This window comes from Streptomyces griseus subsp. griseus (assembly GCF_003610995.1).
GTDB lineage: Bacteria > Actinomycetota > Actinomycetes > Streptomycetales > Streptomycetaceae > Streptomyces.
This window is the reverse complement of sequence record NZ_CP032543.1, coordinates 4,075,275-4,301,889: the sequence shown is the minus strand read 5'-3', so window position 1 is coordinate 4,301,889 and position 226,615 is coordinate 4,075,275. Positions and strand designations below refer to the sequence as shown.

Annotated in this window: 212 protein-coding genes, 1 tRNA gene, 11 pseudogenes and 1 riboswitch (2 of these 225 only partly in view); of the genes and pseudogenes, 102 read left to right on the top strand and 122 right to left on the bottom strand. The window is 72.1% G+C overall.

All coding sequences use genetic code 11. The features are described 5' to 3' along the window. On the top strand, positions 1–717 hold the final stretch of the coding sequence (locus tag D6270_RS19355) for a serine/threonine-protein kinase (protein ID WP_109164298.1). 1,425 nt of this gene lie to the left of the window's left edge; 717 of the gene's 2,142 nt are visible here — the last part of the coding sequence; the start codon falls outside the window, past its left edge; the stop codon is at positions 715–717. 89 nt (positions 718–806) lie between these two features. Here D6270_RS19355 and D6270_RS19350 read toward each other — a convergent pair whose 3' ends face one another. Continuing rightward, the gene (locus D6270_RS19350) at positions 807–1,292 is read right to left on the bottom strand and encodes a hypothetical protein (RefSeq protein WP_109164299.1); all 486 of its coding nucleotides are present in this window, start codon (positions 1,290–1,292) and stop codon (positions 807–809) included. Between the two features lie 87 nt (positions 1,293–1,379). On the opposite strand from D6270_RS19350, the gene D6270_RS33235 reads away from it, so the two are divergent. Together D6270_RS33235 and pip are read left to right on the top strand one after the other, a co-directional pair. Further along, positions 1,380–1,586, top strand: a complete 207-nt coding sequence (locus D6270_RS33235) for a hypothetical protein (RefSeq protein WP_225976903.1) — start codon at positions 1,380–1,382, stop codon at positions 1,584–1,586. A gap of 261 nt (positions 1,587–1,847) precedes the next feature. Further along, complete coding sequence (pip, locus tag D6270_RS19340; RefSeq protein WP_109164301.1) at positions 1,848–2,819, top strand: prolyl aminopeptidase; 972 nt, start codon at positions 1,848–1,850, stop codon at positions 2,817–2,819. A 166-nt stretch (positions 2,820–2,985) separates the two neighbouring features. Here the strand turns inward: pip and D6270_RS19335 are convergent, their stop codons facing one another. Together D6270_RS19335 and D6270_RS32585 are read right to left on the bottom strand one after the other, a co-directional pair. Then, positions 2,986–3,975 (bottom strand): aldo/keto reductase, encoded by a 990-nt coding sequence (locus tag D6270_RS19335; RefSeq protein WP_109164302.1) that lies wholly within the window; start codon positions 3,973–3,975, stop codon positions 2,986–2,988. Between the two features lie 83 nt (positions 3,976–4,058). Further along, entirely contained in the window at positions 4,059–4,217 is a 159-nt protein-coding gene (locus D6270_RS32585; protein ID WP_158650540.1) for a hypothetical protein, read from the bottom strand. 92 nt (positions 4,218–4,309) lie between these two features. Here D6270_RS32585 and D6270_RS34035 point away from each other — a divergent pair. After that, a pseudogene (locus tag D6270_RS34035) lies at positions 4,310–4,387 on the top strand (hypothetical protein); the annotation flags it as partial. A gap of 459 nt (positions 4,388–4,846) precedes the next feature. Here D6270_RS34035 and D6270_RS19330 read toward each other — a convergent pair. Beyond that, complete coding sequence (locus D6270_RS19330; protein ID WP_109164303.1) at positions 4,847–6,181, bottom strand: MFS transporter; 1,335 nt, start codon at positions 6,179–6,181, stop codon at positions 4,847–4,849. A gap of 172 nt (positions 6,182–6,353) precedes the next feature. Continuing rightward, positions 6,354–6,794: a MarR family winged helix-turn-helix transcriptional regulator gene (locus tag D6270_RS19325; protein ID WP_093694094.1), complete on the bottom strand. Its 441-nt coding sequence runs from the start codon at positions 6,792–6,794 to the stop codon at positions 6,354–6,356. A gap of 134 nt (positions 6,795–6,928) precedes the next feature. On the opposite strand from D6270_RS19325, the gene D6270_RS19320 reads away from it, so the two are divergent. Further along, positions 6,929–7,168 (top strand): ribbon-helix-helix protein, CopG family, encoded by a 240-nt coding sequence (locus tag D6270_RS19320; RefSeq protein WP_109164304.1) that lies wholly within the window; start codon positions 6,929–6,931, stop codon positions 7,166–7,168. Here the strand turns inward: D6270_RS19320 and D6270_RS19315 are convergent. Further along, complete coding sequence (locus tag D6270_RS19315; RefSeq protein WP_109164305.1) at positions 7,161–8,615, bottom strand: NCS2 family permease; 1,455 nt, start codon at positions 8,613–8,615, stop codon at positions 7,161–7,163. The genes D6270_RS19320 and D6270_RS19315 overlap by 8 nt on opposite strands. Positions 8,616–8,848: 233 nt before the next feature. Between D6270_RS19315 and D6270_RS19310 the strand changes: the two genes are divergently transcribed. Both D6270_RS19310 and D6270_RS19305 read left to right on the top strand, forming a co-directional pair. After that, complete coding sequence (locus D6270_RS19310) at positions 8,849–9,175, top strand: DUF2530 domain-containing protein (protein ID WP_109164306.1); 327 nt, start codon at positions 8,849–8,851, stop codon at positions 9,173–9,175. Between the two features lie 224 nt (positions 9,176–9,399). After that, entirely contained in the window at positions 9,400–11,868 is a 2,469-nt protein-coding gene (locus tag D6270_RS19305; protein WP_109164307.1) for an HAD-IC family P-type ATPase, read from the top strand. Between the two features lie 95 nt (positions 11,869–11,963). Here D6270_RS19305 and D6270_RS19300 read toward each other — a convergent pair whose 3' ends face one another. From D6270_RS19300 to D6270_RS19290, 3 genes are all read right to left on the bottom strand, one after another. Continuing rightward, positions 11,964–12,764 carry a calcium-binding protein gene (locus D6270_RS19300; protein WP_109164308.1) on the bottom strand — a complete coding sequence of 267 codons (801 nt, stop codon included), beginning with the start codon at positions 12,762–12,764 and terminating at the stop codon, positions 11,964–11,966. A gap of 120 nt (positions 12,765–12,884) precedes the next feature. Further along, positions 12,885–16,097 carry a sacsin N-terminal ATP-binding-like domain-containing protein gene (locus tag D6270_RS19295; protein ID WP_109164309.1) on the bottom strand — a complete coding sequence of 1,071 codons (3,213 nt, stop codon included), beginning with the start codon at positions 16,095–16,097 and terminating at the stop codon, positions 12,885–12,887. A 673-nt stretch (positions 16,098–16,770) separates the two neighbouring features. Further along, the gene (locus tag D6270_RS19290; protein WP_204117087.1) at positions 16,771–17,700 is read right to left on the bottom strand and encodes a DUF3027 domain-containing protein; all 930 of its coding nucleotides are present in this window, start codon (positions 17,698–17,700) and stop codon (positions 16,771–16,773) included. 429 nt (positions 17,701–18,129) lie between these two features. Between D6270_RS19290 and D6270_RS19280 the strand changes: the two genes are divergently transcribed. From D6270_RS19280 to D6270_RS19265, 4 genes are all read left to right on the top strand, one after another. Further along, on the top strand, positions 18,130–19,575 hold the full coding sequence (locus D6270_RS19280; RefSeq protein ID WP_109164311.1) for an MFS transporter: 1,446 nt from the start codon (positions 18,130–18,132) through the stop codon (positions 19,573–19,575). Positions 19,576–19,602: 27 nt separating this feature from the next. Then, a complete protein-coding gene (locus D6270_RS19275) occupies positions 19,603–20,082 on the top strand; it encodes a DUF2771 domain-containing protein (protein WP_109164312.1) in 480 nt (159 codons plus the stop codon). Positions 20,083–20,170: 88 nt separating this feature from the next. Then, entirely contained in the window at positions 20,171–20,866 is a 696-nt protein-coding gene (locus tag D6270_RS19270) for a futalosine hydrolase (protein ID WP_109164313.1), read from the top strand. Then, complete coding sequence (locus tag D6270_RS19265; protein WP_109164314.1) at positions 20,856–21,722, top strand: 1,4-dihydroxy-6-naphtoate synthase; 867 nt, start codon at positions 20,856–20,858, stop codon at positions 21,720–21,722. The genes D6270_RS19270 and D6270_RS19265 overlap by 11 nt, the downstream gene beginning before the upstream one ends. Before the next feature lie 10 nt (positions 21,723–21,732). Here the strand turns inward: D6270_RS19265 and D6270_RS33835 are convergent, their stop codons facing one another. After that, positions 21,733–22,116: a cold-shock protein gene (locus D6270_RS33835; RefSeq protein ID WP_006126557.1), complete on the bottom strand. Its 384-nt coding sequence runs from the start codon at positions 22,114–22,116 to the stop codon at positions 21,733–21,735. A 180-nt stretch (positions 22,117–22,296) separates the two neighbouring features. Here D6270_RS33835 and D6270_RS19255 point away from each other — a divergent pair, with 180 nt between their 5' ends. After that, the gene (locus D6270_RS19255; RefSeq protein WP_109164315.1) at positions 22,297–22,536 is read left to right on the top strand and encodes a hypothetical protein; all 240 of its coding nucleotides are present in this window, start codon (positions 22,297–22,299) and stop codon (positions 22,534–22,536) included. A 59-nt stretch (positions 22,537–22,595) separates the two neighbouring features. After that, entirely contained in the window at positions 22,596–22,901 is a 306-nt protein-coding gene (locus tag D6270_RS19250) for a hypothetical protein (protein WP_109164316.1), read from the top strand. A gap of 10 nt (positions 22,902–22,911) precedes the next feature. Here D6270_RS19250 and D6270_RS19245 read toward each other — a convergent pair whose 3' ends face one another. After that, positions 22,912–23,574 (bottom strand): HAD family hydrolase, encoded by a 663-nt coding sequence (locus D6270_RS19245; protein ID WP_109167365.1) that lies wholly within the window; start codon positions 23,572–23,574, stop codon positions 22,912–22,914. A gap of 154 nt (positions 23,575–23,728) precedes the next feature. On the opposite strand from D6270_RS19245, the gene D6270_RS19240 reads away from it, so the two are divergent. Genes D6270_RS19240 through D6270_RS19225 form a run of 4 tightly spaced genes read left to right on the top strand, consistent with a single transcriptional unit; the run spans position 23,729 to position 27,775 of the window. Next, positions 23,729–24,781, top strand: coding sequence for a FecCD family ABC transporter permease (locus tag D6270_RS19240; protein ID WP_109164317.1), 1,053 nt, complete (start codon positions 23,729–23,731; stop codon positions 24,779–24,781). 52 nt (positions 24,782–24,833) lie between these two features. After that, positions 24,834–25,904, top strand: a complete 1,071-nt coding sequence (locus D6270_RS19235) for a FecCD family ABC transporter permease (protein ID WP_109167366.1) — start codon at positions 24,834–24,836, stop codon at positions 25,902–25,904. Further along, a complete protein-coding gene (locus D6270_RS19230; RefSeq protein WP_109164318.1) occupies positions 25,901–26,776 on the top strand; it encodes an ABC transporter ATP-binding protein in 876 nt (291 codons plus the stop codon). The genes D6270_RS19235 and D6270_RS19230 overlap by 4 nt, the downstream gene beginning before the upstream one ends. 3 nt (positions 26,777–26,779) lie before the next feature. Then, positions 26,780–27,775, top strand: coding sequence for an ABC transporter substrate-binding protein (locus tag D6270_RS19225; protein WP_109164319.1), 996 nt, complete (start codon positions 26,780–26,782; stop codon positions 27,773–27,775). Positions 27,776–27,794: 19 nt separating this feature from the next. On the opposite strand, the gene D6270_RS19220 is transcribed toward D6270_RS19225, so the two are convergent. Next, positions 27,795–29,078, bottom strand: coding sequence for a hypothetical protein (locus D6270_RS19220; RefSeq protein WP_109164320.1), 1,284 nt, complete (start codon positions 29,076–29,078; stop codon positions 27,795–27,797). Positions 29,079–29,142: 64 nt separating this feature from the next. Between D6270_RS19220 and D6270_RS19215 the strand changes: the two genes are divergently transcribed. Both D6270_RS19215 and D6270_RS19210 read left to right on the top strand, forming a co-directional pair. After that, complete coding sequence (locus tag D6270_RS19215) at positions 29,143–31,599, top strand: helicase-associated domain-containing protein (RefSeq protein WP_109164321.1); 2,457 nt, start codon at positions 29,143–29,145, stop codon at positions 31,597–31,599. Between the two features lie 199 nt (positions 31,600–31,798). Beyond that, positions 31,799–32,560, top strand: coding sequence for a YqjF family protein (locus D6270_RS19210; protein ID WP_109164322.1), 762 nt, complete (start codon positions 31,799–31,801; stop codon positions 32,558–32,560). A 72-nt stretch (positions 32,561–32,632) separates the two neighbouring features. On the opposite strand, the gene D6270_RS19205 is transcribed toward D6270_RS19210, so the two are convergent. From D6270_RS19205 to D6270_RS19180, 6 genes are all read right to left on the bottom strand, one after another. Next, positions 32,633–34,804 (bottom strand): helix-turn-helix domain-containing protein, encoded by a 2,172-nt coding sequence (locus tag D6270_RS19205; RefSeq protein ID WP_225976902.1) that lies wholly within the window; start codon positions 34,802–34,804, stop codon positions 32,633–32,635. A 624-nt stretch (positions 34,805–35,428) separates the two neighbouring features. Continuing rightward, positions 35,429–36,172 carry an ABC transporter substrate-binding protein gene (locus tag D6270_RS19200; protein ID WP_225976901.1) on the bottom strand — a complete coding sequence of 248 codons (744 nt, stop codon included), beginning with the start codon at positions 36,170–36,172 and terminating at the stop codon, positions 35,429–35,431. A 97-nt stretch (positions 36,173–36,269) separates the two neighbouring features. Further along, positions 36,270–37,496 (bottom strand): metalloprotease, encoded by a 1,227-nt coding sequence (locus D6270_RS19195; protein WP_109164324.1) that lies wholly within the window; start codon positions 37,494–37,496, stop codon positions 36,270–36,272. A gap of 72 nt (positions 37,497–37,568) precedes the next feature. Beyond that, positions 37,569–38,345 (bottom strand): hypothetical protein, encoded by a 777-nt coding sequence (locus D6270_RS19190; protein ID WP_109164325.1) that lies wholly within the window; start codon positions 38,343–38,345, stop codon positions 37,569–37,571. An 8-nt stretch (positions 38,346–38,353) separates the two neighbouring features. Next, on the bottom strand, positions 38,354–38,950 hold the full coding sequence (locus D6270_RS19185; protein WP_109164326.1) for a papain-like cysteine protease family protein: 597 nt from the start codon (positions 38,948–38,950) through the stop codon (positions 38,354–38,356). A 780-nt stretch (positions 38,951–39,730) separates the two neighbouring features. Beyond that, a complete protein-coding gene (locus tag D6270_RS19180; RefSeq protein ID WP_109164327.1) occupies positions 39,731–40,714 on the bottom strand; it encodes a collagenase in 984 nt (327 codons plus the stop codon). A gap of 477 nt (positions 40,715–41,191) precedes the next feature. Between D6270_RS19180 and D6270_RS19175 the strand changes: the two genes are divergently transcribed. Continuing rightward, positions 41,192–42,637: an aminopeptidase P family protein gene (locus D6270_RS19175; protein WP_109164328.1), complete on the top strand. Its 1,446-nt coding sequence runs from the start codon at positions 41,192–41,194 to the stop codon at positions 42,635–42,637. Between the two features lie 120 nt (positions 42,638–42,757). On the opposite strand, the gene D6270_RS19170 is transcribed toward D6270_RS19175, so the two are convergent. After that, positions 42,758–43,741, bottom strand: a complete 984-nt coding sequence (locus D6270_RS19170; protein WP_109164329.1) for a TrmB family transcriptional regulator — start codon at positions 43,739–43,741, stop codon at positions 42,758–42,760. A gap of 393 nt (positions 43,742–44,134) precedes the next feature. Between D6270_RS19170 and D6270_RS19165 the strand changes: the two genes are divergently transcribed. Both D6270_RS19165 and D6270_RS19160 read left to right on the top strand, forming a co-directional pair. Then, positions 44,135–44,452 carry a hypothetical protein gene (locus D6270_RS19165; protein ID WP_109164330.1) on the top strand — a complete coding sequence of 106 codons (318 nt, stop codon included), beginning with the start codon at positions 44,135–44,137 and terminating at the stop codon, positions 44,450–44,452. A gap of 365 nt (positions 44,453–44,817) precedes the next feature. Beyond that, entirely contained in the window at positions 44,818–46,461 is a 1,644-nt protein-coding gene (locus tag D6270_RS19160) for a DNA repair helicase XPB (RefSeq protein ID WP_109164331.1), read from the top strand. A gap of 40 nt (positions 46,462–46,501) precedes the next feature. Here the strand turns inward: D6270_RS19160 and D6270_RS19155 are convergent, their stop codons facing one another. Then, complete coding sequence (locus D6270_RS19155) at positions 46,502–46,690, bottom strand: hypothetical protein (protein ID WP_109164332.1); 189 nt, start codon at positions 46,688–46,690, stop codon at positions 46,502–46,504. A gap of 397 nt (positions 46,691–47,087) precedes the next feature. Here D6270_RS19155 and D6270_RS19150 point away from each other — a divergent pair. Next, a pseudogene (locus D6270_RS19150) lies at positions 47,088–49,168 on the top strand (HelD family protein). Between the two features lie 49 nt (positions 49,169–49,217). Here the strand turns inward: D6270_RS19150 and D6270_RS19145 are convergent. After that, positions 49,218–49,907 (bottom strand): copper homeostasis protein CutC, encoded by a 690-nt coding sequence (locus D6270_RS19145; RefSeq protein ID WP_109164334.1) that lies wholly within the window; start codon positions 49,905–49,907, stop codon positions 49,218–49,220. A 328-nt stretch (positions 49,908–50,235) separates the two neighbouring features. Here D6270_RS19145 and D6270_RS19140 point away from each other — a divergent pair. After that, a pseudogene (locus D6270_RS19140) lies at positions 50,236–52,445 on the top strand (heavy metal translocating P-type ATPase). Between the two features lie 110 nt (positions 52,446–52,555). Here the strand turns inward: D6270_RS19140 and D6270_RS19135 are convergent. From D6270_RS19135 to D6270_RS19120, 4 genes are all read right to left on the bottom strand, one after another. Further along, a complete protein-coding gene (locus D6270_RS19135; RefSeq protein ID WP_109164335.1) occupies positions 52,556–53,431 on the bottom strand; it encodes a 5-oxoprolinase subunit C family protein in 876 nt (291 codons plus the stop codon). After that, positions 53,428–54,201, bottom strand: a complete 774-nt coding sequence (locus D6270_RS19130; RefSeq protein ID WP_109164336.1) for a 5-oxoprolinase subunit B family protein — start codon at positions 54,199–54,201, stop codon at positions 53,428–53,430. The genes D6270_RS19135 and D6270_RS19130 overlap by 4 nt, the downstream gene beginning before the upstream one ends. Beyond that, the gene (locus D6270_RS19125; protein WP_109167368.1) at positions 54,198–54,947 is read right to left on the bottom strand and encodes a LamB/YcsF family protein; all 750 of its coding nucleotides are present in this window, start codon (positions 54,945–54,947) and stop codon (positions 54,198–54,200) included. Before D6270_RS19125 ends, D6270_RS19130 begins: the two co-directional genes overlap by 4 nt. A gap of 77 nt (positions 54,948–55,024) precedes the next feature. Continuing rightward, positions 55,025–55,750: a maleylpyruvate isomerase family mycothiol-dependent enzyme gene (locus tag D6270_RS19120; protein WP_109164337.1), complete on the bottom strand. Its 726-nt coding sequence runs from the start codon at positions 55,748–55,750 to the stop codon at positions 55,025–55,027. 130 nt (positions 55,751–55,880) lie between these two features. On the opposite strand from D6270_RS19120, the gene D6270_RS19115 reads away from it, so the two are divergent. The 3 genes and pseudogenes from D6270_RS19115 to D6270_RS19105 all read left to right on the top strand — a co-directional run bounded on the left by D6270_RS19115 (position 55,881) and on the right by D6270_RS19105 (position 59,159). Next, positions 55,881–56,570, top strand: coding sequence for an HD domain-containing protein (locus D6270_RS19115; protein ID WP_109164338.1), 690 nt, complete (start codon positions 55,881–55,883; stop codon positions 56,568–56,570). A gap of 199 nt (positions 56,571–56,769) precedes the next feature. Next, a pseudogene (locus tag D6270_RS19110) lies at positions 56,770–57,764 on the top strand (PQQ-binding-like beta-propeller repeat protein). 93 nt (positions 57,765–57,857) lie between these two features. Next, positions 57,858–59,159 carry a Cmx/CmrA family chloramphenicol efflux MFS transporter gene (locus D6270_RS19105; RefSeq protein WP_204117202.1) on the top strand — a complete coding sequence of 434 codons (1,302 nt, stop codon included), beginning with the start codon at positions 57,858–57,860 and terminating at the stop codon, positions 59,157–59,159. 16 nt (positions 59,160–59,175) lie between these two features. On the opposite strand, the gene D6270_RS19100 is transcribed toward D6270_RS19105, so the two are convergent. Both D6270_RS19100 and D6270_RS19095 read right to left on the bottom strand, forming a co-directional pair. Then, on the bottom strand, positions 59,176–59,445 hold the full coding sequence (locus D6270_RS19100) for a DUF4031 domain-containing protein (RefSeq protein ID WP_093694058.1): 270 nt from the start codon (positions 59,443–59,445) through the stop codon (positions 59,176–59,178). Continuing rightward, positions 59,442–59,810, bottom strand: coding sequence for a DUF8819 family protein (locus tag D6270_RS19095; RefSeq protein WP_109164340.1), 369 nt, complete (start codon positions 59,808–59,810; stop codon positions 59,442–59,444). Before D6270_RS19095 ends, D6270_RS19100 begins: the two co-directional genes overlap by 4 nt. A gap of 104 nt (positions 59,811–59,914) precedes the next feature. On the opposite strand from D6270_RS19095, the gene D6270_RS19090 reads away from it, so the two are divergent. The 4 genes and pseudogenes from D6270_RS19090 to D6270_RS19075 form a co-directional block, all read left to right on the top strand. After that, on the top strand, positions 59,915–60,832 hold the full coding sequence (locus D6270_RS19090; RefSeq protein WP_109164341.1) for a MurR/RpiR family transcriptional regulator: 918 nt from the start codon (positions 59,915–59,917) through the stop codon (positions 60,830–60,832). Between the two features lie 58 nt (positions 60,833–60,890). After that, positions 60,891–61,850: an N-acetylmuramic acid 6-phosphate etherase gene (murQ, locus tag D6270_RS19085; protein ID WP_109164342.1), complete on the top strand. Its 960-nt coding sequence runs from the start codon at positions 60,891–60,893 to the stop codon at positions 61,848–61,850. A gap of 47 nt (positions 61,851–61,897) precedes the next feature. Continuing rightward, the gene (locus D6270_RS19080) at positions 61,898–63,460 is read left to right on the top strand and encodes a PTS transporter subunit EIIC (RefSeq protein WP_109164343.1); all 1,563 of its coding nucleotides are present in this window, start codon (positions 61,898–61,900) and stop codon (positions 63,458–63,460) included. Between the two features lie 196 nt (positions 63,461–63,656). Further along, positions 63,657–63,818: pseudogene (locus D6270_RS19075) on the top strand (oxidoreductase); the annotation flags it as partial. An 8-nt stretch (positions 63,819–63,826) separates the two neighbouring features. Here the strand turns inward: D6270_RS19075 and D6270_RS19070 are convergent. Further along, positions 63,827–65,467 carry a DHA2 family efflux MFS transporter permease subunit gene (locus tag D6270_RS19070; RefSeq protein ID WP_109167369.1) on the bottom strand — a complete coding sequence of 547 codons (1,641 nt, stop codon included), beginning with the start codon at positions 65,465–65,467 and terminating at the stop codon, positions 63,827–63,829. A gap of 111 nt (positions 65,468–65,578) precedes the next feature. Here D6270_RS19070 and D6270_RS19065 point away from each other — a divergent pair, with 111 nt between their 5' ends. Further along, complete coding sequence (locus D6270_RS19065) at positions 65,579–66,115, top strand: MarR family winged helix-turn-helix transcriptional regulator (protein ID WP_225977068.1); 537 nt, start codon at positions 65,579–65,581, stop codon at positions 66,113–66,115. 28 nt (positions 66,116–66,143) lie between these two features. On the opposite strand, the pseudogene D6270_RS19060 reads toward D6270_RS19065, so the two are convergent. Further along, positions 66,144–66,344 (bottom strand): annotated as a pseudogene (locus D6270_RS19060) (Uma2 family endonuclease); the annotation flags it as partial. Positions 66,345–66,521: 177 nt separating this feature from the next. Between D6270_RS19060 and D6270_RS19055 the strand changes: the two are divergent. Together D6270_RS19055 and D6270_RS19050 are read left to right on the top strand one after the other, a co-directional pair. Beyond that, positions 66,522–68,423 (top strand): PP2C family protein-serine/threonine phosphatase, encoded by a 1,902-nt coding sequence (locus tag D6270_RS19055; RefSeq protein WP_109164344.1) that lies wholly within the window; start codon positions 66,522–66,524, stop codon positions 68,421–68,423. 97 nt (positions 68,424–68,520) lie between these two features. Next, positions 68,521–68,928 carry a response regulator gene (locus D6270_RS19050; protein ID WP_109164345.1) on the top strand — a complete coding sequence of 136 codons (408 nt, stop codon included), beginning with the start codon at positions 68,521–68,523 and terminating at the stop codon, positions 68,926–68,928. A 28-nt stretch (positions 68,929–68,956) separates the two neighbouring features. On the opposite strand, the gene D6270_RS19045 is transcribed toward D6270_RS19050, so the two are convergent. Both D6270_RS19045 and D6270_RS19040 read right to left on the bottom strand, forming a co-directional pair. Beyond that, entirely contained in the window at positions 68,957–71,365 is a 2,409-nt protein-coding gene (locus D6270_RS19045) for an ATP-binding protein (RefSeq protein WP_109164346.1), read from the bottom strand. A gap of 59 nt (positions 71,366–71,424) precedes the next feature. Then, positions 71,425–71,877: an SRPBCC family protein gene (locus tag D6270_RS19040; protein ID WP_109164347.1), complete on the bottom strand. Its 453-nt coding sequence runs from the start codon at positions 71,875–71,877 to the stop codon at positions 71,425–71,427. Positions 71,878–72,091: 214 nt separating this feature from the next. Here D6270_RS19040 and D6270_RS19035 point away from each other — a divergent pair, with 214 nt between their 5' ends. Both D6270_RS19035 and D6270_RS19030 read left to right on the top strand, forming a co-directional pair. After that, entirely contained in the window at positions 72,092–72,262 is a 171-nt protein-coding gene (locus D6270_RS19035; RefSeq protein WP_109164348.1) for a DUF5670 family protein, read from the top strand. 117 nt (positions 72,263–72,379) lie between these two features. Then, positions 72,380–72,733: a PRC-barrel domain-containing protein gene (locus D6270_RS19030; RefSeq protein WP_109164349.1), complete on the top strand. Its 354-nt coding sequence runs from the start codon at positions 72,380–72,382 to the stop codon at positions 72,731–72,733. 113 nt (positions 72,734–72,846) lie between these two features. On the opposite strand, the gene D6270_RS19025 is transcribed toward D6270_RS19030, so the two are convergent. Both D6270_RS19025 and D6270_RS19020 read right to left on the bottom strand, forming a co-directional pair. Next, the gene (locus D6270_RS19025; RefSeq protein WP_109164350.1) at positions 72,847–73,086 is read right to left on the bottom strand and encodes a hypothetical protein; all 240 of its coding nucleotides are present in this window, start codon (positions 73,084–73,086) and stop codon (positions 72,847–72,849) included. Next, a complete protein-coding gene (locus D6270_RS19020) occupies positions 73,076–73,327 on the bottom strand; it encodes a hypothetical protein (RefSeq protein WP_109164351.1) in 252 nt (83 codons plus the stop codon). Before D6270_RS19020 ends, D6270_RS19025 begins: the two co-directional genes overlap by 11 nt. Before the next feature lie 223 nt (positions 73,328–73,550). On the opposite strand from D6270_RS19020, the gene D6270_RS19015 reads away from it, so the two are divergent. Further along, on the top strand, positions 73,551–74,594 hold the full coding sequence (locus D6270_RS19015) for a LacI family DNA-binding transcriptional regulator (protein WP_109164352.1): 1,044 nt from the start codon (positions 73,551–73,553) through the stop codon (positions 74,592–74,594). A 170-nt stretch (positions 74,595–74,764) separates the two neighbouring features. On the opposite strand, the gene D6270_RS19010 is transcribed toward D6270_RS19015, so the two are convergent. Then, positions 74,765–77,593: a glycosyl hydrolase gene (locus tag D6270_RS19010; protein WP_109164353.1), complete on the bottom strand. Its 2,829-nt coding sequence runs from the start codon at positions 77,591–77,593 to the stop codon at positions 74,765–74,767. A 237-nt stretch (positions 77,594–77,830) separates the two neighbouring features. Here D6270_RS19010 and D6270_RS19005 point away from each other — a divergent pair, with 237 nt between their 5' ends. The 4 genes from D6270_RS19005 (at position 77,831) to D6270_RS18990 (ending at position 82,665) form a co-directional block, all read left to right on the top strand. After that, positions 77,831–79,141 carry an ABC transporter substrate-binding protein gene (locus tag D6270_RS19005; protein WP_109164354.1) on the top strand — a complete coding sequence of 437 codons (1,311 nt, stop codon included), beginning with the start codon at positions 77,831–77,833 and terminating at the stop codon, positions 79,139–79,141. A gap of 141 nt (positions 79,142–79,282) precedes the next feature. Then, positions 79,283–80,263, top strand: a complete 981-nt coding sequence (locus tag D6270_RS19000) for a carbohydrate ABC transporter permease (protein ID WP_109164355.1) — start codon at positions 79,283–79,285, stop codon at positions 80,261–80,263. After that, on the top strand, positions 80,260–81,171 hold the full coding sequence (locus D6270_RS18995; protein WP_109164356.1) for a carbohydrate ABC transporter permease: 912 nt from the start codon (positions 80,260–80,262) through the stop codon (positions 81,169–81,171). Before D6270_RS19000 ends, D6270_RS18995 begins: the two co-directional genes overlap by 4 nt. A gap of 66 nt (positions 81,172–81,237) precedes the next feature. Continuing rightward, positions 81,238–82,665 (top strand): GH1 family beta-glucosidase, encoded by a 1,428-nt coding sequence (locus tag D6270_RS18990; protein WP_109164357.1) that lies wholly within the window; start codon positions 81,238–81,240, stop codon positions 82,663–82,665. A 203-nt stretch (positions 82,666–82,868) separates the two neighbouring features. Here the strand turns inward: D6270_RS18990 and D6270_RS18985 are convergent, their stop codons facing one another. Next, positions 82,869–83,834 (bottom strand): NAD(P)-dependent alcohol dehydrogenase, encoded by a 966-nt coding sequence (locus D6270_RS18985; protein WP_109164358.1) that lies wholly within the window; start codon positions 83,832–83,834, stop codon positions 82,869–82,871. A 100-nt stretch (positions 83,835–83,934) separates the two neighbouring features. On the opposite strand from D6270_RS18985, the gene D6270_RS18980 reads away from it, so the two are divergent. Beyond that, the gene (locus D6270_RS18980) at positions 83,935–84,594 is read left to right on the top strand and encodes a TetR/AcrR family transcriptional regulator (protein WP_109164359.1); all 660 of its coding nucleotides are present in this window, start codon (positions 83,935–83,937) and stop codon (positions 84,592–84,594) included. 388 nt (positions 84,595–84,982) lie between these two features. On the opposite strand, the gene D6270_RS18970 is transcribed toward D6270_RS18980, so the two are convergent. From D6270_RS18970 to thrC, 12 genes are all read right to left on the bottom strand, one after another. Beyond that, a complete protein-coding gene (locus D6270_RS18970; RefSeq protein ID WP_204117090.1) occupies positions 84,983–86,227 on the bottom strand; it encodes a mannosyltransferase family protein in 1,245 nt (414 codons plus the stop codon). A 716-nt stretch (positions 86,228–86,943) separates the two neighbouring features. Further along, positions 86,944–87,444: a SigE family RNA polymerase sigma factor gene (locus D6270_RS18965; RefSeq protein ID WP_109164361.1), complete on the bottom strand. Its 501-nt coding sequence runs from the start codon at positions 87,442–87,444 to the stop codon at positions 86,944–86,946. Positions 87,445–87,675: 231 nt separating this feature from the next. Further along, positions 87,676–89,565: an ABC transporter ATP-binding protein gene (locus D6270_RS18960; RefSeq protein WP_391040087.1), complete on the bottom strand. Its 1,890-nt coding sequence runs from the start codon at positions 89,563–89,565 to the stop codon at positions 87,676–87,678. Further along, a complete protein-coding gene (locus D6270_RS18955; protein WP_109164363.1) occupies positions 89,519–89,989 on the bottom strand; it encodes a lasso peptide biosynthesis B2 protein in 471 nt (156 codons plus the stop codon). The genes D6270_RS18960 and D6270_RS18955 overlap by 47 nt, the downstream gene beginning before the upstream one ends. Continuing rightward, entirely contained in the window at positions 89,986–90,237 is a 252-nt protein-coding gene (locus tag D6270_RS18950) for a lasso peptide biosynthesis PqqD family chaperone (RefSeq protein ID WP_109164364.1), read from the bottom strand. The genes D6270_RS18955 and D6270_RS18950 overlap by 4 nt, the downstream gene beginning before the upstream one ends. A gap of 2 nt (positions 90,238–90,239) precedes the next feature. Continuing rightward, complete coding sequence (locus tag D6270_RS18945) at positions 90,240–92,189, bottom strand: asparagine synthase-related protein (protein WP_109164365.1); 1,950 nt, start codon at positions 92,187–92,189, stop codon at positions 90,240–90,242. A gap of 50 nt (positions 92,190–92,239) precedes the next feature. Further along, positions 92,240–92,362, bottom strand: coding sequence for a keywimysin-related RiPP (locus tag D6270_RS18940; RefSeq protein ID WP_018511015.1), 123 nt, complete (start codon positions 92,360–92,362; stop codon positions 92,240–92,242). Between the two features lie 530 nt (positions 92,363–92,892). Beyond that, positions 92,893–93,420 (bottom strand): hypothetical protein, encoded by a 528-nt coding sequence (locus D6270_RS18935; protein WP_109164366.1) that lies wholly within the window; start codon positions 93,418–93,420, stop codon positions 92,893–92,895. A gap of 197 nt (positions 93,421–93,617) precedes the next feature. Next, positions 93,618–95,240: a chaperonin GroEL gene (groL, locus tag D6270_RS18930; RefSeq protein WP_093694016.1), complete on the bottom strand. Its 1,623-nt coding sequence runs from the start codon at positions 95,238–95,240 to the stop codon at positions 93,618–93,620. Positions 95,241–95,542: 302 nt separating this feature from the next. Further along, positions 95,543–95,749 carry a cold-shock protein gene (locus D6270_RS18925; protein WP_003967346.1) on the bottom strand — a complete coding sequence of 69 codons (207 nt, stop codon included), beginning with the start codon at positions 95,747–95,749 and terminating at the stop codon, positions 95,543–95,545. 419 nt (positions 95,750–96,168) lie between these two features. Further along, positions 96,169–96,447: a MoaD/ThiS family protein gene (locus D6270_RS18920; RefSeq protein ID WP_018511018.1), complete on the bottom strand. Its 279-nt coding sequence runs from the start codon at positions 96,445–96,447 to the stop codon at positions 96,169–96,171. A 41-nt stretch (positions 96,448–96,488) separates the two neighbouring features. Continuing rightward, entirely contained in the window at positions 96,489–97,784 is a 1,296-nt protein-coding gene (gene thrC, locus D6270_RS18915) for a threonine synthase (RefSeq protein ID WP_109164367.1), read from the bottom strand. Positions 97,785–97,802: 18 nt separating this feature from the next. After that, positions 97,803–97,930, bottom strand: a riboswitch (SAM riboswitch). Positions 97,931–98,094: 164 nt separating this feature from the next. On the opposite strand from thrC, the gene D6270_RS18910 reads away from it, so the two are divergent. Together D6270_RS18910 and D6270_RS18905 are read left to right on the top strand one after the other, a co-directional pair. After that, complete coding sequence (locus tag D6270_RS18910) at positions 98,095–99,045, top strand: glucosyl-3-phosphoglycerate synthase (RefSeq protein ID WP_109164368.1); 951 nt, start codon at positions 98,095–98,097, stop codon at positions 99,043–99,045. A 90-nt stretch (positions 99,046–99,135) separates the two neighbouring features. Next, a complete protein-coding gene (locus tag D6270_RS18905) occupies positions 99,136–100,527 on the top strand; it encodes an alpha,alpha-trehalose-phosphate synthase (UDP-forming) (RefSeq protein ID WP_109164369.1) in 1,392 nt (463 codons plus the stop codon). 7 nt (positions 100,528–100,534) lie between these two features. On the opposite strand, the gene otsB is transcribed toward D6270_RS18905, so the two are convergent. The 3 genes from otsB to D6270_RS18890 all read right to left on the bottom strand — a co-directional run bounded on the left by otsB (position 100,535) and on the right by D6270_RS18890 (position 103,150). Next, entirely contained in the window at positions 100,535–101,392 is an 858-nt protein-coding gene (gene otsB / locus D6270_RS18900; RefSeq protein ID WP_109164370.1) for a trehalose-phosphatase, read from the bottom strand. 196 nt (positions 101,393–101,588) lie between these two features. Beyond that, positions 101,589–101,849 carry a DUF3263 domain-containing protein gene (locus D6270_RS18895; protein WP_109164371.1) on the bottom strand — a complete coding sequence of 87 codons (261 nt, stop codon included), beginning with the start codon at positions 101,847–101,849 and terminating at the stop codon, positions 101,589–101,591. Positions 101,850–101,872: 23 nt separating this feature from the next. Beyond that, entirely contained in the window at positions 101,873–103,150 is a 1,278-nt protein-coding gene (locus D6270_RS18890) for an ABC transporter substrate-binding protein (protein WP_109164372.1), read from the bottom strand. Positions 103,151–103,545: 395 nt separating this feature from the next. Here D6270_RS18890 and D6270_RS18885 point away from each other — a divergent pair, with 395 nt between their 5' ends. From D6270_RS18885 to D6270_RS18875, 3 genes and pseudogenes are all read left to right on the top strand, one after another. Beyond that, positions 103,546–104,478, top strand: a complete 933-nt coding sequence (locus D6270_RS18885) for an ROK family protein (RefSeq protein ID WP_109164373.1) — start codon at positions 103,546–103,548, stop codon at positions 104,476–104,478. Further along, positions 104,478–105,634, top strand: a pseudogene (gene nagA, locus D6270_RS18880) (N-acetylglucosamine-6-phosphate deacetylase). Before D6270_RS18885 ends, nagA begins: the two are co-directional and overlap by 1 nt. A gap of 146 nt (positions 105,635–105,780) precedes the next feature. After that, positions 105,781–106,707 (top strand): 1-phosphofructokinase family hexose kinase, encoded by a 927-nt coding sequence (locus tag D6270_RS18875; RefSeq protein ID WP_109164375.1) that lies wholly within the window; start codon positions 105,781–105,783, stop codon positions 106,705–106,707. 73 nt (positions 106,708–106,780) lie between these two features. Here D6270_RS18875 and D6270_RS18870 read toward each other — a convergent pair whose 3' ends face one another. Continuing rightward, entirely contained in the window at positions 106,781–107,779 is a 999-nt protein-coding gene (locus tag D6270_RS18870; RefSeq protein WP_109164376.1) for a CBM35 domain-containing protein, read from the bottom strand. Positions 107,780–107,922: 143 nt separating this feature from the next. Beyond that, on the bottom strand, positions 107,923–109,578 hold the full coding sequence (gene cdgB / locus D6270_RS18865; protein WP_109164377.1) for a diguanylate cyclase CdgB: 1,656 nt from the start codon (positions 109,576–109,578) through the stop codon (positions 107,923–107,925). 415 nt (positions 109,579–109,993) lie between these two features. Between cdgB and D6270_RS18860 the strand changes: the two genes are divergently transcribed. Continuing rightward, positions 109,994–110,500 (top strand): flavin reductase family protein, encoded by a 507-nt coding sequence (locus tag D6270_RS18860; RefSeq protein WP_109164378.1) that lies wholly within the window; start codon positions 109,994–109,996, stop codon positions 110,498–110,500. Between the two features lie 19 nt (positions 110,501–110,519). Here D6270_RS18860 and arfB read toward each other — a convergent pair whose 3' ends face one another. Then, positions 110,520–110,954, bottom strand: coding sequence for an alternative ribosome rescue aminoacyl-tRNA hydrolase ArfB (gene arfB / locus D6270_RS18855; protein WP_109164379.1), 435 nt, complete (start codon positions 110,952–110,954; stop codon positions 110,520–110,522). A 193-nt stretch (positions 110,955–111,147) separates the two neighbouring features. Between arfB and D6270_RS18850 the strand changes: the two genes are divergently transcribed. Next, positions 111,148–111,723, top strand: a complete 576-nt coding sequence (locus tag D6270_RS18850; protein WP_109164380.1) for a TerD family protein — start codon at positions 111,148–111,150, stop codon at positions 111,721–111,723. Between the two features lie 326 nt (positions 111,724–112,049). Next, on the top strand, positions 112,050–113,672 hold the full coding sequence (locus D6270_RS18845) for a M4 family metallopeptidase (protein WP_109164381.1): 1,623 nt from the start codon (positions 112,050–112,052) through the stop codon (positions 113,670–113,672). Positions 113,673–113,701: 29 nt separating this feature from the next. On the opposite strand, the gene D6270_RS18840 is transcribed toward D6270_RS18845, so the two are convergent. The 4 genes from D6270_RS18840 to D6270_RS18825 form a co-directional block, all read right to left on the bottom strand. Then, positions 113,702–115,108 (bottom strand): M1 family metallopeptidase, encoded by a 1,407-nt coding sequence (locus tag D6270_RS18840; RefSeq protein ID WP_109164382.1) that lies wholly within the window; start codon positions 115,106–115,108, stop codon positions 113,702–113,704. A 91-nt stretch (positions 115,109–115,199) separates the two neighbouring features. Further along, entirely contained in the window at positions 115,200–116,495 is a 1,296-nt protein-coding gene (locus D6270_RS18835) for a YncE family protein (RefSeq protein WP_382773518.1), read from the bottom strand. Then, a complete protein-coding gene (locus D6270_RS18830; protein WP_109164383.1) occupies positions 116,492–117,088 on the bottom strand; it encodes an ankyrin repeat domain-containing protein in 597 nt (198 codons plus the stop codon). Before D6270_RS18830 ends, D6270_RS18835 begins: the two co-directional genes overlap by 4 nt. A 36-nt stretch (positions 117,089–117,124) precedes the next feature. After that, a complete protein-coding gene (locus D6270_RS18825; RefSeq protein WP_109164384.1) occupies positions 117,125–117,682 on the bottom strand; it encodes a GlcG/HbpS family heme-binding protein in 558 nt (185 codons plus the stop codon). Positions 117,683–117,932: 250 nt separating this feature from the next. On the opposite strand from D6270_RS18825, the gene D6270_RS18820 reads away from it, so the two are divergent. Then, positions 117,933–119,225, top strand: coding sequence for a sensor histidine kinase (locus tag D6270_RS18820; RefSeq protein ID WP_109164385.1), 1,293 nt, complete (start codon positions 117,933–117,935; stop codon positions 119,223–119,225). Beyond that, a complete protein-coding gene (locus D6270_RS18815; RefSeq protein ID WP_109164386.1) occupies positions 119,222–119,872 on the top strand; it encodes a response regulator in 651 nt (216 codons plus the stop codon). Before D6270_RS18820 ends, D6270_RS18815 begins: the two co-directional genes overlap by 4 nt. Positions 119,873–119,896: 24 nt before the next feature. Here D6270_RS18815 and D6270_RS32580 read toward each other — a convergent pair whose 3' ends face one another. Then, positions 119,897–120,037: a hypothetical protein gene (locus D6270_RS32580; protein WP_158650539.1), complete on the bottom strand. Its 141-nt coding sequence runs from the start codon at positions 120,035–120,037 to the stop codon at positions 119,897–119,899. A gap of 55 nt (positions 120,038–120,092) precedes the next feature. On the opposite strand from D6270_RS32580, the gene D6270_RS18810 reads away from it, so the two are divergent. Next, entirely contained in the window at positions 120,093–120,590 is a 498-nt protein-coding gene (locus tag D6270_RS18810; RefSeq protein WP_109164387.1) for a hypothetical protein, read from the top strand. Positions 120,591–120,605: 15 nt separating this feature from the next. Here the strand turns inward: D6270_RS18810 and D6270_RS18805 are convergent, their stop codons facing one another. Then, the gene (locus D6270_RS18805; RefSeq protein WP_225976899.1) at positions 120,606–121,316 is read right to left on the bottom strand and encodes a pentapeptide repeat-containing protein; all 711 of its coding nucleotides are present in this window, start codon (positions 121,314–121,316) and stop codon (positions 120,606–120,608) included. A gap of 117 nt (positions 121,317–121,433) precedes the next feature. Here D6270_RS18805 and D6270_RS18800 point away from each other — a divergent pair, with 117 nt between their 5' ends. Together D6270_RS18800 and D6270_RS34030 are read left to right on the top strand one after the other, a co-directional pair. Then, positions 121,434–122,651: an NAD(P)-binding protein gene (locus D6270_RS18800; protein ID WP_109164388.1), complete on the top strand. Its 1,218-nt coding sequence runs from the start codon at positions 121,434–121,436 to the stop codon at positions 122,649–122,651. A 188-nt stretch (positions 122,652–122,839) separates the two neighbouring features. After that, positions 122,840–122,964: pseudogene (locus tag D6270_RS34030) on the top strand (zinc-binding dehydrogenase); the annotation flags it as partial. A gap of 97 nt (positions 122,965–123,061) precedes the next feature. On the opposite strand, the gene D6270_RS18790 reads toward D6270_RS34030, so the two are convergent. After that, complete coding sequence (locus D6270_RS18790) at positions 123,062–124,012, bottom strand: aminoglycoside phosphotransferase family protein (RefSeq protein WP_109164389.1); 951 nt, start codon at positions 124,010–124,012, stop codon at positions 123,062–123,064. A 144-nt stretch (positions 124,013–124,156) separates the two neighbouring features. Between D6270_RS18790 and D6270_RS18785 the strand changes: the two genes are divergently transcribed. Both D6270_RS18785 and D6270_RS18780 read left to right on the top strand, forming a co-directional pair. Then, complete coding sequence (locus D6270_RS18785) at positions 124,157–124,789, top strand: rhomboid-like protein (protein WP_151414750.1); 633 nt, start codon at positions 124,157–124,159, stop codon at positions 124,787–124,789. Positions 124,790–124,865: 76 nt separating this feature from the next. Next, positions 124,866–126,266, top strand: a complete 1,401-nt coding sequence (locus tag D6270_RS18780; RefSeq protein ID WP_109164391.1) for an NAD(P)/FAD-dependent oxidoreductase — start codon at positions 124,866–124,868, stop codon at positions 126,264–126,266. Between the two features lie 201 nt (positions 126,267–126,467). Here the strand turns inward: D6270_RS18780 and D6270_RS18770 are convergent, their stop codons facing one another. Then, positions 126,468–126,914, bottom strand: coding sequence for a MarR family winged helix-turn-helix transcriptional regulator (locus tag D6270_RS18770; RefSeq protein WP_109164392.1), 447 nt, complete (start codon positions 126,912–126,914; stop codon positions 126,468–126,470). Between the two features lie 142 nt (positions 126,915–127,056). Here D6270_RS18770 and D6270_RS18765 point away from each other — a divergent pair, with 142 nt between their 5' ends. Continuing rightward, entirely contained in the window at positions 127,057–128,568 is a 1,512-nt protein-coding gene (locus tag D6270_RS18765; protein ID WP_391040099.1) for an MFS transporter, read from the top strand. A 115-nt stretch (positions 128,569–128,683) separates the two neighbouring features. On the opposite strand, the gene D6270_RS18760 is transcribed toward D6270_RS18765, so the two are convergent. After that, positions 128,684–128,757: transfer RNA gene (locus D6270_RS18760), tRNA-Thr, on the bottom strand. A gap of 177 nt (positions 128,758–128,934) precedes the next feature. On the opposite strand from D6270_RS18760, the gene D6270_RS18755 reads away from it, so the two are divergent. From D6270_RS18755 to D6270_RS18745, 3 genes are all read left to right on the top strand, one after another. Next, positions 128,935–130,071, top strand: coding sequence for an ABC transporter ATP-binding protein (locus D6270_RS18755; RefSeq protein ID WP_109164393.1), 1,137 nt, complete (start codon positions 128,935–128,937; stop codon positions 130,069–130,071). Between the two features lie 228 nt (positions 130,072–130,299). Further along, positions 130,300–130,713 (top strand): hypothetical protein, encoded by a 414-nt coding sequence (locus D6270_RS18750; RefSeq protein WP_109164394.1) that lies wholly within the window; start codon positions 130,300–130,302, stop codon positions 130,711–130,713. Positions 130,714–130,911: 198 nt separating this feature from the next. Then, positions 130,912–131,631, top strand: coding sequence for a nucleotidyltransferase family protein (locus tag D6270_RS18745; RefSeq protein ID WP_109164395.1), 720 nt, complete (start codon positions 130,912–130,914; stop codon positions 131,629–131,631). A 66-nt stretch (positions 131,632–131,697) separates the two neighbouring features. Here the strand turns inward: D6270_RS18745 and D6270_RS18740 are convergent, their stop codons facing one another. From D6270_RS18740 to D6270_RS18690, 11 genes are all read right to left on the bottom strand, one after another. After that, a complete protein-coding gene (locus D6270_RS18740; RefSeq protein ID WP_225976898.1) occupies positions 131,698–133,332 on the bottom strand; it encodes a DoxX family protein in 1,635 nt (544 codons plus the stop codon). Positions 133,333–133,517: 185 nt separating this feature from the next. Next, positions 133,518–134,474, bottom strand: a complete 957-nt coding sequence (gene rlmB, locus D6270_RS18735; RefSeq protein ID WP_093692710.1) for a 23S rRNA (guanosine(2251)-2'-O)-methyltransferase RlmB — start codon at positions 134,472–134,474, stop codon at positions 133,518–133,520. Between the two features lie 108 nt (positions 134,475–134,582). Next, entirely contained in the window at positions 134,583–135,983 is a 1,401-nt protein-coding gene (cysS, locus tag D6270_RS18730) for a cysteine--tRNA ligase (RefSeq protein ID WP_109164397.1), read from the bottom strand. A gap of 188 nt (positions 135,984–136,171) precedes the next feature. Beyond that, entirely contained in the window at positions 136,172–136,576 is a 405-nt protein-coding gene (locus tag D6270_RS18725) for a PPOX class F420-dependent oxidoreductase (RefSeq protein ID WP_109164398.1), read from the bottom strand. A 119-nt stretch (positions 136,577–136,695) separates the two neighbouring features. Beyond that, complete coding sequence (locus tag D6270_RS18720; RefSeq protein ID WP_109167375.1) at positions 136,696–138,003, bottom strand: MFS transporter; 1,308 nt, start codon at positions 138,001–138,003, stop codon at positions 136,696–136,698. A 53-nt stretch (positions 138,004–138,056) separates the two neighbouring features. Next, positions 138,057–139,778 (bottom strand): ABC transporter permease subunit, encoded by a 1,722-nt coding sequence (locus tag D6270_RS18715; protein ID WP_109167376.1) that lies wholly within the window; start codon positions 139,776–139,778, stop codon positions 138,057–138,059. 64 nt (positions 139,779–139,842) lie between these two features. Then, positions 139,843–141,375, bottom strand: a complete 1,533-nt coding sequence (locus D6270_RS18710) for an ABC transporter substrate-binding protein (RefSeq protein ID WP_109164399.1) — start codon at positions 141,373–141,375, stop codon at positions 139,843–139,845. Positions 141,376–141,406: 31 nt separating this feature from the next. After that, positions 141,407–142,039 (bottom strand): GNAT family N-acetyltransferase, encoded by a 633-nt coding sequence (locus D6270_RS18705; protein ID WP_391040152.1) that lies wholly within the window; start codon positions 142,037–142,039, stop codon positions 141,407–141,409. Between the two features lie 93 nt (positions 142,040–142,132). Continuing rightward, the gene (gene ispF, locus D6270_RS18700) at positions 142,133–142,648 is read right to left on the bottom strand and encodes a 2-C-methyl-D-erythritol 2,4-cyclodiphosphate synthase (RefSeq protein ID WP_109164400.1); all 516 of its coding nucleotides are present in this window, start codon (positions 142,646–142,648) and stop codon (positions 142,133–142,135) included. Then, on the bottom strand, positions 142,638–143,405 hold the full coding sequence (gene ispD, locus D6270_RS18695) for a 2-C-methyl-D-erythritol 4-phosphate cytidylyltransferase (RefSeq protein ID WP_109164401.1): 768 nt from the start codon (positions 143,403–143,405) through the stop codon (positions 142,638–142,640). The genes ispF and ispD overlap by 11 nt, the downstream gene beginning before the upstream one ends. Positions 143,406–143,770: 365 nt before the next feature. Beyond that, entirely contained in the window at positions 143,771–144,253 is a 483-nt protein-coding gene (locus tag D6270_RS18690) for a CarD family transcriptional regulator (RefSeq protein WP_006380568.1), read from the bottom strand. A gap of 715 nt (positions 144,254–144,968) precedes the next feature. On the opposite strand from D6270_RS18690, the gene D6270_RS18680 reads away from it, so the two are divergent. Further along, entirely contained in the window at positions 144,969–145,649 is a 681-nt protein-coding gene (locus D6270_RS18680) for a DUF461 domain-containing protein (RefSeq protein WP_109164402.1), read from the top strand. Between the two features lie 79 nt (positions 145,650–145,728). On the opposite strand, the gene D6270_RS18675 is transcribed toward D6270_RS18680, so the two are convergent. Then, positions 145,729–146,409, bottom strand: a complete 681-nt coding sequence (locus tag D6270_RS18675; RefSeq protein ID WP_003968183.1) for a two-component system response regulator PhoP — start codon at positions 146,407–146,409, stop codon at positions 145,729–145,731. Next, positions 146,406–147,686, bottom strand: a complete 1,281-nt coding sequence (locus D6270_RS18670; RefSeq protein WP_109164403.1) for a two-component system sensor histidine kinase PhoR — start codon at positions 147,684–147,686, stop codon at positions 146,406–146,408. The genes D6270_RS18675 and D6270_RS18670 overlap by 4 nt, the downstream gene beginning before the upstream one ends. A 197-nt stretch (positions 147,687–147,883) precedes the next feature. Here D6270_RS18670 and phoU point away from each other — a divergent pair, with 197 nt between their 5' ends. Further along, positions 147,884–148,567 carry a phosphate signaling complex protein PhoU gene (gene phoU / locus D6270_RS18665; RefSeq protein WP_109164404.1) on the top strand — a complete coding sequence of 228 codons (684 nt, stop codon included), beginning with the start codon at positions 147,884–147,886 and terminating at the stop codon, positions 148,565–148,567. Between the two features lie 246 nt (positions 148,568–148,813). Beyond that, entirely contained in the window at positions 148,814–148,963 is a 150-nt protein-coding gene (locus D6270_RS33215) for a hypothetical protein (protein WP_204117091.1), read from the top strand. A 155-nt stretch (positions 148,964–149,118) separates the two neighbouring features. Here the strand turns inward: D6270_RS33215 and D6270_RS18660 are convergent, their stop codons facing one another. Further along, on the bottom strand, positions 149,119–150,444 hold the full coding sequence (locus D6270_RS18660) for an MDR family MFS transporter (RefSeq protein ID WP_109164405.1): 1,326 nt from the start codon (positions 150,442–150,444) through the stop codon (positions 149,119–149,121). A gap of 206 nt (positions 150,445–150,650) precedes the next feature. On the opposite strand from D6270_RS18660, the gene D6270_RS18655 reads away from it, so the two are divergent. Then, positions 150,651–151,412, top strand: coding sequence for a phosphoglyceromutase (locus tag D6270_RS18655; RefSeq protein WP_018511069.1), 762 nt, complete (start codon positions 150,651–150,653; stop codon positions 151,410–151,412). Between the two features lie 351 nt (positions 151,413–151,763). Here D6270_RS18655 and D6270_RS18645 read toward each other — a convergent pair whose 3' ends face one another. After that, on the bottom strand, positions 151,764–152,195 hold the full coding sequence (locus tag D6270_RS18645; RefSeq protein ID WP_109164406.1) for a hypothetical protein: 432 nt from the start codon (positions 152,193–152,195) through the stop codon (positions 151,764–151,766). 453 nt (positions 152,196–152,648) lie between these two features. On the opposite strand from D6270_RS18645, the gene D6270_RS18635 reads away from it, so the two are divergent. The 3 genes from D6270_RS18635 to D6270_RS18620 all read left to right on the top strand — a co-directional run bounded on the left by D6270_RS18635 (position 152,649) and on the right by D6270_RS18620 (position 154,767). Then, positions 152,649–152,897 carry a hypothetical protein gene (locus D6270_RS18635; RefSeq protein WP_109164408.1) on the top strand — a complete coding sequence of 83 codons (249 nt, stop codon included), beginning with the start codon at positions 152,649–152,651 and terminating at the stop codon, positions 152,895–152,897. Then, complete coding sequence (locus D6270_RS18630) at positions 152,894–153,136, top strand: hypothetical protein (protein WP_109164409.1); 243 nt, start codon at positions 152,894–152,896, stop codon at positions 153,134–153,136. Before D6270_RS18635 ends, D6270_RS18630 begins: the two co-directional genes overlap by 4 nt. 620 nt (positions 153,137–153,756) lie before the next feature. After that, entirely contained in the window at positions 153,757–154,767 is a 1,011-nt protein-coding gene (locus D6270_RS18620; protein WP_109164410.1) for a phosphotransferase family protein, read from the top strand. Here D6270_RS18620 and D6270_RS18615 read toward each other — a convergent pair. Continuing rightward, on the bottom strand, positions 154,745–155,257 hold the full coding sequence (locus D6270_RS18615; RefSeq protein ID WP_109164411.1) for a type III secretion system chaperone family protein: 513 nt from the start codon (positions 155,255–155,257) through the stop codon (positions 154,745–154,747). The two genes, D6270_RS18620 and D6270_RS18615, sit on opposite strands and share 23 nt — an antisense overlap. Positions 155,258–155,330: 73 nt before the next feature. After that, positions 155,331–156,683 (bottom strand): D-inositol-3-phosphate glycosyltransferase, encoded by a 1,353-nt coding sequence (gene mshA, locus D6270_RS18610; protein ID WP_109164412.1) that lies wholly within the window; start codon positions 156,681–156,683, stop codon positions 155,331–155,333. A gap of 199 nt (positions 156,684–156,882) precedes the next feature. On the opposite strand from mshA, the gene D6270_RS18605 reads away from it, so the two are divergent. The 3 genes from D6270_RS18605 (at position 156,883) to D6270_RS18595 (ending at position 160,683) form a co-directional block, all read left to right on the top strand. Beyond that, on the top strand, positions 156,883–157,668 hold the full coding sequence (locus D6270_RS18605) for a class I SAM-dependent methyltransferase (protein ID WP_109164413.1): 786 nt from the start codon (positions 156,883–156,885) through the stop codon (positions 157,666–157,668). A 263-nt stretch (positions 157,669–157,931) separates the two neighbouring features. Further along, on the top strand, positions 157,932–159,032 hold the full coding sequence (locus tag D6270_RS18600; RefSeq protein WP_109164414.1) for a C40 family peptidase: 1,101 nt from the start codon (positions 157,932–157,934) through the stop codon (positions 159,030–159,032). A 265-nt stretch (positions 159,033–159,297) separates the two neighbouring features. After that, entirely contained in the window at positions 159,298–160,683 is a 1,386-nt protein-coding gene (locus tag D6270_RS18595; protein WP_109164415.1) for a PP2C family protein-serine/threonine phosphatase, read from the top strand. Here D6270_RS18595 and D6270_RS18590 read toward each other — a convergent pair. The 3 genes from D6270_RS18590 to D6270_RS18580 form a co-directional block, all read right to left on the bottom strand. Continuing rightward, entirely contained in the window at positions 160,656–160,997 is a 342-nt protein-coding gene (locus D6270_RS18590) for a DUF2516 family protein (protein ID WP_030566729.1), read from the bottom strand. The two genes, D6270_RS18595 and D6270_RS18590, sit on opposite strands and share 28 nt — an antisense overlap. Positions 160,998–161,127: 130 nt before the next feature. Continuing rightward, positions 161,128–161,820: a hypothetical protein gene (locus tag D6270_RS18585; protein ID WP_109164416.1), complete on the bottom strand. Its 693-nt coding sequence runs from the start codon at positions 161,818–161,820 to the stop codon at positions 161,128–161,130. Positions 161,821–161,863: 43 nt separating this feature from the next. Next, positions 161,864–162,370 carry a helix-turn-helix domain-containing protein gene (locus D6270_RS18580; protein ID WP_109164417.1) on the bottom strand — a complete coding sequence of 169 codons (507 nt, stop codon included), beginning with the start codon at positions 162,368–162,370 and terminating at the stop codon, positions 161,864–161,866. 375 nt (positions 162,371–162,745) lie between these two features. Between D6270_RS18580 and D6270_RS18570 the strand changes: the two genes are divergently transcribed. Then, the gene (locus tag D6270_RS18570; protein WP_109164418.1) at positions 162,746–163,600 is read left to right on the top strand and encodes an alpha/beta fold hydrolase; all 855 of its coding nucleotides are present in this window, start codon (positions 162,746–162,748) and stop codon (positions 163,598–163,600) included. Between the two features lie 136 nt (positions 163,601–163,736). On the opposite strand, the gene D6270_RS18565 is transcribed toward D6270_RS18570, so the two are convergent. Next, on the bottom strand, positions 163,737–164,087 hold the full coding sequence (locus D6270_RS18565) for a winged helix-turn-helix transcriptional regulator (protein WP_109167378.1): 351 nt from the start codon (positions 164,085–164,087) through the stop codon (positions 163,737–163,739). A 50-nt stretch (positions 164,088–164,137) separates the two neighbouring features. Here D6270_RS18565 and D6270_RS18560 point away from each other — a divergent pair, with 50 nt between their 5' ends. Together D6270_RS18560 and D6270_RS18555 are read left to right on the top strand one after the other, a co-directional pair. After that, positions 164,138–165,061, top strand: a complete 924-nt coding sequence (locus D6270_RS18560) for an NAD(P)-dependent oxidoreductase (protein WP_109164419.1) — start codon at positions 164,138–164,140, stop codon at positions 165,059–165,061. A gap of 94 nt (positions 165,062–165,155) precedes the next feature. After that, a pseudogene (locus D6270_RS18555) lies at positions 165,156–165,366 on the top strand (LLM class F420-dependent oxidoreductase); the annotation flags it as partial. 4 nt (positions 165,367–165,370) lie between these two features. On the opposite strand, the gene D6270_RS18550 reads toward D6270_RS18555, so the two are convergent. Continuing rightward, positions 165,371–166,558: a helix-turn-helix transcriptional regulator gene (locus tag D6270_RS18550; protein WP_161029460.1), complete on the bottom strand. Its 1,188-nt coding sequence runs from the start codon at positions 166,556–166,558 to the stop codon at positions 165,371–165,373. 95 nt (positions 166,559–166,653) lie between these two features. Here D6270_RS18550 and D6270_RS18545 point away from each other — a divergent pair, with 95 nt between their 5' ends. Further along, positions 166,654–167,232 carry a DinB family protein gene (locus tag D6270_RS18545; protein WP_109164421.1) on the top strand — a complete coding sequence of 193 codons (579 nt, stop codon included), beginning with the start codon at positions 166,654–166,656 and terminating at the stop codon, positions 167,230–167,232. Then, complete coding sequence (locus D6270_RS18540; protein ID WP_264081514.1) at positions 167,229–168,377, top strand: winged helix DNA-binding domain-containing protein; 1,149 nt, start codon at positions 167,229–167,231, stop codon at positions 168,375–168,377. Before D6270_RS18545 ends, D6270_RS18540 begins: the two co-directional genes overlap by 4 nt. 79 nt (positions 168,378–168,456) lie before the next feature. On the opposite strand, the gene D6270_RS18535 is transcribed toward D6270_RS18540, so the two are convergent. Together D6270_RS18535 and D6270_RS18530 are read right to left on the bottom strand one after the other, a co-directional pair. Further along, complete coding sequence (locus D6270_RS18535) at positions 168,457–169,404, bottom strand: MarR family winged helix-turn-helix transcriptional regulator (protein WP_109164423.1); 948 nt, start codon at positions 169,402–169,404, stop codon at positions 168,457–168,459. A 166-nt stretch (positions 169,405–169,570) separates the two neighbouring features. Next, positions 169,571–170,038, bottom strand: coding sequence for a winged helix DNA-binding protein (locus tag D6270_RS18530; RefSeq protein ID WP_109164424.1), 468 nt, complete (start codon positions 170,036–170,038; stop codon positions 169,571–169,573). Positions 170,039–170,160: 122 nt separating this feature from the next. On the opposite strand from D6270_RS18530, the gene D6270_RS18525 reads away from it, so the two are divergent. After that, positions 170,161–170,526 carry a hypothetical protein gene (locus D6270_RS18525; protein WP_225976897.1) on the top strand — a complete coding sequence of 122 codons (366 nt, stop codon included), beginning with the start codon at positions 170,161–170,163 and terminating at the stop codon, positions 170,524–170,526. Positions 170,527–170,565: 39 nt separating this feature from the next. On the opposite strand, the gene D6270_RS18520 is transcribed toward D6270_RS18525, so the two are convergent. The 4 genes from D6270_RS18520 to D6270_RS18505 all read right to left on the bottom strand — a co-directional run bounded on the left by D6270_RS18520 (position 170,566) and on the right by D6270_RS18505 (position 174,260). After that, positions 170,566–171,279 (bottom strand): TetR/AcrR family transcriptional regulator, encoded by a 714-nt coding sequence (locus D6270_RS18520; RefSeq protein WP_109164425.1) that lies wholly within the window; start codon positions 171,277–171,279, stop codon positions 170,566–170,568. A 101-nt stretch (positions 171,280–171,380) separates the two neighbouring features. After that, positions 171,381–172,631 carry a GNAT family N-acetyltransferase gene (locus D6270_RS18515; RefSeq protein WP_109164426.1) on the bottom strand — a complete coding sequence of 417 codons (1,251 nt, stop codon included), beginning with the start codon at positions 172,629–172,631 and terminating at the stop codon, positions 171,381–171,383. 24 nt (positions 172,632–172,655) lie between these two features. Beyond that, positions 172,656–173,630 (bottom strand): asparaginase, encoded by a 975-nt coding sequence (locus D6270_RS18510; RefSeq protein WP_109164427.1) that lies wholly within the window; start codon positions 173,628–173,630, stop codon positions 172,656–172,658. Positions 173,631–173,747: 117 nt separating this feature from the next. Beyond that, positions 173,748–174,260 carry an RsiG family protein gene (locus D6270_RS18505; protein ID WP_151414704.1) on the bottom strand — a complete coding sequence of 171 codons (513 nt, stop codon included), beginning with the start codon at positions 174,258–174,260 and terminating at the stop codon, positions 173,748–173,750. A 223-nt stretch (positions 174,261–174,483) separates the two neighbouring features. Between D6270_RS18505 and dtd the strand changes: the two genes are divergently transcribed. Next, positions 174,484–174,933, top strand: a complete 450-nt coding sequence (gene dtd / locus D6270_RS18500) for a D-aminoacyl-tRNA deacylase (RefSeq protein WP_109164428.1) — start codon at positions 174,484–174,486, stop codon at positions 174,931–174,933. 50 nt (positions 174,934–174,983) lie between these two features. Here the strand turns inward: dtd and D6270_RS18495 are convergent, their stop codons facing one another. From D6270_RS18495 to D6270_RS18475, 4 genes are all read right to left on the bottom strand, one after another. Continuing rightward, positions 174,984–175,949, bottom strand: a complete 966-nt coding sequence (locus D6270_RS18495; protein ID WP_109164429.1) for a CAF17-like 4Fe-4S cluster assembly/insertion protein YgfZ — start codon at positions 175,947–175,949, stop codon at positions 174,984–174,986. Between the two features lie 10 nt (positions 175,950–175,959). Further along, a complete protein-coding gene (locus tag D6270_RS18490; RefSeq protein WP_109164430.1) occupies positions 175,960–176,412 on the bottom strand; it encodes a Fur family transcriptional regulator in 453 nt (150 codons plus the stop codon). A 57-nt stretch (positions 176,413–176,469) separates the two neighbouring features. Continuing rightward, positions 176,470–177,042, bottom strand: a complete 573-nt coding sequence (locus tag D6270_RS18485) for a heme-binding beta-barrel domain-containing protein (protein ID WP_093691058.1) — start codon at positions 177,040–177,042, stop codon at positions 176,470–176,472. A gap of 289 nt (positions 177,043–177,331) precedes the next feature. Next, positions 177,332–177,583, bottom strand: coding sequence for a hypothetical protein (locus D6270_RS18475; protein WP_318780026.1), 252 nt, complete (start codon positions 177,581–177,583; stop codon positions 177,332–177,334). Positions 177,584–177,655: 72 nt separating this feature from the next. Between D6270_RS18475 and D6270_RS18470 the strand changes: the two genes are divergently transcribed. After that, on the top strand, positions 177,656–178,018 hold the full coding sequence (locus D6270_RS18470) for a DsrE family protein (RefSeq protein ID WP_109164432.1): 363 nt from the start codon (positions 177,656–177,658) through the stop codon (positions 178,016–178,018). A 24-nt stretch (positions 178,019–178,042) separates the two neighbouring features. Here the strand turns inward: D6270_RS18470 and D6270_RS18465 are convergent, their stop codons facing one another. The 8 genes from D6270_RS18465 to D6270_RS18435 form a co-directional block, all read right to left on the bottom strand. Next, positions 178,043–178,300, bottom strand: a complete 258-nt coding sequence (locus D6270_RS18465) for a DUF3099 domain-containing protein (RefSeq protein ID WP_109164433.1) — start codon at positions 178,298–178,300, stop codon at positions 178,043–178,045. 137 nt (positions 178,301–178,437) lie between these two features. Continuing rightward, a complete protein-coding gene (locus tag D6270_RS18460) occupies positions 178,438–178,725 on the bottom strand; it encodes a DUF1416 domain-containing protein (RefSeq protein ID WP_003968135.1) in 288 nt (95 codons plus the stop codon). 41 nt (positions 178,726–178,766) lie between these two features. Beyond that, on the bottom strand, positions 178,767–179,606 hold the full coding sequence (locus D6270_RS18455) for a sulfurtransferase (protein ID WP_109164434.1): 840 nt from the start codon (positions 179,604–179,606) through the stop codon (positions 178,767–178,769). A 170-nt stretch (positions 179,607–179,776) separates the two neighbouring features. Further along, entirely contained in the window at positions 179,777–179,857 is an 81-nt protein-coding gene (locus D6270_RS34025) for a putative leader peptide (RefSeq protein WP_350240574.1), read from the bottom strand. Positions 179,858–180,067: 210 nt separating this feature from the next. Further along, positions 180,068–180,757, bottom strand: coding sequence for an LmeA family phospholipid-binding protein (locus D6270_RS18450; RefSeq protein WP_109164435.1), 690 nt, complete (start codon positions 180,755–180,757; stop codon positions 180,068–180,070). Positions 180,758–180,891: 134 nt separating this feature from the next. Further along, the gene (locus D6270_RS18445) at positions 180,892–182,310 is read right to left on the bottom strand and encodes a hypothetical protein (RefSeq protein ID WP_109164436.1); all 1,419 of its coding nucleotides are present in this window, start codon (positions 182,308–182,310) and stop codon (positions 180,892–180,894) included. A 10-nt stretch (positions 182,311–182,320) separates the two neighbouring features. Beyond that, positions 182,321–182,575 (bottom strand): MoaD/ThiS family protein, encoded by a 255-nt coding sequence (locus tag D6270_RS18440; protein WP_109164437.1) that lies wholly within the window; start codon positions 182,573–182,575, stop codon positions 182,321–182,323. Positions 182,576–182,621: 46 nt separating this feature from the next. Beyond that, positions 182,622–183,542: an alpha/beta hydrolase gene (locus D6270_RS18435; RefSeq protein ID WP_225976894.1), complete on the bottom strand. Its 921-nt coding sequence runs from the start codon at positions 183,540–183,542 to the stop codon at positions 182,622–182,624. Positions 183,543–183,818: 276 nt separating this feature from the next. Between D6270_RS18435 and D6270_RS18430 the strand changes: the two genes are divergently transcribed. The 5 genes from D6270_RS18430 to D6270_RS18410 all read left to right on the top strand — a co-directional run bounded on the left by D6270_RS18430 (position 183,819) and on the right by D6270_RS18410 (position 189,107). After that, positions 183,819–184,625 carry a response regulator transcription factor gene (locus D6270_RS18430; RefSeq protein WP_109164438.1) on the top strand — a complete coding sequence of 269 codons (807 nt, stop codon included), beginning with the start codon at positions 183,819–183,821 and terminating at the stop codon, positions 184,623–184,625. A 24-nt stretch (positions 184,626–184,649) separates the two neighbouring features. Continuing rightward, positions 184,650–185,684: a LacI family DNA-binding transcriptional regulator gene (locus D6270_RS18425; protein WP_109164439.1), complete on the top strand. Its 1,035-nt coding sequence runs from the start codon at positions 184,650–184,652 to the stop codon at positions 185,682–185,684. A gap of 107 nt (positions 185,685–185,791) precedes the next feature. Then, complete coding sequence (locus D6270_RS18420; protein WP_109164440.1) at positions 185,792–186,865, top strand: S1C family serine protease; 1,074 nt, start codon at positions 185,792–185,794, stop codon at positions 186,863–186,865. Between the two features lie 56 nt (positions 186,866–186,921). After that, positions 186,922–187,659 carry a response regulator transcription factor gene (locus tag D6270_RS18415; protein ID WP_109164441.1) on the top strand — a complete coding sequence of 246 codons (738 nt, stop codon included), beginning with the start codon at positions 186,922–186,924 and terminating at the stop codon, positions 187,657–187,659. After that, the gene (locus D6270_RS18410; protein ID WP_109164442.1) at positions 187,656–189,107 is read left to right on the top strand and encodes a HAMP domain-containing sensor histidine kinase; all 1,452 of its coding nucleotides are present in this window, start codon (positions 187,656–187,658) and stop codon (positions 189,105–189,107) included. Before D6270_RS18415 ends, D6270_RS18410 begins: the two co-directional genes overlap by 4 nt. A 171-nt stretch (positions 189,108–189,278) precedes the next feature. Here the strand turns inward: D6270_RS18410 and D6270_RS18400 are convergent, their stop codons facing one another. From D6270_RS18400 to D6270_RS18390, 3 genes are all read right to left on the bottom strand, one after another. Next, complete coding sequence (locus tag D6270_RS18400; RefSeq protein ID WP_225976893.1) at positions 189,279–189,608, bottom strand: hypothetical protein; 330 nt, start codon at positions 189,606–189,608, stop codon at positions 189,279–189,281. Positions 189,609–189,701: 93 nt separating this feature from the next. Next, entirely contained in the window at positions 189,702–190,625 is a 924-nt protein-coding gene (locus D6270_RS18395) for a phosphatidylinositol-specific phospholipase C (RefSeq protein WP_109164443.1), read from the bottom strand. 107 nt (positions 190,626–190,732) lie between these two features. After that, a complete protein-coding gene (locus D6270_RS18390) occupies positions 190,733–191,863 on the bottom strand; it encodes an alkene reductase (RefSeq protein ID WP_109164444.1) in 1,131 nt (376 codons plus the stop codon). Between the two features lie 121 nt (positions 191,864–191,984). Here D6270_RS18390 and D6270_RS18385 point away from each other — a divergent pair, with 121 nt between their 5' ends. Next, a complete protein-coding gene (locus tag D6270_RS18385) occupies positions 191,985–192,362 on the top strand; it encodes a MerR family transcriptional regulator (protein ID WP_109164445.1) in 378 nt (125 codons plus the stop codon). A 57-nt stretch (positions 192,363–192,419) separates the two neighbouring features. On the opposite strand, the pseudogene D6270_RS18380 reads toward D6270_RS18385, so the two are convergent. From D6270_RS18380 to D6270_RS32575, 5 genes and pseudogenes are all read right to left on the bottom strand, one after another. After that, a pseudogene (locus D6270_RS18380) lies at positions 192,420–192,712 on the bottom strand (anti-sigma factor). Positions 192,713–192,954: 242 nt separating this feature from the next. After that, positions 192,955–193,425, bottom strand: coding sequence for a nuclear transport factor 2 family protein (locus tag D6270_RS18375; protein ID WP_109164446.1), 471 nt, complete (start codon positions 193,423–193,425; stop codon positions 192,955–192,957). Positions 193,426–193,472: 47 nt separating this feature from the next. Then, entirely contained in the window at positions 193,473–193,790 is a 318-nt protein-coding gene (locus D6270_RS18370) for a hypothetical protein (RefSeq protein WP_109164447.1), read from the bottom strand. Positions 193,791–194,823: 1,033 nt separating this feature from the next. Next, positions 194,824–196,647 carry a bifunctional metallophosphatase/5'-nucleotidase gene (locus D6270_RS18360; RefSeq protein ID WP_109164448.1) on the bottom strand — a complete coding sequence of 608 codons (1,824 nt, stop codon included), beginning with the start codon at positions 196,645–196,647 and terminating at the stop codon, positions 194,824–194,826. Positions 196,648–197,218: 571 nt separating this feature from the next. After that, the gene (locus D6270_RS32575) at positions 197,219–197,371 is read right to left on the bottom strand and encodes a hypothetical protein (RefSeq protein WP_158650538.1); all 153 of its coding nucleotides are present in this window, start codon (positions 197,369–197,371) and stop codon (positions 197,219–197,221) included. Positions 197,372–197,470: 99 nt separating this feature from the next. Here D6270_RS32575 and mshD point away from each other — a divergent pair, with 99 nt between their 5' ends. The 3 genes and pseudogenes from mshD to D6270_RS33205 all read left to right on the top strand — a co-directional run. After that, on the top strand, positions 197,471–198,394 hold the full coding sequence (gene mshD, locus D6270_RS18355; protein ID WP_109164449.1) for a mycothiol synthase: 924 nt from the start codon (positions 197,471–197,473) through the stop codon (positions 198,392–198,394). Between the two features lie 490 nt (positions 198,395–198,884). Continuing rightward, the gene (locus D6270_RS18350; protein WP_109164450.1) at positions 198,885–199,208 is read left to right on the top strand and encodes a MerR family transcriptional regulator; all 324 of its coding nucleotides are present in this window, start codon (positions 198,885–198,887) and stop codon (positions 199,206–199,208) included. A 54-nt stretch (positions 199,209–199,262) separates the two neighbouring features. Further along, positions 199,263–199,418 (top strand): annotated as a pseudogene (locus D6270_RS33205) (GntR family transcriptional regulator); the annotation flags it as partial. A gap of 129 nt (positions 199,419–199,547) precedes the next feature. Here D6270_RS33205 and D6270_RS32570 read toward each other — a convergent pair. Then, positions 199,548–199,724 carry a hypothetical protein gene (locus D6270_RS32570; RefSeq protein WP_158650537.1) on the bottom strand — a complete coding sequence of 59 codons (177 nt, stop codon included), beginning with the start codon at positions 199,722–199,724 and terminating at the stop codon, positions 199,548–199,550. 404 nt (positions 199,725–200,128) lie between these two features. Between D6270_RS32570 and D6270_RS18340 the strand changes: the two genes are divergently transcribed. The 7 genes from D6270_RS18340 to pstB all read left to right on the top strand — a co-directional run bounded on the left by D6270_RS18340 (position 200,129) and on the right by pstB (position 208,509). Beyond that, complete coding sequence (locus tag D6270_RS18340) at positions 200,129–202,381, top strand: RNA degradosome polyphosphate kinase (protein WP_109164451.1); 2,253 nt, start codon at positions 200,129–200,131, stop codon at positions 202,379–202,381. A 306-nt stretch (positions 202,382–202,687) separates the two neighbouring features. After that, entirely contained in the window at positions 202,688–203,659 is a 972-nt protein-coding gene (locus tag D6270_RS33675; protein ID WP_109164453.1) for a CHAD domain-containing protein, read from the top strand. Beyond that, positions 203,656–204,117, top strand: a complete 462-nt coding sequence (locus D6270_RS18330) for an NUDIX hydrolase (RefSeq protein ID WP_109164454.1) — start codon at positions 203,656–203,658, stop codon at positions 204,115–204,117. Before D6270_RS33675 ends, D6270_RS18330 begins: the two co-directional genes overlap by 4 nt. A gap of 206 nt (positions 204,118–204,323) precedes the next feature. Further along, entirely contained in the window at positions 204,324–205,463 is a 1,140-nt protein-coding gene (gene pstS / locus D6270_RS18325) for a phosphate ABC transporter substrate-binding protein PstS (protein ID WP_109164455.1), read from the top strand. Between the two features lie 148 nt (positions 205,464–205,611). Beyond that, complete coding sequence (gene pstC / locus D6270_RS18320) at positions 205,612–206,613, top strand: phosphate ABC transporter permease subunit PstC (protein ID WP_109164456.1); 1,002 nt, start codon at positions 205,612–205,614, stop codon at positions 206,611–206,613. Then, positions 206,610–207,692 carry a phosphate ABC transporter permease PstA gene (gene pstA, locus D6270_RS18315; RefSeq protein WP_109164457.1) on the top strand — a complete coding sequence of 361 codons (1,083 nt, stop codon included), beginning with the start codon at positions 206,610–206,612 and terminating at the stop codon, positions 207,690–207,692. The genes pstC and pstA overlap by 4 nt, the downstream gene beginning before the upstream one ends. 40 nt (positions 207,693–207,732) lie before the next feature. Then, on the top strand, positions 207,733–208,509 hold the full coding sequence (pstB, locus tag D6270_RS18310; RefSeq protein WP_006125735.1) for a phosphate ABC transporter ATP-binding protein PstB: 777 nt from the start codon (positions 207,733–207,735) through the stop codon (positions 208,507–208,509). A gap of 183 nt (positions 208,510–208,692) precedes the next feature. Here the strand turns inward: pstB and D6270_RS18305 are convergent, their stop codons facing one another. Next, on the bottom strand, positions 208,693–209,691 hold the full coding sequence (locus D6270_RS18305; RefSeq protein WP_109164458.1) for an inorganic phosphate transporter: 999 nt from the start codon (positions 209,689–209,691) through the stop codon (positions 208,693–208,695). Positions 209,692–209,696: 5 nt separating this feature from the next. Next, positions 209,697–210,317: a DUF47 domain-containing protein gene (locus tag D6270_RS18300; protein ID WP_030815607.1), complete on the bottom strand. Its 621-nt coding sequence runs from the start codon at positions 210,315–210,317 to the stop codon at positions 209,697–209,699. Between the two features lie 311 nt (positions 210,318–210,628). On the opposite strand from D6270_RS18300, the gene D6270_RS18295 reads away from it, so the two are divergent. Beyond that, positions 210,629–211,054 (top strand): metal-sensitive transcriptional regulator, encoded by a 426-nt coding sequence (locus D6270_RS18295; RefSeq protein ID WP_202417948.1) that lies wholly within the window; start codon positions 210,629–210,631, stop codon positions 211,052–211,054. Between the two features lie 34 nt (positions 211,055–211,088). Here the strand turns inward: D6270_RS18295 and D6270_RS18290 are convergent, their stop codons facing one another. Further along, complete coding sequence (locus D6270_RS18290) at positions 211,089–211,490, bottom strand: hypothetical protein (RefSeq protein WP_162600261.1); 402 nt, start codon at positions 211,488–211,490, stop codon at positions 211,089–211,091. 183 nt (positions 211,491–211,673) lie between these two features. After that, positions 211,674–212,543, bottom strand: a complete 870-nt coding sequence (locus tag D6270_RS18285) for an SCO4651 family lipoprotein (RefSeq protein WP_109164460.1) — start codon at positions 212,541–212,543, stop codon at positions 211,674–211,676. Between the two features lie 165 nt (positions 212,544–212,708). Between D6270_RS18285 and D6270_RS18280 the strand changes: the two genes are divergently transcribed. Beyond that, positions 212,709–212,915, top strand: coding sequence for a hypothetical protein (locus D6270_RS18280; protein WP_109164461.1), 207 nt, complete (start codon positions 212,709–212,711; stop codon positions 212,913–212,915). A gap of 115 nt (positions 212,916–213,030) precedes the next feature. Here D6270_RS18280 and D6270_RS18275 read toward each other — a convergent pair whose 3' ends face one another. The 7 genes from D6270_RS18275 to D6270_RS18240 form a co-directional block, all read right to left on the bottom strand. Continuing rightward, on the bottom strand, positions 213,031–213,762 hold the full coding sequence (locus tag D6270_RS18275; RefSeq protein WP_109164462.1) for a phosphatase PAP2 family protein: 732 nt from the start codon (positions 213,760–213,762) through the stop codon (positions 213,031–213,033). A gap of 303 nt (positions 213,763–214,065) precedes the next feature. Then, positions 214,066–215,037 (bottom strand): C40 family peptidase, encoded by a 972-nt coding sequence (locus D6270_RS18270; RefSeq protein WP_109167381.1) that lies wholly within the window; start codon positions 215,035–215,037, stop codon positions 214,066–214,068. Between the two features lie 187 nt (positions 215,038–215,224). Then, positions 215,225–215,800 carry a hypothetical protein gene (locus D6270_RS18265; RefSeq protein WP_109164463.1) on the bottom strand — a complete coding sequence of 192 codons (576 nt, stop codon included), beginning with the start codon at positions 215,798–215,800 and terminating at the stop codon, positions 215,225–215,227. Positions 215,801–215,811: 11 nt separating this feature from the next. Further along, entirely contained in the window at positions 215,812–218,094 is a 2,283-nt protein-coding gene (locus tag D6270_RS33200; RefSeq protein WP_204117093.1) for an alpha/beta hydrolase, read from the bottom strand. Between the two features lie 232 nt (positions 218,095–218,326). Beyond that, positions 218,327–218,800 carry a hypothetical protein gene (locus D6270_RS18250; protein ID WP_318780025.1) on the bottom strand — a complete coding sequence of 158 codons (474 nt, stop codon included), beginning with the start codon at positions 218,798–218,800 and terminating at the stop codon, positions 218,327–218,329. Between the two features lie 86 nt (positions 218,801–218,886). Further along, positions 218,887–220,695 carry an alpha/beta hydrolase gene (locus tag D6270_RS18245; protein WP_109167383.1) on the bottom strand — a complete coding sequence of 603 codons (1,809 nt, stop codon included), beginning with the start codon at positions 220,693–220,695 and terminating at the stop codon, positions 218,887–218,889. A 23-nt stretch (positions 220,696–220,718) separates the two neighbouring features. Continuing rightward, a complete protein-coding gene (locus D6270_RS18240) occupies positions 220,719–221,150 on the bottom strand; it encodes a hypothetical protein (protein ID WP_204117094.1) in 432 nt (143 codons plus the stop codon). Between the two features lie 523 nt (positions 221,151–221,673). Here D6270_RS18240 and D6270_RS18235 point away from each other — a divergent pair. From D6270_RS18235 to D6270_RS18215, 5 genes are all read left to right on the top strand, one after another. Further along, complete coding sequence (locus D6270_RS18235) at positions 221,674–221,982, top strand: DUF8827 family protein (protein WP_015610155.1); 309 nt, start codon at positions 221,674–221,676, stop codon at positions 221,980–221,982. A 181-nt stretch (positions 221,983–222,163) separates the two neighbouring features. After that, positions 222,164–223,039 (top strand): DUF8175 domain-containg protein, encoded by an 876-nt coding sequence (locus D6270_RS18230; protein ID WP_109164466.1) that lies wholly within the window; start codon positions 222,164–222,166, stop codon positions 223,037–223,039. Further along, entirely contained in the window at positions 223,029–224,387 is a 1,359-nt protein-coding gene (locus tag D6270_RS18225; RefSeq protein ID WP_204117095.1) for a hypothetical protein, read from the top strand. The genes D6270_RS18230 and D6270_RS18225 overlap by 11 nt, the downstream gene beginning before the upstream one ends. Next, a complete protein-coding gene (locus D6270_RS18220) occupies positions 224,384–225,934 on the top strand; it encodes an SCO6880 family protein (RefSeq protein ID WP_109164467.1) in 1,551 nt (516 codons plus the stop codon). Before D6270_RS18225 ends, D6270_RS18220 begins: the two co-directional genes overlap by 4 nt. A gap of 70 nt (positions 225,935–226,004) precedes the next feature. Continuing rightward, positions 226,005–226,615, top strand: the 5' end (the start) of a protein-coding gene (locus D6270_RS18215) for an ATP-binding protein (RefSeq protein WP_109164468.1). It continues 808 nt past the right edge of the window; 611 of the gene's 1,419 nt are visible here — the first part of the coding sequence; its start codon is at positions 226,005–226,007; its stop codon lies off the right edge, out of view.

The following is a 226,615-nucleotide window of genomic DNA, read 5'->3' as shown; positions in this document are numbered from 1 at the left end:
AGGAAGACGGACACGTACACGGGTTACGACATAGACCTGGCCTACGCGATCGCCGGGCACATGGGGTACAGCCGGAACGAGGTCGCCTTCACCACGGTCCCGACCGACTACCGGAGCACCGCGCTCAAGACGAAGGGCGTGGACCTCGTCATCGCCTCGTACAGCATCACGCCCGAACGCAAGAGCGCGTCACCCGGCGGGTACAGCGTCGACTTCGCGGGCCCGTACTACGAGGCGAGCCGGGGCTTCCTGGTCCGCGAGAAGTCCAGCAAGTACACGATCAACGACTCCAGCGACCTGCGCCGGCTCAAGGTCGAGGTGTGCACGGCGCGGGACTCGACGTACGAGACGGAGCTGCCCAAGCGGGGCTTCACGATGACGGAGTCCCAGCCCAACACCTACCAGGACTGCCTGGACCAGCTGTTGGACGTGACGTCGGACGTCTACGCGGTGGCCTCGGACGACATCATCCTGGCGGGCTACGAGAAGGCGAACCCGGGCAAGGTGCGGCGGCTGGAGAACATCCAGGGCGCGGAGGGGTACGGCGTGGCGATGCGCCCCGGGTCGCCGGGCCTGAAGACCGAGGTGTGCTCGGCACTGCGGAAGATCCTGGCCGGAAAGGTCTGGGAGGACCTGTACGCGAAGAACCTGTCGACCCTCCTGGGCAACAAGACCCCCCCGGGCCGCCCGGACCTGACGGAGTGCGAGGGGTACTGACAGCTTTCGGGCGGTACGGACCCGGGCCGGGGCCACTGCTCCGGCCCGGCCTGCCGGTCACCGTCCGGGACACCACTCCCGCCTCGGGCTCACCGCTCCGGAAACCGCTCCCCGCACCGGCTGCAGAAGACCGGCACGGGATCCTCGGACAACCGCCCGCACCCCGAACAGACCCGGTCCAGCATGCAGGGCCCTTCGCCCCCGTCGTACGCCACACCGGGGCCCTTGACGGCAAGCCCGGGCCGACGACGGTGAACGGTGAGATACGTGAGCCCGCCCGGGCCCGCGACAAGGGCGCGCCGCGAGGTGCGAGGCAGCCAGAGGACGGTGGATGCGCCCAACTCCATCACCCCACCCGCCATGCGCACGAGCCCTCCCCCCTCCAGCACCACCAGGAGCACATCCAGCACGTCCTCCTGATGCTCCCCGACCTCGGCCCCGGCCGGCAGCCGCACCACGTTGCCGTCCAAATCCCGCCCCTCCTCGGCAAGCCGCCACAGAGCGCCGCGCTGGTCGGGGGCGGCGGAGGCGAGGAGGTCGTCCAGTACGGCGAGGACCCGGGGAGTCGCGTTCACGGCGGCAAGGGTACGCCTCGTGGATCAGGCGATGGGCCAGTGATCGCTGATCAGATAGGCGACGGCGTCGCGTCCGAACCACCGGCCGTGGACGCCGAGAGGGGCGCCGCGCAGTCGGTCTTCGCCGTCCATGCCTCGGACAGCCGGTCCAGCGGATCGTTGGTGAAGCACTGGGTGTCGGTGGACTTCTGCTCGTCCTGGTCGGTGTGCTCGTCGTGCAGCAGGGTCCTGTCCGCCTCCTGGTCCAGCGTGGCGCTGAACTCCTGGCGTGTGGGCCGGGGGAAGACGTCGTAGAGCGTGTTGGCGAGCAGGGCCCCACGCTGTCCACCGACACGGTACGGCAGGTCGTTGCCCCCTACGCTCCCTCAGGTCAAAAGCTCACGCTCCTCGATCTGGCCGCCGCGGAAATCCCACTGGTCACCGAGGCGGCAGGGGCGGTCAGCTGTCACCCGCTCCACCTCGCGGGGGTGGAGCGCCGGGGCGCCTCAGCCTCAACCCGTGCCGCGACGCCCCGTAAGGTGTCCCGTTCACGAGCCAGGATGGGGAGGCGCCGAGGTGGACCGGAAGCAGTCCGACGAGTTGTACCCGCCGATCGACCCGTACGACAGCGGGATGCTGGACGTCGGCGACGGCAACCTCGTGTACTGGGAGGTGTGCGGCAACCCGGAGGGCAAGCCGGCTCTCGTGGTGCACGGCGGGCCCGGTTCCGGATGCACCCCTCGTGCCCGCAGGTACTTCGACCCGGACCGCTACCGCGTCGTCCTCTTCGACCAGCGGGGCTGCGGCCGCTCCACGCCCCATGCGAGCGACCCGGCCACCGACCTGCGGCACAACACCACGCACCACCTGATCGCCGACATGGAACGCCTTCGGGAACACCTCGGCATCACCGGCTGGCTGCTGTACGGGGGCTCCTGGGGCTCCACGCTGATCCTGGCGTACGCGCAGACCCACCCGGAGCGCGTCACCGAGGCCGTCATCGCGTCGGTCACCACGACCCGCCGCAGTGAGATCGACTGGCTCTACCGGGGCGCCGGCCAGATCTTCCCCGAGGCCTGGCACACCTTCCGCGAGGCCGTCCCCGAAGCCGCGGGCCCGACCGACGTGGTCGCCGCCTACGCCCGCCGTATGGAGAGTCCCGACCCTGCCGTACGGGAACGGGCCACGGCCGCCTGGTGCGCCTGGGAGGACGCGGTCCTCTCCCTGGAGACGAACCCGGGCCCGGCCCCGTTCAGCGGCCGCCCGGACCGCGCTCAGCAGGCCCTCGTCCGGATCTGCAGCCACTACTTCTCCCACGGCGCCTGGCTCAAGGAGAACCAGCTCATCGACGACGCCGACCGCCTGACCGGCATCCCCGCCGCCCTGGTCCACGGCCGCTTCGACCTGGGCGGCCCCCTGATCACCGCCTGGGAACTCGACCGCGCCTGGCCGGAGGCCGAGCTGACGGTCATCGAGGACGCGGGCCACCTGGGCGGGCCCGCGACCCGGCGGGCGGTGCTGGCGGCGCTGGACCGGTTCGCGCGGTAGCGCCGCCAGCACCGCCCGCCGGGTCTGGCGGCGCTGGACCGGTTCGCTGGGTAGCGGAACGTCTCGTGCCTGGCAGGCCGGGCCTGGTCCGGCACGGCGGCCCGCAAACACCCGCAGCCGCCACCCCGTCCCAGGGCGGCGGCCGCGAGGTTCGCTTGGGGTCAGGTCACCAGGCGAAGGCCTCCGGTGACGGGCCCGGGCCCGGGAAGATCTCGTCCAGGCCGGTGAGGACCGCCTCCGGGAGGTCCAACTCCAGGGCTCGCAGGGCGCTGTCCAGTTGGCCGGCGGTGCGCGGGCCCACGATCGGGCCCGTGATGCCGGGGCGGGTCAGGAGCCAGGCCAGGGCTGCTTCGCCGGGCTCCAGGCCGTGCTTCTCCAGCAGGTCCTCGTACGCCTGGACCTGGGCGCGGACCGTGCTGTTGGCCAGGGCGTCGGCCGAGCGGCCCGAGGCGCGGCGGCCCTCCGTGGCCGCCTTCTTGATGACGCCGCCCAGCAGGCCGCCGTGGAGCGGGGACCAGGGGATGACGCCGAGGCCGTACTCCTGCGCGGCCGGGATGACCTCCATCTCGGCGCGCCGCTCGGCCAGGTTGTAGATGCACTGCTCGCTGACCAGGCCGAGCGAACCGCGCCTGGCCGCCTGCTCGTTGGCCTGGGCGATCTTGTAGCCGGGGAAGTTCGAGGAACCCGCGTACAAGATCTTGCCCTGCTGGACCAGGACGTCGATCGCCTGCCAGATCTCGTCGAACGGGGTGTTCCGGTCGACGTGGTGGAACTGGTAGAGGTCGATGTGGTCCGTCTGGAGCCGCTTGAGAGAGGCGTCGACGGCCCGCCGGATGTTCACGGCGGAGAGCTTGTCGTGGTTGGGCCAGGCGTCGCCGTCGGGCGCCATGTTCCCGTACATCTTGGTGGCCAGGACCACCTTGTCGCGCCTGCCGCCGCCCTGGGCGAACCAGGTGCCGAGGATCTCCTCGGTGCGCCCCTTGTTCTCGCCCCAGCCGTAGACGTTGGCGGTGTCGAAGAAGTTCAGGCCCGCGCCGAGCGCGGCGTCCATGATCGCGTGGCTGTCCGACTCGTTGGTCTGCGGGCCGAAGTTCATCGTCCCGAGCACGAGTCGGCTGACCTTGAGTCCGGTGCGTCCGAGCTGTGTGTACTTCATGACGCCCCAGCCAACTCCTTCGAGTCCACTCCAGGCAAGCATGCGTCGACCGAGTGTCCGACGCCTGGGACGGACCCCTGCCGTCAGCGGCCGCCCTCCGGCGTGACCACCAGCGTCCGCAGCAGCCGGTTCAGCTCCTCGCACTCGGCGCCCGTATCCGCCCCCTGCACATCGGCGCCCGCGCACTCGCCGCCGCGGGCGTCGCTGCTCGTCCTCCAGCCGCAGGCCGGACCGGACGGCATCGGCGTCCTCGCCGAGCTTCTGTGGGCCGTATGCATGGCCACGGGCATCGTGCGCCTGCCTGGGCATCATCGGGGCGCTGCTCGCGTACGTCGTGTGGTGCAACGGCACAGCGCGGCCGCCGGCCCTCGCCGCCTCGTTCCTGTCGTTCGCCTCGCCCCTGTGCGCCACGGTCCCGGGCTGCCTCTTCGTGGGGCAGACCCTGGGGCCGCTCCAGCTCCTGGGCGCGGCAGGGGTGTCGGTGCGGTGGTGCCGGCTCAGCGCGGCGAGGGGGCGACGCCAGGTACGCCGCCGCGCGCCCCGCCCGCTCAGCTGCCGAAAGCGGCCGCCACGGCGACGACGAGGAACATGAGCACGAGCACGGCCGCCATGATGCGGTTTCTGGTCTTCGGGTCCACCCTTCGAGCCTAACCGCACCGCCCGCCGGCTCCGCGCCCAGGCCCGTACCACCTCCAGGGCCCGGACCGGTGTGACGACAGGGCCGGGTCCGGGCTCGGCATCGACAGGACCGGCACCTCCCCGGACCTCGTCCTGAAGACCGATTCCTTTCCCCGCGGCTGACCTCGTGATGCGCACGGAACCGCCCCCTCCCGGTCCGGGAGGGGGCGGTTCCGTGTCTCCTGGGTGTGTCCTACGCCGCCGTCGCCAGCTGCTCGCGCTGTACGAAGCGGACGTGCGGGTGGCCAGGGCGGAGGTCGACCTTCAGGCGGAGGCCGCCTATGCGGGCGAGGGCGAAGCCGACGCCCAGGGCGGCGATCAGCGAGATCGCGCCGCCGGCCGCGAAGCCGATACGCGCGCCGTACGTGTCGCTGATCCAGCCGACGATCGGGGCGCCCACCGGCGTACCCCCGGCGAAGACCATCATGTACAGGCTCATCACCCGGCCCCGCATCTCGGGGTCGGCGGCCATCTGCACGCTGGTGTTCGCGGTGATGTTCGTCGTGAGGCCGAGCATGCCGATCGGGACCAGGAGGATCGAGAACAGCCAGACGTTCGGGGAGAGCGAAGCCGCGATCTCCAGCAGCCCGAACGCCGTTCCCGCCGCCACCAGCATCCGCAGCCGCGTGGAGCGGCGGCGGGCCGAGAGCAGCGCGCCGGCCAGCGAACCGGCGGCCATCAGGATGTTGAAGAACGAGTACATCCCGGCGCCGCCGTCGAAGACCCCGTCCGCGAAGGCGGTGAGCCAGATCGGGAAGTTGAAACCGAACGTGCCGACGAAGCCGACCAGCACGATCGGCCAGATCAGCTCGGGGCGGCCACGGACGTACCGCAGTCCTTCGCGCAGCTGGCCCTTGGCGCGGGGCACCCGGACCGAGGCGTGCAGTTCGCTCGTCCGCATCATCAGCAGGCCGATGAGCGGGGCCAGGAAGGAGAGGCCGTTGAGCAGGAACGCCCAGCCGCTGCCGACCGTGGTGATCAGGACACCCGCCACCGCGGGGCCGATGAGGCGGGCGGACTGGAAGTTCGCCGAGTTCAGGCTGACCGCGTTGCGGAGCTGCGCGGGGCCGACCATCTCGGAGACGAACGACTGGCGGGCCGGGTTGTCGACGACGGTCACCATGCCGAGGAGGAAGGCGACCAGATAGACGTGCCAGACCTCGACGACGCCGGAGAGGGTCAGGACGGCCAGCGCGATACCGCACAGGCCGAGCATGGCCTGGCTGACGAGCAGGATCTGCCGCTTCGGGAGGCGGTCGGCGATGACACCGCCGTACAGGCCGAAGAGCAGCATGGGAAGGAACTGGAGGGCCGTGGTGATACCTACGGCGGTCGCGGAACCCGTCAGGCTCAGGACGAGCCAGTCCTGCGTGATGCGGGACATCCAGGTACCGGTGTTGGAGATCACGGCGCCCGTGGCGAACAGGCGGTAGTTACGGATCTTCAGCGACGAGAAGGTCCCGCCGGTCTTGCTCTCGTGGGTGGCGGTCGGTGCGGGGGCGGAGTCTGCTCCGGATCCCGTACTCAAAAGGGTTCATCTCCTCATACGTCTACGGCGTGCGGTCCGACGAGGACGTGACGGCGGGCGCTCCGGCGGTGATCGTCCGGGCCGGCGGTGTGCCGGGCCCGGTTGATCGTCTTCCCCGTGCCGGTGGTCCCATCCGGTACGGGTCAGGCGTGGCGCCGGTGCGCCCGCGGGGTCACAGGTGGGCGAGCTTCTCCAGAACGGGCGCGGCGGCCCGCAGCGTCTCCCACTCGTCCTCGTCCAGGCCCTCGGCGAGCTGGGCCAGCCAGGCGTTCCGCTTGGTGCGGCTCTCCGCGAGCATGGCCTCGGCCTGCTCGGTCTGGCTGACCATCTTCTGCCGACGGTCATCGGGGTGCGGTTCCAGCCTGACGAGTCCCTTCGCTTCCAGCAGCGCGACGATGCGGGTCATCGACGGGGGCTGCACGTGCTCCTTGCGGGCCAGCTCGCCGGGGGTGGCCGAGCCGCAGCGGGCAAGGGTGCCGAGCACCGACATCTCGGTGGGGCTCAGCGATTCGTCGACGCGTTGGTGCTTGAGGCGTCGGCCCAGCAGCATCACGGCTGAGCGGAGGGAGCTCACGGCGGCGGCACTGGCACCGTCGTGGATCAGGTCAGGCATGTTTGTTAGCGTAACTCATTACCCAAACTAAATACCACCCGGTGGTACGCGCGCGAAACACCGATCACCCGAACGAGTGAGACGGAAGCGGAAAGTGACGCGAAAAGCGCCCCCGGGCCGCGACCCTGCTCGGTATGGGATCGACAGTGCTCAGCCTGCGGATAGACGGTGAGCTGCTCGACCGGCTCCGGCAGCATGCCGCCAAACGCGGAATGAGCGTCCAGGACTACGTGGTCCGGACGCTCATTCGCGACGACTTCGACGAACGCTTCAAGGCGGCCGTCGACGAGACGGAGAAGTTCTACGGCCCGCCGGCCGCCCCGAGGGACGCCGACGAGGAGAGACCCGGCGCCCGCGTCAAGCCGGTCACGTGAGGCCGAGCGCCGGCATCGCGTAGTAGAAGACGAAGACCGCCGACACCACGTACATCGCGATCGGGACCTCCCGGCCCCGGCCCGCCGCCAGCCGCAGCACGGAGAAGGCGATGAAGCCGATGCCGATGCCGTTGGTGATCGAGTACGTGAACGGCATCATCACCATCGCCAGGAACGCCGGGATCGCGAGTGTGTAGTCGCTCCAGTCGATGTCCCGTACGGACCCCGCGATGATCAGGAAGCCGACCGCCAGCAGGGCGGGAGTGGCCGCCTGCGACGGGACCATGGTCGCCAGCGGTGTGAGGAACAGCGCCACCGAGAAGAGCAGACCGGTCACCACGCTCGCCAGTCCGGTGCGGGCGCCCTCTCCGACGCCCGCCGTGGACTCCACGAAGCACGTGGTGGCGGAGGACGAGGTCGCACCGCCCGTGGCGACCGCGATGCCGTCCACGAACAGCACCTTGTTGATGCCGGGGAAGGTGCCGTTCTCGTCCATCAGCTTGGCCTCGTCGCCGACGCCCAGGATGGTGCCCATCGCGTCGAAGAAGCAGGACAGCAGCACGGTGAAGACGAAGAGGATGCCGGTCAGCAGACCGACCTTCCCGAAGCCCCCGAAGAGGCTGACCTCGCCCAGCAGGCCGAAGTCGGGCGCGGAGACCGGGTTGCCCGGCCACGCGGGCGTCGTCAGGCCCCAGGCGCCCTCGGGCAGACCGGCCACCGCGTCGATGACCAGGGCGACGACCGTCATGGCGATGATCGAGATCAGGATCGCGCCGGGCACCTTGCGCACGATCAGCGCCAGCGTGAGCAGCGCGCCGAGCACGAAGACCAGGACCGGCCAGCCGGTGAGGTGGCCGTCGCCGCCGAGCTGGAGCGGGACGGTGGTGAGGGCGGCGTCCGGGATGCGCGAGACGAAGCCGGAGTCGACGAGTCCGATCAGCAGGATGAAGAGGCCGATGCCGATCGCGATGCCCTTGCGGAGCGAGCGCGGTACGGCGTTCATCACGCGCTCCCGCAGCCCGGTCGCGACCAGCAGCATGACCACGACGCCCGCGAGGACGACCATGCCCATCGCGTCCGGCCAGCTCATCCGGGGGGCGAGCTGGAGGGCGACCACGGTGTTGACGCCGAGCCCGGCCGCGAGCGCGATCGGCACGTTGCCGATGACGCCCATCAGGAGCGTGGAGAAGGCGGCGGAGAGCACGGTGGCGGTGACCAGCTGACCGTTGTCCAGCTGGTGGCCGTACATGTCCTTCGCACTGCCCAGGATGATCGGGTTGAGCACGATGATGTACGCCATCGCGAAGAACGTGGCGAACCCGCCGCGGAGTTCGCGCCCGACGGTCGACCCCCGCTCGGAGATCTTGAAGAACCGGTCCACGCCGCCGGTGGGCTGCGGTGCCGAGGGCTGCGGGGAGTCGACCGGAGCGGTGGCCGAGGGGGGCATGGGTGACCTCAGTCGTACGTAGGGGAGCGAGACGGGGCGCTCCCCGGAGCGGGAGCAGAAAGGGCGAAAGGTGATCGAAATTGGATGTTCAGACGAACAATTCGAGCCAGCCCAAAGCAGATTCAGTATGAATACATAAGGCGAAGATCGCTATCTCCGCGCGTAGACCCGCGTGGCGCCTTGCGTCCACCGGCCACCGCACCTCCGATCGGGTGGCCCCATACACTGACCACATGGAGAAGTGGACACCGAAGCACGAGGCGCCCGAGCCCCTGGAGGGCCCCATCGTCTCCACCGTCGTCGGCGGCACGATCCTCTGGTTCGTCCTCTTCCTCGCCCAGCTCCCCTTCTACGGCTGGTTCGCCGACCACGGGCACACCTGGTGGGTGTGGACACCGCTGGCCGGCGCCGGGCTCGGCCTGATCGGCATCTGGTACGTCCGCGGGCGCGACGCCGCCCTCAAGCGCCACGCGGCCCAGGCACAGGCCAAGGACGCCGCGGGGGCCGAGGCGGCGGACGGGGCACTGGGCACGAGCACCCGGACCGACCGGACCGCCTGAGGCGGCCGGTGAGCCATCGGTAACCCTCCCTCAGGAGAACCGAGCCCTCCCGCGAGACCGAGCCCCCTCACGTACCAGAACGGCCCCTCCCGCACGAGAACAGTCCCGCCCGTACGGGAATCTCGCCGCTCCCGTACGACCACGGGACCGACTTGGTCCTCCCCTGGTCGGATCTTCGACCCCCCGGCGGGTGATTCGCGCCGCACGCCCGTACCGTCTAGTCCATGACGCAGCGGGCACTCGATTCCTCCGGGGAGCAGACCCCCGGACCCTCCCGGCCGGCCATGATCGACGCGGGGGCCGAACTCGACCCCGTGCACCCCATGGACCTGCCACCTTCGGCTCAGGACGCCACCGGCCTCACCACCGCCGAGGTGGCCGAGCGGGTGGCGCGGGGCGAGGTCAACGACGTACCCGTGCGGTCCTCGCGCTCGGTCACCGAGATCGTCCGGGCCAACGTGTTCACCCGGTTCAACCTGATCATCGGTGTGCTCTGGGTGATCATGCTGTTCGTCGCGCCGATCCAGGACAGCCTCTTCGGCTTCGTGATCGTCGCCAACACCGGCATCGGCATCATCCAGGAGTGGCGGGCCAAGAAGACCCTGGACAGCCTCGCGGTGATCGGCGAGGCGAAGCCGACCGTGCGCCGCGACGGGAAGGCCGCCGAGATCTCCACCCACGAGATCGTCCTCGGGGACGTGGTGGAGCTGGGTCCGGGCGACAAGGTGGTCGTGGACGGCACGGTCGCCGAGGCCGACAGCCTGGAGGTCGACGAATCACTGCTGACCGGTGAGGCCGACCCGGTCCTCAAGCGGCCCGGCGACCCGGTGATGTCCGGCAGCTTCGTCGTCGCGGGCGGCGGGGCGTTCACCGCGACCAAGGTGGGGCGTGAGGCGTACGCCGCCCAGCTGGCCGAGGAGGCGTCCCGCTTCACGCTCGTCCACTCGGAGCTGCGCAGCGGCATCAGCACGATCCTGAAGTACGTCACCTGGATGATGGTCCCGACGGCGATCGGGCTGATCATCAGCCAGCTCGTCGTCAAGGACAACAACTTCAAGGACTCGGTCGCGCGGACCGTCGGCGGCATCGTCCCGATGATCCCCGAGGGCCTGGTCCTGCTGACCTCCGTCGCCTTCGCCATCGGCGTCGTACGCCTGGGCCGCAAGCAGTGCCTGGTCCAGGAGCTGCCCGCCATCGAGGGGCTCGCCCGGGTCGACGTGGTCTGCCTGGACAAGACCGGCACCCTCACCGAGGGCGGCATGGACATCACGGAGGTCCGGCCGCTGGGCGGGGGCGACGAGACGTACGTCCACCAGGTGCTGCGCTCCCTCGGCGCCTCCGACCCGCGCCCCAACGCCAGTCTCCAGGCCATCATCGACGCCTACCCGGCGGGGGACACAGCCGCCTGGACCGTCACCGACGCCATGCCGTTCTCCTCCGCCCGCAAGTACAGCGGCGCGGCGTTCACCGAGACCGACGGGACCGCCTCCGCCTGGCTGCTGGGCGCCCCCGACGTCCTGCTGGCCGACGGCGACGAGACCCTCACCGAGATCGAGCACCTCAACGAGCAGGGCCTGCGGGTGCTGCTGCTGGCCCGCGTACGGGGCGAACTCGACGCGCCCGGTGCGGCCGACGGGGCCGTACCCACCGCGCTCGTCGTCCTGGAGCAGCGGCTGCGGCCGGACGCGGCGGAGACGCTGTCCTACTTCGCGCAGCAGAACGTGGCCACCAAGGTCATCTCCGGCGACAACGCCGTCTCGGTCGGCGCGGTCGCCGGGAAGCTGGGCCTCGCGGGCGCCGAGAACACCCTGGACGCCCGGCGGATGCCGACCGACCCGGACGAGATGGCCACGGCCATGGAGCAGAACGCGGTCTTCGGCCGGGTCACCCCGCAGCAGAAGCGGGACATGGTGGCGGCCCTCCAGTCGCGCGGCCACACGGTCGCGATGACGGGCGACGGCGTCAACGACGTCCTGGCCCTCAAGGACGCCGACATCGGGGTCTCGATGGGCTCGGGTTCCGAGGCGACGCGGGCGGTGGCGCAGATCGTGCTGCTGAACAACAGCTTCGCGACGCTGCCGTCGGTGGTCGCCGAGGGCCGCCGGGTGATCGGCAACATCACCCGGGTCGCCACCCTCTTCCTCACCAAGACGGTCTACTCGGTGCTGCTGGCGGTCCTGGTGGTCTGCACCCAGGTGGAGTATCCGTTCCTGCCGAGGCACCTGACGCTGCTGTCCACGCTGACCATCGGCGTACCGGCGTTCTTCCTGGCCCTGGCGCCGAACAAGGAGCGCGCCCAGCCCCACTTCGTACGACGCGTCATGCGGTACGCGATCCCCTCGGGCGTCATCGCGGCGGCGGCCACCTTCATCACCTACCTGGTGGCCCGCCACCACTACACCGGCCCCGGCGCCCTGGAGGCCGAGACCAGCGCGGCGACGCTGACGCTGTTCCTCACCTCGATGTGGGTGCTGGCGATCATCGCCCGCCCGTACACCTGGTGGCGCATCGGCCTGGTGGCGGCGATGGGGCTCGCCTTCCTGATCGTGCTCGTGGTGCCGTGGCTCCAGGACTTCTTCGCCCTGAAGCTGGTGGGCACGACGATGCCGTGGACGGCGGTCGGCATCGCGGTGGCGGCGGCCGCCCTGCTGGAGTTCAGCTGGCGGCTGGTGGGCCGGCGCTTCGGCGCGTAGGCGGGCGGCGCGGATCAGGCGTACGGGCCGCGCGGACATACGGGAAGCCCCCGGGAGGACGAACCTCCCGGGGGCTTCTCCGCGATCCCTGCCGACTACTTCACGTCGACGTAGTCACCGGCGGCCGAGACGGCCGGGGTGGTCGACGTACCGGCGAAGCTGTAGCGCCAGTAACCGTCCACGGACGCCTTCACCGTGGTCTTCAGGGTGCCGGTGGAGCTGGTCTTGACGGTCTTGACCGTCGTGTAGCTCTTGGCACCCTTCTTCTTGAACTGGAGCTTCACCGGCTGGGCCGCGTAACCCGCGTACTTCTTGGTCTCCCAGTCGGCGCGCGTCAGCTTGCCGGTCACCGTGAGGGTCCTGCCCTTCCTCACCGGCTCCGGAGCGGCGTTCACCGTCAGCTTGGAGAAGCGCTGGAGCCGGACCGAGGCAGCCGTCTCGTTCACGCTCTCGTCGCCCGGGTCGCCGGTGGCGGCGACCGCGCCCCCGGCCGCCTGCCAGGTCCCGGCCAGGCTGTTGCGGCCGAGGGCGGAGCGGGGGTCGATCGTGATCGTGGCCGTGCAGGTCGACGTGGCCGGATCGCCGGGTGCCACGGTGCACGCACCGCGCGCCTGGTCCTGCCCGAGCACGGCGTCGACCTCGTCGATGTGGCCGTGCCACAGGAACACGTACGCGTCCGCGATCCCGGACGGGGAGGAGGCGGTGATCGAGACGGCGACCTTCTGCCGGGACGTGGTGCCCACCACGATGGGCTTGCCTGCGTTGACGACGACCTTCCCGATGACGGGCCGTTCCTCGGCCGGGCGCGGGGCCTGGGCGGCCTGTGACGCCGGTACGGCGAGGGCGGACAGACTCAGCGCGCCCGTGACGGCGACCGCGGCGACGTGAACACGCATGGGCTCTCCCGGAGCATCCGCCTCCGGCCCGGTGGCCCGAAGTGTGTCGGCTCACCGGAACAGACGGGCGAGCCCCGGGAATGGTTGCGCTGTCGCCCCTCCCGGCCGGACCCGGCCTCCTCAGTCGAACCAGCGGTCCCGGGCCAGTTCCTCCGTGCGGGACGGGTCCTCCAACAGGGCCGCGACCTCGAAGCGTCGGGGCCACTGGCCCGCCGCCCAGGCCAGGCCCGCCGCGACGCCCTCCAGGGTGGACGCGTGGACGACCCCGTCGCGGGTGCGGCGCCAGTCGAGTTCGACGCCGCCCGCGCGGAGTTCGGGGTGCTCGACGTACGTGTCCGGGGTGGCGGGGCCGAGCAGGACGCGGACGGACTCCGGCACGCGGTGCTCCTCGCCCTCGCTGGTGACGCCCGCCTCGATGGTCTCGCCGAGCCGCCGCACCTGGAGGAGGTCGGCCAACTCGGCTGCCCGGGAGGGGGATACCGGGAGCAGTGGCAGCCCCTCCGTCAGCGGCAGCACGTCCGGGGCGTCCGCGATCACGGCGTCCGCCGCGTCGACCACGGTCACCTCCCCGTCCACCACCGCCCGCAGCTCGTCCGGCAACGTCACCTGGTCCGGGTCGAGTTCGGCGAGGGCCGTGTAGAGCGCGTGCAGCTGTACGGAGGTGACGGACCGGTCCTCGTCGGCCAGGCGCCCCAACAGCTCGGCCGCACCGCCCGGTTCGTCGAGGAGCGCCGCAACGGAGGTACGCACCCCGAGGGCCCGCAGCACCTGGGCGTCGTCGAAGCCGGTGGCGTCCACCGCGTCGTACAGCCCGGCCAGGACCGGGTCACCGCCCGCCGCGCGGAGCCCGGCGGGGCGGCGCCCGTCCAGTACGGGGTGGTCGCGCAGCCACCACGCGGTGTACGGGCGCACGGACTGCGTCGTCCCGTCCGGCAGCAGCACCCGCACCGGCTGCGTGAGCGCGTCGCGCAGGGGCGGCTGGGCCAGCAGGGCGAGCGCCTGCGGCCAGGCGTCGTCGTCCACCAGATCCAGGTCCCGTACGGCGACGATCTCGGTCGCGACCGGTGGCACCGGGGTCTTGGCCAGCTGGTCGAGAAGGTCCTCGCACCACACGTCGACGGCATCCAGCAGCCCGGCGTCGTCCGGCTCGGCGAAGTCGCTGTCGCGGGGCTCCAGTTCGTCCGGGTCGAGGACGACATCGGTGGCCCGGACGAGGGCGAAGGTCGCCAGGACCCCGCAGGCGGTCAGCGGACCCTCACCCCAGCGTTCGGCCACCTCCTCCTCGACGAGAGCCAGCTCACCCTCACGCATGATCTGCGCGAACGGGGATCCGGGGAGGACGAGTTCACCTGCGGGGGCCGGTTCGCCGTCCTCGTCGGGAAGGGCGAGCGCACCGAGCCAGGGCTCGTCGCCGGGGGCGAGTTCGGCGTCGCGTACGAGGGTGAGGACCGTCTCCGCCAGCTCGTCGCCGTCGAGTGCGTCCTCGTCCCAGATCTCCCCCGCGTCCAGCGATCCGGCGACCGCCGCCCGCACTTGAGGTGTCGTCAGAACCGCTCGCGGTGTGGCGGGCAGAGCGCCGAGCTTCTCCAGGAGGGGGTGGGCGGCGTCCGGGTGGGCGACCTTGAGGCCGAGCCGGGAGAGGCGGCCCAGGACGGGGCCGGTGAGGGCGTCCGGGAGGGGCAGCAGCACCTGGCGGGGGCCGATGGTGGTGCGCGGCGGACGGCCCGCCCGCTCGTCCTCCGGGTCGCCCGCGAGCGGGACGGGGAGGCCGGTGAGGCGGTCGGGGTCGATGCCCGCGAGGCTGTCGTAGAGCCGGTGCCACCAGGCGGGGTCACGCTCCAGGCCGGCCAGGCGGTCGATGGCCTCGGTCAGCGGGACACGGGCGACGCCGAGGGTACGGAGCTCGGGGCGGCGCTCCAGCCCTGCGGGCAGCAGGGAGGGCAGCACCTCGGCGAGGACCCGTACGGTCTCGGCCCCGACGCCTTCGACCACCTCGGCCTCGACGGGGCGCAGGGCGGTGGTGTCCGTGGCCGTCGCGGCGGTGTCCTCCGTACGGTCCCAGTCCTCCCAGCGGTCCTCGGCCTCGGCGGTGTCCCGGGGCGCGGCCGGCTCCAGGAACGCGACCCGGGGCAGCCGGGCCAGGATCGCGCCGCGCAGGGCCCCGTCCAGGCCGCCCTTGCCGAGCGGCCCGGGCACCAGGTCGATCGTGCCGGTCGACACCGGCTGCCAGGCGCCCAGCAGCTCCGCGTAGGCGTCCGCCGCCCGCTCCACCAGGAAGTCCGTGAGCGGCCCGGGAGCGGGGTGCCTGCGGGCGGTGTCCAGCGGGAGGGAGGCGATGAGGAGGGCAGGGATGCCGAGGGGCTCGTCGGTGGGGGTCGGGGCGTGGACGACCGGGGCCGTGCGGGGGCGGAGCGGGGCGCCGGACTCGTCGACCGGGGCCGCCCAGGTGACCGACCAGTGGGGGCGCAGCCGCTCCTCGACCGGGCGGTCGGCGAGGAGGGCCGGCTCGACCGGGCCGTGGTGGGAGACGGTGCGCCAGCGGTTCAGGCCGTTCACGGAGTCGTCGATGTGCGTGTACGGGCCGTGGGCCGAGCGGCTCAGGGTCCGTACGCCGTCCGGGGTCTCGATGACGACCTCGGCCAGGCCCGGCAGGGTCAGCAGCAGCGCGTCGTCCACGGCGGCCAGCAGCCGGGCGGCCAGGTCCTCGGCGGTGCCGTCGCGCAGGGGCAGGACGACGACGGTGTCGTACCCGTCGGGTGCGGAGCCCTCGGCGGGCAGCGGGAGGCGCAGGAGGGGTACGTGGCCGTCGCGGCGGCGCAGCTCGTCACCGAGGCCGGGAGAGCCGACGGCCGCGTTCCGGGCCAGTTCGCGGGCCTCGGCCAGGGACCAGCGGACGCCGCCGTGGCGGCCGAGCACGGCGGGCTCGTCGCTCACCGCGAGGACGGCGGCGAACCCGACGCCGAACCGGCCCACGGCGGACTCGTGGCCCTCGCGCTTGGCGGAGGCCCGCAGGGTGGACAGGGACTCCACGCCGGTGGCGTCCAGGGGGGCGCCGGTGTTGGCGGCGGCCAGGACACAGCGGCCGTCCGGGTCGCCGGGGGCGGCGGGGTGCAGGGTGAGGCGGAGCCGGCCGGGGACGTGCGCGCGGGCGGCGGCGTCGGCGGCGTTCTGGGCCAGCTCCACGACGAGGCGGTCGCGGTAGCCGCCGAGAGCGAGGTCCTCCTCGGCGTTGGCGTCCTCCCGGAAGCGGGCGGGGCCCGCACCCCAGGCGTCGAGCACGCCGCGCCGCAGCCGTGCCGTCCCGAACGGATCGGCCCCCTCGGTCGCATTCATGCTCACGCTGTCGACTCCGTCCGCCGTGGGTGGGGCTGGGCCTGTCCCTGCCGCCCAGTGTGCGCCCGAAGGTACCGTGCACCCGGCCCCGGCCCCCAACCCGTGGGCCCGCGCTCGCAGCCCGTCCGGCGTGTGCGGCCGTATCCCGGGCCCACCCCAGCCCGTCCGGCGCTCGCAGCCGGAACCCAAACCCACCCCAGCCCGTCCGGCGCTCGCAGCCGGAACCCAAACCCACCCCAGCCCGTCCGGCGTTTGAGGACGGAACCCTTGGCTGGGTGGGCGGCACAAGAACAGGGCCCCGGAGCCCAGCACCCCAGCAGAGGCGCCCGACGCCCCGTCGACGGTTCCGTCCTCAAACGCCGGACGGGCTGGAATGCTCACCGCCCGACGGACCGGAAGGGTCACCGCCCACAGGCCGGAATGCCCACCACCCCACGGACCGGAACGGTCACCACCCCACGGACAGGAACGGTCACCGCCCCACAGGCCGGAATGCCCACCACCCCACGGAACGTAAGGATCACTGCCCCACAGGCCGGAATGCCCACCGCCCCACGGACCGGAACGGTCACCACCCCACGGACCGCAAGGATCACCGCCCACAGGCCTGAAAGGTCCCCGCCCCGCCGAAATCGAGCCCGTCCGGCGCTTGAGGGCACAGCGCGTGGCCGTCCTACGAGTGCCCCAGGTCCTCCGACGCGCCGTCCGCCTCGGGTGGGATTGAGCCCTCGCCGCGCTCGGGGCGCAGCACGTACTCGTCCACCCGCATCGTGTCCAGCGCATGATCCGCCGGCCGCACCGGCTTCGGCATCACCGCCGCCTCCGAGTGCCCCCCACACCCGTACGCCAGCGACACCACATGCCCGTCCGCCGGGCCGAACTCGTTCGCGCACACCCCGAAGGCCTGCTTCAGGGAGCCCGCCATCGGAATCAGGAACGCGCAGCTCACACACGTCGCCGGTGCCGCCTGCGCCATCGGGGTCTTCGGGCCGAACGCCTCGTCCCAGCGGTCCGCCGCCTCGTACAGCCCGTACCGCGACAGCACCCGCGCCCGCCGCGTACCCAGCTCCTCGGCCACCGCCGCGATGGAGCCCCGGCTGGTGGCGGCCACCGGCCGGTCCGTCAGCTCCGCGTCCTCCGCGTCGACGAGCTCGGCCAGCTCCTCGGAGACGACCGAGTTCGGCGGCGGCTCGTCCTCGCCGGTCCAGCCCGGCTCCAGGCGCAGGTCCTCCGCCTCGGTCGGCAGCAGGTCGCCCGGGCCCATGTCACCGGGGCGCAGCCGCTCGCTCCACGGCACCCACTCCGGCGCCAGGAGCGCGTCGGACCCCGGCAGCAGCACCGTCTCGTCCAGGGTGACGTTCTTCGCACGGGAGGCCCGCGCGACGGTCACCGCCCAACGCCAGCCCCGGTAGCCGGGCTCCTTGGACTCGAAATAGTGCGTGACGACACGGTCCCCCTCGGAGACCACACCGGCATGCTCACCGACCACGCCGGGCGCGGCGGCTTCCTCCGCCGCGGCGCGCGCGAGGTCGACCGCCTCGGCGCACAGGCGGTCGGGAACGGGGGTACGGGCCGTACGGCTTCGCGTCGTCGCAGCACTCACAGGTCTTCGCTTCTCTCCATACGCCAGTCTCACGAGCGCGCCAGCTGCTGCACGATTGCCGTTTTCGGCCAGACAGTTGCGGGCGGAGCGGACCTGGGGGCCGCGTCGACGTCCACACCCGTTGTGCCTGCCTCGGGCGCGCCTTCTGCCACCCATTCTGCGGGATCGCGGAGAGGCGCGCGGCCAAGAACAACCGCCGGTGGCGCGTTACGCACGCTACCCTCTCCGCCGCTCCGCGCCCACCTGCACGTCCCAAACGTGCCGTATCCGTCTCTCCGACATCCGGCCACCGCCGCCCTGGAGGGCTTGCGCGACCCGCCCCGCGGCGCACGCGCTCCGAGCCCGCCGCCACTGGTCCGACAGGACGTCACGTGCGAGTCCGTAGCCGATCACCGTTCATACCGGCCAGGGTTGGGGCACTATGACGGGGTGACTTCCGCCAGGTCGCACGACGGTCCCGGCCCGCTCCGCAGGGCGGGGCGGGCGACAGGTCGTGCCCTGCGGACCCCGTTCACCGGCGCGGCGCGCGGCATCCGCAAGGCGACGCACGCCCATGGAGCCGGTGAATCCGGCCTCGGCAAACTCATCGAGCTGCACGCGGTGAACGGCGCCGGTGACGTCATGATCACCGTCGCCCTCGCCTCCACCGTCTTCTTCTCCGTGCCGACCGACGAGGCGCGCGGGCGCGTCGCGCTCTACCTCGCCATCACCATGGCCCCCTTCACGCTCCTCGCGCCGGTGATCGGCCCGCTGCTGGACCGGCTGCCGCACGGCCGCCGGGCCGCGATGGCGGGCGCGATGCTGGCCCGCGCGCTGCTGGCGATCACCATGTCGGGCGCGGTCGCCACCGGCGGCCTGGAGCTGTATCCGGCGGCGCTGGGGGTGCTGGTCTCCTCGAAGGCGTACGGGGTGGTGCGCAGCGCGGTCGTGCCACGGCTGCTGCCACCGAAGTTCTCCCTGGTCAAAGCCAACTCACGGGTCACCCTGGCAGGGCTCCTCGCCACGGGGGTGGCGGCCCCGATCGGGGCCGGCCTCCAGACCGTCGGCTCCGCCTGGCCGCTCTACGGCGCCTGCGCGATCTTCATCGTGGGCACCTTCCTCGCCTTCACGATGCCGCCCAAGGTCGACTCCGCCAAGGGTGAGCGCCGGGCCCGCCTGATCGACCCGCAGGACCACGCGCACCTCCCGCACCGCCCCGAGCCCGTACCGCGCTCCGCCGACCCGAAGCCGCAGCGCGGCAGGAAGGGCAACGGGGAGAAACCGGCCAAGGAGCGTCCGCCCGGTCTGCGGTCCGTCGGCGGGTCGGTGCTCCACGGCCTCCAGGCCAACGCCGCGCACCGGGCCCTCTCCGGGTTCCTCATCTTCTTCCTGGCGTTCCTGCTGCGCGAGCACCCGATGGCCGGCCAGAGCGCGGCCGTCTCGCTCGCCATCGTCGGCGTGTCGGCCGGGGTCGGGAACGCCTGCGGTACGGCGGTGGGCGCGTGGCTCCGGGCGCGCGGGCCCGAGGTGATCATCGCGACGGTGCTGGGGCTGGCCCTGGGCACGGCGGTCCTCGCCGCGGTCTTCTTCTCCACCGCGGCGGTCGCGGCGCTCGGCGCGGTCGCCGGGTTCACCCAGGCCCTCTCCAAGCTGTCGCTGGACGCGATGATCCAGCGGGACGTCCCCGAGGAGGTCCGTACCTCCGCCTTCGCCCGGTCCGAGACCCTGCTCCAGATGGCGTGGGTGGTCGGCGGCGGCATCGGGATCGCGCTGCCGCTCAACGCGGTGCTCGGCATGTCGGTCGCCGCGGGCATCCTCGCCCTCGGCGCGGCCACGTCCGTACGGGGTCTCCTGGGGTCCGCGCGGCGCGGCTCGCCGCACCCCCGCGTGGCGTGAGCGGACGCGACCGATAGCCTTCGGCCCATGACCGTTGCGTTCTTCTCCGGTAAGGGCCGTCGAATCGGCGTCGCTCTTGGTGCCGTGTCCGCGGGACTCCTTGTCCTGTCCGCCTGCGACAAGCCGACGCCGCTCGCCACCGTGACGGTCGGCACGACCTCGGTGAACACCGAGGCGGCCTGCTACAACGACGGTGAGGCGATCAAGGAGTCGCTGATCCAGGGCTGCCTCAACAAGAAGGCCGACAAGACCATCGAGGTCGCCATGGACGACAAGGTCCGCTTCGGCGTCGACCCCGAGATCGCCGACCACGGCTGGACGCTCTTCATCAACGGCCAGCAGGCCGAGCAGGAGCCGTTCAAGAAGACCTACCGGACGATCCCCGGCAGCGCCTTCTTCGCCAGCCAGACGGGCGAGCCCGCCAGCAAGACGAACATCTCCATCGTCGAGACGAACGGCAAGAAGCTCACCGGCATCTGGCAGTTCGAGCTCAAGAAGACGTCCTGACCGAGATCGAGTGGACGTCCTGACCGAGCTCAGGAAGACGTTCCGGCCGTCGTCCCCCCGTCCCTCCTGAGGCCCTGAGGCTCCCCCTGTGCGTGTGCTCGTCGTGACCGCTGTCCCGGTGGAACGGGACGCGGTCACGCGTGCGTTCGGGGGTACGGAGGAGACCCTCACCCTGCCGGGGGCCGAGCTGCACCGCAGAGGCGCGTTCGACGTCCTGGCGGGCGGGGCCGGCCCGGCGGCGGCAGCGGCGGCGGCGGCGTTCGCGCTGGCGTCCGCCCAGCACCCCTACGGGCTGGTCGTCTCCGCCGGGATCGGCGGCGGGTTCGCCCCCGCGGCCCCCCTCGGCTCCCTCGTCGTGGCGAGCGACATCGTGGCGGCCGACCTGGGCGCCGAGACCCCGGACGGCTTCCTGCCCGTCACCGCGCTCGGCTTCGGCCGGGACCGCTTCACCCCGCCGCCCGCGCTCGTACGGGAGGTGGCGTCGGCCGCCGGAGGCGCCCCCGGCCCCGTCCTCACCGTCTCCACCGTGACCGGCACCGCCGCCCGCACCGCCGCCCTGCTCGCCGCGCACCCGGGTGCGCTGGCCGAGGCGATGGAGGGGTTCGGGGTGGCGGAGGCCGCCGAACGGGCCGGGGTGCCCGCACTGGAGGTGCGGGCGGTCTCGAACACCGTCGGCCCCCGCGACCGCGCGTCCTGGCGCATCGGCGACGCGCTGGCCGCGCTCACCGCGGCGTTCGGGAAGAGCGCACCCGTACTGGAAGGTTGGAACCGGCATGACCACTGACGCACACCCGGGCCCGATCGAGATCGCCTTCTCGCCCTGCCCCAACGACACGTTCGTCTTCGACGCCTGGGCCCACGGCCGGGTCCCCGGCGCGCCCGCGCTGGATGTGACCTTCGCGGACATCGACCTCACCAACGGCATGGCCGAGCGCGGCGAGCTGGACGTGCTGAAGGTGTCCTACGCGGTGCTGCCCTGGGTGCTGGAGGAGTACGCGCTCCTGCCGTGCGGCGGGGCGCTGGGCCGGGGCTGCGGCCCGCTGGTCCTCACCAAGGAGCTGGGCATCGACCTGACGGGGCGGACCGTCGCCGTCCCGAGCGAGCGCTCCACGGCGTACCTGCTGTTCCGGCTCTGGGCGGCGGAGATGGTCCCGGGCGGGGTCGGCGAGGTCGTCGTCATGCCGTTCGACGAGATCATGCCGGCGGTCCGGGACGGCAAGGTCGACGCGGGCCTCGTCATCCACGAGGCCCGTTTCACCTACCACACGTTCGGGTTGCACAACCTGGCCGACATGGGACGCCACTGGGAGGACACCACCGGCCTGCCGATCCCCCTCGGCGCGATCATCGCCAGGCGCTCCCTCGGCGAGGAGACCCTGCGCCGCCTGGCCGACTCCATCCGCAGCTCGGTCCGGATGGCCTGGGACCACCCCGAGGTCTCGCGGCCCTACGTCCAGGAGCACGCCCAGGAGATGGACCCGGCCGTCGCCGACCAGCACATCGGCCTGTACGTCAACGAGTTCACCGCCGACCTCGGCGAGGACGGCTACGCGGCCGTCCGCGGGCTGCTCACCCGCGCCGCGGCCGAGGGACTCGTACCGCCCCTCGGCCCCGACGCGCTGGCGTTCCCGGCACGCTGAGGTCCGGCGGCTACACGTCCAGCTGGTCCGCGACCGCGCGCAGCAGGCCCGCGATCTTGGCGCCCGCGGCCTTGTCCGGGTAGCGGCCGCGCTCCAGCTGGGGCGTGATGTTCTCCAGAACCGTCGTCAGGTCCTGCACGATCGACGCCAGCTCGTCCGGCTTGCGGCGCTGGGCGGCCGCGACGGACGGGGTCGGGTCGAGGACCACCACGGACAGGGCCTGGTCACCGCGCTGGCCCGCGACCACGCCGAACTCCACACGCTGGCCGGGCTTGAGTGCGTCGACCCCGGCAGGGAGTACCGACGAGTGCACGAAGACGTCGCCGCCGTCGTCGCGGGAGAGAAAGCCGAAGCCCTTCTCGCTGTTGAACCACTTCACCTTGCCGGTGGGCACGTCTGTCCCCGTCCTCGTACTCGTCAATGTGCGGAAAGAGCCGTGCGCGACAACGGGCAACGGCTCCGGATAGCAGTACAGCGGGTCACCGTGACCCGCCTGGACCAAGGCTAATGGCCCTGCGGCCGGTGACAAGACGTCGCCGGAGTGTTCCTCCGGGCAGGGAACTACCCTGGTGGCGTGACCACTACTCCTTCAGGCGCCGGCGACCGGCTCGTATCGATCGGCGCCATCGTCTTTTTCGTCGGCGCGTTGGCCACTCTGGTCACGGTCGCCCCGCTCTTCCTCGGTACGGAGCCGTTCCCCCCGATCGCGTACGGGGTCTGCATGTTCATGGGCGTCGGCTTCCTGATCGCCGGGGCGGGCGTCGTGCGCTCGGTATGGCTGAGCTCCCCCAAGCGGGCGGCGAGCCGGGGTTAGGGACTTTGGATCTTTCGTCCGGATCACGCCGGTCGTCCGGGGTGGTTAGGCTCGGTCGCGTGAAGCACGCAGGGCACGCCCTCAAGGTCCATCCCGCAGCCTGTGACGTTCCGGGCCGGGCCACAGCACACGTCGACGACCTCCTCGTACAGATCGCCCACGGCAGCAGTGACGCGCTCGGTCAGCTCTACGACCTGCTCGCCCCACTCCTGCTGGAGCTGCTGCGGTCCCGGCTGCCGGAGGGCGCCGATGCCCGCTCGGCCCTCGTCGGGGGGTTCAGCGAGGTGTGGCGGCAGGCACCCTCGTACGAGCCGGGGCCGCACGGCCTCGACTGGGTGATCGACCGGGTGACCGACGGGCGGTAGGCCCAAGTTCTCAGGCCGCCGCGCGGCTCGCCTCGAACGCCCGCAGCCAGGCCGGGAACTCCGTCAGGTCCGCCAGCACCACGTCCGCGCCCGCCGCCCGCAGCTCCTGCTCGCCGCACGGGCCCGTCGTCACGGCGACCGACAGCGCCCCGGCCGCCCGCGCCCCGCGGACGTCCCCGACGTGGTCGCCCACGTAGACCTGCGCCCCGTGCTCCCGCAGCGCCTCGCCCTTGGCCTCGGCCCAGAGCCAGCCGATCACCGAGTCCGGCTCCATCCCGAGGTGCGCCAGGTGCAGCTTGGCGTTCGGCTCGTACTTCGCCGTCACCACGATCGCCCGGCCGCCGAGCGCCCGTACCCCGGCGATCGCCTCCCGCGCCCCGGGGAGTGCCGTGCTCGGCGCTATCGCGTGGTCGGGGTAGAGCGCCCGGTAGCGGTCGCCCGCGGCGGCCACCTTATCGGCCGGGAACCAGTGCGCCAGCTCCTCCTCCAGCGGCGGGCCGATCCGGCTCACCACCAGGGCGTCGTCGATGGGGACGCCCGTCTCCGCGGAGAGGGCCCGGTAGGTGGCGGCGATACCGGCCCGGGAGTCGACGAGGGTCATGTCGAGGTCGAAGCCGACCGTGAGGGGGGCTGTGGGCGGGACCGTGTGGGGGCTCGAAGCCGTGGAAGCCATGGGGACCATTGTGCCGACGGGGCCGGCGGACCGGCCCACCCCCGTCCTCGGCCGAATCCCCGCCACCTAGACTGAGCCAGAACTTAGCCAAGCCTTAGTAATCCTCGCGAAGCCGTCCCCGAGTCCGTCCCGCCGTCCCTCCCGATTGGTTCAGATGTCAGCGCCCGCGCCAGCACCGGCACCGGCCGTCGCGCCTCCGACACCCCGCGCACCCCGCCTCTCCCGGCGCGCGACCGCCACGGCCGCCGCCGTCGTCGCGCTGGCGCTGGCCGTCCTGCTGAGCCTGGCGGTCGGGGCGCGCTCCATCCCGCCGGGCGAGGTGTTCGACGCCCTGCTGCACGGCGGGGACTCGGACGCCGCCGAGGTGATCCGCACGATGCGGGTGCCGCGCACGCTGATCGGCCTGATGGTGGGCGCCGCGCTGGCCCTGGCGGGCACGGTGCTCCAGGGGATCACCCGTAACCCCATCGCCGACCCCGGCATCCTCGGCATCAGCCAGGGGGCGTCGGTCGCGGTGGTGCTGGCCATCGCGTTCGCGGGGGTGCACACGCTGACCGGGTACGTCTGGTTCGCCTTCGCGGGCGCCGCCGTCGCCTCGGTCGCCGTGTACGCCATCGCCTCCAGCGGGCGCGGTGGCGCGACCCCGGTGAAGCTCGCGCTCGGCGGGGCGGCGATCAACGCGCTGCTGGTGTCGGTGACGATGGGGGTCCTCACGACGAAGGCGTCCGCGCTGGACGAGTTCCGCTTCTGGCAGGTCGGGTCGATCGCCGGGCGGGAGGCGGACGTCGTGCAGCAGGTGTGGCCGTTCCTGCTGCTGGGCGCGGTGCTGGTGCTCTCGGTGGCCCGCGGCCTGGACGCGCTCGCGCTCGGCGAGGACGTGGCCAAGGGGCTCGGGCAGAACGTCGCGGCGGTCCGCATCGTCGGCGGGATCGGGGCGACCGTGCTGACCGGGGTCGGGGTGGCCGCCGCCGGGCCGATCGCGTTCATCGGGCTCGCCGTCCCGCACATCGCCCGCGCGGTCGTCGGCAACGACCACCGCTGGGTGCTGCCGATGGCGGCGCTGATCGGGCCGGTGATGCTGCTCGTCTCGGATGTCGTCGGCCGGATCGTGTTCCCGCCGAGCGAGGTCCCGGCGGGTGTGATGACGGCGCTGATCGGGGTGCCGTTCCTGGTCACCCTCGTACGCCGGAAGGCGGTGCCCGCATGAGCTCCACCCTCGTCGGCCGCCGGAAGGCGGTGCCCGCGTGAGCAAGTCGTCCGTGGCTGACCCGGCTGTACGGGTCCGGCCCGCCGGGTACTCCGTCGTGAAGGCCGGGCCGCGTGGCCGGTTCCTGCTGCACCGGCGGGCGTCCGTCGTCGCCGCCGCCCTCGCCGTACTCCTGGCCGCCGTCTGCGTCGCGTACCTCTGTGCCGGCGAGAGCTTCGTCGCGCCCGGCGAGGTCGTGAAGGTGGTCCTCGGGCAGCCGTCCTCCGCCGAGCTGGTCGTCGGCACGCTCCGGCTGCCCCGCATGGCCGTCGGGGTGCTGGTGGGCCTGGCCTTCGGGATCGCGGGCGCACTGATCCAGACCGTCGCCCGCAACCCGCTCGCCAGCCCCGACATCATCGGCATCAGCCAGGGGGCCAGCGCGCTCACGGTCGGCGCGATGACCTTCGGCATCACCTCGTACACGTTCCTGCCCTACCTCTCCGTCATCGGCGGCGTCGCCGCCGCCGCGCTCGTGTACGTCTTCGCGTGGCGCGGCGGTCTGCACGCCACCCGCTTCGTCCTCATCGGCATCGGCTTCGCGATCGCGCTGCGCTCGGTGACCACGCTCTTCCTGACCAAGGGCGACTACCTGGTCGCGCAGCAGGCGCAGATCTGGATGACCGGCTCACTGAACGGGCGCGGCTGGCCGGAGGCCGCCCCGCTCGCCTGGACGCTCGTCGTCCTGCTGCCGGCCGTCGCGTGGGCGGCCCGCGCGCAGCGGACCGTCACGATGGACGACGACACCGCGACCGCGCTGGGCGTGCGCCTGGGGCGCGTACGGCTCGGACTCGTCGCCCTCGGGGTGGTCCTGGCCTCCGTGGCGACGGGCACGGCGGGCCCGGTGGACTTCGTGGCGCTGCTCGCGCCGCAGATCGCCCGCCGGATGACCCGTACCGCACAGATCCCGCTGGTCTCCTCGGCCCTGCTGGGCGCGGTGATCGTCGTCCTCGGCGACCTGCTCGCCCGCAGGCTGTTCTCGCCCACCGAACTGCCGGTGGGCGTCCTCACGGCGGCGGTCGGCGCCCCGTACCTGATCTGGCTGATCATCCGCGGTCACCGCGGCCGCAGTGGAGGCACCGCATGAGCCCGACGACCGACTCCCCGCAGCAGGGTTCCCGGCTGGCCGCCCGCGCCCTGACCCTCGCGTACGAGGACCGCACCGTCGTCCACGGACTGGACCTCGCCGTGCCCGACGGCCAGGTCACCGTCATCGTCGGCCCGAACGCCTGCGGCAAGTCCACCACCCTGCGCGCCCTCGGCCGGCTGCTGAAGCCGCGCGGCGGGGCGGTTTTGCTGGACGGTACGGAGCTGGCCCGGATACCGACCAAGCGCATCGCCCAGTCCATCGGGCTGCTCCCGCAGACGCCGGTGGCCCCCGAGGCGATCAGCGTCTCCGACCTCGTCGCCCGGGGCCGCCAGCCGCACCAGAGCTGGTGGCAGCAGTGGTCGGACGCGGACGAGCGGGCGGTGACCGAGGCCATGGCCCGTACGGATGTGACGGCGTTGGCCGACCGGTCGGTGGACGAGCTGTCGGGCGGGCAGCGCCAGCGGGTGTGGATCGCGATGGCGCTCGCGCAGGAGACGGACCTGCTGCTCCTCGACGAGCCGACCACGTACCTGGACATCGCCCACCAGGTGGAAGTCCTGGACCTGGTACGCCAGTTGGCGGCGCCTGCCGCCGACGGCGCCCGCGGCCGTACCGTCGTCACCGTGCTGCACGACCTCAACCAGGCGGCCCGGTACGCCGATCACCTGGTCGCCATGAAGGCGGGCCGGATCGTCGCCGAGGGCCGGCCGGGGGACGTCGTCACCGCCGGGCTCGTCCGCGAGGTCTTCGGCCTGGAGGCGGTGATCGTCCCGGACCCGGTGACGGGTTCGCCGCTCGTCGTCCCGGGAGCCCCCTGGAGCCCGGACCCCGCTCCCGCCGCCGTCCCGACTCCCGGAAAGGCCCTCTGAGCCATGACCGCCAAGACCCCCAGCCACCGCTCCCGTACGCTCGCCGCCGCGTCCCTGACCGTGGCCGCCGCCCTGGCCCTGTCCGCCTGCGGCTTCTCGACGGAGTCCGGTTCGGCGTCCGGCTCCGACTCCGAGGGGTCCGCCGGGGCGCCTCGTACGGTGAGGACGGCGATGGGCGACGTGAAGGTACCGGCCGCCCCGCAGCGGGTCGTCGTCCTGGACACCGCCGAACTCGACTCGGTCCTCACCCTCGGCGTGAAGCCGGTCGGCGCGACCCACGCGGACGTGGACTCCGGCTTCCTCAACTACCTGCCGAAGGACCAGGTCGCGGGCGTCACGGACGTCGGCCGGATGATGACCCCGAACCTGGAGGCCATCGCCGGTCTGAAGCCCGACCTCATCCTCACCAGCAAGATCCGGCACGGCGACAAGTACGCCGAGCTCTCCAAGATCGCGCCGACCGTGATGACGGAGAACACCGGCCACCCCTGGAAGGAGAACTTCCAGGTCCACGCGGAGGCCCTGGGCAAGAAGGCCGAGGCGAAGATGGTCACCGACGACTACGCGCGCCACGTGGCCGACGTGACGAAGGCGCTCGGCGGCAGGGAGAAGGCCGGGGCGACCGAGGTCAGCATGGTCCGGTTCGTCGAGGGCGCGGACATCCGCATCTACGGCAGGAAGAACTACATCGCCACGATCCTCGCCGACGTCGGCCTCGGCCGGCCGGCCATCACGGACAAGGCCAAGGACGGCTTCTCGTACGACGTCAGCCCGGAGAAGATCGACCTCGCGGACGCGGACGCGGTCTTCCACTCGACGTACGGCGACCCGAAGAAGTCCAAGGAGACCCAGACCACCGGCAGCGGCCTGTGGAAGAACATGGACGCGGTGAAGAACGGCAAGGTCTTCGCGGTCGACGACCAGCTGTGGATCCAGGGCATCGGCTACACGGCGGCCGACAAGATCCTGAGCGAGCTGCAGACCAGCCTGGCGAAGTAGCCGCCGCTCTCTCCGGGCCTCACCCTCGCCTCCGCGCCCGCCACACCAGGTAGAGCGCGGAGGCGACGGCCGCGATACGGACGACCACGGGCCAGGCGCCGACCAGGACGTCACGGAGCGCCCCGTCCGCGACGGGCTCGCCCCACCGCCCGTCCACCCGCCCCCACACCCAGACGAGCGCCCCGGCGACGACGACGCCCGGCAGCCCGAGGGCCGCCCACTTGGCCTCCGTACGGGAGAGGGTCCGCGAGCCGTACGCGATGAGCCAGCCGCCCGCGAGCGGGATCCAGGAGCCGGTGACCACCCCGGCGACGAGCAGCACGGCGGCCAGGAGCAGCAGGGGGTGGGCGAAGCCGCCACGCCGGACGGGGGCGGCGGCGACCACGGGTTCGGCCACGACGACGGGCTTGCGGCGCCGGGGGCGGGGGATGCGGAGGGCGCGGCGGCGGGGTTCTCCGCCGGTGCCGGGTTCGGCGTCCTCCGTACCCTCCTCCTCCGCGCTCTCCTCTTTCGCCTCTGCGGCACCGGGCTTCTGCGGGCGTCTGCCGAGGAGTTCCGGCGCCTCGATACCGCCGAAGAACCCGGGGATGGCGGTTCCCGCGTCGAAGGGCCCGGGCTCCAGCCGCCACCACTCATCGTCGCCGGTGCTCTGCTGGTCGGGGCCGAGGATGTGGGGGGCGGAGGGGCGGGGCCAGGGGGTGGCGTCGGCTGGGGGGGCTTCGTCGGGGCCGGTGGACTTGGTGAGGTCGGAGTGGGTTCGGGGGTGGTCGCCGGGACGTCGGTCTCCAGGACCGGGCCCGGTACGGGAGTCGGGGCCGTCGTCCTTAGGGGAGTCGGCCCCCGCACGCGCGTCGGACCCACGACGGCCCCCGGCGCCCCACCGCGACGCGCCCCGCCAGGAACCGGCTTTCGGGGCGGGGGCAGGGCCGGGACCGGGGGCGGGGCGGGAGGCCGATCCCGGCCCGTCCGGCGTCTCCGGCTCCTTCGGGCCCTTGCGGAGGAACCCGCTCCGGGGCCGGGGAACAGCCGCACCGCCTCCCGTCCGCTCCGACGGCAGCGACACCGACCCGTCTCCCGACTCCGCCGCCGCGCTGACCAGTTCGTCCGGGCTACCGAGCCTGCCGATGATCCGCCGCACGGCCGCCGGGGAGTCCGCGCCCTCGCTCACGCGGCGGCGGTCGATCTCACCGCGCAGGGTCGAGACGAGCCGCATCCGGGCGCCGGAGGACAGCTGTTGCTGCTGGGCCAGGTCGCCGACCCGGCTCAGGTAGTCGTAGACGAGCTGGTCGCTCTCGATCCCCACGCGGTTGCATCCCCTCTTGCGGCCCTGCCCCGACGGTAGCGTTTCAGCGGCTAACGTGGGACGGATGGGGACGACCACACCACCGCGCACGCTCGCCGAAGCCCTGCGCGCCCGGGGCGACGAATCGCTGGCCGGGCTGCTGCGTGCCCGCCCCGACCTCCTCAACCCGGTGCCGAACGACATCACACAGCTCGCCACCAGGGCCGGGACCCGGGCCTCGGTGGTGCGCGCACTGGAGCATCTGGACCGGTTCGCGCTGCAGACCGCCGAGGCGCTGGCGGTGGCCCCGGACCCGGCCCCGTACGACACGCTGCTCTCGCTCCTCACCGGCGACGGGCTGGACGACGGCGAGCAGCGCGACGACGTGGGGACGGCGGTCACGGCCGCGTTACCGGGCGCGTTGGCGACGCTGCGCGAACAGGCCCTGGTCTGGGGCGAGGACGAGCGGCTGCGGCTGGTGCGTACGGCCCGCGAGCTGCTCGCCCCGTCCCCGCAGCACCCCTCCCCCACCGGGCTGGGGCCCACGGTCGCGGAGGCGACGGCGGGGATGTCGCCGGGCCGGCTCCAGGAGATCCTGGCGGCGACGGGCCTGCCCGCGACGCACGACCCGGTCTCGGCGGTGGCGGCGCTGTCCGCCCTGTTCACCGACCGGACGCGGATGGCGGAGCTCCTGGACACGGCCCCGGTGGAGGCGCTGTCGGTGCTGGACCGGCTGGTGTGGGGCCCGCCGTACGGGGAGGTCACCCCGAACCCCACCCCGCCCGTGAAGTGGTTGCGCGACCGGGGGCTGCTGCTGCCGGTGTCGACGCGGACGGTGGTGCTGCCCCGCGAGGCGGCCCTGCATCTACGGGCCGGGCGGGCGCACCGGGTACCGGAACCGGTCCCCCCGGTCGTAGCGGCGGCGGCCGAACGCGATCCACAGGCTGTGGACAGGGCGGCGGCCGGCCAGGCGTTCACGGCGCTGTCCACGGTCGAGGAGCTGCTGAAGCTCTGGAACGGCGGCGGCCCGGCGATCCTGCGCGCGGGCGGGCTGAGCGTGCGGGAGCTGAAACGGGTGGCGGCCGCGCTGGAGGTGGCCGAGCCGATCGCCGCGTTCTGGGTCGAACTCGCCTACGCGGCCGGACTGCTGGCCACGGACGGCGAGAGCGACGAGCGGTACGCGCCGACGCCCGCGTACGACGAGTGGCTGGACCTGTCCGCCCAGGACCGCTGGACCCACCTCGCCACCGCCTGGCTCCCGGCCACCCGGGTCCCGGGCCTGGTCGGCGGCCAGGACGCGAAGGGCCGGGCGCTCTCCGCACTCGGCCCCGAGCTGGACCGTTCGGCGGCCCCCGACGTACGCCGCCGGGTCCTCGCCCTCTTCGCCCAACTGCCGCCGGGCACCGCGCCCGACCCGGAGACGCTGCTGCAACGGCTGCGCTGGGAGCGCCCGTTGCGCAGTCCGACACCCTCCGCGGAGGGGACGGACCTCCGCTCCCGCCTGGCGCTCTGGACGCTGAACGAGTCGGAGCTGCTGGGGATCACGGGCCGGGGCGCGCTCTCCGCCCAGGCCCGCGCCCTCCTGGACGAGGGAGAGGAGGCGGCGGCCGCCCTCCTGGCCCCTCTCCTCCCCGAACCCCTGGACCACGTCCTGCTCCAGGCGGACCTGACGGCGGTCGCGCCGGGCCCCCTGGACCGCCCCCTCGCGGAGACCCTCTCGGTCCTGGCCGACGTCGAGTCGAAGGGCGGGGCGACGGTCTACCGCTTCACGCCCGGCTCGGTGCGCCGCGCGCTGGACGCCGGGCAGGCGGCAGCCGACCTGCACGCGTTCCTGGCCGCGCACAGCCGGACGCCGGTGCCGCAGCCGCTGACCTACCTGATCGACGACGTGGCCCGCCGCCACGGCCACCTGCGGATCGGGGCGGCCTCCGCGTACGTACGCTGCGACGACGAGGCGGTCCTCAACGAGATCCTGGCCGACCGCCGCTCCACCGGCCTGCGCCTGCGCCGCCTGGCCCCCACGGTCCTGGCGTCCCAGGCCGACCCCGGCTCCCTCCTCGAAGCACTGCGCGAGATGGGCTACGCCCCCGCCGCCGAATCCGCCGAGGGCGACGTCCTGATCACCCGAGCCGGCGCCCGCCGCACCCCGCCCCGCACCCCGCCCGCTCCCGTCCCGGAAGGCCCCCCGACCCCGGACGACACCCTCCTGGGCGCGGCGGTCCGAGCCATCCGCGCGGGCGACACGGCCGCCACGGTGGTCCGCAAGGAATCCCCCGAGGGCGCTACGGGGGCGCACGCCTCCGGTTCCCTCCCCCGCACCACTTCGGCGGAGACCCTGGCCACGGTCCAGGCGGCCGCGATGACGGGCACCGCGGTCTGGATCGGCTACGTCAACGCGGACGGCGCGGCCAGCCAACGCGTGATCGCCCCGGTCCGTGTGGAGGGCGGCTTCGTCACGGCGTACGACCACACGGCCGACGAGGTCCGCACCTTCGCCCTGCACCGGATCACGGGGGTGGCGGAGCTGGCGGAGGAGGGGTAGGGGCGCCCTGTCTCGCCGAGGAGCGTGTCGAGGACCGAGCAGGACGAAGCGTTCCGGGCAACCGGGCGGGACCGGGTGGCGCCCGCCGTTGCACCGGTTTCGCCGGTTCCGGCCGCGGGCGGTCTCCGATGGCGCGGTCCGCGATGCTGCCGTCCCCGATGCCACGGTCCGCGACGCCAGGGTCTGCGATGCTGCGGGCATGTCCAGCGCCCGCCCCGCCCCTGAGACCGTGACGCCGCACCCGCCCGCCGGACCGATGCCGCCACTGCTCACGCAGTCGTGGCTGGATCTGGCGTTCCTGCACTGGGCGGCCGACCCGGCGGATGTGGCTCCGTTGCTGCCGGCGGGGACGGTACCGGACACCTTCGACGGGACGACGACGTACGTAGGGCTGGTGGCGTTCCGGATGTACCGGGTGGGGTGGCTCGGGCTGCCGGGTATCCCCTACCTGGGGACCTTCCCGGAGACCAACGTCCGGCTGTACTCCGTGGACGAGCACGGGCGGCGCGGTGTCGTCTTCCGGTCCCTCGACGCCTCGCGGCTGGTCCCCGTCCTCGTGGCGCGGGCCGCGTTCCGGTTGCCGTACGTGTGGTCGCGGATGGACATCGCGCGTTCCGGCGACACCCTGACGTACACGAGCACCCGGCGGTGGCCCGGACCGCGCGGTGCGCGGAGCCGGATCGTGCTGCGGGCGGGGGATCCGATCGGCGAACCCACGCCCTTGGAGCACTTCCTGACCGCCCGTTGGGCCCTGCACAGCTCCTTCTTCGGGCGGACCGCCCACCTGCCCAACGCCCATCCCCGCTGGCTCCTGCACCGGGCGGAGCTGCTGGAGTACGACGAGGACCTGGTGGCCGCCGCCGGGCTGCCGGCGCCGGTCGGGGAGCCGGTGAGCGTGCTGTACTCGCCGGGTGTTCCCGTGCGGTTCGGGCCGCAGCGCAGGCCCCGTACCGTCGGCTGAGCGCCGGGTCCGGATCGAGGGGCGCCGCGTCCTCACCGACAGCCTGCCCGGAAGGCGCACGATGCCACCGCTTCAGGAATCCGCGCGGCTCGTGGGCAGATGCCGGCGGGAGACCGCGTGGGTCTTGCGCATGATGCGGTACACGTGCTGCTCGACCGTGCGCGGCGACAGGTGCAGCGCGACGGCGATCTCACGGTTGGTCAGCCCTCCCGCGGCGAGGACCGCCACCTCCTGCTCACGCGGTGAGAGCGCGTCCCCGTACGCCGGCCGCCCGCGCCCCCGGGCATCCGCCGCCTCGCCCGCGAGCGCCCGGGAATGGCCCGAAGGCGCCAGTTCGCGCAGGGTGCCGCGGGCCCGCAGCGCGTCCCACGAGGCCCCGAGGGACTCAAAGACCCGGAGCGCCTCCTCCAGGTCCCGCAGCGGCCCCTCGGCCGGGCCTCCGGCTTCGGCGTCGGGAGGCCGAGCCACCAGGCCGCACCGGCCGGCCGACTCCAGGTCGAGTGCCCGGCGGTACGGGGCGCCCGTCCGCTCGTGCACGAGGGCGGCCCGCCCGAACAGCCCGCGGGCCTCCGGACGCTCCCCCGCGTGCTCCGCCAGCAGGGCCCGGCAGCGCAGCAGGGCCGCCCCCGCCGTGCGGCTGTGGTGGGCGCGCAGTCCTGAGGCGAACTCGGCGACCGCCGATCGCGCGGTGTCCTCCCCGCCCGCGAGCAGCCAGGCCTCCACCGCCCACGGCGCCGCGTGCCCCGCCCACACCCACACGCCCTTCGCGCGCAGCCGGTGCCAGATCCGGTCGGCCGTAGCGACCGCCTCGGCGGTGTTCTGCCGTGCCACGGCCATGCGGATACGGATGCCGGCCGCCGACACCTCGTAGGGGAACTGGGAGAACACCCGCGGCATATCGTCGAGGCCGGGCTGGAGAGTGACGCAGTCCTCCCACGCCCCCTGGGCGAGGCCGAGGTGCAGCAGGACGAGCCGGGCGTCCACCCGGGTGCCCACCCCCGACAACAGCCCCCGGCTCTCCCGGCCGAGCCCGGACCACTCACCCCGCTCCAGCCGGAGCAGCAGCTCCGTCCCCCGGTCGCACTGGGTGATGAAGGGGGCCGCGGCGGCGGCCCAGGGGGTCGCGCTGCGGCGGAGCAGCACCGCCGCCTGCCGGAGGTCGCCGTTGAAGACGGCACAGCAGGCCGCGTTGCTCAGTGCGCGGGTGAGGTACTCGTTGCGCCGGGAGTCCGGCCCGCCGTCCGGATCGGGCAGCCTGCCGGGCCGTCCGGGAACGCGCCGGCGCTCGCCGCACGCCACCGCGATCGTCCCGCGTACGGCGCGGGCCGCGAGCAGGTCCGTGGGATCCCCGGAGGCCTCGGCCGTGGCACGGGCCCGCTCCCACCAGTGCAGGTTGGCATCCAGTCCGTAGACGGCGGACAACGGGTTCGCGAGCGCGGCCAGGGCCCGTACGCGCAGGTCGGGCCGGGAACGCAGCTCGGACACGGCGCGCTCGGTCTCGGCCTTTCCCTCGCTCCGGCAGAGCTGGCTGTTGAGGACCAGCCCGCGCTCCAGCCGGATCTCCCCGCGGACCTCGTCGGCGAGCTGGGAGAGGACGAGGATCTGCCCCAGAACGTCGACGGTGCCGGCCGAGGGGAGGGTGAGGAGGGCGTTGCGGGTCAGGCCGAGGGCGAGCCGCCCGGCCGCACGGGCGGGCAGGTCGGGGCGGCCGAGCAGGGAGCGGAGCAGGCTCACCGCCGCGCCGGGGTCGGCCAGGGCGTTCGGATCGTCGGCCGCGCGCTCGGCTGCCCTGAGCCAGGCGCCCTCCCGGCCCCCGAGGCGCTCGTGGTGCGCGACCGCCACCCAGGACACCTCGCCGCCCCGGGTCAGGACACCGGCGGCCCGCCGGTGCAGGGAGCAACGGATCGGGCCGGGGAGAGCGGCGAGGACGGCGGAGGCGGCGAGCGGGATCGTGAAGCCGTAGCGGTCGGGCGCCCGCTCCTCCAGGAGTCCGGAGCGCAGCGCCTGGACCAGTCCCGCTCCTGCCGCCGACCGACCGAGCCCGGCCACCCGTCGCAGATCCCGTTCGCGGGAGCCGCCGCCGAGCACGGCGGCGGCCCGCACCAGGGCGGTGGCGTCCTCCCCCAGGGTGGCCATCCGTGCGGCGATGTGCTGGCTGAGCCGGACCGGTGGTTCCACCTCCTCGTCCTGGAGGGCCGCTGCCGCGTCCGTGGTCTCCGCCAGGACGTCCAGCAGGTCCCGCACGGTCTGCGGGTTCCCCCGGCCAGCAGATGGAGCCGGTCCGCGAGCCGCTCGGAGCTGCGCTCGGGACCGAGGACCTCCAGCGCCAGTGCCCTCGTCCGGTCCCGCTCCCACGGCCCGAGGCGTTCGCGCCGGATGCGCAGAGCGGGCGGGAGCTCCGGATCCATTCCCAGCGGGCATGCGGGGTGCGGGAGTTCGGCGGGCCGGTAGCTGACCACCGTCACGAACCCCGGCCTGGCCTCCCGCAGCCAGGCGCGCAGCCACGGGACCGTCCCGTCCGGTGCGCGATGGACGTCCTCGACGACGAGGAGAGCGGGAGCCTCGACAGCCGTGAGGTCCGGTGGGGCGGTGCTGGCGGCGACCGGCGTGTGGTGGAGGGTGCGGGCGCCCCAGTCGGCCGCGGCCCGGGCCCACCGCGCCGCCAGCGTGGTCTTGCCGGTCCCGGCCCCGCCCTCCAGCAGCACCAGCGCGGGGCGGCACTCGGCGCCCGCCAGGGACGACCGCAGGAACGCCGCACCCGGGAGTGGCTGGAAGAGGCCGCTTCCGTCGTCGCCCGCCACAGCGCCTCCCGAAGGAAGGGCCGGCTCCGCGGCCGACCGGAAATTCGTGCTCATACCGTATGTTTCGTCAGCTGTGCTGTACACCCTCGCGCACCGGGCGTCCCTGTGGTGTGCGGGCCGTCGAGTGGTGGACCCGGGTCGTGATGCGGCCGCGGTCGACCAGCACCGCGACCGCCTGCCGTACCTCCCGCTCGGCCAGGGGTGAGCCGGAGCGCAGGTCGAAGACCACCGTGCGGATCTCGGCAGCCGCCGCCTCCGTCATCCGCCCGGACTCCCCGCCGGGCTCGTAGGTGGAGGTCCGGTCCGAGGGCAACTGCCGGTAAGCCACCTCGACACCGCCGCGCCGCCATGCCCCGAAGGTCACCGTGCAGCCGCGCACCGAGACGCTGTCCAGGCCGGCGAAGAGCGTCGCCGGGCCGACGTCGGTGGCGATACCGAGCATCCGCTCGAAGGAGAACCGCACGTCCTGGGCGGTCAGAGGGCGCCCGTTGGCGAACGTCAGCCCTGCGCGCAGGGTGCACGCGTACGCGGTGAGGAACGCGTCGGGGAAGCGGCAGCTCTCGGCCGCGTCGGGCACCGGTGCGGCCGAGCCCGGCCGGAGGGTCAGCGGCGACTGGTAGAGGTTGCTGTAGAGGGCCCAGGAACCGGTGTCGTGGGAACCGGCCGGGTCCAGGCTGCCGACGACGTCGGTGGTGCCTACGGAGATCGGCCGTTCCCGGTCGCCGTCCTCGGACAGCAGGAGCCGGGCTCCCGCTCCGGCGGCCGGAACGGCGGTGCACAGCAGGGGTATCCAGATCCGCAGGGATCTCATGGTCGTGGTCCTTCGACGCCGTGGCGGACTGGGGAGGACGGGAGGAGCGGCGCCCGTCGGCGGCCGGAGGCCCGCACAGCCTCCGGCCGCCGCCCGGTCAGTAGACGATCGTGTTGCGGTTGATGATCGTCTTGGCGGCCCCCGTGGTGGAGAGCCCGGCCAGCGGGCGGTGCTGGGTGAAGAACTGCTTGAAGTCGGCGCTGACGTAGGTGTTCATGAGCTTGAGGGTGCGGTTCCAGTTGCCGCCGTCGGGTCCGTTCGGCCCCCACAGTTCGAGCAGTGCGGCGGCCACCCGGCCCTCGACCCAGTCGCCTTTGCCCCAGCCGCCCACGACCCGCTGGTCGAGCAGGTCGTAGGAGTCGCCGGTGCTGAACGTGTAGCGGGAGTCGCCGAGGGCGTACGCCGCGACGGCGTTGGCGAAGCCCTCCGTCCAGCCGCAGGCGGCCGAGGCGCCTCTGTCCAGGCTGTGGCCGTTGCAGTCGCGGACGGGGGGCCACTGCTTGTCGTGGAGCTGCCACTGGAACCAGTGGCCGGCCTCGTGGAGGATCAGGTGCTTCGAGTCCGGGTCATCGGCCTTGAGCACGACCCAGTCGGTGCCGTCGCTGGTGTCGCCCGGGAAGGAGGGGTGGTCCCAGTAGCCGCCGCTGGAGCCGTCCTGCCGCCAGGCGACCGTCAGCTGATCGCAGGCGGAGGTCTGGTGGGCGGTCCAGCAGAGGGAGCCGGTGCCGCGCTTGCCGTACAGCTGGTTCAGGGTGTCGGTGATCTTCCAGGCCTGCTGCATCGCCTTCGGAACCTTGACCGTGCCGAGGTCGGTGGTGGCCGCCGGGGTGTTCCGGGTGGCCGTGGTGAAGGTGTACTGCGTGGTGTTCTTCCAGTTCGGGTCGCCCTGCTTCGCCGTGCCCGCCCCGACGACCCGCCACAGGGTGCCGGCGCTGGAGAAGAACCGGACGTGGACGTCGCGCGGTGCGGCCGTGCCGGTGTGACAGGCGGAGAAGCGGCCGTCGGTGGCACCGGTGAGGCCGCTGCTCAGCCGTTCCACCTGGCCCGAAGCGGTACGGCGGCCCCACAGCTCCCAGTTGGAGTTCCGCGCCCGCTCGGTGACCAGGGGCTTGCGGGTACCCGCCTCGGCGTCGTTGTGGTCGAAGGCGAGGGTGCCGTTGAGACAGGTGGTGGACGCGGCGGCGGCCGTCCCGGCCGTGAGCGGCGTGGCGAGGGCTATTCCGGCGCCTACGGCCAGAGCGGCCGCCAGGACGCGGCGTCTGGTGGTCGGGGCGGCGGTGGGTCCGGCGGCCGGGGCGGACGGAGCATGCGATCGGGTGGGCATGACGACTCCTGGAATCGAGGGGGGCTCCTCGGGGCCGACAGGCCCGGGGAGAGGTGTGCGGGTGAGGGGAGTTCAGCGGTGCCGGTCGGCGCGGCCGCGCCGGTGGCGCAGGGCCGCGAAGCCGCCCGCCGCGACGACGGCGGCGACCCCGACGAGGAACCACGGCCGGTCGCCGGAACCGTGGGACCGGCCGGCCGCGTCGGGAGGAACCGCTGGTCCGGCCGAGGCGGCGCGTTCGCGCAGTGCCTTGGTGTAGCTCGCGATCGTCACGGTCCTCGGGGGCCCGGACCGGCCGCGACCCTCGGTCAGGGGGCGCAGGGCCCGGTCGCCGAGTGCGTACCACTCACGTCCGCGCGGCCCCTGGTCCTCGAAGAGGACCTCGTCCCCCTCCAGCCTCCGGGCCAGGCCGGCCTCGGTGGCGTCCTGGGCTGCCGCCACCGCGGCCCATCGCGGTGCTCCTCCGCCGGCCGGGGCCACCCGGGCGACCTGGAGGGTGACCACGCGTCCGTCGTCTGCGTGTGCGGTGACGGCCACATAGCCCGGCACCGCGAGCGGGAGACGTCCGCCGCGTCCGGCGAAGGCGGGGTCGAGGTGGTGGACCACGGTGCCCCGGTCGTCGACGCGCAGCGCGGCGGACTGCCCGGCGGGGATACCGAGGTTGCTGCGGGCCAGGTTGACCGCGCCGGGTGCACGGGCCGCGGCCACCGCCACCCGTACCTCCTGCTCCGGCAGTCTCTCGACCACCGGCCGCGGGGAATCGGCCACCGCGACGGTCTGCGCGGTCGGGGACCACAGCGCCGCGGCGGACAGGACGGTGACGGCCACCCGTCGGCCGGTGTGCCCGGACACGGCCTGCCTCAGCCGCTCTTGCGGATGTCGTAGATGGTGTCGGTCCACCTGAACTGCGAGGTGGGCGTCCGCACACCCAGGTCGTTCCAGGCCACGGTGGTCCGGCGCTGGGAGTCGGGCCCGGGGTCGGCGTAGCTGACCGTGGGGTTGGCGGTGCTGTAGGAGTCGTCGTAGCCGTAGACGACCACCGTGTGCTGGCTGTTCACGCTGGGGCCGTTGGTCCAGGTGACCCCCATGACGAAGGGGCTGTCGGCGTCGATCTCCCGCTTCACGGTGGAGAACGGCAGGTGGGACTGGGTCCACTTGGCCGAATAACCCGTCGCGTTGTAGCCCTTGACGATGTTCGGCCAGGCCAGGCCCTCGTCGGGGCACGACCGGTTCGCCGGGATGTTGCGGGCCACATGGCAGAACCGGTCCTGGTCGATCTGCGAGCCGTGGTACTTCTGGATGCTGACGGCGGTCGCGGCCCAGCACCAGTAACCGCCCTTCTGCACCTCCTGGGTGTACGAGAGGACGGCGGCCGCCGAGCTCTGCGCTCCGGCCAGGGTGCCGGCTATGGCGAGTGCCGCCGCGGCGGCGGTGCGGGCGATACGTGGGGACAACATGGGGGGTTGGCCTTCCTTCGTGCCGTCTCCGGGCAGCCGCGACCCACGAAGGGCGAGCTGGGAGCGCCGGAGAGCGGCGGGGGACATGCGGGGCGGGCGTCGCGGAGGGGCGGATCGGAGAAGTCCGTCGCGTGCGTGCGGGTCCACGGGACCAGCGCCCGGGGCCGCGGCGAAGAGGCAGTGCACCGGTCGTGCCGGGGTCTCCGTCGATCGGTGGGGTCTTTATACATGGACGTTGGGTAAACACGGCGACACCGAGTTGCCACCGGCACTTTTACGCCTGGCCGACGCTCGGGCCGGAATCCCTCCGCCCGCCCGGACGGTCACCGGAGGACGCGCGGGCGCGGGAAGGCCATCGGCACGCCGGTGCCGTGGGGCGGGGCCGAAGCCGGGAGGGGGAAACACCGGTACGGGACCGGGCCACGGAGGGCCAAGTCCTTCCGGGCAGTGCGTCGTCGGCCGCGGGCAGGCCGCTGCCCGTGGCCGACGACGCCATCGGCACGGGTCACGCGGGCCACGCGGTCGGCCGTGCCGGTGAGGCACGTGGACCGGCCGCCGCCCGGGGCATGCCCGTGCGGTGCCGGCCGGGGCGACGAAAGGGACACCCTTGGCTGTATCGAGCCTCCGTCGCGGACCCGGCCGACGTCTTGGAACCTATTCCTGTCGGGCGGCGGCGCATATACGGGGTGGCGGAATCGCTGATACGCAATCAATGCGACCCCCGGAAGGTGCCCCTGGCCCGTGGGGCACCTTCCCCCCGGAGGGTGCCCCACATCCGGATCAGGTGAGCAGCCACCTGCGGAAGTCGGCGTCGTAGCGGGTGCCGATGTTCTGCTTGATGTAGGTGCGGGCGGCCTGCCAGGAGCCGGCACGGTAGTAGCCGAGGATCTTGGCGACGTCGGCGGGCCGGTTCTCCATCAGGTAGTAGACGGCCAGGTACCCCCAGGCGTAGACACGGTCCTGGTCGTGCTGCTGCGTGGTGTCGAACAGGGTGCTGAGGTTGTACGTCTGCCGGGAGGCCTCACCGGCCGCCCAGGTGTTGTGCCGGCGGAGGTAGCCGTAGGAGACGTACTCGGCCAGGCCCTCGATCCACCACAGGGTGGGGGTGGAGATGTTGGCGTTCCAGTCGCCGTACATGTTGAACCGGCCGTCGAGGTAGTGCGTGTACTCGTGGTTGAGGTTCTTCACGGTGAACGCGGACGCGGTCTCGTCGCGGTAGGCGATGAAGCGGGCCTGGTTGCCCGGCGCGGAGGGGTTGCCCTCCAGGTACACGCCGCCGTTGTTCGTACTGACCCCGTAGAGGCTGCCCGCCAGTCTCCGGTACTCGGAGCTGGAGTTGAACACCACGACTTCGAGGCTGGTGTTGTTGTCTCCGCTGACCGGTTGGCTGTTGCTCTTCACGACGTTGTGGAAGTAGGCAGCCTGGCCGGCGAGGCTGGTACAGACAGAGCTGAGCTGGCCGCTCGTCATCTGCTGGGCACGGACGCGCAGCGTGCTGCTGCAACTGTGGTCGACGGGCAGGGTGGAGTTCACCGCCCGGGTCGCCACCTTGGCCGGGGCGCTGGAGCGCACGGCGGTCGGAGCGTCGGACGGCGCCGTGACGGCGGGGCCGTGCGGGGCCGGGGCCGCCGCGGCGCGGGGGACCGCGGTGCTCTGCGGGGTGCTCGCTGACGTCGGGGCCACGGCGAGGGTCGTCACCGCGCAGGTGGCCAGAACGGAGACGGCGAGCGGTATGAGGCGGCTGCGGGCCGGAACGTGGGGCATGACTCTCCCTGGGTGCGTGCCGTCGGCCGGACGGGCCGGGGCTGCCGGGACCTGGAACCGCTGTGCCTTGCCGCACGCCGGTCCGCAGGGGCATCGGAATGGAACGGAGACTTTCGGCCGGACGGCGCCTGGCCGTCGACTGGTGGAACTGTGGCGGCCCCGTCGGGAGGCGACAAGGCAGGAAAGGCGGATTCCGGATACGCAAGAAAACGGGCGTCCACGGCGGTGCCCGTGACGGCGCACCCCTCGGGGCGTGGGCCGTTACAGCTGTCCGACATCGCACCACCGAGCCTTGTGCGTCTGTATGAAGTGGACGCGGACAGCCGGTGCGAGACTGCCGCGCATCCCCTCCCCCGCCCTCCGCCCACGGCCGGTCCGACCGACTCCGGCCGTGGGCGGAGGAGTTCGCGGGGCCGGGAGGGGGGATCGCGCGCCGACCGGGCGCGGCAGGGACCACGAGACGCCAGGAGGCGCACGATGGATCGACGGGACGGATCACCCGGCACCGGGGACCGGACGACGGGGAGACCGGCCGCACCGGAGGCACTCTTCGGGCATGGCTGGGCCGTGACCGACCTCGCCCCGCGACCCGTCCCCGGCGCGGCCTGGGCGGCGAAGCGGCGTGCCGCGGTCTCCGCGAGATTTCCCGGGGAGCGCGTCGTCGTCCCCTCGGGCGGGCTGAAGGTCCGCAGCAACGACTTCGACTATGCGTTCCGGCCGCACTCCGCCTTCATCCACCTCACCGCCGAGCAGGGCACCGGGGCGGTGCCCGACAGCGTCCTGGTCTTCGAGCCGACCGGCGGCGGCCACGAGGTCACGCTCTTCGTCCGGCCGCGCTCTCCGCGCGATCCCGGCGCCGGCAGTACCGAGTTGCACCGGGACCCCCGCCACGGCGAGTTCTGGGTGGGCCGCAGGCGGACCCTGGCGGAGACCGCCGACTCCCTCGGAATCGGCACGGACCACCGCGACCGCGTGGAGGCCGCCCTCACCACCCGCGTCCCGACCCGGGTGGTGCGCGGTCAGGACCCGCTGGTCGACTCCCTGGTGCCGCCGTCCGCCGCGGCCGACGGGGAACTGCTGGCCTTCCTGTCGGAGCTGCGGCTGGTGAAGGACGCGTGGGAGATCGAGCAGATGGACTCGGCCGTGCGTCACACGGTCGCCGGGTTCCACGACGTGGCCGGTGAACTGTCGCACGCGATGCGCGCCCGGCGCGGTGAGCGCTGGATCGAGGGCACCTTCAACCGGCGCGCCCGGCTCGAAGGCCACGGCCTGGGGTTCGAGACCATCGCGGCGGCCGGGGCACACGCGTGTGCGCTGCACTGGACCCGCAACGACGGCCCGGTCAGGGACGGAGACCTGCTCCTGCTGGACGCGGGTGTCGAGGCCGACTCGTTCTACACCGGGGACGTGACCCGGACCCTGCCGGTCGGCGGGCGGTTCTCCGACGTCCAGCGCCGCGTCTACGACCTGGTGTTCGCCGCCCAGTCGGCGGGCATCGCCGCGCTGCGCCCAGGTGCGCCGTACGGTGCCTTCCACGACGCGGCCACCCGGGTCATCGCCGAGGGGCTCGACGCCTGGGGGCTGCGGCCCGGCGGCCGGCACCTGCCCCACGGTCCCGCGCTGTACCGCCGCTACACCGTGTGCGGCACGGGCCACATGCTCGGTCTGGACTGCCACGACTGCGCCGCCGCCCGTGACGAGACGTATGCCGACGGCACCCTGGAGGCCGGGCACGTCCTCACCGTCGAGCCCGGCCTCTACTTCCAGCCCGACGACCTGACCGTGCCCGAGGAACTGCGCGGCATCGGCGTGCGGATCGAGGACGACTTCGTCGTCACCGCCGACGGCGCCCGGTGTCTCTCCTCCGGGCTGCCGCGGGATGCGGACGGGATAGAGGCGTGGATAAGCGCGACACGGGGATAGCTATGACGCCCGGACCCGGGTCCCTGGTCCCGGGTCCGGGTGGCCGGGTGGCCGGATGGCCGGGCACCGTGTCCCGCCGACCGGCGCCCGACCGGCTCTGAGCCGGCTCCCTGCGTCGGCTCAGAGCCACCCCTCGGACTTGGCGTGCACGCCGAGCTGGAACCGGGACGACACCCCGGCGAGCGACATCAGCCGTTCGACGGCCCGCGCCAGCGTCCGCTTGCTGATGTCCAGGTTCCGTGCGGCGGCCTCGTCCGCGACCCCCGCCGCCAGCAAGGCGAGCAGCCGCCGCTCCAGGGGGCGCAGCACCGTGGTGCTCGCGCCCTCCCTCGCGGCGAGCGGCCGCGCCGACTGCCAGGCGGACTCGAACAGGGCCGACAGGGCGGGCAGCAGACTGCACGGGTGGACCAGCAGGGCTCCGTGATGGGTGTCGGCGTGCACGGAGCTGAGCGAGACCAGCGCGAAGCGGTCGTCCACCAGCATCATCTTCGCCGGTACCGAGGGCGCCATCCGGGCCTCCTCACCGGCGGCCGTGCACGGCACGATGTTTCCCTGGAAGTAGTCCGGCGTCTCGACCGAACTCTGCGCGTAGAGCACCCGGTAGGACACACCGCGGCCCAGGTTGGCGATCTCGACGGGGTTGGCGATGGTCGCCGCGCCATAGGGGGCCGTGTCGAAGCTGCGTACCTGGCTCACCGCACTGCGCTCCAGCTCGACCACCTTGCGTTGCAGGGAGGCCTGTTCGAGGACCTCGACGGTGGGCGCTCCCGGGGGCAGGCTGTGGGCCCGCCGATAGGACTCGTAGGCCGCGACGACCGCGGTCATCCCCGCGTTCAGGTCCGCCTTGCGCCGGGAGGCCAGGAGTTGGAGTCCGGCGGTCGGGTCCAACGGAACGACCGGATCGCCTTCCTGGCCCAGGGGGGCGAGCAGGGCGACCGACGCCAGCTCCGACAGCGCGGCGGTCAGCGTCTCTTCGGACTCGCCCACCCGGGCGGCCAGCTGGGCCGGGGTCAGCGGGCCCGTTTCGAGCAGGCGGCTGTAGAGCGCGGCGGCCTGCGCCGAGAGGCCGAGCGAACCGAGGTGGGAATGCGTCACGTCGGGCATCCTTGTCTCTCCCTGGCCGCACCACCGGACCCACAGCCGTCGCCAGGGCGTCGCATTCATGCCTGCGGCACTTCTCTGCCACAGATGAAAGTGCGGCGAGTGTATAAAGGAACCACCGGATGAAGGAAGATCCAGGTTGCTGCGTCTTCGCCTCCCGGGCCGTGTGCGACACGTACACACGAGCCCTTTCGCTCACCGGAGGGAAACCCCTGACGGGACGGCTGAATGCTGATCGGGCATTCCACCGCTTCCTGCTCCCGGTCCGCCCTCCCCACGCCGAGTGACGGGCCGGGGGCGGAACATCCGCAAAGAATCCCGCGCCCTCGACCGACGGGACGTCCTGAATTCTGACGCGTGCGATCGCGGAGCGGCTCCGACCGAGGGGAAGGCGTCATGACCAAGCCCTATTTCCAGGTGAGCGTCCCCACCACACACCGCGAGCAGCCCGGCAGGCATGGCCTGCACATCTTCACGGGACCGGCCTCGACCAGCGAGGAAGCCGTACGCTGCGCCCGCGAGGCGTGTGAGGCGGCGCTCGCCGCCGAGCGGACGGCCCCCGACGGCGCGCTGCCGGCCGTCGCTCGTTGGAGGGTCCGCGGTGTGTGCCGGGAATGGGCTATGGACTGGGAAGCGGCGACGGCCGCGTTCTGGGAGAACGAGGGCAGCCTGGAGTATCCGTTCCCCGTCGTCCGCACACGTTCGGAAGCCTGACCGTACACGGGCGGTGGATCCGGCGGCCCACCGGGCCGGAGCAGAATGGCCCGTGCGGATATCGGCAGCGCCGCAGAGGAGACGATGAGGGAAATCCTGGCCGTGACCGGTCTGCGGCCAGGAGAGAAAGTACGGGCGGACGATCAAAAACAAAAGCAGGGTGCCCGGAATACCCCTACGCAATCAATTCGGTCCGCCACCGGGCTCATAGCCGGGCGCCCCCGTGCGGTTCGAGCCACAGCGGCGCGGGCCCGAGGCCGGGGCCGCCCCGGGCTCCGCACACACTCACCCGTCCCGCCCCCGATGCGGCACACTGGACGTTTGGCCGCATCCGTGGCCACACCCCGCAGAAAGGGCCGAAGCGCGTGACCGGACCCCTCATCGTCCAGAGCGACAAGACGCTGCTCCTCGAAGTCGACCACGAGCTGGCGGACGCCTGCCGTCGGGTCATCGCACCCTTCGCGGAGCTGGAGCGTGCGCCCGAGCACATCCACACGTACCGGGTCACCCCGCTCGGGCTGTGGAACGCCCGTGCCGCCGGGCACGACGCCGAGCAGGTCGTCGATGCCCTGGTGGAGTTCTCCCGCTACCCCGTGCCGCACGCGCTCCTGGTCGACATCGCCGAGACGATGGCGCGGTACGGGCGGCTCACCCTCTCCAAGCACCCGGTGCACGGGCTGGTGCTCACCAGTACCGACCGGCCGGTGCTGGAGGAGATCCTGCGGTCGAAGAAGGTGCAGCCGCTCGTCGGCGCCCGGATCGATCCGGACACCGTGGCCGTGCACCCCTCCGAGCGCGGGCAGATCAAGCAGACCCTGCTGAAGCTGGGGTGGCCCGCCGAGGACCTTGCCGGGTACGTCGACGGCGAGGCCCATCCGATCGAGCTGGCCGAGGACGGCTGGGCGCTGCGGCCGTATCAGCGCCAGGCCGTCGAAGGGTTCTGGCACGGTGGGTCCGGTGTGGTCGTGCTGCCCTGTGGGGCCGGGAAGACCCTCGTCGGGGCCGGTGCCATGGCCGAGGCCAAGGCCACCACCCTCATCCTCGTCACCAACACCGTCTCCGCCCGCCAGTGGAAGCACGAGCTGGTGAAGCGGACGTCCCTCACCGAGGACGAGATCGGTGAGTACAGCGGGACGAAGAAGGAGATCCGGCCGGTCACCATCGCCACCTACCAGGTGCTGACCACCCGGCGTAAGGGCATCTACCCGCACCTGGAGCTCTTCGACTCCCGGGACTGGGGGCTCGTCGTCTACGACGAGGTCCACCTGCTGCCCGCCCCCGTCTTCAAGTTCACCGCCGACCTCCAGGCCCGGCGGCGGCTCGGGCTGACCGCGACCCTCGTACGGGAGGACGGGCGCGAGTCCGACGTCTTCTCGCTCATCGGGCCCAAGCGGTTCGACGCCCCCTGGAAGGAGATCGAGGCCCAGGGCTACATCGCGCCCGCCGACTGCGTCGAGGTGCGGGTCAACCTCACCGACTCCGAGCGGCTCGCCTACGCCACCGCCGAGGCGGAGGAGAAGTACCGCTTCTGCGCCACCACCGCCACCAAGCGGAAGGTGACCGAGGCGCTCGTACGCAAGCACCAGGGCGAGCAGACCCTCGTCATCGGGCAGTACATCGACCAGCTGGATGAGCTGGGAGAACATCTGGACGCCCCCGTCATCAAGGGCGAGACCAGCAACGCCCAGCGCGAGAAGCTCTTCGGGGCGTTCCGGAACGGGGAGATCAGCGTCCTCGTCGTCTCCAAGGTCGCCAACTTCTCCATCGACCTGCCGGAGGCGACCGTCGCCATCCAGGTCTCCGGGACCTTCGGGTCGCGCCAGGAGGAGGCCCAGCGGCTGGGGCGCGTCCTGCGGCCGAAGGCCGACGGGCACGAGGCGCGGTTCTACTCGGTCGTCGCCCGCGACACCATCGACCAGGACTTCGCGGCGCACCGCCAGCGGTTCCTGGCGGAGCAGGGGTACGCGTACCGGATCGTCGACGCGGACGAGCTGCTCGCGGGCAACTGAGACGGGAGAGCGGGAGTGCGGCAGGAATGCGACGGCAGCCTCAGCGGGCCCGCCGCACCCCCGCCTCCTCCGCGAACTCCCCCAGGACGACGACCCCGAAGGCCGCCGTCACGAACACCTTGACGGCGCGCACCGCGTCGCCGACGCGATGGGGTCGGTGGTGACCGGTGACCGCGGTCGCGCCGTGCGCGGGGCCGGTCCTGCGGGGGTTCAGGGTTACTGTGCTCATGTATCCATGGTGCTGCCGTCACCCGTTCGGCCGCGTCGGTCCGCAGAGGGAACCTGCGCACCGGGCACGTAGGTCTGCGGTACCGCTCGAGCCGCACGCATCCCCTACGGGTATCCCTCGCCTCTCCTCCGCCGGGCGGGGCCGTTAATCCGCTTCGCCGCCGCCCGGCGCTGTGGCTACAATCGCCGGTCTGCCCGCCTCCCGCGCCGTATCGACGGCCCCGGGAGCGCCGCCGACCGGACGGAAACCGGCCGACACACGCGAACGAACCTTCCGAGCGGACCGTCCTGCTCCGGCCCCCGCCGGAACCGATGGCGGTCCGCCGGGTTGCGTCGAAGAGCCGTCCCCAGCCGTCGAGAGGTCGTCGACGAGCCGTTGAAGAGCCGGAGGCAACACCGTGCCCGCGCACGTAGCGACAAGCGATTCCACCACCGAACCCGCCGATCCCCTGGCGCACGAACGCGCTCATCTCGCCGCGTCCCGCGCCGCCCTGCGGGCGATGCGCGAGGACGTCCAGGCCCTCGACATCCGGGATGTCACCGCCAACTGGGTCAACGCCGCCGTGCTCCAGTCCCAGATCGACGACCGCATCAAGGCGCTCGCCGACCTCTCCCACACCCCCCTGTTCTTCGGCCGCCTCGACTATCTCCACGCCGTCGGCGGCGACCTGGCCGAGGGGGCGGAGGGCGAGCGGTTCTACATCGGGCGCCGGCACGTCCACGACGCCGCCGGGGACCCGATGGTCATCGACTGGCGGGCCCCGGTCTCCCAGCCGTACTACCAGGCGTCCCCGAAGAACCCCAGGACGTCGGGCTCCGCCGCCGCTTCGGGTACACCGCCGGTGAGCTCACCGCGTACGAGGACGAGCACCTCACCGACCCCGCCGAGATCGCGCACACCAGCCGCCTCCTCCAGGCGGAGATCGAACGTCCCCGCGTCGGCCCGATGCGCGACATCGTCGCCACCATCCAGCCCGAGCAGGACGAGATCGTGCGCAGCGGCCTCGGCGGCACCGTCTGCGTCCAGGGCGGCCCCGGCACCGGGAAGACCGCCGTCGGCCTGCACCGGGTGGCCTTCCTGCTCTACGCGCACCGGGAGCGGCTCGCCCGCACCGGCACCCTCGTCATCGGGCCGAACCGGTCCTTCCTCCACTACATCGAACAGGTCCTGCCCGCCCTCGGTGAGCTGGAGGTCAAGCAGGCCACCGTCGACGACCTGGTGACGGCGGACGTGGAGGTGCGCGGCACGGACGACGCGGCCGCCGCCGTCATCAAGGGCGACGCCCGCATGGCCGAGGTGCTGCGCCGGGCCGTCCGCTCGCACGTCACCACCCCCACCGAGCCGGTCGTCGTGGTGCGCGGGTCGCGGCGCTGGCGGGTGCCCGCGTACGAGATCGAGGAGATGGTCGACGAGCTGCTCGCCCGGGACATGCGGTACGGCTCCGCCCACGAGGCCCTGCCGCAGCGGATCGCGCACGCCGTCCTCGTACGGATGGAGGAGGCCGGCGAGGCCCCCGACGACCGGGTGCAGAACACCGTGGCCCGCAGCCCCGCGGTCAAGGCGGCCGTGAAGGCGATCTGGCCCGCCGTGGACCCGGCGAAGCTGGTGCTGCGGCTGCTGTCCGACCCGGAGTTCCTGGCCGTCCACGCGGAGGGGCTGCTCGGCGAGGACGAGCAGAAGCTGATCCTTTGGGCGAAGCCCGCCCGGAGCGTGAAGTCGGCCAAGTGGTCGGCGGCGGACGCGGTGCTCATCGACGAGGCCCGCGACCTGGTGGCCCGTACGCACTCGCTCGGCCATGTCGTGCTCGACGAGGCGCAGGACCTCTCCCCCATGCAGTACCGGGCGGTGGGGCGGCGGTGTTCGACCGGCTCCGCGACCGTGCTGGGAGACCTCGCGCAGGGGACGACGCCGTGGTCCACGGAGAGTTGGGGCGAGGCGCTGTTCCACCTGGGCAAGGCGGACGCGGTGGTGGAGGAGCTGACGGCGGGCTTCCGGGTGCCGCGCGAGGTGATCGCCTACGCCTCCCGGCTGCTGCCCGCGATCTCGCCGGGTCTCGCGGCGGTGGAGTCGGTGCGGGAGTCGCCGGGGTCCTTGGTCGTACGGGAGGTGGGCGGGGCGGACGCGCTGGATGCCGCCGCCGTCTCCGCCTGCGAGGAGTCGCTGCGCCACGAGGGGTCCATCGGGCTGATCGCCGCCGACGCCCGGATTCCGGCGCTGGGTGCGGCCCTGGGGGCGGCGGGGCACGCGTATCTCTCGCCCGGGGAGGAGACCACCGCCGAGTCCCGGCTGACGCTGGTGCCCGCGTCGCTGGCGAAGGGCCTGGAGTACGACTACGTGGTGCTGGACGAGCCCGCGGCCGTGGTGGACGGCGAGCCGGACGAGCGGACCGGGCTGCGGCGGCTGTACGTCGCGCTGACCCGTGCGGTGTCGGGGCTGACGGTGGTCCACGCGGCGGCGTTGCCGGAGGCGCTGGGGTAGGGCCCGGGGAGGGGCGGGGCCGGAGCGGCCCCGCCCCTTGCCTCCTGGCTCAGGCGTCGAGGGCCTCGCGCCACTCCCGTACCGCCGCCGCGTCCACCGGCGCCGACCAGCCGGAAGGACGGGCCGCACCGCCGATGTGGAAGGCGTCGATGCCCGCCGCCCGGAGCCGCGGCAGGTGGTGGAGCTGGAGCCCGCCGCCCACCAGGATCTGCGCCTCGTACCCCGGCTCCCCGGCACGGTCGGCCTCCGCGAGGAGCGTCGGGATGCCCGCGTCGACCCCGTCCGGCGAACCGGCGGTGAGGTACGTGTCCAGGCCGGGCAGGTCCGCGAGCTGCTTGCGCAGGGCGTCTCGGTCGGTGGCCCGGTCGATCGCGCGGTGGAACGTCCACCGGGCGCCGTCCAGCTGGGCGACGACCCGCTCCACCGCGACGAGGTCGGCGTGGCCGTCCTCGTCCAGGAAGCCGAGGACGTACTCATCGGCGCCCTCCGCCCGCAGCTCGCGGGCCCTGCGGACGAGCGCCTCGACGTCACCGGCGGCGAATCCGTCCGCCAGCCTGAGCATGACGCGCAGCGGGATGTCCACGGCGGACCGGATCGCCGCGAAGGTCTGCCGTGACGGCGTCAGGCCGTCCGCGGCCATGTCGGTGACCAGTTCGAGGCGGTCTGCACCACCTGCCTGGGCGGCGACCGCGTCCTCCGCGTCGAGAGCGATCACCTCCAGGACTGCACGGTTGCTCATGGGTCCCCATTCCTCCGATACGCGGCTATAGGTCTAGTCCAATGGCCAGCCTACGGGGCGGCCGTGCGGCCGCGCAGCCCTCCATCTGAACGCATGATCGCGGAGATGCGCACCCCGGCCCCGCAGGCCCCTCCCGGCGCGCCTTGCGCTTCATAGGGGTGGGGGGTATACATAGGGAGAGGGCAAGATACCCCCTAGGGGTATTAGGGAGAGCCCCTGAGACCGCCCCGAGGAGGCCGCCATGCCCACGCAATCCGCCACCACCGGCACCGGCAGTGAGACCGCATCCGGCACCGCCGCCCGCACCGCCGAACTCACCATCGGCGGCATGACCTGCGCCTCCTGCGCGGCCCGCATCGAGAAGAAGCTGAACCGGATGGACGGTGTGGAGGCGACCGTCAACTACGCCACCGAGAAGGCGAAGGTGACGTACCGGGGCGAGGACGTCTCCGTACAAGATCTGATCTCCACCGTCGAGGCCACCGGCTACACCGCACAGGAACCACCGCCGCCCGAGGCGAGCAGGAGCCGGACGGAGGCGGAGGCCGAGGAACCCGACGACGGGCTCACCGCCCTCCGCCAGCGCCTCGTCACCTCGCTCGTCCTCGCCGTCCCGGTGATCGCGATGGCGATGATCCCGGCCCTCCAGTTCGACAACTGGCAGTGGCTCTCCCTGACGCTGGCCGCCCCCGTCGTCGTCTACGCCGGCTGGCCCTTCCACCGCGCCGCCTGGACCAACCTCCGGCACGGCGCGGCGACGATGGACACGCTGATCTCGGTCGGCACGTCGGCCGCGTTCCTGTGGTCGGTGTGGGCGCTGTTCTTCGGTACGGCGGGGATGACCGGGATGACGCACCCGTTCGAGCTGACCATCGCGCGCAGCGACGGCGCCGGGAACATCTACCTCGAAGCCGCCGCCGGGGTGACCGCCTTCATCCTCGCCGGGCGCTGGTTCGAGGCCCGCTCCAAGCGGAAGGCCGGGGCGGCGCTCCGGGCGCTGATGGAGCTGGGCGCGAAAGAGGTCACCGTCCTGCGCGACGGCCGCGAGGTGACCGTGCCGGCCGCCGAACTCCAGGTCGGGGACCGCTTCGTGGTCCGGCCCGGGGAGAAGATCGCCACCGACGGCAGGGTCGTCGAGGGCAGCTCGGCCGTGGACGCCTCGATGCTCACCGGCGAGTCCGTACCCGTGGAGGTCGCCGCCGGTGACTCCGTGACCGGCGCCACGATCAACGCCGGCGGCCGCCTCGTCGTCGAGGCCACCCGGATCGGCTCCGACACCCAACTCGCCCGCATGGCCCGCCTGGTGGAGGACGCCCAGAACGGCAAGGCCGCCGCCCAGCGCCTCGCCGACCGCATCTCCGCCGTCTTCGTCCCCATCGTCATCGCACTGGCCCTGGGAACGCTGGGCTTCTGGCTGGCCAGCGGCGCCGGGCTGACGGCTGCCTTCACGGCGGCCGTGGCGGTCCTGATCATCGCCTGCCCCTGCGCCCTCGGCCTCGCCACCCCCACCGCCCTCATGGTCGGCACCGGACGCGGCGCCCAGCTCGGCATCCTCATCAAGGGCCCCGAAGTCCTCGAAACCACCCGCCGCGTCGACACCGTCGTCCTCGACAAGACCGGCACCGTCACCACCGGCAAGATGACCCTCCTCACCGCCCACACCGCCGAAGGCACAAACGAGAACGACGTCCTGCGACTGGCGGGCGCGGTGGAGCACTCCTCCGAACACCCCATCGCGCAGGCCGTGGCGGCAGGCGCCGTCGACCGACTCGACGGGGCCACCCTCCCCACCCCGAGGACTTCACCAACATCCCCGGACTCGGCGTCCAGGGCGTCGTCGAGGGACACGCCGTCCTGGTCGGCCGGGAGCAGCTGCTGACCGAGTGGGAGATCCGCCTCCCGGACGCGCTGGCCCGCGCCAAGGGCGAGGCCGAACGCGCCGGGCGCACGGCCGTCACGGTCGCGTGGGACGGGGAGGCGCGGGCGGTCCTGGAGGTCGCGGACGCGGTGAAGGGCACCAGCGCCGAGGCCGTCCGGCGGCTGCGCGCCCTCGGCCTCACCCCGATCCTCCTCACCGGCGACAACCGGGCCGTGGCGGAGGCGGTGGCAGCCGAGGTCGGCATCGACAAGGTCTACGCCGAGGTCATGCCCGAGGACAAGGTCGACGTGGTCAAGCGGCTCCAGGCGGAGGGCCGGAGCGTCGCGATGGTCGGCGACGGGGTCAACGACGCCGCCGCCCTCGCCCAGGCCGATCTGGGTCTGGCCATGGGTACGGGGACGGATGCCGCGATCGAGGCCGGTGACCTCACCCTCGTGCGGGGAGACCTGCGGGCCGCCGCCGACGCCATCCGGCTCGCGCGCCGCACGCTCTCCACGATCCGGACGAATCTGTTCTGGGCCTTCGCCTACAACGTGGCCGCCCTTCCCCTGGCCGCCGCAGGGCTCCTCAGCCCGATGATCGCCGGGGCCGCGATGGCGTTCTCGTCGGTGTTCGTGGTGGGCAACTCGCAGCGGCTGCGGGGCTTCAAGGGGGCGTGAGGGGACGTGGGGGGCTCGTGATTCACGCCTGTACGGGGCCCGTACAGGGGCACGTGCCGGGGGGGCTCCTTCCGCTCCCCCACAGGACGGCTCACGCTCCTACGGGGTCCTCACGCCCGTACGACGAACCGCACCCGCGTCCCCGGAACCGCCTGCGCCGCCCCGGCGAGGGCGGTTTCCGGTACGACGCCGACGACCGGGTAACCGCCGGTCGTCGGGTGGTCGTTGAGGAAGACGACGGGCCTTCCGTCCGGGGGCACCTGGATCGCACCGAGCACCATGCCCTCGCTGGGCAGTTCGCCGTCGCGGGCCCGCTCCAGGGCAGGCCCTTCGGTGCGGAGGCCGATGCGGTTGCTGTGCGGGGAGACCCGGTAGGCGGCGGCGGTGAGCGTACGCAGCGCGGTGGCCGTGAACCAGGTGTGGCGGGGGCCGAGGTGGAGGGGGAGCACCAGCTCGGCGGGGGCGCCGGGCCAGGGAACGGGTCCTTCGCCGGCCGGTGGCTCCCCGGCCGGTCGGCCCAGCGGCAACGTGTCGCCCTCCGCCAGCGGGGCCGGACCCAGACCCGAGAGGAGGTCGGCGGAGCGGCTGCCCAGCACCGGCTCCACCTCCAGGCCGCCCGCGAACGCCAGATAGCCGCGCACCCCGGTCACCGCGGGGCCCACGTCCAGCACCGCGCCCGCCGGTATCCGCACGGGCGCGCCCCAGGCCACGGGCCGTCCGTCGACGCTCACCCGGCACCCCGCACCGCCGACGACGGCCGCCACGGGCCGGTCGGGGCGGACGGCGCACCCGGTGACGGTGGTCTCCAGGAGGGCGGCGCCCGGCGGGTTGCCCACGAGCCGGTTGGCCAGCCGGGCGGCGGCCGCGTCGAGGGCCCCGGCCCGCCCCACGCCGAGATGCGCCCAGCCGGGCCGGCCGGCGTCCTGGACGGTGGTGAGGGCGCCGGGCCGGACGATGTGGAGGAGCCCGCTCCGTACGGCGGTCATCGGAGCGGTTCCGTACGGGAAACGGGTACGGGCTCCGAGGCCACGAACCGCACCCGCGTCCCCGGCCCGAGCAGCGCCGCCGGTTCCCGGCCCGGGTCCCACAGGGCCGCCGGGTCCACCATCCGCCCGATGAGCTGCCAGCCGCCGGGCGAAGGGCGCGGGTAGACCCCGGTGTACGGCCCGGCGAGGGCCAGCGCCCCGGCCGGAACCCTCGTACGCGGGGTGGTGCGCCGGGGCACATGCAGCCGCTCGGGCAGCCCGGTCAGATACCCGAACCCGGGCGCGAACCCGCAGAAGGCCACCCGGAACGCGGTACGCGAGTGGAGCCCGGGCACCTCGTCGACGCCGACGCCCCAGAGCGCGGCGACCTCCGCCAGATCGGGTCCGTCGTAGACGACGGGGATCTCGACCGCCTCGCGCACCTCGTGGCGCGGGGGCGGCAGGACCCAGGTGACGAGATCGCGCGCAAGCCGGTCCCGGGCGGCGGACGCGCTCTCCCGTGCCTTTTCGCGGTTGCGGACGCCGTCGCGTGTCCTTTCGTGATGGCCGTCCCCGTGGAGTGCCTTCTCGTGGGGGCCGATCCCGTCGAGGAGGACGGTCCGGGCGCCGGGAACGATCTCGCGTACGCCGGGGAGTGCGCCCCGCTCGCGGCGGCGGAGAAGCTCGGCGTGGAAGGCCTCGGCGTGGTCGCCGTCGGCCAGTTCGACGAGAAGGGCGTGCGCCCCGGCAGGCAGCACGCGTACCTCCGTACGGTCGCCCCCCGGGCTCATGTGAACGCCTCCACCCGCACGCCCGCGTCCTCCAGCGCCACCCGCACCCGTCGGGCGAGGGCGGCGGCGCCGGGGGTGTCGCCGTGGACGCAGAGCGAGCGCGCCTCGACGGGTATCCGGCTGCCGTCCGCCGCGGTGACGGCCCGGTCCAGCGCCATGCCGACACCGCGACGTACGACCTCGTCGGCGTCGTGCACCACCGCACCCGGTTCGCCGCGTGGGACCAGCGTCCCCCGCGCGGTGTACGCCCGGTCGGCGAAGGCCTCCTCAACGGCGGGCAGCCCGGCGGCGGAGGCCTGGGCGAGCAGGTGGGAGCCGGGCAGCCCGAGGACGGTGAGGCCGCCGCCTGCGAGCCGGACGCCCGCGACGACGGCGGCGGCCTGCTCCTCGTCGTGGACGGTGCGGTTGTAGAGGGCGCCGTGCGGTTTGACGTACGAGACGGTGGAGCCGGCCGCTTCGGCGAACACCCGCAGGGCGCCTATCTGGTACGCGATCTCGGCGGCCAGCTCGTCGGACGGCACGTCCATCGACCGTCGCCCGAACCCGGCCAGATCCCGGTAGGAGACCTGCGCCCCGATCCGTACCCCGTTCACCGCCGCCGCATCACAGACCCGCCGCATCACGGAGGCATCACCCGCGTGGAAGCCGCACGCCACATTGGCGCTGGTGACACAGGCGAGGAGCGCTTCGTCGTCGGTCAGGGTCCAGCGGCCGAAGCCCTCACCGAGATCCGCGTTCAGGTCCATCTTCACGAGCGCACGCTAGTGACCCGGCTCCGGGGCGACAAGGGCCGGTCCGAGGGGCGGAACCTTCCGCCCGGCTCTCAGTCCGCCAGCTTCGGCGGCCGGCCGAAGAGGTGCAGGTCACCCTCGTGCACGCCGTGCAGCTCGTACCGTGTGCCCACCAGCGGCCGGTTCGCGTACAGCCGGATCAGGGTGGGCCCGTCGCCGCGGTACCGGCCGGCGGGCCGCCCTTCGGGCGAGGGGACGCCGAGCGGGCGCGGCGCCCTCCAAGCGGACAGATCCACCCCCTCGCCCTCGACTTCCGCCACAACCTGCGGCATCTCCTTCCGGTACGCCACGCCTTCCAGCAGCCCCAGGGCGTACGCCAGTCCGCGCCCGGCGTACGCCCCGTCCAGCCCCCACGCCTCGCGTACGTCCCCCGCGTGCACCCACTCGCCGAGCGCGACCCCGTCCAGCATCCCGCCCGCAGCGGCGATCACCGGACCGGCCTCGGTCATCCCGCGCTCCAGCTCGTCGAGGAGGGCGGCCAGGGGCAGCCCGGCCCGCTCCTCGATGTCCCGCTCGTTGGACTCGGGCGAGAACACCCCCTGTTCCAGCCGGTCCTCGACCACCCGGGTCAGGGCGGCGGCGCAGTGCGCGAGGACATGGCGGACGGTCCAGCCGGGGCACGCGGTGCGTAGGGCGTACGCGGGCTCGGGGGTGGCGCGCAGGAGGGGGAGGAAGGCGTCGCGCTCGGTGCGGAGGAGGAGGCCGGGGAGTTCGGGATCGCGTACGGGGGCGGCGGGGGTGGAGGCCGTGGTCGTCATGGACCCCAGCCAACCGCAGGGAGGTTGGTGGCCGGGGCGGGATGCCGGAATCCGTACGGGGCCATGCCTCGCATCCTTACGGGCCACGCCTCTCATCCGTGCGGGACGACCCAGCCTCTAGGGTCGTCCCATGACGGACAGCCCGCGCCCCCGCGACCCCCGTGCCCTGCCCGACCGCTGGCGGGACACGCTGCTCGCCGCCCGTTCCGGGGCGCCCGGCCCCGACGCAGGCCCTGATCCGCTGCCGTACGCCGAGAACCTCCTGGCCCGCTGGGACGAGCCGCAGCGGCGGTACCACACCACCGCCCATCTGACAGCGGTCCTGGACCGGATCGACACGCTCGCCGGGTACGCCGCCGATGCGCACGCGGTGCGGCTGGCCGCCTGGTTCCACGACGCGGTGTACCGGCCCGACCGTACGGAGAACGAGGAGCGCAGCGCCGCCCTCGCCGAACGGGCGCTGCCCGAGGCGGGGGTGGGGGAGGCGGTGACGGCGGAGGTCGCGCGGCTGGTCCGGCTCACCGTGACGCACGACCCGGCCGAGGGCGACCGCAACGGCGAGGTGCTGTGCGACGCGGACCTGGCGGTGCTGGCGGGGAGCCCGCAGGAGTACGCGGACTACGCGGCGCAGGTGCGGGAGGAGTACGGGTTCGTCCCCGACGAGGCGTTCCGGGCGGGGCGGGCGGCGGTGCTGCGGCAACTCCTCGCGCTGCCGAGGCTGTTCCGCACGCCGCACGGGGCCGCCGAGTGGGAGGCGCGGGCCCGGCGCAACCTGGCGACGGAGCTGGAGCTGCTGGGGCCGTCGTCCGATCCGCGCTGACCGGGTGCTGGGGCCGTCGTCCGATCCACGGTGGCCGGCAGATGGCGAGTGCCCTCCGTCCGCGGTGACCGGCACATGTTCCGGTTCCTTCACGGAGTTGTTCCGGTCAGGCCCTGGCCCGGTCGGTGACGCCTCACGAACGCTACCGTCTGGCATCGCGGTTGCACATACTCTGACGACTCCACGGGGGGACGGCTCCATGTCCAAGGGACTGGCGGGATACGGCACGACGGCCGGCAGATCTTCACGGCGGCGAATACTGCGACTGGCCGGGGGCGGTATCGCGATGGCGGCGCTCGGGGCAGGACTGACCGGCTGCGAGGACGAGCCGGCGACCGGCGGCGCGGGCAGCACGCCACCGCCGCGTACCACCTCCCCCGAGCCCGACGACGAGGCCCCCGAGGACGGCGAAGCCCCCGCGCCCCGGTGGACGAGGTCTACCTCGGCAAGGAGTACCGGCAGCCGAGGCCGGTCGCGGTGGACGGGACGCAGGGGTACGTCATCGCCGAGATCCTGGAGGCCGACGGCTCGTCCCGCACGAATGTGATCGCGGCGCTGAACAGCAGCACGGGCAAGCTCGCCTGGAAGGAACAGCGCGACCTCGGCACCGAGCAGCACGGGGTCCACGCCGCCGTGCAGGGCCGCCACCTCGTCTACACCGACGTCAAGAAGAACCTCACGGTGCGCGACACCGCCACCGGCAGGCAGGTGTGGACGCAGAAGACGAGTTACGGCCCCTTCGTCGTCCACCAGGATCTGGTGATCGTCCCGCAGGGGCAGGAGCTCCAGGCCTTCGCACTGTCCGACGGGTCCGAGAAGTGGTCCGTGGAGGCCGAGCGGTTCACCACCTTCCGGGAGCCGACCGTCCTGGACGACGTGCTGTACATCGCGGACAGCGGCCGGACGCTGTGGGCCCTCGACCCGCGTACGGGGAAGAAGGCCTGGCAGTCCACGGCGCTGAAGGACTCGGGCGCGCAGGTGCCCCGGCAGTTCGTGAGGGTCGGCCCCACCCTGTACGGGGCCACCGACCTCGACGAGCAGGGCGGCATCCACGCCTTCGACGCGAAGGACGGCACCCTGCGCTGGACGTTCAACGACAGGTCCGGCGACTACCACTCCTGGCTGGTGGCCACCGACGGCAAGCACGTGTTCGCCCTGCACGGTAAGAAGCTGCACGCCCTGCCCGCCGCGTGACCACTGTCCACGTGACGGGAGCCGGGAATGCGGACGCGTTCCCCGGTGTTGGGACGAGTCATGCCCGACTCCGCCTCCCGCCGCCGCACACCCATGCCGCTGGCCGTATACATCCTCGGCCTCTCGGTCTTCGCCCTCGGCACCAGTGAGTTCATGCTGTCGGGCCTGCTGCCGCCGATCGCCGACGACATGAACGTCTCGATCCCGCAGGCCGGCCTCCTCATATCCGCCTTCGCGATCGGCATGGTGGTCGGCGCCCCGCTGCTCGCCGTGGCCACGCTGCGGCTGCCCCGCCGGACGACCCTGATCGCGCTGATCTCGGTCTTCGGCCTCGGGCAGGTGGCGGGCGCGCTGGCACCGACGTACGAGGTGCTCTTCGCCTCCCGGGTGGTGAGCGCGCTCGCCTGTGCGGGGTTCTGGGCGGTCGGGGCGGCGGTGGCCATCGCGATGGTGCCGGTGAACCAGCGGGCGCGGGCGATGGCCGTGATGATCGGCGGCCTGTCCATCGCCAACGTGCTCGGCGTGCCGATGGGCGCCTTCCTCGGCGAGCACCTCGGCTGGCGGTCGGCGTTCTGGGCGGTCGGCGTGGCCTCGGCGGTGGCGCTGGCCGGGGTCGTCACCCGCATCCCGCGCATCCCGCTGCCGGAGAGGAAGCCGGAGCTGCGGCAGGAGCTGGCGATCTACCGGGACCGGCAGGTCTGGCTGGCGATCGTGATCACCGCGCTCGCGGCGGGCGGCGTGTTCTGCGCGTTCAGCTATCTGGCGCCGCTGCTGACGGATGTGGCGGGCCTGGACTCCGGTTGGGTGCCGTGGATCCTGGGCCTGTTCGGGGTCGGCGCACTGATCGGTACGACCATCGGCGGCCGGGTCGCGGACGCGCACCTCTTCGGGGTGCTGCTCACCGGAATCACGGCGTCCACGGTGTTCCTGGCGGCGCTGGCGCTGTTCGCCTCCAGCCAGGTCGCGGTGGTCGCGCTGGCGTTCCTGCTGGGCCTGTCGGCGTTCTTCACGGCCCCCGCGCTCAACGCCCGGATGTTCAACGTGGCGGGCGCGGCCCCGACGCTGGCCGGTGCCACGACGACGGCCGCGTTCAACCTGGGCAACACGAGCGGCCCGTGGCTCGGCGGCACGGTGATCGACGCGGACTTCGGCTTCGCGGCGACGGCGTGGGCGGGCGCGGGGATGACGGTCCTGGCCCTGGCGGCGGTGGCGGTGGCGCTGCGGCTCCAGCGCGGCGGAGACGGCGTCTCGCGCTCGCGGCTGATCGCGAAGAGCGCGGCCGGGGCGGGGCAGGCAGGCCGCCCGGGACCCACGGGGCGTACGGCACCGGCCACCGGGACGGCCACCGAGTGCGCGGCGGGCGCACAGGGCGGCCCTTCCCCCACCCAGCCCTGAGCGCCGGCGGCGCCTCCTACGCCGACGCCCGCCCCTTCGGCCGCCGGAGCCCGGCAGCCGTGAGGCGGCGCACCAGCTCCTTCGAGCCGATCTCCCGCGCCCCCGCCCGCACGGCGTCCGCGTAATACGCCTCCGGTACGTCGTAGTGGTCGCGCTCGAAGGCGCGCGGCGGGCAGCCGATCGCGGCCGCGAAGGTGTGCAGCTCCTCGAACGACACATCGCTGACCAGGTGCGACCAGAGGCGGCCGTGTCCGGGCCAGGTGGGCGGGTCTATATAGAGGGTCACCGCCGCAGCACCTCGCCCAGCGCCCCCACCGGCGCCACGGCCACCGCCGCCTTGACGCACACCCAGTGCGGGTCGGGCCCCAGCTCCGGCTCCACGTCCAGCGCGTGCGGTTCGTCCTCGGGGCAGGCGGGGCAGAGCGGCCACCGCCCGTACTTCTCCAGCAGGGCGTCCTGCACGTCCTGGGCGATCAGCCCGGCGACGAACTCCGCACCCTCGGGCCACTGCTCCACCCACCACCGGCGGTGCGTGACGGCGTCCTCGACGAGCGAGACGACATCGGCCTCGGCGACGTCACCCGCGACCAGATCGGCCATGACCAGCGCGCGGGCGGTGTGCAGTGCCTGCTCCAGGGGGTTCAGCTCCATGCTCCTATTGTGCGCCGGGCGCGCAACCGGCTATGACCCACGACGGACGAAGGGGGAGACCACAGGGGGTTGACGGACTCCGGGCCTGAAAATATCTTTCAGATGTGACACGAGACGTGAAGGAAATTTTCAGCGGCGACTCCCCGCCCGCCCCCGCGGCCCTCGCCGCGAAGGTGCGGACGCTCGCACCCTCCATGACCCGCTCCATGCAGCTGGTCGCCGAAGCCGTCGCGGGCGACCCGGCCGGATGTGCCGCCCTCACCGTCACCGGTCTCGCCGAGCTCACCGGCACCAGTGAGGCGACCGTCGTCCGCACCGCCCGCCTCCTCGGCTACCCCGGCTACCGGGACCTGCGCCTCGCGCTGGCCGGACTCGCCGCGCACCAGGAGTCGGGGCGCTCGCCCGCCGTCACGGCGGACATCGCGGTGGACGACCCGATCGCCGATGTGGTCGCCAAACTCGCCTTCGACGAGCAGCAGACCCTCGCGGACACCGCCGCCGGGCTGGACACCGTACAGCTGGGTGCCGCCGTGGCCGCCGCGTCGACCGCCCGCCGCATCGACATCTACGGTGTGGGCGCCTCCTCCCTGGTCGGCCAGGACCTGGCGCAGAAGCTGCTCCGGATCGGGCTGATAGCCCACGCGCACACCGACCCGCACCTCGCGGTGACCAACGCGGTGCAGTTGCGCGCCGGCGACATGGCGATAGCGATCACGCACTCGGGGTCGACCGGTGACGTCATCGAGCCGCTGCGGGTGGCGTTCGACCGGGGGGCGACGACGGTCGCGATCACCGGGCGGCCCGACGGGCCCGTGTCGCAGTACGCGGACCATGTGCTGACCACGTCCACCGCCCGCGAGAGCGAGCTGCGGCCCGCCGCCATGTCCAGCCGGACGAGCCAGCTCCTGGTCGTGGACTGCCTGTTCATAGGCGTGGCCCAGCGGACGTACGAGACCGCCGCGCCCGCCCTCGCCGCCTCCTACGAGGCGTTGGCCCACCGCCACACCCCGCGCACCCGCTGACACCGCGCACGACCCGTACGCGTACGACAACAAGCACGAGAAAGCAGAGCCGCCCTCCATGACCTCCACCGCCGACACCACCGGCACCACCGACAGCTATGGCGAGCTCCGTGCCCAGCTGGCCACGCTCACCACCGAGGCGTTCCGTCCCGAGCTCGCCGAGATCGACCGGATGCCCACGGCGGAGATCGCGCGGATCATGAACGGCGAGGACGCCACCGTCCCCACCGCCGTCGCCGAGCGGCTGCCGCAGATCGCCGCCGCGATCGACGCCGCCGCCGAGCGCATGGCCCGGGGCGGCCGGCTGATCTACGCGGGCGCGGGCACCGCGGGCCGCCTCGGGGTGCTGGACGCCAGCGAGTGCCCGCCCACCTTCAACACCGACCCGGCCGAGGTCGTCGGCCTGATCGCGGGCGGCCCGTCCGCGATGGTGAAGGCCGTCGAGGGGGCCGAGGACAGCAGGGAGCTGGCCGCCGCCGACCTGGACGCGCTGAAGCTGACGGCGGACGACACGGTGGTCGGGATCTCCGCCTCCGGCCGTACGCCGTACGCGATCGGCGCGGTGGAGCACGCCCGCGCGCAGGGCGCCCTGACCATCGGCCTCTCCTGCAACGCGGGCTCCGCGCTGGCCGCAGCGGCGGAACACGGCCTGGAGATCGTCACCGGACCGGAGCTGCTCACCGGCTCCACCCGGCTGAAGGCGGGCACGGCACAGAAGCTCGTCCTCAACATGATCTCGACGATCACGATGATCCGGCTCGGCAAGACGTACGGGAACCTCATGGTCGACGTCCGCGCCTCCAACGAGAAGCTGCGGGCCCGCTCCCGGCACATCGTCTCCCTCGCCACCGGGGCGTCCGACGCCGAGATCGAGGCCGCGCTCGCCGCCACCGACGGCGAGGTCAAGAACGCGATCCTCGCCCTCCTCGGCGGGGTCGACGGCCCCACCGCCGCCCGGCTCCTGACCGAGTCGGGCGGCCACCTGCGCGCCGCCCTCGCGGCCGTACGCACCACCTGACCCACCCCTGGGCCCCCCACGCCCCGCACAGCAAGGCACCGAGCACCATGGCCACAGAAGACAAGAACCGCGCCACCGCCGCCGCGATCCTCCCCCTCGTCGGCGGGGCCGCGAACGTCAGCTCCATCGCCCACTGCATGACCCGGCTCCGCCTCGGTCTGCACGACCGCTCCCTCGTCGACGACGAGGCGCTGAAGGCCCTGCCCGCCGTGATGGGCGTGGTCGAGGACGAGACGTACCAGATCGTGCTGGGCCCGGGCACGGTCGCCCGGGTCACGCCGGAGTTCGAGCAGCTGGTGGCGGAGGGCCGCGAGGCCGCGCCGGCACCGGGTGAGCCCGCCCCGGCCGTCTCCGCCGATGAACTGGCGGCGCAGGGCGCGGCGATCAAGGCAGAGCAGAAGGCGAAGAACGCCACGCCCTTCAAGCTGTTCCTGCGCCGCATCGCCAACATCTTCGTGCCGCTGATCCCGGCTCTCATCGGCTGCGGCATCATCGCGGGCCTCAACGGCCTGCTGGTCAACCTGGGGTGGCTGCCGGCCGTGACGCCCGCGCTGGCGGCGATGGCGTCCGGTTTCATGGCGCTGATCGCGGTGTTCGTGGGCTACAACACGGCGAAGGAGTTCGGCGGTACGCCGATCCTGGGCGGCGCGGTCGCGGCGATCATCGTCTTCCCGGGCGTCGCGAACATCGACGCGTTCGGCCAGACGCTCGCACCGGGCCAGGGCGGTGTGCTCGGGGCGCTGGGCGCGGCGGTGCTCGCGGTGTACGTGGAGAAGTGGTGCCGCCGCTGGGTGCCGGAGGCGCTGGACGTCCTGGTCACCCCGACGCTGACGGTGCTGATCTCCGGCCTGGTGACGATCTTCGGCCTGATGTTCGTGGCGGGCGAGGTGTCCTCGGCGATCGGCACGTTCGCGGACTGGCTGCTCTCCAACGGCGGCGCGGGCGCGGGCTTCGTCCTCGGCGGCCTGTTCCTGCCCCTGGTGATGCTGGGCCTGCACCAGGCGCTGATCCCGATCCACACCACCCTCATCGAACAGCAGGGCTACACGGTCCTGCTCCCGATCCTCGCGATGGCGGGCGCGGGCCAGGTGGGCGCGGCGATGGCCGTCTACTTCCGCCTCCCCCGCAACGAGTCGATCCGCCGCACCATCAAGTCCGCGCTCCCGGCGGGCCTGCTGGGCGTCGGCGAACCTCTGATCTACGGCGTCTCGCTGCCGCTGGGCCGCCCGTTCATCACGGCGTGCGTGGGCGGCGCGTTCGGCGGCGGCGTCGTGGGCCTGTTCAACCAGCTCGGCGACACGGTCGGCTCCACCGCCATCGGCCCGTCCGGGTGGGCCCTGTTCCCACTCCTGGACGGCAACCACGGCCTGGGCACGACGATCGCGATCTACGGGGCAGGCCTGCTGGCCGGCTACGTCGCGGGCTTCCTGGCCACGTACTTCTTCGGCTTCAGCAAGGACCTGCTGACGGAGTTCAACGTCTCCCAGGACCCGGCCCCGTCCACGGTCGCGGCAACGGGCGGCCCGCACCCGGCCCCGGGTGCGCCCGGCGCCACGGACCCCGGTTCCCCGGACCCCGGTTCTCCGGAGAGGGCACCGGCGGGGGTGTGACGTACGGCGGGCGGGGGCGGGCGCAAGGCGCGGCCCCGGGCGCGGTACCCGGGGAACTTCCGGTCGCGGCGCCCCGGGAACCAAGCCTCAGGTCCCGCCCCCGTCTCCCGCCCGATCCGCCGCCCCGCACCCGCGGAGGTGCTCGTCAGTGCCACGCCGGGGGGCGTCTCCGTGGAGTTGCTGCACTCCGTCGGGGCTCACGGACCTCGGCTGGCCGCCCTCCTCCCAGCTGGACACCGGGGGCATCAGCACCGCACGCGGCCAGGAGCACTTCGCGTTCCTGTTCATGGGGATCGCGGGTGGGGTGGGGTCGCACACCTTCAACATCAAGGTGGTGACGCGGCCGGACGTCCCCTAGGTCCTGCGTCAGTGCGACGCCGGTTCCGCTTCCCGCGCGGGGCCCGAGGCATCCCCGTCCGCCACCGGAGCGGACGGGATGAGGAGTGACGCGATCAGCCCCAGCAGGACGAACCCGGCTGCGAGGTAACCGCCGAGGACGACCCCGTCCGTCATCGCCGCCCGGGCCGCGTCGGCGACCGAAGCCGTCTGCGGGTTCGCCGCCAGCGGGCCGATCGCGGCGCCCGCGCTGTCGGTGACCGCCGCGGTGAGCCGGTCCGCCTCGCCCGCGGGCAGGCCGCCGCCGGTGAGGCGGTCGTTCAGCCGGGTGCTGAGCGTCGTGAAGAACACCGTGGTCAGGGCGGCGATGCCGAGGGCGGAGCCGAGTTGGCGGAAGGCGCTCTGGACCCCGGACGCCTGCCCGGAGCTGGCTTCGGGGACGTCGTTGAGGACGACGTTGGTCACCTGCGCGGTCGCGAAGCCGACGCCGATCCCGTACAGGAAGAGCACCAGGGAGACGGACCACCAGGAGCTGTCCGGGGTGGCGACCAGCCCGATCCCGGCGAGCCCGACGACCTCCAGTGCGAGCCCGACGCGGAGCTGCCCGAGCGGGGCGACCTTGGCCGCCATCCCGAAACTGGCACCGCTGGCGACGAAGGACCCGACGGCCACGGGGACCAGGGCCAGACCGGCCTGGAGGGCGCTGTAGCCGAGGGTGAACTGGAGCCAGAGCGGCAGGATCGCGACGACGCCGAACTCGCCGATGCCGATGATCAGCGTGGCGATGTTGCCGCTCCGGAACGAGGCGATGGAGAAGAGGCTCACGTCCATCAGCACCCGGTCGGGGTCACCGGCACGGCCGAGGACGATCTGCCGCCGAACGAACGCGGAGAGGGTGACGGCCGAGAGGACGAGGGCCACCAGTACGGGCGAGGGGCCGCCGGACCAGCTGAGGCCGAGGACCTCCAGCGGGTGCACGGTGGTGATCCAGCCGTACGTTCGCCCCTCGACCAGCCCGAAGGCCAGCAGCCCGAGACCGGCGACGGACAGCAGCGCTCCAGGGATGTCGATACGGCCCCGGGTCCGCGGCGAGGGCGCCAGGTACAGCAGCACCCCGGCCCCGACCAGCACGGAGAGCGGCACGTTGATGCCGAAGGCCCAGCGCCAGGAGACGTGCTCGGCGAGCCAGCCGCCCAGCAGCGGGCCGAGCGCGGCGGCGGCACCGATGGTGGAGCCCCACACGGCGAACGCCTGGCCGCGCGCCTTGCCGGTGAACGTCGCCTTCAGCAGGGAGAGCGAGGTCGGCAGCAGCATCGCCGCTCCGGCGCCCTGGAGGAACCGGGCCAGGATCAGCAGCCCGCTGTCGGGCGCGAGACCGGCCAGCACGCTGGTCGCCCCGAAGACGACGGTACCGGCGAGGAAGATCCGGCGGGCGCCGAAGATGTCGGCCAGCCGGCCGGTGAGCAGGAGCAGCGCCGCGAAGACGATGGCGTACGACTCCTGGATCCACTGCGCCTGGGCGGAGGTGGCGTCCAGGTCCTCGATGACCGAGGGAACGATCACGTTCACGATCGTGGTGTCCACCACGATCAGTGCCACCCCCAACGCGATCGCGATCAGGCCGAGCCACCGGCGGGTGGCGGATGGTTCACGCACCGCAAGTCCTTCCATCATGGAATAGTTCCATGAGGAAAGTAAGCCGGGAGCGATAGGTTGTCAAAGGCCGCGGGTGTGGTGCGGACCGTGGCAGTCACGGGGGCGGATCCCGGAGGAAGGGTGGCGTTGGCGTTGGCCGTGGAGGAATCGGCACACCGTGGTGTGGCGGCGCAGCGGGAGCGGCTGATCGAAGGGCTCCGGGCCTACGGCGGCCAGTTCACCGAGCTGAGCCGCCTCTTCGCCGACTGGCTGGGCCTGCACTCCACGGACGCGGCCGCCCTGCTGGAGGTCGCCGCGGCGGAGGAGCGGGGCACTCCGCTCTCCCCGGCCCGCCTCAGCGAACGCATCCTGCTCTCCCCGAGCGCGACGACGGCCCTGCTCAACCGCCTCGAACAGGCGGGACACATCATCCGCAGCCGCGAGCACACCGACCGCCGGGTCATCACCCTGCGCACGAGCGCATACGTCCAGGAGCGCGCCGACGAGTTCTTCCGCCCCCTGGGCGTCCGCCTGGACGCCGTCATGGCGGGCCATCCGCCCGAGCTGCTGACCGGCTTCGAGACACTGCTCGCCGAGCTGAGCACGAGCATGGACGCCTACATCGCCGAGCGGAGCGAGGGGGGCCGGGAGGGCGACCTCCACGGGGGCCCGTCGACGGGTTGACCTGCGGAAGGGGGCGGGCCCCGTACGCCTACGGGGCGACGGCTCCCGGGAACTCCCCCGTCGGGAGCGACACGTCGAAGGGTGCCGGGAGGACCAGCGGCTTGCCGGACGGCGCCGCGTCCGTGTGCTTGAACGTGCCGTCGTCGTTCGGCTCCGTGAACAGCGTGGACATCGGGCCGCGGGTGTCGAGGCGGTCGATCAGCAGGTACATCGGAACGCCCGCGCGGGAGAGCTGGATCGGAGGCTGGGCGGCCGTACGCCGCTTCTCCAGCGTCCTACGGACGAGTGGCCGTGCGCAGGACAGCTCGCCCGCCCGTGACTTCTCCCACGGCATGAAGTCCGGCCCGCCGGTCATACTGGCCGAGGACCGAGGACGAGACCTCGGCCGGAACCGGAGGGCGGGGACATGGTCGACGACACCTGGTCCAGTGCCCTGCACCGGCTCTGGCAGGCCGCCTCACGGGCCGAGGATGTCGCGGCGCTCGCGGACGACGTCTACGCGCCCCTCCTCGCCACCCCGGGCGTCCACCTCGTGGCGGGCACGCGGTGGGACGAGAAGCAGGTCCTGCGGTACATGCGCGCCCTGAGCGCCGGGAGCGACGCCCCGGTGATCGTCGCGACCACGCGGTCGATGCCGGGGGCGGCCGTACGGGAGCCGGGCGGCGAACCCGTGGTGACCCGGTTCGCCGTGGACGGGCTCGACGACTCGGTGTGGCCGGAGGCGGAGTTCCTGCGGCAGGTGCCGGGGGCGTCCGTCGTGGCCCGCACGTTCCGGCTGGACCAGCGAGGCTGGGCGGCGCTCGCCCTCGCCGTGGACGACTCGGCGGACCCGGCGGTCGTCGAGAGCCGTCTGACGCAGGCCGTGGACGTCATCGTCGCCTGCCACACGGGCATCCTCCAGCGCGGCCGTGAAGCCCGTCGGGCCTCGGACGACGCGTTGCTCGCCGAGGCCTCGCTCCAGATGGACTCGTCCCTGGACGTGGAGGACACCCTGCGGCGGGTGGCCCGGATCGCCGTTCCGGCCGTCGCCGACGGGGCTCTCGTCCACCTGCTGCGCAGCGAGGGGCCGGAGTTCGTCGCCGCCACGCATGTCGCCGTCCAGCAGCAGCGCGCGCTGGAGGAGGCCGGCCGCCACGACCCGTGGCTGGCGGCGCTGCTCGCGCGCCGGAGCGAGGACGAGGACACGCTGTTCCTGAGCGGGGCCGCCCTCGACGGCTCGCCCTTCGCGGACGCGGGCGGGGCGGGTACCGACGCGAGTCCGGCCGGCGGCAGGGTTGCGGCCGGTCCAGCCGCCTCCGACGCGAGACCCGCCGGAGCGCCACCCCCCGGCTCCGGGTCCGCGGCCGGGGGCAGCCGCCACCCCACCGTCGTCACCATCAGCACCCTCCGTGCCCGGGGCCGCGTCGTCGGCAGTATCACCTTCGTCTACCAGCGGCCCGAGGCCCGGCTGCCGGACAGCGCCTTCCTCAGCAGCCTCGCCACCCGGGCCGCGCTCGCCATCGACAACGCCCTCCTCTACGAGCTCCGCCGGCACGCCGTCCTCTCGCTCCAGGAGCACCTGCTCCCCTCGCAGCTCCCGGTCACCGAGCAGTGGGACCTGTCGGCGAGCTACGCGGTGGGCGACCCGATGCTGGACGTGGGCGGCGACTTCTACGACGCCGTACCCCGGCCCGACGGGTCCATCGCCCTGCTCATCGGCGACGTCTGCGGACGCGGCGCGGAGGCGGCGGCCCTCACCGGGCTGGCCCGCCACACCCTGCGCACCCTGCTGGAGGAGGGCACCGACCCGGGCACCGCCCTCAGCCGGCTCAACCGGGCCCTGCGCCAGGAGCGGGCGAGCCGCTTCCTCACCGCGGTCGTCGCCACGCTGACGCCCCAGGCCGACGGCACGGCCCTGCTCAGCACGTGCAGCGCGGGGCACCCCCCGCCCCTGGTGCTCCGCAGCGACGGCACGGTCTCCGAAGTGCTCTCCGGCGGGCTCCTCCTCGGCGTCCTGGACCACGTCTCGTACGACAGTCACGAGGAGCGGCTCGGCCCCGACGACACCCTGGTGCTGTTCACCGACGGACTCACCGAGTCGCGGGAGGCCGGCGGCACGTTCTTCGAGAGCGTCCTGCCCGCGCGGCTCGCCGCCCTGCGTGGCTGCGACGCCGCGCACATCGCGGAGAGCCTGGCCCGGCAGGCCGAGCTGTTCCGCGACTCCGGGCAGGACGACATCGCCCTGCTCGTGGCCCGCTGGACCGGCATCACGCCGGACTCCGGCCGGCTCCCCCACCACCTCCAGCTCGAACGGGCGGCCCTGCGATGACCATCCGAACCATCAGGTTCACGGCCGCCACCCCGGCCGCCACCCGAACCGTCCGGTTCACGACCGCCACCCCGACCTGCGAAGAGACGAGGCCCCGATGAAGAACGACGGCCTGATCCTGGTCGTGGAGGACTCGGAGGAGGACACCGAGGCCATCCAGCGCGCCCTGTCCCGCTCCCACCCCTCTCTCCAGGTGGAGTTCGCCCCGCGCAGCGACGCCGTCGTGCCGCGCCTCCTGGACCCCGCCGCCGCCACGCCCGACCTGGTGCTGCTGGACCTCAACATGCCGGGCACGAACGGGCTGACGCTCCTGTCCGACCTGCGCGCGCGCCCGGAGTGCGCGTCCCTGACCGTGGTGGTCTTCACCTCGTCGACCTCCTCGGCGGAGGAGGACGCGTGCTACGCGGCGGGCGCGGACAGCTACATCTACAAGCCCGTCAACTTCGAGCTGTTCCAGACGGTCCTGCGGGGCGCCGTCGACTTCTGGATGGCGCAGAAGGCGTAGGCGGCACAGCGGAAGGCCCGGTCCGGGCCTACGGGATGTCCGAGGCGCCCAGCGTGAACCACACCGCCGTCCCCGGCCCGCCACCGCCCGGCCCCCGGTCGCCGTCCGGCGCGGCGACGGGGCTCTCCAGCCAGAGCCGGCCCCCGTGGCGCTCCACGATCCGCTTGACCACGGCGAGGCCGACGCCCGAGCCGCCGCCCCGCTCGTCGCGGCGGTGCAGGCGGCGGAAGAGCTGGAGGACGTCCTCGTGCCGGTCCGGCGGGATGCCGATGCCGTTGTCCCGTACGACGACGGCCGTCACCTCCCGCCCGTCCTCCCCGCCCGGCTCCGCCACCAGAACCGCCTCCACCCAGACCCGCCGCTCGCCGCTCCCCTCGTCCGCCGCGTACTTGGCCGCGTTGACGAACAGGTTCTCCAGCACCTCGCGCAACCGCTCCCGGTCCGCGCGCACCCGGGGCAGAGGGGCCGGCCGGACCACCGTGACGCCCTGCTCCGCCAGCCGGCCCCCGGCGACGAGCAGCGCGTCGTCCACCACCTCGTCCAGCGACAACTCCGCACGCTCCAGGCCCACTTGGCCCAGACGTGAGAAGTGCAGCAGGGAGTCCAGCAGCCCGTCCATGCGCTCCGCGAGGCGGCGCACCGTGGTCAGGCGGCGCAGCGAGGTGGCGTCCAGTGCGGCACCGGCGTCCTCGACGATGAAGGCCGCCGCGTTCGAGATACCCCGCAACGGCTCCTTCAGGTCGTGGGCCGCCGCGTGCGCGAAGGAGTCCAAGTCCTCGTTGGTCCGGGCGAGTTCGGTGTTCTGCGCCGCCAGCTCCGCCATCCGCCGGTTCAGCAGGCCCGACATCTCCCGCCACAGCTCCCCGGCCACGACCCGCTGCGCCGGACTCCACGGCGCGCTCCGCCCGCGTACGATCGCCCGGTAGACGGCTGCGGAACCGCGCGGGGTCAGCCGCTCACCCCCCGGCCCCGTCCGCACCGGCCGCGCCGGGTCGGCCGCCCACTCCCGGGGCGCGGGCAGCTCACGGCGCCACCACGCCAGCAGGTCGCCGTCCCGGTTGAAGGGGAGGAAGAGCAGGCCCGCGGGCACCCCCTGCGCCTCCGCGTCGGCCGGTTCGAGGCCCAGCACCTCCGGCACCCGGTCGCTGCTCCACACCTGGCCCACGGGGACCTCACCCGTCGGCCCGGTGCCCGCCAGCCGCTCCAGCAGCCCGGGCAGCCCGGCGGGGAGCGGACCCCCCGTCGCCACCACCTCCGCACCCCGGACCAGCACCGCCCCGTCCGCGTCGAGGAGCTCGGCCACCCCCGAGCCGGGGCGCATCAACGCGTCCGGTGCCTGGGAGCTGAGCCGGGCCAGCAACGTGGCGAGCGCCCGCCGGTACCCGGAGAGTTCGTCGGCCTGCTCGCGCTCGGCGACCGCCGCCAGTTGCAGGGACAGCGCGATCCCGAAGAACTCGCAGGCCGCCCGAACTTCGGGCGTCAGCCGCCGCGGCTCGTCACCGTGGCAGGCGATCAGCCCCCACAGCTCACCGTCGTGCAGCAGCGAGACGGACATGGACGAGGCCACGCCGATGTTGCGCAGGTACTCCAGGTGGTAGCCGGAGACCGTACGGAGTATCGACCCCGACAGGTCCAGCGGTTCGCCGGTCCCCTCCCGCCGCTCCGGCAGCAGCCCCACCGTCGCGTCGTCCACGTCCCCGATGACCCGGATCCAGGTGCGGGCGTAGAGGCGGCGGGCCTGCGGCGGGATGTCGCTGGCCGGGAACCACAGCCCCAGCCACGGCTCCCGCCCCTCGTCACGCACCTCCGCGATGACCTGGCCGGGGCCGTCGGGGCCGTCGAACCGGTACGCCACCACCCGGTCGTACCCGGTGAGCGCCTGGACCTCCCGTACGGCGGCCGCACAGCACTCGGTGACGCCGGTGGCGCCCTGGAGCCGGTGCAGGGCGCGGCGCACCCGGGGGTAGAAGTTCTGGAAGACGAACGGCCCGTCCGCGCCGCGCGGTTCGAACTCCAGCACCAGCAGCTCGGCGACCCGGTGGACCGTAACGTCGAAGGGCCGCACCCGCCCGTCGCCCGGCTCCAGCGAGAGGGACAGCACCCCGGAGGCGGCGGGCCCGTCCGGCGCCCCCTCCCCGGGCTCCACGGCCTCCGTGCTCTCCCGGGCCAGCGCCCACTGCTCGTCCCCGATGAGCTCCGTGACCGGCCGCCCCACCAGCTCCCCGGCCGCCCGGCCCAGGACCTCGCCCGTGTTCCGGCTCACCGTGTCCACCACGGCGTCGTGCCGCCGGACGGCGACCAGGGCCCCGTACGACTGGACGCCGCCGAGCAGGTGGATCGGCTCCCTCACGCACTGGGAGAGGTCGAACTCCTGGCTCACCCCGGCCTCGGCAGCCACCGCTTTCGGGGAGAGCCACCCCCGTACCTCGTCGGACACTGCCCTGTCTCCGTCCCGCCGCTCGTCGCCCTGCTCGCGCCTTCCTACCACTCAGCGCCTCAGCTCCCGCAGTGGGCGAGCACCGCGCGCGGCATGGTCCGGGTGATCTCGTCGCCGAGCCGCTCGAACTCCCGGCGCAGGAAGGGGTCGGCGAGCCGGGCGATGCCCTTGAAGCGGATGTGCGCGTGGTAGGTGATCCTGGTCGCGCCCTCGCCCTCGGCCCGGAACGTGAGGTCGTCGGTGGAGGCGGCCGTCTTGTTGGTGCCGACGAAGACCAGCCGGTCCGGCTCCTTCACATCCAGCCGGTACGTGAGCTCCGTGCGCCGCCCCCGGAACTCGGAGACGTTGTGCCACCTGGCCCCCTGGACGACCGGGGCACCGGCCGGACCGTCCGTCCGGTCGCACTCGCGCGTCCCCGGGTCCCACTCCTTCGCCCGGGAGAAATCGGCGAGGTACTCCACGACCCGGTCCAGCGGACACGCGACGGTGAACGAACGCCTGACGTCGACCACGATGACTCCTCAAACGGCCGGAAACATGACCCCAAGGGCTCCAAGGGGCCAAAACATGACGAACCTCGCCTGCCCGCTCCCCTCCTCTTCCACACCCTCCCACCAGGCATTTCCAGCGCACGATCCGCGTGTGAAGAAAAAATAAGACCGGTGGGCGCCGGTGGCGTGTAAGGAAAGCATTGCCGGGAACCCGAATTTCCGGAGGTTGATAAACATGGTTCCCCTGCTACTCGTTCTTCTGCTCATCCTGCTCCTCTTCGGCGCCGGATTCATACTCAAAGCCCTCTGGTGGATCGCCGTGATCGTCCTGGTCATCTGGGTCGTGGGCTTCTTCGCCCGGCCCGCCGCAGGCGGTGGCCGGCGAGGCCGCTGGTACCGCTGGTAGCGGTACCGGCCAGTGGCACCTGTGTCACCAGCGGCAACGGGACACACGAATAACCGGCGAAGCCATCCGTCAATTCATCGACGACGAGCTGAATCGACCTTCGCGAAAGGGGCCACAATGAGCGACTCCCTGTGGGGCTATCAGCCATCCAGCGGTCACACCGCCGGCGCCGATCTCTCCGGGTATTCGGTGGAGGCGACCGACGGAGGCATCGGAAAGGTCGACAAGCACTCCGACGAGGCCGGATCCGCCTATCTGCTCGTCGACACCGGGAGCTGGATCTTCGGCAAGGACGTCCTGCTCCCGGCGGGCACGGTCCGGCACATCGACACGGAGGGCCGCAAGGTCCACGTCGACCTCACCAAGGAACAGGTGAAGGACTCGCCCGAGTTCGACCGTCACCAGCAGACGGAGGATCCGGGCTACCACGCCCAAGTCTCCGCCTATTACATGACGTTCCGCATCATGTGATCCGGATTCGCGTACGCGCAGACCCTGTCGGCGCGCGTACGCCCCTGAACGGCGGCGGGCCCGACCCCGAGGAGGGGCCGGCCCCGCCGCCTCACGTGTGCGCCCACCGCACGTCAACGCGGCAGCTGGCCCTCCCGGTTGATCTCCGTCACCCGGGCCCGCAGCACCACGCCCGGCGGGGCCGGCCGCAGGGCATCGGCCGGGCAGGACCACTCCGGCCCGCCACCCGGCGGCCGCAACCGCACGTCCTCCCCGGCCCGGCCCACCACCCGGCCGACGCGCCCGTCCCGGCCGTCCACCGCGAACGACCCCGGCCCGGGCGTACAACGCTCGTCCAGCCCCTCACCCGCCATGACCGCTCCTCTTCTCCGCGCTCTCCGCCAGCACCTCGCACAGCCGCAGCGCGGTCTCGATGTTGCAGCGGCCCAGGTCGACCAGGGGCGTCGGCTCGTTGCCCGCGCACGAGACGGGGTCGACCCGCAGCGAAGGCAGCGTCACACCCAGCCCGGCGAGCCCTTTCTTCAGCTGTGCCACCGTGTCCTCCGCCGCCCGCACCCGGTCCGCCGCCGCCCTGCGCCGCTCCGTCGCTTCCATGCTGCACACCTTCCGCTCCCAGCAGGCGCAATGCCTGCCCAGCGTGTCCAACGCGCGGGGAGCCCGGAGGAGGCGCCCAACGGCGAACCGGAGTCCGTCCCACCGCTTGGAAGCGCTCTCATCCCTCCGTCCGCACCGGCGCTAGGCTGTAGCCGAACCGGCGACGGCACAGGCCAGCACCACCCCCGCGTGCCGCCGCCCCCGTCGACGAGGAGCGACCGCCTTGCCCGAGCAGTCCCCCGGGTCCCGGCCCACCCTGGAAGCCGTCGCGGCGCGTGCGGGGGTCTCCCGGGCCACCGCCTCGCGGGTCGTCAACGGGGGCGACGGAGTCCGCAAACCGCTGGTCGACAAGGTGCTCAAGGCGGTCGACGAGCTCGGCTACATCCCCAACCACGCGGCCCGGACGCTGGTCACCCGGCGGACCGGCGCGGTGGCCGTCGTCATCGCCGAGCCGGAGATACGGATCTTCTCGGACCCCTTCTTCTCCCAGCAGATCCGGGGCATCAGCAAGGAGCTGACCGCCCACGACACCCAGCTCGTCCTGCTGCTGGTGGAGGGGCCCGGCGACTTCGACCGGATCGCGCGCTACCTCTCCGGCGGACATGTGGACGGCGCGCTCGCCTTCTCCCTCCACACCGACGACCCGCTGCCCGCGATCACCCGGCGGGCGGGGATCCCGACGGTGTACGGGGGCCGCCCCAACTGGACCGCCGACCCGGGTGACCAGGCCGCTCCGTATGTGGACGCCGACAACCGGGGCGGGGCACGGGTCGCCGTGCAGTATCTGCGGGACCTGGGGCGGCAGCGGATCGCGCACATCGGCGGACCGCCCGACCAGACCTCCGCGATGGACCGCCTCGACGGCTACCGGGACGTCCTCATCGACGTGGAGCCGACGCTCGTCGCCGAGGCCGGGTTCACCGTGGAGAGCGGGGCGCGGGCGATGGCCGAGCTGCTGGAGCGGCGGCCCGACCTGGACGCGGTCTTCGTCGCCAACGACCTGATGGCCTCGGGCGCGTTGCGGGTGCTGCGGGAGCGCGGGATCGCGGTGCCGGAGCAGGTGGCGATCGTCGGGTTCGACGACATGGCCGGCGTGGCCGAGGAGACCGACCCGCCGCTGACCACCGTGAACCAGGACATCGAGGGCCAGGGCCGGCTGATGACCCGGCTGCTGCTGCGCGGCCTGGACCGCGACCGTACGGGGAACGGCCCGGCGCCCGACTCGGTGATCACCCCGACGACGCTGGTACGCCGCGCCTCCGCGTGACCCCCCGGCGCGCGAGTACGGCGGGCTGCCGGACGCATGAGTACGGCGGGCCTCCGCCCTGAGGAGCCGGAGACCCGCCGCACCGATCGTGCCCGTACAACGGCCGCTTACACGTACGGGATGTTCACCAGCACGTCCGCGCGTGCCGGGTCATGCGTCCTGCTGTCCCGCTACTGGTACGGAATCCGCAGCACCGCCGCGTCCGTGCCCGTCTGCACCTGGGACGTGCCGTTGCCGAGCGCGTTCCAGATCTCCAGGCGGACCGTGCCGTTCTTCAGCTCGCCCAGGCTGCCGGTGGTCGCCTGTGCGCCGACCGCCTGCGTGTACTCCTCCCACCCGTTGACCGGGTCGGTGGCGAAGTAGCGGAAGGTCTCGGTGCGGTCGAAGGTGCCGTCGCCGGTCAGGTCGTAGCTGACCCTGACCTGCGGGGCGAGCCCGACCTTGGTACCCGCGTCGACCCGGAGGCGGAACGCGGTGGCAGCACCGGAGGAGACCTTGCCGTTCACCTTCTTGATCTCGTAGACGGTCGGGCGGTACGGGGTGCCGTCCCGGTTCACGCCGTCGGCCGAGGCGATGGTGTCCGCGCCCGCCGGGTCGGTGGTGGCGGTGGTGAGGACGCCGCCGGTCTTCAGGCGGAAGGTGTTGCCGGTGGACGGGGTGCCCGGGTCCGGGTCGGGGTCGGGGGTGCTGCCGCCGGGGCCCGTGCTGACGGCCTGCGAACGGGCCGGTACGGAGAGGGTCTTGCCGTCGGAGAAGGTCACCGTACGGGCGGTCGAGCCGTGGTTGTGAGCGGTGTAGGTGCGGGTGCCGTTCTTGGAGAAGACGGCGGAGGTCGGGATGTCACCGGTGATCGTCATGTCCGGTGCGCCCACCGCGTTCAGGGTGTTGACCCAGTGGTAGGTGTGCGCCTTGGACTCGCCCTCCTCCGGGGTGTAGTTCCCGTTCGCCCCGTCCCACTTGGACTTCGCCGCGGCCGGGTCGGCGAGCGCCTCGAACTCCCAGAGGAGGTCGCGCCACTCCTGGGCCGGGCCGCCGTTCTCGCGGACCATCTCGGCGAGGTTGCGCTTGATGGCCGCCTTCTCACGGGCCAGGTGGAGCGAACCACCGGTCACCGGGAGGACGTTGATGCCGTGGATCTCCTCCGGGTTGGCGGTCCACCAGGTGGCGTAGGCGCCGCCGCTGCCCCAGACCATGCCGACGGTGTCGTGCCGGAAGGAGGAGGGGAAGACCTGCTCGTTGGCGTCGAACCAGTACTGGGTGATCGCCTCGGACTCGGTCGTCAGCAGGTAACTGCCGAGGTCACGCAGGGAGTTGTCGCCCATGGCCGAGCCCCAGAGCACCAGCCCGGCGCTGAGGTTGATGGACTCCGACGAGGACTCCTGGTTGTTGCCCGCCGCGAAGCCCTGGTGGCCGGAGGCCCAGCTGTGGCCCGCGTAGATGTCGAAGCCGCGCAGGAAGGGGTACGCCGAGTCGGTGCGGCTCGGGTTGGCGGTGTCGCGGATCAGGTGCTTGACCATCGTGCCCCAGGCCGAGTCGGCCGCCCAGGCCTGGTCGTACTGGGCGACGATCGCCGCCGCGTACACGTAGTAGCTGTAGTGGAAGTGGTGGTCGTTGAGCTCGGTGTCGCTGCCGTACGAGGCCGGGTACCCGGTGAGGGTCTTCCAGTCCTTGTCGTAGCTGAACTCACTGGCCCCGCCCGCCGTGAACCACTCCTGCATCCGGCCCTTCATCAGGCCGAGGAGCTTGTCACGGACGGCGGTCTGGCCGATCTGGTCGGCGATGGGCACCAGCTGGGCGAGCTTGCCGAGCGCCTTGCCGGTCCAGTAGGTGTCCCGGGCCCCGGAGAACGGGTCGGAGGCGTTGGCGACCTCGTTGAGGTAGCCGGTCAGCCGGGTCTTGTCGACACCGCTGGAGACGGGCAGCGCGGGCACCACGCCCTGGCTCTTCTGGCTGGTGGTGAAGGAGGCGGACTCGCGCACCTTCATCGTGCCGCGCGGTGAGACGTACGTGTACGGGGTCAGCGCGTCGCTCGTGTGCAGCCACTGGTGGCGGTAGAGCGCCTGGAGCGTGCCGCGCTCGGTGCCCTCGCGCGCCTCGGTGGTCAGCGTGTAGGTCGCCCGCACGTTGCCGCCGGTGGTCTGCCAGGCGACCTTGGAGCCGGTGACGAAGCTGTAGGCGTACTTGCGGTAGGTCGCGAGCGCGTCCGTGGACGGCAGCACGGCGAGCGAGAAGTAGTCCTTGGAGCCGAGCCCGGCGGTGATCGTGGTGCCGGAGATGTTCCAGTTGGAGCCGGTCGGGGCGAAGAGGGCGTAGTGGTGCCCGGCGACCGTGATGCCGACGACGTTGCCCTGGTTGGCGAAGACCGTGGGCGTGGAGGCGGTCGTGATCCGGGCGTCGCCGCCGGACCCCTTGGCGTACACGAACGGCATGCCGTGGCCGATGGTGGCCCGGAAGGTGCGGGAGCCGTCCGCCCAGTACGGGGTGACCGTCCAGTCGGACCAGGCGTCGGCCTTGGTGTCGGGCGAGTTCAGGCCGGTCAGGCCGACGGTGAGGTCGGCCTTGTGGGCGTACTCGTACTGCCGTCCGTCGCCGACGATCGCGGGCGTGGTCGGGTAGCCGACCTCCAGGCCGGAGGCCTTGGCCTGGTACGTCAGCGGGTGCCCGTACATGGGGGTGGAGTACGGGTTGTCGCCGTAGCGCTGGAAGGCGAGCGAGGACCACCAGTCGTTGGTCGGGACCGGGTTGTTCCGGGCGGCGGCGGTGACCTTGGGGGTGACGGGCGCGCCGGTGTTGGTGGTCGGACCCTGGGTGCCGGCGGGGCGGGAGTCGGTGTAGCTGCCGGCCCCGGCGGGGATGGTGGCGGCGGCCGCCGGGGAAGCGGCCGGGCCCAGGGTGACGGCGGCCAGGGCCACGGCGAGGAGCGTGGCCGCAGCGGGTCTGACCCCGGTGCGGGAGGCGAGTCTGGAGAGGGAGGCTTGCACGAGCAGCACCTCGATCATGGGGGGGGGCGAAGAGCGCCTTCGAGAGCGCTCTCAAGTGCCAAGGAACGTAAAACTCCTGAAACGTCAGTGTCAAGAGATCGCACGTGCACGGCAGTTGAGCGGCGCCCTGCTGTAACACCAACCTGTTATGCGTTCGAGTCTTGACGGGGCGGGGGCGGTGGGGGACGCTCCAGACGCAGGTTTGAGAGCGCTCTCAAAGCGCTCGGTTCATCCCGAAGCCAAGGGAGGCTTCCCATGCCCATCGCCCGAGCCGCCAAGAGAGCCACCGTCCGCCTCGGCGCGGTCGTCCTCGCCGGGGCGCTCCTCGCCGCCTGTGGATCCGGATCCGGCGACTCGTCGGACACCTCCGACAGCGCGGGCGGGAAGGTCACGCTCAACGTCGACCTGTTCGGCTCGTTCGGCTTCAAGGAGGCCGGGCTCTACGACGAGTACCAGAAGCTCCACCCGAACGTGAAGATCAAGCAGAGCGACACCCAGGACGAGGCGGACTACTGGAAGTCACTCCAGACCCGCCTGGCGGGCGGCGGCGGCCTCGCGGACGTGCAGGGCGTGGAGGTGGGCCGCATCGCGTCGGTCACCCAGCAGCAGTCCGACAAGTTCCAGGACCTGAAGGAGTTCGGGGCCGACAAGCTCAAGGGCGAGTTCGCCGAGGCCAAGTGGTCGGCGGCGACCACGAAGGACGGCAAGGTCCTCGGCCTCGGCACCGACGTGGGCCCCGAGGCGATGTGCTACCGCACCGACCTCTTCAAGCAGGCCGGCCTCCCCACCGACCGCGAGGAGCTCGCGAAGAAGTGGTCCACGTGGGACGGCTACCTGGAGCTCGGCAAGGAGTACAAGAAGAAGGCCCCCGCCAAGAGCGCCTGGCTGGACAGCGTCGGCTCGCTCTACGGGATCATGATCGGCCAGGAGGAGGAGCGGTACTACGACGCCTCCGGTGAGCTGATCTACGAGAAGAACCCGGCGGTGAAGACGGCCTGGGACACCTCCGTGAAGGCGGCCGAGGCGGACCTGAGCGCCAAGCTCGACCAGTGGTCCCCGCAGTGGAACCAGGCGTTCGCCGCCGGCTCCTTCGCCACGATCCCCTGCCCGGCCTGGATGCTCGGCTACATCAAGGGCCAGGCCGGTGACGGCGGCCAGGGCAAGTGGGACATCGCCAAGCTGCCCGGCGGGGCCGGCAACTGGGGCGGTTCCTACCTCTCCATCCCGCGTGCGGCCAAGCACAAGAAGGAGGCGTACGAGCTGATCGAGTGGCTGACCGCCCCCGAGCAGCAGGCGAAGGTCTTCCAGAAGCAGGGCAACTTCCCCTCCTCGACCGGCGCGATCGAGAAGATCGCCGACGCCAAGGACGACTACTTCTCGGGCGCCCCGATCGGCCAGATCTTCGGTGACGCGGCCAAGGAGTCGCCGGTGCAGGTGCTGGGTGTCCACGACCAGAACGTGATGCAGCAGCTGACGAACGCGCTGAGCGAGGTGGAGCGCAAGGGCGTCTCCTCGGAGAAGGCGTGGGAGACGGCGAAGAAGGGCGTGGCGAACGTGATCGGCTGAGACCGACGCGCTGCGCCTCCCTCTCCTCCTCCCCTGCTCGCCCGGGGCCGGCCCACCGGTGTGCACCACGGTGGCCCGGCCCCACCCCCGTCCCCCTCCACGTGACGCGTATCTCCGCTCCCGATCCCGAAGGGCCGCACCGTGTCCCTCACCGCCACCGCGAAGGCCGGGCCGAGCCGCCCGGCCGGAACCGGACCCGGGCCCGACGACGGTCGGGCAGCCGCTCTCCGGCGTACCTGGCGCAAGGCGTCCCCGTACGCCTACATAGCCCCCTTCTTCACCCTCTTCCTCGCCTTCGGTCTCTTCCCGCTCCTCTACACGGCGTTCGTCTCGCTCTACCGGGTCGAACTCCAGACGAGCGGCGAGATGGAGTGGCGGGGCATCGCCAACTACACGGCGCTCTTCACCGACGAGTACTTCTGGATCTCGCTGCGCAACACGTTCACGATCGGCGTGCTGTCGACGGTTCCGCAGCTGGCGATGGCGCTGGGCCTGGCGCACCTGCTCAACTACAAGCTGCGCGGCCGGACTTTCATCCGGACGGCGATCCTGCTGCCGTACGCGACATCGGTCGCCGCCGCCACGCTGGTCTTCGCGCAGCTCTTCGGCCGGGACTTCGGCCTGATCAACTACGCGATCGGGCTGGTCGGTTTCGACCCGGTGGACTGGCAGACGGGCACGGTCGCCTCGCAGATCGCGGTGTCGACGATCGTGATCTGGCGGTGGACGGGGTACAACGCGCTGATCTACCTGGCGGGCATGCAGTCGATCCCGCACGAGCTGTACGAGGCGGCGGAGATGGACGGGGCCTCCCGCTGGCGGCAGTTCATCCACGTCACGCTGCCCGGGCTGCGCCCCACGATCATCTTCACGGTCATCATCTCGACCATCGGGGCGACCCAGCTCTTCGGTGAGCCACTGCTGTTCGAGGGTTCGATTTCGGGTGGCATCTCGCACCAGTACCAGACCCTCGGCCTGTACATGTACGAGCAGGGCTGGGGCTTCTTCCACCTGGGCCGGGCCGCGGCCATCGCCTGGGTGATGTTCGTCCTGATCGTGGTGCTCGTCGGGGTCAACGCCCTGATCGCGCGCCGCCGTGCACGCAAGGAGGCCGGCCGATGACCGCGCTCGTCGCACCGCCGACGGCCCCGGAGACGGGCCGCCCGCCGCAGGACCCGCCGGGAAAGCGGGTACGCAAGGGAGGCGCGGGCCGGACGATGAAGGGCGGCTGGCTCTCGTACCTCATCCTCGGCTTCGCCCTCCTCATCTCGGCGTTCCCCTTCTATTGGACGATCGTCGCGGCCAGCCGGTCCAACGCGGACATGGCGCAGGTGCCGCCGAGTCTGCTGCCGGGCTCGAACCTGATCAAGAACTTCGACGCGGTGCTCGAAGAGGCGGACATCGGCAAGGCGCTGCTGAACTCGCTGATCGTGTCGTCCTCGATCACGCTCGGCACGGTCCTGTGCTGCACACTCGCCGGATTCGCCTTCGCCAAGCTGAAGTTCAGGGGCCGGGGCGCGCTGCTGACGCTGACGATCGGGACGATGATGATCCCGCCGCAGCTGGGCGTGATCCCGCTCTTCATGCTGATCGCCGAACTCCAGTGGGTGAACCAGCTCCAGGCGGTGATCCTGCCCGGCCTGGTGTCGGCCTTCGGCGTCTTCTTCATGCGCCAGTACCTGGTGCAGTCGCTGCCGGACGAACTGATCGAGGCGGCCCGGGTGGACGGCGCCTCCACGGCCCGGATCTTCTGGTCGATCGTGATCCCGATCGCACGGCCGGGGATGGCGGTGCTCGGGATGCTGACGTTCATGACGGCGTGGAACGACTTCTTCTGGCCGATCATCGCGCTGTCCTCGCAGGAGCCGACCGTGCAGGTCGCGCTGCGGCAGCTGGGCGGCGGCTATGTCAACGACCAGTCGGTGATCATGGCCGGCACGCTGCTGGGCACGCTGCCGGTGCTGCTGGTCTTCGGCCTGCTGGGCCGGCAGATCGTGGGCGGCATCATGCAGGGCGCGGTGAAGGGCTGACCCCGCGCCTCCGCCTCCTCGCCCATCCCCTCCTCACCCTCCCCTCACCTCTGGAGTGTCCGTCTCATGACCGCTGTCGATGCCCGCCCGGCGACCTCCACGGGCGCCCGCCCCGAGACCGGAAAGGTGCTCCGCTTCCCGGCCGGATTCCGGTGGGGGACGGCCACCGCCGCGTACCAGATCGAGGGTGGGGCCACGGAGGACGGCCGTACGCCCTCCATCTGGGACACGTTCAGCCGTACCCCCGGCAAGGTGCGCAACGGCGACACCGGTGACATCGCCGCCGACCATCTGCACCGGATGCCGGAGGACGTGAAGCTGATGCGGGAGCTCGGCGTCACGGACTACCGGTTCTCCGTCTCCTGGCCCAGGGTCCAGCCGACGGGCCGGGGCCCGGCGGTGGAGCGCGGCCTGGACTTCTACCGCCGCCTGGTGGACGAGCTGCTGGGGGCCGGGATCAGACCGGTCGCCACGCTCTACCACTGGGACCTTCCGCAGGAGTTGGAGGACGCGGGCGGCTGGCCGGAGCGGGACACGGCACACCGGTTCGCGGAGTACGCGGGCCTGGTGGCCGGGGCGCTGGGTGACCGGGTGTCCACATGGACGACGCTCAACGAGCCCTGGTGCGGGGCGTTCCTCGGGTACGGGAACGGGGTCCACGCCCCCGGCCGCACCAGCGACCTCGCCGCGCTGCGCGCCGCGCACCACTTCAACCTGGCCCACGGCGGCGCGACCCGGGTCCTGCGCGACCGCCTCCCGTCCACGGCCGAGGTCTCCCTCACTCTCAACCTGCACGCCCTGCGCCCCCTGAGCGACACCGACGCGGACCGGGACGCGGTGCGCAGGATCGACGCGGTGGCGAACCGGATCTTCCTGGACCCGGTCTTCCACGGGCGGCTGCCGCAGGACCTGGTGGCGGACACGGCGGCGGTGACGGACTGGTCGTTCGTGAAGGACGGCGACCTGGAGGTGACGTCGACCCCCATCGACTCCCTGGGGATCAACTACTACTCCCCCAGCGTGGTTTCGGCGGGCAGCTCCGACTCCCCCTCCCCTTGGGCGGGCGCCGAGCAGCATGTGGCGTTCACCCCCGCGGAGGGCCCGCGCACGGCGATGGACTGGCCGGTGGACGCCGACGGCCTCTACGAACTCCTGACCCGCCTCCGCGACGAACTCCCGGACCTCCCGCTGCTGGTGACCGAGAACGGAGCGGCGTACGACGACTACGCGGACCCGGAGGGCCAGGTGCACGACCCGGAGAGGGTGGCGTACCTGGACGCGCACCTGAGTGCCGTACACCGGGCGATCGAGGACGGGGTGGACGTACGCGGCTACTTCCTGTGGTCGCTGCTGGACAACTTCGAGTGGGCGTACGGCTACAGCAAGCGCTTCGGCATCGTCCACGTGGACTTCGCCTCGCAGCGGCGGACGGTGAAGGACAGCGCGCGGTGGTACGCGGGGGTTGTGGCGCGGGGCGGGCTGGAGCGGGGGTGAGGGGGGCGGTCCCTTGTCCGTGATGGTGGCCCCGGGGGGGGAATCCCCGGGGCCACCGTCGTCCCCGGTCACCCCGGCCCGTGTCGGGGCGTCGCGGTCAAGGCCCCTGGGCTCCGCCGCCCCTCCGGACGACCGGTCGGAACCCACCAGGAAGGCAGGACCGGGAACAACCCGAGGGGCCATGCCCCGGAGAGCACGGCGCCTCACACCACCCGGATCACATGCTTCCCCCGCACCCCGCCCGCCTCCAGGGCGCGGTGGGCGGCGGCGATGCCCGACAGCGGGTGGACCGTGTCGACGACGGGGCGCAGGTCGCCGCGTTCGACGTACGCGGCCAGCTCGGCGAACAGGTCGTGCTTGGGGTTGCCACTGAAGAAGCGGACCCGTCGACCGCCGTGGACGGCCGACGCCAGGATGTAGCCGATGCCCTTGGCCGGGTGGTCGATGTCGAACGCGATGGAGACCAGGCGGCCGCGTGGTGCCAACAGGCCTTGCAGGCTGCGGTGTTCGGTGCCGACCGTGTCCATGATGACGTCGTACGGGCCCAGCTCCGACAGCGCCGTCGCGCGGCGGTCGATCGCCTCGTCCGCACCCAACTCCCTGACGAAGTCGAGGTTTCCCGCCCCCGCGAGGCCGGTGACGTGGGCGCCCAGCGCCTTGCCGAGCTGAACGGCGACGCTGCCGACACCGCCGGACGCCCCGCGGACGAGGAGGCGTTCGCCCGCCCGGAGCCGGGCCTTGTCGCGCAGGGCGGTGAGGGACGTGGTGCCCCCGGCGGAGAGCGAGACGGCCTCGGTCAGGGTGACGTTCTCGGGGGCGTACGCGATCCGGCGCGGGCGGACGGACACGTACTCGGCCGCGCTGCCGAAGCCGTTCCGCCCGCGCGGCAGGATGCCCCACACACGGTCGCCCTCGCGCAGGCCGGTGACGGAGGCGTCCACCTCGGCGACCTCGCCCGCGAAGTCGATCCCGGTCCGCTGGGGGAAGCGCCGCCCGGTGACGAGCCGGACCTTGCCGGCGCGGCCGTGCAGCTCGCCGCCGTTGACACTCGTCGCGTGAACCCGGACCAGCACCTCGCCGGGTTTCCGCACGGGCACCGGGACCCGGCCCTCGTAGAGGACCTCGGGCGGTCCGTAGCTGTCGTAGAGCGCCGCGCGCATGTCGTTCATCGTGGGCCGTCCTGTGCCTGTTCCCTCGGGTACTCCCGCTCCCGGCCCAGGCTAGACAGCTAACCGGAGAAACCCCTCCACTTACCCTAAAGTGAGAGACATGCCTGCTCAGCCCTCTCACAACCCGCCTCACACCGGCCCGGACACCCTGCGCGCCGACGCCCGGGAGAACCGGGACCGCATCCTGCGGGCGGCCCGGGAGGCGTACGCGCTGCACGGGATCGACGTACCGATCAGCGCGATCGCCCGGCGGGCCGGCGTCGGCGTAGCGACGCTCTACCGCCGCTTCCCCACCCGCACCTCACTGATCACCGAGGCGTTCGCCGAGCAGCTCGCGGAGTGCGCGGGCGTACTCGACGACGCCCTGGAGGACCCTGACCCCTGGCGCGCGTTCTGCTCGGTGTTCACCGAGGTGTCCGCGATGCAGGCCGCCGACCGGGGCTTCACCCACGCGTTCCTGGCCCGCTTCCCGGACGAGCCGAGTTACGCCGGGGAGCGCGACCGGGCGGAGGAGGGGCTGGCCCTGCTGGTCCGGCGGGCGAAGGAGGCGGGGGCGCTGCGCCCGGACTTCGACGTCTCGGACGTGGTGCTGGCCCTGCTGGCGAACAGTGGGGTGGTCAACGGCGCGCAGGCGAAGTCCGCGGAGGCGTCCCGTCGGCTGGTGGGCTACCTGTTGGAATCGTTCCGGGCCAGGCCCGACATCGAACAGCTCCCGCCGCCCGCGAGGCTGGAGCTGGACCGGTTGGGCGGAGCGCGGTGAGCACGGGGCCGCCACATGACGCATCGCACCCGCGTCAGAGCGGCCCAGCACCTCGCCCCAGGCGGCCGGCAGGGTGTGGAAGGCGTAGCCGGAGAGGATCGTCGCCTCCGCCGCCTCGGGTGGATACAGCCGCCGGAGCGGCCGGTCGTTCCACCGGGTCAGCCGGTCCGCCGGCTTGCGTGGGACGAGCCCGGCGATCCACCGGTACGGCAGGGTCCGCGATCCGGCGAGTCCAGCGCGGACGCGATGATCTACGTCGACACCTTCAGACTCCGGGGCTGAGCCGAGCGGGCGCCGTGGCCCGGCAGGTCGACTCCCCCACCGGTGGCCTGCCCGGACGATGAGGCGGACCGGCCGGCCGCAGCGGCAGGCGGCTGCGGCGAGGCCGTCACCCCGCCCACCGCCCCGTGAGGAACGCCAGGGCCGCCAGCGCGCCCAGCGGGGCCGCCACGGACAGGTACACCGTCCTGAACCAGGGGCGGCGCAGGCTCAGGGCCGCCAGGCCGATCCACAGCGGCCACCACAGCAGCGTGGCCCGAGGAATGGACGTGTACCAGTACGACGTTCCCAGCGCCCACAGGCTCAGCGCGACGTACACGGCCTCCGGCAGGCGACGGTGCCGTACCAGCAGCGCGACCAGGGCCAGGCCCACCACCATCGCCACCAACTCCGCCTGGAACATGGCCGCGTACCCGGTGGCGTGCACGCCGTCGAACGCCGCGCTCCACGTGTTCGTCCACGCCTCCCACGGGGTGTGGAAGTCCCGGTACCAGCCTCGCTCCTGTGCGTGCTTCCACGCCATCCAGTCGCCCGTGCGGGTGTGCAGATACCAGCTGTACGCCAGCGGCGGCAGCGCGGGCAGTGCCAGCCAGGGCGCCCCGCGCCGGCCCTTCCCCGACCGGGCCGAGAGCACGAACAGCACCGCTACCGCCGCCGCCAGGAACAGACCGCTGACCCGTACCGTCGTCGCCAGCGCCGTCAGCGCGGCCGCCGTCGCCCAGTGGTGGCGCTGGGCCGCCAGCCAGGCCGGGAGCGCGAACGCCAGGAACAGCGCCTCCGTGTAGCCGGCCGCCAGGAAGACCGCGCAGGGGGAGAGCAGGAAGAACAAGGTCGTACGCAGGCCGTCGGCGTCCTCGGGGACGTAGGAGCGGGCCAGGCGGGACAGGGCCAGTACGGCTACCGCCCCCGCGATCAGTGAGATCAGCAGGCCTGCCGCCGTCCAGTTCGGGACGATCGTGTGCACGGCCCGCAGGAGCAGGGGGAAGCCGGGGAAGAACGCCTCCCTGTTGTCCCAACCCTCCACCCATGGGCCCGTGTCGGCCGGGAAGTAGCCGTCGCGCGCTATGTGGAGGTAGTGGTTCGCGTCCCACTGCTGGAACGGCGCGAGGACCGGGCCTGCCGCCCGTGTCTCCGCGCCCCGGGGGAACAGCCACCGCGCGCCGTGCGCCGTGATCCACAGGGATACGCGGGTGAGGAGGTAGAGCCGGAGCACCCTGCGGTCGGCCGGGGTCAGCCAGGCGAGCGCCCGGTCGAACCCTGCCCCGGCTGCCCGGCGCTCGTGCGTCTGCGGCCGGGGCTCGGAGCTTCCGGGGTGGGGCGGGGTGGGCCGCAACCCGGTGGACAATATGGACACTCAGGCACCTTTCGGGCACGTCGAGGCGTGCCGGATCGCCCGGTGGAGCCGCCGGGGCACGGGGAGGGAGGAGAGCGGAGGAGGAGGGCGAGCCGGTCGGGAGCGGGGGCAGCCGCAGGCTCGCCGTGAGCCATGGGCCGTCGGGTCAGCCGTCAGCCATCAGACGTCCGGCCGTCAGCCGTCAGCCGTCAGCCGCTAGCCGCTAGCCGCTAGCCGCTAGCCGCTAGCCGCTACAGCGTTGACCGTTACGGCGCCGACGTCGCCCCCGTCGTCGATGTCGATCTCGATGCCGATGGAGGCGACGACCCCTCCGCCGTCGGCATGCCCCCGGAGGGGACGACCTCGTCGCCGAACCCGGCACCGTGTTACTGGGCGTCGGCGGCTCCGTAGGGGTCCCGACCGGCGGTGGCGGAGCCGGGGACGGGTAGCTCGGCGACGGGCTCGTCGCCGGAGGGGCCGGCGTCGGGGTGGTCGGGAGCAGGCCGATCGCCGCCGCACCGATGCCCCCGATGACCAGGCACACCCCGACCGCGACCGCGGCCATCCGGCGCCGCTGGGCCCGCATGCCGCGTTCGGTGATACCGGCCGCCGGGTCCGCCACAGAGCGGCTCTGGCCGAAGTCCCCGGCCTGCCGGAACAGGGAACGCAGCGGATCCTGTGGACCCGAGGAGCCCCGGCGCCCCTGCGATCGCTCCGGCCCCCAGGGGTCCCGTGGTTCAGACATCAGGAGCCTCCTCCATGTGGGGGTCCTGCAGACGGTGGGCGAGCGCCGCCCGTCCGCGAACCAGATGCGTCTTGATCGTGCTGGCGGAAAGCCCGGTCTCCCCGGCGATCTGCTCCACCGTGAGGTCGCACAGGTAGTGCAGGGTCAGGGTCCGCCGCTGCTGTGCGGGCAGCTCCCGGAGCGCGTCGACCAGCACCACGTGGTCCGGGTCCGGCGGCGCCACGTGCTCCGCCGCACCGCTCCCCCGGCCCCACGCGTCCGCCGAACGCCGCCGGAACCGCCACCGGCTCACCGCCAGACGCCACGCGGCCGTACGGATCCACGCCTCGGGCTGCCCGTCACGCTCCAGCCGGCCGCGCCGGACCCACGCCTTGACGAAGGCCTCCTGCACGACGTCCTGCGCCTCCTGGAGGTCCCCCGTCATCACGTACAGCTGGCCTGTGAGACGCGCGACCGCCTGGGCGTAGAACTCTTCGAACTCCTCGACGGTCAAAAGTCGCTCCCGGATCTTTCGCTTCACCGGGTATACGCCTGCCGCAGGGCATCCGGTCTACAGCCCCGGCGAGCCTTCGGAGTGATCGTCGTCACGGAACCCGGAAGGTCGGGGACGCGTCAGCCCGGGTCCGCGGCAGCCCGCACCCCCGGCGCTCAGCCCTCCCCCACCCGCCTCTGAGGGCCTACCGATGATGTCTGCCGGGAAGGGCCGACCGCACCGGCTGCCCCCTCACCGCACCTCCGCCGCCAGCTGTGTCGTCGCCAGTTCGCGGTAGAGGTCGTCCGACGCGATCAGCTCCTCGTGCGTGCCCGCCGTGCGGACGCGGCCCTCCTCCAGGACCACGATGCGGTCGGCGTGGCGGACCGTGGAGAGGCGGTGCGCGATGACCAACACCGTGGTGCGCTCGGCCAGTTCCAGGATCACATCGCGCAGTGCCTGCTCGTTCACCGCGTCCAGTTGCGAGGTCACCTCGTCCAGCAACAGCAGCCGGGGGCGGCGCAGCAGGGCGCGGGCGATGGCGATGCGCTGGCGTTCGCCGCCGGAGAGGGTGACGCCCCGGTGGCCGACCGCCGTGTCCAGGCCATCGGGCAGCCGGGCGACCAACGCGTCCAGGCGGGTCCGGGCCACCGCCTCCGCCAGCCGGGCCTCCGGCGCGTCCGGGGCCGCGAAGAGCAGGTTCTCCCTCAGCGTCCCGGCCAGGACCGGGGCGTCCTGTTCCACGTACGCGAGCGAGGCCCGCAGCTCCGCCAGTGGCCACTCCCTGATGTCCCGGCCGTTCAGCGCGATGGCTCCCGCACCGTGGTCGTAGAACCGCTCCAGCAGGCTGAACACCGTCGACTTGCCCGCCCCCGACGGGCCCACCAGCGCCACCATCCCGCCCGCCGGGACCTCGAACGTGACGCCCTTGTGGGCGGGGGCGCGCTCGCCCCCGTACCCGAAGGTCACGTCCTGGAAGGAGACCCGCAGGGGGCCGCCGTCCTCCTTCAATCCGTGGAATTCCTGCGCCGGTTCGCCCGGCAGCGACTCCACCTCGTCGATCCTCCGCACGGCCGCGAGGCCGCTCTGCAGGCCCGTCCAGCCCTCGACCAGGCCGCCGATCGGGCCCATCAGGTAGAAGAGGTAGAGCAGGAACGCGATCAGTGACGAGATGTCGAGGGAGCCCGACGCCACCCTCGCTCCGCCTACTCCCAGCACGGCCAGGAAGGCCAGTTGGATCGACATCATCATCGTGACGTCGGAGACCGACGACCACTTCGCCACCGACACGCCCCGGTCGTGCGCGCGCCGCGCCGCCTCCGCCACGGCCGCCGTCTCGCGCTCCTCGGCTCCGCTCGCCTTGACCGTACGGAACGCCTGGAGGACCCGGTCCAGCGCCGCGCCCATCGCCCCGACCGACTCCTGTGCCCGGAGCTGCGCGCGCTGAATGCGCGGCATGAGCAGAGCGGTCACGGCTCCGATCCCGACGATCACCACCAGCGTCACGCCCAGCAGTGTGACGTCCATGTACGCCATGAACGCGACCGTCCCCAGCAGCATCAGCACGCTGTTGAACGACTCGACCAGGCCGCTGGAGAGGACTGTTCGGAGGAGGGTGGTGTCGCTGGTGACGCGGGACTGGAGGTCCCCGGGGGTGAGGCGGTCCACCGCCGGGACCTTCAACCGCATGATCCTGCCCACCAGTTGGTGGCGGGCGCGGAGAACGACGCCCTCTCCCGTACGGGCCATGAGGTAACGCCCGTACGCGGAGAGGCAGGCGCCCGCGAGGACCAGTGCGGTGAGCGCGATGAGCGGGGTCACCGGCGAGCGGTCGGCGGCGAACGCGTCGACCGCGTACTTCGCCATCAACGGCATCGCCAGCCCGGCCGCCGAGCCGGTGAGCGAGAGCAGGCCCGCCCGGAGAAGTACGCCGCGGTGGGGGCGGACCCGGGTGAGGAGGAGGCGGAGGGGGGCGGGGCCGGCCGCCTCCGCGCCGGGGGGCGCCGCGCTCCCGTCAAGCACCCCGGGTCCGTCAGGCGTACCGGCCTCCCCAGGTCCATGAGGCGCATGAGGCCCCTCAGGCCCCTCAGGCCCCTCAGGCAGGCTTTCCGCCCCCGTCGTCGTCCCCGCCACCGCGCTCACCCGGAACCCCCTCGCGTACCGTCACCACCATCAAAGGACGCAGATCGGCCGACTCCGCCTGCTCGCCGACCGTACGTCCCCCCGCCTGAACCCAAGCATGCGGCGAGAACGGCGGTGCCGTCCGGACCCCCGCGCACCAGTCCGGCCAGCTCCCCGACATCCGGCACGCCAGCGCGATGGCCACCGAGCGGGGCAGACAGCCGTAACGGCCCGCGCAGCGGCGGCTGGTGGCGGTGACCGCCTCGTACATCTCCAGCGTCTCGTCGTACGTCGCCGGGGTCGCTCCCCTGCTGCACCGGGTCAGTACCCGGCGCAGGCGGCCCGGCCTGAAGCGGGCCAGCACGAACGCGGCGGCGATCGCGGCGCGCAGCCGCAGACCGCCCGGGCCCGCGCCCCGGCGGGGCATCGTCATCTCGGTGGTCATGGGCGCAGGATCTTCGCTTCGACGAGCTGGCGGGTCAGCTCGGCCACATCCGACTCCGCCTCGGCGCGCTCCACGTCGAACGCGGCGACGATGCGTTCGACGGCCGCTTCAGGGGCCTCCCCGGCCGCCAGGGCCTCGACCACGATCACGCTGGTGTCGTTCAACTGCCAGTAGCTGCCGCTCTTCTCGTCCAGCAGGACGCCGCCGTACTCCGTCGTCGTGACGGCTATGCCTTTTCTGAGCTTCACAGTCATGCCTCACCGGTCGTGGTCGTGGGGGTCAACTCGGATGTTTTCCAGGCGTTTTCGGCCGTGCGGAGCCAGGTCTCACCGGCCACCGTGGAGCTGATGGAGTGCTCCACCAGGACGGGTGAGAAGGGTTCGGCCGCCAGTCGGAGGAGGTGGCGGGCGTCCACCAGGCCGTGTTCGGCGAGGCGGGAGCCGGTCCACAAGTCGGTCAGTTCCGGAGCGTGTTCGCGCAGGCCCTGGTGTTCGTCGGAGGACATGTGGTCCTTCGTCGTACGGGCCAGCAGCGCATCCGGCACCACCCCGCGCATCGCCTCGACCAGCAGGGGCTTGTAGCGCCAGGGGCTGATCCGCTCCTCCAGGCGTACGGCGAGGGTCGCTTCCAGGACCCGGTCGTCGTAGAAGGGCGCGGCGACCGGCAGCCCGATCGTCATGCCGATGTCCTCCATCGCCTGGAAGTGCCGCGCCCCCATCCGTACCGCGTCGATGTCCACATGCCGCCCCCGCCACGGGTCGATCGGCTCGGCCTGCTCGGCGGCCGCCCGGAACTCCGCGGTGATCAGGGCGTTCGCGTGGTCCGTGAACCACGGGCGCAGGGACTGCCGTACGCCCCAGGAGAGCAGCGGGGTCCGGGTGACCGGCTGCGGTCCGGTGGTGACCGCGCCCGCGAGCCAGCGGGGGAACGTGGAGCGGTTCAGCAGGGCCTTCAGGGTGGGGAGGAGGGGCCAGCCGAGCTGGTGGCGCAGGCCGCTGAGGTGGTTCCAGGCGGTGAGGGGGTTGCCGCGGAAGAGGTCCTGGTAGGCGTGGGGCAGGCCGAGGAAGAGTTCGTCGCCGCCGTAGCCGGTGAGGTGGTAGCGGGAGCCGGTGGCGTGGGCGCGGCCGAGGAGCAGTTGCGCGCGGGCCCGGCCGGGGGCCACCGGGAGCGGTTCGTCGTTGAGCTCGGCGGAGGTGGCGGCCAGGTCGGCGTAGAAGTACGGGGCCTGGTCGGCGGGGATGATGTGGTGGGCCAGGGTGGGGGTGGCTGGGCCCGGGTGTCCACCGTCCCCCACGCCCCGCGTTCCGGCCGCCTCCACCGCCCTCCGTGCCCAGGTCTCGTCCTCGCTGTAGCGGTCCCGGGCCGCCACGGTCAGGAGGGACAGCTCCGCCGGGGCGGTCGCGCGGGCGGCGAAGGTGAGGGTCGTCGAGTCCAGGCCGCCGGAGAGCTCGCAGCTGATCCGGTCCAGGCCGCCGACATGGGCCCGTACGGAGGCGGCGACGGCGTCCCCGAGCCCTCGGGCCCCTTCCGCCAGGGGGAGTTCCGGCGGCGGGGGCTCCCACCAGCGGTACTCGCGAGGGCCGGGGGCGGCTGCCGTGCCCGGTGCTGCGACGGGCAGGGCCAGTCCGTACCCGGCCCCGGTCTCGTGCACACCCCGCCACAGCACGCGCCGGCTCAGGGGGTGCGGCAAGAAGTCCAGCAGGCGGAGGGCGAGTGCGCCGTCGTCCAGGGGCGCGCCGGTCAGGCGGGCGAGGACGGCCGGGCGGTCGCAGGCGAGGGTCCCGGCCTCGGCGTGCCGGGCGTGGTAGATCCGGCGCAGCCCGGAGGCCGTACCGCGGATCCAGGTCTCGTCGGAGAGCCGGGCGACCACATGGTGCAGGCCGGGGAGCCGGGCGAGTCGGCGCTCCAGGCCGGTCCGGTCGCGGGCGCCCTCCAGGAGGCCGGCGAGCACGGCCTCGGGGACGCGGTCCGGGCCGATAAGCACGAGGGCGTCGTCGCCCCGGCGGAGGTGGCTGACCTTGCGGGCCAGGGGGCGGGCGACGACCCAGGGGCGGCCCGAGGGGTGGGCGACGGTCAGGACGTCGCCGTCCATCCCTCGGGCCGCCCCGGTCGCGTCCGGTGCGGGAAGCTGCCCGGCCACCGCGTGGCCCGCCACGCTGTCCGGCAGGACGACGAAGTAGTCACGCAGCAGGCCGGGCATCTTCACCTTTCGGAAGTTCTCACACCGTGCAGAGGGAACCGGTCGGCGGTTCAGATGATGCGCCGGACCCAGTACTCCTTGTACGAGCCGTAGAAGTAACCGGCGGTCTTCTTCGAGAAGTCGCCCTGCTTGAACAGCGACGGCTTCACGTAGGCCTTCTTCTGCTGCTTCATGACACCTTCCTCTCTGTGCGGTTGACGACCGTTATGCCCATATGGCAAACGCGTAACTGGAGTTATTCATGCGACTGGTGTTCACCAGGTGAACACCAGGGCCATCATGTCCCGCTGCCCGACCGGTACGCGTGATTCCGACTCACTACGCGAAGTTGGCCGGATAGCGCGAGCGGCGGGGGTGGGAGGCGGTGGCACCGGCCGCGCCGCCGGGCACCGACCGGTCGGCATGTGCAGTCGCACACCGGAGGGCCGGCGCGGGCAAGTGGACTGGACCAATTTCTGCACGGAGGCGTCCGCCCTGGCGGTGAGCTGCTGGGAGATCGGGCCGTCCACGGCGGAGCGGAGGAACCACCGGCGCCGCGCACCCGGTGGCGCCCGCAGCCGCTTTACCCCACCGGAGACCGGCGCGCCACCGACACCACCGAAACCGACCGAACGTGTGTTGTCGTACGGCACGGGGGCCTGCAAGTAGCCATTCGGCCATGCCCGACCGCTCGTTCGGCTCCGTCAGAGGTTCTGGGCGTCCTTCAGGACCCCTCCGCGCCCCGTCGCCCCGCTTCGCGCAGCCGGTAACCGCCCCAGGCCGCCGTCCCCGCGCCCAGCAGCAGCGGGACCATCCCGTAGCCGACGATCGTCGACGAGTGGGCGAACCACCGCCCGCCCTCGGTCAGTTGGGTCGCGGTGATCGTCTCGGGGTCGTTCCGGCCGTCGTGGTCCGCGAAGCTGATCCGGGTGCGCCCGATCCGCGCCGGGGCGGGCATCCCGTCCACATGGACGCGCAGGGTCGCATCGGCGACCCGTTTGCGCTCGGCCGCGTTGGCGCGCTGCTGGGCCTCGCTCTCGCCGTAGCAGTGCCAGACGGTTCCCCCCTTGACCTGCTTGTCGGCGCAGTCGATCAGGCCGAAGGTCTCCACCCGCATCCCGACGAGCCCGGCGAGGCCGGTGCCGGTCACCACGCCGAACAGTCCCAGCAGGAACAGCACCGCCCCGCCCACGACGAGCGCGCCCCCCTTGAGCCGCCCTCCACCCGCTCTCCCCGCAGCACGCACACGCATACCGTTCCGCCCCCGTATCCGCGGGACCCGCATCCATGTGCCGCGTCCCGCATCCGCGGGACCCGCATCCGAACGCGGCGTCCCGTCCCCGCAGTGTCCCAAGGAACCCGGACACGCCACAGGGGCGGCACCCCCCGTGAAGGAGGTACCGCCCCTGTGGGACGTGCGTGGAGCTTCGACCGGTCGTGGGGACCCGATCAGAAGTCCATGTCACCGCCCGGCATGCCACCCGGAGCGGCCGCGCCGGCCTTCTCGGGCTTGTCGGCGATGACGGCCTCGGTGGTGAGGAAGAGCGCGGCGATGGAGGCGGCGTTCTGCAGAGCGGAGCGCGTGACCTTCGCCGGGTCGATGATGCCCTCGGCGATCATGTCCACGTACTCGCCGGACGCGGCGTTGAGGCCGTGACCGATCGGCAGGTTGCGGACCTTCTCGACGACGACGCCACCCTCGAGACCACCGTTGACGGCGATCTGCTTGAGCGGGGCCTCCAGCGCGAGCTTCACGGCGTTGGCGCCGGTCGCCTCGTCACCCGTGAGGTCCAGCTTGTCGAAGACGGCCGAGGCCTGGAGCAGAGCCACGCCACCACCGGCGACGATGCCCTCCTCGACGGCGGCCTTGGCGTTGCGCACCGCGTCCTCGATGCGGTGCTTGCGCTCCTTGAGCTCCACCTCGGTGGCGGCGCCGGCCTTGATGACGGCCACGCCGCCGGCCAGCTTCGCGAGGCGCTCCTGGAGCTTCTCGCGGTCGTAGTCCGAGTCGGAGTTCTCGATCTCGGCGCGGATCTGCTTGACGCGACCCTGCACCTGCTCGCTGTCACCGGCACCGTCGACGATCGTGGTCTCGTCCTTGGTGATGACGACCTTGCGGGCACGGCCGAGCAGGTCCAGGCCGGCGTTCTCCAGCTTGAGACCGACCTCCTCGGAGATCACGGTGCCACCGGTGAGGATGGCGATGTCCGCGAGCATGGCCTTGCGGCGGTCGCCGAAGCCCGGGGCCTTGACGGCGACGGACTTGAACGTGCCCTTGATCTTGTTGACGACCAGGGTGGAGAGCGCCTCGCCCTCGACGTCCTCGGCGATGATCAGCAGCGGCTTGCCCGACTGCATGACCTTCTCCAGCAGCGGGATCAGGTCCTTGACGCTGGCGATCTTCGAGTTGACGATCAGGATGTACGGGTCGTCGAGGGACGCCTCCATACGCTCCATGTCGGTCGCGAAGTAGGCCGAGATGTAGCCCTTGTCGAAGCGCATACCCTCGGTGAGCTCAAGCTCCAGACCGAAGGTCTGGGACTCCTCGACGGTGATGACGCCTTCCTTGCCGACCTTGTCCATCGCCTCGGCGATCTTGGCACCGATCTCGGTGTCGGCGGCGGAGATGGAGGCGGTCGAAGCGATCTGCTCCTTGGTCTCCACGTCCTTGGCCTGCTCCAGCAGAGCGGCGGAGACGGCCTCGACGGCCTTCTCGATGCCCCGCTTGAGGGCCATCGGGTTGGCGCCTGCGGCGACGTTGCGCAGACCCTCGCGGACGAGAGCCTGGGCGAGAACGGTGGCGGTGGTCGTACCGTCGCCGGCGACGTCGTCCGTCTTCTTGGCGACCTCCTTGACCAGCTCCGCACCGATCTTCTCGTACGGGTCCTCGAGCTCGATCTCCTTGGCGATGGAAACACCATCGTTGGTGATCGTGGGCGCGCCCCACTTCTTCTCGAGGACGACGTTACGGCCCTTGGGGCCGAGGGTGACCTTGACGGCGTCGGCGAGCTGGTTCATCCCGCGCTCGAGACCGCGCCGTGCCTCCTCGTCGAACGCGATGATCTTGGCCATGTGAAGTGGTCCTCCCGGACAGGGGTGGATTCTCCGGACCGAGAGGCGCCCGCGACGGACGGCCTGCGTGCGTGGTGGTTCCTTGCCCCACCGCGCCTGCGGGCCTCACCGGCCCGGTCCAAGTTTCTGTCACTCTCACCTGGAGAGTGCTAATGCCAATGATTAGCACTCGACCCCCGAGAGTGCAAGCGCCTCAGGCCAGGGCCCGCCATCCGGTCCCGGCACGCGCGTAGGGCCCGATCCCCTGATCCGGGGTCGGGCCCTACGTGCGTGAGTAGTGGTGCCGGACGGCCGCGCCGGACTCAGCCGACAGCGAGCTTGACCATGTCGGCCTGGGGCCCCTTCTGGCCCTGCGAGATCTCGAATTCAACTCGCTGACCCTCTTCGAGGGTGCGGTACCCGTCCATCTGGATCGCGCTGTAGTGGACGAAAACATCCGCACCACCGTCGACCGCGATGAAGCCGTACCCCTTCTCCGCGTTGAACCACTTGACGGTGCCCTGAGCCATGCCTAACTCCCCTATAACTGGCCCTTGCACGGGACCGCACTTCGCGGCCCCGGGTCGGAACTCACCCTCCGACAGGAGAGGGTGCGCGGCGCCGCAGCGCGTCGACCGCGGCCGAATGTATCCGCCCAACTGCCCTCTGCAACAGGTCAATCGGACGAGAATTCTGGGCACGGGCGAACGCCCGAATATGCGGGATTGCTGAGATTTACGGGCAAGTCGGGCCAGGCAAAGGCCACTTATGCCTCAAGGGGTTCACGTACTTTGGCTGCTTCTTATCGGGGCCGGGCGCATTCTCATATGCGGGCGGCACACGCGGCGAGGGGGCCTTCCCCAACTCTACCGCGCTCAACCATGCAGAATTGCCCCCTCCGCTCTGTGTCGCGGAGGGGGCAACTGCTGTTCAGCTGAGAGTCGTCGGATCAGCAGCCGCCGGCCACGGCCGGGATGATCGAGATGCCGGCGCCGTCGGGCGTGGCGGCGTCGAGGCCGCCCTCGAAGCGCACGTCGTCGTCGTTGACGTACACGTTCACGAAGCGGCGCAGCTTGCCCTGGTCGTCCAGGACGCGGGCGGCGATGCCCGGGTGGTCCTTCTCCAGGGAGTCGATGACCTCGGAGAGCTTCGCGCCCTCCGCCGTGACCTCGGCCTGGCCGCCCGTGTACGTGCGGAGGATGGTGGGGATGCGGACCTTGACGCTCATGGTGGGTGCCCTTCTTGCTTCGGTCTCGGTGCGGTGGGTCGTCAGGCGGAGGCGAGGCCCGCGGCGCGGAACGCGTCCAGGCTCGGCTTGATGGTGGCCGTGGCCTGCGAGGTCGCGGAGACCGCGTCGAGGGTCTTGAGCCCGTCACCGGTGTTCAGGACGACGGTGGTGAGCGCCGGGTCGATCACACCGGCCTCGATCAGCTTCTTGGTCACGCCGAGCGTCACACCGCCCGCCGTCTCGCCGAAGATGCCCTCGGTGCGCGCCAGCAGCTTGATCGCGTCGACGACCTGCTCGTCGTTCACGTCCTCCACCGCGCCGCCTGTACGACGGGCGATGTCGAGGACGTACGGGCCGTCCGCCGGGTTGCCGATGGCCAGGGACTTGGCGATGGTGTTCGGCTTCTGGGGCCGTACGACGTCGTGCCCGGCCTTGAAGGCGGCGGAGACCGGGGAGCAGCCCTCGGCCTGGGCACCGAAGATCTTGTACGGCCTGTCCTCGACCAGGCCGAGCTTGATCAGCTCCTGGAACCCCTTGTCGATCTTCGTCAGCTGGGAGCCGGACGCGATCGGGATGACGATCTGGTCCGGCAGCTTCCAGCCGAGCTGCTCGCAGATCTCGTACGCCAGGGTCTTGGAGCCCTCGCCGTAGTACGGGCGCAGGTTGACGTTGACGAAGCCCCAGCCCTCGCCGAGCGGGTCGCCGATGAGCTCGGAGCAGAAGCGGTTGACGTCGTCGTAGTTGCCCTCGATGCCGACCAGCTCACCGCCGTACACCGCGGCCATGACGACCTTGCCCTGCTCCAGGTCGTGCGGGATGAAGACGCACGAGCGCAGTCCGGCGCGGGCGGCGGCGGCGCCGACGGCACCGGCCAGGTTGCCCGTGGAGGAGCAGGAGAGGGTGGTGAAGCCGAAGGCGCGGGCGGCCTCGACGGCGATCGCGACGACGCGGTCCTTGAAGGAGTGCGTCGGGTTGCCGGAGTCGTCCTTGACGTACAGCCCGCCGGTGACGCCCAGCTCACGGGCGAGGTTGTCGGCCTTGACCAGCTTGGTGAAACCGGGGTTGATATTGGGCTTCTCCGCGACATCGGCGGGGACCGGCAGCAGCGGGGCGTAGCGCCAGATGTTGTTCGGGCCGGCCTCGATGCGCTTCTTCAGCTCCTCGGCGGAACCGGTCGGCAGGTCGTACGCCACTTCCAGTGGCCCGAAACAGGACGCACAGGCGAAAAGGGGGCCGAGCTCGAAACGCTCGCCGCACTCGCGGCAGGAAAGCGCCGCGGCGGGACCGAGGTCCACGGAAGCGGTGGTGGCATTACCTGCAATGGTCTGAACAGCCATGATGGCGGAGGCCCTTTCTCCTCATCTTCCTCGCGGCGCATTTCGCCACAAGACGGAATTGGCACCTTCCCCACCGTGACCTCGCGGTCGGTAGGAGGGTTGCCGGGACTTCAACGGGCCGTTCCCTCAGTCCCTCTGGATGAGCTCTGTGGCACTGGATCTTCGATCCAGGCGTTTGTGTGCGGACGGACCCCGACATGCGACGGTCATCCGCGTTGTTCAAGACTGTAACCGAAGGACCGGACTGTTGAGATAGTCGTCCGAACGGCGAGATGGATCACATACCGCTCACACGCAAGGAGTGCCGACCGTGCTCGAAGAGGTGGAACGCTGGCTGACCAGGCGTTCCTGGTCGTCCGCCGACCGCCCGCTGAACCGGCTCACCGACGCCCGGGCCGCCGACCCGCACCGTACGTCGGTGAGCGTGGTGCTGCCCGCGCTGAACGAGGAGGCCACGGTCGGCGCGATCGTGGGGACCATCCGGCGGGAGCTGATGGAGAGGGTCCGGCTGGTCGACGAGCTGGTGGTGATCGACTCCGGTTCCACCGACGCCACCGCGGCCGTCGCGCGGGCGGCGGGCGCCCGGGTGGTGCACCGGGACGCGATCCTGCCCCGGATCCCGGCGCTGCCCGGCAAGGGCGAGGTGCTCTGGCGGTCGCTCCTGGTGACCAGCGGTGAGATCGTCTGCTTCGTCGACGCGGACCTGAGGGACTTCTCGGCGGACTTCGTCTCGGGGACGGTCGGGCCGCTGCTCACCGATCCCACCGTGCAGTTCGTCAAGGCGATGTACGACCGTCCTCTCGGCGACAGCGCAGGTCAGGGAGGCCGCGTCACCGAACTGGTGGCACGTCCCCTGCTCAATCTGCACTGGCCGCAGCTGGCGGGTTTCGTGCAGCCGCTGGGCGGGGAGTACGCGGTGCGGCGCTCGCTGCTGGAGCGGCTGCCGTTCCCGGTCGGTTACGGAGTGGAGCTGGGGCTGCTCGTGGACGCGCTGCACACCGTGGGGCTGGACACGCTGGGCCAGGTGGATGTCGGGGTGCGGCGCCACCGCCACCAGGACGGGCAGGCGCTGGGCCGGATGGCGGCGGCGATCTACCGCACGGCGCAGCTGCGGCTCTCCCGGGGGCATCTGGTGCGCCCGGCGCTGACGCAGTTCGAGCGGGGCGCGGAGGGGTTCGTGCCGCGCACGCATGCGGTGGACACGGAGGAGCGGCCGCCGATGCGGGAGATCGCGGAGTACGCGGAGCGGTGGGCGGCGTGAGGCGTGCGGGGCGCCGGCGGCCCTGAGGTGCGCGCGGGCGTGAGGCTCTGAGGCGTTTGGCGGCTTCCCTTACGGGCTAGGTTCCGCTACATGGTCACCGAGCACGCACCCTCCTCCACCACCCAGGTCCTCGTCGCGTCCAACCGCGGCCCGATCACGTACACGCTCGGCGAGGACGGGACTCTCGACGCCAAGCGCGGCGGCGGCGGGCTCGTCTCCGGGCTGAGCGCCGTCGACGACAAGCTCTGGGTCTGCGCGGCCCTCGGCGACGGCGACCGCGAGGCGGTACGGCGCGGAGTCGGTGAGCCGGGCGTACGGATGCTCGACATCGACGCCGAGGTCCACGCCGACGCGTACAACGGCATCGCCAACTCGGTGCTGTGGTTCGTCCACCACCTGCTGTACCAGACGCCCGTGGAGCCGGTCTTCGACGTGGAGTTCCGGCGTCAGTGGGCCGCGTACGAGACGTACAACCGGGCCTTCGCCCAGGCGCTGGCCGAGGAGGCGGAGCCGGGGGCCTCGGTCCTGGTGCAGGACTACCACCTGGCCCTGGTCCCCGGGATGCTCCGCGAGCTGCGCCCGGACCTGAGGATCGGCCACTTCTCGCACACCCCGTGGGCGCCGGTGGACTACTTCCGGCTGCTGCCCGACGACATCGGTGAGCAGCTGCTGCGCGGCATCCTGGGCGCGGACCGGGCCGCGTTCCTGACCCGGCGGTGGGCGGACGCGTTCATCGGCTGCTGTACGGAGATCCTCGGCGGGACGGGCCGGACCAGGATCGGGGTGCACGGGCTGGGGGCGGACGCGGACTTCCTGCGGCGGCGGTCGCGGGAGGCGGACGTCGACGAGCGCATGGAGGCGCTGCGGGAGCAGGTGGGCGAGGACCGGAGGACCATCGTGCGGGTGGACCGTACGGAACTGTCCAAGAACATCGTGCGCGGCCTGCACGCCTACCGGACCCTGCTGGAGACCCACCCCGAGTGGCGCGAGCGCGTGGTCCACGTCGCCTTCGCCTACCCCTCCCGCCAGGACCTCTCGGTCTACCGGGACTACACGGCGGCGGTGCAGACCCTGGCCGCGGAGATCAACGGGGCCTACGGCACGGAGAGTTGGACGCCCGTCGTCCTCCACGTGAAGGACGACTTCGCCCGCTCGCTCGCCGCGTACCGGCTGGCGGATGTGGCCCTGGTCAACCCGATCCGGGACGGTATGAACCTGGTCGCCAAGGAGGTCCCCGTCGTCTCCGACCACGGCTGCGCGCTGGTGCTGTCACGGGAGGCCGGGGCGTACGAGGAGCTGGGCGAGGACGCGATCGTGGTGAACCCGTACGACGTGGTGGGCACGGCGGAGGCGCTGCACGAGGCCCTGTCGATGAGCGCCGAGGAGCGGACCGGGCGCACGAAGCGGCTGGCGGAGGCGGCGACTGCGCTCCCGCCGCAGCAGTGGTTCCTGGACCAGCTGGAGGCGCTGCGGCAGGAGTGAGGAGCGCCTACAGCTGATCGGCCAGGGCCGCGAGGAAGTCCACCACGGCGGCCGGGCCGGGCACCAGCAGATCGGCTCGTTCGGCCAGTTCGGGCACCTCGGCGCTGCCGCTGCACACCAGCAGGCCGGGGATGCCGTCCGGGCCGTCGCCGCGCAGCTTCTCCACCGCGGCGAAGGCGGCGAGGTCCCCGAGGTCGTCGCCCGCGTACAGGACGGACTCGGCGTCGACCTCGGCGACGTGGGTGGCCAGGGCGACGCCCTTGTCCATGCCCGGCGGGCGCAACTCCAGGACCTGGCGGCCCGGTTCCAGGATCAGCCCGTGGAGCGCGGCCAGTTCGCCGAGGGGGCCGCGCAGGGTCTCGAAGGCCGCCTGCGGGTCCTCGGCGCGGCGGGTGTGAACGGCGACGGCCTGCCCCTTCTCCTCGATCCAGGTGCCGTGCCAGGAGTCGAACTCGTGCAGTACGCCGGGGAGTTCGGCCCGCGCGGCGGCGACGCCGGGGTGCGGGGCGGGGGCGTTCACGGTGCCGGTGGCAGCGTCCCAGCGCTCCGCGCCGTAGTGGCCGAGGACCACGAGGTGGTCGAGGCCGGGGACGCCCGCGAAGCCGCCGTACCGGACGGCGACGTCTGCGGGGCGGCCGGTGATCACGGCGATGGAGGCGACCTTCGGCGCGAGTGCGGCGAGCGCCTCGACGGCGCCGGGGTGGGCGCGGGCGCGCTCGGGGTCCGGGACGATGTCGGCGAGCGTGCCGTCGAAGTCGAGGGCGATGACCGCGCGCTCGGGCCGGGCGAGGATGGCGTCCAGGCCCTCGCGGCCGGCCGGGGTGGTCGGGGTCGGGATCGGCGGCTGTGCGGAGTGGCTGCCCATGGGTCGAGCGTAGCCGGGTGCGGCCGAGCACGGGACCTGGCCCACCCGGGGCTCCGCCCCGCACCCCGCTCCTCAAGCGCCGGAGGGGCTGGAACTGCGGGCCTCGGCCGGTCACGCACGGCCGCAGAGGGCACCCGGTCTCAGCCCCTCCGGCGATGGAGGAGCGGGGGTCCGGGCGCGGCGCCCCCGGGAAGGCTCAGCGGCGGTCCCGCCGCTGAGCCCGCAGCCGGCGCAAGCGGTTCACCGTCACCGGATCCTCCCGCAGCGCCCGCTCATCCTCGATCAGCGCGTTGAGAAGCTGGAAGTAGCGGACCGGAGAGATGCCCAGCTCCTCCCGGATCGCCCGCTCCTTCGCCCCCGGCCCCGCCCATGACCTCCGCTCCAGCGCGAGCAGCGCACGGTCACGGTCGGACAGCCCCGGAGGGGAAGGCGCGGGCTCGGCGTCGGAAGCGGTCATACAACCAACCTAACCGCGCCCGCCTACTCCGCGCTCTCCGCCTTCGTCGCCTCGGCCGCTATCGCCCCGAGCACCCGCTCCGGGCTCCCGCCGGGCGCGACCGCCTCGCCGATGTTCGTCTTGATCGCCTCGCTCACCGTCGCCCAGGACGTCTTGCCGAAGGGAGGCAGCTGGGAGTTGGGCAGCGCCGCCAGGAACTCGCGCAGCTTCGCGTGCTTGGCGTCGGTCTCCATCTCGGCGGACGCGCTGCCGGTCACCGGCAGCAGGTCGTACTCGTCGGCGAAGGCGAGCACGTTCTCGTCGGAGTAGGCGTAGTCGAAGAACTTGCCGATCGCCTGGCGGTTGCCGTTCTGCTTGAAGCCCATCATCCAGTCGGCGACGCCCATGGAGCCCTTGGTCGGCCCCTCGGCGCCCGGCAGCGGCACCATGCCGACCTTGACGCCCTTGGCCTCGGCCTCCTCCATCAGCGTGGGGTGGCCGTTGAGCATGCCGACCTCGCCCTTGGTGAACGCCTCGAAGGCCTTCGCGCGGTCCAGCTCGCCCGGGGCGACGGGACCGGTGAGGCCCTTGCCGACGAGGTTGTCCCGCAGCCAGCTGAACGTGGCGACGTTCTGGGCCGAGTCGATGTCGTAGAGGCCGACGTCGTCGACGTAGCCGCCGCTGTTGCTGAGCAGCCACATCAGGGTCTCGGCCTGGGCCTCCTCCTGGCCGAGCGGCAGGGCGAAGGGGTACTTGACGCCCTTGGCCTTGAGCGCGGCGGCCCCGCTCTGGATGTCGTCCCAGGTCTTGGGGGCCTTCAGACCCGCCTGGTCGAAGAGCTTCTCGTTGTAGAAGAGCAGCCGGGTGCTGGCGACGAACGGGAGCCCGTAGAGCGTGCCGTCGACCTTGCCCGCGTCCGTGAGGGAGGGCAGGAAGTTGGCCTGGGTACGGATGGAGACCATCTGGTCGACGCTGTAGAGCTTGTCGGCCTTGGCGAAGTCGGCGTAGGCGCCGATCTGGGCGATGTCGGGGGCCTTGCCCTCCTTGACCATCTCGGCGACCTTGCGGTCGACGTCCTTCCAGGAGAGGACGTTGACATCGATCTTGATGCCGGGGTTCTGCTTCTCGAAGCCCGCCGCCACACCGCTCCAGTACTTCTCGGAGCTGTTGGCCGAACTGGTGCCGTAGTCGGCGGCGACGAGCTTGAGGGTGACGTCGCCCGTGCCGCTGTCACCGCCGCACCCCGACAACGTTGCCGTCATACCCAGCGCGGCCACCACCGCGGTCAGAACCGTAAAGCGCCGCTGCACAGCCTCGCCCATCCTCGTTGATCCTCTGGCTCACGGGCGGTGGCGCGACGTCGCCGTACGGACCTCTCGTCGATCGGCCACGGCGCCGCCACCCGTCCTGCCACCGTCCGGATGAACTGCGATTTTCCCCCACGGTGGAGGGGAGGTCTACACCACCGGCGTATCGCTTCGGCAACGTATGCGGACCCCGGCGGCCACAACTGGCCTACGCGCTCTGGCAGTCGGGGCCCCGAACGCGTATCTTGGTCCAGACCATTGATCGGGCATACCGCTGACCCAGGTGCCCATTTCATGGCTTTCCGGCAGGAAACCGTCACCCTTCACTCGTTCATCATTTTGTATGGGTGCGCAACAAACCACGCTAGTGGACTAGACCTTTTAGGGGTCGGCGGGCGAAACTGTCTCCCGTGAGACATGTCATCGCCCTCGATGTGGGCGGCACCGGAATGAAGGCCGCGCTGGTCGGGACCGACGGCACGCTGCTCCATGAGGCGCGGCGGGCCACCGGCCGGAAGCGCGGCGCCGACGCGGTCGTCGAGACGATCCTCGCGTTCGCCGCGGACCTGCGCGCCTACGGCGAGGAGCACTTCGGCGAGGCCGCCGTCGCGGCGGGCGTCGCCGTGCCCGGCATCGTCGACGCCGAGAAGGGGATCGCGGTCTACGCCGCCAACCTCGGCTGGCGCGACGTACCGCTGCGCGCCCTGCTCGGCGAACGCCTCGGCGGTATCCCGGTCGCCCTGGGCCACGACGTACGCACCGGCGGGCTCGCCGAGGGCCGCATCGGGGCGGGACGGGACGCCGACCGGTTCCTGTTCGTGCCGCTGGGCACCGGGATCGCCGGGGCCATCGGGATCGCGGGCGAGATCGAGGCGGGCGCGCACGGGTACGCGGGCGAGATCGGCCACATCGTGGTCCGCCCCGACGGTCCCGACTGCGGCTGCGGCCAGCGCGGCTGCCTGGAGACGCTCGCCTCCGCCGCCGCGGTGAGCCGGGCCTGGGCCGCCGCCTCCGGGGACCCCGAGGCGGATGCCGCCGACTGCGCCAAGGCCGTCGAGTCGGGCGACCCGGCGGCCGTCGCGGTCTGGCGGGACGCGGTCGACGCGCTGGCCGCCGGGCTCGTCACCGCGCTCACCCTGCTGGACCCGCGCACGCTCATCATCGGTGGCGGTCTCGCCGAGGCCGGGGAAACCTTGTTCACACCACTGCGTGCGGCCGTCGAGGAACGCGTCACGTTCCAGAAGCTGCCCCACATCGTCCCGGCGGCCCTCGGGGACACCGCCGGATGCCTGGGCGCGGGGCTGCTCGCCTGGGATCTACTCTCCACGGAGGTTTCCGCCTGATGGCCGGACGCGCAGCAGACAGCACGGTCCTCGCGGGCGCCCGGGTGGTCCTGCCCACCGGGACCGTGGAGGACGGCCGGGTAGCCGTCGAGTCCGCCCGGATCTCGGACTCCGCCCCGAGGACGCCCGGGTCATCGACCTGCCCGGCCACTGGGTGGTCCCCGGCTTCGTGGACATGCACAACCACGGCGGCGGCGGGGCCTCCTTCACCTCCGGCACCGTGGACGAGGTCCTCCACGGCATCCGTACGCACCGCGAGCACGGCACCACCACCCTGGTCGCCTCCACGGTCACCGGCGAGATGGACTTCCTCGCCCGCCGCGCCGGCATCCTCTCCGAGCTGGTCGAACAGGGCGACCTGGCCGGGATCCACTTCGAGGGCCCGTTCATCTCGCCGTGCCGCAAGGGCGCCCACAGCGAGCAGCTGCTGCGCTACCCGGACCCGGCCGAGGTCCGCAAGCTGGTCGACGCCGCGCGCGGTGCCGCCCGGATGGTGACCCTGGCCACCGAGCTGCCCGGCGGACTCGACTCCGTACGGCTGCTCGCCGGCCTCGGGGTCATCGCCGCGATCGGCCACACCGACGCGACGTACGAGCAGACCGTCGAGGCGATCGACGCGGGCGCCACCGTCGCCACGCACCTGTTCAACGCGATGCCCCCGCTGGCCCACCGCGAGCCCGGTCCGATCGCCGCCCTCCTGGAGGACGACCGGATCACCGTCGAGCTGATCAACGACGGTACCCATCTGCACCCGGCGACCCTGGAGCTGGCCTACCGCCACAAGGGCGCCGGCCGGGTCGCGCTGATCACCGACGCGATGGACGCGGCCGGCTTCGGCGACGGCCAGTACCAGCTCGGCCCGCTCGCCGTCTCGGTCACCGACGGGGTGGCGCGGCTGGTGGAGGGCGGCTCCATCGCGGGCTCCACGCTCACCCTGGACACCGCGTTCCGCCGGGCGGTCACCATCGACCGGATCGCGGTGGAGGACGTCGTACGGTCCATCTCGGCCAACCCCGCCCGCCTCCTGGGCGTCGACGACCGGGTCGGGTCGCTGGAGCCGGGCAAGGACGCGGACCTGGTGGTCCTCGACGAGGACTTCGTGCTGGCGGGCGTGATGCGCAAGGGCGAGTGGATCATCGAGCCGAAGACGGCCTGAGGGCCCGCGCCCCCGCACGTAACGAAGAGATGGCGGTCGGACCCGAGGGCTGGGCCCGGCCGCCCTCCCTTTGGCATGATCAACAGGCCCGGACCCACGGGCCGCGGATCGGCGGACCGACAGAGCGAGGGAGGTGGCCGGACCAGGTGATCCTGACCGTCACCCTGAACACCGCACTCGACGTGACGTACACCGTCGACGCGCTCGTCCCGCACACCGGCCACCGGGTCGCCGAGGTCACCGAACGCCCCGGTGGCAAGGGGCTCAACGTGGCCCGGGTGCTGGGCGCGCTGGGCCACGAGAGCGTGGTCACCGGCTTCGTCGGCGGGGCCACCGGGGGCGTTCTGCGCGACCTGCTCGCCCCGCTCCCGCCGCGGGACGCCCTCGTCCCCATCGCCGGGAACACCCGCCGCACGCTCGCGATCAGCGACCGCTCCACCGGCGACACGACCCAGCTCAACGAGGTCGGGCCGCAGGTGAGCGCCGCCGAGTGGGCCGCGTTCCTGCGGACGTACCAGGAGCTCGTCGCGGTCGCCGACGCGGTGGCCCTCTGCGGTTCGCTGCCGCCCGGCATCCACGTCGGCGCCTACGCGGAGCTGGTCCGGATCGCCCGTGCCGCCGCCGTACCCGTGCTCCTGGACACCAGTGGCGAACCCCTGCGCCGGGGCATCGCCGCCCGCCCCGACCTGGTCAAGCCGAACGCGGACGAGCTGGCCCAGCTCACCGGTTCCCGCGAGCCCCTGCGCGCCGCCCGCGACGCCCGCCGCCGCGGCGCCCACGCGGTGATCGCCTCCCTGGGCCCCGAGGGCATCCTCGCCGCCACCCCGGAGGGCACCTGGCGGGCCGCCCCGCCCGCCCCGGTCCGCGGCAACCCGACCGGAGCGGGCGACTCCGCCGTGGCCGGCCTGCTCTCCGCCGTGGCCGAGGGGCTGGACTGGCCCGCGCGGCTGGCACGGGCGGTGGCCCTGTCGACGGCCACGGTGCTGGCCCCGGCGGCCGGGGAGTTCGACGCGGCGGCGTACGCGGAGCTGCTGCCTCGGGTGAGGGTGGAGCGGGCGGGCGAAGCGGCCTGATCAGCAGGGCGGGACAGCGGAAACGGCCCGCCGAAGGATCGGCGGGCCGTCATGGAGTTCCGAGGCCGACGGCTCAGCTCTGGGTGACTTCCAGCCAGTCCAGCAGCACGTCGCACTGGTTGCCGTCCTCGCACGAGATCTTGATCTCGTTCTCGCCCTTCTTGAGGTCGACCGGCGCCCAGGTGGTCTGCCAGTTCTTCTCCCAGGCCTGGTCGGAGGAGTTGATGAAGTTCTTCAGGCCGATCGGCTGGCTGTTCTTCTTGCCATTGACCGTCAGCGTGGCGTCGGCGTCCTTGGCCGGGACGGCGTAGCGCACGGAGAGGCGGTAGGACCCCTCGCTCTTCATCTCCGCCCGCCAGGTCACGGAGGAGCCGACCTCGTTGAACCCGGTGACGTACGTTCCGTTCACCCCCTGGGCCCCTTCGACGGAGCTGTCCACCGTGGCGGGCCCGCCCAGCGTCAGCGTCGCCGCGTCCTGCTTCGGGAGTTCGACCGGCTTCGGGCTGTCCTCGGGCTTCTTCTCCGGCTTGCCGGACTCCTCCGCCTTGTCGGCGGGGCCCTCCGAGGACACGGCCTCGTTGTTCTTCTCGTCCTTGTCGCCGTCGCTACCGGAGAGCAGCGCGGCGCCGATGCCGATGAGGACGACCGCGACCACGGCGACCGCCGCGATCAGCAGCGCCTTGGTGTTCGGGCCGCCCCGGCCGCCGGAGCCGCCGCCGCCCGGCACGGAGCCGTGCTGTGCGGTGGTCGCGCCGCCCGGGTAGGTCTCGGGGGCCGCGTACTGCGGGTTCGGCGCGTTGTACTGCTGCTGGGTCTGCTGGCCGTAAGCCTGCTGGGGCGGGTAGCCGTAACCCTGCTGCGGCGGCACCTGGTGCTGCCCGTACTGGCGCTCACCGACCGTCCGCACCTGGTTGTACGAGGTCCTGGGCACGCCCGGCTGCGCGGCCGGACCCGGGTAGCCGTAGCCGCCCTGACCGGGCGGCTGGGCGCCTGCCGCTTGTCCGTCCGCGTACAGATAGCCGAACGGATCGTCGTCCTCGGGCTTGCTCGCGCCGTTGTTTCCGGCCGTCATCCCTGGGTCACTCCTCACCATGTCGCCAGCCGTCGCCGACCGGCCGAGCCTACCTCGAACGGAGCACAGTCCGAATTGCGATCACCGGCCGGACGGAGCCGGCGGAACGGGTACGGGGTAGGGGAGGGAAGCGCTCATGAACGTCAGCCGGCCCGGCGGTGAACCTTCGAGCGGGACCGCTTCTCGACGTACATCCGCTGGTCGGCGGAGCGCAGGACCTCTTCCACGCTCATCCCGCACTCGGCCCAGCCAATGCCGAAACTCGCCCCGACCCGCACGGCGCGACCGTCGACCCTTATGGGCGGAATGATGGCATTTCGCAGACGTACGGCCAGGTCAGCGGCGTCCGCCGCCCCGAGGCCGTCCGCGAGAACGACGAATTCGTCACCTCCGAGCCGCGCGACCGTGTCGCCATCCCGGACACAGGTGGACAGCCGCCGCGCGACCTCTATGAGAACCGCGTCACCCGTGTGGTGGCCGAAGCGGTCGTTGATGGACTTGAAGCCGTCGAGGTCGCAGAAGAGGACCGCGAGCCCCTTGGTCCCGTCGTCGTGCTCCGCGTCGGGGGCGAGCGTATGCACATGGTGGTCGTAGAGCCCGCCGCCGGGCGCCGCCTCCCCCTCGTACCCGTCGGCCTGGTAACCGTGGGTGAGGGAGGACTCGACGTCCCCGTACGCCGCGTCCAGCGCCTCGATCGCGGTGGTGGCCGGGGAGTTCGGCCGCTCGCAGATCCGGGCGCTGAGGCGGGACTTCAGCTCGGCGCTGTTGGGGAGCCCGGTCAGCGCGTCGTGCGAGGCGCGGTGGGCCAGGTTCAGCTCGTGGCGCTTGCGCTCCTCTATGTCCTCGACGTGGGTGAGGAGGAAGCGCGGCCCGTCCGCCGTGTCGGCGACGACCGAGTTGCGCAGGGAGACCCAGAGGTACGTCCCGTCCCGCCGCCCGAGCCGCAGCTCGGCCCGGCCGCCCTCGGCGGAGGTGCGCAGCAGGGTGCCGATGTCCTCGGGGTGGACCAGGTCGGCGAAGGAGTAGCGGCGCAGTACGGAGGCGGGGCGGCCGAGCAGCCGGCACAGCGCGTCGTTGGTGCGCAGCAGCCGGCCGTGCTGGTCGCCGCCCATCTCGGCGATGGCCATGCCGCTGGGCGCGTACTCGAAGGCCTGGCGGAAGGACTCCTCGCTGGCCCGCAGCGCCTGCTGTTCCCGTTCGAGCCTGACCAGGGCGCGCTGCATGTTTGCTCGAAGACGAGCGTTACTGATCGCAATGGCGGCCTGGGAGGCGTACATCTGGAGCGCTTCGCGCCCCCATGCGCCGGGGCGGCGCCCGTTGCGCGGCCGGTCGACGGATATGACCCCCAGGAGGTCCCGTCCGCCCCCTGAGGCGTACATCGGCGCGTAGAGCCGGTCCAGCGGGTGCCACTCGTCCTCGAACCGGGGCTCGGGACCCTCGGTGTGCCACTGGGGTACGTCGTCGTCGAGAAGGACCCAGCCCTCGGTGTGCGGGATGAAGCGCAGCTGGTCCCAGGACTCGCCCATGGAGAGCCGGCGCTCCCAGGAGGTGCGGGAGCCGACGCGGCCGGTGATCAGGGCCTCGGCGGCGGCGTTGCCCGCGAAGGCGGCGATGACGAGGTCGCCGTCCGGCCGGACCAGGTTGACGCAGCCCAGCTCGTAGCCGAGACCGGTGACGATGCCGTCCGCCACGGTCTGCAGCGTGTCCGCCAGACTCCGCGCCGTGTTGAGATCAGCGACGGCCTGGTGCAGCTGCCGCATGGTCGCAAGGCGGACGTAGGGCTCCGACTCGGCCTCCATTGCTCGCACTCCCCGAGACCTCGACAGCAACTCCAGGTTTCATATCGACGTACTTGTTGCAGTGTCACGGCCACTGAATCACAGTGAGCTGTGCACCCGGTACACAGGGTCAGCAGAAAATGGACTCTGTGACTCAAGTCACAACAGATGGTTCAGGAGTTGGGGTGACTCTTCGGATGTTCCGTCGTTTCCCTGACGCAAATCCGGCCGTGGACATTCGGCCATGCTCCGGGGTCCGGACACCTGGGGGCGCGTTCCCGGCCCCGGGCGGCGCACGGCCCGTCGGGCTCAGGTCCTAGGACCGGCCTCGTCCCCTTGCCCGATGCCGCCGCCGGTGCGCGCGGTTAGCGTTTCCTGTGTGCTGCAGACGACTCCCGCCACCCCGCGCCCCGAACCCATCCCCCATGCTGAGGGGGTGAGCAACGACGCGTTCCGCGCAGCACTCGCGCGGCTGGCCGCCGGAGTGGTGCTGGTCACCGCCGAGGAACCGCCCCTCGACGAGGAGGGCCGCGGCGAGGGCGTCGGGATGACGGCGACCGCCTTCATGTCCGTCTCCCTGGATCCGCCCCTGGTGATGGTGAGCCTGCGCAACGGCTCCCGGATGGACGACCTGCTGGACGAGCAGCCCCTGTGGGCCGTCTCCGTCCTGGCGGCGAGCCAGCGGCACATCGCGGGGCGGTTCGCCATGAAGGGCCGGATCAGCGACCGGCTGCTCTTCCAGGACCTGGCGTACACCCGGGGCGAGGTGAGCCACGCGCCGCTGATCGGCGGGGCGCTGGCCACGCTGGAGTGCCGTACGGAGCAGCGCGTGGTGGCCGGTGACCACACCCTGGTGATCGGCCGGGTGCTGACGGCGGAGCTGCCGAGCCCGGAGGGCGACCCGCTGACGTACTTCAAGGGGCGCTACCGGCAGCTGGGGTGAGGGGGCGGGAACCCCGCGATCACCAGTCCCGGCCGGAGCGGCCGCGCTTGGTGTCGCCGCGCTGCTTCTTCTCGCGCAGCCGGCGCTCGTTGATCCCGCGCGGGACCTTGCGCTTGATCCGCGGCTTGGGCGGCGGCGCCGTGGCCTCGGCCAGGAGCGCGGCGAGCCGGACGGCGGCCGTCTCACGGTTGCGCCACTGGGAGCGGTGCTCGGAGGCCCGTACGGAGACGACCCCGCCCACCAGCCTGCCCGCCAGCCGCTCCAGCGCCCGCGCCTTCCACACCTCGGGGAGCGCGTCGGTCGCCGCGAGGTCGAAGCGCAGCTCCACCTGGGAGTCGCTGGTGTTGACGTGCTGGCCGCCGGGCCCGGAGGAGCGCGAGAAACGCCACATGAGCTCGGCCTCCGGGAGGGAGACCGAGCCGCGGATGACATAGGGCCCGGGCATGACACCCATGTTCCCCGCTCCCCGCCCGGTCCGTCACCTTCTTTTGCGCCGGGACCCCGTTTCCGGCGCCTCTTCAGGAGGAAGTTCGGCAAAGAAAGTAAAGAGAGAAGGAACCTCATGGTCTGCTGACTGCGTTATGACGGGTGACGGTAGCTTTCGTGATGGCACGAACGCCCGCGCACGATGAGGAAAGGGACTTCCCATGGCTGTAAGCCTGTCCAAGGGCGGCAACGTCTCGCTCACCAAGGAGGCCCCGGGCCTGACCGCCGTCACGGTCGGCCTCGGCTGGGACGTTCGCACCACCACCGGCACCGACTTCGACCTCGACGCCTCGGCGATCGCGGTCGACGCGGCCGGCAAGGTCGTCTCCGACGGCCACTTCGTCTTCTTCAACAACAAGTCGACGCCGGACCAGACCATCGTGCACACCGGTGACAACGTCACGGGTGAGGGCGAGGGCGACGACGAGCAGATCAACGTCAACCTGGCGGGCCTGCCGGCCGAGGTCGACAAGATCGTCTTCCCGGTCTCGATCTACGACGCCGAGACCCGCAGCCAGAACTTCGGCCAGGTCCGCAACGCGTTCATCCGCATCCTCAACCAGGCCGGCGGCGCCGAGATCGCCCGCTACGACCTGAGCGAGGACGCCGCCACCGAGACCGCCATGGTCTTCGGCGAGCTCTACCGCAACGGTGCCGAGTGGAAGTTCCGCGCGGTCGGCCAGGGTTACGCCTCCGGCCTCAGCGGCATCGCCCGCGACTTCGGCGTCAACCTCTGACCCGAGCCGCACCCTCCTCTTCACCGGGAGCCCCCGGCCGCCTGTGCGGCCGGGGGCTCCCGCGCGTGCGGCCGGGGGTTCGCCGTGTGCGCGCGGCCCACGAGTCCGGCGTACCCGTGACGTGACGTCAACTCGTCTGTACGGCACCGTGTATGGCACAGCGAAATCACGCCAGCCCACCGAATACCGGACACCTGGGCACCCCAGTCGGACAAGAACTGGTCAAAAAGTTGTGAGGTAATTGTCGGCACACCGTCAATTTCGCTCATTCGGTGGCACGCTCTCCGCTCGTAGTCCCCCCACAGGACGACCAACGGAGAACACACATGAACCTCCACACCACCCCCCACAACTCCCGCACCGCGCGGACCACTCGCACCACCCGTCGGCTCGCAGCACTCGCGGCGGTCGCCGCGATGGTGGTCGCCGGAGTGCAGACCGGTTCCGCGGTCGCCACCCCCGGCGAGAGCGACGGCCCCTCGGCCGCGCCCTCCACGGCCGCCGCGCTCGGCGTCAACTCCTCGGCCCAGCGCGCCAAGGCCATCACGTCGGCGCAGAGCGGGACCGCCTCGGCGGCGAAGGCCCTCAAGCTCGGCGGCAGCGAGAAGCTGATCGTCCGCGACGTCATCACCGACGCCAAGGGCACCGTCCACACCCGCTACGAGCGCACCTACGACGGCCTGCCCGTCCTCGGCGGCGACCTCGTCACCCACACCGCCGCCGACGGCACGCTCAAGAGCGTCGACAAGGCGACGGACGCGAAGATAGCCGTGGCCTCGACCACGCCGAAGCTGAAGAGCGTGGCGGCCGACGCCCGCAAGGTGATCTGGGCGGGCGGCGAAGGGAACCCCGTCCTCGCCTTCGAGACCGTCAGGACCGGTGTGCAGAAGGACGGCACGCCCAGCCGCGTCCACACCATCACCGACGCCACGACCGGCAAGAAGCTGCACAGCTACGAGGCGATCGAGACCGGCACCGGCAACAGCCAGTACAGCGGCGAGGTCGAACTCACCACCACGAAGACCGGCTCCGGCTTCGAGCTGACCGACGGCGACCGCGGCGGCCACAAGACGTACGACCTGAACCAGGGCTCCTCCGGCACCGGCGAACTCGTCACGGACGACGACGACACCTGGGGCGACGGCACGGGCGACGACCGGCAGACCGCCGCCGTCGACGCCCACTACGGCGCCGCGAAGACCTGGGACTTCTACAAGACCGCGCTCGGCCGGGACGGCATCGCGGGCGACGGCAAGGCCGCCTACTCCCGCGTCCACTACGGCAACGCGTACGTCAACGCCTTCTGGGACGACAGCTGCTTCTGCATGACCTACGGCGACGGCGAGGGCAACAAGAACGCGCTCACCGCCATCGACGTCGCGGGCCACGAGATGACCCACGGCCTCACCTCCGCCACCGCGAACCTGGACTACGCGGGTGAGTCCGGCGGTCTCAACGAGGCGACCAGCGACATCCTCGGCGCCTCGGTGGAGTTCTTCGCCGACAACGCGTCGGACGCCGGTGACTACCTCATCGGCGAGAAGATCGACATCAACGGCGACGGCACCCCGCTGCGCTACATGGACCAGCCCAGCAAGGACGGCAGCTCGGCCGACTACTGGGACGAGAACCTCGGCAACCTGGACGTCCACTACTCCTCCGGCGTCGCCAACCACTTCTTCTACCTGCTCGCCGAGGGCAGCGGGAAGAAGACGATCAACGGCGTCGACTACGACTCCCCGACCTCCGACGGCTCCACGCTGACGGGGATCGGCCGGGAGAAGGCGTACCAGATCTGGTACAAGGCGCTCTCCGTCTACATGACCTCCACCACCGACTACGCGGGCGCGCGCGTCGCGACCGAGAAGGCGGCGACCGACCTGTTCGGCGCGGACAGCGAGGAGCTGAAGGCGGTCTCGGCCACCTGGACCGGGGTCAACGTCAAGTAGCACCCGCGGCTGTGCAAGGGGAAAGCCGGTCAGCCCTCCTCGGGCGGCCGGCTTTCGCCGTACAGCCAGGTGTCCCAGAGCGCGGTGAGGTCCCGGCCCGTCTCCTTCCCGACGTACGCGGTGAAGTCGGCGGTCGAGGCGTTCCCGTGGCGGTGCGCCTTCGTCCATCCCTTGACCAGGGCGAAGAACGCCGCGTCGTCGTCGATCGCGAGCCGGATGCGGTGGACGACCATCGCGCCCCGCGCGTACACCGGCGGTTCGAACAGATCGGCCGCGCCCGGCGGATCGGCGGGTGGGAAGGCCCAGTTGGCGTCGTCCGCGTACGCCTCCTCGAAGCTCTCCCGGACCGGTACGCCGTCGTGGTCGGCGGCCCAGAGCCACTCCGCGTACGTGGCGAACCCCTCGTTGAGCCAGAGGTCGCGCCAGGTCGCGGGGGTGACGGAGTTCCCGAACCACTGGTGGGCCAGCTCATGGACGAGGAGCGCGGTGTCGGGCGGGCCGGGGAAGACGGGCCGGTTCTGGGTCTCCAACGCGTACGCCGAGTCGCCCTCGCGCTCCACGATCGCCCCGGCGGAGGTGAACGGGTACGGGCCGAACTTCTCCGCCGACCACGCCAGTACGGCCGGGATCTCGTCCAGCACGTCCTTGCTCGCGGCAGCCGACTCCGGGTCCACGGCGGTGAACAGCCGGATTCCGTCGGGTGTGCGCGACTGCTGGGTGGTGAACCGGCCGACGGCGACGGTGGCCAGATAGCTCGCCATGGGTTCGGTGGTGCGCCAGTGGTAAGAGGTACGGCCGTTCTCCGTACGGCGGGAGACCAGCTCCCCGTTGGAGACGGCCGTCAGCGGGTCGGGGACGGTGACCTCGATGTCGTACGCGGCCTTGTCGCTCGGGTGGTGGTTGCCGGGGAACCAGGCCATGGAACCGGCCGGCTCGCCGAGGGCGACCGCCCCGTCCGCCGTCCGCAGCCAGCCCTCCTCCCCGCCGTCCGCGTCCTTGAGGGCCTGCGGGGAGCCGGAGTAGCGCACGACGGTGGTGAACGTGCGCCCCTTGCGCAGCCGGTCCTCCACGGCGGCGCCCGGACGGATCGTCAGCTCCTTGCCCGCCCGGTTCACGGCCGCCCGGCGCCCCTCCACCGTGGCGCCCTCGACGTCGAGTCCGGCCAGGTCGAGGTGGAAGGCGCTCAGGTCCTGGGTGGCGCGCGCGGTGATCGTGGCCGTACCGCGCAGCCGGTTCGCGGCCGGGTCGACGTCCAGTTCCAGGCCGTAGTGGGTGACGTCGTAGCCGCCGTTGCCGAGCCCCGGGAAGTACGGGTCGCGGAGTCCGGCCGCTCCCGGGGTGCCCGTGACGCCGCCGGAGCAGCCCGCGCCGAGGAGGGCCAGGGCGAGGAGGAGGGAGGCGGCGCGGCGGCGGAGGGCCGGGAGGCGGTGGTTCACCGGACGATCGTAGGCGTCGGGTGCGGTGCCCGTGGTGGAGCCGCCCGGGAAGGAGCCGCCCGCCCCGGGGGACGGACGGACGGCTCCCGACTCAGAGGATGGCGATGCCGAGGGGTCGGTTGCCTGCTTCCAGCCGGATCGGCTTGTTCTTCTCGCTGTTCCGGCCGTTCTCGGCGTTCTTGCCCTTCCCGGCGTTCTTGCCGTCCTCCAGGTCGACGACGGTGATCCCGTTCCAGTACCCGTCGCGGGTGAACCCGCCGGTGACGTACGCCGTCCGGCCGTCCGGCGACACCGCCACGTCCTCGTGCGGCCCGTCCAGCGGGACGACCCGCTCCTTGCCGTCGGGGGTGCGGACGGTGAGCGAGGGGTCCTCGTCGTCCGCGCCGATCGGTCCGGTGCCGACGACTAGGAGGGTGCCGTCGGGGGCCAGGGCCGCACCGTGCTGGTGGGTGTCGGCCGTCATCGGCTCGGTCTCCACCTTCCCCGTACGCGGGTCGAGGACCGCGAGCCGCTCCCCCTCGAAGGGCAGGAGCAGCTTGCCGTCCTGGGGGCGTACGACGGCGTAGTGCGGCTTCAGCCAGGAGCCGAGCCCGCCCTCGGTGCCGTAGGGGGCGACCTCCATGCGCCGGGTCCGCAGGGTGCCCGTGTCCACCGCCGTCACGTCGAAGGAGTCGTGGCCGGTGGCGTAGGCCTCGCGGCCGTCCGGCGAAACGTCCACGTCGAAGGGGCGGCGGCCGACCGGAGCGACCCCGGTGACCTCGCGGGTCGCGGTGTCGATGACCTCCACCGTGCCGTTGCCGCCGGGCACGTTGACCCCGACGTAGACGTGCCGGCCGTCGGGGGCCAGGGCGATGCCCATGCCCCCGCCTCGGTACTCGCCGGTGGTGACGGGCCGGGTCTCCGTCTCGTACGGGATCAGCGCGAGCCGGGTCCGTCGCTGTGTGTCCACCACGGCGACGCCTTCGGCGGTGGCGACCCAGGCGCGGCCGTCCTCGCCGACGACGAGCCCGTAGGGGGCGGTGCCGACCTCGACCGAGGCGATGGGCCGCCCGCCCTCGCCCGATCCCTCGCGCCCGGGGTCCACGAAGGTCACGGTGTCGCCGCCGAAGTCGGCTACGAGGAGGGTGCCTCGGGGGGTTTCGGGCGTGGTGGGTGCGGTGGTTCCCGTTGCGTCGGGGGCGGTGGACGGGGTCGTTCCGGCCGAGTCGGGGGCGGTGGACGGGACCGTTCCGGCCGGGTCCGGGGCGGTCTCCGTCGTACCGGACGCGCACCCGGCAAGGACGGCGGCGGTCGCGGTGAGCGCCAGCGTGAACCGGCGCGCGCGGGAGGCGCGGGCCGCACGAGCGGGGGTGGCGGAGGCGGCGCCCGGGCCGCGTACGCCGGTCACTCCGTGGCCCGCAACAGCGCGGCGAGCTCGGTGAAGCCGCGCCGCTCGGCGTGGGCGAGGGCCGTGACCCCGTCCCCGTCGGGCAGGTCCCGCCGCGCACCGGCCGCGAGCAGCAGCTCCACGACCTCTTGGTGCGCCCGGCCGCCGTCGCCGAGGATCACCGCCTCCAGCAGGGCGGTCCAGCCGAGCCGGTTGACGTGGTCGACGTCCATGTCGGTGAGGCGCAGCACCTCCCGTACGTACGCGACATGGCCGCGCTCGCTCGCGGGGATGAGGGAGATACCGCCGAACCGGTTGCGCAGGGTCAGGTCGGGCCCGGCCGGCAGCAGCACATGCACCATCGCGACGCTGCCGGTGACCCCGGTGACCAGCCAGGGGCTGTCCTCGCGCCGGTCCTGCGCATCCGGGTCCGCCCCGGCGGCCACGAGCAGCCGTGCCGCCTCCACATGGTCGCCGAGCGCGGCGAGGAGGAGCGGGGTGCGCAACTCCTCGTCGCGGACGTCGACGCGCGCGCCGCCCTCGATCGCGGTGCGCACACCATCGGTGTCGCCGGTGCGTGCGGCGGTGAGCAGGTCGTGATCGAGGGCGTTCATGGGCCTCTCCGTTCTGTTCCGTGCGTACGGGCGTGGCTACCGGGCGAGTGCCGCGACGCCCGCCTTGGCGAACTTCTCGTCGAGGTCGCCGCTGGGCGCGCCCGCCACGCCGATGCCCGCCACCGGGGCGCCCTTGACCTGTACCGGGGCGCCGCCCGCGAGGAACAGGGTGCCAGGGATGTCCTTCAGGTTCGGTGCCTGCTCCAGGCGCTTGGCCAGCTCGGAGGTGGGGGCGTTCCAGGAGACGGCGGTGAACGCCTTCTGCACGGCGGACTCGGGGGACTGCGGGCCGGCGCCGTCGCCGCGGAGGGTCACGATGGTGTTGCCGTTGCGGTCGACGACGGCGACCGAGACGCGCTGGTTCTCCTTCTTCGCGGCGTCCAGCGTGGCCTGCGCGGCCTTGGTGGCGGCGGCCACGGTGAGGTGGGTGCTCTGCTGGAGGTTGCGGTTGTTCGTGTCGGCCTTGACGGCTGCGGCGGGGGCGGCAGCCGGGGCGGAGGCGCTCGCGGAAACGGCGCCGAAGGTCCCGGCCCCGAGGGCGGCGACGGCGACGGTACCGGTGAGGACGCGGGCACGCAGCGACAGCTTCTTCATGGTGGCTCCTTGGTGGTTTCCGGGGGCGGGCCCGACGACTTCGGGCCCGGGGCCCGTTCGTGGTCCGGGCGTTTCGCTCTCTGCCATCGATCCTCCCGGCGGACCCGGCCCCGTACGGTCGACGTACCGGCTGCAACGGGGGCGCGGGACGGCTGACGCCCCTGTCGGCCGATCGGTTGATGCGGGGGTGGCCGGACCGGGCCACCATGGAGGGATCCGCGCAGGTCAACGAGGGAGCGTGAGGTACAGGGTGGAGCACCGGACCGGTGCACGGACCGCGGAAGGAGACGGGCCCGCCGGCCCCGACCCCGACGCGCGCTGGCTCGCGCTCCTCATGCACGCCGCGTTCTTCCTGCTGCTCGGCGCCTCGCTGACCCGGTTCCTGATGCGGCACCCGGGCGAGGCCCGTACGCCGTGGATCATCGCGCTGTCGATCACGCTGGCGGTGCTGTATCTGCTGGGCCCCGTCCTCGGCTCGCGCCCCACCCCGCGCCGGGTGGCCTGGCTCGGGGTGCTCGTCGCCGTCTGGATGGTGCTGGTCGTGCTGGCGCCGAGCTTCGCTTGGTGTGCGGTGCCGTTGTTCTACACCGGGCTGCGCATCCTGCCACCACGCGCGGCACTTGCGCTGGTGGCCCTGCTGACCGCGTTCGTGGTGGCCGCGCAACTGCGCCTGGCCACGGGGTTCGACCCGAACCTGGTGCTGGCCCCGCCCGCCGTGGCGGCCGTCGCCACCGCCGTGTTCGTCCATATGCAACGGCAGGCCGTACGCCAACGGGAACTGGCGGCCCGCCAGCGCGAGCTGATCGACGACCTGCTGCGCACCCGGCGCGAACTGGCCGCCACCGAGCGGCGCGAGGGGACCCTCGCCGAGCGCCAGCGGCTCTCCATGGAGATCCACGACACGCTGGCGCAGGGCCTGTCCAGCCAGCAGATGCTGCTCCAGGCCGCCGACCGCACCTGGTCCGCCGACCCGGAAGCCGCCCGCCGCCACGTCCGTACGGCCACCGGCATCGCGGAACGCAACCTCGCCGAGGCCCGCCGCTTCGTCCACGACCTGGCCCCGGCCGATCTGGCGGAGGGCGGCGGCCTGGAGGCGGCCCTGCACGCACTGGCGGCCCGCGAGAGCGCCCAGGCGCAGGGGACGCTCACCGTGCGCTGCCATGTGGAGGGCACCCCGCACACCCCGCTGCCGGACCGGGTGCAGTCCGCGCTGCTACGGATCGCCCAAGGAGCGCTCGCCAACGTGCGGGAGCACGCGGGTGCCACCGCCGCCGGGCTGACCCTGACCCACCTGGACGACCGGGTGGTCCTGGACATCGGCGACAACGGCCGCGGCTTCACCGTGGAGCCTCTCGACGTACGCGGCTCCCGCCCGGCGGCGGACGGCGGACGCGACGTACCCGGCGTACGCGGCCACGGGCTCCCCGCGATCCGGGCCCGCGTGCACCAGCTCGGCGGCACGCTGACGATCGAGTCGGCGCCGGGCGAGGGCACGGTGCTCTCGGCCGAGGTCCCGCTCACCACCATGGAGAACCCCACATGACCGGCCAAGGCCCGCAGACGCCCCCCGCCCCCGTACGCATCCTGCTCTGCGACGACCACGTGGTCGTCCGCGCCGGCCTGCTGGCCCTCCTCGGCAGCGAACCTGACATCGAGGTCGTCGGCGAGGCGGGCAGCGGCGAGGAGGCGGTGGTGCTCGCCGCCCGCCTCACCCCGGACGTCGTCCTGATGGACCTCCAGCTCGGCGAGGGCATCGACGGCGTCGAGGCGACCCGCCGCATCGCCGCCGACGGCACGGTCCACGTCCTGGTGCTGACCACGTACGACACCGACGCCGACATCACCCGGGCCATCGAGGCGGGCGCCACCGGCTACCTGCTGAAGGCGGAACGCCCCGAGGAACTCTTCGCCGCCATCCGCTCGGCCGCCCAGGGCCGCACCACCCTCTCGGCCCCCGTGGCCAGCCGGGTCATGGCCCGGATGCGCAGCCCCCGCCCCACCCTCACCGACCGCGAACGCGACATCCTGGCCCAGCTCTCCCAGGGCCTCGGCAACCGCGACATCGCCCGCGCCCTGTTCATCAGCGAGGCCACGGTCAAGACGCACCTGGGCCGGATCTACGACAAACTCGGCGTCGACACCCGCGCGGGCGCGGTGGCGGTGGCGAAGGAGCAGCGCCTGCTGCCGTGACCGGCCCGGGCCGGACCTCTGCCGTCAGCTCTCGTCGACCACCACGTCGGCGGTGGGCGCGGTGACGGCACGCTCGGACCACACGGCGAGCACGGCGAGGTCGGTGCAGTCGGTGCAGTCGGTGATGACCAGGTACGCGACTGCACACGCGTGAGGCATACGCATCCCCGTTCACCCGATCGTGTCGGCCCGCCCCGACCGGGCATGACACCATCAATCCGTGCTCGACATCGGCTACTCCCTCTCCCGCCGCTTCCCCGACCCCCCGCAGACCGACTACCGCCGCGCGGACGTCCGTGCGCTGCGGCACGACCTGTTCTCCGGGGACGTCTACCTCGCGGACACCAAGGCGGACCGCGAGGTGTCCACAGCCTGGGGATGGGTGCCGGTGCTGGACTTCGCGTGGGCGCTGTGCGACATCGTGGAGCAGATCGACCAGGACCCGCGCGGCAACCGCTCGCACCGGCGGCAGTACGCGGAGCTGGACTTCACCGAGTCGTCCGACGTCATGATCTTCGAGCGGCGCTTCGGCTGGGTCGACGTCGAGGCGGACTGGATGCCCGGCGACGAGCCCCCGCTCACCTTCAGCCACTCGCTGCTGCGCCGCGAGGCCCGTGATTTCCTGCACGACCTGATCGCCGACCTGGCCGACCTGCACGACGGCCTCGCCGACAACCCGGTGATCTGGGACCTCCAGGCCCGCTTCCCCCGGCTCTGACCGGGACCTGCCCTCTCACGCCTCCACCCGCACCCCGATCTGCGCCGCGAACGCCGGGGCCAGCTCCATCAGCTGGGACGGGCTGATCACCGCACCCGCCAGCCGCTCCACCCCGCGCGCGATGTCCAGCTCGGAGACCGTCCGCAGGTCCACGGACTCCATGCGCACCGCACTGAAGTCGGCCCGCTTCAGCACACAGTCCCGGAACTCCACCCGCACCAGGTGCGCGTCGCCGAAATCGGGCTCGGAGAGGACACAGCCCTCGAAGACCACGTCCTTCAGCCGGGCCTTGCGCAGGTTCAGGTAGTCGATCTTCCCGCCGCGCACCACCACCCGCTCCAGCACCGCCCCGTGCAGCTGCACCCCGCCGAGCCGTGCGTCCACCACCTCCACGTCCCGCAGCGACGCCTCCGAGAGGTCGGTGCCCACGCCCCGAACGCCCGTCAGAACCGAGTCCATGAAGCGGGCCCGCGCCAGCTCCGTACGGTCCAGGGCGCAGCCCTCCAGCGCGCAGTCCATGAACCGCGCGCCCGGTCCCGACGCGTCCGAGAGGTCCGTCCCGTCGAACCGCACCCCGTCGTAGTCGCCGTCCGGCTCCAGGCCCTCGCCGTCGTACGGGACGAGGGGCGGCAGCCGCACCTCGGGGCGCCGCGCCGCCGCGACGGTGTCCTTCTTGGCCTTGGTCGACCTCGGCGACCTGGTCGTCCTGCCCGCGCTCGTTGCCATGCCCCCCATCGTGACGCATGCCACTGACAACGCCCCAGCCCTCCGTCGGGCAGCCCCATGTCACGCGCCACCGCCCCCGATCCGTCGCATCATCAAAGACGCGAAGGAGTTCCCGCCATGGAGCGCATCCACGCCCGCACCCACGTCCACGTCATCGGCGGCGGCATCGCCGGGCTCACCGCCGCCGTCACCGCGGCCGAATCGGGTGCCCGGGTCACCGTGTACGAGGGCCACCGCACGCTCGGCGGCCGGGCCAGAACCGCCGACGGGCCGTACCGCGCCAACGAGGGGCCGCACGCGCTCTACCGGCGTGGGCCGCTCGTGGCCTGGCTGGCCCGGCGTGATCTGCTCGGCCCCCTCGTCTCCGTCCCCCTCCTCGAAGGCCTCCGCTTCCGCTTCCGACGCGCGGGGGCGCTCCGCCGGGTCCCGCCCGCCGCCCTGCTGCGGCTCGCCCGGCGCAGCGCCGGCCCGGCCCCGGTGGACGCCGACTTCCGGAGCTGGGCCGCCGGCCGGGTGGGCGACGAGGGCGCCCGGGCCGCCGCGCACTTCGCCGCCGCCGCGCTCTTCCACCACGACCCGGGTGCGCTCTCCGCCCGGTTCGTCCAGGAGCGCCTGCACCGGCTCTCCTCGATCCCGCCCGAGGCCCGCTACCCGGTCGGCGGCTGGGCGCGGCTCGTCGACCGGATGGCCGGGCACGCCCGTGGCCTCGGGGTCGCCGTCGAGACGGCCGCCCGCGTCGACACCCGTACGCTCGGCGAACTGGCCCGGACCGGACCGGTCGTCGTCGCCACCTCCCTCGACGCCGCCCGCACCCTCCTCGACGATGCCTCCCTCACCTGGGAGAGCGGCCGCACCGTCCTCGTGGACCTGGCGGTGCGCACCCGGCGGGGCGATGCGTTCGTCGTCTCTGACCTGGACGCGCCCGGCTGGCTGGAGCGGTTCACCGCCCAGGATTCCGGCCTCGCCCCGGCCGGGGAACAGCTGCTCCAGGGCCAGTTCCCGATCGGGCCCGACGCGCGCAGGGCCGAGGGGACCGCCCGCGCCGAGCAGCTCCTCGACCTCGGCTTCCCCGGCTGGCGGGAGCGCACCACCTGGCGCACCGAGGCCCTGGCCGACGGCCGCACCGGGGCCGTGGACCGCCCAGGCACCACCTGGCGGGACCGGCCCGCGATCGTCCGGGGCGACGGGATCTTCCTGGCGGGCGACCAGGTCGCCGCCCCCGGGCTCCTCGGCGAGACCTCCTTCACCAGCGGTCTCGAAGCGGCGCTGCTCGCCGTGAAGGCCGTGGGAGGGCCGTCCGGACAGCGCTCCGGGACTGACTTCCACCGAACCTGAGGCACGAGGGTGGGGGCACCCCCTCCCGGACCCACCCCGGAGCCCGCAGTCCAACAGCCCCCAGGCCAGCTGCCCGCCGCCCGAGGGAACCCTTCATGTACGCCGTCCGCCTCCACGCCTTCGGCCCCGCCGAGAGCCTCTCGTACGAACGGACCGAGGACCACGGCCCCGGCCCCGGCCAGGTCCGCATCGCCGTCGAGGCGGCGGGCCGACTGCGGCCCGCCGTCCAGCGCTACCCGATCGCGGAAGCGGCCGCCGCGCACCGGGCGCTGAGACGCGCGGCACGATCGGCAAGGTGGTGCTGGAACCGTGACGCCGTGACGCCGTGACGCCCGTGACGCCTGGACGCCGTGACGCGAGGGTCGGCGTCCTTCAGGCCCCGGGCCGCCCCAACGCCCCGGGGCACCGCCTCACCCCGCCGCCCCCAGCAACCGCCGCGCGATCTCCGCATGGTCCGGGGCCAGTTCGCGCTCCCCGTCGCCGACCGCCCACACCGCGTTCTGGAGCACCCGGCCCAGCGTCCAGGCCCGCGCGCGCTCCCGGTCCAGGCCCAGCGCCTCCGTCAACGCGTCGAACCGCCACACCACCTCCCCGGCGACGAACAGGTTGTCCAGCGCCGGGAACAGCTCGAACCCCGGGTCCCCCGCCAGCGGCTTGGGGTCCAGGGCCACCCACTCCCCCGCCCGCCCCGCGTCCGCGCGGCCCGCCAGGATGTTGTCGTAGTGCAGGTCCCAGTGGAGCAGCCGGTCCCCCGGCTCCGCCGCCACCTCCCGTACCGCCGCGGCGCAGTCCGCGAGCAGCCGCCGCTCCGCCGCGTCCGCCAGCCGCCCCGCCGCCTCCGGAGCCGCCGCCAGCATCCGCTCCACCGCACCGCCCAGGGTGCGCAGCCCCTCCGGCGCGGGCACCGCGGCCAGCCGGGCCAGCACCCCGCCGAGCACCGTCACCGCCTCACGCGTCCCGGCCACATCCATCGCCCCACCGGCCCCACCGACCCCGGCCATCCCCGACAACGGCCGCCCCTCATCCAGCCGTTCGAGCAGCAGCGCCCCGGTCTCCGCGTCATGGCCGAGCACCCCCACCGCCCCGGCCCCCGCCACACCCCACGCCCGCAGCGCGACCGGCTCGCCCACCGTCTCCTCGTCCACCAGCTGGAGCTTCAGCGCGGCCGGCGCCCCGTCCGCCTCCCGCACCACCGGCAGGACCAGCGCGCACATGCCGTACATCGCGGCCCCGTCCCGCCGCAGCCCCCACTCCTCCAGGAACCGGCCGGCGAGGCCCGGCAGCGCGGCGACGAAGGCACGCCCGGCCGCGCCGTTGTATGCGTACTGAGTGGCGATCAGTTCGTGCGGGATGTCGATCACGCCCTGGATCCTAGGGGCGTGCGTCAATCGGACCATGCCCCGAGAACAGCCGGGCCCCACCGCCGACGGCAACGGGAATTCCGCCGACCGCCCCACCACCGACGACCACCGCCACCGCGAGCCCGCCCGCGCCACCGCCCGCCGCTGGGCCACCGCCGTACGCCGCTGGATCGCCACCGCCCCGGCACGTACAGCTGGCTGGCCATCCTCCTCGTCACCACCGTCGTCCTGCACCGGATGTCCCCCGCCTTCGAGGAGGAGTTCCTGCGGGACCGCTCCACCAACCTCCACGAGCTGTCGCAGAACCCCCTCCGTGTCCTGGTCGCCAGCGCCCTGTGGATCGACGGCGGCCGCTGGCTTCCCTACGCCGTCCTGTTCACCGTCTTCCACGCCACCGCCGAGCACTGGCTGGGCACCCTGCGCTGGCTCGCGGTCGCCGTCACCGCGCACGTCGTGGCCACGCTGGTCAGCGAGGGCGTCCTCGCCTGGGCCATCCGGCACGACCACGCCCCGCAGTCGGCGGCCACCACCCTCGACGTCGGGGTGAGTTACGCCCTGGCCGGGGTGGTCGCCGTCCTCACCTACCGGGTGCCGCACCCCTGGCGGTACGTCTACGTCTTCGCCGTCCTCGTCGTCTACGGCATCCCCCTGGCCGCCGACGGCCGCACGGTCACCGACCTGGGCCACTTCACCGCCGTACTGACCGGCCTGGCCTGCTACCCCCTCACCCGCAACGCCCGGGAGCGCGGCGGGACGAAACACCCCGCCGCGCAGTAACCTCCCGCCACACATACGCTCGGCATCACACCGGGCACGGGACACCGGCACACCGGACAGGGACCCCAGGGGCATCATGAGCACCGTCAGTACCGTCAACGGCGGCATATCGTTCTGGTACGCGCAGGAGGGCACACCGGCCCCCCGCGAACCCCTCCCCGGCGACGCGAGCGCCGACGTCTGCATCGTCGGCGGCGGCTACACGGGGCTCTGGACGGCGTACTACCTGAAGCAGGCCGTCCCCTTCCTCAACATCACCGTGCTGGAGGCCAGGTTCTGCGGTTACGGGGCCTCCGGCCGTAACGGCGGCTGGCTGTACAACGGCATCGCGGGCCGTGAGCGGTACGCGAAGCTGCACGGCCACGACGCCGCCGTACGGCTCCAGAGGGCGATGAACGAGACGGTCGGCGAGGTCGTCCGCATCGCCGCCGAGGAGAAGATCGACGCCGACATCCACCAGGGCGGCGTCCTGGAGGTCGCCCACACCCCGGCGCAGCTGGCCCGGCTCAAGGACTTCCACAGCGTCGAGATCGCCTTCGGGGAGAGCGACCGGGTCCTGCGCGGCGCCCGCGAAACCGCCGAGCGCGTCAAGGTCACCGGAGCCGTCGGTTCCACCTGGACCCCGCACGGCGCCCGGCTGCACCCCGCCAAGCTGGTCAAGGGGCTCGCGGACACCGTGGAGGCGCTCGGCGTCACGATCCACGAGTCGACCCCGGTCACCGAGATCAAGCCGAAGCACGCCGTCACCCCGTACGGCACGGTCCGCGCGCCCTACATCCTGCGCTGCACCGAGGGGTTCACGGCGGGCCTCAAGGGGCTCAAGCGGACCTGGCTCCCGATGAACTCCTCCATGATCGCCACCGAACCGCTCCCCACCCGCGTCTGGGACACCATCGGCTGGGAGGGCCGCGAGACCCTCGGCGACATGGCCCACGCCTACCTCTACGCCCAGCGCACCGCCGACGACCGCATCGCCATCGGCGGCCGCGGCTACCCCTACCGCTACGGCTCCGCCACCGACAACGACGGCCGCACCCAGCCCGCCACCATCGCCGCCCTGCGCGACCTGCTGGTCCGGCTCTTCCCCACCACGGCGGGCGTCCGCATCGACCACGCCTGGTCCGGGGTCCTCGGCGTCCCCCGCGACTGGTGCGCCACCGTCACCCTGGACCGCTCCACGGGGCTCGGCTGGGCGGGCGGGTACGTCGGCTCCGGAGTCGCCACCGCCAACCTCGCCGCCCGCACCCTGCGCGACCTGATCCAGCAGGACTCCGGTCAGGCGGGCCCCACCGACCTGACGGCGCTCCCCTGGGTCAACCACAAGGTCCGCCGCTGGGAACCGGAACCCTTCCGCTGGCTCGGCGTCCACGGCCTGTACGCCGCCTACCGCGCCGCCGACCGCCGCGAGACGGTCTCACCGCGCCCCGGCACCGACCCGATCGCGAAGGTAGCGGACCGCATCGCGGGCCGCCACTGACCTGCTGAGGAGACTCCTCTCCGGCCACCAGCACCCCCACCCCGTACGGACCGGGGACGACGCCCCGGTCCTGGATCGGCTGCCGGGGACGTCGCCGGTGGTCCTCTCGTACGGGACGACGTCCAGGTCCTCGGCGCCGATGGCGGGGATGTCCAGGACGGCGGTCCCGGCACCAGGACGGGCGCAGGAGCGCCGGGTGGGTCAGTCGCGCGGCCAGGGCCGTCCGTCGAGGCGTTCGATGGAGAGGTTCAGCCGGCTGAGCGAGGCCGCGAGCTGCTCGGCCTCCTCGGGCGTCCAGTCGGCCATGACCTTGGCCAGGCCCGCCACGTTCCGGGCACGGTCGCTGTCGAGGCGGCGCGCGCCCTCGTCGGTGATGGCGAACTTGCGGGCGATGCCCCCGTCGGGATCCGGGATGCGCTGGACGACCCCGGCGCGGAGCATCGCGGCGGTCTGCCGGTTGAGGGTGGAGGCGTCCAGGCCGAAGGCCTCGCTGAGCTGGCTGATGGACATGGGACCCTCCACCTCGATCCGGCTGAGCAGGATGTAGGCGCTGCGGTCGAGGCGCCACTCCACGCGCGGGGTGAGCAGGTGCATGTACCGGCCGAGCAGCATGGTCTCGCGTTCGATCCGGTCGAGGGGCATGTCCACGCGTACAGGTATATCACGTGAGATATGCATGGTGCATAAGATGTGCATGATGCACATTCAATGTATCTTGCCTAGCTGAACGTCCGTCCGGCACACCACGCTCGGGCACCGCAGGCCCGCAAGGGCGAGAAGGAGACACCCCGTGGAGAGTTCACCGCCCGCAGCCCAGCCGGGAGGACCGACCGCCGGCCCGGCAGAGCCCTCGGCAGGCCCCGGCGGCATCGTCGGGATCCTCGCGTTCGCCGGCATCGTGGCGGCGCTCACGCAGACCCTGGTGGTGCCGCTGATCGCACAGCTGCCGACGCTGTTCGACACCTCCGCGTCCAACGCCTCCTGGGTCATCACCGCCACCCTGCTGGCCGCCGCCGTGTCGACGCCGGTCGCCGGACGGCTCGGCGACATGTACGGCAAGCGGCGCATGCTGCTGGTCTCGCTCGTACCGCTGGTGCTGGGTTCGGTGGTCTGCGCCCTGTCCTCGTCCGTGATCCCGATGATCGCCGGACGCGGCCTCCAGGGTTTCGGCATGGGCGTGGTGCCGCTCGGGATCAGCCTGCTCCGCGACGTCGTCCCGGCGAAGCGGCTCGGCCCGTCCATCGCGATCATGAGCGCGTCGATGGGCGTGGGCGGTGCGCTCGGCCTGCCGTTCGCCGCCGCCATCGCGGAGAACACCAGCTGGCGGGTGCTGTTCTGGGTCGTCGCCGTACTCGCCCTCGCCGTCGGCGCCCTGATCCTGGCCCTGGTTCCCGGCGACCGCCCCGCCGGGGCGCGCAGCACCTTCGACCTGCCCGGCGCCATCGGCCTCGGCGCCGCCCTGGTCTGCCTGCTGCTCGCCGTCTCCAAGGGCGCCGACTGGGGCTGGGGCAGCGCCACGACCCTCGGCCTCTTCGCCGCCGTGCTCGTCCTGCTGCCCGCCTGGGGCTGGTGGGAACTGCGCCTGAGCGACCCGCTGGTCGACCTGCGCGTGACCGCCCGCCCGCAGGTCCTGATGACGAACACGGCCTCGATCCTGGTCGGCTTCGCGATGTACGCCCAGTCCCTCGTCGTCCCCCAGCTGCTCCAGCTGCCGGAGGCCACCGGCTACGGCCTCGGCCGGTCCATGCTCGCGATGGGCCTGTGGATGGCCCCGGCCGGGCTGATGATGATGGCGATGTCCCCGCTCGGCGCGAAGCTCTCCGCCGCCAAGGGCCCCAAGGTCACCCTGGCCGTCGGCAGCCTCCTCATCGCCGCGGGCTACGGCCTCTCCGTCCCCCTGATCGGCTCCGGCTCCCCGTGGAGCCTGCTGATCGTCACCCTCGTCTGCAACTCGGGTGTCGGCTTCGCCTACGGCGCCATGCCGGCCCTCATCATGAGCGCGGTGCCCCAGTCGGAGACCGCATCGGCCAACAGCTTCAACTCCCTGATGCGCTCCATCGGCACATCGTTCGCGGCGGCCGTCATCGGCGTGGTCCTGGCCCGCATGACCACCGACTTCAGCGGCTTCCAGCTCGCCTCCGAGAACGGCTTCCGCGTCGCGATGCTGATCGGCTGCGGGGTGGGCCTGGCAGCGGCGGTGGTCGCGGCCCTCATCCCCGTACGCACGACGAGGCCACCGCTCGGGAAGGCCACGGCCTCCTCCGACCCGGCGCCGGGGGTGACGGCGGCGAAGCCGGCCTAGACCAAAGGGGCGCACCCGCCTCCAGTGGGTCGCACGGAGCGATCCCGCCGTCGCCGCCGCATCCGCTGACGACAGAAGCCCAGGTCAGACGACATCTGACCTGGGCTTCACGGTGAGCCCCCTGTCGGATTCGAACCGACGACCTACGCATTACAAGTGCGTTGCTCTGGCCAGCTGAGCTAAGGAGGCGTGCCGGAGCAGTGTAACCAACCGCGCACCCGCCCCGTTCGCGATTTCCCTGTGCTCCGGACTACTGACAGATCGGGAAACGCCAGGTAGCGTCACGGCAGGTTCGCGTCTGTGGACCAGACCACTCCCTACTCGGATCGTCCGGCACGTTCCTGCCGGTGGAGGAGAAGATTCAGCATGGCCAGTGTCACGTTCGACAAGGCGTCCCGCGTCTACCCCGGCTCCACGAAGCCGGCCGTGGACCAGCTTGAGATCGACATCGCGGACGGTGAGTTCCTCGTCCTCGTCGGTCCTTCCGGTTGCGGTAAGTCGACCTCCCTGCGCATGCTCGCGGGTCTCGAGGACGTCAACGGCGGCGCGATCCGCATCGGTGACCGCGATGTCACGCACCTGCCGCCGAAGGACCGGGACATCGCCATGGTGTTCCAGAACTACGCGCTCTACCCGCACATGTCCGTCGCGGACAACATGGGCTTCGCGCTGAAGATCGCCGGTGTGAACAAGACCGACATCCGGGCGAAGGTCGAAGAGGCCGCCAAGATGCTGGACCTCACCGACTACCTGGACCGCAAGCCGAAGGCGCTCTCCGGTGGTCAGCGGCAGCGTGTGGCGATGGGCCGGGCCATCGTGCGGGAGCCGCAGGTCTTCCTCATGGACGAGCCGCTGTCGAACCTCGACGCCAAGCTCCGTGTCTCCACCCGTACGCAGATCGCCTCGCTCCAGCGCCGCCTCGGCATCACCACCGTCTACGTCACCCACGACCAGGTCGAGGCCCTCACCATGGGCGACCGGGTCGCGGTGCTGAAGGACGGGCTGCTCCAGCAGGTCGACTCGCCGCGCAACATGTACGACCGGCCGGCCAACCTCTTCGTCGCCGGCTTCATCGGCTCCCCCGCGATGAACCTGGTCGAGGTCCCGATCACCGACGGTGGCGTGAAGTTCGGCAACAGCGTCGTCCCGGTCTCGCGTGAGGCGCTGTCCGCCGCCGCCGACCGTGGTGACACCACCGTCACGGTCGGCATCCGGCCCGAGCACTTCGACATCGTCGAGCACGGTGGCGCCGCCGCGAAGGCCCTCACCAAGGACGCCACGGACGAGCCGGCCGGTCTCGCCGTCTCCGTGAACGTCGTCGAGGAGCTCGGCGCCGACGGCTTCGTCTACGGTGCCGCGCAGGTCGCCGGTGAGCACAAGGACCTGGTCGTCCGCGTCGGCGGCCGTGCCGTGCCGGAGAAGGGCACCGAGCTGCACGTCGTCCCGCGCCCGGACGAGCTGCACGTCTTCGCCACGTCGACCGGTGAGCGCCTCACCAACTGACACCCTCGCGTGAGCAAACGGCCCCGCGCGCCCCTGGAAGGGGGGCGCGGGGCCGTTTGCATGGTCCGGGGCAGGTTTGGGTTTCGGTGCCGAGCAGCGTCAAATACCCCGGCACACAGGGCATTTCACCCTGGCGCGTCAACCTGGCATTCGAAAGGACGCGTCGAACCATCCCCCGGAGGAGTGACGAAATGTCACCAAGTCACCACCGACCGCTACGCTCGCTGCGTGACCCACACCGCTCGGCGCCTCGGCCGATCCTTCGCCCTCGTCCTGCCCGTCGTCATGGTGCTCTCCGGGACCCTCGCGGTCACGAGTGTTCAGTGGGCCGGGACGGACAACGACTCCACCCTGCTGGCCGCCTCCTCGGAGACCGTGTCCAAGCCCGCCAAGCCCCGTGCGGCGCAGGACATCCTGCGTGACAAGCTGCTCGTCGAGCTCCAGGAGAAGGACCCGGGCACCGCGCTCACGGGCCTCCAGCGCGCCGTCGAGAAGCGCCCCTCGCTGGCGCAGCACTGCATGTCGATCGCCCGGGCGCTCGGCAAGGCCGCGGTCGAGCAGTACGGCCCGGCGCGCGCCCAGCGCTTCTCCCGTCCCGTCTGCGACACCTCGTTCGCCTCGGGGGTCGCTCAGTTCAGCTGAGCCCGTCGCCCCCGAAGAACCTGAGTTCGGCCTCGCCGAGCGCTCAGTTCAGCCGAGCCGCGTCGAGCGCCGAGTTGAGCGGCGTCTCACCGGGCGCTCAGCTCGACCGACTCCCGCCACGCTCCACCCCGCTGCCGTTGCCCCCGCCTGCCGGGCAACGGCAGCTGCCGTGCGCGGGCACCGCATATCGTGCGTGCCATGCATACGTATCCGACGCAGGCCGTGATCCTCGCCGGTGGCCAGGGGTCGCGGCTGCGGCCGTACACCGATGACCGTCCGAAGCCGATGGTCGAGATCCCGGGCACCGGGACCCCGATCATCGGCCACCAGCTCTCCTGGCTGGCCGCCGAGGGCGTGACCGACGCCGTGGTCTCCTGCGGGCATCTCGCCGAGGTGCTCCAGGAGTGGCTGGAGTCCGCCGTGCTGCCGCTGCGGGTCACCACCGTGGTGGAGAAGGAGCCGCTGGGCCGGGGCGGCGGGCTGAAGTACGCGGCGCAGCGGCTGCCCGATCCGGAGCAGCCCTGGTACGCCACCAACGGCGACATCTGGACGCGCTTCTCGTTGCGCGAGATGGCCGCGTTCCACGCCGAGCGCGACGCCACCGCCACGCTGGCTCTCGCCCGGCCCCGGATTCCTTGGGGGGCGGTGGAGACGGACGCCTTCGGGCACATCACGGACTTCATCGAGTCGCCGCCCTCGCCGTATCTGATCAATGCGGGGGTGTACGTGTTCTCCCCCGCGTTCACGGGGATGCTGCCGGATCAGGGCGACCACGAGCGGACGACGTTCCCGCGGCTGGCCCGGGAGCGCCGGCTGGCCGGGTATCCGCTGCCCCACGGGGCGTACTGGCGGGCGATCGACACCGCGAAGGACCTGACCGAGGCGGCGCGTGAGCTCGGCTCTCAGGGCCGCGGCTGACAGCGCGATGGGGCGGCCCCCACCCGAAGCCGGGTGGGGGCCGCCCCATCGCGCGTTCCGTACGGGTCAGCCGAGGAGGCCGCCGATGGGGTTGCGGCCGCCGCCGGAGGAGCCGCCGCCCGAGCTGGAGCCTTCGCCGCCGCCCGTGGCGGGCGGGGCCTCGGGCTCCGAGCCGCCGCCGGTGGAGCCGTCCCCGCCGGTGGAGCCGGAGGAGGTGGGGCCCGCGCTGGTGGCGGCGGGGGGCTGCTGGGGGGCGTTCTGCTGCGGGGGTTCCTGCCCGGCGCCCTGGGTCTCGCTGGGCTGGGCCCCGGCGCCGGTGCTCTGGCCGCCGCCGGAGTCGCGGGGGGCGCCGGGGGTGGCCTGGCCGCCGGTGGCGGGGGCGGTGGCTTCGCCGGAGCGGGTGGGCTCGGGGCGGCTCTCCTGCTCCTGGGGGGTACGGGAGGCCTGGCGTTCGCCGGAGGACTCCTGTGGGAGCGGCTGGCCGGGAAGCCGGTTGGTCGGGTAGTCGTTGCGGCCCGGGACGGTGACGACATCGGCCGAGCGGACGGCGCCGCCGAGGATGGAGCCGATGAGAAGGGTGAGGCCGATGACGACGGAGGCGACGACCGTTCCGCGGCGCAGCACGCGGCGGCGCAGGTCCCAGATCTCGGAGCGCGGGCCGAGCGTACGCCAGGCCTCTCCCGCGAGCCGTCCGTCCACGGAGTAGACGGGGGCACCCGCGATGATCAACGGGCTCCAGGCGGCCAGCAGGATGATGTCGGGGGCTTCGTACACCGGGACCGTGCGCCAGCTGACCGTCACCAGGAGGGCGGCGGAGAGCAGGGCGCCCACGGAGGCGGCGACGCGCTGCCAGAGGCCGAAGACGGTGAGGACGCCGACGACGACCTGGAGGAAGGCGACGGTGAGCCCGGCGCCGACCGGGTGGGAGAGGGCGAAGTCGCGCAGCGGTTCGGCGAGCGCCCAGGGGTGCAGCGAGGTCAGCCACTTGACCATGGAGCCGCGCTCGCCGCCGTCGAAGTAGACGGGGTCGCAGAGCTTGCCCATACCGGCGTAGATGGCGATGAGGCCCAGGAGGACCCGCATGGGGAGCAGGACGACCCCGAGGTTCATCCGGTGGCCGGGGTAGTAGGCGTGCCGGACGGGGTCGCCGCCTTGGCGCCGGGCGCGGGCCTCGGAGCTCTCCTCCCCGTAGCCGTCGTCGTCGGCCGCGGGGGGCTCCGGCCCGTCGTCGGCGGAGTCGTACGCCCCGACGGCCTGGCGCATGGGCGGCAGGAGGGGACCGGTCCGCCCGGGCTGCTGCGGTGCGGTCAGTACGGGGTTGGGCTGGGTCTCCTCCAGAAGCGGGATGACCTGGGTCGCGCCCGCCGGGTGGCCGTTGGCGGCCCCGGCGGTGAGCGCGGTGTCGAGGTGGCCCGCGGTGGAGTTGCGTACGGCCTGGAGGAGGCCGGTGGCGCCGGGGTCGCCCGGGGCCGATCTGCCGCTCCAGACGACCGGTGCCCGCCTGCGGCCGCCGCCGGCCCCGCTCATGGCGGGGATGCGGGCCGTGTCCGCGAGACCGCGCAGCCGTGCGCGCTGGCCCGGGGCGAGCTGCACCCGGAAGCTGGCGTGGTTGACGATGACCTGCGCGGGGTCGCTGTCCACCTTGGTCATGCTCAGGGCGGGTTGCTCGTCGAACCGAGGCGTTCTGGTGTCCACACTCATCTAACCGAGTGATGGGTGGTTAGGACACTGCCTTGACGGGGCTTATGTGTCCGAGACCCGTCAAGATCCGGCCAAACTCGGGCATCCTGGAACCCTGTTCGGCGTTCGCGCGTCAACTCGGTGGGCGGGCGAGCCCGTTACCGAGGTGGTCATCGCGCGAACGCCGTACCGGAGGCCGGTGCGGGTCATCCGCGGCGGCGCGCCACCTCGTAGAGCACGATCCCCGCCGCGACACCGGCGTTGAGCGATTCGGCGCCGCCCGGCATGGAGATCCGGACGCGGTAGTCGCAGGTCTCGCCGACGAGGCGGCCCAGCCCCTTGCCCTCGCTGCCGATGACGATGACGACCGGACCGGCCAGCTGCTCCAGGTCCTCGACCGTGTGCTCGCCGTCGGCGGCGAGGCCGACGACCGTGAGGCCCGCCTTCTGGTAGCCCTCCAGGGCGCGGGTCAGGTTGGTGACCCGGGAGACCGGGGTGCGGGCCGCCGTACCGGCCGAGGACTTCCACGCACCGGCGGTCATACCGGCCGCGCGGCGCTCGGGGACGACCACGCCGTGGCCGCCGAACGCGGAGACCGAGCGGACGATCGCGCCGAGGTTGCGGGGGTCCGTGACGCCGTCGAGGGCGACGATCAGCGGGTCCTCGTTGTTGTCGTACGCGGCGGCGGTGAGGTCCTCCGGGTGCGCGTACTCGTACGGCGGGACCTGGAGGACGAGGCCCTGGTGGTTCAGGCCGTTCGTCATCCGGTCCAGCTCGGGGCGCGGGGCCTCCATCAGGTTGATGTTGCCGCGCTCGCCCGCGAGCTTGAGGGCGTCACGGACGCGCTCGTCGTTGTCGATGTACTGCTGGACGTAGAGGGTGGTGGCGGGCACACCGTCGCGCAGGGCCTCGTAGACCGGGTTGCGGCCCACGACCATCTCGGAGGTGCCCTTCACACCGCCGCGCCGGGGCGCGGGGCGGCGGGCGGCGGCCTGCTTGGCCTGGGCGTTGGCCACCCGGTTCTTCTTGTGTCCCTTGCGGGCGGAGGCGGGCGGCGTGGGTCCCTTGCCTTCGAGACCACGGCGTCGCTGACCACCGCTGCCGACCTGCATGCCCTTCTTGTTGGACGTGCGGCGGTTCCTGCGCTGGCTGTTCCCGGCCATGACCTACCTGTTTCGTTGCTTTCAGACGTGCGTACGTATAAGTGAAGTGTGCCGCCCTGATCGCCGGGCGGCACATTCGCACCGGTCGGACCGGTGCCGAGCGGAGGCTCAGCGCGGGCCGAGCGTCCACCGCGGACCGTTGGCGCTGTCCTCGATGACGAGTCCGGACTGGTTGAGCTGGTCGCGGATCGCGTCGGCGGCGGCCCAGTCCTTGCGCTCACGGGCCGACTGCCGCTGGTCGAGAACCAGGCGTACGAGGGTGTCGACGACGCCGTGCAGATCCTCGCCCCGGTCGCCCTCACCCGCCCAGTGCTCGTCCAGCGGGTCTAGCCCAAGGACGCCGAGCATGGCCCGGACCTCGGCGAGGCGGGCGACGGCGGCTTCCTTGTCGTCGGCGGCGAGCGCGCTGTTGCCCTGGCGGACCGTGGTGTGGACGATCGCGAGGGCCTGCGGCACGCCCAGGTCCTCGTCCATCGCCTCGGCGAAGGCGGGCGGCACCTCGGCGGCGGGGGCGACGGTCTCCCCGGCCTTCTCGGTGACGCGCTGGACGAAGCCCTCGATCCGCGCGAACGCGGACTCGGCCTCGCGCAGGGACTCCTCGCTGTACTCGATCATCGACCGGTAGTGCGGGGTGCCCAGGTAGTAGCGCAGGACGATGGGGCGCCAGTGCTTGACCATCTCGCTGACGAGGACGGAGTTGCCCAGTGACTTGGACATCTTCTCGCCGGCCATGGTGACCCAGGCGTTGTGCACCCAGTAGTTGGCGAACTCGTCGCCGTACGCCTTGGCCTGGGCGATCTCGTTCTCGTGGTGCGGGAAGATCAGGTCGAGTCCGCCGCCGTGGATGTCGAAGGCGGAGCCCAGGTACTTGTGGGCCATCGCGGAGCACTCCAGGTGCCAGCCGGGCCGGCCGCGGCCCCAGGGGGTCTCCCAGCTGGGCTCACCCTCCTTGGCCGCCTTCCACATGGCGAAGTCCCGCTGGTCGCGCTTGCCGGTCTCGCCCTCGCCGGAGGGCTGGCGCAGGTCGTCCAGCTCCTGGTTGGAGAGCGAGAGGTAGCCGGGGAGGGACCGGACGTCGAAGTAGACGTTGCCGTCGGCCTCGTAGGCGTGGCCGCGCTCGATGAGGCCGCGCATCATCTCGATCATCTCGGTGATGTGGCCGGTGGCACGGGGCTCGTAGGTGGGCGGCAGGCAGCCCAGCGCGTCGTAGCCGTCGTTGAACGCGCGCTCGTTCTCGTAACCGATCGACCACCAGGGGCGGCCCTGCTCGGCCGACTTCCTGATGATCTTGTCGTCGATGTCCGTGACGTTCCGGATGAAGGTCACGTCATAGCCGCGGTACGTGAACCAGCGGCGCATGATGTCGAAGTTCAGCCCGGAACGGATGTGCCCGATGTGCGGTGCCGCCTGGACGGTAGCGCCACAGAGGTAGATCGAGACGCAGCCCGGCGTGAGCGGGACGAAGTCACGGATCTGCCGGGCGCTGGTGTCGTGCAGGCGAATAGTCACGCCTCAAGGGTAGTAGGCCGACACCAGTGCCCCGCGACCCTTGGGCGATCGCGGGGGCAACTTTCTGATACCGGCCTGGTCGGGAGGGGTCGGGGAGGCCCCGCCGAAGGCTCCCGGGCGGCTCTCGGGGGTTCCTCAGGGGGCTCCAGGGGCTCCTCGGGGACTCTTCAGCGGCTCCTCGGCGGTCCTCAGATGCGTCCGACGACCTTGCGCGGGGTGATCCGGACCACGACCCGGGGGTCGTCCTGCGCGGACTTCGGGTTGAACTCCGCGTACGGCTTGCCGGTGTACTTCAGCGACAGCTCGTCGATCAGCTCCTGGCCGCCCTCCGTGGTCAGCTCCGCCCGGCCGCGGATCTCGGCGTACGCGTACGGGTTGTCGGCGGGCTGGACCACGACGGTGACGCGCGGGTCGCGGCGGAGGTTCGTCTCCTTGCGGCGGCCGACCGTGGTGGAGATCAGGACGTCGTCGCCGTCGCGCGTCACCCACACCGGGGAGACCTGCGGGCTGCCGTCCGGCTGGATGGTGGCGATGTTGACGAAGACCGGGGTGTCGAGAAGGTCCTTGAGCTCGGTGGAGAGTGCGGCTGTCATGACGTACGTCCTCCTGAGTGGCTGGGTGGTCCGGTTACGGGCGCCCCGGATCCGGTGTCGGGCGCCCTGCGGTCCTCACCCCCAACCTCGTGCGCCCTCCGTTACTTCCCGCGTCGCCCTTACTTCTTGCCGTAACCCGCCGGAAGGGTGAACGCGAGGGCCGCTCCGGCCAGCGGTACGGCGGCCAGCACCGCCCACAGGACCGGGGCGGGCGCGTCGAGGAGGACCCCGGTGGCCGCGCTGCCGACGAGGACCGCGAGGCCGGATACGGAGGAGAGCGCTCCGGTGGCAAGACCGAGCCGCCGGCCGTCGACCAGGTCCGGCACGATGCCCCGGGCCGCGGGGACCAGCAGCATCTGGCCGAGGGTGAGCAGGACGACGAGGACCGCGCCGGGCAGCAGGCCGCCGGCACCGCCGGGGGTGAGCGGTACGGCGGCGAACCCGGCGGCGACGACGGTGAGGCCGGTGACCAGGGCGGTGCGCGGGGTCATCCGGTGCGCGGACCGGCGGGTCAGCGGCAGCTGGAGGGTGACGACGAGCAGCGAGGAGAGCGCGAAGAGCCAGCCGAGGGCCGCCTGCGAGCCGGTGGCGCGCTCCACCTCGGCGGGGAGGGAGAGGTAGAGCTGGTTGTAGGCGACGAGGTAGGTGCTGTACGCGAGGCAGAGGACGAGGAAGGGCCGGTTGGTGAAGACCGCCCGCCACGAAGACCCTGCGGTGCTCTGGGCCGTACGGGTGAGGGCGTCATCCCCCGCGCCGTCGCGGGTGGAGGCGTCGTCCGGTGCGTGGTCACGGGTGAGGGCTTCGTCCGGTGCGCCGTCGCGGGTGGAGGCGTCGTCCGGTGCGTCCTTACGCCCCGGCATCAGGCGCGCGTGTCCCACAAGGACGGCGACGAAGACGAGGGCCCCGGTGAGGCAGGCGGCCCGGAAGCCGCCGCCGAGCAGCAGGAGCAGCGAGCCCAGCAGCGGTCCGAGGAACGCCCCGGCCTGTCCGGCGGCGGAGAACAGGGCGAGCACCTGGGCGCGCGGGGTGCCGGTGGCCTGCTCGTGACGGACGGCCTCGCGGGCGGCCTCGGACTCGACGGCGGGCGAGAACAGCGCGGCGGCGAAGCCGATGAGGAGGACGGCCGCGATGACGGTGGCGGCGGAACCGGCGTAGGCGAGCCAGCCGAAGCCGGCGATCCGCAGCGCGCAGCCGGCCAGGACGACCGGCCGGGGGCCGTACCGGTCGGTGAGGGCGCCGCCGACGACGAAGAGGCCCTGCTGGCTGAAGGTTCGCAGGCCGAGGACCAGCCCGACGAGCCAGCCCGCCATCCCGAGACCGCTGCCGAGGTGGGCGGCGAGGTAGGGCAGGACGGCGAAGAACCCGATGTTGAAGGCGAACTGGGTGGTGGTGAGGAGGCGGAGGTAGGGGGTGGCGGCGCTCGCGATACGGGGGCGGGCGCGGGTTCTCGACTCCGTCCGCGCCTGGTGCGTGCGCGCGCTCACCGCGCACCCGCCGGGGTGCGCCCGCGCGCGGCGCTCGAGGTGAGGACGGCCAGCGCGCCGAGGACGACGAGCGCGGCGGCGGGCGCGAGGACGGCCCAGGGGGCGCGTTCGGCGTACGGCATGTTCTCCGAAAGCATCCGGCCCCACTCCGGCGCGGGCGCCTGGGTGCCGAGCCCGAGGAAGCCGAGGGAGGCGAGGGCCAGCGCGACGGCCGGGATGCGGAGGAGGGCGTGGCGGGCGACGGGCGGGAGAACGCCCGGGAGCACATGGTGGCGGAGCAGCCGGGTCCGGTCCGCGCCGAGGGCGACGGCCGCGGTGAGATGGGGTGCGGCCTTCTCCTGGGCGTACAGGGCGGCGGTGTGGGCGGCGAGCGGGGCCCAGGCGACGGCGGCCACGGCGGCCGCGGCGCCCCAGGGGCCGGGTCCGGTGATGCCGGCGACGACGAGGCCGGCGAGGACGGCGGGGAGCGCGTTGGCGGTCTCGGTGAGCGCTCCGGCGGGTACGGCTCCGAGGGCGAGGCCCAGGAGAAGGGTGACGGCTCCGACGGCGGCGGCTGCGAGGGCGGTCCTGGCCGCCCCGTGGCCGAGGCGGGCGAGGACGTCGCGGCCGAGGTGGTCGGTGCCGAAGGGGTGCGCGGCGGAGGGGCCGGCGAGGCGTGCGGCCGTGTCGACGTGGAGGGGGTCGCGCAGGAGCCCTGCGACGGTGACGGCGAGGAGGAGGGTGCCGAGGAGGACAGCGGCGATCGCGAGCGCGCGGCGGCCGGGGAGCCGGGGAGCCACAAGGGTGGGCAGGGCGCGTTCGGTGAGGGCGGGGCCGAGGAGGGCGCGGGCGGCGAGGCGGGCGGCGAGTCCGGCGGCGACGCCGAGGAGGAGCAGGACGAGGACGCATGCCTGGAGAACGGGCAGGTCCTGGGCGAGGGCGGCGGCGAGCGCGGTGCCGCCGAGGCCGGGGATGGCGAACAGCGTCTCGACGGCCACCGCTCCCCCGGTCAGCCCGACCGCGACCAGACCCACCTGGGGCAGCAGCCCCGGCAGCGTACGGCGCAGGGCGTGGGCGGCGATCCGGCGGCGCGGCAGGCCGTGCGCGGTGGCGGCGCGGGCCCAGGGTTCGGCGAAGGCGCCGGGGAGGGCGTCGTCCAGAAGGCGGCCGAGGAGCGCCCCGGCGGGGACGCCCATCGCGAGCGCGGGCAGCACGAGCTGACCGGGATCGCCCCAGCCGAGGGCCGGGAACCAGCCCAGGTGCACGGCGAACACCGTCGCCAGCACGGCCGCCAGCAGGAACTCCGGCAGCGCGGCGAGCACCGCCGCCCCCACTCCGGCGCGCACCCGCACGATCCGGCGCGCGGCCCCGCGCCGAAGGGTCGGGGCGCTCAGCGCGAGGGCGAGGAGGAGGGCGACGGCCAGCGAGACGCCCATCAGGGTCAGGGAGTTGCCGAGGGCGGCGACCACGTCGGGGCCGACGGGCAGCCCGGAGACCCAGGACTCCCCCAGATCGCCCCGGAACAGCCCGCCGAGCCAGGAGCCGAGGACGTGCAGGTGGCCGCCGTCGAGTCCGGTCTCGGCGCGGATGGCGTCGAGGGTCTCCGGGGTGGGCTCCCGGTCGGCGTACCGGGCGTGCAGGATCGTGCGGGCCGGGTCGGTCCGGGTGAGCCGGGGCAGCAGCCCGATGACCGCGACGACGGTGAGCAGGGTGGCCAGCCGCCCGGCGAGGTACTTCACCGGACCGTCCGGGCGCACGCCCCGGCGCCGCTCCCGATGTCTGCCCCGGCGCTCGTCGCGGCGCTCATCCGACGTGCGTGTCGGCGGTGATCAGCGTGCGCTCCATCGGATCGAGGGCGACGCCTTCGACGCGGGCGTCGTCGTACCCCTGGATGAACCGTTCGTGGACGAGCGGGACGAGGGCGTCGGCGCCGAGGATCGCGGCCTCGGCGGTCATCTCGGCGCGGTGGCGGGCTTCGGCGTCGGCGAGGGAGGCGGCCTTGGCGACGGCCGTGTCGACCGGCTTCGCGCAGAGCTGGCTGATGTTGAAGCTGCCGTCGCAGGTGAAGTCGGAGGCGAGGTAGGAGAGCGGGTCGGCGGTGTCGAGAAGGGTGTTGCGTGCCTGAAGGAAGGCGTCGAATTTCCCGCCGAGCGCGTCGGCCTCCATCTGCGCGTAGTCGCGGACGACCTGCTTCACCGTGAAGCCGCGCTTCTCCAGCTGCTGCTGGACGACGGTGGCGGCCTCGGGGAGTTCGGGCCGGTTGGTGTACGTGGCGAGGACGATCTCCTCCGTCTTCGCGACCTCGGCCGGGGTGGCGGCCTCAGCCCGCCCGGTGGGGGCGGTGCGCAGCTCGGCGGCCCAGCGGACGCCGGGGCCCAGCAGCCCCTGTGCGGTGTCGGCGCGGCCCTCGTAGACGCCGGTGGCCAGGGCCTCCGAGTCGATGGCCTCGCGGGCGGCGGCGCGCAGCGCCGGGTCGGCGAAGACGCCGCGCTCGGTGTTGAGGGAGAGGCCGCTGGTGCGGGCGGTGGGAAATTCGTGGACCAGGTTGTCGCCGAGGAGGGCTGCCTGCGAGATCGGTACGTACTCCGCGATGTCGACGTCCTTGGTACGGAGGGCGTTGGCGCGGGCGGTTCCGTCGGCGACGAACTTCACGTCGATGCCGGGGGCCTTGGCCTTGGTGCCCCAGTAGGTGTCGTTGCGCTCCAGGGTGGCGCTGACCGCGCCGTTGACCTTGGCGAGGGTGAAGGGGCCGGTGGCGTGCCCGGCGGGGTCGACCCTGCCGTTGCCCTTGCCGCTGTCCTTGTAGGCAGCGGCGGAGAGGACGGCGAGCGAGGGGTTGGCGAGCCGCTGGGGCAGCAGCGGGTCGGCGGCCTTCGTCGTGACCCGTACGGTCCCGGCTCCCTCTGCCGTCGCGGTCAGCGTGGTGTCGGAGAGCACCCGGGGCTTCGGGGAGGCCTTCTGGGCAGCGGCCAGCGAGCGGACGACGGCGGCGGCGTCGACCTGCGTACCGTCCTGGAACGCGGCCTTGCGCAGGGTGAACTCCCAGGCCAGGTCGCCGTCGCGCTTCCAGGTGGTGGCGAGGGCGGGCTTGGCGTCGCCGTTCCTGTCGAGGCCGGTCAGGCCCTCGACGACGGCGAGGCGGCTGAGGGTGACGGCGTCGTCCCCGTACGGCGACATGGCCTGGGCGGGCGGGAAGGCCATGGCGACCTTCAGCCGCTGGTCCGCGCCGGATTCGCCTGCCCCTCCGGAGGAGCAGGCCGTGGCGGCGGGGACGAGGAGCGCGGCGGCGGCGAGCGGCAGGGCGACGCGGCGGTGGCGGGGGGAGGTGCTGGGCATGCGGGCGACCCTACATGAAAACGATTGTCATCTAACCGGCGGGGTGGGGGTCCTGCTCAGAGCCCGGCGGCGGCATCGGCAGATCGAAGTGGACGATCCCCTGTCCGCCGCCCGGCAGCGCACGCTCGTCGCACACCTCGCGGGCGAGCGAGCGCCAGAACGGCTCGGCGCCGGGAACGGCCGGGTCGGTGTGCAGGTACAGGGAGTCGTAGCCACCCACCCGAGCAGCGAACTCCCCGAGCGCACGCACCAGTTGACGGGCCAGCCCATGCCTGCGGTGTTCGGGGCGCACATAGATCCGGCAGAGCTGCGCGGTGACCCCGGAGGGGAAGCGGTCAGCCACCCACCGCGGATTGGGCGGCGCCTGCGGCCCCCGGTCGCGTACGGCACCGGTGGCGACGATCTCCCCGCCGTACTCGACGACGAGCAGCGTGCAGCGCTCCGGGCGGAGGTAGGCACTGGCGGGGTCGATGATGTCGGCGTGCCAGCGGGGTACATAACCTGACTTCAGGTCGCGGTAGACGGTGTCGAGCATCACGGCCCGGGCACCGCCGACGTCGTCGGCGGTGGCGGTGCGCAGGACGTAACCGGAAGCGACACCCGTGGGGCCGGCCTCCGTCGCGGCCGGCACCGTGCCCACATCCGTCACGCTCGTCACCGGGATCACTCCTGCCTCGTACGGCACATCGCTTGCGGTACCAGCGTACGTGCAAGCGATGTGCAGTAAGGCGGGAGCGCGGCCCCCGGGTGGACCAGGTCAGCCCGCCCGGTAGACCAGTGCCGTCGCGATCCCCGCCAGGCCTTCACCGCGGCCGGTGAAGCCGAGCCCGTCCGAGGTGGCGGCGGAGAGCGAGACCGGGGCGCCCACCGCGGCGGACAGCACCTTCTGCGCCTCGTCGCGCCGCTTGCCGATCTTCGGGCGTACGCCGACGACCTGGACGGCGACGTTCCCGATCTCGTACCCCTCGGCACGGACGATCCGGGCGGCCTCGGTGAGCAGGGTGACGCCGGCGGCGCCGGACCACTCGGGGCGGCCGGTGCCGAAGTGCCGGCCGAGGTCGCCGAGGCCGGCGGCGGAGAAGAGGGCGTTGCAGGCGGCGTGCGCGACGACGTCGGCGTCCGAGTGGCCGGCCAGGCCGGTCCCCTCGCCCTCCCACTTCAGGCCCGCGCACCACAGCTCGCGGCCCTCCTCGAAGGCATGGATGTCGGTGCCGATGCCGACGAGCGGGATGACGGGCGCGGCGGGCCGCTCGGCCGGGGTCTCAGAAGCCATCGTGGGCCCTCCTGCGGGCGAGTACCGCTTCGGCCAGCACCAGATCCAGGGGCCGGGTTACCTTGAACGCCTCCTCGTGGCCGGGGACGACGACGACCGGCTCGCCCAGGCGTTCGACCATGCCCGCGTCGTCCGTGGCGCCCTCGCCGTCGAGTGCGACCTCGGCGTGGGCCCGTACGAGGGTGTCGCGGTCGAAGCCCTGCGGGGTCTGCACCGCGCGCAGCCTGGCCCGTACGGGGGTGGAGAGCACGGGCTCCGGCTCCCCGGGCACCACGGCGGGCTCGACCTCCTTGACGGTGTCGGTGAGCGGCAGGGCGGGGACGACGGCGGCCGCCCCGTTCCGTACGGCTTCGACGACCGCGTCCACCGTGTCGACCGGCACCAGGGGGCGGGCGGCGTCGTGGACCAGGACGACGGCGACGTCCTCGGGCAGCGCGTCGAGGCCGAGGCCCACCGACTCCTGCCGGGTGTCGCCGCCCGGCACGACCAGGTAGTCCGTGCGCTCGGGCAGCGCGTGGTCGTCCAGCAGGCGCTTCACCTCGGGCGCGCCGTCCGGCGGGGCGACGACCACGACGAGGGAGACGGTCCGGGAGGCGGCCATGGCGCGTACCGCGTGGATGAGCATGGGGGTGCCTCCGAGCGCCCGGAGGGCCTTGGGGGCACCAGGTCCGAGCCGTATGCCCCGCCCGGCCGCGGGGATGACCGCGGCGGTACGGAGCGGGCGCGGCCGATCGGGCGGGGGTGGCGTCGAGGTCATCGATTGCACTCCGAAGGTCCGAGGGTTCGGCGGGCCGGCCAGTCAGGTGGTCCGGCAGGTTCGTACGGCAGGTTTGTTTCCACGGGGGACATGGGTAGGGGCCCAGCAAGCCGGGCGTGACGCCCTGACTTGGACCGGGCCCCTTCCGTGACCCCCGGTCGAGCGGGGTTCGCGGCGGCGACCAACGACACAGGGGAGCACCGCGAGAGCACGGGGATCACCGGCAGTCGGGCACTCGATCCGGGTTCTCCATCGAACAGGCCGCAGCATCCGGAGCCGGACATGCCGCAGCGCCCGACGACATACCGTAAATACGGATGGTCAGCGGGCACCGCGGCACATTCTTACGACCGGTGCGATCCGGTTCAGGACGCGAGGACCTCGTCGAGAAGGGCCTCGGCCTTGTCCTCGTTCGTGTTCTCCGCGAGAGCGAGCTCGCTCACCAGGATCTGGCGGGCCTTGGCGAGCATGCGCTTCTCTCCTGCGGAGAGACCGCGCTCGCGCTCACGACGCCACAGGTCACGCACCACTTCAGCGACCTTGATGACATCGCCCGAGGCGAGCTTTTCCAGATTTGCCTTGTACCGCCGGGACCAGTTCGTCGGCTCTTCGGCATACGGTGCGCGAAGCACCTCGAAGACCCGGTCCAGCCCCTCCTGCCCGACCACGTCACGCACGCCTACGAACTCCGCATTGTCCGCCGGCACACGAACCGTCAGGTCGCCTTGGGCGACCTTGAGCACCAAGTAGGTCTTGTCCACGCCTTTGATCTGGCGAGTTTCGATAGCCTCGATCAGCGCGGCCCCGTGATGGGGATAGACCACGGTGTCGCCAACCTTGAACGTCATGTGACAGGTACCCCTTCCGTGGCTATCCAGAGTAACACGAGAATCGCCTCCCCTGAATGGCGTTTTCGCAGGTCAGGGCATATCTCAGGGCTTGACAACAGCAACACGGACGTGCTGCGGAAGGCTTCCGGAAGACGGTATTCGCAGGTGGGAGCGGCTGTGCGACCGGTGGGAAACACTGACGTCGCACAGCCCGGAAGTCCCACAGAAGAGGGCGAAAGTCCCGTTTTGTCGGGTTCCAGATGGCGAACTTTACCTACCCCGTTCGACAGTCGATCACCCGTACGGATGTAAGTGCGCGTGCCCAATGAAATTGATCAAGGCCCGCACCTCACGGCACCTCACGACACCCCTGAAGACACCTCCGCCGACGCCTTTCCCTCGGAATGCGCCGCGCCCCGGGGAATTGATCACCGGGATTATGTGAACGGCACGTGACACGTCGGCACACGCGGCGGCAGAGCCTTCGGCCGCCGTGTGTGCCTGTCCCACCTGCCCCGACGTGCCGCAGTTCCGGGGAGCGCTCCCCGGAAGACCCGCGCGCCCCCGGAGGCGGGTCGGGTGCGGGGCGGGCGGGGCGGCTCGGTAGCCTAAGGCCGCTGACACACCCTGAGGACGGCCTCACGTCACCCCTTCCCGGCCGTCCGCGGGGCGCTCAGCCCAACGCCCGACGTCCGAAGTCCGCAGTCCGATCGTTCAAGGAGTTGCCGCCGCCGTGAGCCGCAGCCTTCGACACGGCGCCCTCGCCGTCACTGCCATCGCGTTCTCGATCGTCTCGCTGTCCGCGTGCGCGGCGGGCAACAGCGCCGAGACGCTCCAGGTCAGGCCGGACAACGCGGCCACCTCGGTGGGCACCATCAAGGTCCAGAACGTGAACCTGATCACGCAGGGCGAGTCCGAGGCCGAGGGCCCCGCCGTGGTCGCCGCGACGCTGTTCAACGACGGCACCGAGACCGAGGTCCTGGAGAGCATCACGCTGCCCGGCACCGACGTCCGGGTGAAGCTCCGGCCCGCCAAGGGCAGCGGCCCCGTCGAGGTCCCGGCCGGCGGCCGGGTCGTCCTCGGCGGCGAGGGCAACGCCTCCGCCGTGATCGACGAGGGCCGCGAGGCCACCCAGGACGGCAACGTCCAGCAGGTCGTCTTCAAGCTGAGCCGCACCGGCGACGTCGGCCTCGGCGCGAGCGTCGTCCCCGCGACCGGCTACTTCAAGGACTTCGGCCCCAGCGGGCAGCCCGAGGCCCCGGCGCCGAAGCCGAGCGGGACCCCGTCCGCGGGCGGCTCCGAGACCCCGGGCACGCCGTCCGGTGAGACCCCGGAGTCCGCGGCGACCGGTACGGAGCAGCAGGGCGGCACCGAGGGCTCCACGGAGACCGGTACGGCCGGGACGACCGGCTGACGCCACCCGCGTACGCACGGAAAGACGTGAGAGGGGCGCTTCCCGGCCGGGAAGCGCCCCTCTCGCACGTAGCAGCGGTTTACGGCTCGAACTTGTACCCGAGGCCCCGCACGGTGACGAGGTAGCGCGGCGCACCCGGGTCGGGCTCGATCTTGGCGCGCAGGCGCTTGACGTGGACGTCGAGGGTCTTGGTGTCGCCGACGTAGTCCGCGCCCCAGACCCGGTCGATGAGCTGCATACGGGTCAGCACGCGGCCCGCGTTGCGCAGGAGCATCTCCAGGAGGTCGAACTCCTTGAGCGGGAGGTCGACCTTGCCACCGGAGACCGTGACCACGTGGCGGTCCACGTCCATCCGGACCGGGCCCGCCTCCAGGGCGGCCGGGGTGACCTCCTCCGGCTCCCCGCGACGGCGCAGGACGGCGCGGATGCGGGCGACGAGCTCGCGTGAGGAGAACGGCTTGGTGACGTAGTCGTCGGCTCCTATTTCGAGCCCGACGACCTTGTCGATCTCGCTGTCCTTGGCGGTGACCATGATCACCGGAACGTTGGAGCGGCTGCGGAGCTGGCGGCACACCTCGGTGCCGGGCAGGCCGGGCAGCATCAGGTCCAGGAGGACCAGGTCGGCGCCGTTGCGCTCGAACTCGTCCAGTCCGTCGGGGCCGGTCGCCGCGATCGCGACCTCGAAACCTTCCTTGCGCAGCATGTAGGACAGGGCGTCGCTGAAGGATTCCTCATCCTCGACGACAAGCACTCGGGTCACGGAAGAGCCTCCGGGGCGGGGAAGGGGTCATAGGAGTCGGTCTCGAACGGGAGCTTGTCCTTGTCACCGACGCCGTTGACGCCGTTGACGATAAGGGGCCCGCCGGTGGTGCGCTCCCTCACGGCACCCGATTCGGGCAGCCGGAGGGTGAAGGTGGAGCCCTGTCCCTCGGAGCTCCAGACGGTGACCTCCCCGCCGTGCGAGGCGGCCACGTGTTTGACGATGGCGAGGCCGAGACCGGTGCCACCGGTGGCCCGTGAGCGGGCCGGGTCGACGCGGTAGAACCGCTCGAAGACCCGTTCGCGGTCCTTCTCGGAGATGCCGATCCCCTGGTCGGTCACGGCGATCTCGATCAGGTCCCCGCCCGGTCCGGTGGTGCGGCGGGCCGCGATGCCGACCCGAGTACGGGCGGGACTGTAGTTGACGGCGTTCTCGACGAGGTTGCCGAGCGCGCCGACGAGCTGGCCCCGGTTGCCCCAGACGGTGAGGCCCTCGGCGCCACCGGAGGCCATGGTGATCTGCTTGGAGCCGGCCTGCTGGCGGCAGCGGTCGATCGCCTCGGCGACCAGCACCTCCACCTTGACGGGCTCCGCGTCCTCCAGCGGGTCGTCGTTCTGCACCCGGGAGAGGTCGATGAGCTCCTGGACGAGGTTGGTGAGCCGGGTCGCCTCGATCTGCATCCGCCCGGCGAACCGCTCCACCGCCTCCGGGTCGTCGGATGCGTCCATGACCGCCTCGGAGAGCAGGGAGAGCGCTCCGGTGGGGGTCTTGAGCTCATGGCTCACGTTGGCGACGAAGTCGCGCCGTACCGCTTCGATCCGGCGGGCCTCGGTGAGGTCCTCGACCAGCAGCAGCACCAGCCGCGAGCCCAGCGGCGCGACCCGGGCGGAGACCGCGAGGGTGTCCCCCCGGCCGGTGCCGCGCCGGGGCAGATCCAGCTCGCCCTGGCGTATCTCGCCGTCGCGCCGGGTGTCGCGGGCCATGGCGAGCATCGGCTCCACGGCCAGTCGGCCACCCCTGACCAGGCCCAGCGCATACGCGGCGGAGCTGGCCTTGACCACGCTGTCGCTCTCGTCGAGGACGACGGCGGAGGAGCTGAGCACGGAGAGGACGGTGTCCACCCCGGGCGGGAGGGCGGCATTGCTGTCCGGCCGCAGCGATGTACGCGTCGGCCGTCTGAGGTCGCGCTCGCTCCAGCGGAACGCCAGCATGGCGATCACACCGGTACAGAGCCCGGCGATCGCTGCAGCTGCGGCGACCGCCGCGTTCACGTCCATGCTTCAAGGTTATGCGGGTGCGCCGACACTCTCCCAGCCGTCCGAGTGCCATCTCGAACACTCGTCGCCCAGAGTTCACCGAGGGGATGGGACCGGTTCACTTAGGGGGCCGGATACGGACGCGTTGCGGCCCCACCGTGTAACCGTGGGGGTCGGTCCGAGACCCCGGCCTCAGTTGGAACTGGAGAGGGACTTCCATGCGCGACGCTTACCACGAGGAACTCGACTCGATCGGAGAAGGCCTGGTCGAGATGGCCCGGCTGGTCGGATCGGCGATCGGACGGGCGACCACGTCCATGCTGGACGCCGACCTGAAGCTCGCGGAGAGCGTGATCGCGGGCGACCAGAAGGTCGACGACCTCCAGCACGACCTGGAGGCGCGCGCGATCGCCCTTCTCGCCCGTCAGCAGCCGGTGGCGACCGATCTGCGGATCGTGGTGACCTCGCTGCGGATGAGCGCCGACCTGGAGCGCTCGGGCGACCTCGCCCAGCACGTGGCGAAGCTGGCCCGGCTGCGCTTCCCGCAGTCGGCGGTCCCGCACGACCTGCACGCCACCATCCTGGAGATGGGCCAGCTCGCCCAGCGGCTGATGGCCAAGGCGGCCGAGGTCATCATCACCAAGGACGTCGATCTGGCGCTCCAGCTGGAGCAGGACGACGACGAGATGGACCTGCTGCACCGCACGCTCTTCCAGCACCTGATGGACGACCGCTGGAAGCACGGCATCGAGACGGCCGTCGACGTGACGCTGCTGGGCCGCTACTACGAGCGTTTCGCGGACCACGCGGTCTCGGTGGCGAAGCGCGTCGTCTATCTGGTGACGGGTGAGCACGCGGACGAGATCCAGGCGGCGTCGACACCGGCGGCGGAGGGCTCGTAGCCGCTACGCGGGAAGCGTCTCCCAGCCGGTACGGGAGAGCGTGCGGGACGTCCGTACGCTCCCGGCGCACGCGAGTCGCACATGCGTTCCTGCACGTGTGCGCCGTTGATGCGCCGTGCGGGCTGGGCATGCAATGGGGCGGGGACGGCGCCAGGCCCGTACGCGGTACGTACGGGCCCTGCCGTCACGTCCCCGGCGGCGGCGCAGCGGCGTCCGCCGCCCAGCCGTACGCCCTGAGGAGGGACCATGGCCGATTCCCCCACGACCGAACCCCAGCTGGAGACCCCGACCGAAGTGGTGCACCTGACCGTGCTCGGCGCCTGCGGCTGCGGCGCGGGCTGCGGGTGCGGCTGCCAGTCCGGTGCTCCGTGCCAGTGCGGCGGCTGCTCGGGCTGACGCGCGCCGCGCGTCCCGGACGGCGTTCGCACGTCCCGTAAGGCGTTCACGGACGACGTTCGCACGCACCGTACGGCGTTCACGGACGACGGCGCCCGCCCGGACCGGTGGTCCGGGCGGGCGCCGTCGTGGGCGCCCTCATGCTCCGGGGCCGCTCAGCCCGCGCGCTCGATCGCCGGCGCCGGGTCGGGCTCGGCCTGGTCCGGCCGGGCCTGGGCGGGTACGGGGGCGGGCTCGGGGACGGCCTCGACCGCGACGATCTCCTCACGGGGCAGGTTGCGCATCAGCAGCCAGTAGCCGAGGCCGGCGACCGTACCGATCACCGCGCAGGCACCCCAGAGCCAGGCGGCGCCGTAGTGGTCGATCACGAAACCGGACATCAGGGGCGCGACGAGGGCGGCGACCGACCAGGACATCGTGTAGACGCCCTGGTAGCGGCCCCGGCCCTGCGCGGGGGACAGCTGCACGACAAGGCCCGTCTGGGTGGGCGCGTTGACGATCTCGGCGAGGGTCCAGACGCAGACCGTCAGGGCGTACACGGCGACGGACCCGGCGAAAGCGGTCAGCCCGAAGCCGTACCCGGCGAGCAGCGAGGAGATGATCAGCAGCCGGCGCGGGTCCCGGTGCTGGATGAAGCGGGTGACGGGGATCTGGAGGGCCACGATCAGCACCCCGTTGACGGCGATGGCGGTGCCGAAGTCGGAGCTGGAGAGCCCGTCGGCCCCCATCGCCACCGGCAGCCCCACGTACCCCTGCTGGAAGATCAGAGCCACCAGGAACGACAGACCCACGACCCCCATGAAGCGCCCGTCGCGCAGGACAGTGGTGATCCGGACCTCGTCCTTGGCCCGCTTCCCGTCGGCGGTCTTCACCGGGGCGGCCTGCGCGGGCCGCGACTCCGGCACCTTCAGGAAGACGACGACGGCGCACGCGAGCACCATCAGGGCCTCGCCGAGGAAACCGGCGAGATAGCTGTACTCGGCGATGAACCCGGCCCCGGCGGACGAGACCGCGAACCCGAGGTTGATGGCCCAGTAGTTGAGGGAGAAGGCCCGCACCCGGTCCTTCGGCGGCACGATGTCGGCCATCATCGCCTGGACGGCGGGCCGTGAGGCGCTGCTCGCCATACCGACGAAGAACGCGACGGCGGCGATGGCGACCGGATGCTCCATGAACCCGAGCACCGCCACGGATGCGGCCATCGACAGCTGCGCGATCAGCATGGTGGGCCGCCGCCCGAGCCGGTCGGTCATCACTCCGGCGCCGAGCGAGGAGATGACCCCGCCGAGCCCGTGGAGGGCGGCGACGAGACCGGCGTACGAGGCCGAGTAGCCCCGGTCCAGGGTCAGATACAGCGCCATGAAGGTGGCGACGAAGCCGCCCAGCCGGTTGACCAGGGTGCTGAGCCAGAGCCACCAGAACTCCCGGGGCAGCCCGGAGACGGTCTCCCGGGCGGCTGTTCTGAGACCGGCGACGGACATGCGGATTCCCCCCACGGGACGTACGGCAGGATCGCCTCGGGTAAGACTCCCGACGACCATCCGAACGTTACGAACCCCGACGCCTCACCCGCCACCGGATTGACGCCCACCGTCAATCGTCGGGCGCGCCCGACACCCCTGCGGGGCCCTGTCCGCCAGGCGGGCGGGCGCGCGGGGGCGGCACGGGTTCGATTACGCTCGGACTCATGGCCGACGCACCGTACAAGCTGATCCTCCTCCGCCACGGCGAGAGCGAATGGAACGCGAAGAACCTGTTCACCGGTTGGGTGGACGTCAACCTCACCGAGAAGGGTGAGAAGGAAGCAGTCCGCGGCGGTGAGCTGCTCAAGGACGCCGGTCTGCTCCCCGACGTCCTGCACACCTCCCTCCAGCGCCGCGCGATCCGCACCGCGCAGCTGGCCCTGGAGTCCGCCGACCGCCTCTGGATCCCGGTCCGCCGCTCCTGGCGCCTGAACGAGCGCCACTACGGCGCCCTCCAGGGCAAGGACAAGGCCCAGACGCTGGCCGAGTTCGGCGAGGAGCAGTTCATGCTCTGGCGCCGCTCGTACGACACCCCGCCGCCGCCGCTGGCCCGCGACGACGAGTACAGCCAGTTCGACGACCCGCGCTACGCGGACCTCCCGCCGGAGCTGCGCCCGGACACGGAGTGCCTGAAGGACGTCGTGGTCCGGATGCTCCCGTACTGGTTCGACAGCATCGTCCCCGACCTCCTCACCGGCCGCACGGTCCTGGTCGCCGCCCACGGCAACAGCCTCCGCGGCCTGGTGAAGCACCTGGACGGCATCTCGGACGAGGACATCTCGGGCCTCAACATCCCGACGGGCATCCCGCTCTCCTACGAGCTGGACGCCGACTTCAAGCCGCTGAAGCCGGGCGGCACGTACCTCGACCCGGACGCGGCGAAGGCGGCCATCGAGGCCGTGAAGAACCAGGGCAAGAAGAAGTAGGCGCCCGCGAAGAAGCCCCCCACCTGCGGGTTGTCCGCTGGTAGGGGGCTTCTCGTCGCTCCTGGGCCGTCCCTGGGCCCTCCGAAGCCGTTCAACACCGGCCGACAGGGACCGATGCGCCCGGCCAGACGGGCACTGACAACGGCTCCGGTCGCTCCGGGCACTGCTCCGGCATCCGGGCGACCCGCTTCCGTACGCTGCCGGCCGGGCAGCGGGTCGGCCTCACCTGGGAAGCCCCCCGGTTTCGGCAGGACGGATACGGTCACCAGGCCCTGAGCATCGTGCCCCACGCCGCGTGACCTCGCTCGGCGCACGGAGAGCGGGTGGGGTCCTCGCGGGGGCGAGCCGTGGTCAGTTCGGAATCCTGGCGGCCACGAAGCCCTCACCGTCCTGGAATTCGACCAGTACGTGGGCGTCGGTGAAGTAGAGCCAGCACTCGTAGCAGCTGTCCACCACCATCTCCGCGTGAGCCGCCACGGCTTGGGCCTCCAGCGCGATCGAAGGCACTGCATGGTTGCCCCAGAAGACGACGACGAGTTCGTCCTCGTCCCCGTAACGACGCACCAACTCGCGCAGCCCGTCCCCGTCGAACTCCTCGGCTCTTTCCAGGACTTCGACGCCCTGCCAGTCCAGGCGCGTCGAGTTCACCGAGGCGAAGCGGTTGAGGCTGACGTCGGCGAAGGCCCGGTCCTCCGCGTACGTCAGCACGATGGCGGCCTCCCCCGGTACGGCGAGCAACGCGGCGATGCTCTCGGGGTGCATCCCGTATCCGGTCGTGGTCACCGGGCGCCTCCCTCCGGAGCGCGCCCGGAGTTCGGCACGAAGAGGCTCAGGCGGTACGCCGTCGGCTGCTCCAGGCGGCCCAAGCGTGTGTCCATCCGCACGGCGGACCGGCCGATCCGCGAGCCCTCCGCCCTCAAACGCCGTTTGCAGGAAGGGCGTTCCGACGCGTCCGGTGACTCCGGGAGCACGCTCCAGTGCCCCGCCCCGCGAGCGAAGCGCTCGGCGGAGGGCCGTGGTTCGCCCGCCGGCCGTCGTCCGCTCCTTGGCTGACCTGGCATCGGACCAGCATCGTCGCTTCGGGCCGGGGAGCCAGGCACCGCAGGCAAACGTGGTGACCCAGCGCGATCCGGTGGTGCACCCGTGGGCCGAACTCCGCGCCTCACGCACTACGGTGGCCCCAAGCTGCCCGGCAGCACCGGCACACCAACGGCAAGGAGATCGGGGAGAGCGATCATGGGCGAGTCTCTGAAGACCTTCGTCGGCGGCACCGAGGTGGAGGTGCCCAACAGCATCCCGGACATTCGCGCCGCTCTGCCCGAGGGGAGACGCGAGGAGTTCGACCTCGCCATCAACGAGGCCGGGGTGCACGAGATTTCCGCCGTCATGCGGCACTGGATGCTGGAGGCCGTCCCCGATCCCGAGGCCGAACGGATCCTGGACCGGCTGGCGCAGGACGAGGCCGAGAGGCGGAGCGTCGCTTGAGCTTCCGCATCTCCTACGCCCCGCCCGCCGACGACACCCTGGCCAAGATGCGCGACGGGCAGTCCTTCCGGGACGAGATGGCCCGCACGCTGGGCCGGGAGCCGTACGGGCACGCCTCCTCCGCCGTCAAGCGCGAGCGGGACCGGCGTGAGGCGACCGTCTCCGGTGCCATCGTCCTCTACTACGTCTCCCGGTCCGTGCTCACCGTCACCGTCGTACGGCTCGTACCTCTGCCCTGAGAGCTTGGGTCCGAGCCCCCAACGCAGGAGGCGCCACAAGAGCCGATCAGCCCAGCTTCTTCCAGGGCGTCCCCGGTCGCGCCCTTCGTGAGCTCCTCGATCGACTTCTTGGCGTCGGCCTTCTTCGGCTCGGTGACCACCCTGCGCTTGGTGGTGGCCTGGCCGAGGCCTTCGGGGCCGAGCCGCTTCCCGCCGCGCTCCCGGCCTTGTCGTTCTTCCCGTCGCCCGCATCCGCGTCGGACGAGCCGCCGCAGGCCGTGGCCGGCAGGGTGAGCGAGACCGCACAGGAGGCGAGGGCGGTACGGCGTACGGCAGTGGCGCGCATGGTTCTTCGTCTCCGGGTCGGGGGGCAACCGCCCCTTTCCGGCACGGCACTTCGACGCTGCCCGGGACGGACCGTCGCAGTGATCCACACTTTACGATCGAAACTGTGAGCGATGATCGGGCCGACTCCCCCTCCCGCGATCGCGATTCGGCTGTGATCATCCTGTGAACGCACCGTGCGCGCCTCCCCTGCACAACCCCCGCCTGTGCAAGCCCCGGCTATACGCCCCCACCCTCCGCACCGCACCGCCGCACCGCCGCACCGCCGCACCGCCGCCGGAAAGGATGTCAGCCACGTGCCCGACCAGGCCCCGCCCTCACCCCTCCCCCGCGTCCTCCGCGCCCTCGGGGTCGGTGACCGCGACCTCGCCTCCTGTACGCCCCTCACCGGCGGCACGTACAACACCGTCACCCGCGTCACCCTCACCGACGGCCGCGACTGGGTGGTGAAGACGCCTCCGCCGCACACCGCCGGACTGCGGTACGAACGTGACCTCCTCGTCAACGAGGTGGCCTTCTACACCGCCGCCGCGCAAGCCGCCGGCGCCGTCATCCCCCGCGTCGTCCACAGCGAGCCGGACCCCACGGCCCCGACCGGCGCGTACCTGGTCATGACCGCCCGCCCCGGCCACCCCTGGGACGGAGTCGACGGCCTACAGGACACCGGGGACCAATCCCGCCTCCGCGACCGACTCGGCTCTCTCGTCGGGCGGTTGCACACCATCACCGGACCCGGCGGCTTCGGCTATCCGGCCGAGCCGTTCGGGCCGCTCGCCCCCACCTGGCGTACCGCGTTCACGGCGATGACCGAGGCCGTGCTCGCCGACGCCGTGACGTACCGGGCGCCGCTCCCGTACGCCGTCGGCCGCATCCGTGCGGTGCTGGCGCGCGCCGCCCCCGTCCTGGACGATGTGACCCGGCCCGCGCTCGTCCACTTCGACCTGTGGCCGGGGAACCTGCTGGTCACCGGGGAGCCGGGGGCGCGGGCCGTCGGCGGGATCATCGACGGGGAGCGGATGTTCTGGGGCGACCCGGTGGCGGACTTCGTCTCGCTCGCGCTCTTCGGGGATCTGGAGGAGGACGGGGATTTCCTCGCCGGATACGCCGAATCGATCGGTGGGCGGCTGGAGTTCAGCGAGTCCGTACGCCTTCGGCTCGCGCTGTACCGGAGTTACCTCTACCTGATCATGCTTGTCGAGACCGTGCCCCGGGGCGTCGGGGAGCAAGCCGCCGAAGAGACAAGCCGGTTGGTGACTCCCCACCTCGTCGCGGCCCTGGACGCCGTCAGCCGTCGGACGAGCGCTTGATCAGGTGGCTGAACGCGTCGAGGTTCCGGGTGGACTCGCCACGCGACGTCCGCCACGCGTACTCCTTGCGGATGGAGCTCGCGAAACCCAGTTCCAGAAGGGTGTTGAACGAGTCGTCGGCCGCCTCCAGGACCACGCCGAGCAGCCGGTCCAGCTCCACGGGGGTGACCACGGAGAGCGGCAGCCGGCCGGCCAGGTAGATGTCGCCGAGCGAGTCGATCGCGTAACTCACCCCGAAGAGGCGGAGGTTGCGCTCCAGGAGCCAGCGGTGCACCTCGGCGTCGTTCTCGTCAGGGTGGCGGACGACGAAGGCGTTGACGGAGAGGGAGTGCTTGCCGACGATGAGCGAGCAGGTCGTCGACAGCTTGCGGGTGCCGGGCAGGGTCACCACGTAGTTGCCGGGCGCGGGGCTCTCCCAGGAGAGCTCGGCGTCGTTCAGCGCCGCCTCGATGACCTGGGCCGCTGCTGTTTCCTCGGGTACGTCAGCCATGCAGCGAGCGTACGTCAGCCCGGGGCGGCGGGCAGGAGGGGCTCAGGCGTGGTGCGGGCCGGGCAAAGGAGGCTCAGCCGTGGTGCGTACGCGCCCGGCGGCGGTGGTCGGCCACGGCCGCCGTGTACACGTCCGCCGTGGCCGAGGCCGCCGTGTCCCAGCCGAAGGACTGCGCGTGCGCCGCCGCCGCCGCCCCCATCCGCTCCACCAGCTCCGGCGCGTCCGCGAACCGTTCGATCGCGCGGGCGTACGCCTCCGGCTCGTGGCCCGGTATGAGGAAGCCGCTGACCTCGTCGCGTACCGCCACCGGAAGGCCGCCCACCGCCGCCGCGACCACCGGCGTACCGGCCGCCTGGGCCTCTATGGCCACCAGGCCGAAGGACTCGCTGTACGACGGCATGACCAGCACCGACGCGGCCCGGAACCAGTCCGCCAGCCGGTCCTGGCCCACCGGCGGGTGGAACCGTACGACGTCGGCGATGCCCAGGCGCGCGGCCAGCTTCTGGAGCCCCTCGGGCTTGGCCAGCCCGCTGCCGCTCGGGCCGCCGACCACCGGCACCACGATGCGGGAGCGCAGGGACGGGTCCCGGTCCAGGAGTACGGCGACCGCGCGCAGCAGCACGTCCGGGGCCTTCAGCGGCTGGATACGGCCCGCGAAGAGAGGGATCAGGGCGTCCTGCGGCAGGCCGAGCCGGGCCCGGGCGGCGGCGCGGCCGTCGGCGGGGCGGAAGCGGTCCAGGTTGACGCCCGGGTGCACGACGGCGACGGCCGAGGGATCGGCGTCGTAGAAGCGGACCAGCTCGTCGGCCTCTTCGGCGGTGTTGGCGATCAGCCGGTCGGAGGCGTGCACGATCTGGGTCTCGCCGATCACACGGGCGGCCGGCTCGGGGGTGTCGCCGTCGGCGAGCGCGGCGTTCTTGACCTTGGCCATGGTGTGCATGGCGTGCACGAGCGGGACGCCCCAGCGCTGGGCGGCGAGCCACCCGACCTGGCCGGAGAGCCAGTAGTGGGAGTGGACGAGGTCGTAGTAGCCGGGGCGCTGACCGGCCCATGCCTGCATCACCCCGTGGGTGAAGGCGCAGAGCTGGGCGGGCAGGTCCTCCTTGGCGAGCCCTTCGTACGGCCCGGCGTCGACGTGGCGGACCAGGACGCCGGGGGCCATTTCGACCTCGGGCGGCAGCGATCCCGTGGTGGCCCGGGTGAAGATCTCGACCTCGATGTTGATCGCGGCGAGGCGCTTGGCCAACTCGACGATGTAGACGTTCATCCCGCCCGCGTCGCCCGTGCCGGGCTGGTGCAGCGGGGAGGTGTGCACGGAGAGCATCGCGATGCGCCGCGGTTTGCGGGATGAGCCGGGGAAGCCGCCGGGGAACCTGATGCGGGGGCCGGACCGGGGGGAACCGAGCCGGGAGACGTACTGGCTCACGTCGTCCGTCCTCCTCATTCAAGGCATGCCACGGAGGGGCGCGGAGCCCTCCGAAGGGCGAGAACAGCGGAATCCTGCCTTTCATTTCCGTTTTGCCAAATCATTACGACGCGGGAGGCGGCGGCATTCCGTGCCCGGGCCCCCTGCGGCCCATGGGCACCCGGGTACCCGCCCCTCCTCCGTCGCATACGCTCACCGCATGCGCCAGCGCCCCATCGGCACCGCCACCCGCGGGACCACCAACCCGAACCGGCTGCGCCGCATGGACCGCTGGATCGCCGCCGTGCACGGCCCCGCCCTGCGCCGCGCGCAGTCCCCCGTGGCCGTCGATCTCGGGTACGGGGCAGCGCCCTGGACCGCCGTGGAGCTGCTGGCCCGGCTGCGTACCGCCGAGCCCCGCACCTCCGTGGCGGGCATCGAGATCGATCCGGAGCGGGTCGCGGCGGCGAAGCCGTACGAACGGGAGGGGCTCACCTTCGTCCACGGCGGCTTCGAGATCCCGCTGGCGGTGCGGCCCGTGCTCATCCGGGCGGCGAACGTACTGCGCCAGTACGACGAGGACCAGGTCGCCGAGGTCTGGGCGCGGCTCTGCTCCCGGCTCGCCCCCGACGGGCTGCTGGTGGAGGGGACCTGCGACGAGATCGGGCGCCGGCATGTGTGGGTGGCGCTGGGGCCCGAGGGGCCGCGCACCGTCACCTTCGCGACCCGGCTCGGCTCGCTGGAGCGCCCCTCCGACCTCGCGGAGCGACTGCCGAAGGCGCTGATCCACCGCAACGTGCCGGGCGAGCCGGTCCACGCGTTCCTGCGCGACTTCGACCGGGCCTGGGCGGCGGCCTCCCCGTACGCGTCGCTCGGCGCCCGGCAGCGCTGGATCGCGGCGGTGCGGGCGCTGTCGGCCGACTGGCCGGTGAGCGACGGCGTACGGCGGTGGCGGCAGGGCGAGGTCACCGTCGGGTGGGACGCGCTGCGGCCCGGCAGCCGCTGAACGATCACCCGACCGGGCGAAAGTATGCTCTTCCGGGGAACAGTGGGAACGCCGTCGGCGTGTCGTTCGTCCTGGAGGGTGGGGATCGAGAGGCGTAGGACACCGGCTGCCACTGCCGTCGCCGGATGCCGACTGCCTCTGTTGCTTTACGGGACGACATGGCACGATCGCGACGTCGCCTGAACGTTACTGATGGTAAGTCAGGTGCGCGCTATCCGGCTTACGTTGCTTTTGTCTTGATTTCGTTCTTGCTGGGGGAGCTCGTGAACCGACGCCACTGTGCCGCCGCGGCCATCACGCTGGTCTGTGCGCTGGGCCTGCTGACCGTTCCGGTCCAGGCGGTGGCCGCACCGGCGCCGGACACGTCGCCGTCCCCTCCGGCCTCCTCCCCCTCCGCGCCCTCCCCTCTCCCCGGCTCGTCCGAGAGGGACCTCGAAAAGGTCCGCGAGCAGATCGAGACGCTCTACCGGAAGGCCGGGGCGGCGACGGACGCGTACAACCTCGCCGAGGAGCAGACCAAGAAGCAGTCCGGCGAGATCGTGAAGCTGGCCAAGGCGATCGTCGACGGCCAGGCCCGGATAGCCGAGCTGAAGGACCGCGCCGGCGCCCAGGCGCGCGAGCAGTACCGCAACGGCGGCCTGCCGCCCGGGGCCCAGCTGGTCCTCAGCAACGACCCGCAGCTCTTCCTGGACGGGGTCAACAAGGTCCGCACCAGCCAGCAGGCGAGCAAGACGGTCCTGGCCGAGCTGACCCGGACCCAGGAGGACCTGGAGACGTACACCCAGGACGCCAGCAGCAACTGGCACAAGCTGGAGACGAACCGGGTCAAGCAGGCCAAGGCCAAGAAGAAGATCAACGCCCAGATAGCCGCAGCGGAGAAGCTCGAATCGCAGCTGGAGAAGAAGGAGCGGGCCCGTCTCCGCCAGTTGGAGCAGGACGCCGCGAACAGGGCGCAGTCCGCCTGGCTCGCCACCCTGCCCATGCCGAACCTCGGCGCCGGCGGCGCGACGACCGCGGCCGGCAAGGCGGCGGTGGCCTTCGCGACAGCGCAGATAGGCAAGCCGTACGTGTGGGGGGCCACGGGCCCCGGCTCGTACGACTGCTCGGGCCTGACCTCGCAGGCCTGGGCCGCGGCGGGCCGGCCGATCCCGCGCACCTCGCAGGAGCAGTGGCGGCTGCTCCCCCGCATCGAGATCCAGGACATGCGCCCGGGCGACCTGATCATCTACCACGCCGACGCCAGCCATGTCGGGATGTACGTCGGCGACGGCGCGATCGTCCACTCCCCGCGCCCCGGCCGCCATGTCACGCTGGCGGGCGCGGGCTCCATGCAGATCCTCGGCGTGGTGCGGCCGGACAAGTAGGACCCTCGGGGGCCTTCGGGCGTACGTGAGGGGCGCCACGTGGCCGGTGCGTGCGCGGGTGATGTTTGTCATGGCCTCTCCGGCGCCCCCGGCGTGCCCCATCCCGCCGGATCCGTGCCAGGAAGCGGCTTATGGCGGCGCATATGACAGCGGCCGGGCCCCGTGCGGCATTCCGTTCCCCCGCCGGAGACCGCTATCGTCCCCGACTGGCGTTCGTCGATCGGCGTACCGCCGCGCCCTCAAGGGGAGGGGAGGACCCGAACCGATGCCCGTACCCGTACCCGTACCGCAGCGACGTGCCGTACCCGCTGCGGAGACCAAGCATGGCGCCGACCTCACCGTCCTGGTGATCGAGGACGACCCGGCGGGCAGCATCACGGGACCCGAACTCTCGGCAGCGGCCGGCACCCGCGTCCGTATCCGCACCGCCCGCAACCTCACCGAGGCCGGGCGGCTGCTCACCGACGACGTGGACTGCATCCTGCTGGACCTCACGCTGTCCGTGCCCGCCACCACGGCGAACGCCGCCGCCCCCGGGCACCGGCCCGAGCCCGCCCCCGGCCGCGCCGACGAGCTGGCGGTGCTCACCCACGTACTGCGGATCGCCCCGCTCCACGCGGTCCTCGTGCTCACCGCGCAGGACGACAGGGAGCTGGCGGCCGAGGCGGTACGCGTCGGGGCGCAGGACTACCTGTACCGGGGCGAGCTGGACGCGCGGGTGCTGAGCCGCGCGATCCGGTACGCCGTGGAGCGGAAGCGGGCCGACATCGCCCAGCACCAGCTGACGGAGTCCGGGCTGCGCGCCCAGGAGAACGCCCGCCTGGAACGCGGCCTGCTGCCCACCCCGCTCCTGGAGGGCTCCGACCTGAGCTTCGCCGCCCGCTACCGGCCGGGCCGCAGCCGCGCCCTCCTCGGCGGCGACTTCTACGACACCGTCCGCACCCCCGACGGCACGGTCCACGCGATGATCGGCGACGTCTGCGGGCACGGACCGGACGAGGCGGCGCTCGGTGTGGAGCTGCGGATCGCCTGGCGGGCGCTGACGCTGGCCGGGCTCTGCGGCGACCGGCTGCTCTCCACCCTCCAGCAGGTGCTGGAGCACGAACGGCAGAGCGAGGAGATCTTCGCGACGCTCTGCACCGTCGACATCGCCCCTGACGGCCGCCGCGCCGGGCTCTGCCTGGCCGGCCACCCGGCACCGCTGCTGGCCCGGCACGGCCGGCCGGCGCGACTGCTCCCGTACGAGGACGGCGGCCCGGCGCTCGGGCTGCTGCCGCGCGCCCGGTGGCCGCGCCGCCAGGTGGAGCTGGGGGCGGAGTGGAGTCTGATGATGTACACGGACGGGCTGATCGAGGGCCGCGTCGGGGCGGGCAGCAGTCAGCGGCTCGGCCAGGACGGCATGGTCGCGATGGTCAACAGCCGGCTGGAGCAGGGGCTCGCGGGCGAGGAGCTGCTGGAGGCGGCCGTCGCCGAGGTGCGCGAGCTGAACGGCGGCGAGCTGACGGACGACGTGGCGGTGCTGCTGCTGGGCCGCGCCCCGGAGCGGATACGGCGACGGGGCCGGAGCGCCTCGCACCCCGGCCCCGTGTCGACCGCTCCTGCCGTCCCCGCGGCCGCGAGCGTTCAGCGACCGCCGTTGTACGGCCCGTAGGGCCCGTCACTGCTGGAACCGCCCCGGCGGCCACCGCCGCTGCCCCCCGAGACCTCCTTGAGCGCGGGCCGTACGTCGACCATGAACACGATCGACGCCACCACACCCGCGAGCTGGAGGAAGAGGAACGGGATGAGCAGGTTCACGGCCACGGCGACGCCGAGAATGATCAGCCAGAAGGACTTCTTCTTCTTGTCGGCGGCCCGGTAGGCGTCCTCCCGGGCGGTCGCCGCGAAGACGAAGGCGACCACGGCCAGCACCAGCATGCCCAGGTAGAGCAGCTGGAGGAGTGAGCCGAATGCGGAGAGCAACATGGTGGGAACCGCCTAGTGAGTGGATGAGCGCCCTGCGGCCAAGGTACCGGGACAACGAACCGCGCACCGTTAAAGGTGCCCGCCCCGCGCCCCGGTCACTCTTCGTACGTACGGGACGGCACCGCCGGGGTCACTTCCCGGCGGGCGGGGTGGTCTTCCTGGCCGCGGACTTGCGCGGAGCGGGAGCCTTCTTGGCGGGCGCGGCCTTGGCCTCGGCGGGCGCGGCACCGGCCGGGGCAGCGGGCTTCGCGGCGGGCGCGGTCTTCACGGCCGTGGGCTTCGCGGCGGGCTTGGTCGCGCTCCTGGTCGCGGCGGCGGCCTTCGGCTCGCTCTTGACCGCGGGCTTCGGGGCGGGCGCGGCCTTCGGCTCGGCCTCCACGACGGCGGCGATCTCGACGATCTCGTCGGCGGTCTCACCGCGCCAGGTCCGCACGGTCTGCTCACCGTGCTCGGCGACCTTCTCGTACGTCTCCCGGGCCCGCACCGCGTACTCGGCGGCGATGCCCACGCCGCGCAGCGCCAGGTCCTGAGCGCTCTCGCCGAGCTTCTTCAGGTCGACGGCGTCCAGCGCCCCGAACGCCTCGGTGACCTTGGCCTGCACGGTGGCCTGGGCCTCCTTGGCCTGCGTGGTCACCTTCTCCTGCACGGCCTTGGGGTCGGTGTTGCGTACGGCCTCGAACCGCTCGGGCGCCTCGGCCCGCAGCTGCTCGATCAGCGCCGGAACCTTGAGCGCCTGCTGCACGGCCAGGTCGGCCGTACCGGCGGCGAAGTAGAGGGGCGTGCGGTCGGTGAGGGTCTTGCGCAGGTCATCGGTGATGGCCATGACTGTGGTCCTCCCGGATCATCAGAAGCAGCTGGTGCTGTGGCTAGCTGTGAGGGTTGTCGTCTTCCGTGGCATCCGCCTTGAGCGTCGGGCCCGCTTCAGGCACCCCGGCCGCTCCAGGCGCCTGGCCGGTCCCGTCGATCCCGTCGGTCCTGTCCGTCCCGCCGGCCGTGGACGTCCTGGGCGTCCCATCCGCCTCGGGCACGAACCCGTTCTCGCGGCGGAAGGAGTCGTAGATCTGCAGCAGAACGTTCTTCTGCCGCTCGTTGATCGACGGATCGGCCAGAATCACCGCCCGCGTCTCAAGCTCCTCCCGCTCCCGCTCGTCGAGGATCCCCGCCCGTACGTAGAGGGTCTCGGCCGAGATCCGCAGCGCCTTGGCCACCTGCTGCAGCACATCCGCACTGGGCTTGCGCAGGCCGCGCTCGATCTGGCTGAGATACGGATTCGACACCCCGGCGGCCTCGGCGAGCTGCCGCAACGAGAGCTGCGCGGCGTTGCGCTGCTCCCGGAGGTACTCACCGAGATTGCCGACGTTGAGTGATGCCATGGATCGATACTGCAACACCGGTGCTAACTATTGCAAGCGCATGCTTGCAATAGTGTCGCGCGCCACGTGTGTGCTTATGTGGCTCGCAGCGACAACTGTCACTTCGCGGGGGGGTCTGTCGCGCTGATGCCTGCCGCCCTTCCCATCTCACCGGCCGGTAAGGGCACCGACAACAGGATGTACCGGCTCGGCGACCAGCTACTCATGCGGTTGCCGCGTACCCCGGACAACGCGAAGGCCGTACGCAAGGAGCAGACGTGGCTGCCGATGTCGGCGCCGCACGTTCCCTGCCGAGGCCTGGTTGAGCCTGACGTCCTGGAGATCCGGCCGAACCCCTGACCTTGTTCCGAAGATCGTTCTGTTGGAGGCTGAGGCATGCCGAATCTGCCGACCTTCGTTCTTGTCCATGGGGCCTTCGCGAACTCGTTCTCGTTCGCACCCTTGCAGGCCGAACTCGCCCTGTTCGGCCACCGGTCGGCCGCGGTCGACCTGCCGGGGCACGGGTTCGAGGCGACCTTTCCCGCGGCTTACCAGGCGCCCCAGGATCTCGGCGCCCTCGCCGCGGAGCCGGGAAGCATCAGAGGGGTGAGGCTCGCCGCCAACGTCGCCCGCGTGATCGAGGTGCTCGAACGGGCCAAGCGGAACGGGCCCACCGTCCTCGTCGCCCACAGCAGGGGCGGGGCCACGATCACTGCCGTCGCCAACGCGCGGCCCGAGCTGATCGACCGGATCGTCTACGTCTCCGCCTGGTGTCCCGTCGATCTCGATGTGGCCGGCTACTACGCCGAGCCGGAGATGGCGGACGTCGACCCGGCCGCCTTCGCCGCCACGCTCGTCGGCAACCCGGCCGAACTCGGTCTGCTCCGCACCAACTTCCGCACCGCCGACCCGGCGGCGCTCGCCACGTTCAAGGAGGCCTTCGCCGCCGACCTCACCGATGACGAGTTCCGTACCTTCCTGAACACCTTCCAGCCCGACGAGAACCTCGACGCCGGTACGCCGGCCGACCGGGCCCAGGCCGCGACCTGGGGGCGGATCCCCAGGACCTATGTCCGCCTGGCCGCCGATGTCAGCGTGCCGCCCGCCGTCCAGGACCGCATGATCCGCGAGGCGGACGCGCTCACCCCCGACAACCCCTTCGACGTCCGCACCCTCGAAGGCAGCCACCTCCGCTGGCTCGTCCACCCGCGGCCCGCCGCCGAGCTGCTCGCCGGCCTGGCGGCACGCTGACCCGGCCTCCATCCCACCGCTGCCCGGTACCCACCTTTTTGTGGGTACTGGGCAACGGGCGTTCACGGGTCGATCCTGATGGAGGAGGGGCCGAACGGTCGGCCTCCTCCAGGACAGGGAGTGAGCGTGTGATGCGTCAGGAGGCCGACTCGGGCTCGGTGAGCCTCGCCAGGCGGCGGTGGCCCCAGTCGGAGAGGGCGTCGAGGAGTTCGGAGAGTTCCTGGCCGTCCTCGGTCAGCGAGTACGTCGTCTTCAGCGGCAGTACGTCATGCACCTCCCGGCGCACCAGCCCGTCGGCCGCCATCTCGCGGAGCGCCTGAGTCAGCACCTTCTCGCTGAGGCCCGGCAGCTGACGGCGCAGCTCGCCCGGGCGGCGCGGTCCGGACGACAGCAGCCAGATCAGGCCCGTCTTCCACTTTCCGTCGATCACAGCGATCGCGGCGGTGACCCCGCAGACGTTCACGTCCTGGGCGCGGCTGCGCGTCATCATCTCCCCGTTCTCTGAGAACACACCTATGCGATTACAGGAGTTGAGCTATGTCTCTGCCGAGTGAGCAGCATGACCGGTCTGCCGTCACCGTCCTGGGGCTGGGACCGATGGGGCGGGCCCTGGCGGGCGCGTTCCTCGCTGCCGGGCTGCCTACCACCGTATGGAATCGGACGCCTGGACGGGACCGGGAGCTGGTCGTACGTGGGGCGGTCGGCGCTCGCTCGGCCGAAGAGGCCGTTTCCGCGAGCGCGTTGACCGTCGTCTGCGTCGTGAACTACGACGCCGTGGACGCGATTCTGCGGCCCGCCGCGGTCACCGGTGCGCTCAAGGGGCGCACGCTGGTCAATCTGACGGCCGACACCCCGGACCGGGCCCGCGACGCGGCGGCGTGGGCGGCGGGGCACGGCGTCCGGTACCTGGACGGGGCGATCATGACGCCGACCGTGACCATCGGGACCCCCGACGCCGTACTCATCTACAGCGGACCCGAGGACCTCTACCGCGAACACCGTTCTGTACTCGACGCGTTGGGCGGCACGCACACCCACCTGAGCGAGAAGATCTGCCGGGCGGCGGCCTACGACATCGCGCTGCTGGACATCTTCTGGACCGCGATGTCCGGCTTCAACCACGCCCTGGCGGTGGCCCGGGCCGAAGGAATCACCGCCCGGGAGCTGGCCCCCTTCGCCGCCGGGATCGGCGCCATCCTGCCGACGATCTTCTCGGAGGTCGCGGAGGAGGTGGACCAGGGGACGTTCTCCGGCGAGGGCAATCCGCTCACCTCGGCGGCGTCCACCATGGCCCACGTCATCCACGCCTCCGAGGCCCACGGCATCGACGCGGGCGTCATGCGCGCCGCCGAGGGCCTCGCCCGGCAGGCCATCGGGCTCGGTCATGGCGCGGAGGGGCTCCACCGGGTCTCCGAGTTGCTGGGGCGGGCGGCAGCGTTGCACAAGTCCCGCCAGGATTAGCTTAGTTGGCGTGCGCACGAGAGTCGCCTCGCCGTTCATACGAATGCCGAACAGCCTTCACGTCCGTACGGAACGCCGGTACCGCCGACGCCCGAAGATCCCGTCGTACATCCGCGCCATCCAGCTCTCCGGCGGCAGGCAGGCCGTCGATGTGACGGTGATCGGCGACGGGAAGGCCGTCGCCGCGGAGGTGCGGCGCTACCGGGACGCCGGGGCCACCGAGGTGGTCTTCGCGGGGACGGAGGTGGCCGGGGACGCCGATCGGCGCCGTACCTGGGCGCTCCCTCGGGGAGCTGGCCGGCTGACGCGTCACGGGCGACGGGGTGGCGTCGCCGCTGCCGCGTACCGGGTCGCCAAGTGCCCGAACGCTGCCGCCAGTTCAGGTGGTCCGATCACCTCGATGTCCGCGTCGAACCTGCCGATCGCGGCGGCCAGCCCGAGCCACGACCACGAACCCAGGACGAGGCGGCATCGGTCCGGGCCGAGTTCCTCGACGATCCCCTCGCGGGTGTGGCGCAGGACGTCGGCGGCGGGGAGGCCGAGGATCACCTCGCCTCGGCAGGGCCATCCGCCGACGCCGTCCTCGGCGGCCGTGGTGACGCCCCGGAACCGAGCGGTGATGAAGGCCGCCACGCTGCCGCCGGGCAGCTCACGTGGGGTGAAGCGGGGACCGGTGGGGGTACGCGGGGCGATCCGGTCGGCGCGGAAGGTCCGCCAGTCGTCCCGTTCGAGGTCCCAGGCCACGAGGTACCAGCGCCGGCCCCAGGTGACGAGGTGGTGGGGCTCCACCCGGCGGGGCGGGGGCGGGTGCTCCGGCCCCTGCCCCGATGCCGATCCCGGGTTGTGATCGGAGGGTCCTCGCGAGTCGGCGGACCCTCGCGCCACGCTCGACGCCGGACTGTGATCGGAGGGTCCCTGCCCCGATGCCGGCCCCGGGCCGGGATCGGAGGGCTCCCGCACCGACCCCGCCCCCGCTCCGTGGCCAGAGGACCCCCGCCCCGCCCCCGACACCGGCCTGTAGTCGAAGCGCAGCACCTCGCGTGCGTGGACGGCGGACCCGAGCGCCATCAGTACGCCGCCGTCCACCTGGGGCTCCGGGCGGGCGGCCGGGCGGTCCACGGCCGTGACCTGGAGGGTGTCGACGCGGTGGCGCAGGCGGGCGGGCAGCACCTGGCGGACCGTGTGCAGTGCGCGGGCCGCCGCCTCCTCGATCCCCGCGCCCGTGGTCGTCGCGATCTGCAGGGCGACCGCCAGGGCCACGGCCTGCTCGTCGTCGAAGAGGAGCGGCGGCAGCTCCGTACCCGCGTCGAGGCGGTAGCCGCCGTCCGGGCCCTTCATGGCCACCACCGGATAGCCGAGCTCCCGCAACCGGTCCACATCGCGGCGTACGGTACGCGGACTGACGTCCAGCCGTTCGGCCAGCAGCGCACCCGGCCAGTCCCGGCGTGCCTGGAGCAGGGAGAGCAGCGACAGCAGCCGCGCTGAGGTTTTCGGCATGACATCCATGGTGCACGGAGTAGCGGACACAACCTGTCCGCTTCTCTTGGGATGGTGGACCCGTGCCGGAGAACGCGTACGAAACGAAAGGCCCGATGACCATGACCTCCTCCCCCTCCCCCGCCCTCGACGGCGAGCGCGCCGACCTCCTCGCCGAGCTGGCCGACGCACGGGCCGCCCTGATCCGTACGGTGCAGGGGCTCGACGACGAGCAGATCGCCGAGCGGCCGACCGTCAGCGCGCTCTGTCTGGGCGGGCTGGTCAAGCATGTCGCCTCCACCGAGGAGAGCTGGCTGCGCTTCGTCGTCGAGGGCCCCTCCGCGATGGCCTTCGACCTGCCCGAGGGTGTGACCTGGGAGGACTTCGGGGCCGGGACCGCGAGCGCGTACCCGCAGTGGGCCATCGACCGCCAGAACGACTTCCAGGTGCTGCCCGGCGAGACCCTGGCCGGCGTGCTCGCCCGGTACGAGGAGGTCGCCGCCCGCACGGCGGAGGTCGTCGCCGGCCTCCGCGACCTGTCGGTCACGCACCCGCTGCCCGACGCGCCCTGGAACGAGCCCGGGGCCGTCCGCAGCGCCCGCCGCGTGCTGATCCACGTCATCGCCGAGACCACCCAGCACGCCGGGCACGCGGACATCCTGCGCGAGGCGATCGACGGGCAGACCTCGACGTGACCCGTACGCCCGACAGCCCGAGGGGCGGCGGACGTTCGCCTGTTCTCAGCACTCGTGCGCTCAACCGCGCCACGCTGGCGCGGCAGTTGCTGCTCGACCGGGCCGACGTGCCGCCCCTCGACGCCGTCGCACACCTCTGCGGGATGCAGGCGCAGGAGCCCCAGGAGCCCTTCACCGGCCTCTGGTCGCGGCTGCGGGGGTTCCAACCAGGGGCACTCGACGACCTGTTGACCGGGCGGCAGGTCGTACGCACCCATCTCATGCGCCGCACCGTCCACCTCGTCGCCGCCGAGGACGTCCTCGCCTGGCGGGCCCGCCACAACGCCATGCTGCGGCAGCGCGTGCTCGGGACCTACCGCCGCGAGCTCGCCGGGGTCGATCTCGACGAACTCGCGGCGGCGGGGCGGGCGGTGCTGGCCGACGGCGAGCCCCGCTCCATGGCCCAGCTCGCCCGCGCGGTCGCCGACCGCTGGCCGGAGCCCGGGACACGGCCGCTCGGCGAGATGCTCGTCGCGGGCGTCCTGCCGATGGTGCAGCTGCCGCCGCGCGGGGTGTGGCGAACGAAGGCGGGGGTGCGCAACGCGCTGGTCTCCGCCTGGCTGGGGCGCGAGATCGACCCGCTGCCCGCGGCGGAGGACGGGTCGGACCCGGTGGGGCAGGAGCTGGTACGCCGCTATCTCGCCGCGTACGGGCCCGCCGCCACAGCCGACGTACGCGCCTGGTCCGGTCTCGCCGGGCTGCCGGGCGCGGTCGCCGCCCTCCGCGGGGAGCTGGTCACCTTCCGCGACGAGCGCGGCCGGGAGCTGCTGGATCTCCCCGACGCGCCACGCCCGGACCCCGACGCCCCCGCGCCCGTACGGTTCCTGCCGGCCTTCGACAACGCGATCCTGGGCTACGACGACCGCACCCGGATCATCGACGACGCCGACCGGGGCCTGTCGGTCGCCGGTGCCCGGGTCGTCCTGGTCGACGGCCGGGTCTCCGCGACCTGGGACGTGGAGGGGGAGACGGGCGCCGTGGTGGTCACGCCGCTGCGGGCGTTCTCCCGGGCCGAACGGAGCGAAGTCGCCGAGGAGGGGCGGGAGTTGGCGGCGTTCCTCTCGGACGGGGAGAGTCGGCGGGTACGGGTCGCGTCATCGTCGTGAGGGCCCCGGAGGGGGCGGGTGAAGCGACCCGGTTCGCGTCAATCGGCGCGGGTCGGGCCGGGGCGAAGCCGACCGTTTCTCAGTCGCGTCTTCCCGTCGCCTCGGCGACCCCGGGGTGGTCGGGTTCGAGGAGCAGTCCCAGCAGGGCGCGCAGTTCGGCCCCGCCGCCGGGGCCGAGCAGTTCCGCGGTCTCCGCGGACAGCAGGCCGACCGCCTCCGCGACCCGCTTGAGCTGGACGTGCCCGAACTCGGTGAGCTCCAGGGCGTGCCGGCGCCGGTCGTGCGGGTCGCGCCCTCGGTGGACCATCCCGCCCGCGACGAGTTCGTCCACCAGCTGGGAGGTGGCGGGCCCGGTGATGGCCAGCTCCTGGGCGAGGCGCTGCTGCGGGCAGGGGCCGGAGGTGGCGAGGAGGGCGAGCGGGCCGTAGTGGCGGATCCGCAGGCCGGTTCCGGCCAGCTTCGCGTCGCCCAGCCTCCGCAGCCGGTGGTGGGCCTGCGCCACCAGGTGTTCGGTGCCCTGCACGAGGTCCTGGGTGCCTGGCGGCAGCAGCCGCGCGAGCAGCGTCTTGAGGCGGGAGACCTGCTCGGGGGTGAGGGCGGCGGTGAGCCGCGCGTCCCGCTCGGCGACCGCGCGGCGGCCCGCCGCCACGGCGGAGCGGCCCTCGTCGGTCAGGGAGAGGATGTACTGGCGGCGGTTGTCAGGGTTACGGGTGCGGAGCACCTGGCCCCGGGCCTCCAGGCGGTCGACGACGCCGACCATGAGGGTCCGGTTGATGCCGAGGCGTTCGGCCAGGTCCAGCTGGGAGGCCCAGTCACCGCCGGTCAGCGCGTCCAGGACGAGGAAGTCCCGGGGGCCGTCCTCCGGACCGCCCGAGCTCGCCGCGAACCGGACGAACACCCGGCGCAGGAGATAGCCGACGAAACCGGTGAGCGCTTCCGGCAGAGCGCCGGGGACCTCGGCCGTGGCCTCGGCGTCCGGCCCGGGGACCCGCGTCCCGCCGTCGGGTTCGACTCGCACGATCGTCATCTCCCCGTTCGGAACCGGGAGGCCGATTATACGGCGAGCGACCCGAGCGACCCGAGCGACCCGAGCGACCCCAGCGACCCCAGCGGCCGGGGCGACCGGGACCGTAGGAGCCGCAGCCGGTTCAGCCGGTTCAAGCAGGTCGGCCGGTACACGCAGGTCAGCCGTTTCAGGCCCCCCGCGCCGCAAGCTCCGCGTTGGCCCGCTCGGTGACCAGCGCGAGGACGCGGCCGGCGGCGGCCAGGTCATCGGCGGGGATTCCGCCCCAGATGCGGGCCGAGATCGGGGCGGTCTCGGCGCCGACGGCGGCGATGAGCGCGCGCCCCGCCTCCGTGGGGCGAAGGTGCACACCGTCGGCGACCAGCAGCCGCTTGGCCAGCAGTTCGTCGAGTACGGCGCGGAGGTCGGCCGATTCCGCCTTGAGGGACTCCTGGACCTGGGCGATGAGGTCGTCCGGCGTCTGCGGGGCGTCGGAGGTGACGGCGGCGCGCAGGGCGATCTGCTGCCGGAACGTGGCACCGTGCCGGGCCAGGACCTTCTCCAGGAGGCCGCGGACGGCGTAATGGGCCAGGCCGAGGCCACGGGCGTCGGCGGGAGGCGCGGTGGCGGCGGCACTGGTGGATGCGGTCGTGTTCATGGTCTTCTCCCTCTCGCTGCACACGTCCGACCGTCGGCAGGCGACCGGCTCAAGAGGAAGCTATCGTCAACTTACTTAACCATCAAGAGAACAACCATCAATCACCCAAGGCCGAGGCGGACGTGGCGGGCGCCCTGCTGGTCACCGCCGGTCCGATGCTCGGGATTTGCACCGTCGTCGAGGTGGAGACGTACGGCTGGACCTCCGCGCACACGCTGGGCCTCGGCGCGCTCGCCCTGGCCCTGCCGGCCGCTCTGGTCATCGGGGCCGTATCGCTCGGCCTCGCCGTCCTGTCCACCCTGGCCGCCGGACGGACCGAAGCGCTCACCGCCGCCGGCCCCCCGTCCGCCGAGGCGCTCACCGGCGGCCACCGGCTGGCGTGCACCGTCGGCGCGGCGCTCCTCGTCGCGGCCTTCGCCGTGGCGTCCGTGGTGGTGCGCCGGAAGCCGGCCAGCACGCTGAACCCGACCGAGGCACGGACCGGGTGAGCGGCCCCGTAACGCACGTACCTACGGCAACGCGCGCACCTAGACCCCCCGCCCCTCCCGCTCCAGCCCCCTCCGCAGCTGCACGAACGCCTCCTCGGCGGACTGCACCGCGCCCGCGTACACCGCGTCCGCGCTCTCCCCCGCGTCGATCCGGCGCCAGTTCTCCTCGGCCAGGATCCGCAGGACGGCGATGATCTGTCCGGCCGCCAGCCGTGCGGTCACCCCGCTGCCGAGGGTGCGGGCGAGGGCGGTCTCGAAGCGGCCCTGGTACGCGTACAGGCGGGCCACCAGCGCCGGGGTGCCGTACAACAGGCGGTGGAACGCCAGCACTTGGGGATGGTCGCAGAGACCGGTCACCGGGTCGCGGCGGTCCAGGCCGGCCAGGAAGTGCCGGCGCAGCGCGCCCAGCGGGGTCTCGCCGGGGGCCCGGCCGCCGACCACCCGGGCCGCCTCGTCCTCGTGGTCGGCGAACCGGAGCAGCGCCAGGTCCTCCTTGGCGGGGAAGTACCGGAAGAGCGTCGGCTTGGAGATGTCCGCCGCGGCCGCCACCTCCGCCACGGAGACCTTGTCGAAGCCCCGCTCCAGGAACATGGCGATCGCGGCATCGGAGATCGCCCGGTACGTCAGCTGCCTCTTCCGCTCCCGCAGACTGACCCGGGGCGGGACCACCTGATCCGCACGCTCCCGCCCCACCACTCCGGCGACGCTTCCGCTTCCGTTCCCGTCGCCGGACCTCTCTCCGCTCATGACCATGAAGCGTACGCCCTTGACCTGGGCCGGACTTGGTGTCGCGAGCACGACAGCACGGGCCGGCCGCCCCGGCAGGACACGTCAGGGACGGCCGCCGGGGCGGGTCAGAAGATGTCCGGGCACCAAGGCCGCCGCCCCGTACGGAAGATGGCGTCCGCCGTCCCCGCCGCCCCGGTCCGCAGCTCCTCCGCCCGCCCCAGGTCCACCAGACGGCGCACCGACTCGTCGCCGAGGTAGAGGGACGCCAACTCCCCGGCGCCCAAGGCCAGATCGGCGCTCCGGGTGGTCGGTGTGCAGCGGGCGCCCTCGGGCGAGACGTCCAGCAGGAAGCGCCCCTCGGCCACTCCCCCGCCGTCCCGGACGTCCAGGACGAGCGACGCCGCACGCTCGTAACCACGAGCCTCCAGCGCGCGCTCCACATCCAGCAGCCGCAGCCAGAGCCAGTCCGCGTGCGTGACCGTCCTGGCGGCCCGGGGGTCGGGGAGCAGCTGGGGCAGCAGGTCGTCGGGGGCGCGGTAGCCGGAGCGGACGGTGGTGATCCAGTCGACCGAGCAGAGGAAGTGCCACAGCGCCCGCTCGGCCGCCGGGGTGAGGGCGATCAGGTCCCGTACGGTCGCGGTGTTCAGGGGCTGCTTGGCGTCGCCCCACTTGTCGTCGGTGCCGTAGACCATCAGGCCGTCGACCTCACCGTCCGCGTCGCGGTGGATGACGTAGAACGGTTCGGTCCACTGCTCGTGGGCCGGAGAGGGCGCCGCCCCCGTCCGCAGCCTCCACCAGCGCTCGCTGCGGCTGACGACGCCGGGGCGCAGCGCCGCCAGCCGGGTGTGCAGCTCGGGGCCGTACTTACGGACGTCGGCGCCGTCCACCATCTCGATCCGGCCGCCGTCCGCCGGCTGCCCCGACCGGCGCGGGTCGAGGCCGGCGCGGTGGACGGAGACCTCCCACTCGGCGGCCCAGGTGGCGGGGCCGAAGCCGAACCTCCCGTAGATCGGATACTCGGCGGCGATCAGCGTGGCGACCACCTCGCCGCGCTCCCTGGCCGCCGCCAGATCCGTGGCCATCATCCGGCTGAGCAGCCCGCGACGGCGGTGCGTCGGCGCCACCGTCACCCCGCTGATCGCGTCGGCCGCCACGGTGGCACCGCCCACCACGGTCAGCCGCTGGGCGAACGAGCGGAACGTCGCCACGCACCGCCCCGCGTCGAACGCGCCCTGGAGACGGGAGAGATCGGTGTCGGCCAGCCGCTCGGCGACATCCTCCTCGCTCGGTGCACCGGCCGTCAGGAAACCGTTCCGCAGCGACCGCAGCCAGTCCGGGTAGTGCGACGCGGTGGGGGCACGGAGATCGAGGCTCATCCCCCCACGCTAAGCAGCCCCGCCTCAGAATGTCGCGCGAATTTCCCCGACCTCGACCGCCCCGCCGAGCAACGGCGAACGCCCGATCCGGGCTACCACGGGGGAGTCCACGCCGAGCAGCTCCAGGGCGCGGGCCAGGACCGGGCCGAGGGCCCGGGTCGCCCCGTCGTCGATCTTGAAGGCGAGGGCCCGCCCGTCGGCCAGCGCCACCGCCTGCACGGCCTCGGCGCCCATCTTGGAGAGCGTCCCGGGGACCTCGCTCATCAGCCAGGTGTCCGGGCGCCGGGTCCCCGCCACGTACTCCGGGTGGGCGCGCATGGCGTCCGCGACCCGGCGCTCGGCGCTGCCCGGCTCGGCCAGGACGAAGGACCGGAAGGCGCGGGCCAGACCGGTCAGCCCGATCGCCATCAGCGGGGCGCCGCAGCCGTCGGTGCCGAGCGAGGCGACCGGCTCGCCCGCCGCCTCGGCCACGACCTGGCCGACGAGGAGCTGGAGCGGGTGGGCGGGGTCGAGGTAGCTCGCGGTGTCCCAGCCGTTGCGGACGCAGACGGCGAGCATGGCGGCGTGCTTGCCGGAGCAGTTCATGGTGATCCGCTCGCGTACGTGCCCGGCCGCGAGGTAGGCCTCGGCGGCGACCGGGTCCAGCGGCAGGTCGGGCGGGGTCTGGAGGTCGTCGGTGGACAGCCCGTGCTCGGCGAGCATCTTCCGTACGAGTTCGAGGTGGAAGGGCTCCCCGGAGTGGCTCGCGGCGGCCAGCGCCAGCCGCTCCCCGGACAGCTCAAGGCCCGCCCGGAGGATCGCGGCGGCCTGCATCGGCTTGTTGGAGGACCGGGGGAAGACCGGGGCGGCGGGGTCGCCGAGCGCGTACTCCACGCTCCCGTCGGCGGCGAGCAGGACCAGCGCCCCGCGGTGGTGGCCCTCGGTGAACCCGGACCGCACGACCTCGGCCAGCACGGGCGGGGCGGGGGCTATCGCGGCAGAGGCGTCGGTGGACGTCATGGTGGCCTTCCGGAGACGGTCGGTACGGGTCGGTACAGACGGGTGTGCGGAGACCCGCCGCCCGGAAGGATCGGCCGGACGGGCGGGGTGCGGGACCCGCCGTCCGGAAGGGTCGCTTCAGGCGAGCAGGTCGTCCACTTGGGCTTCCCCGTCACGGTACCTGCGGGCGATCTCCGCGCTGCAATCGTCCGTCGTGCGCTGGAGCTCATGGCGGCGGCGGGAGACCTGCTGCTCGTAGCGGACCAGCCGGCCCATCGCGTCGTGCAGCTCCTCGTCCGTCCGGGCGGCCAGGTCGGAGAGCTCCACCTCGGCCAGGTTCTCGGCGGCGAGCTGCCGGAACTCGTCACCGCGCGGCGTCGTCAGCGTGACGTGCCGGGCGGAGGTGCGGTGCCGGGACGGGGCGTCGGCCAGGATCTCCGAGAGCCGGTCCACCACCGGGGTCTCGGGCACCGGCGCCTGCGGGTCCCGCCGGCGGGCCAGCTCGGCGCGGAGGATGTCGATCCGGCCCTGGACCAGCCGGCGTACGTAACTGAGGTCGGCCTCGTCCCGCTGCGCGTCCCGGCGCAGCGTCCGCAGCTCCGGCAGCCGCAGCCCGCCGCACCCGGCCTCGCCGCCGCCCTGCTCCGGCACGGACGCGAGCCCGGGCAGCAGAGGCCGTACGGGTGGGTGCAGGGTGCTGGTACGGGCGCTGCCGCCAGCTCCCGGCCCGGGAGATTGTCCGGCTCCATAGGTACTCATGCTGTTCCGTCCCCTCGACCGGTGCGTCGGCACACCGCCATCGTGCATCGTGCCACCCTGCAAGGTGTCCCCGCCCACACTCTGTACCCGTTCAGCCCAAGATAGGTTGGTCTGTATGCGTGCAGTGGTACAGCGAGTGGACGGCGCCACCGTCTCGGTGGCCGGGACGGACGGCGGGACGGCCGCGAGCGGTGTGGTCGGCGAGATCATCGGCGAAGGCCTGTGTGTGCTGGTCGGAGTCACTCACGGGGACACCCCGGAGAAGGCGGCCCAACTGGCCCGCAAGCTCTGGTCCGTCCGCATCCTGGAGGGCGAGAAGTCCTGTTCGGATGTGAATGCCCCTCTCCTGGTGATTTCGCAGTTCACTCTCTACGGGGACGCCCGCAAGGGCCGCCGCCCCACCTGGAACGCCGCGGCACCCGGCGAGGTGGCCGAACCGCTGGTGGACGAGGTGGTGGCCCAGTTGAGGGCGCTGGGCGCGGAGGTGGCGACGGGCCGGTTCGGAGCGGACATGCGGGTCTCGCTCACGAACCACGGCCCGTTCACGGTGATCATCGAGGTGTGAGGCCGTACGGCTCCGGGCTCGTCGAGGTGCGAGGCCCACGGCTCCGGTGGCTACGGCTCCACGACCGTCTCCTGGGCCGCCGCCGTGTCGCCGGCGATCAGCTCGGCGTCCACCGCCACGTTCCGCTTGACCAGGGCCAGGGCGATCGGGCCCAGCTCGTGGTGGCGGGCCGAGGTGGTGATGAAGCCGAGCTGCCGGCCCTCCTCGCCGTCGGCGGCCAGCCGTACGGGCGTCCCGTGGCCGGGCAGGTGCACCTCGCTGCCGTCCAGGTGCAGGAAGACCAGCCGGCGCGGCGGCTTCCCCAGGTTGTGGACGCGGGCGACGGTCTCCTGACCCCGGTAGCACCCCTTCTGGAGGTGGACGGCGGTGCCGATCCAGCCCAGCTCGTGCGGGATGGTGCGGTGGTCGGTCTCGAAGCCGACGCGCGGCCGGTGCGCCTCGACGCGCAGCGCCTCGTACGCCAGGATCCCGACGGCCGGGCCGTTGGCGGCGGCGTACGCCTCCAGGTCGGCGCGCGGCAGGAACACGTCCCGGCCCTGCGCGGTCTCCCGTACGGCCACGCCCTCCGGGACCTGCGCGATGGAACCGGCCGGGAGGTGCACGACGGCGATGTCCTCGGTCCGGTCGGCGACCTCGACCCGGTAGAAGAACTTCATCGACTCCAGGTAGGCGATGAGATCGCCCTGGGTGCCGGGCTCCACGTGCATCCACACCGTCGTCCCGTCGTCGACGAGGTACATGGCGTGTTCGATGTGCCCGTTGGCGGAGAGGATCAGGGCCTCGGTGGCCTGGTGCGGGGCGAGGTCGCTGACGTGCTGGGTGAGCAGCAGGTGCAGCCAGCTCAGCCGGTCGTCACCGCTGACGGTGACGACACCGCGGTGGGAGAGGTCGACGAGGCCGTTGCCGTCGGCGAGGGCGCGTTGCTCGCGGAACAGGTCGCCGTAGTGTCCGGCGACTCCTTCGTCGCGGCCCTCGGCGGCGACGGCGCCGGGCAGGGACAGCAGGGGGCTCTTCATACCGCCCAGCCTACGACTTGGGCCCGCCGGTCCCCGCGCCGTCCCTCGCGGCCGTGCAGGACGCGCAGCGGCCGAAGATCGCGAAGTGCTTCATATCGGTCTCGAAGCCGAAGTCGGCGCGGAGCTTCTCGGTGAACTCGGCGACGACGGAGAGGTCCGCCTCGATGACGTCCTTGCAGTCCCGGCAGACCAGATGGATGTGGTGGTGCCGGTCGGCGAGGTGGTACGTCGGGGCGCCGTGCCCGAGGTGCGCGTGGCTCACCAGCCCGAGCTCCTCCAGGAGCTCCAGGGTCCGGTACACCGTGGAGATGTTCACCCCGGACGCGGTCTTGCGGACCTCGCACAGGATGTCGTCCGGAGTCGCGTGCTCCAGGGTGTCGACGGCCTCCAGGACGAGCTGGCGCTGGGGCGTCAGCCGGTATCCGCGCTGCCGTAGATCGGTCTTCCAGTCGGTGCTCACCACAGGCCCAGTGTAGGGCGGGGCGGGCACCGACCGGCAGGACTCTTCCGGAGGGACCCTCTACTTGAAGAACGCGATGCCGTCGTCGGGCATGTCCTCGAGGTTCCGCGCCATCTCGGCGACCTCTTCGGGGGTGACGACCTTCTTCAGGTGCGCCGACATGTACGGGCGCAGCTCCACCTCGGGGGTCGCCTTCTCGCCGACCCACATCAGGTCGCTCTTCACATACCCGTACAGGCGCTTCCCACCGGTGTACGGGCCGGAGGCCGCGGTGCGGGCCACGGCGTCGGTGACCAGGTCGATCTGCGGCTTCTGGTCGGCCAGCTCGCCGTACCAGATCTCGACGACGCCCTGGTCGCGGACCATGACGACCTCGACCTTGCGGTCCTTGTCGATGCGCCAGTAGCCGGACTCCGACTCCAGCGGGCGGACCTGGTTGCCGTCGGCGTCCAGGACCCAGGTGTGGGAGACGTACTCCAGGAAGTCACGGCCGTCGTGGCTGAACGTGACCTCCTGGCCGAAGTTGCACTTCTCGGCGCCGGGGAAGTCGGACACGCCCGCGCCCGCCCACTTGCCGATGAGGAAGGCCAGCGGGACGAGGTCCGGGTTGAGGTCGGACGGAATCTCGATCATGAGCGGCTCAGACGATCTGTGAGGGGGCGGAACGATCGGGTACGGCGAGGGTCAGCGCTGGCCCTGGTACAGCTTCTTCACGGCGACGGCCGTGAAGGCGAGCACGCCGACGCAGACCAGGATGAGCAGGGCGGAGAAGAATGCCTCAAGCACGGGGGCTCCTCGGAATGTGCGGTATGGCGGCAGTACAGGGCCGGGTCCAGCCTAATGGGTGGAGACCCGGCCTTCTCGTCCAGGTGGGGGCCGAACGGCGTGACCACCGCCCGGCCCACCCGTCCCGGACCCGGTCTCAGCCGAGGAGCTGGTTCTGCAGGATCACGGTCTGCTGGAACGGGATCCGTGCCGACTCCGCCCTGCCCGGCCGCTCGTGGACGATCAGGGCCAGCGTGTCACCGGCCATGCTGTACGCCAGCCGTGTGTGGGCGTCGCCTTGGGGCGCCTTCTCGGTCAGGGCGTACGACGAGAACCCCTCCACCGCCCGCGCGGACTTCCAGGTCGCGTCGAACGCGACCTCCTCCGCCCCGGCCAGCGGCCAGCGCATCGTCACCCCGCGCCCACAGATGACTCGCAGGTCAGGGGGGAGGTCGCCCTCCGGAGGATTACAGTTCGGCCTATGTCGAAGAAGCTTGTGATCAAGGTGACCGCCGGGCCCGAAGCCGCCGAGCGCTGCTCGCAGGCCTTCACCGTGGCGGCGGTGGCCGTGGCCAGTGGGGTAGAGGTCTCGCTCTGGCTGACCGGGGAGTCGGCGTGGTTCGCGCTGCCGGGACGGGCCGCCGGGTTCGAGCTGCCGCATGCCGCGCCGCTGCCGGAGCTGCTCGACTCGATCCTGGCGGGCGGCCGGGTCACCCTCTGCACGCAGTGCGCGGCCCGGCGCGAGATCACGGAGAAGGACGTGCTGGAGGGCGTACGGATCGCGGGGGCTCAGGTCTTCGTCCAGGAGGCCATGGCGGACGGCACGCAGGCGCTCGTCTACTGACGGCTCGGGGGCGCTTCCGACGGCTCAGCGGCGCTTTCTGCCGTCCAGCTCGTCCCACCACTCGTCGGACTTCGGGTCGCCGGAGGGGTCGTCCCACCACCGGTCCTCCGGCCCCCGCCGGTTGGCGACCACGGCGGCGACGGGCGGGATCACCATCGCTACCAGGCACATCACGATGGCCGCGGGCATCGACCACAGGCGCACGAAGGCCCAGGCGGAGACGTAGAGGGCGACGCATCCGCCCATCAGGAGGAAGTAGTTCCGCCGGCGTCGGGCGTACATGGATCCAGCGTAGAACCGTTCGGGGAGCCGGCACAGTACGGCGCGAAGGGCCGCACCCCGCGTCAGGTGGCGTCCAACCCCCTGGGGTGCGGCCCTCCGGCCGTTCCGTGCCGTCATCCAAACGGCCATGCCGTGGATCAGACGGCGATCGCGACCTCGGAGAGTCCACCGGTCTGCGCGACGACCGTGCGGTCGGCGCTGCCGCCCGGGACCAGGGCGCGGAGCGTCCAGGTGCCCTCGGCCGCGTAGAAGCGGAACTGCCCGGTCGCCGAGGTCGGGACCTCGGCGGTGAACTCGCCGGTCGAGTCCAGCAGACGCACGTAACCGGTGACGGGCTCGCCGTCGCGGGTCACGCTGCCCTGGATGGTGGTCTCACCGGGCTTGATCGTCGAAGCGTCGGGGCCGCCGGCCTGTGCTCCACACATGGTGTTCTGTCCTTCTGGTCGGGTGGTGCGGTCGGTCGGGATTACTTGGCGGGGCCGAGCTCGATCGGCACGCCGACGAGGGAGCCGTACTCGGTCCAGGAACCGTCGTAGTTCTTGACGTTCTCCTGGCCCAGCAGCTCGTGCAGCACGAACCAGGTGAGCGCGGAGCGCTCACCGATGCGGCAGTAGGCGATGGTGTCCTTCGACAGGTCGACCTGCTCGTCCTCGTAGAGGGCCTTGAGCTCGTCGTCCGACTTGAAGGTGCCGTCGTCGTTGGCGTTCTTCGACCACGGGATGTTGCGGGCGCTCGGCACGTGGCCGGGGCGCTGCGACTGCTCCTGCGGGAGGTGGGCCGGGGCGAGCAGCTTGCCGCTGAACTCGTCGGGCGAACGCACGTCGACCAGGTTCTGGCTGCCGATGGCCTGCACGACGTCGTCGCGGTAGGCGCGGATCGACTCGTCCTGCGGCTTGGCCTGGTACTGGGTGGCCGGGCGCGTCGGGACGGCGTCGGTCAGGTCGCGGGAGTCCAGCTCCCACTTCTTGCGGCCGCCGTCGAGGAGCTTGACGTTCTCGTGGCCGTACAGCTTGAAGTACCAGTAGGCGTAGGACGCGAACCAGTTGTTGTTGCCGCCGTAGAGGACGACCAGCGTGTCGTTGCCGATGCCCTTCTCGCTGAGCAGCTTCTCGAAGCCGGCCTGGTCCACGAAGTCACGGCGGACCGGGTCCTGGAGGTCCTTCGTCCAGTCGATCCGGATCGCGTTCTTGATGTGGTTCTTCTCGTACGCCGAGGTGTCCTCGTCGACCTCGACGATGGCGACCTGCGGGTCATCGATGTGGGCCTCGACCCAGTCGGCGTCTACCAGGACGTCGCTGCGGCTCATGTTGTTCTCCTCCGGGGCAGTCTGCGGCGGGGTGGTGCGAGATGCGGAGTGGTGGTGCGGATGTGCGGGTGTACGACGCGGACGGACGGAGCGTGGCGCGTACGGGCACGGGGCCGGCCCCGACGGTGGTCGAAGGGCCGAGGGGCGGCGGGACGGAACGAACGCCCCGCTCAGGAGGTGCGACAGAGCATGGCGGCGACGCGGCACAGGTCTACTGCCCGCCGCTTCGTGAGATCCGCCTGTCGCTTCATGCGTCCGATCGTAGGGAGGTACGGGTGGAGATGTCACCGCCGTGTCGCATGGTGAGACGCGATCATCCATGATGCGAGACGCGGAGCGGGGAGGCGCGCCGTGCGGCCGGTCCGTCGGCACCCTTGGGCCGCCGCGCATCTACGGACCGGACAGCGGCGTCTCACTATCCGGATCGCCGGGAGAGTGCGGCGGGTTCAGCCCGTCGGGGATCACCCCGTCAGCGATACGTCCGAGCCGCTCAGCGCGATCTCCAGGCCGTTCTCCGTCACCTGGACCTTCCGGAGCTCCAGGCCCTTCGGCAGACCGTCGATGTCCCCCTCGAAGTCCGTCTTCGTCCGCACCAGTTGCTCCACCCCCGGGATGCCCTCGCCCGGCACCTCGTCCGCGCGCACCTTGATCGTGTGGCCGTCGACCCGGGTCACGGTGGAGTGCACGCTGCGGGAGATCTGGCGGCCGAGGATCTCGACCGTGCCGGTGACCTTCACCTTGCCGTCGCCGCCGTACGCCACGGTGACGCCGTCCTCCGCCGCCGCCGTCAGGTCCTCGTACGAGACGACGGCCGTGCCGGTGGCGCGCGCCGCGGTGGCGGTCGTGTAGCCGGAGCCGAGCCTCACGTCGTGGAGCTGCGCCCGCACCTCGCCGACCCGTATGGCGCGGCCCGCGGCCTCGGTCTTCATGCCCTTGAGGGTGACGTCGACCCGGTCGAACTCCGACGCGGCGAGCTGGGTGAGAAAGGGGAAGCCCTTGATCGAGATGTCGGTCGTCCCCCCGCTGCCACCGCTGATGCTGACCCGGTCCTCGGCCTCCGACTCGGCGAAGTGGAGGGCCAGCCGGTCGGCGGCGACGAAGAGGCCGCCGAGCACCACCAGCAGGACCAGCAGTATTCGCAGTGCGCGCATGTGTGTCGTTCCCCCACCTCGGCCGTACGGTCAATGCCCCCAGGTGATCGACGAGTGGCACCACCTCATCGGTTCCCGGGGGCGTGTACCCGCGTTGAGCACCCGTCAGGCCCGTGAAGGCCGGATGAGGCGCGTCAGACGAGTGCGCGGCCGATCAGATAGACCGCCGGTGCGGCTGCGGTGAGCGGCAGCGCCACCCCGGCCGTCATGTGGACGAAGCGGGACGGGTAGTCGTAGCTCGCCACCCGCAGCCCGATCAGGGCGGCGGCGCCCGCCGCGAGGCCGAGGAGCGCCCCCTGGCTGCCGTAGTCCGTGAAGCCGCCCACCGCGACACCGGCGCCCGCGCCCGCGAGCAGCGCCACCACGACGGAGGCGGCACCCGGCAGCGGCAGCGCACGGGCGAGCACGGCGGCCGCGACCGCCACCCCGCCGACCGCCACCGCGTCCCCGGCCGCCGCGAGGTGCCCGGCGGCCAGGACGGCGAGGGCCGCCGAGACGACCGTGGCCATCAGTCCGTACATCCGCTCGTCGGCGCCCGCGTGGCTGCGGAGCTGGAGGACCACGGTGAGCAGCACCCAGACGCCCAGGGTGCCCAGGAGCGCCGCGGGCCCGTGCTCCCGGCCCGCGGCGAGGAGGGCCACATCGGCGACGAGACCGCCCGCGAAGGCGAGCGCGATGCCCTGGCGGGCCGGCCACATGCCGTTGAGCCGGAACCAGCCCGCGGCCGTCAGCGCCTGGAGCAGGACGAGCGGGACGAGCAGGGCGTACGAGCCGATGGCCGCGCCGCCCGCGAGGAGCAGGCCGAGCCCGGCGGTGATCGCGGCGGGCTGCATCCCGGGCGCGATGATCGGCGACCGCCCTTCGGCCCGGGCGCGCTGGGCGTCGGTGATCCGGGCGTTGCCGAGGGTGGTGGGCGCGCTGTAGCCGGTGTCGTCGAGGCCTGGCTGCGGAGGCTGCTGCGTTGCCGGGGGTACGGGCGCGGGTGCGGCGGCGGCCGGGGCCTCGGGCGGCAGCGGAAGGGAGCCGGAGGCGCCCTGCGGGGGGAGGTAGGCGGTCTCGGCGGCGGGGTGGTACGGCTGGGGCTGCTGTGACTGCTGGTACGGCTGCTGCGCGCGCTGGGGGTGGGCCTGGTGGGGCTCCTGGTACCGGGGAGGCTGGTGCTGCGGCTGCTGGTGCCGGGGCTCCTGGTGCTGCGGCTGCGGTGTCCCGTACGGGTCCGGCTGCCCGGCTCCGTAAGCGTCGGACTGCGGCTGCCCGATCCCGTACGCGTCGGACCGCCCGGCCCCGTAGACATCCGGCTGCGGCTGCCCCGCCGCATACGCGTCCGCCGACCGCGCATGCCCCCGGTGCTGGTCCTCGCGCCCGTCCCGCTGGATCGTCGGCTGGTACTGCGTGTCCCAGGTCGGCGCCTGCCACGTCTGCGTCCCGCCCTGGTCGTGGCCGCCCGGCTCCTGGGGCAGCGCCGACTGCCCGGCCGTCCCGTCGGGCCAGTGCTGCGGCTGCTGGGGCTGGGGGTCGTACGGATACGGGTACTGCTGATCGCTGCTGCTCATGGCCTGCGGTTCACCCTCCTGCGAACGGCGGGAGCACCTCGACCGTGCCGCCCTCGGCAAGGCGTACGGTCTCATGCCCACGGGTACCGACGGGGTTGCCGTCGATGAGGAACGAGCACCGCTGGAGCACGCGGCTCAGCTCACCGGGGTGCCGTCGGCGTACCGCGTCGAGCGCCTCGGCGAGGGTCGCCGCCGCGTACGGCTCCTCCGCGGTGCCCGCGGCGGCCTTGGCCGCAGCCCAGTAGCGGATCGTCCCCGCTGCCATGGCGCCACTCCTTCGGTCGGTTCGTGCGTCAGCTCTCCATGATGGGTCACGCGGACAGCGCGCCCGACGCCCAGTCGGCGATCCGGGCCAGCAGGGCATCGTCCGCCGCGTTCTCCGCGTGCCCCATCCCCCGCTCCAGCCACAGCTCCGCACCGCCCTCCCCCGCCGCGTCGGCCAGCATCCGCGGGTGGTCCAGCGGGAAGTACGGGTCCCGGTCGCCGTGCACGAGCAGCAGCGGGGCCGGGGCGATGAGCGGGACGGCGGCGACCGGGGAGAGCGGTACGGGGTCCCAGTCCTCGGTGGCGATCCGGGTACGGAATCCGTACCGCCCGACGAGGCGGCCCGAGGGCCGGGTGACCACCCAGTGCAGCCGGCGCATCGGGGCCGTACCCCGGTAGTACCAGCGGGCGGGAGAGCTGACCGCCACCACCGCGTCCGAGTGCGCCCCTGAGTGCGCCTCCGTGCGCCCTTCGCGCACCGGTACACGGACGGACGCATCCCGTGCCTCGGTTTCTTCCGTATACAGAGCGCCGTGGCGGAGCACCACCGAGCCGCCCATGGAGAACCCGACCGTAACCACCCGGCGGTGCCCCAGGGTGCGCGCCCACACCACCGCGGCCGCCAGATCCAGCACCTCGCGGTCGCCCACCGTGGAGCGCCCACCGGACCGTCCGTGCCCCCGGAACGAGAACGTGATCACGGCCGCACGCTGGGAGAACACCCGTGCGGCCCGGCGTACGGCGGGGCGGTCGGCCGAGCCCGTGAACCCGTGCGCCACCACGATCGCGGGGACGTCGGCCACCGGGGCCGGACCCGCCCCGGATCGTGTGCCGGAACCTGCCGTACACGGCTCGTACACCGCCTCGACCGGGACCCCGTCATCGGTCAGCAACGTGGCGGATCGCGGGACCGGCGTGAGCAAGGGAACAGAAGAACTCAGGAATCGACCCTCGGACGCGGAACTCATGTGGGCTATTCTGCTGCGAAGAGGATCCGGGCAATGCAGCCCCCGGGTCCTTTTGTGCTTCCCGGGCGTTGTTACGGAGACGTTTCGACAAGCTCAGCGGTCCCAGGGCGCGGGACCGTGGTGTGAAAACCGCATGACGCATGACGTACGAAGCAGTGCCGCATACTCCCCCGGGTCCGACCCGGGAGTGCCCCTCTCGCAGGGAACGAGGAGGACCGACGTAATGGGCGAGCGAACCGTGCAACACGATCGACCGAACCAGGCAGGTGGGCGGCGATGAGTTCACTGCTGCTGTTGACGAACGCACTCCAGCCGTCGACGGAGGTGCTTCCCGCCCTCGGCCTCCTGCTGCACAGCGTGCGGGTCGCCCCCGCCGAGGGCCCGGCCCTGGTGGACACCCCGGGCGCCGATGTGATCCTCATCGACGGGCGCCGCGACCTCCCGCAGGTCCGCTCGCTCTGTCAGCTGCTGCGGTCCACCGGACCGGGCTGTCCGCTGATCCTCGTCGTCACCGAGGGCGGCCTCGCGGCCGTCACCGCCGACTGGGGCATCGACGACGTCCTGCTGGACACGGCGGGGCCCGCCGAGGTCGAGGCCCGGCTGCGGCTGGCCACCGGCCGGCAGCAGATCACCTCCGACGACTCCCCGATGGAGATCCGCAACGGCGATCTCTCCGTCGACGAGGCCACGTACAGCGCGAAACTCAAGGGCCGGGTCCTGGACCTGACCTTCAAGGAATTCGAACTGCTGAAATACCTGGCCCAGCACCCGGGCCGGGTGTTCACCCGCGCCCAGCTCCTCCAGGAGGTCTGGGGATACGACTACTTCGGCGGTACGCGGACGGTCGACGTCCACGTCCGGCGGTTGCGCGCCAAGCTCGGCCCCGAGCACGAGTCGCTGATCGGGACCGTCCGCAACGTCGGCTACCGCTTCGTCGTACCGGAGAAGGTCGAGCGCGCCGCCGAGGAGGCGAAGGAGCGGGCCGCCGGACGGCAGAAGGCCGACGGCACCGTCACCCGTTCGGAGCAGCCCTCTTCGGCCACGGCGGAGGAAGAAGCCCCGGTCCGGGCTGCCAAGGGATAGGTCCATCCGCGTAGACTGCCGCGCGTGGCCAAGGTGACGCGGGACGATGTGGCGAGACTGGCGGGTACGTCGACCGCGGTCGTCAGCTACGTCATCAACAACGGACCCCGGCCGGTCGCCCCGGCCACGCGCGAGCGGGTGCTCGCCGCGATCAAGCAGCTGGGGTACCGGCCCGACCGGGTCGCCCAGGCCATGGCCTCGCGGCGGACCGACCTCATAGGAATGATCGTCCCGGACGCCCGGCAGCCGTTCTTCGCGGAGATGGCGCACGCGGTCGAACAGGCCGCCGCCGAGCGCGGGAAAATGGTGCTCGTCGGCAACTCCGACTACCGCGACGAGCGCGAGGTCCACTATCTGCGGGCCTTCCTCGGCATGCGCGTCTCCGGCCTGATCCTCGTCAGCCAGGGCCCCAGCGAGCGGGCGGCGGCGGAGATAGAGGCCTGGGACGCCCGGGTGGTGCTGCTGCACGAGCGCCCCGAGGCGATCGACGACGTCGCGGTCGTGACGGACGACGTCGGCGGCGCCCAGCTGGCCACCCGCCACCTGCTGGAGCACGGCAACGCCTACGTGGCCTGCCTCGGCGGTACGGAGGAGACCCCGTCGGTCGGTGACCCGGTCGCCGACCACGTCGAGGGGTGGCGCCGGGCGATGCACGAGTCCGGCCGCTCCACGGAGGGCCGGCTGTTCCAGGCCCCGTACAACCGGTACGACGCCTATCAGGTGGCCCTCGGGCTGCTCGCCGGCCCGGACCGGCCCCCGGCGATCTTCTGCGCCACCGACGACCAGGCCATCGGGGTGCTGCGGGCGGCGCGCGAGCTGCGCATCGACGTGCCGGGTGAGCTGGCCGTCGCGGGCTTCGACGACGTGAAGGAGGCCGGGCTCACCGATCCGCCGCTGACCACGGTCTTCTCGGACCGCCCGGCGATGGCGCGGGCCGCCGTGGACCTGGTCCTCGACGACTCGCTCCGGGTCGTCGGCTCGCGGCGGGAGCGGCTGAAGCAGTTCCCCTCGGCGCTGGTGATCCGGCGCTCGTGCGGCTGCGGGGAGCCGACGGCCTAGGACTCCGCCCACGTAGGGGCGGCCCGGGTCTTTACAGCGGGCATACGCGCTTCTTCCGGGCTTCTCAGGACGTACTCAGGCTGCTCTCATGTTCGGTGGCCAGCCTGATGGACATGACGGAGAACCTTCGCCCGAGCGGCGCGCACTCGACGGACCAGGACCCGACCTCGTACGCCTACGGGAGCGCGGGGTACAGCGACTCGGCGCACGACGGCAGCACGGCGTACGACGGCGCGGCGGGTGGCTATCCGCCCCCGCCCCCGTACGCCCCCACCAACCACCGCCGGGCCAAGCGGCCGGTGGCGCTGCTGGCGGCGGTCGCGCTCGCGGCGGCGGTGATCGGCGGCGGTACGGCGACCCTGGTCGGCCAGCTGAACGGCGGCTCCGCCCAGGCGACCGGCGCCAAGGGCGCGGTCCAGGGCACCACCGTCTCGCAGAGCAGCAAGGGGACGGTCTCCGGTGTCGCGGAGGCGGTCTCCCCGGCCATCGTCGAGATCGGCGCGGCCTCCTCGGCGGGCAGGTCCACCGGGTCCGGCGTCGTGATCACCGAGGACGGCGAGATCGTCACCAACAACCACGTCATCTCGGGCGCCCAGCAGATCCAGGTCACGCTCTCCACCGGCAAGACGTACACCGCCGACGTCGTGGGCACCGACCCCGACAAGGACCTCGCGCTCATCAAGCTGCGCGGCGCGAGCGGGCTGAAGACGGCGGCGCTCGGCGACTCCTCGCAGGTCAAGGTGGGCGACCAGGTCGTGGCGATCGGCTCGCCGGAGGGGCTGACCGGCACGGTCACCAGCGGGATCATCTCCGCGCTGGACCGGGACGTGACGGTGGCGAAGGACGACTCCGGCAGCTCGGGCCAGGGCCAGGGCCAGGGCGGCGGAAGTGATCAGTGGCCGTTCGAGTTCGGCGGGCAGCAGTTCAACGGCGACACGGGCGAGAAGACGACCACGTACAAGGCGCTCCAGACCGACGCCTCGCTCAACCCCGGCAACTCCGGCGGCGCGCTGATCAACATGGACGGTGAGATCATCGGCATCAACTCCGCGATGTACGCGCCCAGTTCCTCGGCGGCGGGCGGCGGTTCGTCGGCGGGCAGCGTGGGCCTCGGCTTCGCGATCCCGGTGAACACGCTCAAGGCCGACCTGGACGCCCTGCGCGCGGGGAACACCTCCTGACCGTGCGAGGCTGAGCCCGCCCCCACCGGCCGGAACGAGAAGAGGACGACACCGCGATGAGCCCCGCCGAAGACGATCCCCAGCGCATCCTGATCGTCGACGACGAACCCGCCGTACGGGAGGCGCTCCAGCGCAGCCTCGCCTTCGAGGGGTACGGCACCCAGGTCGCGGTCGACGGGTACGACGCCCTGGCGATGGCCGAGGCGTACGCCCCCGACCTCATCGTCCTGGACATCCAGATGCCCCGCATGGACGGCCTCACCGCCGCCCGCCGCATCCGCGCCACCGGCTCCACCACGCCCATCCTCATGCTCACCGCCCGCGACACCGTCGGGGACCGGGTCACCGGCCTCGACGCGGGCGCGGACGACTACCTGGTGAAGCCGTTCGAGCTGGACGAGCTGTTCGCCCGCATCCGGGCCCTGCTGCGCCGCAGCTCGTACGCGGCGTCGGCGGCGGGCGCGGACGTCTCCGACGACGATGTGCTCTCCTTCGCCGACCTGCGGATGGACCTGGCGACCCGCGAGGTCACCCGGGGCGAGCGGCGGGTGGAGCTGACCCGAACCGAGTTCACGCTCCTGGAGATGTTCCTGGCGCACCCGCGCCAGGTGCTGACCCGGGAGCAGATCCTCAAGGCGGTCTGGGGCTTCGACTTCGAGCCGAGCTCCAACTCCCTGGACGTGTACGTGATGTACCTGCGCCGCAAGACCGAGGCGGGCGGCGAACCGCGCCTGGTCCACACCGTACGCGGGGTGGGCTACGCACTCCGTACGGGCGGGAGCGGCGAGGCGTGAGCGAGGCGGCACCTCCGAGGAGGGCTCTGGTACGGCGCTTCCGCGCGCTGCCGCTGCGCTCCCGGCTCGCGCTCCTGGTGGCGGTCGCGGTCGCGGTGGCGGTCGCGGCGGTGGCGGTCGCGTGCTGGTTCGTGACCCGGGCCCAGCTGGAGGACCAGCTGGACGACTCGCTGCGCAACGCGAAGATGGACAACGAGCCGATGGGCGACCTGCTGACGTCGTGCCTGAGCGGCGGGCAGTTGCCCGCCCAGGAGTTCCCGGGCCAGTACACCGTGCAGATCGTGGCGGCGAACGGCAGCTACTGCACGGCCCCGAACACCACACCCATCCCCGCCCAGCCCAGTGACGTAGCCGTGGCGGCGGGCCGGCAGGGCGACGCCCTGCACACGACGGAGAACGACGACGGCAAGGAGATGCGGGTCTACACCCGCAAGCTGCCGCCGGTGGTCAGCTCCGGCCGGCAGAACAACCAGCTGGCCGTCTCGGTGGCCCGCCCGCTGAGCGAGATCGACGCACCGCTCTCCACGCTCGCCTGGGTCCTCGCGCTGGTCGGCGGCATCGGTGTGGTCGGCGCGGGCGCGGCCGGGCTCTGGGTGGCGAGGTCGGGCCTGCGCCCGGTGGACGAGCTCACGGAGGCGGTGGAACACGTGGCGCGCACGGAGGACCTGACCGTACGCATCCCGGTCGACGGCGAGGACGAGATCGCCCGCCTGTCGCACTCCTTCAACTCCATGGCCGCGCAGCTCGCCTCCTCCCGCGACCGCCAGGCCCAGCTGATCGCGGACGCGGGCCATGAGCTGCGCACCCCGCTCACCTCGCTGCGGACCAATGTGGAGCTGCTGGCGCGCAGCGACGAGACGGGCCGGGTGATCCCGCCGGACGACCGGAGGGCGCTGATGGCCTCGGTCAAGGCCCAGATGACGGAGCTGGCCGCACTGATCGGGGACCTCCAGGAGCTGGCCCGCCCCGACGCCGCCCAGCCGGGCCCGCTCCAGGTGGTGGCCCTGCACGACATCACCCGCACCGCCCTGCAACGCGCCCGCCTGCGCGGCCCGGAGCTGACGATCACCGACGACCTGGCCCCCTGGTACGTGCGGGCCGAACCGGCGGCCCTGGAGCGGGCGATCGTCAACGTCCTGGACAACGCTGTGAAGTTCAGCCCGCCCCGCGCCACGATCGACGTGCGCCTGCACCGGGGCGAGCTGACGGTACGCGACCGGGGCCCCGGCATCCCCGCCGAGGAACTCCCCCACGTCTTCGAACGCTTCTGGCGCTCCCCCTCCGCCCGCCAGCTCCCCGGCTCGGGCCTCGGCCTCTCCATCGTGGCCCGCACGGTCCAGCAGGCGGGCGGCGAGATCGCCTTGCGCCCGGCCCCGGAGGGCGAAGGTCCCGGCACGGTCGCGACGATCAGGCTGCCGGGGGCGCCCACACCGCCGCCGGAGATGTGAGCGGGCCGGGGAGGTGAGCATCCCCGGCGGCGGTGTGGGCGCCCCCGGCAGCCGCCGCCAGGACGTGCCGGTCCTTGGGATCGTTCGCCATGGCGTACAAGAGCGCGGCGTACCCCGTCACCAGGCTCTCCGGAAATGCTCCCGCCATGGCAGCGACAAGCCCCTTGGCCTTCAGGGGCCCGATCCGCTCAGCGACGTTCCTGGCCAGCTCGTCCAGCCCTCGGCGGCGTTGCGAGCGCCGCACCGCAGGTCGGCGGCCTCTTGGGTGGTCAGCGTCGTGTTCACCGGCGCGACGGTCACCGCCCTGCCGTCCGGCAGGGCGCGCACCACCGCCATGAGCGCCTCGCAGACCTCCGGAGGCAGGCTGTGGGTGGCACCGTCGGGCACTCGGAACAGAGCGGGTTCGACAGCAGCCGGAACTCCGTCGAGGAAGGTCCGGAGTCCGGCGGTCTCCTCACGGTGCTCAGGCAGGAGCGTGCGGTCCTCCGCGGTGCCGCGCATGGCTCTGTCTCCTTTGAGAGTGAACCCAGCACCGCATGATTCGAAAGAGAAGCGAAGCTTCCGGGATGTGGCTCACCCCGGAAGCCCGCCCCCTCACCCCGCCGGGTTGTGCCGGATCAGCGACTCCACCAGCCCGCCCCGCTGGTTCGGGTAGTCCATCGGGACGATGCCGAGCCCCGTCCACCCGGCGGTCTCGGACCGTTCCAGGAACGAGTGCACCTGCGGGTTGAGCCGGTCGGCGTTCCAGCGGGGCGGCATCAGGGCGGCGGTGGAGACGTAGTTCATGAAGAACTTGCCGGGCTGCTGGGCCGCCTTGCGGAACTGGGCCTCGATCTTCGGATACTTGGCGAACGGCTCCGCCATGTAGTCGTCCTGGATGTCGAAGAGACCCTGATCGCCGTAACGCACCCCGGGCAGCCCGCCGTTGTCGGCCAGCAGCACGACCTTGCCCCGGGCACCGCCGAGCGAGGGGAGCGTGGAGTCCAGGCGGAACAGCGACCGCCACCCCCGCCCGTCGAGGTAGTCGTCGAAGACCGCCCGGAACGCCGCGTCGCTCTCGGAGGAGTACTCCTGCTTGACCCGCATCAGCACCGTCTCGCTGGGCCGTGAGGCCAGGAAGTCCCGGCAGGCGACGAGGACATCGCCGAACATCATGTTCTGGAACGCGGCCCCGTGGTGGATCGCGAACGACCCACTGGTGATCCGGCACCGTACGTCCAGGAACCGGATGCCGCTCTGCAACTGCTGGGCGATCGTGGTGTTCTGGCACTCCGTCCACGGCCCGCCGAACCGGGCGCCCGAATCGTGCGTGCCCGGAATCGTGAGACGCCGCAGCTCGATGGAGTCGGGCAGGCCGCCCATCCAGTCCTGGGTGCCCCGGACGGCCTTGCGTGTCGCGGCGACGGCGGGCGCGGCCCCGATGATCGCGGTGGCGGAGACGGCGAGGGCGCCGGTCAGGAAGCCGCGGCGCGTGCTCAGGAGACCTGACGTCGCCGGGGAGTCGGGGGTGGTGGACATGGGGGCGCCTCCAAGGGCCGTGGGGGGCAGGCCCTAGGATTCTGACGCGCACACGTCACAGCCGGAAGAGGGCCGGGGGCCGGACTTCCTCCTGGCCCCCCTCGGCCTCACCCCACGTGCTGGTACGCCGGATACGTGACGTACCCCGCGTCACCCCCCTGGAAGTACGTCGCCGCGTCCTCCGCGGCGAGCGGCAGCCCCGCGCGCAGCCGTTCCACCAGATCGGGGTTGGCGATGAAGGCCCGCCCGAAGCTGATGAGGTCCGCGCCCAGCCCCAGCCACCGGTCCGCGTCCGGGCGCTCGGCGCGCCGGTCCCCCATCGGCAGCACCGGGTTCATGATCAGGGCGCCGGGCCACGCGCGGCGCAGGTTCACCAGGATCTCGTCCCCGACGGTCGCCTCCAGGTGCACATAGGCGGGCTCCAACCGCGCCAACTCCCCCAGGAGTACGGCGTAGAGCTCCGGTACGTCCTTCTCCTCGACGCCCCAGAACGTCCCGCCCGGCGAGAGCCGGATGCCGGTCCGCGCCGCACCCACGGCATCGATGGTCGCCTCCACCGCCTCGACCGCGAACCGTACGCGGTTGGCGAGCGAACCCCCGTAGCGGTCGGTCCGCAGGTTGGCGTTGGAGGAGAGGAACTGTGAGATCAAGTAGCCGTTGGCGCCGTGGAGTTCGACCCCGTCGAAGCCCGCGTCGACGGCCCGGCGGGCGGCCTCCGCGTACGACCGGGCGTGCTCGGGCACCTCGGCGGTGTCCAGGGCGCGGGGCATCGGCGCGGTCTGCGGACCGGTCGGCGTGAACACCTCGCCGACGGCCGGTACAGCGGACGGCCCGACCGGCACGAGACCGGTCGTGTCGGGATGCGAGACCCGCCCGCCGTGCATGATCTGCGCGAAGATCCGGCCCCCGTTCGCATGGACAGCGGCGGTGACCGGCCGCCACGAGGCGACCTGCTCCTCGGTGTACAGCCCCGGCGTGCCCGGGTTCGACTGCCCGATCAGGCTCGGCTGCACACCTTCGCTCACGATGAGCCCCGCGGTCGCCCGCTGGGCGTAGTACGTCGCCATCGAGGGGGTCGCGAGCCCGCCGGCGGCGGCCCGGACGCGGGTCATGGGGGCCATCACGACCCGGTTGGGAAGAGTGAGGCCACCGAGCCGGTAGCCGGTGAAGAGGGTGTCGGACCGGGCGTCCGACCGGGCCTCGGAGTGGGTCCCGAAAGGGCTGTCGACAAGGGTCATACCGAACGTCCTCCTCGTTCCGTGGCGCCCGCGAACCGGACACTGCGGCTACGCTAAAACCTGACATCAGTGTCAGAGGCAAGCCCGAAGAGGGCCACGGCGAGAAGGACGGACGAACGGCATGCGCATCGGGGAACTCGCGAAGGCGGCCGGCGTGAGCGTCCGGTCCCTGCGCTACTACGAGGAGCAGGGCCTGCTCACCAGTGCGCGCACCCCCAGCGGACAGCGCCACTTCCAAGAGGCCGACATCGACCGGGTCGGCTTCGTCCAGCGGCTCTACGCGGCGGGCCTGTCCAGCCGCACCATCACGGAGCTGCTGCCCTGCGTGGACGCCCCGAGCGAGGCGACGTCCGACGCCGCCATGGAGCGGATGGAGCAGGAGCGGGAACGGCTCTCCGCCCACATCGAGGAGCTGATCCGCACCCGGGACGCCTTGGACGTGCTCATGGCCACGAACCGGGCCCACCGCAAGACGCTGCGGCGGGCCACGGCGGCCTGACCGGCACCTCGCAGGAGCTGCCGCAGCGGCAGCCTCAAGCTCAGGTGTTCACCTGCTTCAGGCGCTCAGCATCGAGATGCCCGGCATCCGGGCCCCGTCTCCGTACGCGGCCGGTGCTCACTCCCGGGCGCGAACACGACGTGCGACTCCGGACCATGCCGCTCACCGCCGTCGATCACCTCACCGCTGATGACGAAGTACCGCTCTTCGGTGGGGTGTTCATCGGTCTCGGGCCACTCCGTACCGGCGGCGAAGCCGATCAGCCAGCCCCGGGCGTAGGCGGTGGCGGGCAGCTTGCGGCGCAGGGTGCCGGGGGCCACTTCGTGCGGTTCCACGTCCTCGACGTGGATGACGGTCCTGAGGGGCGGCGGTCAGCCCGCCGGGCACGTCGATGGCGCCCGGCAGTCGCAGCGCCCGGGTGCTCGCCCCGCCCACCACAGCCGTCAGCAGCAGGCCGCCGACCAGTGCCGGAATCGCAGCGCGCCGGCATTCCATGTACGTCCCCCGCCCCACCCGGACATGCTCTCGTCTGCCGGGCGCCCCCCGTCCGGATCTCTCACCGGGGGGAGTACGGGGCGCGATCAGGTACGGATCACTGCCTGTACATGGTCACGTTTTCCGTGGGTCCGCCGAAGGCCAGGAACAGGGCCCGCCTGCTGAGCAGCCACCGGCCGTCGACGTTGCGGAAGGTGTCCTCGTAGTGGCCCACCTGCGTCGGGGGCCTCGGCGGCAGCATCCCACCGGAGTGGCCGTCGACGCGGTACGTCGTGAAGTAGGTGGTCGCCGTCGCCGTCGACGCGGAGGCCAGGGTGACCAGGATGTTCGTACAGAAGCGACGCGAGAGCCGGTCGGCGGGGCGGGCCCCGAAATAGCCGCGCAGCGCGTCCCGGCCTTCGATCCTGCGGTCGCCCTCGGGCCACTCCCAGACTCCGTCGGCCGTGAACAGCTCGGCCACCCGGCCGGGTTCGCCGAGATCCAGCTCGTGGACGAACCGAACGATCAGGCGCTCGCAGGCTCGTTCGGCGGTCAGGCGGTCCAGGGAAGCGATCGATTCACCAGCCATCGCCCCTTTCTAGATGCTCAACAGCTGCCAGGGCGAGGGGTTTTTCCTCACGGGCTGCCGCTGTTGCCGCAATCCGGGATTCCGTTGAGCTGCTCGGCCGTCCTGACGCCCCCACGGGTCCCGTACGACCCCGGGGGCACGACAGCACCCCGTACCTCCGCGATGTCGAACACCTCCGACACGCCGTACGACGGGCCGTGTCCGGGGCCGACGGGATCGGAGAGGGCGTGGACGAAGAACACCCAGAACCCGAGGGCCATCAGCACGGCGACGACGGACGAGACCGCCAACGCGGTCACGACGATGGTGCGTTCACGCCGTCTCACCGCATACTGACGCAGCTCGGCGGCCCCCAGTGCAGGCATGGGTGGTACGTCCTGTCGTCGCATCCGACGCGCCGCCCTCCTGGCACAGGCCACGGAACAGGCCACGGCACGGGCATTGCACACAGTTTCACCACATCGGCGACGCGACGCATGGTGATGTGCGTCACTCCACTGCAGACCGCGCGGGCGTCGAAGGTGAAGGAGCGGACATCGTCATCCTGGTGGCAGGGCAGGACGACACGGCGCTCCCGACGACGCTCGCGCGGACCGGTCGCGGCTTCTCCTCCCGGTCGCCGGACACCTGCGGCGCGTGCGGTGCGAGGTCGCCGGAGGGCCAGGTCCGCTGGGTCTCCCGCACGTTCTGGTCCCGTACGGCGCGGGACAACGAGTGGTGGAACGCGTTCCTCCCCACCGAGCGGTCCAGGTCCACAGGCGGTGCGTCGCCCACCCCGGCACCCGCGCCTGCGGCGACCACTCCCCAGCCGCCGGGGGAGCCTGACCCGCTAACCGCCCCCGCACGAACCGGCACCGGCACTGACGCCGGCCCCGCCCCCCGGCCACGAGCCCGAGTCAGGCCCCGCACCCACCCCCGGCCACGAGCGTCGTCCACGCCCTCACCGCCGGGCTCCCCGGTATCGTCGATTCGCCCGTCGGCTCCGTCCGCCGCCTTGAGGACAAGATCCCGCCCCACCAGCCCACGGTCGGCCCCGCGCAACCCCCGCCGCCCGGCGCTCCGGCCCCGCGCGTCCTGGTCGAATGCGCCGGGTGCGGCGCCCCAGGCCGGCCCGAAGCGCTTCCCGACGGCCTCTGCCCCCCTGCCGTTCAGGCGCCGAGGCTCCCGAGGGGCGCACCCGGGACGACAGGATCCCCGTACAGCGCGATATCGGCGCCCACGTCAGCGAGATCCGCGACCGCCTCCAGGTGCCCTGAGCAGCACCTGCCCGGCCCGGCCCGGCCCGGCCACCAGGGAGTTGGCCGCAGGCCTGCTCGTAAAACTGCTCGTGGAAGACGTGAGGGGCGGCAGGCCCACCGGCCCACCGCCCCCATCCCGTAAAGGAGTTCCGCTCGAGAGTTACTGCACGACCGTGATCCGGTCCGTCGCCGGCGGGGCCAGCGGGGACGTGGCCGTGGAGTGGGCCGCCAGGTAGGCGTTGAACAGGTCCAGGTCGGAGGCGCCGACCAGCTTGTTCGTGCCCTGGCCGAGGGCCGGGAAGCCGTCGCCGCCGCCCGCGAGGAACTCGTTCATCGCGACGCGGTAGGTGCGCGCCGGGTCGATGGCGTCGCCGTTCAGCTTGATGGAGTCGGTGACCACACGGGCCGCGCCGGTCTTCGTCAGGTCCAGGGTGTAGGTGAGGCCCTTGGAGACCTGGAGGATCTTCGGGCTGGCCTCGTTGGGACCGCTGACCTGCTGCTGGAGTGCGGAGACCAGCTGGGCGCCGGTCAGGTCGACGACGTTCATCATGTTGGTGAACGGCTGGACGGTGAACGCCTCGCCGTACGTGACGACCCCGTCGCCCTCACCGCCGGACGCCTTGTAGACCAGGTCCGCGCGGATGCCGCCCGGGTTCATGAACGCGACTTCCGCGCCGCCCTTGTCGGCCGGGGCGAGGCCTTCGAGCTGGGCGTCGGCGATGACGTTGCCGAGCGGCTTCTCGGGGGCCGTGGAGCCGCGGCCGTTGATGTCTGCGCTGATCCAGCCCTGCGGCCGGTTGGCGATCGGTGCGGCCAGCTTGTTCCAGCGGTCGATCAGGCTCGTCATGTCGGCGGCCTTGGGCTGGTCCCGGGTCACGACGTGGTTCGCGGACTTCACCGACGTACGGACGATGTCCTTGGTCCGCAGGTCGTAGGTGAGCGTGGTGTCCGTGTACAGCTTGCCGAACGAGGAGGCCGAGGTGACCATGCGCGGCTTGCCCGCCGGGTCCGGGACGGTGCAGACGTACGCCTGGTGGGTGTGGCCCGTGACCAGGGCGTCCACCTTCGGCGTGATCCCCTTGGCGATGTCCAGGATCGGGCCGGAGATGCCGGCGCCCGGGCCGGGGCTGTCGCAGTCGTAGTTGTACGAGGTGGAGGCCGGGGCCCCGCCCTCGTGGATCAGGGCCACGATGGACTTGACGCCCTTGCGGTCCAGCTCCTTGGCGTACTTGTTGATCGTCTCGACCTCGTCGTGGAACTTGAGGCCCTTGACCCCGTTCGCGGTGACGATGTCCGGCGTGCCCTCCAGGGTCACCCCGATGAAGCCGATCTTGACGCCGTTCTTTTTCCAGATCGTGTACGGCTTCAGCAGCGGCTTGCCGGTCTTCTCCTTGGTGACGTTGGCCGCCAGGTAGGGGAAGTCCGCGCCCTTGAACTTCTTGCCCTTCTCGTAACAGCCCTCGACCGGGTGGCAGCCGCCGTTCTGGAGGCGGGCCAGCTCGGTCGCGCCCTCGTCGAACTCGTGGTTGCCGACGGACGTGACGTCCAGCTTGAGCTTGTTGAGCGCCTCGATCGTCGGCTCGTCGTGGAAGAGGCCCGACAGCAGCGGGCTCGCGCCGACCATGTCGCCGCCGGCCGCCGTGACGGAGTACGGGTTGCCCTTGCGCGCGGTGCGCAGGGAGGTCGCCAGGTACTCGACGCCACCGGCCGGGATCGCCTTCACCGTGCCGTCGGGCTGGGTCTCGGAGACGTTGCCCGCCGAGCCGGCCGGGGGCTCCAGGTTGCCGTGCAGGTCGTTGAAGGACAGCAACTGGACGTCGACGGTACGGGGCTTGTGGCCGTGCCCATGGCCGTGGCCGTGCCCGTGGCCCCGGTCCTGGGCCCCGGCCGGCATCGCGGCGACGAGCGCGCCCACGGTGGCCAGACCGGCCGCGGCGGCGAGCACCCGCCGGGAGGCACGTTTCTTCTGCGGAGTCGCTGACATCGGTCCCCTTGTGCGTCGGTTACGTCAGTGGTGTCACTTCTGGGATCCTGCGTGCCGCAGCCTAGAGTCAACGCGCGTAGCGCAACAGGTGTCCGGGGTTACGACCTGGTTGCCATCCGGCCAAATGGACCCGCCGGGACCGATCGGGTCCTCTTCTCGGACGTACCCCGCGGCCCCTGCCGTCGGCCCGGACGACAAGGAGGCGGACCTCGCGCTCGTCCGCCCGCTCCACCTGCGCGTTCTCCGAGGGGAGCGCCCTTTGCGGGACCAGGCCGCCATAGGCCTCAGACCCACAGCCCGTCCACCATTCCGCCGAGGACGATGAGAAGGAACAGGACCGCGTAAGCCTGCCGACGGGGCGCCGTGACCGCGAGGCCAACGGCGACGACTCCCACCAGGCCGACAGGCAGGGCGAGTTCGTGGCCCTACGGCCGGCTCGTACGGGAGCAGGCGGATACGAGGGCGACAACAGCGAGCAGCGCCAATCCCCCTCTTCGATGCTCATACGCCCTTCCCGGATCTCTGGGGTCCGTGGTGGCGGCGAGCTGCCGGCTGTGACGCGTGGCCGCTGTCAGACATACCCCGCCGCCCACAGCGCGGGCCGGACCGAGGCCGCCGCCGCGAGCCGGAAGTCGTACGCGCGGGGGCGGGAGAGGCGGACGGCGAAGCGGCCCCACCGGCTGTCCGGAGCGGCCTCGTCGGCCCGCGCCCGGCCTGTCGCCACGCGGCCGGCCGCGTGGCCCCGCCCTACGCCTGGCGGAGACCGCCCCGCACCCCCTCCGCGTACCCCCGCCCGCACCCCGGCCCCCCGTACGCTCGTCCCATGACGACTGACGCACCCCTCCCCTCCCCCGGACGCGAGATTCAGGCCCTCGACGCACTCGATGCCGCCCAGGCCGACGCCGTACTCGAACTTCTCGGCGAAGCGGCCCGGTTCGACGGCAGGCAGGCGGTCTCCGAGCAGGGGAGGCTCCGGATCCGGGGCGGACACCGCGTCGGTGTACGCCACTTCCTGCTCACCAGTGAGGGGAGCCTCGCCGGTTACGCGCAGTTGGAGGACACCGACCCGGTCGAGGCCCCGGCGGCCGAGCTCGTCGTCCACCCCGAGCGGCGCGGCACCGGCCACGGGCGGGCCCTGGGCGCCGCCCTCCTCGCCGCGACCGGCAAGCGGCTGCGGGTCTGGGCGCACGGCGGCAGCTCGGCCGCCCGGCACCTGGCCCAGGTTCTCGGCCTCTCCCTCTTCCGCGAGCTGCGCCAGCTCCGCCGGAGCCTGATCCCCCTCGACCTGGCCGAGCCCGTGCTGCCCGAAGGGGTCACCGTACGGACCTTCGAGCCCGGCCGGGACGACGCCGCCTGGCTCGCCGTGAACCGGGCCGCCTTCGCTCACCACCCCGAGCAGGGCTCCCTCACCCAGCAGGACCTGGACGACCGGAAGGCGGAGCCCTGGTTCGACCCGAAGGGGTTCTTCCTGGCCGAGCGGGACGGGGAGATCGTCGGCTTCCACTGGACGAAGGTGCACGCCGAGGAGCAGCTGGGCGAGGTGTATGTCGTCGGCGTGCTGCCCGACGCCCAGGGCGGCGGCCTCGGCAAGGCGCTGACCTCGATCGGCCTGCACCACCTGGCCGCTCAGGCGCTGCCCACCGCGATGCTCTACGTCGACGCGGACAACACGGCGGCCGTGACGGTGTACGAGCGGATCGGCTTCACCACCCACGAGGTGGACCTGATGTACCGCACCGAGTCCTGAACCTCGCACCTCCGCCCTGAAGAAAATCTGTCGTGGCGGCAGTAGACATCTCGTATTCGGTGGGTCTAGTGTTTTTCTCGTAGCCGGACAGCGAGGACGGCACGGCAGTGGAGTGGTGGAGCCGGAAACGGTGGGTTCCTCCGCTGGTTGCCGGGCCGGGCGGCCCCCAGGGACCGCGCAGCGGTACTCCCACCTGTCCGTCCTATGAACCGAACCGAACCGACGAGGTAAGGAGCACACGCCATCAGGATCGCCCGGGCGAGGCACACACCGCTCGGGTACCGCAGGCCCCAGATCGGAAGGTGGTCCCCGGTCACGCATCCGCGATCCCCGCTCTCCCGCCCTCACCGGCGGACCGGCGGAAAAAGAAGGCCGACGTAAGCCACGTCGGCAGATGGTGTTGAAGCTCGGGGCCCGAGTGCCGGATGGCACTCGGGCCCCCCGACGTGTTCCCACGCCGAAGACGACGTGTCCCGAAAGAAGAGGTGCTATGCCCCCTAGCAGTACCCGCCCCACCGACAACCTGGACGACGACGACTACCCCGCCTTCACCATGGGCCGGGCCGCCGAGATGCTCTCCACCACCCCCGCCTTCCTCCGCGCACTCGGCGAGAACCGCCTGATCACCCCCCTGCGCTCGGAAGGCGGCCACCGCCGCTACTCCCGCTACCAGCTGCGCATCGCCGCCCGCGCCCGTGAGCTGGTGGACCAGGGCACCAAGATCGAGGACGCCTGCCGCATCGTCATCCTTGAGGACCAGCTCGAAGAGGCTCAGCGCATCAACGAGGAACTGCGCTCCGTACGGTCGCGGTAACCCTCTCCCGTACGCACAGGGGCGGCGTCGTTCGACGCCGCCCCTTCCTTCGGCCGCGAGGTCGTCGAGGCCACGGCCATCAACCCGAACACCGTCCTCAAGGCGTACCGGGAGCCGGAACGTGAGGGCCTCGTCGAGGCGCGGCGCGGCCTCGGCACCCTCGTACGCCGGACGCTCGGCAGCGCGGGGGAGGCCGTGGCCGCCGACTCGCTGAGGGGCCGGCGGCGAGCCCAACCCCGGAGCCGGGACCGTGCCACCGCCGACCGGGTCGCCGGGAAGCTGCCGCTGGGCGCCCGCGTCCGTACGCTCTCCGGCGGGCATCGGCCCCGCCGCCGTCGGCTACGCGCTGTTCGGCGTGGCCGTCGGGCCCTGTGCGCGCTGCTGATCCGCCGCATGCTCCTGTCCCTGGCCGTCACCACGGTCGTACTCGGCGTCGTCCTGACCGGTTTCGCCCAGCGCCGCCGGATGCTGGGGCCGGTCGACCGCATCCTCGGCAACGGCTTCCCCGGTGCCCACACCTGGACCACCGAGACGGCCGTGTTCGCCGCCTTCCGGTTCCTGCGCCGCCCGCACGGCTGGCCCCGGACCGGTACCGGCCGCACCGACCTCGCCGGCCGGGCCCTACGGGGGGGTGGGCCCGGGCGGCGAACACCTGCCGGGGCCGGTCACGTACAGTCACCGAGCGACCGATCCGCAGGCACACCGCTTCCTGTACGTCATGTCGCCGTTACCGGCCATTCAGACGCCCTTGCGACCCTCACGGGATGCAGCCAGCTCTGCCAGCCCCCCGCCGCAACGGGAGGGCCGGGGGAAACGCCTCGTCGGCCTCCCCCGGCCGTGACCCCGGGTTTCCCGGGCCTTCCGCGATCTTTCCCGGCTCCGACGCGCCTGCTTCGCCCTCCACGCGGAACAATAGGTCCATGAGCCAGCAGCCCAGCTCCGAGGTCCCGGTCCAGCCCGCCCAGCCGTCCGTCGGCTCCCTCGCCGCGCACCGGCCGCACGCCGTCGCGCACGCCTCCTCCGGCAACGCCGGTTTCTCCACCGCCGCCGATCTGGACCCCGATCTCGACGCCGACGCCGACGCGTACGAGCCTGGCCGGGACGGCGACGAGCTGCCCCAGGGCCGCTTCCTGGACCGCGAGCGCTCCTGGCTCGCCTTCAACGAACGCGTGCTGGAGCTGGCCGAGGACCCGGCGACGCCGATCCTGGAGCGGGCCAACTTCCTCGCGATCTTCGCCTCGAACCTGGACGAGTTCTTCATGGTCCGGGTGGCCGGCCTCAAGCGCCGCATCGCCACCGGCGTCGCCACCCGTTCCGCCTCCGGCCTCCAGCCCCGCGAGGTCCTCGACCTCATCTGGACCCGCTCGCGCGAACTCATGGCCCGGCACGCCGCCTGCTTCCAGCAGGACATCGCGCCGGCCCTCTCCGACGAGTCGATCCAGCTCATCCGGTGGCCGGATCTCACCGAGAAGGAGCAGGCCCGCCTCTTCACCTTCTTCCGGCAGCGCGTCTTCCCCGTGCTGACCCCGCTGGCCGTCGACCCCGCGCACCCCTTCCCGTACATCTCCGGGCTCTCGCTCAACCTCGCCGTCGTCGTCCGCAACCCGGTCAGCGGCCACCGCCACTTCGCCCGGGTCAAGGTGCCGCCGCTGCTGACCCGCTTCCTGGAGGCGTCGCCGCAGCGGTACGTCCCCATCGAGGACGTCATCGCGGCCCACCTGGAGGAGCTGTTCCCGGGGATGGAGGTGCTGGCGCACCACATGTTCCGGGTCACCAGGAACGAGGACCTGGAGGTCGAGGAGGACGACGCGGAGAACCTGCTCCAAGCGCTGGAGAAGGAGCTCATGCGGCGCCGCTTCGGTCCGCCGGTGCGGCTGGAGGTCGAGGAGTCCATCGACCCGTACGTCCTGGATCTGCTGGTCCGCGAGCTGAAGGTGTCCGACGCGGAGGTCTACCCGCTGCCCGGCCCCCTGGACCTGACCGGCCTCTTCGCGATCGCCTCGCTGGACCGGCCGGAGCTGAAGTTCCCGAAGTTCATCGCGGGCACCCACCGGGACCTGGCCGAGGTGGAGTCCGCCTCGGCGCCCGACATCTTCGCCGCCCTGCGCGAGCGGGACGTGCTGCTCCACCACCCGTACGACTCGTTCTCCACCTCCGTCCAGGCGTTTCTGGAGCAGGCGGCGGGCGACCCGGACGTGCTGGCGATCAAGCAGACGCTGTACCGCACCTCCGGTGACTCCCCGATAGTGGACGCCCTCATCGACGCGGCCGAGTCCGGCAAGCAGGTCCTCGTCCTCGTCGAGATCAAGGCCCGCTTCGACGAGCAGGCCAACATCAAGTGGGCCCGCAAGCTGGAGGAGGCGGGCTGCCATGTGGTGTACGGGCTCGTCGGGCTGAAGACCCACTGCAAGCTCTCGCTCGTCGTCCGCCAGGAGGGCGACACGCTGCGCCGCTACTCCCACGTCGGCACCGGCAACTACCACCCCAAGACCGCCCGGCTGTACGAGGACCTCGGCCTGCTCACGGCGGACCCGCAGGTCGGGGCCGACCTCTCCGACCTGTTCAACCGGCTCTCCGGCTACTCCCGCCGCGAGACCTACCGCCGCCTCCTGGTCGCGCCGAAGTCCCTGCGGGACGGGCTGATCGCCCGGATCAACAAAGAGGTCGCCCACCACCGCGCCGGGCGCCCCGCCTACGTACGGATCAAGGTCAACTCGATGGTCGACGAAGCGATCATCGACGCCTGCTACCGGGCGGCCCAGGCGGGCGTGCCCGTCGACATCTGGGTGCGCGGGATCTGCGCGATCCGCCCCGGGGTCGCCGGGCTCTCGGAGAACATCCGGGTCCGCTCCATACTCGGGCGCTTCCTCGAACACTCCCGGGTCTTCTCGTTCGGCAACGGCGGCGAGCCCGAGGTGTGGTTCGGCAGCGCCGACATGATGCACCGCAACCTCGACCGCCGGATCGAAGCCCTCGTCCGGGTCACCGACCCCGCCCACCGCGCCGCACTCAGCCGACTCCTGGAGACCGGTATGGCCGACACCACCTCTTCCTGGCACCTGGGGCCCGACGGCAACTGGACCCGGCACGCCACGGACGCGGAGGGGCTGCCGCTGCGGCACGTCCAGGAGATGCTCATCGATGCCCGGAGGCGCAGGCGTGCGACGCCCTGACCACCAGACGACGACCCGCCCCACCGCGGAACCCTCCGCGGCCGGGGCCCGGAGGACGGCGCCCCCGAGGAGGGACCCTCGGGGCCCCTGAGCCGGGGGCCCTGCGGTCCTTGGGCCTCTCGGGGATGGGCCTCCCGCGGAGGGGGCCTTCCGGAGGGAGCCCCCCAAGAGCCGCTCCTGCCGGAAGGAGTCCTTCCGGAGCGGGTCCTCGCGGAGGAGCCCGCTCCCCGCGAGGCCGCCCCACAGCGGCCGGCCTCGCCGCAACCCGCCCCCCGCAGGGCCGCCACGCCCCGCCCCGCCGACGACGTGAGCGCCGAGGCCGTGCTCGCGCCCTACCTCCGGGGGCAGGCCGCGGACTTCCTGCGCAGCCTGCGCCTGCACCGCGAGCACAGCGCCCCCTCCGACGCCAACGGCCAGGGCGCCGAGGCCGCGGCACGCGCCCTGCGCCGCTCGGCCCGGCGGATCAGCGGCTCGCTGCACACCTTCCGCTCCGTCCTGGACCCGGCCTGGGCCGACCACCTCCGTACGGAACTGGCCTGGCTCTCCGGCACCCTCGCCCGGGAACACGCGTACGCCGGCCGGCTGACCCGCCTGCTCGAAGCCCTGCACCAGCTCTCCGGGGCTCCCCTTCCGGCGGCCCGCGGCACCAAGCCCGCCGCCAAAGCACCCGCCGCCCCGGACGCCCAGAGCCGGGCCGTGCTCGGTGTCGGAGCGGCGCGGGCCGGGGCGCTGCTGGAGCGCCAGCTCACCCTCGTCCGGACCCGGGCCCACTCCGCCGCGCTCCAGGCCCTCGGCTCCTCCCGCTTCCACGCGGTCGCCGACGCCGTGGCGCTGCTCGCCTCCGAGGTCCCGCTGGCCCCGGGCACCGCGAGCCGGGGCGCCGAGGCGGTCCTGGAGCCCGCCGAACGTGCCGAGCAACGGCTGATCGGCGCGGTGGCGGCCCTCCCGCCCGACGCGTCGGCGGAGCCGTACAACGAGGCGCAGGACGCGGCCTGGCACCAGGCCCGGCTGCTGCTGCGGCTGCACCGGTACGCCCACGAGGTCGTCCTGGGCGCCGCCGACCCGGTCCTCACCGGTGCCGGACACGCCCTGGACCTGCACCGGGACGCGGCGGAGGCGGCCTCGGCAGCGGCGTCGGCGGCCCGCACCCCGCGGATCGCCCCGGCCACCGCGTACGCCCTGGGCGTGCTCCACGCGGACCAGCGCCACGAGGTGGAGGCCGCGCGGGCGGTGTTCCGGGAGACCTGGCCGTACGCGGCGGCCATGACGGCCCCATGAGCGGCGGCCGGGAACACCACGTACGGGACGGCGCGCACCGCTCCCCCGGCGCCCGCACGGTCCTGGCGGCGGGGTGCGTCCTGTGGCGCCGCGCCCCGGAAGGCGGTGGGGTGGAGGTGTGCCTGGTCCACCGGCCCCGCTACGACGACTGGTCCTTCCCCAAGGGCAAGCTGAAGCGCGACGAGGAGCCGCTGGCCGCCGCCGTACGGGAGGTCCTGGAGGAGACCGGCCACCACTGCGCCCCGGGTGCGCCGCTCCCCACCGCCCGGTATCTCGTCGACGGCCGCCCCAAGGAGGTCGCCTACTGGGCCGCCGAGGCGACGGGAGGCGCGTTCGAGGCCAACGACGAGGTCGACCGGCTGCTGTGGCTGGCGCCCGAGGCCGCCCGCGTACGCCTCACCCAGCCGCGCGACCGCGAACAGCTCGCCGCGCTCCTCTCCGCGCTCCCCCGCAGCTGAGGCGTAGGTCACCGGCAGGACACGGCCCGCACCCGCCTGCCCGACACGGTTCACCTCCCGTTCACTCTCCCCCGTAAGCGGCTTCACCTGTTCTGCCTAATTTCGGACGTACACGGTGCGCGGCGACAAGCCGCAGCAACCCTCCTCATCGCACGCCGTCGTAGAACGAACAGATCACGGCGGCTCCTGGAAGGAACACCCGAAAAGTGAAGCTTCAGCGCAAGAACCGGCTTCGTGCCACCGCGCTCGGTGCCCTCGCCGTCTCCGGCGCCCTGGTCCTCACGGCGTGCGGTTCGGACGACAACAGCGACCCCGGTACACCCAAGGCCAACGGTGACAAGAGCTCCGCGGCGTCGAGCATCGACTGCGGCAAGGCCAAGGGCCAGTTGCGCGCCTCCGGCTCCAGCGCTCAGAAGAACGCCATGGACCTCTGGGTCAAGAACTACATGGCCGCCTGTTCCGGTGTGGAGATCAACTACAACTCCTCCTCCTCCGGTGAGGGCATCGTCGCCTTCAACCAGGGCACCGTGGGCTTCGCCGGCTCCGACTCCGCGCTGAAGCCGGAAGAGGTCGAGGAGTCGAAGAAGGCCTGCAAGACCGGCCAGGGCATCAACCTCCCGATGGTCGGCGGCCCGGTCGCGATCGGCTACCACCTGGAGGGTGTCGACAAGCTCACGCTGGACGCCCCCACCCTCGCCAAGATCTTCGACACGAAGATCAAGAAGTGGAACGACCCGGCGATCGCCAAGCTCAACGACGGCGTCGAGCTGCCGGACAAGGCGATCCAGGCCTTCCACCGCTCCGAGGACTCCGGCACCACGCAGAACCTCGGCAAGTACCTCGGCGCGGCCGCCCCGAAGGACTGGAAGTACGAGGCCGAGAAGAAGTGGCCGGCCCCCGGTGGCCAGGCCGCGTCCGGCTCCTCCGGCATCGCCGCCCAGGTGAAGCAGGTCGACGGCGCGATCGGCTACTTCGAGCTCTCCTACGCCAAGTCCCAGAGCATCTCCACGGTCGACATCGACACCGGCGGCTCCGCCCCGGTCGAGGCCACCTCGGAGAACGCCTCCAAGGCGATCGCCGCCGCCAAGATCAAGGGCACCGGCAAGGACCTGGCCCTCGACCTCGACTACACCACCAAGGCCGACGGCGCCTACCCGCTGGTCCTGGTCACCTACGAGGTCGTCTGCGACACCGGCAACAAGGCCGAGACCCTCGACACGGTCAAGTCCTTCCTCTCCTACGCCGCCTCCGACGACGGCCAGAAGATCCTGACCGAGGCGGGCTACGCCCCGATCCCGGCCGAGATCAACGCGAAGGTCCGCGAGACCGTCAACGGCCTCTCGTAACCACCACCCGCGTACCCGGGGCCGCCGCCCCGGGTACGCGGCACCGGCAGGCCGGCCCGGCGCACCCCTCCGGACCGGCCCGCCCCCGACCATCCGGTGCACCGCCGCCAGGGGAGCCCCCGGCTCCCCCACACAGACCGGAAAGACCATGGCTTCCACCACACCGATAGACACACCACCGGCCCCGCCGGCCCCACCGGAACGGGCCGAGAGCCCCAAGTCCACCGGGCGCATGGGCGACAAGGTCTTCGTGGGCCTCTCGCGCGGCTCGGGCATCCTGCTGCTCGTGATCATGGCGTCGATCGCCGTGTTCCTCAGCTACCGGGCCGCCATCGCCATCTCGAAGGACGAGGGCAACTTCCTCACCACCTTCGACTGGAACCCGGCCGGTGACCCGCCAGTCTTCGGCATCGCCGTCCTGCTCTTCGGCACGGTCGTCAGCTCGATCATCGCGATGGTCATCGCGGTTCCGATCGCTGTCGGCATCGCGCTGTTCATCTCGCACTACGCGCCGCGCAAGCTGGCCGCCCCCATCGCGTACGTCGTCGACCTGCTCGCCGCCGTCCCCAGCATCGTCTACGGCATCTGGGGCGCCCTCGTCCTGGTGCCGTACCTGGAGGGCCTGAACCTCTGGCTGGACCAGTTCTTCGGCTGGACGTACATCTTCGAGAAGACCGAGGTCGGCGTCGCCCGCTCGCTCTTCACCGTCGGCGTGCTGCTCGCGATCATGATCCTGCCGATCGTGACCAGCGTCAGCCGCGAGGTCTTCCTCCAGGTCCCGAAGATGAACGAGGAGGCCGCCCTCGCGCTCGGCGCCACCCGCTGGGAGGTCATCCGCCTCTCGGTGCTGCCGTTCGGCCGCTCCGGCATCATCTCCGCCTCGATGCTCGGCCTCGGCCGCGCGCTCGGCGAGACGATGGCCGTCGCCACGGTCCTCTCCCCGAGCTTCATCATCTCGCTGCACGTGCTCAACCCGGGCGGCGGAACCTTCGCGCAGAACATCGCGGCGAAGTTCGGCGAGGCCGACGAGTTCGGGCGCGACGCCCTGATCGCCTCCGGTCTCGTCCTCTTCGTCCTCACCCTGCTGGTCAACGGCGCGGCCCGGCTCATCATCGCCCGCCGCAAGGAGTATTCGGGGGCCAACGCATGAGCCACGCAACCGCCGTACAGGACCGGCCGACGCCGCCCACCGGGCCCGCGCCGAAGTCCGGCCTGAGCAGCCGCTCCCTTCCCCGCCTGGCCCCCGTCGGCTTCGCCGCCCTGGCGATCGTGCTCTCCGTCTCCATCAGCACCGCCGCCGGCTGGCACAGCAAGGTGCAGTGGGGCATGATCGCCGCCCTGCTCTTCCTGGCCATCTCCTACGTCGCCACCACCGTCGTGGAGAACCAGCGCCAGGCCAAGGACCGCCTGGCCACCAGCGTCGTCTGGGTCTGCTTCCTGATAGCGGTCATCCCGCTGGCCTCCCTGCTGTGGACGACGATCAGCCGCGGCGCCGAGCGCCTGGACGGCTACTTCCTCACCCACTCCATGGCCGGTGTGCTCGGCTCCGAGGCCAGCGGCGGCGTCTACCACGCGCTGATCGGCACCCTGGAGCAGGTCGGCATCGCCACGGTGATCTCCGCCCCGCTCGGTCTGCTGACCGCCGTCTACCTGGTGGAGTACGGCAAGGGCTCGCTCGCCAAGGCCGTCACCTTCTTCGTCGACGTGATGACGGGCATCCCGTCCATCGTGGCCGGTCTCTTCATCCTGTCGATCATGCTGATCTTCGAGATCCAGCCGTCCGGCCTGATGGGCGCGCTCGCCCTGACGATCCTGATGATCCCGGTCGTGGTCCGCTCCACCGAGGAGATGCTGAAGCTCGTCCCCAACGAGCTCCGCGAGGCCTCCCTCGCCCTGGGCATCCCGAAGTGGCGCACCATCCTGAAGGTGGTCCTGCCGACCGCGATCGGCGGCATCACCACCGGCGTCATGCTGGCCATCGCCCGTATCGCCGGTGAGACCGCCCCGATCATCCTGCTGGTCTTCGGCAGCCAGCTGATCAACGCGAACCCCTTCTCGGGCGCCCAGTCCTCGCTGCCGTTCTACATCTACGAGCAGTACAAGATCGGCGAGGCCGCCTCGTACGACCGCGCCTGGGCGGCAGCCCTGGTACTGATCGCCTTCGTCATGATCCTCAACCTCGTGGCCCGCGGGATCGCCCGCTGGAAGGCCCCGAAGACCGGTCGCTGACGCGGCCATCAGCGACCTCCCGAAAGAAGCAGTGATTTCCATGGCCAAGCGCATCGACATCAGCGGCCTCACCGCCTACTACGGCAGCCACAAGGCCATCGAGGACATCTCGATGACCGTGGAACCCCGCTCCGTGACCGCCTTCATCGGCCCCTCCGGCTGCGGCAAGTCCACCTTCCTGCGCACCCTGAACCGGATGCACGAGGTCACCCCCGGCGGCCGCGTCGAGGGCAAGGTGCTGCTGGACGACGAGAACCTCTACGCCTCCAACGTCGACCCGGTCACCGTGCGCCGCACGGTCGGCATGGTCTTCCAGCGCCCCAACCCCTTCCCCACCATGTCGATCTTTGACAACGTGGCGGCGGGCCTGCGGCTCAACGGCAGCTACCGCAAGAGCGAGCTGAACGACGTCGTGGAGAAGTCCCTGCGCGGCGCGAACCTCTGGAACGAGGTCAAGGACCGGCTCAACAAGCCCGGCTCCGGCCTCTCCGGCGGCCAGCAGCAGCGCCTGTGCATCGCCCGCGCCATCGCGGTGGAGCCGCAGGTCCTGCTGATGGACGAGCCGTGCTCGGCCCTCGACCCGATCTCCACCCTCGCCATCGAGGACCTGATCGGCGAGCTGAAGGAGCGCTTCACGATCGTCATCGTCACGCACAACATGCAGCAGGCGGCCCGCGTCTCGGACCGCACCGCGTTCTTCAACCTCGCGGCGGTCGGCAAGCCCGGCCGGCTCATCGAGATAGACGAGACGGAGCGGATCTTCTCCAACCCGTCGGTCCAGGCCACGGAGGACTACATCTCCGGCCGCTTCGGCTGAGCCGCTCCCTCACATACGGCCTTGCGGTGCTGCATGGCGGTGCCACCACAAGGCGAAAGGGTCCGCCCCCGCTCTCCTCGGAGAGCGGGGGCGGACCCATGTCTGTGCCCTCTTCAGGCTCGCGCGCCCTTTTCAGGCTCGGCCGGCTCGGACTCGGCCGACTCGGACTCGGCCGGGTCGGACTCAGCCGAAGAGCAGCAGCACCGCGCCGTAGCTCAGCGCCGCGACCAGCGCGGCGGCCGGCATGGTGATGAACCAGCCGAGGATGATGTTCTTCGCGACGCCCCAGCGCACGGCGTTCACCCGCTTCGTGGCGCCGACGCCCATGATCGCGGAGGTGATGACATGCGTCGTGGAGATCGGGGCGTGGAACAGGAACGCCGAACCGAACATGATCGACGCGCCGGTCGTCTCGGCGGCGAAGCCCTGCGGCGGGTCCAACTCGATGATCTTCCGGCCGAGGGTACGCATGATGCGCCAGCCGCCCGCGTACGTACCGAGCGAGAGCATCAGCGCACAGGCGATCTTGACCCAGACCGGGATCTCGTCGTTGGGGCCCTCGATGTCGGCGATGACCAGGGCCATCACCACGATGCCCATCGTCTTCTGCGCGTCCTGGAGGCCGTGGCCGAGCGCCATGCCCGCCGCCGAGACCGTCTGCGCGATCCGGAAGCCGCGCTTGGCCTTGTGCGGGTTGGCGTTCCGGAACATCCACATGATGCCGACCATCACCAGATAGCCGACCACCAGGCCGATGACCGGGGAGAGGAACATCGGGATGACGATCTTCTCCAGTACGCCGGACCAGATGACGTCCGTCCCGCCGGCCAGCGCCGCCCCGACCATGCCGCCGAACAGTGCGTGCGAGGAGGAGGACGGGAGACCGTAGTACCAGGTGATGAGGTTCCAGATGATCGCGCCGACCAGCGCCGCGAACAGGATGCCCATCCCCTTCTGCCCGACGGGCGTGGCGATCAGGCCTTCGCTGACGGTCTTGGCGACCCCCTGGCCCAGGAAGGCGCCGGCGAGGTTCATCACCGCCGCCATCGCCAGAGCCGCACGCGGGGTCAGCGCCCGGGTGGAGACCGAGGTGGCGATGGCGTTCGCGGAGTCGTGGAAGCCGTTCGTATACGTGAAGCCGAGCGCGACACCGATGGTCACGATCAGCGCAAAGGTGTCCACGAGGTTCAGGACTCCTTGACCGCGATGGTCTCCACGGTGTTGGCCACGTGCTCGAACGCGTCAGCCGCCTCTTCCAGCACATCCACGATCTGCTTGAGCTTCAGCACCTCCATGGCGTCGTACTTGCCGTTGAAGAGCTGGGCCAGCAGCTTGCGGTGGATCTGGTCGGCCTGGTTCTCCAGACGGTTGACCTCGATCCAGTACTCGGTGAGGTTGTCCATGGTCCGCAGCCCCGGCATGGCCTCGGCGGTCAGTTCCGCCGCCCGGGCCAGCACCTCGATCTGCTGCTCGACTCCCTTGGGGAGCTCCTGGACCTGGTAGAGGACGACCAGATCGACTGCCTCCTCCATGAAGTCCATGATGTCGTCCAGCGACGACGCCAGGTTGTAGATGTCCTCGCGGTCGAACGGCGTGATGAAGGAGGAGTTCAGCTGGTGGAAGATCGCGTGGGTGGCATCGTCCCCCGCGTGCTCCGCTGCCCGCATACGCTCCGCGATCTCGACTCGGGAGGCAGAATCCGCCCCGAGCAGTTCCATCAGGAGTTTCGAGCCCGTGACAATGTTGTCCGCGGACGCGGAGAACATGTCGTAGAAGCTCGTCTCCCTGGGGGTCAGACGAAAGCGCACGTGGGGTCCTCAGGATGCTTTGGATTCGGTCAGGCTGATGCTAGGCGCATCATCCGGCCACGGCTAACCGGCGTTCTTCAGTGTCGCCCATCGGGAACCGGGATCGGCACGGGCCCCCGGTCACGTTTCCGCCGGATTCGTTACGATATACCCGGCAGGGGTATACCGGAGCTATGTGCGCGGACCCGGGCCCACCGGCGGCGGACGGAATCGCCGCACCGGAAACATCAGGCCAGAGCACGCCGCGACGGACCGCAGCAGGCTGTGACAGGTTGCACGAGGACGACGACGAGGACAACGGGAGGACGCAGATGACCACCACCGAGACCACGGGCGCGGGAGCCGGAGCGGAACCGACGGGGATCCCGGAGGCCCCCGCAGCGGCCCCCGCCACCGCCACCGGTGCGCCCGCTGCCCTCGGAACCGAGGAGGTCGTGACCGACCACGACCTCGGCATCCACGGCTACCACCACCAGAAGGAAGAGCACCTCAAACGGCTGCGCCGGATCGAGGGCCAGATCCGCGGCCTCCAGCGCATGGTCGACGAGGACGTCTACTGCATCGACATACTCACCCAGGTCTCGGCCTCCACCAAGGCTCTGCAGTCCTTCGCCCTCCAGCTGCTGGAGGAGCACCTGCGCCACTGCGTCGCCGACGCGGCGGTCAAGGGCGGCGAGGAGATCGACGCGAAGGTCGAGGAGGCCACGAAGGCGATCGCCCGACTGCTGCGCACGTGAGCCGGGGGCGGGGTAGGGCGGGGCGCCGGGGGAGTCAGCCCTGGCGAGCGGCTCGCGGGTGCGCGGCTTGCGGAGGCGCGGCCTGGGGACGAACGGTCTGCGCGTGAGCGCTCTGCCGGTGAGCCGCCTGCGGGTGCGCTCCCTGCCGGGGCACGGTCGTCCACGCGGCTTCCGTATCGCTCCCGAGAAGCACGTCGTCCAGACCGGTGCCCCTGCGTCCGGGGTCCACGCCGGTGCCAGCGCCTCCGGAACTCCCGGCGTCCCCGGCCCGCAACGTGCCGAGCGGCTCGTCCCCGACGTTGAGCACCTCGTCGATACGGTCAGGACTGAGGCGTTCCTCACGCGCCGCCGAGGCCGCGATCATCAGCTCGCCGCACAACTCGATCTCGGCGAGGGCCACATAGTCCTGAGCGTTCGGAGCGCTGAGCGTCACCACCTGCGTCACCTCTCTCTGCCGTCGCCGACCCTTCGCCGAACCCTTGGGCGCACCGGCTTCCTAGCGTAGGGAGCGCGGTACGCACCGCGCATGGCACGTAGGGACCATTTAGCCCCCTCCCAACCGGCCCCTCCCGCCCCGCTCTTCCCTCGTACGTCCACCAAGGGCGGCCGCGAAGACCGCTCAGCCCTGCCGGATCTCCCCCGTATAGATGTCGTCCTCGTCCGGCAGCCGTACGATGACCGGCGCCCCGAACCCGTACAGCGACAGCATCGAGACCACCGTGACCTCCGCCGCCTCCTGGCCCTGGGAGGAGAAGCTGAAGCGGTGGCGGACCTTCCGCAGCCTCCCCTCCTCGTCGAGGTACGCGTCGAACGGAACGGCGTCCTTGCTGAACCCTTTCGCCGCCGCACTCAGCGCCCCGCGTGACTGCGGTGAGGCGGCCCGCGCCGCACGGTCCAGATCGGCGATGCCCCGGTAGTGGTGCACCGTCACCCCGGCCAGCTCGGTCTTCCCCTCGTACGTCACGTCACCGGCTCCGCGCAGCAGTTCGGCGGCGGCCATCGGATCGGTGACCCCGCCGGTGACGAGGTTGCCGTCCTCCAGGGCGGTCGTGTCGATCCTGACCCACTTGTCGTCGGGGACCCCGGCGCCGCGGTTCTTCATGTAGAGCGCACCCGGCGCCAGCAGCTCGGTGATCGGCCGGTGGTCCTCCGCGCCCGCAGCGTCCGTGGGCAGCACCACCGTGAGCCGCCCCATCTGCTTGCGGAAGTCGTACGTGCCCTCGCCCCGGATCGTCACCCGGGTCCCGCCGGCCGCGGTCTCCATCGACGTACGGGCTTCCGCGCCGCCCGCTTCGGTGAGTACGCCGGCGGCCCGGCCGAGCACATCGAGCGGGCGCTCCGCGGCCACGGCGCGCTGCCCGGAACCGTCGCTCCCACCGCCTGCGCCCACCTCGCCCACGCATCCGGCGGTGACCGCGATCACCCCGGCCACGGCGAGGGCGCGGGCAGCGCGGGCCCCGCCTCCGTCCCTGTACTGCTGCACCACCATCGCCTGCCAACCCCCAACGACTGCCGCTCGGCCGAGCCCTCACCCGTCCCGCATAACGACCACCGGCGCCCCCCGTCACGCCGCCCCGGCGCGTCCGCCGTACGGCCGGGGAGGTTGCCCGGCCCACGCACCCCGTCCGGAGGCCGCCCCCAGTACCGTGGACGGGTGCACGAGGAACCCCACGCCCCAGCCCGGACCACGGCCCCGCACCTCCCTCCGTGCCCCGCACCGCCCCCGGCGGGACACAGCACCACGACGACAGAGCGCGGCTCCTTCTGCCTGGCCCGCTGCACCTGCGGCTGGGCGGGCCCCGCACGCAGATCACGCGACCGGGCCCGTACGGACGCCGCGGAACACCTGGCAGCGTCCTGACCACTACTGACCCACCCTCCTCCCGCCCAGGACCTGGCCGAAAACAGCACGGTCCCCCAGGTGCGGGAAGCACCTGGGGGACCGTGGGAAGCGTTCGTCCGGGTCCGGCTCCGGGTCAGGCGGCGAGGTCCTTCTCTCCCGGGTTGCCACGCCCGGTGCCCGGCCGGGGCTCGGGGATGCTCCGCGTGTCCCCGCGCTCCTCGTCGTACGCCGCGTCCGCCTTCTTCGACCGGACGATCCAGCCGACCCGGTCGGAGCGGGAGATGGCCGCCATCAGCGGGGTCAGCATGGCCATCGCGAGCGGTGCCAGCAGCAGGGCGACGGCCGTGCCGAGGGCGAATCCGCCGATCACGTCGGTGGGGTAGTGGACGCCCATGTAGATCCGGCTGACACCCGCGAAGAACGCGAGTCCGAGCGCGACGAAGCCGAACTTCCGGTTGGCCACGAAGATGCCGACGGCGAGGCCCATGGCGAGGGTGGAGTGGTCGCTGACGAACGAGTAGTCCGTCTTGCCGTGGATCAGGACCTCAAGCCCCTCGTGGTCGTTGAACGGGCGTGGCCGTTCGACGAAGCCGCGGATCGGGATGTTGATCACGACGGAGAGCGCGGCGGCGAGCGGTGCCCAGACGAGCGCGGCGACCGTGGCCACCGAATCCTCGGCGCTCCCGCGCTTGCGCATGCTCCACCAGCACCAGAGGCCCACCAGGACGAGGCCGAACATGGTCCCGTACTCACCGACGAACTCCATGACCCGGTCGAACCAGGTCGGAGCGGCCTTCGCCAGCCCGTTGATGTCGTAGAGCAGACTGACGTCCGGGTTCGACCCGTCGAGTCCGAGTCCAGCCATCTGCTGCGGCCCCTTGCCTTGTCTGCTTCATCTGTGGCGACGCGCGTCCGTGCGCGCCACCGTGGTCGAACCCCCGTACTCGGTGTGGTCCTGTTCCTGCGCACGCATGGTCAGTGCGCATGCCGTCCCTGTCCAGGGAACGGCCCGGCGCCCGCCCACGTTCCACTCTCCACCGAATGATCACCATGACGTTATCGAAGAGTGACTGGTCGTCGCAGCTCAGGGCCCAGGCTTCACGGAGAGTTCCGGCCACGGCCGACTGTCCGTCAGCCGCACCGGCCCCCGTCCGCACGGAGAGATCCGTCACCTCGCCGGCAGATCCGTCGGCAGAGCCGCGGCACCGTCCTTGGTGACCCGAGTCGCACCGAAGTAGTCCGGCGTATCGATCTTGTCGAACCGGATGACCGCTCCCGTGAAGGGGGCGTTGATCATATATCCGCCCCCGACGTACAGCCCGACATGCCGGATGGCCCGCGAGTTGGTCAGATCGTCGGAGAAGAACACCAGATCCCCCGGGAGCAGCTCGTCCCGCGAGGGGTGCGGCCCCGCGTTGTACTGGTCGTTGGCGACGCGCGGCAGTTCGATGCCCACCGTCCGGTACGCGGCCTGGGTCAGCCCCGAACAGTCGAACCGCCCCTGCTGCTCGGGCGTCCCGTTGCCGCCCCACAGATACGGCGTGCCGAGCTTCTTCTGCGCGAAGTAGATGGCCCCGGCCGCCTGCCGGGAGGGGGCGACACGCCCGACGGGCCGGGCGAAGCTCTTCTCCAGCGAACGGATGATCTTTACGTAGTTCTGCGTCTCCTTATAGGGAGGCACGCCGCCGTACTTGATGACCGCGTAGGCACCGGCGTTGTACGCGGCCAGCATGTTGTTCGTCGGATCGCCCGGCACCTTCTTGACGTACCCGGCGATCTCGCAGTCGTACGAGGCGGCCGAGGGGATCGCGTCGGCCGGGTCCCACACGTCCCGCTTGCCGTCCCCGTTGCCGTCGATGCCGTGCGTGGCCCAGGTGCCCGGGATGAACTGCGCGATGCCCTGCGCGGCGGCAGGGCTCTGCGCTCTCGGATTCCAGCCGCTCTCCTGGTACAACTGCGCGGCCAGCAGCGCCGGGTTGATGGCGGGACAGAGGTTGCCCCACTTCTGGACCAGCGGCTGGAACCGCGCCGGCACCGCCCCCTTGGCCAGCGCGACGGCACCACCGCCACCCGCCCCGGCCAGACCGGCGGCGGCCGAGTACGTACCGACGAGGAGCAGCGCCATGAAGGCCGCCGCCATGCCCACGCCGATGCCACCGAAGACCCAGAATTTCCGCACCCCTCAACCATCCCCCATCGGGGCACGGTTCAGGGGTGTTTTCGACGGTGTGTACGAGTCATCCGCGGCACACCACCGGCGCACCCGGAGCACACGGGGGCGGTGACGGCTCAGGAGCCACGCACGTGACGGCGGTTCAGCCGGTGCGTCACGACCAGAAGCCGGACCGGACATTGGGCCGGGGCAGCGGATAGACGCCTTCGTAGGCGGGCCCGTTCGGCTCGGCGGTGGGCGGGGCCACCTTCGACTCCTTCACACAGGGGCTGTCCACCTCCAGGAAGGCCTGCCCCTTCCCCCGGAAGGAGACGCTCACACCGAACCCCGCCTCCGTGACGGCGTAGACGGCCGGGAAGACCTCGTCCTTGTTGACGGCCTTGATCCGGTACTCGCTCTTCCGCCAGAAGGCCTCCGCCCGGTCCAGAAAGGTCTGGCGCCGGTCGGCGGAGACGACGGTCATGACCGTACGCCGACGGGTCACGCCGCAGGCCCGGGTGGTGGTGGGCCCATGGGCCCACTGGAGGTCCGGGTCGACGGCTTCGAGGACGGCGTCCAGCATGGCGTCGGACCGCTCGGCGGCTTCCTGCATGTCCATGCGCCCACTCTCCTTTCCCCTCCCACTGCTGCTTCCACTTCCACTTCCGCTTTCGCTCGCGGTGCCCACGTTCCCGCAACCGGAGAGGGCGAGGGCCAGGACCGTGGCCACGACCGGGAACAGCCGGCTCACTCGGGTTCCGCTCACTTCGGTTCCTCCATCTTGAGCCGGTCGGCGTTCCCCGACACGATCAGGGCGATGCTGTCCGCGGAGACGGCGTCACGTTCGGGACTGAAGTAGTTCGAGTGCGCGTCCAGGCTCAGACCGCCCCCGCTGACCAGAGGCGGCCCGTCGGCCACCGGAAAGCGCCGCGCGCCGAACGCCTTGCTCGCCGGATCCTTCCCGAACCAGAGGTCGTCGTCGCCCGGATCGGCGAGATCCCCCGCGAGATAGGCCGCACCGGGCCCGCCCACGATCAGCCCGACCCCGCCGACGACGACCTGGGTCCTGGAGGGCAGCTTGGTCACCGGGTCGTTGGCGGCGGCTCCCACGAAGACGTGCTCGCTGCCGACGCCGAGGTCCACGGCATGGTTCACCCCGACCCCGGGGCTGCCGACGAGGATGATGTCGTCGACGCCGGGTATCCCGCCCGGCACGGCGGCCGCGGCACCGACCGTCCTCGATCCGTAGGAGTGCCCGATGGCGGTGAGGTGGGGGTCGTCGTTCTGGTTGGTCGCGGCGATCCCGCCCATGAAATCGCGGTAGGCGACCCCACCCTTCTCGGCCCGGGCCGTCCCCATCACGGCGAAGTACCCGGCAACCCCGTCACTGTCCGGCAGCTGCGGGGCGTCGTAACCGAGCCAGACGATGGAGGCGGTGGACTCGTCGTACCCCTGGGCCCCGATGGCGGTGTCCCGGGCCCGCCCGAGGTCGTTCTTGGCGAACTCCTCGTCGAGCGAGGTGTTGAGCCCTGGGACGTACGCCGACACGTGCCGGGAGGCGTCCGGGTTCCCGAACGACACGATGGCGCGCCCGTTCCCCTCATCACCGATCCCGATGAGAAACATGGGCGGCTGCCCGTTCTCCTTGAGCTGCCGGTCGATCTCCCGGAGCCCGGCGAGCTGCTTGCGGGCCTTGTCGGTGTCGACGCCCTCCAGCTCCTCGATGAGCGCGGGGAGGTTCTTGCGGTTGGCGGCGTCGCGGGCGGCGACGGGGATGCCGTCGAGTTTCCCGATCCGCTCCGGGACGAGCTCGATGTACCGCTCGCGCTCCTCGGGGCTGAGCCCGTCCCACCAGGCCTTCCGCTGCTGCGGGGTGGCGTTCCGGGGGATCCGCGCGTCGAGATACCGCCGCTCGTCCTCCCGCACCCGCTGGTCGACCCGCGCCCCGCCCCCAGGAAGCCCGAGCCCGATCCCGCCGCCACCGACGGCCTTGTTCCACTCCCAGACGGCACCGACGTAGTCGCCGCGCCCCCATGTGTCACGCGCGCCCTGAGAATCCCGCGCCCACTGATCAGCGATGCGGCGCGCGCTCTCCCCCGGCCGGAACACGGCGTCGGTGACGCCCTGGAGATCCCGCCCGAGGCCGTCACCGAGGAGTCCGTCGAGGAAGGTGGGGGCGGAGGGGGTGGGCCGACCGGGTCTACCCGCGTCGACCGGAGAGGAAGGGGCGGGGTCTGACCCGAGGGCTCCGCCGGAGGTGGAGGAGTCGCCTCCGGTGGTGCCTCCGGAGGTGGTCGAGGAGGCGGCCTCACCTCCGGCGGCACCACCGGCACTGCCGCCCCCGGAACCGCCACCGGCGCCTCCCGCACCACGGCTCTCTCCACCGGAATCGGCACCGGCGGTACCGGCACCGGATTGGCCATCACCGGAGCCCCTGCTTCCGCCCGGACCGGCGATGACGTCTCCACCGTGCGCGGAGCACGAACCACCGTTCAGGGAGCAGATGGCAGCGCGCATCTCGGAGGTGAGCTGCTGCCCGATCCCGGTGGCCATCATCGCGCCGACGAGGGCGACGACCACCAGCACGAGCCCGAGGTACTCCAGCGCGCTCTGCCCACCGTCACGGCGCGACCTCACCATCCGGGCCAGGCTGAACGACCGCTGCCCGACCCGTTCACCAGCCCCGAGCCGGAACCACCGCCGGCTCTCCGGCCGCGCGAGCAACACGACGACAGCGACCGGAACCGCCACCCGCGCAACCCCTTGCGCCCCGGCCCCACCACCCAACTCGGCGAGCGCACCGAGGACGAACCACGCCTGCACGGCGAAGAGCCCGCGCCAGACGCCGACGCCGCCGGTACGGACGTACAGGGACAGCACGAAGGCGCTGACGCCGGGTAAGGAGGCGTAGAGCAGCAACCCGAGCAGATGCCCGTCCAAGGCGTCCACCGAGGAGGCCGTGGAGAGAGCACCGACCGCACCCACGAGCGTGGCCACGAACAGCAGCTGAACGAGGACCAGAACCGCCTGCAACGACCGGGGCATGGACCGCCCACCCGCGCGGGCGGTGGCAGCGCTTACATCGACGTCAGCAGAGACCGCACTTCCTCGTATGCCGGACAAGGGCAGTCCCCTACCTCGTGAGTGGGCGGCACGGCGACAGGTCAGTCACTCCGCGTATGCGACCACACGAGCAGGGGACACGACATGGGCCCCAGGACCCAATGAAGGGCTCAAAGCCCTTACACGTAAGGCAAGTTGGGCCGAGTTGCCCCAGTCACCGCCCGGATGTCACACCGACCTCGGGCGCCTCTGCCGACCAGAAGTCGGAGTGGATGTTGGGGCGGGGGATGAACTCTGCCTCCGGATCGAGGGGGGCGGTGGCCTGACGGGTCGAAGGGGCAACCTCTGAGTGGCGGACGCAGGGGCTGATCACGTCGAAGTGCACCTGCCCTTGGGCGGCAACAATGAGGCCGACTTGGAATCCGTCGTCAGTCCGCGCGTAGATCGCGGGAACATCCACGTCGTTGTTGATCGCCGTCATCCGGTAACCGCTCTTCCGCCAGAACCGGTCCACCACGCCCAGAAGGCTTCCCCTCCGTTGGGCGGAAACCGTAGTCATAATTGTCCTCCTTCTGGTCACCGTGCAGTTTCCCGTCGTCGTCGGCCCGTGCACCCAACGAACCTCTGGTTCAATCTCGGCGATGACCTGATCGAGGATGCCGTCCGCCCGTTCCGCAGCACCTTGCATATTCAATCTCTCACCTCGCATCTCGGCGCACCCCAACAGCAAAGACCCCAAGAGAATGGCCACACACGTCGTTCGCACTCGAAGTCTCAACGCGGATCTTCCGTTTTGATCTTGTGAGAACGTCCGGTAGCGATCAATGCCATGTTCTCCACCGACGTCATATCAACCGCTGGATCGAAGTATCCAGAATGCGCATCGATCGAAAGCCCACCCGCCCCGACCAAGGGCGGACCGTCCCCCACCTCGAATCTCCTCGCCCCGAACGACTCGCTGGCCGGATCCCTACCAAACCAGACGTCGTCACCCCCCGGGTCGGCCAGGCCTCCGAAGACATAGGCGGCCGCAGGCCCACCGAACAGCATTTCAGCCGTGCCGATAGCGAACTGTTCCTTCGCCGGAAGCTTGGTCACGATGTCATTGGAAGCTGCTCCGACGAACACGTGCTCCCTGCCCACACCTAGTTCATCGGCGCTATCGACGCCCACCCCCGGGCTTCCGACGAACACAATGTCGTCGACACCGGGAATACCGCCGTCCTGTTGCGTCGCCGCACCCACGGTTCGTGATCCGTAAGAGTGGCCGATGGCTGTCATGTGCGGATCCGCGTTCTCGTTGGTCGCCGCGAGGCCACCCATGAACCCGCTGAAGGCCCGCCCGCCGCCCTCAGCCCGGGCACTTCCTGCGACAGCAAGCGACCCCAGGCCGTCCGGTGACTGTGGTGCGTCATATCCGAGCCAAGTGATGGCAGCAGTGGGTTCCCCATGGCGGTTGGAGGCGATAGCCAGATCGCGCGCCCGCCCGAGATCGCCCCTGGCAAACTCACTGTCCAGCGAGGTATTGAGGCCCGGAACATAAGCCGCCACATTCCTCGACGTATCCGGATTCCCATACGAAACAATCGCCCGGCCATTCCCCTGATCCCCGATACCGAGCAGATACATCGGCGGCTCCCCAGGCCCCCGCACCGCCTGCAACTGCCGGTCGATCTCCCGCAACGCCGCCAGTTTCGTCACCGAGTCCTCGTCGCCCCGCCCCTCCAGCTTCCCCATCAGCAGCTGAAGGTTGTCGCGGTTCGCCGCATCACGGACCAGGGCCGGGATCCCGTCCAGGTTGCCGATCTGGTCCGGGTACACCGCGAGGTACTCCTCGCGCTGTTCGTCCGTCAGCCCCTCCCACCACGCCTTCCGCTCGGCCGGAGACGCGTCGTGCGGGATCCCCTGCTTCAGGTAGCCGCTCGCCGCCTGCCGCACCGCCGCCGCGTCGCCCGCCGCGTCCGTCCAGGTCGCCGCGGGAACATCCAGGCCGTCCTCCGCCCTCAGCGCCCGCAGGATCTTCGCGTACCGCCAGTCCACGTCGGCCGCCGTGCGCACCGCCCGCGCCACCCGGTCCGCGATGTCCTGGGCCTTCGCCGCGTTCGGGTTGGGCGCGATGAGCCCGGAGGGACCGGCCAGGTCCGGGTTGGGAACCCCGGACGCCCTGCCGCCGGCCAACGGCTTGCCGTCGACCAGGCCCTCGCCCGCCGCCGGATACGTCACCGAACCGTCCGGGTGCACCGTGAACTTCAGAGCCGCCGCATCGTCGAGCGCCCCCTGGAGGACACGCTGCTGGGCCTTCACCTCATGGGCCAGGCTGTTCAGCGTGGTCCGCAGCAGTCCGCACTCCGTGTGGATGTACTGGAAGTTCTTCGACAGCCGGCGCAACCGCCTGACCGCGGCCCGCGCCGCCTCGCCCCTCTGCGTCCGGCGCAGGTCGTCGACGAGCTGGGTGTCGATACGGTCCCGGGCGGCGTCAGCACGGTTGCCGGCCCTGCCCCACCCGTCGGCCGCCTCCTCCAGCTCGGCGCACCTCACCTCACGTAACTTCGTCCACGTCAGCGTCGACCCCAGCGCACTCAGACCACTCGGCCCGCCCGCCCCACTCACCGCTCCCCACCAACACCCGCAGCCGCACCCGCCACCTTCACTCCGTCAAAAGCCCCCTTGACGGTCTCGTTGACCTCGGACTGGGTGGCGGCCACCGCCCGGAGCTTCCCGGTCAGGCTCCGGCACTCGTCACGGGCGGTCTCGATCCGCCGTTCCCAGGAGGCCCGTACGGTGCCCAGCTCGGCGAGCGCCGACAGCTCTCCGGCCCCGGCCGCCAGATCTTGGTGCGCACGCCCCAACTCGGCCTTCACCGGACCCAGGTGCACGACCAGGCCCTCCGCTCCACCCGCAGCCCGCAACCACGGCCCGTCGCTGTGCTTCAGGTCACCGCCTCCGCCTCCACCACTCCCTTCCGGCTCACCCCACCACCACGGCCGGTCACCGCCCGGCTGCGCCAGCACACCCGCACCGCTCACACCGCTCCCCATCTCCTCGATCGTGGAGCGGCACTGTGCCAAACTCGGCCCGCCCGACGCGCCGTCCACCCGCACGCCCGAGTGGCCGGAGCGCGGGCGGCCACCCCGTGATCGCGGGGCTTCCCGCCGCACCGGACGGACAGGCGATTCACCCGGACGATGGACGCACGGCCTCCTCCTCACGCCGTGGCAGCTCTCCCTGACGGCGCATCGCCCCGGCTCACCGGCGCACCGCCGGCCCTCGAACGGCGCATACGAACACGTCGTGCCCCGCGAACGCTGCAACCGCACCGGGAACCCATGGCCATCGTCGTTGCTCGCGGTCACACCGCGTGATACACAGAGTGACCAGACATATGCATGTGAATAACGGGACGAGTCGCAGGTCAGGGCGGCCGTGTCGGTCGAACGTGCGAGATCCGGGTAAAGAGACCGGGAAGGCGTCGTGCGAGCGCGGTTTCATCAGCGAAGATAGAAGGCGACCCGTGCCACACGGGCGCGGAAAGCTAACTACCCAACAGGGGCGGTGACTTACATGATCCTGGCAGCAGAGAAGGGCGACATCACCACCATCATCGGCGGAATCGCCCCCAACTGGGGGCCGTTCGGCACGCTGGGCAACGAGGCGCGCATCATGATCGAGGTGGTGATGGCGATCGCCATCCTGCTCTGCCTCGGCATCGCGATCTGGGGCGCGGCGAAGCAGCGCATCGGGGCGACGGCGCTGCGCGACACGTTCAGCGCGGAACAGGGCAAGGGCCTGATCGTGGCGGGCTTGACCGGGGTCTTCATCATCGGGTCCCTGGGAACTCTCTTCACCATCGTGTACGGAATGGCTGTCTGACCCACCGTCGGCCAGCCCGCACCGGGCCGTCCCCGCCCGCTCCCCACCATCCGTCCGTCGTGCCCACCGGCTGAGGTTGCGTCTCCCTGATGTCGAGTCACTCCACCGCGCTCACGCGGCAACCAGCACAGCTACCGTCGTCATGCGCGGAACCGCACACGACCGAGGGAGCGAGCGCGGCATGAGTCCCGGCGACGAGCACGACTACCGCGGTATGGACCAGGGCGGCCGCGCGGACGACCCGTACAGCACGCTCGGCGGCACCCGACAGACCCGTACCCGCCTTCCGGACGGCGACGCGGACCTTCCGCACGCCCGCCGACCCGTCCGGAACTCCCGCTCCATCGTCACGATCACCGGTGTGGTGGTCCTCCTCATCGCCGCGATCGCCTTCGCCAACCGGGGTGGCGGCGGCAGCGACGACACCTCCTCCCCAGGCACGAAGAACCCCGGAACGGCGGGCTCGGCCCCCACCGCCGCCACCGGCACCAAGCCGGTCCAGGGCAAGAACGGAACCATCGCCTCCGGCTTCGCCCACGATGAGCAGGGGGCGCAGAGCGCGGCGGCGAACTACTCGGTCGCGCTGGTCTCGGACGGGATGTTCGACCAGGAGCGCCGTCGTGAGATCTCCGAAGCGGTCTACGCGCCGGATGTGGCCGCTGCGCGCAGGGACGACCTCGACAAGGTCTACTCGCAGGAGTCGTTCCTCACCAGCATCGGCTTGACCCCCGACGGCAAGGCGCCCGAAGGACTGACTTTCATCTCCCGGGCCAATCCGGTCGGCACCAAGGTCGAGAAGTACCTCGGTGACACCGCCACGATTGCCGTCTGGTACTCCGCGCTGTTCGGCCTGGCCGGTGAGGGGTCGAAGAACCCGGTGTCCGAGAGCTGGTACACCACCACATACGAGCTGAAGTGGGTCGACGGGGACTGGAAGGTCACCGACTTCACGCAGAAGGACGGCCCCGTGCCTGTCGGCCGGGACCAAGCCGCCTCCTCCGCCGAGGAGATGGCTGACGCAGTTCAAGGGTTCGGAGGGTTCACCTATGCCCGGTAAGTCCCACCGGATCCGGTCACTGGCAGCAGCCTTCACCGGCCTCCAGGTAGCTGCCGTGGCACTGGCCGGTCGCGCGGCGGCAGCCCCGACACCGACGCCCTCACCCGAGCCCAGCAACGACCCCTGCGACCTGATTCGCGGCCCCGCCAAGGACTACTGCGAAGGCGGTGAAGGCGCCGCCCGTTCCCAGGACATCGCTCCCACCGACGCCATGGACCCCCTCACCTCCCTGGCCCAAGGCTGCGCCGACGCCGCGGCCTGGATCGTCGGCAAGCTCAGCGAAGCCGTCGAGTCCACGGCCAACGTCGACTTCACCAACCCCAAGTTCCTCCAGCAGTACGCCGTCATCTTCGCCGCCTCGACCATCCTCACCCTCGTCCTCTGGCTCCTCGCCGTGGCCAAGCGCGCCATCCGCGGCGTCCCCCTCACCACTGCGATCTCTGAGGCCGTCGGCTTCCTCTGGCTCACCGTCCTCGCCTCGGCCTTCACGCCGCTGATCCTCTACACGATCGTCTCCGCCACCGACGGCGTCACCGACGTCATCGCCTCCTCCACCGGCGGCCAGACCGATGTGTTCTTCGGCTCGTTCGCCGAGGCCCTCAAGAAGGGCACCGACATCGGCGGCGGACCGATCATGCTGATCGTCGTCTCGCTCGTCTCGATCGTCGCGGCCGGCGTCCTGTGGCTGGAGCTCGTCATCCGCGCCGCCCTGCTCTACGTCGGCGCCCTGCTCGGCATCGTCGTCTACGCCGGCCTCGTCGACAAGAACATGTGGGGCCACGTCCGCCGCTGGGCCGGCATCATGATCGCGGTGATCATGGTCAAGCCGGTCATCGTCATCGTCCTCGGCCTCGCCGGAGCGCTCTCCGCCGGCGACGGCCCCGACGCGTTCTCCGCCGTCGTCTCCGGCCTCGCCATCATCCTGCTGGCCATCTTCGCCTCCGCCATGATCTACCGCTTCGTCCCCGGCTTCGGCGACGAGATCCAGGGCGCCCGCACCAACCGCAAGCAGGCCACCGACGGCGCCCAGGCCGCCGCCCTCATCAGCTCCCCGGCCGCCCTCGTCTCCCAGGGCATCAAGACCCACAGCGGCCGCAACGACCAGACCGGCGGAGGGGGCGGCGGCGCCCGCCCCTCCAACCCGGCCAGCGGCGGCGTCGCCGCACACAGCTCCCGCACCAGCAACGGAGGCGGCGGCGGGGCCGGCGGCGGATCTGTCCCCTCCGCCGCACCCCCGCCCCGCAGCGGCGGCTCCGGCCCCACCTCCGGCACCCCCCACAGCAGCCGCCCTTTCCGCGGCGGCTCCGGCAGCACAGGTAACTCGAGCACAGGAGGTGGAGGGCGTTGACGACTCAGTCCCACACGATGACGCCCCGCCGTACGTATCTCATCGGCCGCGCCCGGCCGAACGCGATCGTCGGCAAGAACCGCGAGACCGGCGAGATCGCCCTGATCATCGTCGGCGCGTTCCTCGGCATGATGAGCGGACTCCTCGTCCCCGTCCTCTCCCTCCGCATCGTCTGCCTGGTGGGCTTCCCGCTCCTCGCCCTCGCCATCGTCTACGTCCCGTACAAGGGCCGCACGTTCTACAAGTGGTTCGAGATCAACCGCAGCTTCAAGCGCTCCCTGCGCCGCGGCACCGCCTACCGCTCCAGTGCCATGGAGGCCGGCGTCAGCGCCGACGGCCGCGAGGTCGAGGTCGGCCCGCCCCCCGGCATCGGCCGGATCAGCTGGCTCGCCGCCCCCTTCGGCCCCGACGAGATCGCCGTACTCCTCCACGCCGACCGCCGCACCGTCACCGCCGCCATCGAGATCGAGGGCCCCGGCGTCGGCCTCCGCGACAGCGAGGACCAGGAGGCCCTGGTCGACCGGTTCGGCACCCTCCTCAAGCACGTGGCCAACGGCGACGGCTTCGTCACCCGCCTCCAGATGCTCGCCCGCACCCTCCCCGCCGACCCCGACGCCCACGCCAAGGACGTCGCCCAGCGCGGCGACAAGGCGGCCCCCGGCTGGCTCCAGGACTCCTACGACCAGCTCCAGTCCATGGTCTCCACCTCCAGCGAGCAGCACCGCGCCTACCTCGTCGCCTGCATGCACTACAGCCGCGAGCTCGCCGCCGAGGCCAACGCCATCGCCCGCGCCGCCCGCCCCCACGGCGGCCGCAGACTCGACCGCGACGCCGGACTCGCCATCGTCATGGCCCGCGAGCTCACCGACATCTGCGCCCGCCTCGCCGAGGCCGACATCCGGGTACGCCAGCCGCTCGGCCAGAGCCGCCTGGCCTCTCTCGTGCACTCCATGTACGACCCCGACCACCCCATCGACCACATCCAGGCCATGACCAAGCGCAACGCCTGGCCCGCCGAACTGGACGCGGTGGAGCCCACGTTCCTCCAGGCCAAGACCCGCGAGTCCACCACCCGCGCCCCCTGGTGCCACGCCACGGCCTGGGTGAAGGAGTGGCCGATGACCCCCGTCGGCGTCAACTTCCTCGCCCCGCTGCTCGTCCACACCCCCGACGTCATCCGTACGGTCGCCGTCTGCATGGACCTCGAACCCACCGAGGTCGCCATCGAACGCATGCTGACCGAGAAGACCAACGACGACGCCGAGGCCAGCCGCCAGGCCAAGATGAACCGCACCGTCGACCCTCGCGACATCGCCGCCCACGGCCGGCTCGACCAGCGGGGTGAAGACCTCGCCAGCGGCGCCGCCGGGGTCAACCTGGTGGGGTACATCACGGTGTCGTCCCGCTCACCCGAGGCCCTCGCCCGCGACAAGCGGACGATCCGCGCCTCGGCCGGCAAGTCGTATCTCAAGCTGGAGTGGTGCGACCGCGAACACCACCGCGCCTTCGTGAACACGCTCCCGTTCGCCACCGGCATCCGCCGCTGACGGCACACCGCCGCCGGCGCACGCTCCACCATCCGCAGCAAACAACCGCGACAAGAGAGGGCACCCCACCATGCGAGACCCCCTGTCCGCATTGTCGGATGCCTTCACCTCCTTCCTCTTCGGCAAGGTGGAGACGACCCGCCTCCCCGTCCGTACGTCGACGGGCCAGGCCCAGGCCGTCTACCTCCCCACCGCCGCCCCCGGCCTCGGCGACTCCGGCGTGATCATCGGCCGCGAGGTCTACAGCGGCAAGGGCTACATCTACGACCCCTTCCAGCTGTACGGGCAGCAGCTCCCCGCCCCCCACTGGCTGGTCCTCGGCGAGTCCGGCAACGGCAAGTCGGCGCTGGAGAAGACCTACGTCCTACGCCAGCTCCGCTTCCGCGACCGCCAGGTCGTCGTCCTCGACGCCCAGGGCGAGGACGGCGTCGGCGAGTGGAACCTCATCGCCCAGGAGCTGGGCATCACCCCCATCCGCCTGGACCCGACCGCCGCCCTCAACGGCGGCATCCGCCTCAACCCCCTCGACCCCTCCATCACCACCACCGGCCAGCTCGCCCTCCTCCGTACGATCATCGAAGTCGCCATGGGCCACGGCCTGGACGAGCGTTCCGGCTTCGCGCTGAAGGTCGCCCACGCCTATGTGACCGCGACCATCACCGACCGCCAGCCGGTCCTGAT

Bases quoted from the DNA above. Each gene is read 5' to 3' on its own strand.
- D6270_RS19335 (WP_109164302.1), bottom strand. From the start codon at position 3,975: ATGAAGTACACACAGCTCGGACGCACCGGACTCAAGGTCAGCCGACTC.
- D6270_RS32585 (WP_158650540.1), bottom strand. From the start codon at position 4,217: ATGCCGTCCGGTCCGGCCTGCGGCTGGAGGACGAGCAGCGACGCCCGC.
- D6270_RS19325 (WP_093694094.1), bottom strand. From the start codon at position 6,794: ATGCCTGACCTGATCCACGACGGTGCCAGTGCCGCCGCCGTGAGCTCC.
- D6270_RS19320 (WP_109164304.1), top strand. From the start codon at position 6,929: ATGGGATCGACAGTGCTCAGCCTGCGGATAGACGGTGAGCTGCTCGAC.
- D6270_RS19315 (WP_109164305.1), bottom strand. From the start codon at position 8,615: ATGCCCCCCTCGGCCACCGCTCCGGTCGACTCCCCGCAGCCCTCGGCA.
- D6270_RS19310 (WP_109164306.1), top strand. From the start codon at position 8,849: ATGGAGAAGTGGACACCGAAGCACGAGGCGCCCGAGCCCCTGGAGGGC.
- D6270_RS19305 (WP_109164307.1), top strand. From the start codon at position 9,400: ATGACGCAGCGGGCACTCGATTCCTCCGGGGAGCAGACCCCCGGACCC.
- D6270_RS19300 (WP_109164308.1), bottom strand. From the start codon at position 12,764: ATGCGTGTTCACGTCGCCGCGGTCGCCGTCACGGGCGCGCTGAGTCTG.
- D6270_RS19295 (WP_109164309.1), bottom strand. From the start codon at position 16,097: ATGAATGCGACCGAGGGGGCCGATCCGTTCGGGACGGCACGGCTGCGG.
- D6270_RS19275 (WP_109164312.1), top strand. From the start codon at position 19,603: ATGACCGTTGCGTTCTTCTCCGGTAAGGGCCGTCGAATCGGCGTCGCT.
- D6270_RS19265 (WP_109164314.1), top strand. From the start codon at position 20,856: ATGACCACTGACGCACACCCGGGCCCGATCGAGATCGCCTTCTCGCCC.
- D6270_RS19245 (WP_109167365.1), bottom strand. From the start codon at position 23,574: ATGGCTTCCACGGCTTCGAGCCCCCACACGGTCCCGCCCACAGCCCCC.
- D6270_RS19240 (WP_109164317.1), top strand. From the start codon at position 23,729: ATGTCAGCGCCCGCGCCAGCACCGGCACCGGCCGTCGCGCCTCCGACA.
- D6270_RS19230 (WP_109164318.1), top strand. From the start codon at position 25,901: ATGAGCCCGACGACCGACTCCCCGCAGCAGGGTTCCCGGCTGGCCGCC.
- D6270_RS19225 (WP_109164319.1), top strand. From the start codon at position 26,780: ATGACCGCCAAGACCCCCAGCCACCGCTCCCGTACGCTCGCCGCCGCG.
- D6270_RS19215 (WP_109164321.1), top strand. From the start codon at position 29,143: ATGGGGACGACCACACCACCGCGCACGCTCGCCGAAGCCCTGCGCGCC.
- D6270_RS19210 (WP_109164322.1), top strand. From the start codon at position 31,799: ATGTCCAGCGCCCGCCCCGCCCCTGAGACCGTGACGCCGCACCCGCCC.
- D6270_RS19200 (WP_225976901.1), bottom strand. From the start codon at position 36,172: ATGAGATCCCTGCGGATCTGGATACCCCTGCTGTGCACCGCCGTTCCG.
- D6270_RS19195 (WP_109164324.1), bottom strand. From the start codon at position 37,496: ATGCCCACCCGATCGCATGCTCCGTCCGCCCCGGCCGCCGGACCCACC.
- D6270_RS19185 (WP_109164326.1), bottom strand. From the start codon at position 38,950: ATGTTGTCCCCACGTATCGCCCGCACCGCCGCCGCGGCGGCACTCGCC.
- D6270_RS19180 (WP_109164327.1), bottom strand. From the start codon at position 40,714: ATGCCCCACGTTCCGGCCCGCAGCCGCCTCATACCGCTCGCCGTCTCC.
- D6270_RS19175 (WP_109164328.1), top strand. From the start codon at position 41,192: ATGGATCGACGGGACGGATCACCCGGCACCGGGGACCGGACGACGGGG.
- D6270_RS19170 (WP_109164329.1), bottom strand. From the start codon at position 43,741: ATGCCCGACGTGACGCATTCCCACCTCGGTTCGCTCGGCCTCTCGGCG.
- D6270_RS19165 (WP_109164330.1), top strand. From the start codon at position 44,135: ATGACCAAGCCCTATTTCCAGGTGAGCGTCCCCACCACACACCGCGAG.
- D6270_RS19155 (WP_109164332.1), bottom strand. From the start codon at position 46,690: ATGAGCACAGTAACCCTGAACCCCCGCAGGACCGGCCCCGCGCACGGC.
- D6270_RS19145 (WP_109164334.1), bottom strand. From the start codon at position 49,907: ATGAGCAACCGTGCAGTCCTGGAGGTGATCGCTCTCGACGCGGAGGAC.
- D6270_RS19135 (WP_109164335.1), bottom strand. From the start codon at position 53,431: ATGACCGCCGTACGGAGCGGGCTCCTCCACATCGTCCGGCCCGGCGCC.
- D6270_RS19130 (WP_109164336.1), bottom strand. From the start codon at position 54,201: ATGAGCCCGGGGGGCGACCGTACGGAGGTACGCGTGCTGCCTGCCGGG.
- D6270_RS19125 (WP_109167368.1), bottom strand. From the start codon at position 54,947: ATGGACCTGAACGCGGATCTCGGTGAGGGCTTCGGCCGCTGGACCCTG.
- D6270_RS19120 (WP_109164337.1), bottom strand. From the start codon at position 55,750: ATGACGACCACGGCCTCCACCCCCGCCGCCCCCGTACGCGATCCCGAA.
- D6270_RS19115 (WP_109164338.1), top strand. From the start codon at position 55,881: ATGACGGACAGCCCGCGCCCCCGCGACCCCCGTGCCCTGCCCGACCGC.
- D6270_RS19105 (WP_204117202.1), top strand. From the start codon at position 57,858: ATGCCGCTGGCCGTATACATCCTCGGCCTCTCGGTCTTCGCCCTCGGC.
- D6270_RS19095 (WP_109164340.1), bottom strand. From the start codon at position 59,810: ATGGAGCTGAACCCCCTGGAGCAGGCACTGCACACCGCCCGCGCGCTG.
- murQ (WP_109164342.1), top strand. From the start codon at position 60,891: ATGACCTCCACCGCCGACACCACCGGCACCACCGACAGCTATGGCGAG.
- D6270_RS19080 (WP_109164343.1), top strand. From the start codon at position 61,898: ATGGCCACAGAAGACAAGAACCGCGCCACCGCCGCCGCGATCCTCCCC.
- D6270_RS19070 (WP_109167369.1), bottom strand. From the start codon at position 65,467: ATGGAAGGACTTGCGGTGCGTGAACCATCCGCCACCCGCCGGTGGCTC.
- D6270_RS19055 (WP_109164344.1), top strand. From the start codon at position 66,522: ATGGTCGACGACACCTGGTCCAGTGCCCTGCACCGGCTCTGGCAGGCC.
- D6270_RS19050 (WP_109164345.1), top strand. From the start codon at position 68,521: ATGAAGAACGACGGCCTGATCCTGGTCGTGGAGGACTCGGAGGAGGAC.
- D6270_RS19035 (WP_109164348.1), top strand. From the start codon at position 72,092: ATGGTTCCCCTGCTACTCGTTCTTCTGCTCATCCTGCTCCTCTTCGGC.
- D6270_RS19030 (WP_109164349.1), top strand. From the start codon at position 72,380: ATGAGCGACTCCCTGTGGGGCTATCAGCCATCCAGCGGTCACACCGCC.
- D6270_RS19025 (WP_109164350.1), bottom strand. From the start codon at position 73,086: ATGGCGGGTGAGGGGCTGGACGAGCGTTGTACGCCCGGGCCGGGGTCG.
- D6270_RS19020 (WP_109164351.1), bottom strand. From the start codon at position 73,327: ATGGAAGCGACGGAGCGGCGCAGGGCGGCGGCGGACCGGGTGCGGGCG.
- D6270_RS19010 (WP_109164353.1), bottom strand. From the start codon at position 77,593: ATGATCGAGGTGCTGCTCGTGCAAGCCTCCCTCTCCAGACTCGCCTCC.
- D6270_RS19005 (WP_109164354.1), top strand. From the start codon at position 77,831: ATGCCCATCGCCCGAGCCGCCAAGAGAGCCACCGTCCGCCTCGGCGCG.
- D6270_RS18995 (WP_109164356.1), top strand. From the start codon at position 80,260: ATGACCGCGCTCGTCGCACCGCCGACGGCCCCGGAGACGGGCCGCCCG.
- D6270_RS18990 (WP_109164357.1), top strand. From the start codon at position 81,238: ATGACCGCTGTCGATGCCCGCCCGGCGACCTCCACGGGCGCCCGCCCC.
- D6270_RS18985 (WP_109164358.1), bottom strand. From the start codon at position 83,834: ATGAACGACATGCGCGCGGCGCTCTACGACAGCTACGGACCGCCCGAG.
- D6270_RS18980 (WP_109164359.1), top strand. From the start codon at position 83,935: ATGCCTGCTCAGCCCTCTCACAACCCGCCTCACACCGGCCCGGACACC.
- D6270_RS18955 (WP_109164363.1), bottom strand. From the start codon at position 89,989: ATGACCACCGAGATGACGATGCCCCGCCGGGGCGCGGGCCCGGGCGGT.
- D6270_RS18945 (WP_109164365.1), bottom strand. From the start codon at position 92,189: ATGCCCGGCCTGCTGCGTGACTACTTCGTCGTCCTGCCGGACAGCGTG.
- D6270_RS18940 (WP_018511015.1), bottom strand. From the start codon at position 92,362: ATGAAGCAGCAGAAGAAGGCCTACGTGAAGCCGTCGCTGTTCAAGCAG.
- D6270_RS18935 (WP_109164366.1), bottom strand. From the start codon at position 93,420: ATGCGTGTGCGTGCTGCGGGGAGAGCGGGTGGAGGGCGGCTCAAGGGG.
- groL (WP_093694016.1), bottom strand. From the start codon at position 95,240: ATGGCCAAGATCATCGCGTTCGACGAGGAGGCACGGCGCGGTCTCGAG.
- D6270_RS18925 (WP_003967346.1), bottom strand. From the start codon at position 95,749: ATGGCTCAGGGCACCGTCAAGTGGTTCAACGCGGAGAAGGGGTACGGC.
- D6270_RS18920 (WP_018511018.1), bottom strand. From the start codon at position 96,447: ATGAGCGTCAAGGTCCGCATCCCCACCATCCTCCGCACGTACACGGGC.
- thrC (WP_109164367.1), bottom strand. From the start codon at position 97,784: ATGGCTGTTCAGACCATTGCAGGTAATGCCACCACCGCTTCCGTGGAC.
- D6270_RS18905 (WP_109164369.1), top strand. From the start codon at position 99,136: ATGGTCACCGAGCACGCACCCTCCTCCACCACCCAGGTCCTCGTCGCG.
- otsB (WP_109164370.1), bottom strand. From the start codon at position 101,392: ATGGGCAGCCACTCCGCACAGCCGCCGATCCCGACCCCGACCACCCCG.
- D6270_RS18895 (WP_109164371.1), bottom strand. From the start codon at position 101,849: ATGACCGCTTCCGACGCCGAGCCCGCGCCTTCCCCTCCGGGGCTGTCC.
- D6270_RS18890 (WP_109164372.1), bottom strand. From the start codon at position 103,150: ATGGGCGAGGCTGTGCAGCGGCGCTTTACGGTTCTGACCGCGGTGGTG.
- D6270_RS18870 (WP_109164376.1), bottom strand. From the start codon at position 107,779: ATGACGGCCGGAAACAACGGCGCGAGCAAGCCCGAGGACGACGATCCG.
- cdgB (WP_109164377.1), bottom strand. From the start codon at position 109,578: ATGGAGGCCGAGTCGGAGCCCTACGTCCGCCTTGCGACCATGCGGCAG.
- arfB (WP_109164379.1), bottom strand. From the start codon at position 110,954: ATGGGTGTCATGCCCGGGCCCTATGTCATCCGCGGCTCGGTCTCCCTC.
- D6270_RS18850 (WP_109164380.1), top strand. From the start codon at position 111,148: ATGGCTGTAAGCCTGTCCAAGGGCGGCAACGTCTCGCTCACCAAGGAG.
- D6270_RS18845 (WP_109164381.1), top strand. From the start codon at position 112,050: ATGAACCTCCACACCACCCCCCACAACTCCCGCACCGCGCGGACCACT.
- D6270_RS18830 (WP_109164383.1), bottom strand. From the start codon at position 117,088: ATGAACGCCCTCGATCACGACCTGCTCACCGCCGCACGCACCGGCGAC.
- D6270_RS18825 (WP_109164384.1), bottom strand. From the start codon at position 117,682: ATGAAGAAGCTGTCGCTGCGTGCCCGCGTCCTCACCGGTACCGTCGCC.
- D6270_RS18815 (WP_109164386.1), top strand. From the start codon at position 119,222: ATGACCGGCCAAGGCCCGCAGACGCCCCCCGCCCCCGTACGCATCCTG.
- D6270_RS32580 (WP_158650539.1), bottom strand. From the start codon at position 120,037: ATGCGTATGCCTCACGCGTGTGCAGTCGCGTACCTGGTCATCACCGAC.
- D6270_RS18805 (WP_225976899.1), bottom strand. From the start codon at position 121,316: ATGGCAACGAGCGCGGGCAGGACGACCAGGTCGCCGAGGTCGACCAAG.
- D6270_RS18800 (WP_109164388.1), top strand. From the start codon at position 121,434: ATGGAGCGCATCCACGCCCGCACCCACGTCCACGTCATCGGCGGCGGC.
- D6270_RS18780 (WP_109164391.1), top strand. From the start codon at position 124,866: ATGAGCACCGTCAGTACCGTCAACGGCGGCATATCGTTCTGGTACGCG.
- D6270_RS18755 (WP_109164393.1), top strand. From the start codon at position 128,935: ATGGCCAGTGTCACGTTCGACAAGGCGTCCCGCGTCTACCCCGGCTCC.
- D6270_RS18745 (WP_109164395.1), top strand. From the start codon at position 130,912: ATGCATACGTATCCGACGCAGGCCGTGATCCTCGCCGGTGGCCAGGGG.
- D6270_RS18740 (WP_225976898.1), bottom strand. From the start codon at position 133,332: ATGAGTGTGGACACCAGAACGCCTCGGTTCGACGAGCAACCCGCCCTG.
- rlmB (WP_093692710.1), bottom strand. From the start codon at position 134,474: ATGGCCGGGAACAGCCAGCGCAGGAACCGCCGCACGTCCAACAAGAAG.
- D6270_RS18725 (WP_109164398.1), bottom strand. From the start codon at position 136,576: ATGACAGCCGCACTCTCCACCGAGCTCAAGGACCTTCTCGACACCCCG.
- D6270_RS18710 (WP_109164399.1), bottom strand. From the start codon at position 141,375: ATGCCCAGCACCTCCCCCCGCCACCGCCGCGTCGCCCTGCCGCTCGCC.
- ispF (WP_109164400.1), bottom strand. From the start codon at position 142,648: ATGGCTTCTGAGACCCCGGCCGAGCGGCCCGCCGCGCCCGTCATCCCG.
- ispD (WP_109164401.1), bottom strand. From the start codon at position 143,405: ATGACCTCGACGCCACCCCCGCCCGATCGGCCGCGCCCGCTCCGTACC.
- D6270_RS18690 (WP_006380568.1), bottom strand. From the start codon at position 144,253: ATGACGTTCAAGGTTGGCGACACCGTGGTCTATCCCCATCACGGGGCC.
- D6270_RS18670 (WP_109164403.1), bottom strand. From the start codon at position 147,686: ATGGACGTGAACGCGGCGGTCGCCGCAGCTGCAGCGATCGCCGGGCTC.
- phoU (WP_109164404.1), top strand. From the start codon at position 147,884: ATGCGCGACGCTTACCACGAGGAACTCGACTCGATCGGAGAAGGCCTG.
- D6270_RS33215 (WP_204117091.1), top strand. From the start codon at position 148,814: ATGGCCGATTCCCCCACGACCGAACCCCAGCTGGAGACCCCGACCGAA.
- D6270_RS18660 (WP_109164405.1), bottom strand. From the start codon at position 150,444: ATGTCCGTCGCCGGTCTCAGAACAGCCGCCCGGGAGACCGTCTCCGGG.
- D6270_RS18655 (WP_018511069.1), top strand. From the start codon at position 150,651: ATGGCCGACGCACCGTACAAGCTGATCCTCCTCCGCCACGGCGAGAGC.
- D6270_RS18635 (WP_109164408.1), top strand. From the start codon at position 152,649: ATGGGCGAGTCTCTGAAGACCTTCGTCGGCGGCACCGAGGTGGAGGTG.
- D6270_RS18615 (WP_109164411.1), bottom strand. From the start codon at position 155,257: ATGGCTGACGTACCCGAGGAAACAGCAGCGGCCCAGGTCATCGAGGCG.
- D6270_RS18605 (WP_109164413.1), top strand. From the start codon at position 156,883: ATGCGCCAGCGCCCCATCGGCACCGCCACCCGCGGGACCACCAACCCG.
- D6270_RS18595 (WP_109164415.1), top strand. From the start codon at position 159,298: ATGCCCGTACCCGTACCCGTACCGCAGCGACGTGCCGTACCCGCTGCG.
- D6270_RS18590 (WP_030566729.1), bottom strand. From the start codon at position 160,997: ATGTTGCTCTCCGCATTCGGCTCACTCCTCCAGCTGCTCTACCTGGGC.
- D6270_RS18585 (WP_109164416.1), bottom strand. From the start codon at position 161,820: ATGGCCATCACCGATGACCTGCGCAAGACCCTCACCGACCGCACGCCC.
- D6270_RS18580 (WP_109164417.1), bottom strand. From the start codon at position 162,370: ATGGCATCACTCAACGTCGGCAATCTCGGTGAGTACCTCCGGGAGCAG.
- D6270_RS18570 (WP_109164418.1), top strand. From the start codon at position 162,746: ATGCCGAATCTGCCGACCTTCGTTCTTGTCCATGGGGCCTTCGCGAAC.
- D6270_RS18565 (WP_109167378.1), bottom strand. From the start codon at position 164,087: ATGACGCGCAGCCGCGCCCAGGACGTGAACGTCTGCGGGGTCACCGCC.
- D6270_RS18560 (WP_109164419.1), top strand. From the start codon at position 164,138: ATGTCTCTGCCGAGTGAGCAGCATGACCGGTCTGCCGTCACCGTCCTG.
- D6270_RS18550 (WP_161029460.1), bottom strand. From the start codon at position 166,558: ATGCCGAAAACCTCAGCGCGGCTGCTGTCGCTGCTCTCCCTGCTCCAG.
- D6270_RS18545 (WP_109164421.1), top strand. From the start codon at position 166,654: ATGACCATGACCTCCTCCCCCTCCCCCGCCCTCGACGGCGAGCGCGCC.
- D6270_RS18535 (WP_109164423.1), bottom strand. From the start codon at position 169,404: ATGACGATCGTGCGAGTCGAACCCGACGGCGGGACGCGGGTCCCCGGG.
- D6270_RS18530 (WP_109164424.1), bottom strand. From the start codon at position 170,038: ATGAACACGACCGCATCCACCAGTGCCGCCGCCACCGCGCCTCCCGCC.
- D6270_RS18520 (WP_109164425.1), bottom strand. From the start codon at position 171,279: ATGGTCATGAGCGGAGAGAGGTCCGGCGACGGGAACGGAAGCGGAAGC.
- D6270_RS18515 (WP_109164426.1), bottom strand. From the start codon at position 172,631: ATGAGCCTCGATCTCCGTGCCCCCACCGCGTCGCACTACCCGGACTGG.
- D6270_RS18510 (WP_109164427.1), bottom strand. From the start codon at position 173,630: ATGACGTCCACCGACGCCTCTGCCGCGATAGCCCCCGCCCCGCCCGTG.
- dtd (WP_109164428.1), top strand. From the start codon at position 174,484: ATGCGTGCAGTGGTACAGCGAGTGGACGGCGCCACCGTCTCGGTGGCC.
- D6270_RS18495 (WP_109164429.1), bottom strand. From the start codon at position 175,949: ATGAAGAGCCCCCTGCTGTCCCTGCCCGGCGCCGTCGCCGCCGAGGGC.
- D6270_RS18485 (WP_093691058.1), bottom strand. From the start codon at position 177,042: ATGATCGAGATTCCGTCCGACCTCAACCCGGACCTCGTCCCGCTGGCC.
- D6270_RS18475 (WP_318780026.1), bottom strand. From the start codon at position 177,583: ATGCGCTGGCCGCTGGCCGGGGCGGAGGAGGTCGCGTTCGACGCGACC.
- D6270_RS18470 (WP_109164432.1), top strand. From the start codon at position 177,656: ATGTCGAAGAAGCTTGTGATCAAGGTGACCGCCGGGCCCGAAGCCGCC.
- D6270_RS18465 (WP_109164433.1), bottom strand. From the start codon at position 178,300: ATGTACGCCCGACGCCGGCGGAACTACTTCCTCCTGATGGGCGGATGC.
- D6270_RS18460 (WP_003968135.1), bottom strand. From the start codon at position 178,725: ATGTGTGGAGCACAGGCCGGCGGCCCCGACGCTTCGACGATCAAGCCC.
- D6270_RS18455 (WP_109164434.1), bottom strand. From the start codon at position 179,606: ATGAGCCGCAGCGACGTCCTGGTAGACGCCGACTGGGTCGAGGCCCAC.
- D6270_RS34025 (WP_350240574.1), bottom strand. From the start codon at position 179,857: ATGAAGCGACAGGCGGATCTCACGAAGCGGCGGGCAGTAGACCTGTGC.
- D6270_RS18450 (WP_109164435.1), bottom strand. From the start codon at position 180,757: ATGCGCGCACTGCGAATACTGCTGGTCCTGCTGGTGGTGCTCGGCGGC.
- D6270_RS18445 (WP_109164436.1), bottom strand. From the start codon at position 182,310: ATGAGCAGCAGCGATCAGCAGTACCCGTATCCGTACGACCCCCAGCCC.
- D6270_RS18440 (WP_109164437.1), bottom strand. From the start codon at position 182,575: ATGGCAGCGGGGACGATCCGCTACTGGGCTGCGGCCAAGGCCGCCGCG.
- D6270_RS18435 (WP_225976894.1), bottom strand. From the start codon at position 183,542: ATGAGTTCCGCGTCCGAGGGTCGATTCCTGAGTTCTTCTGTTCCCTTG.
- D6270_RS18430 (WP_109164438.1), top strand. From the start codon at position 183,819: ATGAGTTCACTGCTGCTGTTGACGAACGCACTCCAGCCGTCGACGGAG.
- D6270_RS18420 (WP_109164440.1), top strand. From the start codon at position 185,792: ATGGACATGACGGAGAACCTTCGCCCGAGCGGCGCGCACTCGACGGAC.
- D6270_RS18415 (WP_109164441.1), top strand. From the start codon at position 186,922: ATGAGCCCCGCCGAAGACGATCCCCAGCGCATCCTGATCGTCGACGAC.
- D6270_RS18400 (WP_225976893.1), bottom strand. From the start codon at position 189,608: ATGCGCGGCACCGCGGAGGACCGCACGCTCCTGCCTGAGCACCGTGAG.
- D6270_RS18395 (WP_109164443.1), bottom strand. From the start codon at position 190,625: ATGTCCACCACCCCCGACTCCCCGGCGACGTCAGGTCTCCTGAGCACG.
- D6270_RS18390 (WP_109164444.1), bottom strand. From the start codon at position 191,863: ATGACCCTTGTCGACAGCCCTTTCGGGACCCACTCCGAGGCCCGGTCG.
- D6270_RS18385 (WP_109164445.1), top strand. From the start codon at position 191,985: ATGCGCATCGGGGAACTCGCGAAGGCGGCCGGCGTGAGCGTCCGGTCC.
- D6270_RS18375 (WP_109164446.1), bottom strand. From the start codon at position 193,425: ATGGCTGGTGAATCGATCGCTTCCCTGGACCGCCTGACCGCCGAACGA.
- D6270_RS18370 (WP_109164447.1), bottom strand. From the start codon at position 193,790: ATGCCTGCACTGGGGGCCGCCGAGCTGCGTCAGTATGCGGTGAGACGG.
- D6270_RS18360 (WP_109164448.1), bottom strand. From the start codon at position 196,647: ATGTCAGCGACTCCGCAGAAGAAACGTGCCTCCCGGCGGGTGCTCGCC.
- mshD (WP_109164449.1), top strand. From the start codon at position 197,471: ATGACGACTGACGCACCCCTCCCCTCCCCCGGACGCGAGATTCAGGCC.
- D6270_RS18350 (WP_109164450.1), top strand. From the start codon at position 198,885: ATGCCCCCTAGCAGTACCCGCCCCACCGACAACCTGGACGACGACGAC.
- D6270_RS18340 (WP_109164451.1), top strand. From the start codon at position 200,129: ATGAGCCAGCAGCCCAGCTCCGAGGTCCCGGTCCAGCCCGCCCAGCCG.
- D6270_RS18330 (WP_109164454.1), top strand. From the start codon at position 203,656: ATGAGCGGCGGCCGGGAACACCACGTACGGGACGGCGCGCACCGCTCC.
- pstC (WP_109164456.1), top strand. From the start codon at position 205,612: ATGGCTTCCACCACACCGATAGACACACCACCGGCCCCGCCGGCCCCA.
- pstA (WP_109164457.1), top strand. From the start codon at position 206,610: ATGAGCCACGCAACCGCCGTACAGGACCGGCCGACGCCGCCCACCGGG.
- pstB (WP_006125735.1), top strand. From the start codon at position 207,733: ATGGCCAAGCGCATCGACATCAGCGGCCTCACCGCCTACTACGGCAGC.
- D6270_RS18295 (WP_202417948.1), top strand. From the start codon at position 210,629: ATGACCACCACCGAGACCACGGGCGCGGGAGCCGGAGCGGAACCGACG.
- D6270_RS18285 (WP_109164460.1), bottom strand. From the start codon at position 212,543: ATGGTGGTGCAGCAGTACAGGGACGGAGGCGGGGCCCGCGCTGCCCGC.
- D6270_RS18275 (WP_109164462.1), bottom strand. From the start codon at position 213,762: ATGGCTGGACTCGGACTCGACGGGTCGAACCCGGACGTCAGTCTGCTC.
- D6270_RS18270 (WP_109167381.1), bottom strand. From the start codon at position 215,037: ATGGCGGCGGCCTTCATGGCGCTGCTCCTCGTCGGTACGTACTCGGCC.
- D6270_RS33200 (WP_204117093.1), bottom strand. From the start codon at position 218,094: ATGCCCCGGTCGTTGCAGGCGGTTCTGGTCCTCGTTCAGCTGCTGTTC.
- D6270_RS18250 (WP_318780025.1), bottom strand. From the start codon at position 218,800: ATGCAAGGTGCTGCGGAACGGGCGGACGGCATCCTCGATCAGGTCATC.
- D6270_RS18240 (WP_204117094.1), bottom strand. From the start codon at position 221,150: ATGGGGAGCGGTGTGAGCGGTGCGGGTGTGCTGGCGCAGCCGGGCGGT.
- D6270_RS18235 (WP_015610155.1), top strand. From the start codon at position 221,674: ATGATCCTGGCAGCAGAGAAGGGCGACATCACCACCATCATCGGCGGA.
- D6270_RS18230 (WP_109164466.1), top strand. From the start codon at position 222,164: ATGAGTCCCGGCGACGAGCACGACTACCGCGGTATGGACCAGGGCGGC.
- D6270_RS18225 (WP_204117095.1), top strand. From the start codon at position 223,029: ATGCCCGGTAAGTCCCACCGGATCCGGTCACTGGCAGCAGCCTTCACC.